This window comes from Pseudomonas sp. LFM046, from assembly GCF_000949385.2.
Classification (GTDB): Bacteria; Pseudomonadota; Gammaproteobacteria; order Pseudomonadales; family Pseudomonadaceae; genus Metapseudomonas.
Map to the genome: position 1 here is coordinate 2139813 of NZ_JYKO02000001.1, position 224846 is coordinate 2364658.

Here is a 224846-nt window from a genome sequence, read left to right on the forward strand (position 1 = left end):
TCGGCGGCCTGGGCAGCATTCTCGGCAACTTCCTCGGCGCCGCCTTCATCGTGCTGTTCCCGCTGCTGCTGTCGAACCTCGCCGCGCTGCTGCCGGCCGGGCTGATCGACGCCGGCCAGCTGGAGAACCTGCAGAAGATCGTCTTCGGCACGCTGATCATCCTCTTCCTGATCAAGGAGCCGGAGGGCCTCGCGCGCCTCTGGCAGAGATTCCGCGAGCGCGCACGGCTCTGGCCGCTGCGCTACTGAGCGAACCCCATGGGCCAAGGCCCGCACACATGCCAAGCGATTTCGACAAGGACTAGCACGATGAACAAACGCACTTTCGCCGGCGGCCTGGCCCTGGCGCTCAGCCTCTCTGCCGCCGCCTTCACCGTCCAGGCGGCCAGCGAGCAGTACTTCCCGTTGCAGAGTTACCGGGTCGGCCCCTATGCCGCCGGTGGCACCGGCTTCTTCGGTGGATTCATCGACTACCTCAAGTACGTCAACGCCAACGGCGGGGTGAACGGGGTCAAGCTGACCTGGAGCGAGTGCGAGACCGAGTACGTGGTGGAGAAGGGCGTGGAGTGCTACGAGCGCCTGAAGACGGGCCAGAACGGCGCCCCGGCGGCCGCCACCAACCCGCTTTCGGTGGGCATTGCCTATGCCACCCTGGAGCGCTCCACCGCCGACAAGCTGCCGCTGATCACCATCAACCACGGGCGCACCGATTCCACCGACGGCAGTGTGTTCCCCTACGCCTTCCCGCTGCAGCTCAACCCCTATTCCGAGGTCTCGGCCATCGTCAACTGGATTGGCGAGAAGAGCGGCGGGCTTGACCAGCTCCAGGGCAAGAAGATCGTCACCCTGTACCACGGCTCGCCCTACGGCAAGGAAACCAACGAGGTGCTGCAGACCCTGGCCGACAAGTACGGCTTCGAGCTGACCCTGCTGGAGGTGCCGCACCCGGGCAACGAGCAGCAGTCGCAGTGGCTGAACATCCGCCGGATCAAGCCGGACTGGGTGATCCTGCGTGGCTGGGGCGTGATGAACCCGGTGGCGCTGAAGACCGCGCAGAAGGTCGGCTACCCGGCCGACCACATCATCGGCAACATCTGGAGCAACTCGGAGGAGGATGCCGCCCCGGCGGGTGCCGCCGCCAAGGGCTTCATCGCCATCACCACCCACCCGTCCGGCACTTCCTTCCCGGTACTGCAGGGCATCCAGCAGCAGGTGGTGGACAAGGGCGAGGGCGACCTGGCCGATCCCAAGCGCTTCGGCACCGTCTACTACAACCTTGGGGTGGTCAACGGCATCCTCAACGTCGAGGCCGTACGCATCGCCCAGGAGAAGTTTGGCAAGCAGCCGCTGACCGGCGAGCAGGTGCGCTGGGGCTTCGAAAACCTGCGCCTGGACGACGCGCGCCTGCAGGCGCTGGGCGCCAAGGGGCTGGTGCAGCCGCTGCAGCTGTCCTGTGCCGACCACGAGGGCGGCGGCGCGGTGCGCTTCCAGCAATGGGACGGGCAGAAGTGGAACCTGATCAGTGACTGGGTGCAGGCCGACCGCGCGCTGCTGCGGCCGATCATCGAGGCGTCCTCGCACAAGTACGCCCAGGAGAAGGGCATCACCCCGCGCGACTGCAGCCAACAGGGCTGACGCTCGCCGTTCCGGCCGGGGTGTCCGCCCCGGTCTTCCGCCAAGGGAGTCCGACATGATCCTGCAGGTCGATGACATCGAAGTGCTTTACGAGCAGGTGATACTCGCCGTGCGTGGCGTTTCCCTGACGGTCGGGGAGGGGCAGGTGGTGGCCCTGCTCGGCGCCAATGGCGCCGGCAAGAGCACCACGCTCAAGGCCATAGCCGGCCTGGTACGGGCCGAGCGCGGTGAAGTGGTGCGCGGCGCCATCCGCTACCGGGGCCGCGACGTCACCCGTTCGGCGCCTCAGGCGCTGGCGTCCGCCGGCCTGGTGCAGGTGCTGGAGGGCCGCCACTGCTTCGCCCATCTGACGGTGGAGGAGAACCTGCTCACCGGTGCCTTTGCCCGGCCGCGCATCGGACGCGGCGAGTTGCGCGAGGAGCTTGCGCGCATCTACGACTGGTTCCCACGCCTGAAGACCCGGCGCAGGAGCCTGGCCGGCTATACCTCAGGCGGCGAACAGCAGATGGTGGCGATAGGTCGAGCGCTGATCGCGCGGCCACGCCTGGTGTTGCTCGACGAGCCCTCCATGGGCCTGGCGCCCCAGATAGTCGAGGAGATCTTCGACATAGTCGGCGAGCTGAACCGGCGAGACGGCGTGAGCTTCCTGGTGGCCGAGCAGAACATCGATGTCGCCCTGCGCCATGCCCACCACGCCTATGTGCTGGAAAGTGGTCGGGTGGTCGACCAGGGCCCGGCCGGGGAGTTGGCTGCCCGTGGCGACCTGCACGATTTTTACCTGGGTGCCGGGCGCCGGGCCTGAGTCATGTGCCCACCAGACAACTGTTGCCGGGCCGACACCTGTCCAACATTCTGCTGTCCGACGGCAGACAGTTCGATCTCTCTAAAATATGTTAACTATTTGAATTTAAAGGAATAAATGTTGTGGCATGGGTTGTGCGAGGGTCCTGGTGCTTTGCACTGACCATTTCGAGGAACCCATGTCCACTCCCGCTGTATCCGCCCACTACGACATCCGCCAGCCGGATGCTCAGATCATTCGCGACGATGCCGAGGCCATCGCCGTCGCCCATCGCGTTGCTGCGCTGCTGCGTGAAGGCGCCGCTGAGCGCGACCGCCACCGCGAGGTGCCGGCGGACGTGGTCGACGCCTTCTCCAATAGCGGACTGTGGGGTATCACGGTGCCGCGCGAGTACGGTGGCGCTGAGGTGTCCTTCGCCACCCTGGCCCAGGTGATCGCCATTGTCTCGGCGGCCGATCCGTCCCTCGGGCAGATTCCGCAGAACCACTACTGCCTGCTGGAGGACATCCGCCTGCAGGGCACCGAGGCGCAGAAGCGCTTCTTCTTCGATCAGGTGCTCAAGGGCAACCGCTTCGCCAACGCCCTCTCGGAGACCGGCGGCAAGCACGTGGCGGACATCCGCACCCGCCTGGTGGCGGAGGGCGACCACTACCGCATCGACGGCCGCAAGGGCTACTGCACCGGCTCGCTCTACGCCCACTGGCTCGGTGTGCTGGCCCTGGATGACCAGGATCGCGCCCAGCTGGCCTTCGTCCCGCGTGGTACCCAGGGGCTGGTGGTGGTCGACGACTGGGACAGCATCGGCCAGCGCACCACCTCCAGCGGCACCGTGCTGCTCGATGGCCTGCGTGTGCCGGCCTTCAACCTGTTTCCCAGCTACCGCTCCTACGAGAGCCCGACCCTGGCCGGTCCCTTCGCCCAGCTGACCACCGCCGCCATCGACGCCGGCATCGGCCGCGCGGCGCTGGACGACACCATCGCATTCGTCCGCGAACACGCCCGCCCGTGGATCGACGCCGGGGTGGAGAAGGCCAACGAGGACCCGCTGACCATCATCCAGATAGGTTCCCTGGAGATCCGCCAGGAGGCTGCCGAGGCGCTGCTGGAGCGCGCCGGCCGGGTGCTCGACGCGGCCAAGCCGGCGCCGGACGAGGACAACGTGGCCGCCGCCTCGGTGGCCGTGGCCAAGGCCAAGGTCCTGACCACCGAGGTGGCCATCGAGGCCAGCAACCGTCTGTTCGAGCTGGGTGGCACTCGCTCCTCGCTGGCCAAGCACAACTTCGACCGCCACTGGCGCAATGCCCGGGTGCATACCCTGCACGACCCGGTGCGCTGGAAGTATCACCTGGTCGGTAACTGGGCCCTGAACGGCGTCAAGCCGGCGCGCCACGACTGGAACTGAGGCCGCGCCATGTCCAAGCAGATTCGCCTCAATGCCTTCGCCATGAACACCGTCGGCCACCTGTCTCCCGGCTTGTGGCGGCACCCGCGCGATCAGGCCACGCGCTACACCGACATCCATTACTGGATCGACCTGGCCAAGACCCTGGAACGCGGCCGCATCGACGGTCTGTTCATCGCCGACGTGCTGGGTGTCTATGACGTCTACGGTGGCAACGCCGACGCCGCGCTGAGCACGGCGGCGCAAGTGCCGGTCAACGATCCGCTGCAGCTGGTACCGGCCATGGCCGCCGCCACCGAGCACCTGGGCTTCGGAGTCACCGCGTCGGTGTCCTTCGAGCATCCGTTCCCCTTCGCTCGGCGCATGAGCACCCTGGATCACCTGACCCGCGGCCGTGCCGGCTGGAACATCGTCACCTCGTACCTGGCCAGTGGTGCGCGCAACCTCGGCCAGCGCGACCAACTGTCCCACGACCAGCGCTACTCGCTGGCCGAGGAGTATCTGCAGGTCTGCTACAAGCTGTGGGAGACCAGTTGGGAGGAGGGCGCGGTAGTCGCTGACCGCGACAGCGGCGTCTATGCCGAGCCGGCCCGGGTGCACGGCATCGGCCACGAGGGCACCTTCTTCCGGGTGCCCGGCTTCCACCTCTGCGAGCCGTCGCCGCAGCGCACCCCGGTGCTCTACCAGGCCGGCGCTTCCAGCCGTGGCCGGGCCTTCGCCGCGGCCAATGCCGAATGCGTGTTCGTCGCCGCGCCGAGCAAGGCGGTGCTGAAAAAGCAGGTGGCCGACTTCCGCGCCGCCGCTCTGGCCGCCGGGCGTGCGGCTGAGGACATCCTGATCTTCGAGCAGCTCACCGTGATAGTCGCCGAGACCGACGAGGCCGCCCTGGCGCGCCTGCGCGAGTACCGCGAGTACGCCAGCGCCACCGGTGCGCTGACCCTGATGGCCGGCTGGACCGGCATCGACTTCTCCCAGTACGAGCCGGACCAGGTGTTGCGCGAGGTGCCCGGTGAGGCCATCCAGTCCGCGGTAGAGGCCTTCACCCGCGCCGACCCGACGCGCACCTGGACCACCGCCGAGATCGCCGACTACTGCGCCATCGGCGGCGACGGCCCGGTGCTGGTCGGCTCGGCCAAGACGGTGGCCGACCGGCTGCAGGAGTGGGTCGAGGAAACCGACGTCGACGGCTTCAACCTGGCCAGCGTGGTCGCCCCGGAGACGTTCGAGGCGGTGGTCGACCTGTTGGTACCGGAGCTGCAGGCGCGCGGTCTGTTCAAGCGCGAATATGCCGAGGGCACGTTGCGCAACAAGCTGTTCGGCCAGGGTGACCGCCTTCGCGGACCTCACCCGGTAGCCAGACTGCGGCGGGAGGCCGGGCGATGAACGAACTGCTCGCCAACCTGGACTGGAGCGAGATCGGCCAGGCCTGCCTCGACACCCTGAGCATGCTCGGCGGTGCGCTGGGCTTCACCGTGCTGCTCGGCCTGCCGCTGGGCGTGCTGTTGTACCTCACTGGTCAGCGCCAGCTGCTGGCCAGCCCGACGCTGTACCGCGGCCTGTCGGTGGTGGTGAACGTGCTGCGCTCGCTGCCCTTCATCATCCTGCTGATCGTTCTGATCCCGCTGACCACGTTGCTCACCGGCACCTCGCTCGGCGTGCGCGGCGCCGTCCCGCCGCTGGTGGTGGGCTGCACGCCATTCTTCGCGCGCCTGGTGGAGACCGCGCTGCGCGAGGTCGATCGTGGCCTGGTCGAGGCCAGCCAGTCCATGGGTGGCAGCACCTGGCAGATCATCTGGTACACCCTGCTGCCGGAGGCCCGCACCGGGCTGATCGCCGCCGTCACCGTGACCGCCATCGTGCTGGTGGACTACACCGCCATGGCCGGCGTGATCGGTGGCGGCGGCCTAGGCGACCTGGCGATCCGCTTCGGCTACCAGCGCTTCCAGACCGACGTGATGGTGGTCACCGTGCTGCTGCTGGTTCTGCTGGTGCAGGCCCTGCAGATGAGCGGCGACCGCCTGGTGCGGCATTTCACTCGCCGCTGAATTCGCTTAACCCGTCAGCGGCAGCCGGGTTTCGCTGCCGCCTCGGCCCCACGTTCGCCCGACGACGGCCACCCGATCCCATAGGAGTCACATCATGTTGAAGCAGTCCCTGGCGGTTCTCGCCGCCGCCATTCTGAGCTTGTCCGCCCATGCCGGCGAGAAGCTGGTGGTAGGCGCCACCCCGGTGCCCCACGCGGAGATCCTCGAGTTCGTCAAACCCGCCCTGGCCAAGGAAGGGGTCGATCTGGACATCAAGGTGTTCACCGACTTCATCCAGCCGAACCTGCAACTGGCCGAGAAGAACCTCGACGCCAACTACTACCAGTACCGCCCATTCCTCGATGACTTCAACAAAACCCGCCACACTGACCTGGTGCCGGTGGTCGGCGTGCACATCGAGCCGTTCGGCGCCTACTCGACCAAGATCAAGGACCTCAAGGATCTGCCCGACGGCGCCAGCGTGGCCATCCCCAACGACCCGGTGAACACCGGCCGCTCCCTGGTGCTGCTGCACGAGGCGGGGCTGATCAAGCTCAAGGACCCGAGCAACACCTTGGCCACTACCCGCGACATCGCCGAGAACCCGAAGAAGCTGAAGTTCCGCGAACTGGAAGGCGCACTGCTGGCCCGTGCGGTCAGCCAGGTCGACCTGGCCTTCGTCTTTGCCAACTACGCCCTGGAGGCCGGCATCGACACCAACAAGGCGCTGATCGTGGAGAAGGGCAAGGATCTCTATGTCGAGTTCCTGGTGGCGCGTCCGGACAACATCCAGGACCCGGGCATCCAGAAGCTGGCCAAGGCCCTCAACACCCCCGAAGTGCGCAACTTCATCCTGACCCGCTACAAGGGCCAGATCGCACCGGGTTTCTAATCCCGACACGACGGGTGCCGCCACTGGCGGTGCCTGTCGCCGATCACTGACTGGAACCTTCCACCGTGACAAGTTTTTCCCAAGACATTCTCGCCAGCACGGCGCAGTTGCAATTGCGCAGTATCGGCAAGCGCTACGGCGCGCTGAGTGCCTTGCAGGGCATCGACCTGCAGGTCCAGCGCGGCGAGATCTTCGGCATCATTGGCCGCAGTGGCGCTGGCAAGTCCTCGTTGCTGCGTCTAATCAATCGCCTGGAGAGTCCCAGCGAGGGCCAGGTGCTGATCGACGGTGAGGACATCGCCCGCTTCGACAGTGCGCGCCTGCACGCGCTGCGGCGCAAGGTGGCGATGATCTTCCAGCACTTCAACCTGATGGCCACTCGCACTGTGGCCGAGAACATCGAGCTGCCCCTGCGCATGGCCGGCCTACCGCGCGCCGAGCGTGCTCACCGGGTAGATGAACTGCTGCACCTGGTGGGACTTGCCGAGCGCCGTGATGCCTATCCGGCGCAGCTCTCCGGCGGACAGAAACAGCGTGTCGGCATTGCCCGTGCACTGGTGCTGCAGCCGGACATCCTGCTGTGCGACGAGGCCACCTCGGCCCTCGATCCGGAGAGTACCCAGGCGATCCTCGAACTGCTGCGCGACATCAATCGCCGCCTCGGCCTGACCATCGTGCTGATCACCCACGAGATGGAGGTGATCCGCGACCTCTGCCACCGCGTGGCGGTGCTCGAGCGCGGCCAGGTGGTGGAACAGGGTGAGGTCTGGCAGGTGTTTGGCGATCCACGCCACGAGGTCAGCCAGATTCTGCTCGGGGGACCGGCCAGGGCAGGGCAGGGCACTGCGGCCGCCACAGAGCTGTGGCTGGAGCTGCACTACACCGGCGAGCGAGCATTGGAGCCCGACCTGGCCGGACTGACGGCAGCGCTGGGGTCGGGACTGCGTCTTCTGCACGGGGGTATCGAGCGCATCCAGGGGCGTGCCCTGGGTTGCCTGCGGGTGGCGCTGCCGCATTGCCATGAGCCCGACGCCGTCCTGGCGCGAGCCGGGCAATTGGCCGACCGGGTACAGCGGGTGTATTGAGGCTGCGCCCCGTGCCAGGGGCGCAGCATGGCTCACGCCAACGTGAACAGCCGTGCGGCATTGCCGTGGAAGAACTTCTCCAGCACTTCGTCCCTGAAGCCCAGGCGCTGGGCATCCTCGATGCTCTGGCGGATCGGACGGAAGGTGTAGGAGGAGCCGAACAGCAGCTGCTCGGCGAGGAAGCCATTGGCCGCCTGCACATAGGCCTCGCTGCCTGGCATGAACAGGTACATGTCCGGCACCAGGTGAATGTTTTCGTAGCGGAAGGCTACGCCTATGGCCTGTTGCACGTTGGGCCAGTAGCCGTGGTAGACCACTATCTGCAATTGCGGGAAGGCTCGGGCCACGGCCGCCAGGCGGCCCGGGTCGTTGTGGGCCGGGTCGGGCGTGGTCGGGCCGCTCATCAGGAATAGCGGGATGCCGCGCTGCTGCAGGTGCTCGTAGAGCGGCCAGTACAGCGCATCGTCCGGATGCCGGGCCGGCTCGGCGAAGCCCGGCTCGAGGTCGATGCCGGCCAGGCCGAGCACGTCGATGGCGTGGTCGATCTCCGCCAGGGCGCCTTCCACGCCCTGCAGCGTCGGGTCCACCGCGCCGACGCCGATCAGTTCGGCATGGCCATGGACGATCTCGTGGATGCGTTTGTTGGGCAGGTGTTGGCCCGGGGTATGGCGGCCGACCACCACCGCCTTGTGCAGGCCGGCCTCGCGCACTTCGCCGAGGAAACCTTCCTGGGTCAGCGAGCGCTCGAAGTGGTCGTCCGGGCCGCGGGTGCCGACGCGCCGGTTGAGCCAGCGCGCGGTGGCATGCTCGGGTGACCCCGGTACGCCACCGAAGAAGGGATGCAGAAAGGCCGGGCGGCAGCGCAGGTCGATGATCCTCATGCGACCTTCTCCTGGCCGGCGCGAACATCGAAGGCGCCGCCGGTAAATGCGCCGTCCACCGTGACCTTGCCCTTGCCGGGCAGCAGCGGGAACACCAGTTCGGCGAAGCGGTAGGCCTCCTCCAGATGGGGGTAGCCGGACAGCACGAAGCTGTCGACACCCAGCTCGGCGTATTCCAGCAGGCGCGCGGCCACCGTTTCCGGGTCGCCGACCAGCGCGGTGCCGGCGCCACCGCGCACCAGGCCGACACCCGCCCAGAGGTTGGGCGCCACTTCCAGCTTTTTGCGATTGCCGCCGTGCAGGGCGGCCATGCGCCGTTGGCCCTCGGAATCCATCTTGGCGTAGTTGGCCTGGGCGGCGGCGATGGTGGCGTCGTCGAGGTGGCTGATCAGCTCGTCGGCGGCAGCCCAGGCCGCCTCATTGGTCTCGCGCACTATCACGTGCAGGCGCACGCCGAAACGCACCGTGCGGCCCTGCTTGGCGGCGCGGCCACGCACGTCGGCGATCTTCTCGGCCACGGCGGCCGGCGGCTCGCCCCAGGTCAGGTAGGCGTCCACGTGCTTGGCCGCCAGTTCGTGGGCGGCCGGCGAGGAACCGCCGAAGTACAGCGGCGGATGGGGCTGCTGCACCGGAGGGAAGAAGTTCTGCGCGCCCTCGACCTTGAGGTGCTTGCCCTCGAAGTCGACCGTTTCGCCCTGCAGCAGGCGGCGCCAGATAGTGAGGAACTCGTCGGACGCCTCGTAGCGCTCGTCATGAGCGAGGAACACGCCATCGGCGGCCAGCTCCGTGGCATCGCCGCCGGGCACAACGTTGAGCAGCAGACGGCCGTTGCTGGCCTGGTCCAGGCTGGCGGCCTGGCGTGCCGACGCGGTGGGGTTGCCGAGCGAAGTGCGCAATGCCACCAGCAGCTTGATGCGCTGGGTCACCGGTACCAGGCTGGCTGCGGTCACCCAGGGGTCCAGGCAGCTGGCGCCGGTGGGAATCAGCAGGCCGTCGTAGCCGAGCTGGTCGGCGGCCACGGCGATCTGGCGCATGTAGGCATTGGTCGCCGGGCGGCCGCTGGCCGAGTGGCCCAGGTAGCGGGTGTCGCCGGAAGTGGGCAGGAACCAGAAGATATCCAGACTCATGATGTCTTCCTCGTTGCCATCGTCGGTTGAGGGCCGCTGGAGCCCGTTGGGTGCACGCGTGGCATTGGTCTTTTTTGGGTATTCAGATCGACAGATTGATCACCCGGCTGCCCTGGGAGACCTCGATCGGGCGGCGCTTGTTCACCACCAGCTCGCCGATGCGGATCAGGTGAGTGCGGGTGATGTTGCGTGACAGCCCGAGCAGGTTGGCCGTGTGCACCTGGTTGTAGTGGCAGAAGCGGTAGGCCGCACGCAGCAGGGCATCCTCGACCTTTTCGTGCAGAGCGCCGCCCTGTTCCTCGAACAGGCGCTGGAAGGCGCGCTGCAGCAGCTCGTCGACACTCTCCGCGCGCGGCTGGCTGTCTTTCTCGCGCTCGATGCGCAGGTTGGACAGGTGCAGATCCTCGGCGCGGATCAGGTGGTCGCGGCAGATCAGCAGGGTGTGGTGGATGACGTTTTCAAGCTCGCGGATGTTCCCCGGCCAGCTGTAGCCGGCCAGGCGCTGGCGCGCCTCCTCGCTGAGGGTCACCTCGGCGTAGCCGAGGCGGCGGCTGTACTCGGCGATGAAGTGGCGAGCCAGCGGCAGGATGTCGCCGGGCCGCTCGCGCAGCGGGTGGAGCTGCAGGCTAACCACGTTGAGGCGGTAGTACAGGTCCTCGCGGAAGTGCCCGGCGTTGATCGCCTTCTCGAGATGCACGTTGGTTGCCGCCAGCACCCGCACGTTGATCGGGATGCTCTTGCGCGAACCCAGACGCACCACCTCGCGCTCCTGCAGTACGCGCAGCAGCTTGACCTGAATCGGCATTGGCAGGTCGCCGATCTCGTCGAGGAACAGCGTGCCGCCATTGGCCTCCTCGAACCAGCCGGCCTTGGCCGCCAGGGCGCCGGTGAAGGCGCCTTTCTCGTGGCCGAACAGCTCGGCTTCCACCAGCGACTCGGAGAAGGCGCCGCAGTTGACCGCCACGAAGGGGCCGTTGCGGCGAGCGCTGAGGTTATGGACGTGGCGCGCGACCAGCTCCTTGCCCGTACCGGTTTCACCGATGATCAGGACGCTGGCCTCGCTGGGGGCGACCTGTTGCAAGTGGGCGAGCAGCGCCTGCGATCTGGGGTCTTCGAAGACCTGAGCGGTCGCCCTGATCGAGGTGGCCAGTGTCGGTGAGGGGGGAAGGGTCAGCAGTTGCATGGGCGTGCCTTACGAGTAGAAGGACGGAGTAGGGCGCGTACCGTTCAGCGCCCACTCGCCCAGTTCGTGGATGCGGTAGTCCACCGGGTCGTGCAGGGTCTGGGTGCGCAGGTTGCGCCAGAAGCGGTCGAAGCGTAGCGAGGCGTGGGTAGCCCGCGCGCCGGTGACTTCGAACAGGCGGTTGCAGATATCCAGGCCGTGGCGGGTGGCGGCCACCTTGGCGGTGCCGATGGACAGGGCCAGCTGCGCGCGCTCCTCGCCGCCGAGGGCGTGTTCCTTGCTCCAGGCTTCGTCGAGCTGCGTGGCGGCGCGTTCGATCAGCAGGCGCACGCTCTCCAGACCGACCCAGAACTCGCCGTAGTGGCGCAGGACATAGGGGTCCTCGCCGCTGTGGCGGGCGTTGGAGCGGAACCAGGGGCGGCTCTCCTTGAGGCTGTACTGGCGCGCCTCCTCGAAGGCGCCTTCGGCGATGCCGAGAAACAGGTTGGCGAAGTGCAGCTGGGCGATCAGCGGGCGCAAGCAGGCGAAGGGTGTGCTCAGCGGGCCCGGATCAAGCAGCAGTTCGGCGTGTTCGACGCGCACTCGCTCGAAGGTGGCGCTGCCACTGTCGGTCTGGCGCTGGCCGATATTGTCCCAGTCGTCGTGCAGGCTGATGCCGGTACGCCCGCTGGGGATGGCAGCGATCAGCAGCTTGCCGCCGGCACTCTCATCCACGGCAGAGGCGATCAGCATCTCCGAGTCACTGGCGCCGGAGCAGAAGCTCTTCTTGCCGGAGAACTCGTACCAGCCATCGAACTTTTTCACCACGGTGCGGGTGTCCAGCGGGTTGAGGGCGTTGCCCCAGAACCAGTTCTTGCGCGCGGTCTGCTCGAACCAGGGTTGCCACTGCTCGGGGCGGGCGAACAGGCGCACGGTGGCCAGCATCAGGTGCTGGAAACCGAACACGTGGGCGATGGAGCTGTCGACGCGGGCGAACTCGCGCACCACCTCGAAGGTTTCGCTCCAGCTGGCGCCGATGCCGCCGTACTGGCTGGGAATCGCCAGGGCCAGCAGGCCGCTGGCGCGCAGCGCGTCGCGCTCGACCTTGGGCGTGCCGCCGCGAGCATCGCGCTCGACAGCGCTCTCGGCGAACTGTTCGGCGAGCCGCTGTGCGGTCTGCAGCGGTTTGAGGAAGGTGGGTTGTTGATGCAGGCTCATGGCTGGCGACCCGTCAGGCGATCTTGCGCAGCACGGCGCCGTCGTGATTACCACGCAGCACGGCGGCGGCGCGCTCGGCGGCCAGGCGGATGCGCGCTTGCAGCGGCTCGCTGGTGACCCGGTAGTCCCGGAAATCCGCCTCCGAGGCGTATACGCCGATGGGCAGGGTGAGCGCCTGGAAGAAGCTGAACAGCGGGCGCAGTTGGTGATCGATGACCAGCGCATGGCGCTCACTGCCGCCGGTGGCGGCCAGCAGCACCGGAGTATCGATCAGCGCGTGCTGGTCGATCAGGTCGAACAAATGCTTGAACTGACCCGGGTAGGAACCCCGATAGACCGGCGCCGCGACTATCAGCAGATCAGCCTGCTCGATGGCCGCCAGTTTCTCTTCCACATCGGCCGGCAACTCTTTGCGCGAAAGGGCGCCACCGACCGGTCGGGCGATGTCGCCCAGCTCGATCAGGTGGGTGTTGAACTGAAGATGTTGGCTGAGGGCATCGACAATCGCCTCGGTCAGGGCCAGGGTGCGCGACGGGCGATAGGCCCCACCCGAGACGGCGACGACGTTGAAGGAGGTGCTCATGGTTGGTGTTCCTTTGGCAGATAGGGTCGACGTGCCAAAGCAATTCCCATTCCATTAAATTAAATACATACAAATCAATGGTTTATGGTTTTTTAGTGCAGATTGACTGTTGCTGGTGAAGTGAACTGTTGAATGAGTGTTTGCAGAGCAACAGTTCGTTCACTGTTGATGCGGCAACAGCGGGTTCGCCGTCAGTGCGGGTATGAATCGCTCCAGGGGAGAGGCTGACTGTGGGCTGTTATCGGCCGATTCTGTTGAAAAACCCCCTTCGAGATTTCTGCCCACAAAAGTGCATTGCGTACGCTGAAATCGGAGCCATTTCCGGGGCAGAACCTGCCTTGGATTTCACGTAGCAACGCGCAAATCAGCCGCTTTTGGGGCTATGGACAGGAGAATCTGGCCAACACCGACTTTTTCAACAGAATCGGACGGTAGCTGCCTCTCGCCAGGGGCAGCCTCCGACACGTCTGGAACGGTCGTGACGTTACCTGCGGCTTGTTAACCACCCCCGCCAGCCACCGAAGCGGCTGATGTCCTCGGCGCCATTCAGTCCCCAGGCATCGCAGATGAAGCCGGTTTCCCAACTGCCGTCCTCCAGCTGGACCTTGCCCAGCCCCAGCGGCGCCGGGATGCCGGTGAGGAAGGAGCCCAGTTCGGCGCTGGGCAGCTCCCAGACCTCCACCTCGATGGTCACGCCGCCTTCGGCCACGCGCAGCATGCCGGGGCGCAGCGGCGGGCCGCCGGCCAGGGCGTAGAGCTTGTAGGCCGGTGCGCTGCGCGTGGCACGCAAGAGGCGCGCGCCGCGCTGGCGCAGTTGCCAGTTAAGCGCCAGGCCATCGAGGTGCGCGCCGCAGACGACCAGGCGCGCGCGGTCGCTGCGAGCGGCGTTGGCGGAATAAGCCGGGGCGATGGCGTTGCCGCCGGTGAGCGGCAGGTTGTGTTGGCGCTGCAGGGCGTCGGCCACGCCGAGCAGGTATTGGTCGGTGAAGGCGCGGCCGAACAGCGTCACGCCCCAGGGCAGGCCGTTGTCCATGAGGGCGCTGGGCACCGCGACGGCGGCGTAGTCCAGCAGGTTCATGAAGTTGGTGTAGTTGCCCAGCTCGGAATTGCGCTTCACCGGTTCGGCGTGCAGCTCGTCCAGCGTCACCGGACGGCCGATGGTGGGCGTCAGCACGCAGTCGAGGTCGGCGAGGATCGCGTCGCACTGTGCCTTGAGCGCCTGCAACCGGTATTGCGCGCGGAACGCCTGCACGGCGGATGCACCGGGAGCCTTCGCCAGCACGTCGCGGATCACCGGCAGCACCGCCTGCGGGTCACGCTCGATCAGGTCGCCCGCCACGCTGTAGCGCTCGGCGACCCAGGGGCCTTCGTAGAGCAGGCGCGCGGCTTCGAGGAAGGGCGCGAAGTCGATTTCCCGTGCCTCGCCGCCCAGGGCCTTGAGCTGATCGAGGGCGTCGGTGAACAGCACCGGGCCTTCGTGGCAGCCGAAGAACTCCAGCTGATCGGCGCGGGGCACGCCGAAGCGGAACGGCCCGGGTGCACCGAAGGCGCTGGCGTCGTTCCAGGCCGGGTTGGCGCGGCTATAGCCATCCTGCGGATCGAGCCGGACGGTGAGGGCGAGCAGTTCGCTGGCCTCGGCGGCGCTGGCGGTGAAATAGGTGATGCAGTCCAGCGTGCGGCAGGCCGGCACCAGGCCGTGGTTGGACAGCAGTCCCTTGCTCGGCTTGAGTCCCAGCAGACCGTTGAGCGCCGCCGGCACGCGGCCGGAGCCGGCGGTGTCGGTGCCCAGGGCGAAGCTCGCCACGCCCAGCGCCACGGCCAGCGAGGAGCCGGCGCTGGAGCCGCCGGACGGATAGTCCGGCAGCACGCTATTGCGGCATTCGCCGTAGGGCGAACGGGTGCCGTTGAGGCCGGTGGCGAACTGGTCGAGATTGGTCTTGCCCAGCGGGATGGCGCCCAGGTCGATCAGTTGCTGCACCAGCGTCGCGGAGGTGGCCGGCGTGTAGGCGAAGGCCGGGCAGGCGGCGGTAGTGGGGATGCCGGCGAGGTCAATGTTGTCCTTGATGGCGAAGGGGATGCCGAACAGCGGCAGGCTTTCGGGGGATTTGTCGTCCAGCGCGGCGAGGTAGGGTTCCAGCTCGTCCAGCGTCAGCAGGTGGATGAACAGGTGGTAGTCAGGGTTCAGCGCGGCGGCCTTGTCGCGTAGTTGGGCGATCAGCTGGCGCGGCGTGGCGCGGCCTTCGCGGTACGCAGTGCGCAGGGTGGCGAGGCGCAGGTCGAAGGGATGGGGCATGGTCGGGATTCCTTGGGGCCGGTCATTTCAGTGCGTGGGCAGCCCTCTCCCTGAGAGGGCGCGTTTCAGCTGTCGCTCAGGCTTCTTCCATCACCACCACCCTCTGCCCGGCACGCACCGGCGAGCCGGGCTGCACGCGCACTTCGCACACCACGCCGTCGCGCGGGGCGGTGAGGGGGATTTCCATCTTCATGGATTCGAGGATCACCAGGATGTCGCCGGCCTTCACGCTGGCGCCGGCCTCCACCTGCACCTGCCAGAGGTTGCCGGCGATGTGGCTTTCGATGGCGTGCTGGCCGGCGCCGAGCGGGGCGTCCTCGCTGTTGTCGACGGCGGCTTCCTCGCTCTCGAAATGCGCCTGGCCGGAGGCGATCCAGCGCTCGCGCTCGGCATCGAAGGCGGCGCGCTGGTGGCGGCGGAAGGCGGCGATGCTGTCGGCTTCCTCGGCGAGGAAGGCCTGGTAGTCCGCCAGGCGCAACTCGCTTTCCTCGATGCGCAGCGGGTAGCGGCCCAGCGGGAAGTCGCGGCGGATGTTCAGCAGTTCGTCCGCCGACACCGGGTAGAAGCGAATCTGGTCGAAGAAGCGCAGCAGCCACGGCTTGCCGTCGAACGCGGCGACTTCGCGGTAGCGGTTCCACATCTGCAGGGTACGGCCGACGAACTGGTAGCCGCCGGGGCCTTCCATGCCGTAGACGCACAGGTACGCGCCGCCGATGCCCACGGAGTTCTCCGCTGTCCAGGTGCGCGCCGGGTTGTATTTGGTGGTCACCAGGCGGTGGCGCGGGTCCAGCGGCGTGGCCACCGGCGCGCCGAGGTAGACGTCGCCCAGGCCCATCACCAGGTAGCTGGCCTCGAACACGGTGCGGTACACCGCTTCCAGGTCTGGCAGTTCGTTGATGCGGCGGATGAACTCCAGGTTGCTCGGGCACCAGGGCGCGTCCTTGCGCACGGTGGTCATGTATTTCTCGATGGCCAACTGGCAGGCGGGGTCGTCCCAGGACAGCGGCAGGTGGACGATGCGCGACGGCACCTTGAGGTCCTGCGCGGCGCACACGGCATCCCACAGGCCGGCGACGGTTTCCAGCAGCATTGCCAGCGGCAGGGTTTCCGGTTGGTAGTGCACCTGCAGCGAGCGGATGCCGGGGGTGAGGTCGATCACGCCGGTGAGGTGCTTCGCCTCCAGCGCCTGCATCAGGGCGTGGGCGCGGAAGCGCAGCACGAGGTCGAGCTCGGGTTGGCCGATTTCCAGCAGCAGGTGGGTATCGCCGGAGAGGCGCGCGACCAGGCGGGTGTCGTCCTGGCCGAGGTCGAGGATGATGGGACTTGTAGGAGCGAGTTTGCTCGCGAACGGAATTGTCGTGGTGTCACGGGTAGCGTCAGGTTCGCGAGCAAGCTCGCTCCTACGAAGAGCAGCCAGGCTGCGAGCCGTGGCGATATCCACCGGTAGGAAGCGTACCTTGTCCCCCGCCTTGAGCTGGCCGAGCTGCCAGAGGTCGGCCTCGATCACCGTCACCGGGCAGACGAAGCCGCCCAGGCTCGGGCCGTCCGGGCCGAGGATGACCGGCATGTCGCCGGTGAAGTCCACCGCGCCGATGGCGTACGGGTTGTCGTGGATGTTCGAGGGGTGCAGGCCGGCCTCGCCGCCGCTCTCGCGCACCCACTCCGGCTTCGGGCCGATCAGGCGCACGCCGGTGCGGCTGGAGTTGAAGTGCACCTCCCAGTCGGTGGCGAAGAAGGTGTCGATGTAGGCCTGGGTGAAGTATTCCGGCGCGCCGTGGGGGCCGTAGATCACACGGATCTGCCGCACGTCTGGCAGCTCGTTGCGTAGCGGCGGCGGCAGGCTGGCGCCGTGGCTGGTGTCTTCCAGTGCGGCGAGGTGCAGCACATCGCCCGCGCGCAGGGCGCGGCCGCCGTGGCCGCCGAATTGGCCGAGGGTGAAGGTGCTCTTGCTGCCCAGGTAGTCCGGCACTTGCAGGCCGCCGCGCAGGCACAGGTAGCTGCGTGCGCCGGCGCCGCTGACGGTGCCCAGGCTGAGCGTGGCGCCGGCGGCGATGAACAGCGTGGTATTCATCGGCTGCTCGATGTCATCGAGCAGGACCGGCAACGCTGCGCCGGTGATCGCGACTATGGCGTCGGTGTTGAAGCGCAGGCTCGGGCCGCTCATGGTGATCTCCAGCGCGGCGGCGCCTTCGGGGTTGCCCAGCAGGACATTGCCCAGGCGCAGCGCGCGGTCGTCCATCGGCCCGGACGGCGGCACGCCCACGGCCCAGTAGCCGAGGCGGCCGGGGTAGTCCTGCACGCTGGTCTGGGTGCCGGCGCTGAGTACTTCGATGGTGTGGGCGCGGTAGCACAGGCCCTCCAGGCAGCGCGTCCAGGGTGAGCCGCTGGCGAAAGGTGCGTCTGCGAGGATCTGCCGCAGGTAGTCGCGATTGCATTCCACGCCGTAGAGCAGGCTGTCGGCGAGCGCGCGGTCGAGAGCGGTACTGGCTTGCTCGCGGGTTGGCGCCCAGGCGATGAGCTTGGCGATCATCGGGTCGAAGTAGGGCGGAATCTCGCAGCCGGCCTCGACCCAGGTATCGATGCGTAGCGCCTTGCCATCTGCCGGCGGGAACTGCACGGCGGTGAGCAGGCCGGGGCAGGGCTGGAAGTCGCGGCCCGGGTCCTCCGCGTACAGCCGTGCCTGAATGGCGTGACCGGTGGGTTGCAGCGTAGCGGCCAGTTCGGCCAGCGGCGGCAAGTCGCCGGCGGCCAGCTCGATCATCCAGCGCACCAGGTCGACGCTCCAGACCTGCTCGGTGACGCCGTGCTCCACCTGCAGGCGGGTGTTCACTTCGAGGAAGTAGAAGCGCTGCGCCTCGCTGTCGTAGACGAATTCCACGGTGCCGGCACTGCGGTAGCCGACGGCTTTCGCCAGCTGGATCGCCGCCGCGCAGAGCTGCTCCGCCATGCCGGCGGGCAGGTTGGGCGCCGGGGTTTCTTCCAGCACCTTCTGGTTGCGCCGCTGCACCGAGCAGTCGCGCACGCCGAGAGCGATCACTTCCCCCTGACCGTCGCCGAACACCTGCACTTCCAGGTGGCGGGCGCGCTGGATGTACTTCTCGATGAATACGCCCGAGTCGCTGAAGTTGTTCTGCCCCAGGCGCTTCACCGCGTCGAAGGCGTCGCGCAGTTCGTCCGCCGTGCGGCACACACGCATGCCAATGCCGCCACCGCCGGCGGTGCTTTTGAGCATCACCGGGTAGCCGACCTGTTCACCGGCGAGCAGGGCGGCTTCTAGGTCGGGCAGCAGGTCGGTGCCTTCGAGCATCGGCACGCCTTGTTCGCGGGCCAGGGCGCGGGCGGTGTGTTTGAGGCCGAACAGGCGCAGTTGCTCCGGCGTTGGGCCGACGAAGGCGATGCCGGCGGCTTCGCAGGCTTCGGCGAAGGCGGCGTTCTCGGAGAGGAAGCCGTAGCCGGGGTGGATGGCCTGGGCGCCGCTGTCGCGGGCGGCGGCGAGGATTTTCTCGACCACCAGGTAGGTGCTGGAGGCCGGGCCTTCGCCGAGGCTGATGGCCTGGTCGGCCTGCTGGATGTGCAGGCTGGCGGCGTCGGCTTCGGAGTAGACGGCCACGCCTTTCACGTCGAGTGCGTGGAGGGTGCGCAGGATGCGGCAGGCGATGGCGCCGCGGTTGGCGATCAGGAGCTTGTCGAACATGAGGAAGTCCCCATGGGGTGGCGGGTCGTCCCGCCGTCATTCGGTGTGCGCCAGGGTCGTCCGTGGCGCTGAAGCTTCTCGTAGGATGGGTATCGCTTCGCTCCTCCCATCCTACGGGGCAGGTTCGTTGCCGCTTGGGCGCTCACGCAGCGTTGGGCTGCACTGGGCGCTGCGGCTCTGGCAGAGCAGCCACAGCCAGCTGCGCAGGCACGCAGTCAGTCCCATACCAGCAGCTCCGCCGAGGTCGGGTTCCAGCCGTTGCAGGGGTTGTTCAGCTGCGGGCAGTTGGAGATCAGCACGATTACGTCCATGTGCGCGAGCAACTCGACGTACTTGCCAGCGCCGGAGATGCCGTCCTCGAAGGTCAGGCCGCCCTCGGCGGTGACCGGCACGTTCATGAAGAAGTTGATGTTGTGGCTGATGTCGGCCTTGGAGAGGCGCCCGTCGTGCAGGCTGGCGCGCAGGAAGTTGTCGCGGCAGCTGTGCATGTAGCGCTTGTCCAGGGCGTAGCGCACGGTGTTGCTTTCCTGGGCGCAGGCGCCGCCCAGGGTATCGTGGCGGCCGCAGGTGTCGGCGACGATGCTCAGCATCGGGTTGCCGAGGTTGGACCAGAGCACGCTGCCGGCGCTGAGATAGACCTGACCCTGTTTGCGCAGGGTGCGCTGCACGTCGTAGCGCTCGCGCGGGTTGGCGGCGCTGAAGAATAGGGTGTCCACCGCCTGGTTGCCTTCCAGGTCGAGGATGCGCAGGGTCTGCCCGGCTTTCAGTTCGGTGAGGCTGGGCTCGCCGGCGGGAATCAGGGCGCGCGAGATGCAGGCTTCGGGGTGTTTGTCGCTGGGGACGATGGGCATGTTCGCGCTCCTCAGATGAACAGGCGTTCGGTGTTGTGGAAACCGCGGCCGTTCTCCGCGCGCGAGGTGCGGCAGAGCACGCTGATGCCGTCGGACGCGACCTGCTGCCAGGTCAGGCCGATGGGCTTGGGCGCGTATTGCGGGTTCGGGTCCATGGGGTGTTGCAGGGCGGTGAGCACCACGAGGGTGTCCATCGGCGCGTAGAGTTCGACGAAGTCGCCAGCCCTGGAATTGCCCGGCGCGAAGCGGAAGCAGCCGTCGGCGTCGACATCCACGCGACTGAACAGGTTCAGGCACATCAGCAGGTCCTGCAGGCGCATGTCCCACTTGCCCATTTCCACCAGCAGGTTGTCCGCGCCGTTGCGGAAGAAGCCGTTGCGCAGTTCCTGGTAGCGGCCCTGGCCGTACTTCTCCTGCACTTCGGTGGCGTTCAGCACGCCGCCGAAGCTGTCGTGCCAGCCGCAGCTGTCGGCGGTGATGGCGGCGAGCACGCGTCCCATGTCCGAGTACAGGCAGTGGCCGGCGGTGAGCCTGGCGGTGTGCTGGCACTTGAGGCTGTCGGGCAGGTTCAACCGCTCGCTTTTCTCGGCGGCGTTGAATAGCAGCACGCTGGCGTTGCCGCCGCCTTCCAGGTCGGTCAGGCGCAGCAGCTGGCCGCGCTTGAGCACGAAGGAAGTGTGGCCGCCGCCGGGGACGGTTTCTTCGTAGAGGGTGGTGCGCAGGTCGTTCATATCGGGTTCCTCAGTAGGCCGGCGTGATCAGCGGCGCGGCCGTTTCCAGGCGCGCGGCGAGCGGTTCGGGCAGGGCGGCGCGGGCAGCCTTGCGGTCGGCGTTGAGCGGGATGTCGTAGGTGATGCGGGCGCCGTAGGCGGTGGGCGCCTGCGGGTCGTGGCGGACCTTGTCGAATACCAGCAGGCGGGTGCCCAGGCTGAAGCCTTCAGCCAGGTCGTGAGTGACCATGAACACGGTGAGCCGGGTTTCCTGCCAAAGCTCCAGCAGCAGGGCGTGCATGTCCTTGCGGATGCCCGGGTCGAGCGCGCCGAAGGGTTCGTCGAGCAGCAGCACGCGCGGCTTCATGACCAGCGCTTGGGCGATGGCCAGGCGTTGCTGCATGCCGCCGGAGAGGGCGCTCGGGTATTGCTTGAGCGCATGGCCGAGGCCGACGCGCTCGAGCAGGGCGGCGGCCTGTTCGCGGGCCTCGCGCTTGGCGGCGCCGAACAGCCGGCCGAGCAGCGGCGAGCGCGGTAGTTCCAGGCCGAGGGCGACGTTGTCCAGCACGCTAAGGTGCGGGAACACCGAGTAGCGCTGGAACACCACGCCACGGCTCGGGTCGGGTTCGCCCGGCAGCGGCTGGCCGTTGAGCAGCAGTTCGCCACGGCTGGGGCGCTCCTGGCCGAGCAGCAGGCGCAGGAAGGTGGACTTGCCGCAGCCGGAGGCGCCGACCAGGGTGCAGAACTCGCCTTCGTTCACCTCGAGGTTGAGGCGTTCGAGCACCACGTTGCCGGCGTACTCCTGCCAGACGTTGCGGACTTGAATGAAGCTCATGCTTTGCCTCCTTCGTACCAGGGGAAGGCGCGCTGGGTGAGCGCGCGCAGCGCCCAGTCCATCAGCCAGGCCAGCGCGGTGATCCACACCACGTAGGGCAGGATGACGTCCATGGCCAGGTAGCGGCGCACGAGGAAGATGCGGTAGCCCAGGCCGTCGGTGGAGGCGATGGCTTCGGCGGCGATGAGGAACAGCCAGGCCGAGCCGAGCATCAGGCGCAGGGAAATGAGCAGGCGCGGCATCAGTTGCGGCAGCACCACGCGCAGGATCAGCGTCCAGGTACTGGCGCCCAGGGTCTGTGCCTTGATCAGCAGTTCGCGGGGGATTTCCCGCGCGCGCTGTTCGATGTCGCGGGCGATGCAGGGCGCGACGCCGATGACGATCAGCACCACCTTGGACAACTCGCCCAGGCCGAAGACGATGAACAGCACCGGCAGGATCGCCAGCGGCGGGATCATCGACAGCACCGCGAGCAGCGGCGACAGCGGCGCGCCGAACAGCGGCACGCTGCCGGCGGCAATGCCCAGCACCAGGCCTAGCAGGGCGGCGATGGAGAGGCCCACGCCCAGGCGTTGCAGGCTGGCGCCGGTGTCCTGCCAGAACAGCACTTCGCCGGTGCGCTTGTCTTCGCTGAAGGCGAGGCGGTTCACTGCGTCGGCCATCTGCGCGGCGCTGGGCAACAGCTTGTCGTTGGGGTTCTCCGCCAGCCGCGATGCCGAGCCGGTGAAATAGGCGAACAGCAGCAGGGCGAAGGGCAGCAGCACCAGGAACAGGCGGCCGCTGCGGTCGGGGGTTCGGTTGATCAGGCGCATGCTTCGTACCAGTCAGTTCGCAGGGCGGATAACGCGGAGCGCGTTATCCGCCCTACGAGGGGAAACGGTGCACAGGTCAGAGCTTCCCTTCCGCCGCCATCTGCACGTAGCTCGGGTCAAAACGCAGCTTCAGGTTCTGCGCATCGCCGGTGGAGAGGCCGCCCGCGAAACTCATGCCGACGGCTTCGGCGCTCTTGGCACCTTCACCCAGCAAGCCGTGGGCGAAGGAAAAGGTTGCGACCTTGTCCATGGTCGCCGGCAGTTTCGGGCTGGTGGCAAAGGCCAGCGCTTCCTTCGGTGTGGCGAACAGCTTCGTGGTGGCAAGCTGGCTCTGGTAGCCGGCGAGGTCGGTGCCCGAGGCCTTGGCCATGTGTTCCAGCACGGCGCGGGTCTCGGCGCTGTCGCCCTGCATCAGCGCGACGGTTTCGAACCAGGCGCCGGTCAGGGCCTTGCCCAGCGCCGGGTTGTCCTTCAGGACGGCGCTGTTGACCACCATCATGTCCATGATCTCGCCGGGGATCTGGCTGGAGTTGAACACCTCGGTGGTGCCCGGCTTGGCGCGGGCTTCGGAGAGCATTGGGTTCCAGGTGATCACCGCCTGCACGTCGTCGGTGTTGAAGGCGGCGGCGATGTCGGCGTCGGAGGTGTTCACCGTGGTCACGTCCTTCTCGGTCAGGCGGGCGTTTACCAGCGCGCGGGCGAGCAGGTAGTGGGAGACCGAGAGTTCCACCAGGTTGACGTTCATGCCCTTGAGGTCGGCCAGGGATTTACCTTCGCCCTTGAGGACGATGCCGTCGTTGCCGTTGGAGAAGTCGCTGACGATCAGCGCGGTGGAGTCCACGCCGCCGGCCGCGGGGATGGTCAGGGCGTCCATGTTGGTCATGGTGCAGCCGTCGAACTGGCCTGCGGTGTATTGGTTGATCGACTCGATGTAGTCGTTGAGCTGGGTGACCTTGATCTCGATGCCGTACTTCTTCGCCCACTTGTCGACGATGCCGTGGCTGGCCGCATACTCCCACGGCATCCAGCCGGCGTAGATGGTCCAGCAGAGGTTGAAGCTGTTCTTCGCGGCGGCGCTGGCGCCGAGGCTGAAAGTGGCGAGGCCGGCGGCGAACAAGGCGGTAAGAAGGGGCTTGCGCATGGACAATCTCCAGGTCGGTTGTCGGGCGGGCAGGAGTCGGGCGGCACTGTGGCGCTCTCGTCTCCCGGGCTTTTGTCCCGCCGTGTAACCTCGCTGGAGGTCGATGACTCTCGGACCAGTCACTCGCTGCGCGAGCCGGAACCCTAGTCATCCATTGTCAGATTGTGGTGCCGCTTTCCGGTGGTCCGGATTACTCCTGCACGCATTGGACGAAGCGAATGCCGTGCCAACTCTGCAAGACCTCCATTTCAGTGAGGCTGCAATGCACCCAGGTGGATTACGACTCGCTTTTTCGTGTGGTCTGCGCTCCTGAAAGAGGCGTTGCGCTTCTTTCTGGTGCATGACGCTCGTTGCGGTCGGGGTGAATGGCTTGACCGAAGTGAGGCAGCGCTACCTGAAGAGCGCAGGGGTGCTCTCGAAGAGATGCACTGTTGCACTGGGCTGAACTTCGGGAGACGCTCAAGCCAGTTGGTTGAACCTCCCACGTTTCGCAGCCCCCCTGAGAGGCCGCTTTTGGCGGATTCTGTTGAAAAAGTCGGTGTTGGCCAGATCGCCTGTCCATAGCCCCAAAAGCGGCTGATTTGCGCGTTGCTACGTGAAATCCAAGGCAGTTCTGCCCCGGAAATGGCTCAGATTTCAGCGTACACAATGCACTTTTGTGGGCAGAAATCTCGAAGGGGGTTTTTCAACAGAATCGGCGGAAAGCGGACAGCTCAACGAATTGCACTGCTGAAGAATCGATATCTAAGCCTTGCTCGCCTTCCAAATCAGCATTGCCCTGGCGTGGATTTTCACGTCGTCCATAGCCACGGTTCGCGATGTGTGCGCCGGACTATCTGACATCAGCTCCAGTTGAGCTGTACCGGCAAGCTGAAGGCGCTTGAGGAACAAATGCCCTGCCCAGGCGATGAGATAAATGCCATCGCCGACGTACTCATTGATGCCGCGATCTATCAGGACCAGGTCCTTGTCGCTGATGGTTCCTTCCATCGACTGACCCCATGCAGTGATGACGGAAAGGTTGGCCGGGGCGGTGTAGCCGAGTCCCAATCTTTCTAGCTGCGGCTCGAAGAGGGCGATGCTGCTTACGAGTTCGGCCTCGCCGGAGGCCAGGGACGAGCGCTTCGGGACTCAGCTTGAATGCACGTAGGTGCCGGGCGCGGCCTCCATCGGTGGATAGTCCTGATTGCCCAGGGCCTTCAAGGTTTTGCGTTGCTCACCGGAGTGAGCCTGAATCCAGTCCAGCCACGTCGGCCACCAACTGCCAATGCGCTGCTCCGCGTCGAAGTACCAGGCGCGCGAGTCGGACGACAGTTTGCCGTTCTCCAGGTAGTGGGCCTTGGGATTGCCAGGCGGGTTGAGGATGCTCTGGATATGCCCGCTGTTGGACAGCAGGAAGCGTCGGTTGCCACCGAGCAGCAGGGTCGAGCGGTAGACCGTTTCCCAGGGAGTGATGTGGTCGTTGACGCCGGCGACGCTGAAGCTGTCCACCGTGACCCTCCGCAAGTCGATCGGAGTGCCGCAGACCTCCAGGCCGCCGCTGCGGATCAGCGGGTTGTGCTTGAAGAGGTCGAGAAAGTCGCCATGCAGTGCTGCCGGCAAACGGGTGTTGTCGTTGTTCCAGTAGAGGATGTCGAAGGCCGGCGGTTGCCTGCCGAGCAGGTAGTTGTTGACCCAGTAGGTCCAGACCAGGTCGTTGCTGCGCATCCAGGCGAACACCTTGGCCAGGTCGCGGCCGTCCAGCACGCCCTGGCGATAGGAGCGGAGTTTGGCCGCCTCCAGGGTCTCCTCGGTGACGAACAGGGCGGCCGGGCACTCCACCCGGCTGTCCAGCAGGCTCACCAGATAGCTGGCACTGGCCACCTTGTGCAGTTGCCGCTTGGCCTGCAGATGGCCTTGCAGGGCGGCGATGGTCAGGCCGCCGGCACAGGCGCCCGCCAGGTTGACCGCCTTGCTGCCGGTGATCGCGCGGCAGGCATCGAGCGCTTCCTTCAGTGCCTGGACGTACGTGGACAGACCCCATTCGCGATGGCGTGCGTCCGGGTTGCGCCAGCTCACCATGAACACCTGCAGGCCGTTCTTCAGCACGTATTGCACGAAGCTCTTCTCCGGGCAGAGGTCGAAGATGTAGTACTTGTTGATCTGCGGCGGGACGATCATGAGTGGCTGCTGGTATTGCTTCTCGCTCATGGGCTTGTACTGGATCAGCTCCAGCAACTCGTTGCGGAACACCACGGCTCCGGGCGTTGTGGCGATGTTTCGGCCGACTTCGAAGGCCGTCTTGCTGACCTGGCTGGGCATGCCGCCGTTGTGCAGCAGGTCGTCCGCCAGGTGCCGCAGTCCGTGGACCAGGCTGAGCCCCCCGGTGTTGAACATCTCCTTGAGCGCCAGTGGGTTGAGCAGGCCGTTGGTGGGGGATAGCGCATCGCCGAGCAGTGTCAGGATGAATCGGGCTCGGGCCTGGTCGTCAGCCGACAGTTTGCTCTCGTCGATCCAGGCATTGAGCTGTTTCTGCCAGGCCAGATAGCTCTGCAAGCCTCTTCGGTAGAGGGGGTTGAGCTGCCACGTCGGGTCCTGGAAGCGCGCATCCTGGACCGCGTGGGGGGGCGGCGTTTTGCCAAGCAACACGCGACCCAGTTGGCTACCAAGGGCCAGGACATGCCGGGTGCTGTGTACTGGTTGCTTGAGGCCCAGCAGCGCCAGGGTACCCAGGGTGGAGAACATATCCCGGCCGCGCAGGACGGGGGTGGGGCTTTCTTCTGTTGTCACAATGTTCGCGGGTTCAGGCAAGGTGCCTGCCGCTGGTTTATCTCGCATGGACCACACTCCGTCGTGCTCCCATCGGGAGCCGAACAGAAAAGGGTTGAACCAAGGCGCTGCGCAGGTGCATCAATCCGCGCCGGGGAACCATCGCCCCAGCGACACACCTCCGCCAACGGCGGTCAGTGAACTGCGCGCCGCGCGGTGAGTAAGTGGTCGCTGGTGACGTAGCGGTGTGGCCTCTCCAGCGGCCGCACAACGGGCGCCTTGATCACCCCGGAATCCTGTTGCAGAAAGCCGAGCAAGGCTTGCCGGGTGGCCCGCCACGCCTCCTTGTGTTCCATATCGAGAAAGTGCCCGGTGTTGCGGATAGTGCGGAACTGGCACTGACGGGCATGGCCGGCGAACAAGCGGGCGTCTCCCGTCGAGGTGTACTCGTCCCACTCGCCATTGACGAACAGCAGCGGAATGTCGATAGCGGCGGCGCAGGCGATATAGCGCTGGGCGCCTTGCTTGAGCACCTCATTGAAATGAGCGTGCATCTGCCGGTACTCATGCTCGGCCAGGCTGCTGATGTAGCGGAAATTGAAGCGTTTGAAGAGAGGCGGCAGGTGCTTGCCGATGGTGCTGTTGATCAGGCGGCCGACCTTGATGCGGTCGCAGGTCTGCAGCACGTTCAGGCCGCTTTCCAGGTAGTCGCGCATGGGTTGGCTGATCCGCCCGGCGAATGACGCGATCACCGCCTTCTCGATCCGTCTTGGCCGCTGGGCCAGTGCCAGCAGGGTCGCCGCGCCACCCCAGGAGAAGGACAGCACATGGTCGGCGGCGACCCTTTCGATCAATTCCAGCAGAATCTCCGCCTCGTCCTCCTCGCTGAGCAGCCGACCCGGGTAGTTGTACGGTTTCGACTGGCCGGCGTAGGGCTGGTCGTAGAGCACCACGTTGAACCGCGGCTGCAGGTAACGCACCGTCTGGGCGAACGATGCAGTGGTCGCGAATGCGCCGTTGACCAGAATGATGGTCTTCCTGGCGGCGGGGTTGCAGTAACGCTCCGTATAAACCTTGTACTTCCTGTGAATGTCGACGATGGCGGTTTCCGGCTTCATGGTCTTTCTCTCGCACGGATTGGGCTGAGCGGACAGTCGGAGCAGCTGTTCGCAGGGCTATTCCACAGGCAGCAGACCGCCTCGGCCTGACAGACGAATGCCAAGCGAATGAGTGACTGCCGGGTTACTTTCGATGAGCCGCGAAAGTCGGATGGCATGACTCTTTACTGGGCAACGGGGCAGAGAAAACGCCTGTGTGTCCAGCCTGCACGGTTCGACTGTCGTTGGCCCCACAAGGGACGAAAGCTGTGGGGGAGTTCAACTATGCCGGCTCGATGGAAACGTCACCATCGTCGTTTGCCGAAGATGGGTGTGGCGATTTCCGTCGAGCACTTGTCGTGGATCGCCTACAGGCCGTCGTGAGGAAAGCGCAGTCGCTTGCGGCGGGGTGGGGTCTCAAGACGACAGAGCATGGTCGTCTGTTGAGGCGGCGAAAGCTGCTCCAGCCGGGCGGCAGGAGCAGGAGAACCGGCCATCCCGAGGATGGCCGGCACCTTTCAGGCCGACAGGCTCAGCTGGCTGCCGACACGGCTGCTGCCGTAGCCGGCGGCACCTGCTTCGTATTGCTTGAGCAGGGCGGCCACCAGGCGACCATAGCCCTGGTCGTCGCTGCTGCCCGTCGATTCTTCCGACTGACCGAACTGCATGCCATCCGGTCCCTGGCCTGGGGGCGGAGGTGGTGGGGCGAGGGCGGCGGCTTCGTCCTGGTTGAGGCTGCCATCGCCGTCGCTGTCCAGTTCGCCGAACAATGCGTCCACGTCCAGCCCGCTGTCGGTGCCGATGGCGCTGGTCAGTTCTTCCAGGCCGAGCACACCGTCGCCATCGCTGTCGATGCTGGCGAACATTTCCTCGGGGTTGGGCCCGCCCTGGGGTGGCGGTGGCGGCGCCAGGGCGGCGGTTTCGTCGAAGTCGATGGAACCGTCCGAGTTCGCGTCCAGCTGGCTGAACAGCTCGTCCAGGTCGATTTCCAGGCTGCTATCGCTCTCCTTGGCGGTGTCGAGGGCGGTGGACAGCTCGTCCTTGGCCACGCTGCCGTCGCCATTGGCGTCCAGCAGGCTGAAGAGTTTTTCCTGGGCCTTGTTCTGTCCCGAGGCGCCGCAGCCTTGCGGGCGCGCCTGGGTCGAGCTCGAGGCGTAGCTGTAGCTCGAGTAACTGCCGACTCCACTGATCATGGGTCACTCCTGTGCAGGTTGGCGGAACCGGAATGGGTCTTCCGGTGCTGGCAGTCTCGGCGGGTCAATTGTCCAGGCTGTGTGGGGTTTGTATCGGCGCGCTGACAAAGGCTCGCAAGCTCATCCCGTAGGGTGGGCTTCAGCCCACCGCCTTCGGTCAGCGGCGGGGAAGCGTCAGACGTGCCAACAGGCCGCCGCCCTCGGGCGTCAGCAGTTCCAGATCGCCGCCCTGCCTGCGTGCAGCGTCGCGGGCGATGGTCAGGCCCAGGCCGATGCCGCCGGAATTGCGGTTGCGTGAGCCTTCCAGGCGGTAGAACGGCTCGAACACCGTTTCCCGCAGTTCGGCGGGAATGCCGGGGCCGTGGTCGCGAACCTCAATGCGCACCTGCTGCTTGCCATCTTCCAGCCGTATATGGGCGTGGCCGGCGTAGCGCAGGGCATTGTCCACCAGGTTGGCGATACAGCTGCGCATGGCCAGGGGCTGTGCCCGAAGGGGCGCGCAGTGGCCGTCCACCGTGACTTCCTCACCCTGTTCCTGGGCATCCTCGGCCAGGGATTCCACCAGGGCCTGAAGGTCGAACCATTGCAACGACTCGTGGGCCCGCTGCTCGTTGAAGTAGTTCAGGGTGGCATCCAGCATGCCCACCATGTCACCCAGGTCCTGGGACAGGCGACCGCGCAGGGCCTCGTCATCCACTTGCTCGACCCGCAGGCGCATGCGCGACAGCGGCGTGCGCAGGTCGTGGGAAACCGCTGCCAGCATCCGATTGCGCTGGGCCACCTGCGCGCGGATGCGCTCCTGCATGCGATTGAAGGCATGGGCGGCCTGGCGGACCTCCTGGGGGCCGCGCTCCTCGAGGGGCGGGCTTTCCAGGTTTTCGCTCAGGCGCTCGGCGGCATCCGACAGGCGCTGGATCGGCCGTGCCAGCCAGCGTGCGCCCAGCCATGCGGCGGCCACCAGGGTGACGCACTGGAAGGCCAGATGCACCCAAGGCCCACCGAAGCGCGGTGGTGGCGGTGGCGGGCCCTGGAAAGCGGGGCCCATTGCGGTCGGTGGCGGCGGCGGAGGGGGCGGTTGGCCGCCGTACTGCCTGAACCAGAGAAAAGCCAACAGGTGGGCGATGACGATCGCCAGCAGGAAGATGCCGAACAGTCGGCCGAAGAGGGTGTCGGCCTTGCGCATCAGCCGATGTCCTTGGCGTCGAACAGGTAACCCTCGCCACGCACCGTCTTGATCAGACGCGGCGAACGCGGATCGTCCCCCAGCTTTTGCCGCAGGCGCGAGACCAGCAGGTCGATACTGCGGTCGAACGCCTCGATGGAACGGCCCCGCGCCGCGTCCAGCAACTGCTCGCGGCTGAGCACCCGGCGCGGGCGTTCGAGGAAGACCCAGAGCAGGCGGAACTCCGCGTTGGACAGCGGCACCACCAGGCCTTCCGGGGATTGCAGCTGACGCAACACACCGTCCAGCCGCCAGGCATCGAAGCGGATGCTGCTGCGGGGATCGGGGCGTGGCGCTTCCCGGTCGTCCCGCACCCGGCGCAGGATGGTCTGGATGCGCGCCACCAGTTCGCGGGGTTCGAAGGGCTTGGCCATGTAATCGTCGGCCCCGAGTTCCAGGCCGATGATGCGGTCCGCTGGTTCGCAGCGGGCGGTGAGCATCAGGATCGGGATATCCGACTCCGCCCGCAGCCAGCGGCACAGGCTGAGGCCGTCTTCCCCGGGCAGCATCAAGTCCAGCACCACCACGTCGAAACGCGCTTCGGCCAGGGCCTGGCGCATGCCTTGTCCATCGTCCACGCCCACCGCCTCGATATTGAAACGCGCCAGGTAGCCGCAGAGCAGCTCACGGATAGGGGCGTCGTCATCCACGATCAGGGCGCGGACGCTCCAGCGGTTCCGGATGAAGGGCATGTCCGAAGTGGGGGTCGATTGCATGGTGAAGCTCTTGCCGAGGGGAGGGCGGGCGCCTGCCGGCCCCGGGAATCACAAGGGAGGATGCTACCGCGCCCGAAGCGCGTCAGCCATTGGCGGGCAAGGCTGGCGCAGTCGGTTGTCGGGGGCGTGTCGGGTTTGTATCGAGGAGGATACAAAGCCGTGATGTGACGTCGGGCGCCGTCGATCGCGAATGAATTCGCCCCTACAGGAAAGGCACCTCAGCCCGTTCCCGCCTCAACCCCCACTTCTTTACGCATTCTTGATGCCCCGCAGCGCCCTCGGGGCTCGTTCCTTTACGCACCCCGTTCCGACAATGGCTCCACGGCGGCAAGGACCGCATCAAGGAGCACAAGCAATGAGCATTCTCGACGGGGTGTCCCTGGTTCTGGCCATGGGACTGTTCATCTATCTGCTGGTGGCGCTGCTGCGCGCCGAACGCGGCTAGGAGGCCCCATGCAACCTCAAGACGTCGGCCTCATCCTGGCCTTCTTCGTGCTGGTGCTGGCACCGGCACCGTTCCTCGGGCGCTTTTACTACCGGGCGATGGAAGGGCAACGCACCTTTCTGACTCCGGCGTTCGCGCCCGTAGAGCGTTTCTGCTATCGCATCGCCGGCGTCGATGCCGAGCACGAACAGGACTGGAAGGGCTACTGCGCCGCCCTGCTGGCGTTCAACCTGGCCGGCCTGGCGCTGCTCTTCGCCATCCTCATGCTGCAGGGCGTGCTGCCGCTGAACCCGCAGAAGCTGCCGGGCCTGGAGTGGAGCCTGGCGTTCAACACCGCCGTCAGCTTCGTCACCAACACCAACTGGCAGGCCTACAGCGGCGAAGCGACGCTGAGCTACTTCAGCCAGATGGTCGGCCTCGGCGTGCAGAACTTCGTCAGCGCCGCTGTCGGCCTCTGCGTATTGGTGGCCTTCGCCCGTGGTATCAGCCGTCGCAGCACCGACCGCCTGGGCAACTTCTGGGTGGACCTGACGCGCGGCACCCTCTACGGCCTGTTGCCGCTGTGCCTGCTGCTGGCGCTGTTCCTGGTCTGGCAGGGCGTTCCGCAAACCTTCACCGACTACGTCCATGCCGCGACCCTGCAGGGTGCCGACCAGAGCATCCCCCTGGGCCCGGCGGCCAGCCAGATCGCCATCAAGCAACTGGGCACCAACGGTGGGGGCTTCTTCGGCGTCAACTCGGCGCACCCGTTCGAGAACCCCACCATCTGGAGCAACCTGGCCGAAGTCGTCTCCATCATCCTGATCCCGGCGGCCCTGGTGTTCACCTTCGGCCACTACGTCAAGGACCTGCGCCAGAGCCGCGCGCTGCTGGCCTGCATGCTGGTGCTGTTCATCATCGGTCTCGGCGTGACCCTTTACCGCGAGTACCAGCCGAACCCGGCCCTGGCCGCGCTGCCCATCGAGCAGACCGGTTCGCTGGAAGGCAAGGAAAGCCGCTTCGGCATTGCCGCTTCGGCGCTCTGGGCGGTGACCACCACCGCCGCGTCCAACGGCTCGGTGAACGCCATGCACGACAGCTTCAGCGCCATCGGCGGGATGATCCCGATGTTCAACATGATGCTTGGCGAGATCATCTTCGGCGGCGTCGGTGCGGGCCTCTACGGCATGCTGCTGTTCGTGCTGATCGCCGTGTTCCTCGCCGGCTTGATGATCGGCCGTACCCCGGAATACCTCGGCAAGAAACTGGAAGCCCGCGAAGTGCGCCTGCTGGTCGCCACGCTGCTGGTGATGCCGGTGGGTGTGCTGGTGTTCTGCGGCCTGGCCATCAGCCTCGCCGGGCCGGCGGCGTCCATCACCAACCCGGGTGCCCACGGCTTCAGCCAGGCCCTGTACGCCTATACCTCGGGTACCGCCAACAACGGCTCGGCCTTTGCCGGCCTCCAAGCCAACACGCCGTTCCACAACATGTTGATCGGGCTGGCCATGCTCCTTGGCCGCTTCGGCTACATCCTCCCGGTACTGGCCATCGCCGGCAGCCTGGCGATGAAGAAGCGCGCACCGCTGGGCGCCAACAGCTTCCCCACCCACGGTCCGCTGTTCGTCACCCTGCTGACCCTGACCATCCTGCTGGTGGGCGGCCTGACCTTCCTTCCGGCGCTGGCCCTCGGGCCGATTGCCGAACATATCGCGCTGATCCAGGGCTTCTAACGGAGAACCAACATGAATGCCCCCATGCAGGCGCTGAAAAGCAGCGCCAAGCAGCCACCCAAGACCTCCTTCGCCGCGCTGTGGAAGCCGGCGCTGCGCCAGGCCTTCGTCAAGCTCGACCCGCGCCAGCTGGTGCGCTCGCCGGTGATCCTGGTGGTCGAGCTGACCGCCGTGCTGACCACCGTCCTCTGCTTCATCCCCAACCCGGCGGTGAGCACTGGCCTCGCCGTGCAGATCGCCCTGTGGCTGTGGTTCACCGTGCTCTTCGCCAACTTCGCCGAGGCGTTGGCCGAGGGGCGTGGCAAGGCCCGCGCCGACAGCCTGCGGGCCGGCAGCCAGGGGCTCACTGCCCGGCGTCGGAAAGACAACGGCCAGTTCGAAACCATTCCGGCTGCCAGCCTGCGTCGGGGCGATATCGTCCGGGTCCAGGCCGGTGAACTGATTCCCGGCGACGGCGAGGTGATCGAGGGGATCGCCGCCGTCAACGAAGCCGCCATCACCGGCGAATCGGCGCCGGTGATCCGCGAGTCCGGCGGCGACCGTTCCGCCGTCACCGGCAACACCCGCATCGTTTCCGACTGGCTGCTGGTGAAGATCACCGCCAACCCCGGCGAATCGACCCTGGACCGGATGATCGCCCTGGTGGAAGGCGCCAAACGCCAGAAGACCCCCAACGAGGTGGCGCTGGACATCCTGCTGATCGGCCTGACCCTGATCTTCCTGCTGGTGGTGGGCACCTTGCAGCCCTTCGCCCGCTTCGCTGGCGGCGACCTGCCGCTGGTCTACCTGGTGGCGCTGCTGGTGACCCTGATCCCCACCACCATCGGCGGCCTGCTGTCGGCCATCGGCATCGCCGGCATGGACCGCCTGGTACGGCTGAATGTGATCGCCAAGTCCGGCCGTGCGGTGGAAGCCGCCGGTGACGTGCACGTGCTGATGCTGGACAAGACCGGCACCATCACCTTCGGCAATCGCCGCTGCAGCGCGATGATCAAGGCCCCTGGCGTGGCCGGCAAGGAACTCTCCGACGCCGCGCTGCTGGCCTCTCTGGCCGACGAGACACCGGAAGGCAAATCCATCGTCGAATACCTGCGCGCCCTGCATGCGATTCAGGAACCGGCCCGCGAGGAGATCACCGCCATTCCGTTCACCGCCGAGACCCGCCTCTCCGGCGCCGACTGGGCCGGCCACCACTACCGCAAGGGGGCGGTGGACGCGGTGCTGGGCTGGGTAGGCATGGACCGGGCGGACATGCCCGCACCGCTGGCCCGGGAGATCGAGAAGATTGCCCAGAGCGGCGGCACTCCGCTGCTGGTGGCGGCGGACGGCACGTTGCTGGGCGCCATTCACCTCAAGGACGTGGTCAAGCCCGGTATCCGCGAGCGTTTCGCCGAGCTGCGAAAGATGGGCATCCGCACCGTGATGGTCACCGGCGACAACCCGCTGACGGCCGCCGCCATCGCCGCCGAGGCCGGGGTGGACGACGTGATCGCCGAAGCCACGCCGGAGAAGAAGCTGGCGCGCATTCGCCAGGACCAGGGCGAGGGCCGGATGGTCGCCATGTGCGGCGACGGTGCCAACGACGCCCCGGCCCTGGCCCAGGCTGACGTGGGCCTGGCCATGAACGACGGCACCCAGGCCGCCCGCGAAGCCGCCAACCTGGTGGACCTGGACTCCGACCCGACCAAGCTGCTGGACGTGGTGCAGGTGGGCAAGGAACTGCTGGTCACCCGTGGCGCCCTGACCACCTTCTCGGTGGCCAATGACGTGGCCAAGTACTTCGCCATTCTCCCGGCACTGTTCGCCGGCATCTACCCGCAGCTCGGCGTGCTCAACGTCATGCAGCTGGCCAGCCCGCAGAGCGCCATCCTCTCGGCCATCGTATTCAACGCGCTGATCATCATCGCGCTGATTCCCCTGGCCCTGCGCGGGGTGCGGGTCCAGGCCACCGACGCGGCCCACCTGCTGCGCCGCAACCTGCTGGTCTACGGCCTGGGCGGCATCGTCGCGCCCTTCTTCGGCATCAAGGTGATCGACCTCCTGCTCAATGCCGTAGGGCTGGTGTGAATTCACCCCTCTCCCTTCTGGGGCGAGCAGGCACCGCTTTTGGAGGCATTGCCTCCAGTGCCTGCGAGCGACTGAACGCGAAGCGGTCAGGCCGGGGCGCGGAGCGGGGGCTGGGGGTGAGGGAAAAGCACCCCCGCTCGGACTTAGATTTCCAACGAGGAACTGAATATGCTTAGCCAAATCCGCCCAGCCTTTAGCCTCCTGGCCCTGATGACCCTGATCACCGGCGTCGCCTATCCCCTTACCGTCACCGGCATCGCCCAGCTGGCCTTCCCTGAACAGGCCAACGGCAGCCTGGTGCATGACGCCAAGGGCGAAGTGCGAGGCAGCAGCCTGCTGGCACAGAACTTCGAAGGCCCGGAGTGGTTCCAGCCGCGTCCTTCCGCCGCCGGCTTCGCCACGGTGGCCAGCGGCGCCAGCAACCTGGCGCCGAGTAACCCGGCCCTGGCCGAACGGATCAACAAGGATGCCTCCCGCCTGGCTACCGAAGGCCACGGCAAGGTGCCCATGGCCCTGGTCACCACCTCCGGCAGCGGCCTCGATCCGCACCTGCCGCCGGACGCCGCCCGCTTCCAGGTTGCCCGCATCGCCGCCGAGCGCGGCGTGCCCGCCGAGAGCCTGGAGCGCCTGGTGGAGCAGAACACCGAGCGCCCGCTGGTGGGCCCGGCGGTGGTTAACGTGCTGGCCCTGAACACTGCGTTGAATGAGATGACTCGATGAGTGATGCGTTGCGCGCCGACGCGCTGCTGGCCGACATGTCCCGAGAGGGGCGCGGCCGCCTGAAAGTGTTCCTCGGCGCGGCACCGGGCGTGGGCAAGACCTACGCCATGCTCCAGGCCGCCCAGACGCAATGGCGCCAGGGCGTGGACCTGCGCGCCGGCGTGGTGGAAACCCACGGCCGCGCGGAAACCGAAGCCATGCTCGCCGGGCTGCCGCAGCAACCGCTGCGGCGCTTCGAGTACCGCGGCATGGACCTTGCCGAGATGGACCTCGACGGCATCCTCGCCCAGCCACCCAAACTGGTGCTGGTGGACGAGCTGGCGCACACCAATGCGCCCGGCAGCCGCCACGCCAAGCGCTGGCAGGATGTGCAGGAACTGCTCGATGCCGGCATCGACGTCTACACCACGGTCAACGTCCAGCACCTGGAAGCCCTCAACGACCAGGTCCGCGACATCACGGGCGTGCAGGTGCGCGAGACCCTGCCGGACTGGGTGCTGCAGGAGGCGGACGAGATCCTCCTGGTGGACCTGCCACCCCGGGAATTGCTGGAGCGGCTGCGGGAGGGCAAGGTCTATGTGCCCGAGCAGGCCCGCGCCGCCATCGATGCTTTTTTCTCCCAGACCAACCTCACCGCCCTGCGCGAGCTGGCCATGCAGACCGCCGCCGCGCGGGTGGATGCCGACCTCAATCGCCGCTACCGCCAGCGTGGCCTCGAAGCGCCCGCGGTGCGTGGCCGTCTGCTGGTGGGCATCGACGGCGACCACCAGGCCGAGCGCCTGGTGCGTCATGCCAGTCGGGTCGCCGAGCGGCGCCACCTGCCGTGGACGGTGGTGTATGTGGACACCGGCGGCTCCCGCTCGGAAGAGACCCGCTCGCGCCTGCAGGGCGCCCAGCAGTTGGCCGAGCGTCTGGGCGGGGAGGTCGTGACCCTGCGTGGCGAGTCCGTGGCCAAGTCGCTGGTGCAGCATGCCGACGAGCGCCGCGCCAGCCTGCTGCTGGTGGGGCGTAGCCGCCGGCGCCTGCGTCGCCGTCTGTTCGGCCGTGGCCTGGCCGAGCGGCTGCTGTACCTGGCCGAGGGGCTGGAAGTCAGCGTGCTGGACGTCGAGGCCGACCAGCGTCCGCCAGGCCCCCGTGCCAGCCACCCCACACGCCTGATGGATTACGGCCTGGCGGTATCGGCCGCCATCACCGCCAGCGCCTTGGCCTGGGGTGTGGCCCACATGCTGGAGCTGCCCAACATCTCGCTGGTGTTCCTCGCCGCCGTGCTGCTGGTGGCGGTGCGCAGCAGCCTGGGACCGGCGCTGCTCTGTGCCGGTCTGTCGTTCCTCGCCTACGACTTCCTGTTCATTCCGCCCACCTTCTCGCTGACCATCGCCCGCCAGGAAGACGTGCTGACTCTGCTGTTCTTCCTGCTGATGGCCGGCCTCACCGGGAACCTCGCTTCGCGCCAGCGCCGCCAACTGGAGGCCCTGCGCGATACCCAGTCGGAAACCACCGCCTTGCTCGACCTCTCGCGCAAGCTCACCGCCGCCACCGACCGCCAGGCCGTGCTCAACGTTGCGGTGCAGCAATTCGGCGCCTGGACGGATGTCGAAGTCTGCCTGCTGGCTCGCAGCCGCGACGGCATCTGGAAAGTGGAGGCGGGCGTCCAGCGCCTGCTCGCCGACCAGGAGCGGGCGGCGGCGGAGTGGTCCTGGCAGCACGACCAGCCGGCCGGCTTCGGCACCGACACCTTGCCGGGTGGCCGCTGGTGGTGGCTGCCGCTGACGGGGGAGGAGGGGCCGCTGGTGCTGCTGGGCGTGAGCCCCCGCGACGAGGTGCCGTTGCCCATTGGTCGCCGCCGCCTGATCGCCGCCCTCGGTCAGCCCCTGGCCCAGGCCCTGGCCCGCGCCCAACTGGCCGAGGACCTGGAGGCGGCCCGTCTGCACGGTGAAACGGAGCAATTGCGCAGTGCGCTGCTGGCGTCGGTCTCCCACGACCTGCGCACGCCGCTCACCGCCATGCGTGGCTCCATCGACAGCCTGCTGGCCCTGGGGGAGACCATTCCCCTGGAAGACCGACGCGAACTGCTGGAAGGGACCCGCGACGAGGCCGAACGCCTGGACCGCTATATCCAGAACCTGCTGGACATGACCCGCCTCGGCCACGGCACCCTCAAGCTGGCCCGCGACTGGGTGGCGCCGGTGGACATCGTCGCCAGTGCCGTGCAGCGCCTGCGCCCGGTGTTGGCGTCGTTGCACGTGGAAACCCAGGTGCCGGAGCTGCTGCCGCTGCTTTATGTGCATGCCGCGCTGATCGAACAGGCCCTGGTGAACGTGCTGGAGAACGCCGCGCGCTTCTCGCCCACCGACGGGCGTCTGCGGGTCGCGGTGGAGGCTGACGAGTCCGAGCTGCGCTTCTCCGTCAGCGACCAGGGCCCGGGCATTCCGCTGGAAGAGCGCGACAGGATCTTCGATATGTTCTATACCGCAGCCCGAGGCGACCGGGGCGGGCAGGGCACCGGCCTGGGCCTGGCCATCTGCCAGGGCATGGTGGGTGCCCACGGTGGCCGCGTAACCGTGGGCGATGGCCTCGACGGCCGCGGCGCGACCTTGACCCTGCATCTGCCGCTGCATCCGCAGCCGCAGTTGGAGGAGGAGTGAGAACTGTTGGTCGGCTCAGAATGGTGCAGGGGCGAATTCATTCGCCAAGGGCGGCGCAGCTGCCCCAATGGGACCACCAGGGCAGACCTGCGGCCTGCTTGGCGAATGAATTCGCCCCCACAGAAAAGCGCTCCGCACGTGTAATGGATTCGACGAAGGACCCCATGACAACCAACCAACCGACCATCCTGGTCATCGACGACGAAGCGCAGATCCGCAAATTCCTGCGCATCAGCCTCACCGCTCAGGGCTACCGGGTGCTGGAGGGCGCCAATGGCCGCGAGGGCCTGGAACAGGCTGCCCTGGCCCGGCCCGATATGGTGGTGCTCGACCTCGGCCTGCCGGACATGGACGGCAAGGACGTCCTGCGTGATTTGCGGGAGTGGTCGCAGATGCCCGTGCTGGTGCTTTCCGTGCGGGCCAGCGAGGGCGAAAAGGTGCTGGCCCTGGACGGCGGCGCCAATGATTACGTGACCAAGCCCTTCGGCATTCAGGAGTTCCTCGCCCGTGTGCGCGTGCTGTTGCGCCAGGGCGGTCCCGGCGAGCAGCAGCAAGCCAGCGTTGCCAGCGGCCCGCTGATGCTGGATTTCGCCTATCGCCGGGTAACCCTGGACGGCGAGGAGGTGGCGCTGACGCGCAAGGAGTACGCCGTGCTCGCCCTCCTGGCCCGTCATCTTGGCCGCGTGGTGACCCAGCAGCAGCTGCTCAAGGACATCTGGGGGCCCACCCACGTGGAGGACACCCATTATCTGCGGGTGGTGGTGGGCCATTTGCGGCAGAAGCTCGGCGACGATCCGGCCGACCCACGCTTCATCGTCACTGAGGCGGGGGTGGGGTATCGACTGAGGGAAGCCTGATGAGCCCTGTGTCGCCAGGGTCGCGGCGCGCGTCCAGTGCTCCATGAGCGCGATCACGCTCCCCACCGGAAGAACCAGAATGCAGCAGCTGTTGAACGAAATCCTCGACGAAGTCCGGCCCCTCATAGGCCAGGGCAAGGTCGCCAGTTATATCCCCGCGCTTTCCTGCGTCAGTCCGGACCAGTTGGGCATCGCCGTCTACAGCAACGATGGCGAGCTGTATTACGCGGGCGACGGCCTGATGCCGTTCTCCATCCAGAGTATTTCCAAGGTCTTCAGCCTGGTGCAGGCCATCCAGCATTCGGGCGAGGACATCTGGCAACGCCTGGGCCACGAGCCCTCGGGCCAGCCCTTCAACTCCCTGGTGCAGCTGGAGTTCGAACGCGGGGTGCCACGCAACCCCTTCATCAACGCCGGCGCCCTGGTGATCTGCGACATCAACGAATCCCGCTTCGCGGCGCCGTCGTTGTCCATGCGCGATTTCGTGCGGCGGCTGTCGGGCAACGCCAACGTGGTGTCGGACGAAGTGGTGGCTCGCTCCGAATACCAGCACCGCGCCCGCAACGCCGCCATGGCCTACCTGATGCAGTCGTTCGGCAACTTCCAGAACGATGTGGAAGCGGTGTTGCACAGTTACTTCCACCACTGTGCGATCCGCATGAGCTGCGCCGATCTGGCGCTGGCCTTCAGCTTCCTCGCCAACGAGGGCATCAGCCCCCACAGCGGCGAACAGGTGATCACCCCGCGCCAGGCCAAGCAGATCAACGCCATCATGGCCACCAGCGGCCTCTACGACGAAGCGGGCAACTTCGCCTACCGCGTCGGCCTGCCCGGCAAGAGCGGGGTGGGGGGCGGCATCGTCGCGGTGGTGCCGGGGCGTTTCACCGTTTGCGTCTGGTCACCGGAACTCAACGCGGCGGGCAATTCCCTGGCGGGCATGGCGGCGCTGGAGAAGCTTTCCGAGCGGATTGGCTGGTCGATTTTCTAGCGCGCCGATCAGGTGGGGCGAACAGCTATCTGTAGGGGCAAATTCATTCGCCAAGGGCGGCGAAGCTGCCCCCGTCGACCGTCAGGGCAGACCTGCGGTCTGCTTGGCGAATGAATTCGCCCCTACAAGAATCCCGCGCCCGAAAGGTTCATTTGCCCTGCTCATACCGCTCCATGGTTTCCCGGGCGATCTGCCGGCCAAGCTGGATCAGCTCCGGGGCCTTGTAGAACTCGAAGAAGCGGCACACGCGCTTGGGCACGTTGATCAGGATGTCCGGCGGGTAGCCGGCGATCTTGTATTGGGCGAGGGAGGTCTGCATCACCTCGAAGCTCTGGTTCACCAGATCCAGCAAGGACGCGGGGCCGACGCTGGCCACCACCTCCGAGCCGCTGGCGGACCTGGGCGCGCCCTCGGTCTGTGGTGCGGCGCCCGGTTGCTGCATCTGCGGCGCGGCGTTCTCCAGCCAGGGGTTGCCGCCCGGCAGGCTCTCGGGGTCGAGAATGTCGTGGGGTTCGGAGCCGCTGCGCTTGAGGAAGCCCAGTCGCGAGCCGAGGGAGTCCATCAGCAGGTCGATACGTGACTTGATTGCCGGTGGCCGTTCAATCACCGGCAGCTGGTATTCGCGCTGGGTGGTGGCGTTGAGGTTGACGGCGATGATCAGGTCGCAGTGGCTGGACACCACCGGAATGATCGGCAGCGGATTGAGCAGGCCGCCGTCCACCAGCATGCGGCTGCCCTGGACCACCGGGGTGAAGAGACTGGGAATCGCCGCCGAGGCGCGCATGGCCTGGTGCAGGCAGCCTTCCTGGAACCAGATTTCCTGCTGGTTGGTGAGGTCGGTGGCGACCGCCGTGTAGGGAATGGAAAGGTCCTCGATATTCACCTCGCCGACGATGTCGCGGATGCGCCCGAAGACTTTCTCGCCACGCAGGGCGCCAAGTCGGAAGCTCACGTCCAGCAGGCGCAGCACATCGAGGTAGTCCAGGCTTTCGGTCCATTCGCGGTAGTAACGCAGCTTGCCGGCGGCGTAGATGCCACCCACCACAGCCCCCATCGAGCAGCCTGCGATGCAGGCAATCTCATAGCCGCGTGCCTCGATTTCTTCAATCACGCCGATGTGCGCGTAGCCCCGCGCGCCCCCCGAACCCAGCACCAGTGCGACGCGTTTTCTCATTCGAAGATCTCCCCAGGAATGATTCGACGATACGCCCGTGGCAGGGTGGCCGCCAAGGCGCGCCGATCCTTCTCGAAAGCCAGTCGTCGCCCCTTTGAGACCCATGTTCGAAGTTGAATCTTCCCGATATCAAACCGTCTACCGAGAAACTAGAATCTATCGATCTTCAACAAAGGAGTTATATCGATGAAAGCCTGGATCAGCCTGCCCCTGATGGCCTTGCTGTTGGTTGGATGTGCCGGTAAGACGGCCTATCGCGACAGTTGTGCGGACCAACTCGACACCGCCTGGAAGGAACTGGACCTGGCCAAGGCTGAAGGCTTCTCCGGCACTGTGAGCTATTCCAAGGCCCTCAGTCTGCTCACGGCCGCCAAGACCCAGCAGCAGTTCGAGGCTTTCGAGGGCTGCACCAACAAGGCCGAGAAGGCCCGTTTCTACATCCGCGAGTCCCGCGCGGGGCGCTGATCCCCGCCTGCCCGCGAAGCCGTCAGGCTTCGCGGTGCGCTAGCCGATACTGGTGTGGCGTGACCCCCTTCCAGCGCTTGAACGCGTGAATGAAGTTGGACACGTCGCCATAGCCCAGGCGCTCGGCAATTTCCTCCAGACTCAGCCCGGTGGAGACCAGCAGTTCCTCCGCCAGCGCTCCCAGCACTTCCTCCTGCAATTGCCGAAAGCTCGTGTCCTCGGCCGCCAGCTTGCGCCGCAGCGTGCGCGAGGTCATGTGCAGCTCCTGCGCCAGGCGCTCCATGTCCGGCAACTGACCCGGACGGGCCAGCAACAGGTCGCGGATGCGGCCGGCAAAACCAGCGCGCTTCCGGCGCCGGGCAAGGATGGCTTTGCACTGTTCCTCGCAATGCTGTGCCACCAGCGAGTTGGCGCCGGGCAGGGGCAGGTCCAGCAGGGCACGGGCGAAGACGACGCAGTTGTCGCTGGCGCCGAAACGGGGTGCCACGCCCAGCAGTTCCCGCCAGGGTTCGATGTCGGCCGGCTCAGCGATGCGGAAGCGGGCTTCGCGCACGGGCAGTTCGGCATTCACCAGGTCCCGGTGCACGCTGAGAGCGCCCGAAACATCCCGTTCCAGGAGGAACGCTTGCAGGTCTTCGGGCAGGTCCTGGTCGACGAGGAGTAGCCGGGCCTCATCGTCCTGTTCCTCCAGACGCATGCTGTGGAAGGCGTAGGTCAGGTCCAGGTAGCGCAGACCCAATTGCGCGGCGCTTCTGAAGGTGGAACTGCTGAGCAGGGCGAAACCCCAGATGCCGTAAGTGTTGAGGCGGTAGCGTTTCCCGGCCTGCAGGCCCATGCCGGGGCGTTGGCCGAGTTCTCGGGCGAGGTTGCGCATCAGCTCCAGTTCCTGGCTGGCGTCCACCTCGGCGCCGGGGTCGCCGAGCAGGCGCCAGTCCAGCCCGGTGCCGGCCAGGCACTGCTCCAGGGTCAGGCCCTGGTCGAGGCCGAACTGGGTCATCAACTGCACGCTGATGGCGCTGCGCCGGGGCGGTTTGGGCGTGGGGGCGGGCATGGGAAATGGGCCTGTGCGGATTGTCCGAAACTCACAATTTGCTGTCCGACTATGCCATAACGCGGCAACGGCTGCCGATCTAGGATTCTCCCAACCGCACAGGCCCTGGGGCCGAGGCGGGATCATCAATGGGAGATAACAATGCACAACAGTTCCCAGCCGGCACCCTTGCACGTGCTCATCATCGGCGCCGGCTTTGGCGGCCTGGGCCTGGCCATCCAGCTGCAGAAGGCGGGCATCCAGGACTTCCTGATCCTGGAGAAGGGCAGCGACGTGGGCGGCACCTGGCGCGATAACAGCTACCCCGGCGCGGCCTGCGATGTCCCTTCGCACCTGTATTCCTTTTCCTTCGAACCCAAGGCCGACTGGTCGCGCAAGTTCGCGCCCCAGCAGGAGATCTTTGGCTACCAGCGTCACTGCGCGGACAAGTACGGCCTGCGCCGGCATATCCGTTTCGGCTGCGAGGTTGCCGAGGCCGAGTTCGAGGCTTCCATTGGCACCTGGACGGTGAGCACCCGCGCCGGTGAACGCTTCCGCGCGCGGGCGCTGGTCAGTGCCTGCGGTCAGCTGAACCGTCCGGCCTGGCCGCGCATCGCGGGGCTGGATGGCTTCAAGGGCGCGCTGTTCCATTCGGCCTGCTGGGACCACGACTACTCGCTGGAGGGGAAGCGGGTGGCGGTGGTCGGCACCGGCGCCAGCGCCATCCAGTTCGTGCCGCAGATCGCGCCGAAGGTGGCGAAGCTCTCGCTGTTCCAGCGCTCGGGCGCCTATGTGATTCCCAAGCCGGACCGTGCCTACCGCCCCTGGGAGCAGGCGCTGATGCGGCGTCTGCCCTGGTTGCAGAAGGTCGATCGCCTGCTCAAGTACATCCAGCACGAGTCCCGGGTGCTGGCGTTTTCCGTGTTCCCGCCGCTGATGAAGGTGCTGCACCTCGCCTTCCGGCAGCACCTGGCGCGGAGCATCGCCGACCCGGCCCTGCGCGATCGGCTGGTGCCGGATTACCCGCTCGGCTGCAAGCGAATCCTGATCTCCAATGACTTCTATCCGGCCCTGGCGCGCCCCAATGTAGAGGTCATCGACAGCGGCATACGCGAGGTGACCGAGCATGCGGTGGTCACCCTCGACGGCCAGCGGCATGAAGTGGACGCCATCATCCTCGGCACCGGCTTTACCGCCACCGACTTCCTGGCGCCCATGAGCATTCGCGGGCTCGAAGGGCGCGACCTGAACCAGGCGTGGCAGGAGGGCGCCGAGGCGTACCTGGGCATCAGCGTCAGTGGCTTCCCCAACCTGTTCATCCTGTACGGACCCAATACCAACCTGGGGCACAACTCCATCATCTACATGCTGGAGAGCCAGTTCCCTTATGTGCTGGACGGCATCCGCGCGCTCACTGGCCTACGCTACCTGGACCTCAAGCCCGAGGTGCAGCGTCGCTTCAACCAGCGCTTGCAGCAGGACGTGCGCCACACCGTGTGGGAGCGTGGCTGCAGCAGCTGGTACAAGACCGCTGACGGCCGGAACACCAACAACTGGCCCGGCTTCACTTTCTCCTATCGCCGACAGGCCCGCCGTCTGGAGCTGGACCACTATGAATGCGCCCGCTGAATTCACCGCTTCCGAACCCGGTCAGCCGTTGCTGCGCGGATTCCTGCGCGGTGCCCTGCGCCTGCTGTTTCGCGGCCTCATGCGGCCGCCGACCCCGGTGCCCCTGCAGCGCCTGGTGCTGCGCGGGCTGACCGCCAGCACCCTGGCGCCCCGTGGCCTGGTCCGCGATGTCGGGCACGTGGCGGGCCGCCCCTGCGAGTGGCACCGGCCAGCCGGTGGTAGTCATGTGGTGGTGCTCTATCTGCACGGCGGCGCCTTCATCACCGGTTCGCCTGCTACGCACCGTGCCATTACCGCCAGCCTGGCCAAGCGCGCCGGGGTGGCGGTGTGCGCGCTGGATTACCGGCTGGCGCCGGAGCATCCCTTTCCTGCCGCGCGGGACGACGCGCTGGCCGCCTACCGCGAGCTGCTGGATGCGGGCTATCCCGCCTCGCGCATCGTCATTGGCGGTGACTCCGCGGGCGGCAACCTGACCCTGCTCACCGCCCTGGAGATCCGCCGCCAAGGACTGCCGCAGCCAGCGGGGCTGATCTGCTTCTCACCGGTGACCGACCTCAGTGGAACCCGGCAGCACCGCCCGCAGGCAGGTGATCCGCTGATTCACCCGGCCTGGGTGGAGCAGGCCATGGACCTCTATTGCCCGCCCGGGATGGACCGCAGCGACCCCGCCCTGTCGCCACTCTTCGCGGACCTCTCCGGTCTGCCACCCATGCTGGTGCAGGTGGCCGAAGACGAGGTGCTGCGTGACGACAGCCTGCACCTCGCCGAACGGGTGCGCGCTGCGAACGGCTGGGTCCGGCTGGAGCGCTATCCCGGGCTCTGGCATGTCTTCCAGGCCCACGCGGGGCTGCTGCGTACGGCGGACCAGGCGCTGGCCAGCGCGGCGGATTTCATCTGCCGGCACGTGGAAGAGGAGGCCTGAGATGGACAACATCCTGATTACCGGCGCCGCATCCGGCATTGGCGCCGCCACGGCGCGGCTGTTCCACGAGCGCGGCTGGCAGGTGGGGCTGATCGACCGCGATGCCGAGGCCCTGGAGGACCAGGCTGCGGCGTTGGGTGGCGTCTGGCATCGCGCGCTGGACGTGACCGACCTGGCCGCCGTCGAAGCCGCCCTGGCGGACTTCTGCCGCCAGCACGACGGTCAGCTGCGGTTGCTGTTCAACTGTGCGGGCGTATTGCGCTTCGGCCATTTCGAAGAGGTCGCCATGGCCGAGCACGCGCGCATCTTGAACATCAACGTGCTGGGACTGGTGCAGATGACCCATGCAGCTTTCCCCTACCTCAAGGCCACGCGCGGCGCCCAGGTGATCAACATGGGGTCGGCCTCGGGCGTGTATGGCACGCCGCATATGGCCAGCTACTCGGCGTCCAAGTTCGCGGTACGGGGATTCACCGAGGCCCTGGAACTGGAATGGCGTCGCCACGGCATCCGCGTTGGCGACCTGATGCCACCCTTCGTGCGTACGCCCATGGTCAGCAGCCAACAGTTCGAACCGCCGGTACTGCGCCGCCTGGGGGTGAAGCTGAGCGCCGAGGACATCGCCCGCGCCGCGTGGCAGCAGGCTCAAGGTGCGGCGGTACACCGCCCGGTGAGCTGGCTGTTCCGCTTGATGTACGGGGCGGGGCAGGTGTCTCCGGCGTGGGTGAATCGGGGGATCATGAAGGTGTTGAGCGGGGCTTGAGCCTCGCCCTCTGCCGCTCTTCCTGGAAGGGCGAGGTAGTGAGTTTTGTAGGGTGGACTTCAGCCCACCCTGGCTGCTCCGGCGCCGGATGCAGCCATCGCTTTGGGCGGTCTGGCGGAGCGAAAGGCCAATTTCCTGACGGATCAGGCGTGAGCGCCACTGGTCGCCAGTTTTGTGACAATTTGTCCAGCTTTCCGGCAGACCCGTCGCTCTGGCGCTACCCTGCAAAATGAAAGCTGAAAGATCACTCGACGAGTGAATCAGTGACCGGGTCCGCGCGGGGTCCGGTCAAGGCTTGGCGCTGTGTCTGCAGCGCCGGCCCGGGGGCGGCACTGCACGGTGTCGCGAAGCCGACTCCACCGGCTTCTCGGAAAAGCGGAACAAGCGGAACACTCATCCATCGCTAAGAGGAGGTCGTTTCATGAGCACAGCCTTCCACGATGATGTCAGCAGCAGTCTGTTGCGCCGCATGAAAGAGGGCGGTTTTGATTTCGCCCGTGTTCATCCGATCGAGTTTTACGCCATTTTCCCCGATGAGGACCGGGCGCGAATGGCCGCGAAGAATTTCCGTGGTGAGTCCTTGAATGCCCAGGTGTCGGTCCGCGCCGACGGGGCCTGGCACTTGCAAGTGAGTAAAGTGATGTACGCCACCCATGCCGGGATCGGTGATTTCGAGCACGATCTGGAGGCACTGGTGGTTCCACTCGGTGGCGTGCTCGACGGTTGGGGTGTGACCCAGGAAGTTTCCGTCAAGCAGCCTTGAAGCAACCCCGGTTCGTGGCCGCTGATGCGCCACGAACCGGGTATTCCGGACAAAGCGCCGGCTGGTTTTTTCTCCCCCCTCTGCCGCGCGTATTCCCGGAAAATCCATAGATTTCCTTTACTCGACCTCGGCATGGCCTTTGCCTCAGACTCCGACAACGGAGGCAATCCCATGACCGATATCCTGATTCTTACCCACGCCGATTTCTGCCCGCCCGGCCATCTGGCGACCGTCCTGGATCGCGAGCAGCGCGAGTTCACCGTGCTGCGCGCGGACCTGGGGGAGTTGGAGGGCTATGACCTGGACCGCCCGAAGGCTGTGGCCATCATGGGCGGGCCGATGAGCGTCAACGACCCGATGCCCTGGATTGGCGCGGAGATCGACGCGCTCCGGCATTTCATTGACCGCGACGTGCCTATGATCGGTCACTGCCTGGGCGGCCAGTTGCTGGCCCGCGCCCTCGGTGCCGCGGTGCACCGCATGCCCTACACCGAGATCGGCTGGCAGCCGCTGGAGAAGCGCGCCCCGATCACCGACAACCCCTGGCTGGCGCACCTGCCGCAGGAGTTCTCCATCTATCAGTGGCACAGCGATACCTTCGACCTCCCCGAAGGCGCCCAGTGGCTGATGGACAGCCCCTGGTGCCCGAACCAGGGCTTCTCCTGGGGCGACAAGGTGCTGGCCTTGCAAGGCCACCCCGAGATGACCGAGGACCTGGTGCGGCTCTGGCTCACCGACTGGGCCCACTTGCTGGACGAAACCCAGGCGAGCCAACAGCCCAAGGCGCGAATGCTGGAAGATCTGCCGGCCAAGGTGAGCGAGCTGAACCAGGTGGCGGAGGGGTTCTATCGGCGCTGGCTGGATCTGGCGTTCGGCTAGTCCGGCTATCGCGCTCTTGTAGGGGCGAATTTATTCGCCAAGGCCAGCGCAGCTGACCCATGGGACTCCCAAGGGCAGACCTGCGGCCTGCTTGGCGAATGAATTCGCCCCTACAGGTTTCGGCGTTTCATTCGGCTGCTAGTGCCGAATCATCACATGCCGCACCACGGTGTAATCCTCCAGCCCATACATGGACAGGTCCTTGCCATAGCCGGACTGCTTGAAGCCGCCATGGGGCATCTCGTTGGTGAGCATGAAGTGGGTATTGATCCAGGTGCAGCCGTACTGCAGGCGGGACGCCACGGCGGCGGCGCGGCCCACGTCGCGGGTCCAGACCGATGAGGCCAGGCCGTATTCGGAGTCGTTGGCCCAGCGCACCGCTTCGTCCGCATCGCTGAACGGTGTGACTGTCACCACCGGGCCGAAGACTTCCCGCCGCACGATTTCATCGTCCTGCTTGGCATGGGCCACCACCGTGGGTTCGTAGAAGAAGCCACTGCCGGCCACCGGCTTGCCGCCGGTGGCGATCTGGATGTGGGGCAGGGCGCTGGCACGCTCGACGAAGCCCGCCACCCGCTCGCGCTGGCTCTGGGTGATCAGTGGGCCCAGTTCAGTGGTGGGGTCGTTCTGCAGGCCGGTTTTCAGGCTGGATACCGCACTGGCCAGGTCGGCCACGAAGTTGTCGTAGATCTTCTTGCCCGCGTAGATGCGGCAGGCGGCGGTGCAGTCCTGGCCGGCATTGTAGAAGCCGAAGGTACGGATGCCGGCCACCACGTCGGCGAGGTCGGCGTCATCGAAGACGATCACCGGCGCCTTGCCGCCCAGTTCCATGTGGGTGCGCTTCACGCTCTCGGCGGCGCTGCGGATGATGGCTTTGCCGGTGCCCACCGAGCCGGTCAGCGACACCATGCGTACCAGCGGGTGCGACACCAGTGGACTGCCCACGGTCGGGCCGCGGCCGGTGACGATGTTGACCACCCCGGGCGGCAGCAGCTCGGTGATGAAATGGGCCACGCGCAGGGCGGTCAGCGGCGTCTGCTCGGAGGGTTTCAGCACCACGGTATTGCCGGCCGCCAGCGCCGGGCCCAACTTCCAGGCCGCCATCATCAGCGGGTAGTTCCAGGGCGCGATGGAGGCGATCACGCCCACCGGGTCACGGCGGATCATCGAGGTGAAGCCCGGCAGGTACTCCCCGGCGGCGGAGCCGGTGAGGCAGCGGCTGGCGCCGGCGAAGAAGCGGAACACGTCGGCGATGGCCGGGATCTCGTCGTTCAGGGCGGCGGCGTAGGGTTTGCCGCAGTTGTCCGATTCCAGTTTCGCCAGCTCTTCGGCGTGGCCTTCGATCTTGTCGGCCAGTTTGAGGAGCAGGGTGGCGCGGTCCCTGGGCGACGTCCTGGCCCAGCCTTCGAAGGCGGCATCGGCGGCGCGCACGGCGGCGTTCACCTGGGCTTCGCTGGCTTCGTGGACTTTCACCAGGACCGCACCGGTGGCGGGATTCAGGACATCCAGCGCTTCCCCTTCGCCTTGAAGGAACTGGCCATTGATCAGGAGTTTGGTTTGCATGATGGGGTCCTCGCTTGGGTTCCCTCTCCCTGTGGGGAGAGGGGGAAAAGCTACTTCCCACCCCCCGCCACCGACTCGGTTCCCCGCGTCAGGTAATAGGCGCCGAGGATGGGCAGCATGGTGGCGAGCATCACCAGCAGGGCCACCACGTTGGTCACCGGGACGTCGCGGGGGCGGCTGAGCTGGCTGAGCAGCCAGAGGGGCAGGGTCTGTTCGTGGCCGGCGGTGAAGGTGGTGACGATGATCTCGTCGAAGGACAGCGCGAAGGCCAGCATGCCCCCGGCCAGCAGGGCGGTGGCGATGTTCGGCAGGATGATGTAGCGGAAGGTCTGCCAACCATCCGCGCCCAGGTCCATCGACGCTTCGATCAGGCTGTGGGAGGTGCGGCGGAATCGGGCGATCACGTTGTTGTAGACGATCACCACGCAGAAGGTGGCGTGCCCGACCACGATGGTGAAGATGCCGGGCTCGATCCCGAGCGTCTTGAAGGCCGACAGCAGGGCGATGCCGGTGATGATGCCGGGCAGGGCGATGGGCAGGATCAGCATCAGGGTGATGCTCTCCTTGCCGAAGAAATCGCGGCGATAGAGCGCGGCGGCGGCCAGGGTGCCGAGCACCATGGCCAGGGTGGTGGCCAGGCAGGCGACCTTGAGGGAGAGAACGATGGCCTGCAGCACATCCTCGCGCCCGCCCACCACGGAGAACCATTCAAGGGTGAACCCCTGCAGCGGGAAGCTGTAGGCCGATTCCTCGGTGTTGAAGGCATAGAGCAGGATCACCAGGATCGGGAAATGCAGGAACACCAGCCCACCCCAGGCCGCCAGGCGCAGGCCCCAGGACGCTTGCTCAGAGTGCATCGAAGGCCCCCAGCCGCTTGGCAATGGACAGGTAGACGGCGATCAGCACGATGGGCACCAGGGTGAAGGCTGCCGCCAGCGGGATATTGCCGATCGAGCCCTGCTGCACGTAGACCATGGTGCCGATGAACAGCCCGCTGGGGCCCACCAGCTGCGGGATGATGAAGTCGCCCAGGGTCAGGCTGAAGGTGAAGATGGAGCCTGCCACCACGCCGGGGAAGGACAGCGGCAGGACGACGTGGGTGAAGGTCTGCCGGGGTTTGGCGCCGAGGTCTGCCGAGGCCTGCAACAACGAGGGCGGCAGGCGCTCCAGGGAGGCCTGGATCGGCAGGATCATGAACGGCAGCCAGATATAGGTGAATACCAGGAAGCGCCCGAGGTGGGAGGTGGACAGGGTATTGCCGCCGACGCCGGGAAGGGTCAGCAGGCTGGCCAGCAGGCCGTCCAGATGCAGCACCTGGATGAGCCAGTAGAAGATGCCGCCCTTGGCCAGGATGACCGTCCAGGCATAGGCCTTGACGATGTAGCTCGCCCACATGGGCAGCATCACCGCGATATAGAAGAAGGCTTTCTCGCGGGGCGACGCAAAGCGCGCCATGTAGTACGCGATGGGAAAGGCCAGCACGGCGCTGGCCAGGCTCACGGCAATGGCCATGACCAGGGTGCGCAGGATGATGTCGTAGTTGGCCGGATTGAACAGGGCGGCGTAGTTGGCCAGGGTCAGGTCCGTCGACACCGCCATGGTGAAGTCGTCGAAGGTGTAGAAGCTCTGCCAGAGCAGGGCGAACAGCGAGCCGATGTACACCACGCCGAACCAGAGCAGCGGCGGGGTCAGGAGCAGCAGCAGGTAGAGCGTGGAGCGTCGGTAGAGCAGGTTGGATATTCCCCGCAGGGGTCCGCTCTGCTGGCTGGCGATGACGGCGTTCATGGCCTACTCGCTGAGCGCGACCATCGCGCTGCGTGCCCAGCAGGCGTGGACCTGCTGGCCGGGTTGAGGGCGTTCGATATCCAGTTGCTCGCCGTTGGGAAGACTCACGGCCAGGCGTCCGCCGCCGTCCAGGTTGAGTTCGTAGCGGCTGTTGGCACCGAGGTATTGCACGTCGTGCACGGTACCGCTGACCTGCAGTTCGCCGTTGGCCGCACGGCCGAAGCGCACGTGCTCGGGTCGCAGGGAGAAGGCTCCCGCGTGGCCGGTGAGGCGCTGGGCCAGGTCGCCGTGGAGCACGTTGGCGGTGCCGACGAACTCGGCGACGAAGCGCGTGCGGGGTTGGCGGTAGAGGTTCTGCGGACTGTCCACCTGCTCGATGCGGCCCTTGTTGAACACGGCCACGCGGTCGGACATGGACAGCGCCTCGCCCTGGTCATGGGTGACAAAGATGAAGGTGATGCCGAGCTGGCGCTGCAGTTTCTTCAGCTCCACCTGCATCTGCTCGCGCAGCTTGAGGTCGAGGGCGCCCAGGGGTTCGTCCAGCAACAGCACGCGCGGGCGGTTGATCAGCGCACGGGCCAGGGCTACGCGTTGGCGTTGGCCGCCGGACAGTTGCGCCGGCTTGCGGTCGCCATAGCCGGGGAGGGCGACCAGGGCCAAGGCTTCTTCGGCACGGGCCAGGCGTTCGGCTTTCGCCACGCCCTTCACCTTGAGGCCGTAGGCGACGTTGTCGCGCACGTTCATGTGGGGGAACAGGGCGTAATCCTGGAACACGGTGTTCACATCGCGCTCGTAGGGCGGCAAGCCGGCGGCCTCCTCGCCATGGATGCGAATGGAGCCCGAGGTGGGCTGCTCGAAGCCGGCGATCAGGCGCAGGCAGGTGGTCTTGCCGGAGCCCGAGGGGCCGAGCATGGAGAAGAACTCGCCGTCGCGGATTTCGATGGAGACCCGATCGACCGCCTTCACGTCGCCGTAGTGGCGGCAGACATCGGTGAACTGGACGGCTGTGGTCATGTTCAGGCTCCGGGGTTTCGGCTCCCTCTCTCTCCGGGAGAGGGTTGGGGAGAGGGCAACATCGTGCGGTGCTTGACTACCCTCACCCCCGGCCCCTCTCCCGGAGGGAGAGGGGTGACTTCTCAGGAGAGATCGGCGCGGATCAGCGACCGCCCATGATCGCGATGTAGTCCTGCGTCCACCGGCTATACGGCACGTACTTCCCGCCCTGGGCTTCGGGGGTCTTCCAGAAGGCGATCTTGTCGAACTGGTCATAGCCATTGGTGGCACAACCGCTGGGGCCGAGCAGTTCGCTGCTGGTGCAGCCCTTGGCAACCACTGGCAGGGAGCCGAACCAGGCGGCCAGGTCGCCCTGGACCTTGGGTTGCAGGGACCAGTCCATCCACTTGTAGGCGCAGTTCGGGTGCTTGGCGTCCACGTGCATCATGGTGGTGTCGGCCCAGCCCGTGACCCCTTCTTTCGGGAACACGGTTTCCACCGGTTGCTTCTCGGCCTTCAGGGTGTTGGCCATGTAGCCCCAGGTACTGGAGGCGGCCACGCCTTCGTTCTTGAAGTCACTCATCTGCACGGTCGCGTCGTGCCAGTAGCGGTGCACCAGCGCGTGCTGCTTGCGCAGCAGGTCGAGGGCAGCGTTGTACTGCGCCTCGGTCAGCAGGTAGGGGTCCTGGATGCCCAGTTCCGGCTTGGCAGTCTTCAGGTAGAGCGCGGCGTCGGCGATGTAGATCGGACCGTCGTAGGCCTGCACGCGACCCTTGTTGGTCTTGCCGTCAGCCAGGTTCTGGGGCTCGAAGACCACGGCCCAGCTGTCTGGCGCCTGCTTGAACAGCTTGGTGTTGTACATCAGCAGGTTCGGGCCCCACTGATAAGGCGTGCCGTAGTGCACGTCCTTGACCGTGTGCCAGGGCGCCTCCTGAAGGCGCTCGTCGAGGGTCTTCCAGTTGGGGATCAGGGCGATGTTGATGGGCTGCACGCGCTTGCCGAATATCAGGCGCAGCGATGCGTCGCCGGAGGCGGTGACCAGGTCGTAGCCGCCCTTGGCCATGAGGCTGACCATCTCGTCGGAGGTGGCGGCGGTCTTCACGTTCACCTTGCAGCCAGTCTCTTTCTCGAACGGGGTGACCCAGTCGTAGTTCTTGTCCGACTCGCCGCGCTCGATGTAGCCGGGCCAGGCGATGATGTCGAGCTGTCCTTCACCCTTGCCGACCTGTTTCAGCGGTTCGGCGGCCTGGGCGGAGGCGATGAGGCAGGCGCAACTGACGGCGAACGAAAGGAAAGCGGGTTTGAGCGAAGGCATTATCGACTCCTGTTGTACATGACGTGCGGAGCCTGTTCGGCGGAACTGCATGCCGCTGGCGGTGCGCTGAACGCGAGCCGAAAAATACGCCCGCAGGTCGCATTGAGCAGCGTAGTTCGGGGCTTTGGGGCTGACAAGGAAGGGGGTTGGTGGCGGTTTGCTAGTGGGTTTTTCAGGGGGTCGTCCGGCCTGATTCCGGTGCTCGCGCGCTCAGAAATGAATGGTCGCCTCGCCCTTGTGCCAGTTGCAGGGACAGAGCTCATCGGTCAGCAGCGCGTCCAGCAGGCGCAGGGTTTCCTGCGGGTTGCGGCCCACGGACAGGTCGTTCACGGAGACGTGTCGAATGACGTTGTCCGGGTCGATGATGAAGGTCGCGCGCAGGGCCACACCTTCGCGCCGGTCGAGGATTCCCAGGGCGTTGGCCAGTTCGCGTTTGATGTCCGCCAGCCAGGGGAAGCTCTGGCCCTTGAGGTCCTTATGGTCACGGCGCCAGGCCAGGTGGGCGAACTCGCTGTCGGTGGAGGCGCCGATCAGTTGGGTGTCGCGGTCGTTGAGCTGCTCCAGCAGATCGCCGAAGGCCTTGATCTCGGTGGGGCAGACGAAGGTGAAGTCCTTGGGCCAGAAGAACAGCACTTTCCATTTGCCGGGGAAGCTGTCCTGGTTGAGCCGCTTGAACGCGTGATCCGGATTGGCGGAGTGTTCCGAGTCGTGGTCCACCGCCAGCAGATCGAATGCAGGCAGCTTGTCTCCGATGGTGAGCATGGTGGAATTCCTCCGGGGGCAGGGTGGAGGCGGTGGATCAGGGCAAGTATGGAAGGCCCCCGGGCCGTTTGAAATACGCCCCGGCTATGCGGTTCATAGTAGCTGCTTATGACCATAGGTCGGCAAGCTATAGCCCAGTTCCAAATCGCAACATATGCATAGAACAATCGGACCCTAGAGGCCCCTCGGCGCCGGACTAGACTGTCTGTTCCAGGGATGGCGGTGCCCTTGGGGTCAGCCCGGGGAACACCTCGCCGTCGTACTTCGTTCAAACCTGCATCGCCGCCAAATAGGGCGGGGCTGGCTGTTGCCCGCCATGGGGCGCACCAGTCTGGGGCGCGGCGACTGCGCGTCTGCTGCAAGTTGTTGAAATGCAAACGGTTGTAGCGATGGCACGGGGCTTGCGACTGCGCAATTGCCCGTGGCGACAAGGAGTTAGGCATGTCCCGCACTTTCTATGACGAGATGTATGACGCGAGTGGCGAATGCCGTCCGCATTACCGGGAATTCGCACGCTGGCTGGCGGACACGCCCCAGGAGCTGCTGGCGCAGCGGCGCCGTGAGGCGGACCTGCTGTTCCACCGTGCCGGAATCACCTTCACCCTCTATGGCGATGAGCAGGGCACCGAGCGCCTGATCCCCTTCGACACCATTCCCCGCGCCATTCCCATGAGCGAATGGCGGGTGGTGGAGAAGGGCTGCATCCAGCGCGTCAAGGCGCTGAACCTGTTCCTCGCCGACCTCTACCACGATCAGCGAATCATCAAGGCCGGAATCATTCCCGCCGAGCAGGTGCTGGCCAACGAGGGCTACCAGATCGCCATGCAGGGTCTCGACCTGCACCGCGATATCTATGCCCACATCGCCGGGGTGGACCTGGTGCGCGATGGCGACGGCACCTACTACGTGCTGGAGGACAACCTGCGTACGCCCAGCGGCGTCAGCTACATGCTGGAAGACCGCAAGATGATGATGCGGCTGTTCCCCGAGCTGTTCGCCGCCCAGCGCGTCGCCCCCATCGACCACTACCCGAACCTGCTGCTGGACACCCTGAAAAGCTCCAGCCCGCTGGACAACCCCAGTGTGGTGGTGCTGACGCCGGGCCGCTTCAACAGCGCCTATTTCGAGCACGCCTTCCTGGCCCGGGAGATGGGCGTGGAGTTGGTGGAAGGGGCGGACCTGTTCGTACGCGACGACCGGGTGTTCATGCGCACCACCGCCGGCCCGCAACCGGTGGATGTGATCTACCGCCGGCTGGATGACGCCTTCCTCGACCCATTGGCCTTCAATCCCGAATCCATGCTCGGCGTGCCGGGCCTGCTGGCGGCCTACCGCTCCGGCAACCTGGTGCTGGCCAATGCCATCGGCACCGGGGTGGCGGACGACAAGTCCATCTATCCCTACGTGGGCGAAATGATCCGCTTCTACCTGGACGAGGAACCCATCCTGAAGAACGTGCCCACCTGGCAGTGCCGCAAACCCGAAGACCTGTCCCATGTGCTGGCGCACCTGCCCGAGCTGGTGGTCAAGGAAACCCAGGGCTCCGGCGGCTACGGCATGCTGGTGGGCCCGGCGGCCAGCCGCAAGGAAATCGAGACCTTCCGCGAACGCCTCAAGGCCCGTCCCGAGGCCTATATCGCCCAGCCCACGCTGTGCCTGTCCACCTGCCCGACCTTTGTCGAGCAGGGCATCGCGCCGCGCCATATCGACCTGCGCCCCTTCGTGCTGTCGGGCCGGGAAACCCGGCTGGTGCCTGGCGGGCTGACCCGCGTGGCGCTTCGTGAAGGCTCCCTGGTGGTGAACTCGTCCCAGGGCGGCGGTACCAAGGACACCTGGATCGTGGAGGACTGACCATGCTTTCGAGAACAGCCTCCGAGCTTTACTGGATGTCGCGCTACCTGGAGCGTGCCGAGAACCTGGCACGCATGCTGGAAGTCAGCTACTCGCTGTCGCTGATGCCCCAGGACGGCCGTGGCGATGGCCTGGACGAACTGGCCATGTCGCTGCTCAGCACCGGCACCCTGGAGCTGTACCAGGAGCGTCACGGTGAGCTGAACGCGGTGCGCATGCTGCACTTCTTCGCCCTCGATGCTGACAACCAGGCGAGCATCTTCAGCTGCCTGCGCGCCGCGCGGATCAACGCCCATGCCGTGCGCGGACGGATCACCGCCGACATCTGGGAAAACATCAACGCCACCTGGCTGGAGATGCTGAACATCTCCAGCGAGGGACTCGGGCGCTACGGCATCAGCCGCTTCTGCGAATGGGTGAAAGAGCGCTCGCACCTGTTCCGTGGCGCCACCTACGGCACCATCATGCGTGGCGAGGCCTACAGCTTCATCCGCCTGGGTACCTTCATCGAACGGGCGGACAACACCTTGCGCCTGCTGGACTCGCGCTACGAGATGTTCGGCGAAGAGTCGGAGGAGGTCAGCGACCTCTCCGCACGCGGCTACTACCAGTGGAGCGCCTTGCTCCGCGCCCTGTCGTCCTTCGAGGCCTACACCGAGGTGTATCGGGGCTCGCCGGATGCCCGCCAGGTTTCCGAACTCCTGCTGCTGCGCCCCGACGTGCCGCGCTCGCTGCGTGCCTGCATGGAAGAGTTGAACCACATCCTTTCCCTCCTGCCGGGCGAAAACGGTCGCCCGGCCCAACGCCTGGCTGCCGAACTGGACGCGCGACTGCGCTACACCGCCATCGACGAAATCCTCAAGGAAGGCCTGCACACCTGGCTGACCGACTTCATCCTGCTGGTCCGACAACTGGCCCGGGCCATCCACAGTTCGTATCTGGAGGCTGTATGAAACTCTCCATTCGCCACGACACCACCTACCGCTACGATGACCAGGTCCGCGCCAGCATCCAGTACCTGCGCCTGACGCCCCAGGAAAGCGAACGCCAGCATGTGCTCAATTGGGAACTCACCCTGCCGCGCCCGGTGCGTGCGCAGGTCGACCCCTTCGGCAATATCTTCCACGTGCTGACCCTGGACGAGCCCCACGACGCCATCGTCATCAGTGCCCGTGGCCTGGTCGAGATCGACGAGCAGCGCGAGGTGGAGCACGACACGCATTCGGCCTTGCCCTTCCTGCGCTTCACCCGCCTGACCACGGCCGACGAGGCCCTGCGCGAGCTCGCCGAACACCAGTGCGGCCCTCGCCGCGACCGCAATGGCTTGATCGACCTGATGGAAGCCCTGCACGAGCAGATGCCCTTCAGAAAAGGCGTGACCGGCGTCGACAGCACCGCCGCCGAAGCCTTCGCCGTTGGCGCCGGCGTCTGCCAGGACCACACCCATGCGTTCCTCGCCTGCGCCCGCAGCCTGGGGATTCCGGCGCGCTTCGTCTCCGGCTACCTGTACCAGGGCAATGACCAGAACCTGGCCAGCCATGCCTGGGCCGAGGCCTGGCTGGGGGATGCCTGGTACAGCTTCGACGTGACCAACAAGCTGGCCCGCCCCGAACGCCACCTGAAGCTGGCGGTTGGCCTGGACTACCTGGACGCCTGCCCGGTGCGCGGCATGCGCCGGGGCGGCGGTGGCGAGCAGATGCACGCCAAGGTCGCTGCGCCGCCGCTTCTATTGATCCAGGGGCAGTAAAGCGCAGGCGCGCATCCAGGCGCTCCGCGCCGCCGGCCGCTGTTTACTGCCAGGCCCCTGACGGGCCCAGCGGCCGGACACCCGGTGCGGGGAGTCCCCACAAGGAGAACCGGCATGACTTATTGCGTCGCCATGCACCTGGCCGAGGGCCTGGTGTTCGTTTCCGACTCGCGGACCAATGCGGGCATCGACCATATCGCCACCTTCCGCAAGCTCTACACCTTCGGCGTCAGCGGTGAACGACTGATCGCGTTGCAGAGCGCTGGCAACCTGGCGACCTCGCAATCCGTGGTGAACCTGCTGAAGCAGCGCCTTGATGGGCCAGGGCCCAACCTGCACAGCGTGCCCACCCTCTACGACGCCACGGCCCTGGTGGCCGAGACCATCCGCGAAGTCATTGCCCGCGACGGCGCGCCGCTGGCCGGCAACACCGACCTGACCTGCTCCTTCCTGGTGGGCGGGCAGATCGCCGGCAACCCGCCGGAGCTCTACAGCATCTACCCCCAGGGCAACTTCATTCAGGCCACCGAAGACACACCGTTCCTGCAATTGGGAGAGAGCAAGTACGGCAAGCCCATCCTCGACCGCAACCTGGAGTTCGACACCAGCCTGGAAGAAGGGCTGCGCTGCGCGCTGGTGTCCTTCGACTCTACCATCCGCAGCAACCTGTCGGTGGGCATGCCCCTGGACCTGCTGGTCTACCACCGTGACAGCCTGATCATCCCGGCCGGCTACAGGGTGACCGAGGACGACAAGTACTTCGCCGACATCCGCAAGCAATGGGCGGCCGGGCTGCAGGCGCTGATCGGAGAGCTGCCGCCGCCGCCGGTGGAATACAACGTGTAGCTCGCCCAGGAGCTGGAAACATCGTGGACAGAGAAGCGCCGCTCACCCGGAAGAGTCTGCAGAGTGGCTCTTCACGAATGGAATTGCGTGTTTGTTCAAGAGGGAGCTTGTTGAGACGCGAGGACAGAGTTCGTTTCTGCAATCCCGAATGAGAGAGACGTCTCCTGAGTTTCGCTGGTTTGAATGGCAGCCTGCGACCAAGCACATCTCCCACACATGAAAGGGGAGTCGGCTTAGGTCCTCGATTTTAGTTTGATCGGGACGTGGGTATAGCCGTGGTCCACTCTTCGATCCGGTGCCGAGACGCTGGGCCTGGCATTCCTGAAATTACTTGGCGTAGTGGGTGACATAGCTTAGTTCGTCAGCATTTAGGACTGGCTAACGACGAGGCAGACGTGTTGTTGACGACCACTCGATGTGTAGGAAAGGGCGCTAACTCTGGGTCTCTATTGCTGGCCCTGTTATGCGATTTTTCTGATTTTGGTTATGTGGCCGAGTTTGGCGTTGACGGAGCATTCAAGGGGACTAGCATCGTCAACCGGCAGGATGAAGCTACTTTTCTGCCGTCAATTTTGAACGATGACAAGGAGTCGAGCATGACCCAGAAAGCCCAAAGCACTGCGATTAAATCCGTGGGAGAGAAGGCACTCTTCAGTAAGGAGGAACTGTTGGCACTGACCGAGGCTGTCAAGAAGTCCAAAGTTAAGGTTACTGAAACCAAGGCGATGAGCTGCGCCTACCACCGCTGATTTGCTTCACGAAAAGCAAGAAAGTGATTTCTTGCTTTTCTGCTCCTCTCGGGCAACAGGACGTATTTTCTTCAGGAAGAAGGCATGAAAGTGGTCTTTATTGGGCATCAAACTTGGCTCGTTGAACACAAGAACACCAAAATTCTGATAGATCCTCTGCTCTGTGAGGATTTCGGCCTAGTCGATGAGCTTCGGATCGAAATTTATCCCCCCCGGCGTGTCGACCCCTCGGCTTTGGCCGATGTGGAACTAATATTTCTCAGTCACGAGCATTCCGATCATTTCGATATCCAGTCGCTAGATCTGTTGCCACGCTCGGCGCGTTTCGTCGTCGGCGCTACCATCGTCGAACCGGTCAAGAGTTGCATTCGTGAGCTGGGGTTCGATCTGACGGAGGTCGATTCGACCGAGCCGATGAGGGTCGGCGACCTGCTTCTGCGTTTCTATCCTGCAGACCCCAAGACCGCGTACTGGGAGAGCCGGGTGACGCAGATTCACATCGAAGAAGTGTCGCAGCCTCGTACGGGCGTGTTCATTGCGGTGGATGCGCTGGTGTCCGAAGTGTTCAAGAAGGATCTGCTCGAACAGCGGGTCTCGTCGCCGAAACTGGTTGTCGTTTCGAATAATTCGAGGGTTTCGCCCCCCGGCGCCTTCCAGTCCCTCGAGAACTGGGCGAGTAATGCCAGCAACGGCAATCGCAAGGTCGGCCCGCTGGGCATCGGCGTGCTGAGTGCGGTTCTGACCAGCTACCTAGACGATTTTCCGACGCAACTTGAGAACGTCGCATTATGCGGAGGCGGATTCATCAAGCGCCTGGGAGGGTTCGCGGCATTTCCTTTCTCCGACCAGCCCTCGCTCAGTCGTCTGGCAAACCAGCTCAGCCTCGACACCCATGTCGTCGGGCTGCTGCCAGGGGAGGCATTTGCCCTGGATGCTGAAGAGAACCGGCAATCCAGCATCGACTGGGTCCAGGTTGACCATGTGCAGCACACGCTGTTGCTTGGGGAACTCGACGATTTCATCGCCTCGGGGCGCCACGTCGAGGTGGTGTCGTCGGTACGACCCGATCTTGACAACGAGGAACGCTATCGGCGGCTGCTGGCTCGGGCGGAGCTGGAGCTGGATCGTATCGCGCGCAGCCTTATGCTGTTTATCACTGGACGCAAGGCGCTTGAAATGACCCACTACAAAGGAAAGAAACTCGGCGGCAGGCGTATCGTCTTCAATTTCGTTTCCAGATCCTTGGGACGCCAGGACAGTTTCGCCCTCGACTTCGTCAGCGGGCGCTTCGAGCGCGAGCCCGAAGGCTCGGACGAAGTGCTGATGGAGCGCTATCCCTTCGGCGTCTGCATGCCGCTGGTGGACTTTATCGGTGTGGCTGAAGGCGATCTGCAGATCTGGGACATAGTCGGAGTGTCCATCAAGTCCTGGTTCCAGGGCGGAATCTTCGACGGCTTGATTCCCTTCTTCTACAGCTATTACGGTGAAAACGGCAGCCCGGAGTTGCTGGCGAAGATCATTGATCGGGCCATGCAGGAACGGAGGGCGAACTCGTGAAGCTTACCCTGATAGGCCACGAAAGCTGGTCGATACAGGCCGGTGGCACCCATGCGCTGGTCGATCCGATCCTGGGCCCGAGCTTCGGCAGCGACCCTCAGCGCCAGTTCACAATCTTCCCGGCCCGGGAGGTACTGCTCGAACGGCTTCCCGCGGTTGACGGTATCGTGCTGACCAGTGAGCACCTGCAGCATTTTCATCCTGCTTCGTTACGTTACCTGAAGAACAGCCTAGGGCGGCGGCTTCTCCAGCCAACTGTACTTGTCCCAGAGCTGTTCCCCGGCGCCGCCGAAGAAATCGTTCGGCGTTGCGGCCTCGACGTCCGACGCGTCGATAGCCAGGCAGAGTTCCATATCGGCGAGCTCACCTGCCGTTTCTACATGCCACATACCGGCGTGTTGTACTGGGACAATCGGGTAGCTTCCCTGCATGTCGAACATCGAGGGGGGGAGGCGCTGTTCATTCAGTCCGATACTCGCATCGCCGACAGCTACTATTCCGACGTTAACGAGGGGCGGGTCGCTGAACCTCAGGTGATGGTGGTGACCAACAACTTCCAGGCTAGTTCGAGCGAAGAGACCATTGGCCTGGATAACCTGCTGCCCGTGGCCGATGCCCGCTATTCCCGGATATCTGGACTGCGCCTGCTAGAGGAGATCATCCACCAGCCGGTCCGGCGCCTGCAGAGGGTGCCGGCGCTGATCTTGGCCGGGAACGGCTACCGAGATCCGCTGGGAAACATGCGCCAGCCCTGGTCCAACGAAGAGCTGGCGGATATCTCCAGCGAGCTATCCCTGTTGCGAGCGGTCCACTGCCTGAAGCCGGGGCAATGCTTCGACGTGGAGTGCGCGTCGCTGGGCAAGCCGGTCGACTGGGTCACCCTGCGGTCACAGGGTGAGCAGCGCCTGCGGCCTGAGCGCTGCGAGCACGCGGAAGGCCCGCGAACAAGCGTCGCGCGGATCAAGCGTCACCTCGACGAAATGGCCAAGACCTGGCTGATCGGACGCTATGGGCAGGTTCTCATGGCGCAGTCCGAGTACCTGGGGCAGTCCGTCGGACCTTGCCGCTTGGTGCTGCAATTGCTCCGTGGCGACGCCTCCCTGCAACTGGTGCTGGACATTACCAGGGTTGAGTTCGTCGAAGCACCGTACGAGGGGTTGGCGGTGATCAAGCGCTATCCCTACGGCATTCGCGTGGACTACGACGATTTCCTGAGCTTGCTGGCGGGCGATCTGCAGATCTGGGAAGTGATGAACTTGTCGGCGTCGCAATGGTATGTCTGCGATCGTTATGACAGTCCGCTGGCCTTCTGGCTGGAGTACTACAACGAACAGGTCGACGCGCGGCGCGCCCTGCGCAGTTACGAACAGTCTTTGGCGCAATCGCTATGAATGAAGTTCCGGAATTCGAACACGTCGCCCTGGATTGCCTTGTCGACGAGCAGGTCGAAGCGCGGTTGGAGGCGCTGACGCAACTGCTGGCGGAGCGCTATTGCAATCTGCGCCTGATCAGCCAGACGACCAAGTCGATGGTCTGTGCCGGCGAGTGCCGGGCGTCCCGAGGCCAGGTGATGGTTAAGCGCTATTTCGATGCGCGGGCCTACGCTGCTGAAGTCACCGGATACCTATTGTTTCGCGGGGGGCCGATTGCCGAGGTACTTCACCAGGATCCCGCCTTCGGCGTGATCGTTCTGAGGCAGCTATCCGGACGCTTTTTTCTCCCCACCCGCTCGGACCTTATGCGCGCCGTAGCGGCCTATGCAGCGCTGCATACGCAAGCGCTGGCGAACATTCGCCTGGCCTTTGGCGATCGCTGGAAACCCATCTTCGTCGATCCCTGTCTGTCGGCTTCCGCCGATCTCGCAGCGATCGATAGCCAGGGCGTCAGCGTGGGCGACGGCAAGCCGGAGCATCTAATCATTGATGACCATGCAGTTTTCGTCATCGACCTGGAGACCCATTCGCTACGTCGCAGCGTATGGTTCGACATTCTTTTCCTCGGCCGTTTCATGGGTGGGCTCGACGCGTTCTCTCAGGGGCTGGCGGAACTGGTCAAGCAATACTGTCACTGTCGTGGCCTGCAACCTTCCCATTACGATCCCGAGAAGATCGCCGCTTACTTGCAGCGGCTGTGGAACGTCGGACCCAGTCAGTCCTACCGCGAGGGATGCGCACCGTGATCTGGATGTACGGGTTCATTCCGGCGTTGCGCTACCGGCACACCGACCAACTGGTCGCGCGGCCGTTCGAAGGCAGTTTCTTCCGTGTGCTGCTGCGTCTGGCTCCGTGGGCCAGCGTCGCTTTTGTCTTGGTCTCGACGTTGCAGTATGCGGTTTCCCTGGCGTCCATCTATCTGCTTGCCACCCTGGTGGAGAGGCCGGCCGAACAGCCGTTCCACGCGAGAATGATTGCCGGGCTGCTGGTCCTGGCCCTCGGCGCTTTCGCCTTGGTGGCGATTCAGCTCAACCTGGAGCGCATTCTCTCGTTGCGCGTCTGCCATGGCTTCGAAAACCTGCTGAACAGACGGCATCGCGAGCGAATCGACCTGCCGTTGCTAGAGCGGATCGCTTCGCGGGACCTCAGCCTCGTGCTGGACGGCATCGGCAGCGGAATCGGCCTGGTGTCGGTCCCGGTATTCCTCTGCGGCGCGACACTGGCCGCGCTGCTGCAGTTTGGTTCCGCGGGGTTCTGGGCGGTATCCGCCATCTGGCTGTTTTTGCCATTGTCCTACCTGATGTCCCGGCTCTCGGACGGCAACTACGAGCGGATCATGGAGATCACTGCGCGGCGCATCGAGTTGTGTTCGGCATGGCTGCGGGACGGTCCGTTGCTGAAGCAGTTTCGGAACGGGGGGCGGCTGGCCGAGATCGAAGAAACCCTTGCAACGGAGTTGTCGCGGCGCAACCTCGACACCGTCCTGCGCGGCGCGGATAGCTACATAGTCGGTTTCGGACGGCTGCTTCCCGTCGTGCTGCTGATGGTGCTGAGCGGACTGGTTTCCGGAAATGCCTGGGGCGGTTCAATCTTCTGGCTGAGCATTCCCCTACTGGCCGCCGTTCTTTCCCTTCCCAGGGCTTACCTGAGCTACCGTACCGTTTCGCGCTCGTTGCGCGAGCTGAATTTCCTTGCGACGCACTCCGAGGACCGGCTGTCGTCTGCGATGCCGCTCAACCGGCCAGGAATCGACTTCGACAGGCGCTGGCCGCTTTGGCCGGCGACCCTTGGCGAACTGCTGCCGGTCCGGGAGCTTTTTCCCGATGACGAGCTCGCTGAATGGCTGCGGCGCTTCCGCCTGATACCGGAGCTGGGGCCGGATTTTCGGTCCGTCCTGCAGCGCTTCGTCGATGTAGACGGAAGGAATCTCTCCGAAGGCCAGAGGCTGCGTCTGCAGCTGTTGCGCGGAATACTCCTGGCCCGAGCCCAGGGACTGACCCTGTACGTCGACGACGATTTCTCGTCGCTGGACGGTGCGGCTGCCCACGGGGTGAGACAGTTGCTGCTCAGCATGGACGATGCGCTGCTTAGCGAGCGAGCCGAACAGGCCATTGCCCGGCGTGAGATCGGTGTCGAGGACATGCCGCCGCCTTTGGCAGGCGACGTTCCTGCCCCCGGCGTTGCGGATTATTCCCTGGCGAAGCTGCTCGGCTCGTGCTTTGGCGGCATCCTCTGGCTTCTTCTGCCGGCCCTGATGATGAGCTACGCGGCGAACCTGACGCTGGCTGGGAGCCAGTTCTCCGCCTGGCAGATCGTCTTGTATGCCCTGCTCGGAATCGTGCTCGGGACCACGGCAGGTCTGTTCATCGAAAGCCGGTTGCGGAGCCGCTTCTGCAGTCTGTTTCTCACGGGGCTTGGTGATCTCCGGGAGGGCGACCTGAGCGACGCCCTGCAGGTGGTTTCTCGCGATGTCACTACGGCCTTCGAGCGGATTTCCTGGTACGCCCACGACATCGCTTGGGTTCTCGCCTTGCTGGTGTGCAACGTCGTTGCGCTATGGATTGGCTTTGGTTGGCCCGGCTTGGCGGTGGCGCTGGCCTTCGGTGTGGTTCTGCTGGCGCTTTATCACCTGTCCATCGACGAGTTGTCCCGTACGCGGCGCGAAAGCGTCGGTGGTTTCGATGCCCTGATGCGCTCGACGCAGGTGGCCTACACACTGGCCGACGATGGCGGGAGCGCTTTCGGCGGCGTGCGCGCCTGGCTGGATGGCAGCCGTCGGAGGGCAATCACTGCCGGGCTCGAGCGTTTCTATACCACGCGCATGTGCAGTGTCGTGAGTCGCACGATGATGGCAGCCAGTTGCAGCCTGGTCAGCGATGCCGTGATCGTGCTGATCGTACTCATGGGTGGGCTTTACCGGAGCAGCGACTTCGGATTCACCCTGGCGGTCACCGCCTTGCTGCTGGTGCGTTCCGATCTGGCAAACGTCTTTCTGGCGGTGACCGGGCTCCGCTCGCAATCGTTGTCGGTGTCGCGGCTTTCGCACTTCGCCCGGAACAAGGCGCGGGTACTGGCAACCTTGGAGCACGACACGGTGCGCATCGCGCCGTTCGGCGCGCGTCGGGACTACCGTTCCTGCCATCTCGGGAAGGGAAGGGTGCATATGCTTTCGGGCGCTTCCGGTTCCGGCAAGAGCCAGTACCTGAAGGGGATCGCTGGCGTGACCGAGGTGGCTAGCCGCGAATCCGGCGGCGGGGAAGAGGTTCTGCGCTGTTACTACCTGGACCGGCAGGTGTTGCCGCTGATGGGCATGGGTTCTCATGGAGACTACGGGCTGATGGGCTGGTTGAGGCGATTGCCGGCTGACGGACGGCAACTGATCCTGCTTGACGAGCTGTTTTCCCTGCTTTCCGTGGAGGACCTGCAAGCGCGCCTGCGCGAGCTGGAGCGCTACGCCCGGTGGACGGGCAACACGCTGGTAGTGGTCGATCACCGGCATCGGCTCGCACACAACATCGAGCTGAGCGAGTTGGCATGTTGAGCAATACGCGTTCCGTGCAGGCCCCGCACATCTATCTTGGCGACCGTGGATTTCTCAAGCGCTACGGCAGTCCCTATTCGGCGCGGGAGGTCGAGTCCATCGTCCGTCAGGTTTTGGACGGCTCCGGCCTGGGCGTGGCTAGCGGTGACTGGCCGTCCGCGCTGGCGGTGAGCCGCGCGCTGGGCGGACGTCCCGCCAACCGCCATATCTACCACTCGCGATTCCTGGTTCGGATCATCGAACGGGGCACGGCCAGGCGCATGAGCGTCGCAGAGGTGCAGCGGACGCCTGACAGGTTCTATCTGTCCGACGGCTATCGTTTCGAGCCCGACGACGAACAGATTTCCGAGGACATCCGGATCGTCTCGCAGTGTCTGCCCGGTGTGGTCACCGTGGGAGGCGACTGGCTGGATATTCTCATCACTCGCAACGAGACGGAGTTACTCGAGGAGATACTGGCGCGAATGGAGGCTGCTTTGCCGCCTGCGACCCATCAGGTCCTGATGAGCTTCAGACCCAGCGAGGCATTCCTGGCCCTGCTGGAGCGTCGCGGGGGCAGCGGCGCGGCGGTGCCGGTGAACATTCTCGGTATGCAATGCCGCACGAGCCTGGACTACCTAGAGGCCGTCCGCCGACGAGCGCCCATCTACGCCCTGCATTGCCTGGCCGGCGGACGTGTACCGCTGCTCTCGGCCCTGGATTATGCGTTCAATCATATGCAGGTGCGGGCCTGCATCGTAGGGGCTACCCAGCGTAGGCACATTGATGCCTTGCTGTCCTGCGAGGCGATTTTCTCCGTGGAGACGGCATGACGATTGTGCTGATGCGCTGTTCCAGCTGCGCTGACGAGTCGGCCCTTGAGCCCTGCCTGCGGACAGTGTTCCAGGCCCACCCCGACCTGCTGCTGCTTACCGGACGCGCCGACTGCTACAGCCCAGTGATCCGACTGGCCAGGGAGCTTGGGATGGGTACCCGGGTGTTGGAGCATGGATTTTATGACCCGCAGCGGCTGCGCGGCGCGCGCAAGATGGACTGGCTGCTCGAACCCCATGCGGGCCGCGACGGTTCTCTGAGCCTGCACGCTACGTACCATGCGCTCGCTCTCGAGTTCGAACGGGCGCTGGAGGACTGCACAGAAGGCGCGCTGCTCGTCTACCTGGACCAACTAATGCTGGAGCTCCTGTACGGCATTCTCGCCGGCAGTTCCCTGCAGGCCATGCAAGGATTTTCCTTTTATCTCGACGAGCTGTCGGTCGCAGTTTTCGCCAGAGCCCCGCTTCGCGGCGGTTTCCAGACCTTGCTGCTCAAGTCGAATGTCAGGCCATCGGAAGCTTTCGTCTTCCGACCGGATCTGCGGCTGGTGACGCGTTAGTGGTGAACAGACCTTCGGGCGCATACAAGAATTGGAGTGAATATGGACCCCAGACGCAAGGAGTACCTCTCGACGGAGGTACATTACACAGAAGAGTCTCTGCGCATCGGCGAGCACTACGTCATGCACGAGTGGGAGCGACCACTGATCCGCCGGATGGTCGAGAATCTGAAAATCACATCGACGGACCATGTGCTGGAGATTGGATTCGGCCTGGGGATTTCGGCAACGCTCCTGCAGCAGTTCCGCCCTGTCACTCACACCATCGTCGAGCCGCATCCACAAGTTCTGGAGCAGGCCAGGCAATGGCAGGGAGAGCGTAACGGCGTCCATCTCCGGCAGGGTTACTGGCAGCAACTGGGGAGTGATTCAACCCACTTCACGGCCATTTTCTTCGATCCCTTCTGCGACGACATGGCGGCGGTCGACGACGAGAACATCTCCTTTCTTGAGTTCGCTTCTCGTACCTTGCTGGCGGAAGACGGACGCCTAGCCATGTTCTGCATACACCCGTTCCTGCCCCTCGACTACCAGCGCGCCATGTTCGCCCACTATCGGCAGGTGGAGATCGGCGTGGTGCAAGTCGAGCCTCGGGACACTGCGGACCCTACCGACAAGTGGAGTGGTCGCATGATCTCGGTCGTCCTCTACAAGTAGTGACGTGCCGTCGCATTACCGAAGTAAACGCCCCGTCCCCTGAAGGTGGGATGGAGCGGCGCTACAACATTGAATGATTAAGGAGAGATACCTATGGATGGTTTGGTTGCTCGAATTGGCCTGGCAGGCTTCGTCTGTCTGCAGGCGATCCAGGGATGGGCGGCAGACTCTTTTACATCGACACTGGCGGGGCAGGGTACTGCTAAAGCGATGACTATCGTGTTCGAGCCGCCCAAGGGCAAGGAGGACGAGTTTCTCAACGACTTCGTCAGTTCCCAGACCGCTTATATGCAGAGCTATTCCGGCCGTTCGATGGACGGAGTGAAAGTGATCAACCTAATCCCCACTGAGAAGGGCGAACCTCTGATCCATCTGATGATTTACAGCGATTCGGCGAAATTCGAGCGCGCCAGGCAGATTTTCGACTCCCGCGAAGGGTTGAAAGGGTATATCGATGGACACGTAAAGAAATACGGCGGGTACAACGTTCCAAAAGAATACCTGCAAAACACCAAGGTATATCTGAGCAACGTACTGGCCGACGCGCCATGATGGGCTCGATCAATCCGGTACGCAGAGGTGTCCGTCGCACCTGGAGCCTGGGTCTCCTGGTGGCGCTCCTCCTCACGGCCCCTTTGTTACCAGCAGAGAGCCGGGACGAGCAGTGGATGCTGGCCAATGGTTGCACCAACTGCCACGGTCTCGACGGCATCCGCAGCGAGGGACCGATTCCCTCGCTTGCCGGCCTGCCGGAGGAATACCTGTTTACGATGTTGTCGGCCTATCGCAGCTCCGCATTGCGGGGAACCATCATGAACCGAGCCATGGAGGGCTACGGCGATGCCGACTTGAGGAAACTATCCGCCTATTACGCTGGTCTGCCCGGCGTGCCGGTGCGGAGCGACGCCGCAGCTCCCGAGAGTGAGGGGCAGCGATTGTACGAGAACCGTTGCGCCCGCTGCCACGACGAGCAGCCAGAAGTACCGAACGTGACAGGGCAGAGCGTCGAGTACCTTAGGGCCGTTATGGACGACATGCGCGGCGGCCGTCGGGAGATGTCGAGGGACATGGCGGAAGCCCTTTCAGGGCTGGACGACAGTGAGTTGCAGACGCTTTGGCGTTATCTCGGCGGCTGGTCATTGAGGAGCGAGCGCTGATGGATGAGCAAAGAAGGCGATTGTTAAAGTGGCTGAGCGGCGGAGTCGGCTTGTCCGTAATACCTGCCCTGGCTAGGGCCGGTATAACGGCCGCAGGTGCCGAAAAACGTTCCGTCTTGGTGATCGGCGGCGGTTTTGCCGGAGCGACTTTCGCACGGACGCTTAGGCGGTTGGACCCTGCCATCAGCATTACGCTAGTCGAGCCATCCCGCGAGTACCATAGCTGCCCGCTGGGGATCGAGTATCTGGTGGGCAAGCGCGCGGAGGAAACCCTGGTGTTCGGCTACGACAGGCTGCGGGCCGAGGGTATCGAGATTGTCCACCAGCGAGCGCTGTCGATCGATGCAGAGCGCCGTCAGGTTCGCCTGGCCGACGGCGACACGCGATCCTATGACCGTTGCGTGGTCGCTACCGGTATCGGCTACCGCTACAACAGCATCGAAGGCTATAGCGAGGAAATGGCCAGGCGGGTGCCGCATGCCTGGGGCGGCGGCGAGCAGTTGCGTATCCTCAGGCGGCAACTAGAGGCCCTACCCGATGGTGGCCGCGTGCTGATTGCCGCGCCACCGGACGACTACCGTTGTCCTCCGGGCCCTTATGAACGGGCCAGCCTGATTGCCGACTACCTTCGGCGGCACAAACCGGGGGCGCGGGTGATCATCTACGATGCTAAAGAACGGTTCGCCAAGCAGGCCCAGTTCGAGCAGGCATGGCGGCGTTTGTACGGATATGGCACCGAGCAGGCCAGCATCGGCTGGATTGGGGCGAAGGATGGTGGTACCGCACTGGGCATTGAGCCTGGCGGCAAACGGCTGCGCACAGCGAACGGCTGGGTCCACGGCGATGTGATCAACGTCATTCCGCCACAGTGGGCCGACGATTTCTCCCGGGGCAATGGCCTGGCCGCTGAGCATGGCTGGTGTCCGGTGAATACCCAAACACTGGAGTCGCTTCTTGTGTCGGGAGTACACGTAATTGGTGATGCGGCCTATGCCGAGCAGCTACCTAAATCTGCTTTCGCTGCAATCTGCCAGGCGAGGGTTTGCGCACTGGCCATTCATCGAATGAACCACGGTCTTCCGCTGCTCAGTCCGCAGTACATGAATGTCTGCTACAGCCTCTGTGCTGAAGACTATGGTGTTTCAGTGCTACTTCACTACAAGCACAGACCGGACCTCAATCTTATTGAGGTCCAGAGTCTGAGGGTCACACCTCTGGAGGCCACTGCTGAGGATCACCGGCGTGAGGCTCTATCTGCCTACAGTATGTTCTCCTGCCTGGTAAAGGAGGCCTTTGGTTAGGAGAGTCTTAATAAGGCTTGTTGGTTCCGGTGATACTCGCCGATTTCATTCTTGATAAAACAAGTACTCGATACCGCCGACACCTTGAACAACAGGCCTTTGTTGAAAGGGGAAAGCGGCTGCCAAGCTTAGTTGTTGATAGCCTCGATGCAATTGCAACTTTTCCCGGTTGCATTGGCACCGCTCGTCTTTTGTTCGTAAAGCTTCCTGCAATAGTTGGAGGAACCGTACGGTATCAGGCTTGGCAGTAGCTGAAGTCGCTGTTCTGGGCATAGTGGTGTTGTTGAGTAAGCCGAGTTCAGCTTTAACTCCGGCGAGTAAGGAGGGGAAGTCCATAAAGGAATGTCGGATCCGATGGAGATAGTTTGGGCGTCAATGCACTTTGCGGCCGCTCATATGCCGCAGATAGCCAATCAACTGCCCCAGCTCCTCATCACTGATCGCCTCCTTCGAAAAGCCCGGCATCTTGCCCTGGGGCCAGCGGCGCAGGCTCTGCGGGTCGCGGATGTAGCGGGGAAGGAAGTCACCAGCCAGGTATTCGGTGGGGTTGTGGGGGATGTTCAGGTCCGGGCCGAACTGGGCATCGCCCGCGCCGTTCAGGCGGTGGCAGGCCAGGCAGTTTTTCTGGAATTGGGCAAAACCGGCCTGTACCTCAGGCGCGGCATTGGTTGCCGGAAGCAGGGCCGGGAAGCGCTCGGCCACCGAGGGCAGATAGCGGATGCGCGTCACCTGGAAGGGCCACTGCTCAGGGCCGATGCCGGCGGCCTTGGGATCGGTCCACACCAGGTAGAAGGGGCCTGCGCTGGGCTTGCCCTCGGCGATGGGCGGCCAGGGGTGTGACGGGTCTTCGATGGCCAGCCAGGCGCGGGCGCCATCCTTGGCGAGCAGAGGCCCGGCAGTCAGTTCGGCGGCGAAGCCGTCCAGGGCCACGGCCTGCAAGTGCTGCGCCGGTGTCACACCATCCAGCAGCGCTGCCAGGGGGACGGCGCGATAGCGCATGGTTTTCTTGTAGGAAACATCGTCGGCAATGGTCACTTCCCGCACTTGGGGATGGTCGAGGAGGGTGGCCGTATCCCAGGTGCGGGAGCCGCCGGGTAGGTCCAGTGTCAGTTCGGCGGCGTGGAGCGGGGTAATACAGAAGAGCAGGGCGAGCAGCACGTTGCGCATCGATCAATCCTTGTGCAGGGCGGTCTTCAGGTCCAGGTAGCCGCCGCCATTGATCACTCGGTTGTAGCCCAATCCCTGCAGGGTGTCCTGGGCGATGCCGGAGCGGCGGCCGCTGCGGCAGTAAACCACTATGGGGGTGTTCTTGTCCGGCGCGACTTCGGTGATTCGCTGACCGATTTCTTCAAAGCCGATATTGCGTGCGCCGGGGATTGCGCCCTGGGCGATTTCTTCCGGGGTACGTACATCGATAAGAACGGCATTGGGCTGCTGCATGGCTTCGACGGCGGCAGCCTGGTCGGTATCGCCGGCGGCAGCCGGCAGGCTCAGGGAGAGGAGGAGAACTGCAAGGAGGTTTCGCATGACGATGGCTCCTTCTAAGGCATGTCCGGGCAAATTATCACAATTGCCCGAAGGGGGCGCAGGCCGTTAGGATCGCGGCTTTCCGTCATAACCAGAGCTTTTTTCGAAGCCCGTTTCGGGCGTCTTCAGCTCTTAAGGAGAGGCCATGCTGGCCGAGTTGTTTGCGGTCATGGCGCCGGTGCTGATAGTGGCCGGCATCGGCTACGGTTGGGCCCGTTCCGGACAGCCCTATCCCACTGAATTCATCGCACGCCTGGTGCTGAATGTCGGCACGCCAAGCCTGGTGCTCTCCACCCTCAGCCGTACCGAGATCGACCGCCACGCCTTCGGCCAACTGGCCATCGCCTGCCTGCTGGTGATGCTGGCGATGGGGCTGATCGGCACCTTGCTCAGCCGGGTGTTCCGCCAGGACTGGCGCATCCTGGTGCCGGCCTATCTGTTTCCCAACTCCGGCAACATGGGGCTGCCCATTACCCTCTATGCCTTCGGCGAGAAGGGGCTGGCGCTCGCGGTGGCTTTCTTCCTGGTGCTTTCGGTGGGGCATTTCAGCCTGGGCCTGCTGTTGTCCGGCAGTGAGCGATCGCCAAGACGGCTGCTGGCCAATCCCATCATCATCAGCCTGGCGTTGGCCCTGCCACTGGTGATCTGGGACATCGAGCTGCCGCGCTGGCTGACCAACACCATCGGCCTGTTGGGCGGCATGACCATTCCGCTGATGCTGCTGACCCTTGGAGTGTCGCTCGCCAGCATCCGGGTGCATCACCTGGGCAACGGCATGCTGCTGGGCGCCCTGCGGATTCTCTGTGGCGCTGCCGCAGGCTGGCTGGTGGGCTGGCTGCTCGGGCTGCCGCCGCTCGCCCAGGGCGTGCTGGTGATGCAGTCGGCAATGCCGGTGGCAGTGTTCAACTATCTGTTCGCGGTACGCGCAGGCCGTTCGCCGGAAGCGGTGGCGAGCCTGGTGATGTGCTCGACGCTGCTGTCCTTCGTGTTGATTCCAGTGCTGCTGGCATGGTGGCTACCCGCGCTGCGTTGACCGCCTCGGGGCGGTGCGCAGCACAGGATGACCAGTGGTTGCGGTGATGATCAGCTGACCAGACGGGTCAGGTTGGGAAGGATGAGAATCACTGTGGTGGCAAAGACGATCAGGCTCGCTTGCCGCATTTTCGGCTGCTTGAACATGGCCAACTGCCTTTATTGTTGTTGGAGACGCCTCGGACGGGGCTCCCTACGGCCGGCCCCATCCGTGCCTTCCTCCGTGGCTAGGGACAAAAGGCCGCCCCGGCATAACCCGGCAGCGGCCACTTGCATTTCCAACTCTAGGGGGCGCATCACATTCCCCTTATATCGGTTGGTGACTACCAACCGTTCCCTAGTAATTCCTGGCTATTGAGTTTCGCGGGTCTTCGGTGAAGGTCCCGAGGCCAGACACATTCCTTTCATGTTGGCCAGCAGCTGGCCACTACCTGACCGTTCGTCTGAGCGCAGCGGTCAATGGTGCTGAGCATTTCCGTCATTGAGCCCATGGCCTATAGCGATAAGGTAGCCACGGCCTGCCGGGAAGCCGGCGGAGAACGTACAAGAACAACAGGCACTCCAGGTGCCGCCCAGCTGCCTCAAGAGGACGCCATGACCGAAGCATTCATTTTCGACGCGGTGCGCACGCCCCGCGGCAAGGGCAAGAAGGATGGCGCTCTGTACAGCGTCAAGCCGGTCAACCTGATCGCCGGCCTGCTGCGCGCCCTGGCCGAGCGCAACGACCTGGACACCAGCCAGGTGGACGACATCGTCCTTGGTTGCGTGACTCCGGTAGGCGACCAGGGGGCCGACATCGCCAAGACGGCCGCGTTGGTGGCCGACTGGGACGAAACGGTCTCGGGCCAGCAGATCAACCGGTTCTGCGCCTCGGGCCTGGAGGCGGTGAACCTGGCGGCGATGAAGGTGCGCTCGGGCTTCGAGGATCTGGTGGTGGCCGGTGGCGTGGAATCCATGTCCCGCGTGCCCATGGGATCGGATGGCGGCGCCTGGGCCATGGACCCGGAAACCAACTTCCACACCAGCTTCGTGCCCCAGGGTATCGGCGCCGACCTGATCGCCACCCTGGAGGGCTTCAGCCGCGCGGATGTCGATGCCTTCGCCCTGCGTTCCCAGCAGAAGGCTGCTCTCGCCCGTGCCAGCGGTGCGTTCGAGAAATCCCTGGTTCCGGTCATCGACCAGAACGGCGTCGTGCTGCTGGACCACGATGAGTTCATTCGTGGCGACTCCACCCTGGAAGGCCTTGGCGCCCTGAAACCCAGTTTCGAGATGATGGGGCAGATGGGCTTCGACGCCACCGCCCTGCGCAAATACAGCCAGGTCGAGCGTATCGAGCACGTGCATACCCCGGGCAACAGCTCCGGCATCGTCGACGGCGCCGCCGCCATGCTCATCGGCTCCGCTGCCAAGGGCCGGGAGTTGGGGCTGAAGCCTCGGGCGCGCATTGTCGCGACCGCCGTCACCAGCACCGACCCGACCATCATGCTCACCGGCCCCGCACCGGCCACTCGCAAGGCCCTGGCCAAGGCCGGCCTGAAGGTGGAGGACATCGACCTGTTCGAGGTGAACGAAGCCTTCGCCTCGGTGGTGATGAAGTTCATGAAGGACATGGGCGTGCCGGAGGACAAGGTCAACGTCAACGGCGGCTCCATCGCCATGGGCCACCCGCTGGGCGCCACCGGCTGCGCCATCCTCGGCACCCTGCTGGATGAGCTGGAGGCGCGCAATCTGCGCTACGGCCTGGCCACCCTCTGCGTAGGCGGCGGCATGGGTATCGCAACGATCATCGAGAAGGTTTGAGGCGGAGAAGAAAAATGACAGACGCCATCCGATACGAAAAAGGCCAGGACAATATCGTCGTCCTGACCCTGGACATGCCCGGCCAGAGCGCCAACACCATGAATGCGGTGTACCGCGAGGCCATGGGCAAGACCGTCGAACGCCTCGAAGCCGAGAAAGACAGCATCGCCGGTGTGATCATCACCTCGGGCAAGAAGACCTTCTTCGCCGGCGGCGACCTCAATGAGCTGATCAAGGTCAGCAAGGCCGACGCCAGTGCCTTCTACCAGATGGTGCTGGGCATCAAGGGCCAGCTGCGCCGCCTGGAAACCCTCGGCAAGCCCGTGGTGGCTGCCATCAACGGCGCCGCGCTGGGTGGCGGCTGGGAAATCTGCCTGGCCTGCCATCACCGCATCGCCCTGAACGACAACAGCGTGCAACTGGGCCTTCCGGAAGTGACCCTCGGCCTTCTGCCCGGCGGTGGCGGCGTGGTGCGCATGGTTCGCCTGTTGGGCATCGAGAAGGCACTGCCGTATCTGGCCGAGGGCAGGAAAGTGCGTCCGGAGCAGGCCCTCAAGGCTGGTCTGATACACGATCTGGCCCAGGATCAGGCGGACCTGCTCGCCAAGGCCCGTGCCTGGATTGCCGCGAATCCCAAGGCCGTGCAGCCCTGGGATGCGCCGGGCTACAAGATTCCCGGCGGCACCCCATCCAGCCCCAATGTGGCGCAGATGCTGGCCATTGCCCCGTCCGTGCTGCGGGACAAGACCAAGGGCTGTTTCCCGGCGCCGGAGAAAATCATGTGCGCCGCCGTGGAGGGCGCCCAGGTGGACTTCGATACCGCCCAGCTGATCGAGGCGCGCTACTTCACCGAGCTGACCACCGGCCAAGTGGCGAAGAACATGATCGGCACCTTCTGGTTCCAACTGAACCAGATCAATGCCGGCAGCTCGCGGCCCAAGGGCCCAGCACCCTATGTGACCAGGAAGGTGGGTGTGCTCGGCGCCGGCATGATGGGCGCGGGCATCGCCTATGTCTCGGCCATCGCCGGCATCGACGTGGTGCTCAAGGACGTGTCGGTTGAAGCGGCGGAGAAGGGCAAGGCCTACTCGCAAGGCCTGCTGGACCCGCTGGTGAGCCGTGGCCACATGGCCGTCGAGACACGCGACAGTATCCTCGCGCGGATCAAACCCACCGCCAGCGATGCGGACTTCGAAGGCTGCGATTTGATCATCGAGGCCGTGTTCGAGAATCGCGAGTTGAAGGGCAAGGTCAGCGCCGCCGCTGAAGCTGCCGCGCTACCGGATGCAGTAATCGCCTCCAATACTTCCACCTTGCCCATCACCGGTCTGGCGAAGGCGGTGTCGAAACCCGAGAAGTTCATCGGCCTGCATTTCTTCAGCCCGGTGGACCGCATGCCGCTGGTGGAGATCATCCGTGGCGAGAAGACCTCGGACGAAACCCTGGCCCGTGCTTTTGACTACGTCCTGCAGATCAAGAAGACCCCCATCGTGGTCAACGACAGCCGCGGCTTCTTCACCTCGCGGGTGTTCGGCACCTTCACCAATGAAGGCATCGCGATGCTGGGCGAGGGCGTCTCCGCCGCGATGATCGAGAACGAGACCCGCAAGGCCGGTATGCCGGTGGGGCCCCTGGCCATTTCCGATGAAGTGTCCATGAGCCTGATGACCCATATCCGCAACCAGACGGCCGAGGACCTCAAGGCCGAAGGCAAGGTCATGCCGCTGCATCCGGCCTTCGCCGTGATCGATCTGATGGTCAACGAGTACAAGCGCCCCGGCAAAGCGGCGGGTGGCGGCTTCTACGACTACCCGGCGGGGGGCAGGAAACACCTGTGGCCGGAGCTGAAGGCACGCTTCGAAAAGGCCGACAAGCAGATCCCGCAGGAGGACGTTCGCGACCGCATTCTCTTCATCCAGGCCATCGAGACCGTGCGTTGCGTGGAGGAGGGTGTGTTGCACTCCACCGCCGATGCCAACGTTGGTTCCATCTTCGGCATCGGCTTCGCTGCCTGGACGGGCGGGGCGCTGCAGTTCATCAACCAGTACGGCCCGCGTGACTTCGTCGCCCGCGCCCGTTACCTGGCTGAGCAGTACGGCGAGCGCTTCGAGCCGCCGGCGCTGCTGTTGGACAAGGCGGCCAGGGGCGAGTGGTTCTGAGGCGGCCTTGAGAAACGAAAAACCGGCTCCTTGTGAGCCGGTTTTCCTTTGGGCCTGACGTGCCGCGCCAGATGGATCTGGCCAGGGGCTCAGCCCATCCAGACACAGGTGCCCTTCTCCAGGCAGTCCAACTTGAACGGTGCGGGAACCTGGGGCAGATCGCGCTGCGGCGGGTTGCCGGAATGGCCACGCAGCGCCAGCTCGGTGGTGATGCCACGGCTCATGTTGTGATTGGCTTCTATGTTCTTGGCCACCGCACCTACGGAGCCGTGGGCCCAGCCGATCAACGAGAATCCGTTGGTCATGACGGCCAGGGCGGTCAGGAAATAGAGTCGGTTTCTGTGCTGTTTCATTTCGCTGGCGCCTGTTCCTGATGTCAGCCCTGGTGTCTGCCGGTCGACTTTTTCTGGCTCGCCAGCAGCACCGGGATGCTCTGGCTGAGTTGCTGGTAGAAGCCCATGGAGGCGTCCGTGGGACTCACTCCGATGCGGCCGCGCTCGTAACCGAAGCTGACAGCGAGAACCACCATCACCACGACGAAATACAGGCCGAGGCTGGCGAGGGCGCCGTTGCGTGCGTATTTGAGGGTGAGGTTGCTCATCTGTGGACTCTCCGCGACCGGGGGACTTGGGATGGGCGTAGAGTCGCGAAAAACGTTTCGATGAAAAAACGACGTTCAAGCATGGTAACTATCGACGGGACCAATAGTTCCTTCGGACGCTGTCAATTTTCCTTGACGTGCTTCGAGAGGCCGCGTGCTAGAGCCACGTGGCAGGCAGACCGGGGGAGGAGTGGCAGGGCTATTGAGGCCTTCAATGGCCCCATTGAATTCTCATGCTGGGCGAATGGACCGAGCGGTATTTCAATCACTTCTGTGCTGTGTTAAATAAAACGCACATTTTCCCTACATAGAGTCTCTCTGCATTTCAGGAACCATGAGCTAATGCCACTTCGCATCTGCATTCTCGAAACTGACATTCTCCGCCCCGAACTGGTCGACCAATACAAAGGCTACGGCCTGATGTTCGAGCAGCTGTTTGCCAAACAGCCGATTGCCGCGGAGTTCAGTGCCTATAACGTGGTGCAGGGGCATTACCCGCCTGATGGGGAGCGGTTCGACGCGTATCTGGTGACTGGCAGCAAGGCCGATTCCTTCGGAAACGATCCCTGGATCGTGAAACTCAAGGAGTTCCTGCTGGAGCGCTACGAGGCCGGCGACAAGCTGCTGGGCGTGTGCTTCGGCCACCAGTTGCTGGCTCTGTTGCTTGGCGGTCGCACCGAGCGCGCCACCCAGGGTTGGGGTGTGGGTACCCACAGTTACCAGTTGAAGCAAAAGCCGGAATGGATGACGCCCGCACTGGAGGATCTGACCCTGCTGATCAGCCATCAGGACCAGGTCACCGAACTGCCGGCGAACGCCACCCTGCTGGCTTCCAGCGACTTCTGCCCGAACGCCGCCTATACCATCGGTGACCAGGTGCTGTGCTTCCAGGGCCACCCGGAATTCGTTCATGACTACTCCCGCGCGTTGCTGGACCTGCGCCAGGATTTCCTGGGTGACGAGGTCTACAAGCAGGGCGTGAGCAGCCTGGATCGCGCCCATCAGGGTACCGCTGTCGCTGAGTGGATGATGCGCTTCGTCGCCCGCGACCGCGCCGCCTGAACCTTCGGTCCGGACATGAAAAGCCCGCCAATTCGGCGGGCTTTTTCGTTGCGGCGTTTGGCGGCTAGAGCCAGCCGTAGTGTTTGAAGCTGGCGTAGAGCGCCGTGCAGCCGGTCGCCACCACCCCAAGGACGCCGAAGTAGCCGTAGTGCCAGGTGAGTTCAGGCATGTACTGGAAGTTCATGCCGTAGAGGCCGGCAATGGCGGTGGGGAAGGCGAGGATGGCTGCCCAGGCGGCGAACTTGCGCTGCACCACGCTTTGCCGGGATGACTCCAGGAGCAGGCCGATCTCGATGGCGTGGTCGGCCATCTCGCGCAGGGCGGTGAGGTCTTCCAGCAGGCGCTTGACGTGAATCGAGATGTCGCGGAAGTACGGGCGCATGTGCTTGTCGATGAAGGGGAAGTCCAGGCGCTGCAACTCCTCGCAGATTTCCCCCATGGGGCCGATGTAGCGGCGCATGCGCAGCAGGTCGCGGCGCAGGCAGGAGATACGCTCCACATCGGCTTGGTCCAGCGGGCGCTCAAGGACGTTCTGCTCGATCTTCTCCAGCTCTGAATGGAAGCTGTCCATCATGGGCCGGTAGTTCTCCATCACGAAGCTGAGCAGCGAATACAGGACGAAGTCCTCGCCGTGCTCCAGGAGCAGCGGTCGGGCTTCGCAGCGCTGACGAACGCGGGAGTAGGGCGCGGATTCGCCGTAGCGGGCGCTGATGATGTAGCCCTTGCCGGCGAACAGCTGGGTCTCGATGAACTGCAATTCACCGTCTACCTCGATGGGCGAGTAGACCACCAAGAACAGGGCGTCGCCGAAAGTCTCCAGCTTGGGGCGGGTGTGGCGCGTCAGGGCGTCTTCGAGGGCCAGTTCGTGCAGGTCGAACTGACGCTGCAGGTTGCTGAGTTCTTCAGCGCCAGGGTCGTGCAGGCCTATCCATACGAAATGGCCAGGCTTGCTGGCCCACTGGAGACCTTCGTCGAGGGTTATGTCGGTGACTCTCCGGCCCTTGGTGTATACAGCGGCGGCAACGACTCTACCCATGGCTCAGCGATTCCTTCATCCGTTGGCTGGAAGCATGACGCGGAGATTACCGCGCCTTGTCTTCAGAGTCTTGCCGATGGCCGGGGTTCTGCAATGGCAGGGGTTGAGCAACTGCTCTAGATTGTCCACGCCACTCGATCAGAACAAGGAGAACAGGGATGGCCGAGGCCTTCAGCTTTGCCGGAGGGCGATTTCACTGCCCCTACCGGGTCTACCAATCGGCCGCCCCAGGACCGGTGCTGATCCTGTTGCCGGCTCTTGGCGTGGCGGCGCGCAAATACGAGGCCTTCGCCCTGAGCCTGGTGGCGGCTGGAAATCAGGTGCTGGTGGTGGACTGGCCCGGTCAGGGCGAAAGTGGTCCAAAGCCGAATCGCCGGCTGGATTACGGGTATCGGGATCTGGTGGACGAGTTTGTTCCAAGCCTGCTGGCCGCTGCCCGGCAGCACTTTCCCGGCAAACGCCAGGTCCTGCTCGGACATAGCCTGGGCGGGCATATCGCAACCCTTTTCGCGGCGGCCAACCCGGACGCCGATGTCGCTGTGGTCGGGGTGGCCTGCGGCAATATCCATTATCGCCACTGGGAGGGCCGACGCAGGTTGCTGACGCCCAGCGTCGCGGTGCTCTTCAACCTGCTCACGGCGGTTTTGGGTTACCTGCCGGGCAAAGCAATCGGCTTCGGTGGGCATGAGGCACGCCGCCTGATGCGGGACTGGGGACAGGTTGCGTGGAGTGGCAATTTCGATCACCTCGGGCTGGATCTGGCCGCTGCAGATCGAAGCTCGATACCGTCCCTCTTCATTGGCATCGTCGGCGACCCCTTTGCGCCGGAAGCCTCCACCCGTGGCCTGGCGGCCTTGATCCAGGAGCGGCCTGCGGTCCGCATGCTGCAGTCACCGCGCCCTGCCTCGGAGAACGCCCATAGCGCCTGGCTGCGCTCACCGGCTGTGGTGGTCGAAGCGGTGGTTGGTTGGCTGGCGCTGTTACCGTGCGCGTCCTCCACCGGTCAGGCGGTCTGAAATATCTTGTTACAGCCGCTAGGGTTTAGAAGGAGACCCTCAAGAAGATGTGGAGGCCTGTCATGGTGCTGAAGAAATGCGTGCTGGCGGTGGCGATCTGCTCAGTCCTGGGCATGGCCCTCACCGTCGCGCCGGGCGACCTTTCCAGCTCATCGACTGCTTACGCCAAGGAAGGGGGCAGCGGTGGCGGAGGAGGAGGCGGCGGTAGCGGTGGCGGTGGAAGCGGTGGAGGAGGTGGTGGCAGCGGCGGTGGCGGCCACGGTGGTGATGGTGGTGGTCACGACGGCGGCCATGGCGGTGGCCACAGCGGCGAGGGCGGTCATGAGAGTGGTCATGACGGCCAGGGCGCAGACGATGGAGCGGACCATGACATCGGCGAACCCCACGGTGTAGGACACGGTGCGGACGATGGAGCGGATCACGACGTGGGTGAGGATCATGGTGTGGGGCAGGGCGCGGATGACGGGCCCGACCATGATGTCGGTGACGACAACGGCACCATGTAACCCGGAATCCCAATGAAAAAAGCCCCGCATCGCGGGGCTTTTCGTTGGGAGGCACTCAGGCCAGGTGTTGCGTATCGAGCTCGATGGCGGCGTCCAGGGTTTCCAGCAGGGCCTTGCGCACCTTGAGCTTGGTATTGCGGTGGGCCGTCATGTTGATCTTCTTCAACTGCAGGGCAGCCGCACGCGCGGTTTCCTGCAACTGCTCGACGGGGACGACTTTGTCGAGGAAGCCGGCATCCAGCGCGCCTTGCGGATCGAACATCTCTCCATTGATCACTGAGCGGTGGAAGGCGGACTTGCGCAGGCGATCTCGAGCCAGCTCGATGCCGACATGGTGCATGGTCATGCCGATCTGCACTTCGTTAAGGCCGATGTTGAAGGGGCCCTCGACGCCGATGCGGTAGTCCGCCGACAGCAGAATGAACGCGCCCTTGGCCACGGCATGGCCCGGGCAGGCGACGATGACGGGGTAGGGGTGGGCCAGCATGCGGCGGGCCAGGGTGGAGCCGGCGGCGACCAGGGCGACCGCGTTCTGCGGGCCGGAGGTCATCACCTTGAGGTCGTAACCACCGGAGAGGATGCCCGGCTGGCCGGTGATGATCACGACGGCGCGATCCTGTTCAGCGCGATCCAGCGCGGCATTGAAGGCGGCGATCACATCCGGGGAGATGGCGTTCACCTTACCGTTGCTGAGGGTCAGGGTGGCGATGCCGTCTTCGAGTTGGTAAGAGATCAGCTCACTCATGGCGGGTTCCTTGTTAAGAAGTGGACCGACGTTACTCAGCGCTACCGTGGAGGTAAAGGACTGAGACTGACTGGTGAGTCAGCCTCCAGCGGGGTCGCAATCCCCATCAGAAACCCCGCGCAAACGCCCATTCACCCACTTGACAGACAAAGTGGAACAGGGCAGGTGCAAAGAATTTTCATAAACGCATGAAATTTATGAAAAAAGTGTTTGCATTCCAGAAAGCACTCCACTAAATTAGCGCACCTCGACGGGGCCAACGCCTCGAAGAGATTCCGGTGAGGTGTCCGAGCGGTTGAAGGAGCACGCCTGGAAAGTGTGTATACGGGAAACCGTATCGAGGGTTCGAATCCCTCCCTCACCGCCACTTTCCGATTCAAGCAAACCCCTGATATTCCTAGCGAAGTCAGGGGTTTTTGCTTTCTGGAGTTCGGGGTTTAGGGCAAATTTAGGGCAAAAACAGCGCTTTCCATGCCGCTAGGCGCCGCTCTGATCCGTCCGAAAGCCCATCATCTGCGAAACCATCCCCGCCATGCTGCGGGTGTCCGAAGGAATCCACCGGCCATAGTGCTTCTTCACCATGGTGGTGTCGGTGTGCCCGAGCTGGCGCGCCACCCATTCGACCGGCACGTAGCTCGATAGCGCCTGGCTGGCGAAGGTGTGGCGGCATTGGTTCGGGCCGCGGTGGCGGACCCCAGCCCGTTTCAGATGACCAGTGAACCAGCGGCCGACGCTGGAAGCGTGCCAGGGCTCGCCACTCACCCCATTGCGGAACACGAACTTCACGTTCTCCCGCTTCTTGGTCACGTTGTCGCGCTGCACGACCTCCACCGTGAAGTAGTCGACGTCGACTCTGACCCGCAGCAGGATCTCCTTGCGACGTACCCCATCCGACAGCGCACGCCATCACGCTCTTCGCCCGTAACCGCATGGACTTCCCGTCCTGCTGGGCAGCCCTCAAGACGTTGCCGATCTTCCACCTGGTGGAGGAGTACTACCGCGAGAAGGGCAGGTCCCGGACCTGGCTCAAGAAGCACCTCGCCAAGAAGCTAGAGGAGCGATACGTGAGGTATGGGATGGCGGCTTAGGGACTGATTCCGGCACTGAGTGGAATACGTTGGGCTTCGCGGGTATAGTTGAGCGCGTAGACGCAAGGGCCATGAGGCTTTATGCAGTGGCACTCGGGCGCATAAGCGACGAGCGCATCGCTCACCCCTGAGGGGGAGGATGTTATGACTAGCACAGCGAAGACCATTACTTCGGGTTCGTCTCAGAATGACGGGACCAAGGTTTCCGTGCGGGTCAAGAAAACGTTCAAGCCTGGTCAAATGGCGTCGAAGCACCGCGTGCCTCATTTCTCCGATGAGGTTTCCAAAGAGATCTCCGACCATTTCGTCCAGGCCTACACATCCAGTTGATGTTACGGCGCAGGGATGGCGAAAAGCGTTCGGATTGATCAATCACCTCAGTTTCACGACTACCTACAGCAGGCTCCAGCTGAAATAGCAGGTGTACTCGCTGGCTTGGTATCGGCCTTTACCGAGTACGCTGCAGGCGGCTATCGCTCTCATCATGACTTCGGTCGTGACGCACCGCTGCACCGGCCTCCCAGCGTGTACCAGGCAGGTTTACGGCATATCCACTGCATTACCCTGGATGTGCAAGAGCGGCCTGCTCTGATGAAACGCTGGCTTCGCAGCACATCGTTTCATCGCAAGACAGATCGCATGCTTGTTTACGCCAGGGACGACCAAGGCAACAGCTACCTGCTCGCCTACTTCCACGGCAACGCTCACGCGCTCATCGAGAACCGTCAGTTGATGCTGGGGTTGGCGGAGGAGGCTGAACGCTGGCTCAAGAGGACAGGGGCTTTCCCGGACTGCTGATGCATTACTCCAGTCTGGTGCCGTTAACCTGAAAGGGGACCCATGGACATGATCCGAGACTGCAAACAGACCGTAGTAGAACGTGCCCAGCGCGATCCAGAGTTCGCCAAGGCCCTGCTCGACGAATCTTCCGCGCTGTTCCTCAATGGCGAACCAGGTGCAGCACGTCTGAGTCTGCGCGACCTGGTCAACGCAACAGTCGGCTTCGAAGGTCTCGCGGCATTGACCGCAAAGCCAAGCAAAAGCCTCCATCGCATGCTGTCCCCCAGCGGGAACCCCAGTATGGACAACCTTGCGGCCATCTTCGATGCGATCCGACGCAACCTGGGTGTGGCCATCGAGGTACAAGCTGTTGCTGCAGCTTGACGTTACCTGCACCTTCATGACGTGCCGAGTCGCCTGTACTGTTACTTTCTGAGTTCGAATCCCAGGATCAGGAAGCCTGCGCGCCACTCCTTCGTTTGCAGGGTGTATTTTCCTCGCTCGGGAAGCTGCTCGAACTGGTTACTCGAAACACACAGGTGGTGGGGAAAGGAGTTATAAAAAACCTCCCCGACCAGTTGATGGTCGCAGCCCCGACGACGATGCACTTTCTTTTTCGTCAACTCCACAATGCGCTCGTTATTTTTGCCCAACAACGATGTAGCGATGGCAGGCAGGGCATTGAGAGCAATCAGCCACGAAAAGAAGGCAACGAGGACCGGCGTTATCATTGCCGCAACCAATCTCTTCTTGAGACTTACCTCGTTGCCAGAGCGGGGATAGCCCATGGCAAGCAGCAACCAGATCGCACCAGTTACCGCGCAGGCGAAATAGATGGAGACGCGCTGACTTGTGGAAGCCCACCCCGCGGTTGGGACAAAGTCCACGAAGGCGGCAACTCCGAAAAGCACTAAGGCGCTATACAGCCCAAGGGTCATGACAACCCTCAGTGCTGAGGGATTCTCCTGGCCGATGAGAGCCGTCTTCCATGTCATTGCCATCTTCCTGATCCGATTGCATGAGTCCAATTTCTGGCGAGATACAGTAAGTGGTTTCCGCGAAAAAGTATGCGTAGCCTGGTCACAGACGCCTTGCGACTCCGTGATGAGTTTGAACCTGGTTGGGCGTTACAAGCACCCTCACCGCCAGGCAGCATCTGATTCATTCAGGGCGTTACTCTATCTGCCCCCAAGGATGGATGGTTCGTCGTCAAATGTGGAAAAAGACATGTGCCGAATGTGGAGCTGAAAACCAGTTCATCTCCAACCTGAAGTCCAGGAGATGCACTTCCTGCAGGAGCCCGATGGACTGGCGACTGGAGGTGATCTGCGTCGATTGCGGCTTGAGGAATTTCGTTACCCGGGAAGAGTTCAGAACGGGCTACTGCGCGGGTTGCGGGACTCCGCTCTGTGCCAGCTCGACCGAAGAGGACTACGTTGCCAACCAGGTAACTTTGCTCGATAGGGCGGCCAGCTTGCTTGGTGCGCTGCTGCTGTTCGGATTCTCTTTCTACGCCATCTATGAACAGCACATCCGGGTTGCATATGGCGGTAGACGAGGGGGGCGGCATGGGTTTCAGCTTGAATTCAGTGGCGCTGAGATAACTCTTCCAGTCATCAGCTTGCTCTTCGCTGCGATTGGCACGTTCTCGGTCTTCCTGGACCATTTCGACAAGCGCCAGAACGAACACGTCTACCGCAAGATTGGCCGGTACTCGCTTGTCCTTGGGTACTGCTGCTACGTGTCCTCGATCTTGTTCGGCCACGTGGTCCGATGAGTCTCGAAAACCGGGTATAGCCGAGCAACACCAAATGCCAAGGAGCCAGGTGTGGGTAGGAGATTTTTGAGAAATATCACCGTGTTGTTCGGCTTGGCAATCATCTGCCTCTCGGTGTCGAGTGGTGAGAGGCAGGCCATGATTTATGGTTCCCTGTTTGGGTTCACCTTCGTGGTGTATGGGGCCAGAGATACTGCTTTGGCGAAGCGTTTTTTCCCCCGTTGGCTGAGTGATATAGGAAGCAACAGGCGAAAGTGATTTCACGCCCAACCTGCCCCGAAAAGCTGTCGAAAAAGTGTCGAAAACGAAGTGCGATAAAGGGCAGGAGAGTGCAGGGGATTGAAATAAACCCCTTAAAGATCAATGCCTTGTGTGGTGATGGGCTTTGCTGCGCTGAAGCCGGGAGGATTCGAATCCCTCCCTCACCGCCACTTTCCGATTCAAGCAAACCCCTGATATTCCTAGCGAAGTCAGGGGTTTTTGCTTTCTGGGATTTGGGTTTAGGACCGAATTAGGACCAAATCGACCTCGCCCAGTCCGCCGCAGTACAGCCTGGACGTCGAGGCCATCGGCCTCGGCGACTATGGTCGGGCGGGGAATTGTTTCGAGCGGCAGATCGCGCGCTGGACGCGCCAGTACCAGGCCAGCGAAACCGAAACCAAGCCACGGTCGATGACGGCACTGGCATCGGCCTTTCATCCGCACTCGTATCGACAGCGTTTCGTCACTGGGTACGGAACTGCGCGACCAGGCCCTGCAACTCGCCGCCCAGGCGCGCCAGTTCGGCGCTGGAGGCAGCGGTCTGCTGGCTGGCGCTGGCGCTCTGTTCGCCGATGTCACGCACCCGTGTCACGCTTTCGCTGATGTTTTCCGCCACCGCGCTCTGTTGTTCGGCTGCGGTCGCGATCTGCTGGTTCATCTGCTCGATGGTGCTCACCGCCCGGGTGATGCGCGCCAGGGCGTCACCCGCCTGAGCAGCCAGACCGACCGTGCGCTGGGTCAGGCTGCGGCTGGCGTCCATCTGCTCCACCGCGCCCTTGGCCATGCGCTGCAGGCCGGCGATCAGGCCCTCGATTTCCTCGGTCGAGTCGTGGGTGCGCCGCGCCAGCGCCCGCACCTCGTCGGCCACCACGGCAAATCCGCGCCCCTGGTCGCCGGCCCGGGCGGCCTCGATGGCGGCATTGAGTGCCAGCAGGTTGGTCTGTTCGGCGACGCTGCGAATCACCTCCAGCACGCCGGTGATGCGCTCGCTCTCATGGTTGAGTGCGGCGATCGCCTCGGCCGACTGCTCGACCTCCACGGCTAGCTCGCCGATCTGGCTCACTGCCTGCTGCACCACCTGGTTGCCCTGCTGCGCCTCATGATCGGCCTCGCGCGCCGCGAGCGAGGCCTCCTCGGCGTTCTGCGCCACCTCCTGCACGGTGGCGGCCATCTGGTGCATGGCCGTGGCGGTCTGATCGGTTTCCAGTTTCTGGCTCTGCACGCCGGCGCTGGTCTGCGCGGTAACCGCCGACAGCTGCTCGGCCGCCGCGGCGATCTGCCCCACGCCGCCGCCGATACGTCCCACCAGGGTTCGCAGGTTGCCGGTCATGTCCTGCATCGACGCCATCAGTTGGCCCAGTTCGTCACGCCGCTGCAGCGGAATATCCTGGCTCAGGTCTCCCCCGGCGATTCGCTGGGCAACAACCACGCTCTGGCGCAAGGGCCCGACGATCGAGCGGGAGATCAGCAAGGTGGCGAGCAGGCCGAACACAACGGCGGCGAAGCCCATGCCGCCGAGCTGTATCAGTGCCCAGTCGCTGGCATCCGTCATGTGCTGCTGCTCCCTGAGTTGCGCCGCCTCGGCAAGGTCCAGCACCGAGCGCGCCTGCTCGATCATTGCCTTCTCGCTGCCACGGCTCTGCTCGCGGATCTGCTGGTAATGGCCGAAGGATTGCTCGTATCGAGTCAAGGCTTGCAATGCCGAGTCGATCACAGCCTTCTGCTCATCGGTCAATCCGGTCACCATGCTTTCGGCGACGCCGCGCAGGTCTTCGCGGACCAAGGCCCACTGCTTCAAGGCCTCGGCCGAGCCGTCGATGATGAACAGGGTCTCCTGACTGCGCAGGTCGAACATGGACTTGCTCAGGCTCGAGGCGGTCTCCGCCAGACCAAGGGGGTCGCTACCGGAAAGACGGTCGCTCTGCTGGAGCTGCTGGCGCACGCTGTCGTACATTTCCAGCTCGACCGCATCGAACTGGTCGCGCGCCTCGGCGGCGGCTTTGCCCATGTCCTGCCGCGCTGCACGCGCTTTGCCCTGCAACTCGACATAGCTGCCGAATTGATTCAGGTACCCGCTCAACGCCTCCCGCATCTCCTGCACACGCTGCTGCTCGGAGGGCGCAGCGTCCTGCGCCAGACCGGCCAGTAGCTCCTGCACCCGGAGCAAACTCTCGCGCACCCGCCTGGCGCTCTCGGCGTTCTGCTCGACGGCGAAATTGCGCTCCAGCTGCCGCGCCTGCAGGATCTCCACATTCACCGCCGCCAACTGATCGACCTGGCGATGGCCCTGCAGCACCGCCCTGACCGCCAGGAAGCCGCTGACGGTGACCGCGACGGTGAGCAATAACACCAGGCCGAAACCACAAAACAGCTTCTTGCCCACGGCAAGGTCTACCAACAGGCGGGTGGCGGCCTGTGACATGCGGGCAACTCCATTCTTGTTATTGGGATACTCCGGACCCAGCCGGCGCGCGGGCGGCAGCTGATCGACCGCGCTGCCCACCGCCCGGATGCTAGGATCAATCGGATCGAAAACGCTTGGCTTTTCGCGCCAACAATTTGATTTTCAACGACACTCACGGCGCCTGGCGATATCAGCTCATCCGGCGCGCCTGAACTTCGGTAGCGTCGCTGGCCAGTAGCAGGAATGGCCCCTCCAGCTCCTGGAGCTCGCCCAATCGACGCATGGGCACCTGCTCGCGGATATAGGCGATGCCCTTCTCACCTTCGAAAAAGGCCTTGTTCATCTCCGTCTTGAAGTAGCCGGGGGCGATGGCGTTCACACGGATCTTGTAACGCGCGAGTTCCAGCGCCAGCGAATTGGTCAACTGCACCACGCCGGCCTTGACCAGCCGCTGCGAGGCGACCTGGGCCACGCGCCAGCCACCGTCGAGCTTGGTCGACAGCATGGCGCGCCAGAAAGCCAGGCGCTGTCGTCATATCATGCCTGCCGCCAGTCCATGGTGGACGTCCAGAGCACTGAGCTCAACGCCATCGGCATACGTCCAGATCGGTTAAGTGAGCAAAGTGGCTTTGGCGAACGGCGGGGGCTCCCAGCGAACGGGTACAAAGACTCCAGAAACAAAAAAGCCCCGTAGGACACGGGGCTTTTTCGGATTGCTCAGTTACAGGGCGCGAACTTGTTCGGCCTGCGGGCCTTTGGCGCCAGCGGTGACGAGGAAGCTGACGCGCTGACCTTCGTCCAGGGATTTGTAGCCAGTGCTTTCGATCTGACGGAAGTGAACGAACACATCCGGACCTTGCTCAGGGGTGATGAAGCCGAAGCCTTTCTCAGCGTTGAACCACTTAACGGTACCGTTCTGGCGAGCAGACATGATGTTATCTCCAAGGTGTAGGAATACGGGCCAGGCAAAGGCCTGGCCATGACTGAATGCGAAGCGAGGGGTGCCGAGGAGATGGAAAATCGGGAAGACAGAACATCAAAACGGTGCCGCAAGACTGAGCAGGCAGTGGCGGCAGGATACAGGGTTTGCCTGGATTAGATAGTTGTTTCTGCCGCTCGGTCCATTTTTGGAAGCAGGCCGTGGTGGTTTGCCCGGAAACGAAAAGCCCCGCACGGGGAGGGCGGGGCTTCGCGTACATCGTCGGATGGTGCTGATCCTTCAGCTGAGCTTCACACTGTGCCTGTGCAAGTGAAAATCCTGTGAAGCTCCTGCTCGTCCTTGCGGGTTTCCGAGGCCAAGGGCAGGTCAGGGGTTCAGGGTGGCGCAGTCAGACGATTCTGGCGAAACCGAAGCAGCCCGCCACCAGGACGAGAAGAAAGGACGCAGTTCTGGAAATTGTTTTCACACGCTCACTCTCAATTTGGGCGCCTCAGGCTTTCACTGCTTCGGCGCGTACCCGCCGCCATCTCCAGTGGCTCTGCTGCCTCCAACAATGGCGTGATGCCGCCGCTGGTACTCCTCGTAGCTCAGGCCGGTTTCGGCCTTGAGCTGCTCCAGCTGTTGCTCACGAGTCAGCCCAGGTACTGCAGAGGGAGATGGGGTGACCGCCTGGCTGGTGGCCGGCAGCGCCTTCGCGGTTCGGATCTCGTCCAGCATGTCCTTGGTGATCGCCTGGACCTGCGCGTCAGTCATGGCCGAGTCGACACTTTCCCAGGCTGAGGATGAGGTGTCGTACTCGCGTTCCCCGTATTCCTTGGCCGTCTGCGCATCCAGGTAGATAACCCTTGCGTCAATCCAGGCGTCGTCGGTGCCTTCGGACTCGGTGACATAGCGGAAGTCGTTCACCTTGATGATCAGCAGCAAGCCCGGGTCGGACGCAGTGGTAATCGGGCCGACCTGCTCGGTTACGGAATACCCGTAGATCGAAGCTTCACGTTGGATGGCCGCGCGCCAAGCAGACTTGAACTGATCCCAGTAGGCGTTCCTGAAGACTTCGTTGCCTGCTTTGAAGTTGACGATCAGATGCGTCCGCGCGTCGGAGGGGAGCGCCAGGGGCGACGCCGGATATTCCTCGGTCGAGTTGGCTGAACAACCAATCAGAAGCACGGCGGCGAGTAGCAATAGAGCGGTGCGCATGCAGCCTCCTTGTCAGGGGGAGGTACCATCATATCCAGCCCGGCCTTCACGCCGATAGGGGTTGGGAGGCTCCTGCAGTCCTCCAGCACTGCCTCGGTTGCCTCAGCTCGAACGACGGACTTGGCGATAACTTCCACCGCGCCACACCTCGCGGCGTAGCTTCCTCGGTGGACTGGGCACGCTACTGGTCTGCGCCGGAGCGGCGACGCTGCTGCCGGTGTGCCGCAGCAACGCCTTCGCCCAGTCCGGCGCGAACCTGGTGGAGGAGGGCGATCCGAACAGCTGTGACTACTGGCGCTACTGCGCGATCGACGGATTCCTCTGCGGCGGCTATGACACCCGCGATGCCTATGGCACGCGGATGCGCGCCGTGGCGGCGAGCCTGGACAATGCCGCGCAGCAATCACTCGCCGGCCACTATGCCCGCCAGCAGTTGGAGCTGCCCAAGGCGTCGATGGTCGAGCCGTCGACACATGGCGAAAAGCTCTATCAAGGCACCTGCGCGGCCTGCCACGGACCGCACGGCGAAGGGTACGCCTTGCTCAAGACCCCGAACCTGCGCATCCTCGATGCCGCCTACCTGGAACGCCAACTGACCCACTACGCCGAGGGCCTGCGTGGCAGCGAGGCCCATGCCGACCAGCATGGCAGCTGGATGCGTGGCGTCGCCTTGCAGATCGGCGGTGCCGCCGAGCGCAAGGCCCTCATCGACTACATAGGAACGCTGTCTGCGGCGAGCCAGGTCAGCCACCACTGACCCGTGACGCGCTTGCTCGGTGGATCGATGAAGCGCGATCCACCCTACAAAAGCCCGGCGTTCGCAATCCCCACGTAGGGTGGATGTCGCTCTTCACATCCACCTTCCGATGCCCTAGCTCTGGCGGTCCAAGCGGCGGCTGCGCAGCAAGCGTGGTTGCCGGTTTGCGCCGTGCTGCTTTTGCCATTTCAGTGGGCTGACGTTGAACCAGCGCTTGAATGCCCGGTTGAATCCGCTGGCGTCCGAGTAGCCGAGCAGTCCTGCCAGCTGCGCCATGCTGAAGGACGGGTCGTCGAGGTAGTGGCGAGCCAGTTCCTGACGGGTTTCATCCAGCAAGCACTGGAAGGATGTGCCTTCCTGTTCCAGCCGGCGTTGCAGCGTACGCGGATTGACGGCCATGCAGCCGGCGACCTTTTCGAGGGTGGCGCGGCCGCTGGGCAGCAGGTTGCGCAGCAGCTGCCGGACGTAGCTGGGCAGCTCGTCGGCCGACAGCCGCTCCATTCTCGCGATGTGTTCGGTGATCAACTGGCGCAGCCGTGCATCGGCCGCGCCCAGGGGCAGTGAAAGCACCGAGGCGTCGAATTCCAGTTCGGTGCGAGGGGCGGCGAAGACCGGTTGCACGCCGAGTGCCCGGCGATAGGTCGCCTCATCGCCCAGCGGCGGGTGCCGGAGCCGGACCGTGGCCGGCTTCCAGCCAGCACCGGCCAGGGCACGGAGCAACTGCACGCCGACGCTGCAGGCCAGTTCTTCCGCCTGGCGTAAATCGGGCATATCGCCCGCGTTGATGCGGTAGCCGAGGCGGGCGACGTCTCCTTCAAGGTCGAAGTCGACCTCGGCGGCGCCGTTGTACAGGGAATAGTTCGCGCGCAATTCGGCCAGCGCATCACCGACGGTGCCGGCATTGCGAATCAGATAGAACAGCTCGCCGAAGACATCGATGCCCTGGAACAGTCCGTACTGCAGGCCGAACGAGGCATTACCCGATTGCGCCGCGCAGCGTTCCAGCAGCTCGCAGTAGCGGCGATAGGAGAGGATGCCGTCCTGTCGACGCAGACTGTCCTGTGGTAGCGACGCGCGCCGAAGCATGTCCGCCGGATTGAGGCCCTGGCCGCTGGCGAATGCTTCGAAGCCGACAAGGCTGAGGGCGCGAACGAACGGATTAAACGGATTGAGTGCCATGTTCCGCTACTGCCCGGTCGCGCGCGGCTGCCGAGGGGACGCCGGGGGGGCGACGGACTCGGCCAGCCGCTGGTTCTGCAGATGGTGCTGTTTCCATTTCTGCGGACTGATGCCATTCCAGCGGGTGAAGGCCCGGGAGAATGTACTGAGATCGGCATAGCCCAGCAGCTCGGCAAGCTGCGTCAGCCTGATGGACGAGTCGCGGATGTAGCGCGTGGCCATCGCCTGGCGCGTCTGGTCCAGCAGCTCCTGATAGTGGGTGCCCTCGGCCCGGAGGTAGCGCTGCAGGGTGCGCGGGCTGAGCTGCAGGTAGCCGGCGACCTGCTCGATGGTGACCTGACCCTTGGGCAGCCGCTGGCGCAACAGCGACTGCACGTAGGCCGGCAGCTCCTGCGTGGTCAGCCGGGCCAGCTCGTCCAGATGACGCCGTGCCAACTGCTGGAACCTTTCATCGGTAGCGCTGAGGGGCGTTACCAGCAGTGCCGCATCGAAGATCCAGGCGTTGACCGGGCTTTCAAAACGCGGCGTGACGCCCAGCAGGCGCCGGTATGCGCCGGGCTCGCGTGCCGTCGGGTGCCGCAGCCACAGGGCGCTCGGCTTCCAGAGCTGGCCCAGCAGGCTTTGCATGAGCTGGGCGCCGATGCCCATGGCCAGTTCCACGGTCTGCCGCGCCGAGGTGGCATCGTCGTCGATCACCTCGTAGAGGAGCCGTGCCTGGCCACCCTGTCGCTCCAGTTGGAGTTCGGCGCCACTGCTGTGGACATGGAAGTACTGCGTCAGCGCCTTCAGCGCGTCGCCCGCCGTGCTGGCACTCTGGATCAGGTAGAGCAGCCCGCCCAGCGCCTGGGAGCCTTGCTGCAGGCCGAACTGCAGCCCGAACAGCGGATTCCCCGTACGTTTTGCGCACAGCTCGAGCAGGGCGCTGAACTTCACCCCGGAGATCAGCTCGTCCTGGGCATCGGCGGGGAGCCCGACTTCGGCCAGGACGGCGTGCGAATCGAGGCCCTGGCTGATGGCGAACTCGTCGAAACCCAACAGGGCGATGCCGCGGACAAAAGACGTCATTGCGAATGCCCGAATGATTCATGGCGAAGGTTGGAACCGGCGGAAAGCCAATGGCTGCCGTTTGCGCAGCGATCCTACACCAAGGTCCCGAGCCGCTGTTCCGTGCCGCCAGAATGTCATGAATTACCGATTTTGTGGCGCGAACTGCAAAGCTTTCGTGCCGGTCGGCGCTCAGACTCAAGGCACCCATAACAACAAGGCATTGCATTCGGCCCCAGCCGGATGACGGAGGTTCCCATGCGCCGATTCCTGCTCGCTTGCCTGGTCGTGCTCCTGGCCGCCGCTGCCGTTCATTCGATCAAAGCCCCGATCCTGGTCACACTCGCAGGCCCTCGCATGGCGTTGCCGATTGCCAGCATCGGCGATGTGTTCAGGCATTTCTGAGCAGTCAGGGCTGATGCGTCCTTCCGGCGCACCCTGGCTGCCTGGCAACCCGAGGATTTCCAATGAGCGACCTGATCCACTACCGCCTTGAAGACGGTGTGGCCCTAATTGGCCTTGATCGTGAGCCGGTCAACGCGCTTGGCCAGTCTCTTCGCTGCGCGCTCGCCGAGGCATGCGAGCGCGCTGCCATGGACCCCGGGGTGCAGGCCATCATCCTCTACGGCGAGCATGGCCTGTTCAGTGCGGGCGCGGATATCAGAGAGTTCGGCACCGATGCTTCCTTCGCCGAGCCGGACTTGCCCAGCACGCTGGTGCGACTGACAGAAATCCACAAACCCATGATCGCCGCCATTGGCAAACTGGCGCTTGGCGGAGGGCTGGAGCTGGCGCTGGCGTGCGGCTACCGGATCGCTGAGCCGGGGGCCCGGCTCGGCCTGTCGGACATCAACCTGGGCCTGCTGCCGGGCGCCGGTGGCACCCAGCGCCTGCCGAGGCTCATTGGCGCCGAATCGGCGTTGAATCTGATCCTTTCGGGTGAACACATCGACGCCGAACGGGCTCGTTTGCTGGGCATCCTCGACCGCATAGCCCCTAGCGCCGAGGCGCTGCTGGATGAGGCGCGCGCCTACGCTCAGGAGTTGATCGACTGCTCCGCGCCGGCGCGTCCGGCGGAGGCCTGGCCGGAGCCGACCGAAGGATTGCCGGACGATTTCCTTGCCCGCTATCGCGCCGAGCATGAGCCGCGCTGGAAGAGCCGCCTGGCACCGCGCCTGGTGCTTTCCGCGCTGGAAGCCGCCTGCCTGCTGCCGCAGGAGGAAGGCCTCGCGCGCGAACTGGCGTTGTTCAAGGAGGCCGAGGCCTCGCGCCAGTCGAAGGCGCTGCGCCATGTGTTCTTCGCTGAGCGGGAGTCGGCGCGGATTCCTGGTGTCAGTGCAGACATTCCACTGCGCCCGATCAGCAAGGTGGCCGTTGTTGGCGCTGGCACCATGGGCGGCGGCATTGCCATGAACTTCGCCAATGCGGGCATTCCCGTGGCGCTGCTCGAACTCAGCGGCAGTGCGCTGGACCGTGGCTTGACGCAGATCCGCAGCAACTACGAAATCAGCGTCAAGCGTGGAAAGCTGTCCATCGAGCAGGTGCAGCAGCGTATGGATCTGCTGTTCGGCACCCTCGACTATGCCGACCTGTACGACGCCGATCTGGTGATCGAGGCGGTGTTCGAGAAGCTGGAGGTCAAGCAGCAGGTGTTCCGCACCCTGGATCAGGTGTGCAAGCCGGGCGCCATCCTGGCCACCAACACCTCGTCGCTCGATGTCGATGCCATCGCGGCGACAGTTTCTCGTCCGCAAGATGTGATCGGCCTGCACTTCTTCAGTCCGGCCAATGTGATGCGCCTGCTGGAAGTCGTGCGCGGCAAGGCCACCGCGCCTGACGTGCTGGCGTCCACGATGATTATCGCCAGGCGTGTCGGCAAGCTGCCGGTGATCTCCGGCGTCTGTTTCGGCTTCATCGGCAACCGCATGCTCGAACCCTACGCCCGCGAAGCCCATCGCCTGGTGCTGGAAGGCGCGACGCCGGCGCAGGTGGACGGTGTGCTCACCGGTCTGGACCTGAACATGGGGGTGTTCAGCATGCTGGATCTGGCCGGCGTCGATGTGAACTTCCTGGTGCGTGATGCCAACCGCGCGGCCATCGCCCACGACCAGAGCTACTGCCGCCTCGGTGATGAGCTGTACGGCCTGGGGCGATATGGGCAGAAGACGGCGCGTGGCTTCTACCTCTACGAGGGGCGCAATCGCAAGGATGACCAGGAGGTGGTCGCCCTGGCGGAACGCCTGGCCGGCGAGCTGCAGATTCCCCGGCGTCCCATCGGCAACCAGGAAATCCATGACCGCTGCCTGTTCATGCTGATCAACGAAGGTATCCAGCTGCTGGACGAAGGCATCGCCCTGCGTGCCAGTGACATCGACCTGGTCTGGATCAACGGCTACGGCTTTCCCGCTCACCTCGGCGGCCCCATGCACTACGCCGAGCAGCTTGGTCTGGACAAGGTGCTGGCCGGCATCCGCCATTTCCGCCAGGCCCTAGGCGAGTACGGCGAGATGTGGTTTACCCCGGCTCCGCTACTGGAGCGCCTGGTGGCAGCCGGTCACCCTCGCATCGAGCGGGTCTGAGAGGCCCCCTTGATGGGGTCAAATTGTTCCCCAAGTTCGTAGGATGGCCAGTTCGTAGGATGGGTGGAGCGGAGCGATACCCATGCGGACGAGGCTGGAAGCCCACATGGGGCTGCTGCGCAGCCCTTGGCGAATGAATTCGCCCCTACAACAAAAATCCCACCACACTCCGAAGCCTGCTCCCACGGCCAGCTCGCAAATGCGACCTGGCCAGTGCTCAAACGGCGGCGCCGTGCAGGAACATCTGCTCCAGCACGTTGGCTGAGTTGGAGCTGGCCACTCGCCCGCGGCGCTCGGCGTCGACCATGCCGTAAATCATCATGGTGAAGAGTTCGGTGAAGACCGCGGCGGCGATGTCGATGCGAAACACGCCTTGTTGCTGGCCGCGCAGGAAGAAGGCGTCCAGGGCATGCATGTAGGACTGCCAGCGCGCGCCGCTTCCCTCCGGGGTCAGGAAGTCGGGGCTGTACTGGAACATCAGGAACACCAGCACCTCGCGGTGTTTCAGGTGTTCACCGATCAGGCGGCGCAATGCGTCTAGCGGCTCGGCTCGCTCCAGGTCGGCGGCGGCGATGATCTGGTTGAGCACCGTCTCGCCATGTCCCTCCAGCATCTCCACCAGGTTGTCGCGGGTACCGCAGAAGCGGTGCAGCGTCGCCTTGCTCACTCCCGCCGATTCCGCCAGCTCCTTCAGGGTCGCCCGTGGGCGATCGACGATGGCAACGGCCAGGGCCTTGAGGAGTCGTTCGTCATGGGTGGTCAGCGACATCAGCGGGTCTCGGATCGATTTCTGGAATGCGCGCATTGTGCAGAAAACCCTCTCGCTTCAAAAGGTGATGACAAATTCAATCACACAAGAATCAAATGAGACAATATTGACTCATTAGGTTTTTGAAGGGATCATTTGCGCCGTTTCTAGCAATCCGTGGGTGAGTCATGGGCGATTTACGAGTGATGGGAAGGGTGGGTGCCCTGGTGGCGTCGATGGCATTGGCCGCGTGTGGCCAGACGGATGCCCCGGAGGCTGCCGCCGAGATGCCGCGCCCGGTTTCCGTGGTGGCGGCGGTTGTCGAACCGTTGATGCTGACATCAGAGCTGCCGGGCCGGGTCGAGCCGGTGCGGGTTGCCGAGGTTCGCGCCCGGGTGGCGGGCATCGTGCTGGAGAAACGCTTCGAAGAGGGCGCCGACGTGAAAGCTGGCGACCTGCTGTTCCAGATCGATCCGGCTCCGCTCAAGGCCGCGGTCTCCCGCGCCGAAGGCGAGTTGGCGCGCGCCCAGGCCGTGCTGACCGAGGCCCAGGCGCGAGTGAAACGGTACGAACGACTGGTGAAGGTCGAGGCGGTAAGCCAGCAGGTTTACGACAGTGCCGTTGCTGACCTGCGCACGGCCCAGGCGGTCACCCGCACGGCCCAGGCTGACCTGGAAACCGCGCGCCTGAACCTGGGCTATGCCTCGGTGCGGGCACCGATTTCCGGTCGCATCGGCCGCGCGCTGGTGACCGAGGGCGCGCTGGTGGGGCAGGGCGATGCCACCCTCCTGGCGCGCATTCAGCAACTGGACCCGGTCTATGTCGACTTCACCCAGTCGGCCGCGGATGTATTGCGCCTGCGTGAAGCGCTGAAGGACGGCAATCTCTCCGCTGGCGACGGCAGTCCGCTATCGATTCGCGTCGACGGCACTCAATACGAGACCAAGGGTTCTCTGATGTTCACCGATGTGGCGGTAGATCGTGGCACCGGCCAGGTTTCCCTGCGCGGCAAGTTTGCGAACCCCGACGGCATCCTGCTGCCGGGCATGTACGTGCGTGTAGTGGCGCCCCAGGGGGTCGACAACCAGGCGATCCTGGTGCCCCAGCGTGCGGTGCAGCGTGGCTCTGATGGCGCCGCCCATGTGCTGGTGATCGGCGCGGATGGCCGTGCCGAGGCGCGTGGGGTGAAGACCGGCGTGATGCAGGATTCCCGCTGGCAGATCCGTGAAGGGCTGAAGGCGGGCGACCAGGTCATCGTCAGCGGTATGGCCGGTCTGCAGCCAGGTACCCAGGTGGTCGCGCAGCAGGCGCAAGAGCAACAGGCCGCACGCCAGTAACAGCGGGTACGCCGCGAGGATCGTTCAATGTCCAAGTTCTTCATCACGCGCCCGAACTTCGCTTGGGTGGTGGCGCTGTTCATCTCCCTGGCCGGTCTGCTGGTCATCCCGCTGTTGCCGGTGGCCCAGTACCCCAATGTGGCGCCGCCGCAGATCACCATATCGGCCACCTATCCGGGCGCTTCGGCCAAGGTGCTGGTGGATTCCGTGACCAGCGTGATCGAGGAGTCCCTCAATGGCGCCAAGGACCTGCTCTATTTCGAGTCCACCAACAACTCCAACGGCATCGCCGAAATCGTCGTCACCTTCCAGCCGGGTACCGACCCGCAGCTGGCCCAGGTGGACGTGCAGAACCGCCTGAAGAAGGCCGAGGCGCGCATGCCGCAGCCTGTGCTGAGCCAAGGCATTCAGGTGGAGCAGACCAGCGCCGGTTTCCTGCTGATTTATGCCCTCAGCTACAAGGAGGGGAGCGAGCATGCCGACACCACCGCGCTGGGCGACTTTGCCGCGCGCAACATCAACAACGAACTGCGCCGTGTGCCTGGCGTCGGCAAGCTGCAGTTCTTCTCGTCCGAAGCCGCCATGCGCGTGTGGATCGACCCGCAGAAGCTGGTGGGTTACGGGCTGTCCATCGATGACGTGAGCAATGCCATCGCCGGGCAGAACGTGCAGGTGCCCGCAGGCAGCTTTGGCAGCTCTCCCGGCAGCACCCAGCAGGAGCTGACCGCGACCCTGGCGGTGAAAGGTACCCTGGACAGCCCGGAAGAGTTCGGCCGCATCGTGCTGCGTGCCAACGCCGATGGCTCCACGGTGAAGCTCGCCGACGTCGCGCGGCTGGAAATCGGCAGCGAGAGCTACAACTTCTCCTCCCGCCTGAACGGCAAGCCGGCGGTGGCAGGTGCCATCCAGCTTTCCCCTGGTGCCAACGCGATCCAGACCGCCGAAGCGGTCAAGCAGCGCCTGGCCGAGCTGTCGGTGAGCTTCCCCAGCGACGTGGAATATTCCGTTCCCTACGACACGTCGCGTTTCGTCGACGTGGCCATCGAGAAGGTGATCCACACGCTGCTCGAAGCCATGGTGCTGGTGTTCCTGGTGATGTTCCTGTTCCTGCAGAACGTCCGCTACACGCTGGTTCCGTCCATCGTGGTGCCGGTGTGCCTGCTGGGGACCCTGGCGGTCATGCACGTGCTGGGTTTCTCGGTGAACATGATGACCATGTTCGGCATGGTCCTGGCCATCGGCATCCTGGTGGACGACGCCATCGTGGTCGTGGAGAACGTCGAGCGGATCATGGCCGAGGAGGGGCTGTCCCCGGCGGCTGCCACGGTCAAGGCCATGGGCCAGGTCTCCGGCGCCATCATCGGCATCACCCTGGTGCTGGCGGCGGTGTTCCTGCCGCTGGCCTTCATGGCCGGCTCCGTGGGCGTCATCTACCAGCAGTTCTCGTTGTCGCTGGCGGTGTCCATCCTGTTCTCAGGTTTCCTCGCGCTGACCTTCACCCCGGCGCTGTGCGCCACGCTGCTCAAGCCGATTTCCCATGGGCACCACGAGAAGCGCGGGTTCTTCGGCGCCTTCAACCGTGGCTTCGACCGCCTGACCGAGCGCTACACGGTGCTGAACAACGGCCTGGTGCAGCGCGCCGGACGCTTCATGCTGGTGTACGTCGGCATCATCGCGTTGCTGGGCTTCTTCTACCTGCGCCTGCCGGAGTCCTTCGTACCGGTGGAAGACCAGGGCTACAACATCGTCGACATGCAGTTGCCGCCGGGCGCCACCCGTGCCCGTACCGATGCTACCGCCCAGGAGCTGGAGCGCTTCCTGCGGTCCCGCGAGGCGGTCGAGAATTCCTTCCTGGTGATGGGATTCAGCTTCTCCGGTATGGGCGAGAACGCCGCTCTGGCTTTCCCCACCTTCAAGGACTGGTCTCTGCGCGGTGCTGATCAATCCGCCGAGGCGGAAGCCCTGGCGGTGAACGAGCACTTCGCCGTGCCCGGCGACGGCACCGTCATGGCGGTGACGCCGCCGCCCATCGACGGCCTGGGCAACTCCGGCGGTTTCTCCCTGCGCCTGCAGGACCGTGGCGGCCTGGGACGCGAGGCGCTGCTGGCCGCCCGTGACCAGCTGCTTGGCCAGGCCAACGGCAACCCGAAGATCCTCTACGCGATGATGGAGGGCCTGGCGGAAGCCCCCCAGCTGCGGCTGGAGATCGATCGCGACAAGGCGCGCACCCTCGGGGTGAGCTTCGAGTCGATCAACAGTGCGCTGTCCACCGCCTTCGGTTCAGCGGTGATCAACGACTTCACCAATGGCGGCCGCCAGCAGCGCGTGGTGGTACAGGCGGAGCAAGGCGCGCGGATGACGCCGGAAAGCGTGCTCAAGCTCTACGTACCCAACGTCGGCGGCGAGATGGTGCCGCTGAGTGCCTTCGTCAGCACCCACTGGGAAGAGGGGCCGGTGCAGATCGTGCGCTACAACGGCTACCCCTCGATCCGTATCTCCGGCGATGCCATGTATGGCGTGAGTACAGGCGAGGCCATGGCCGAGATGGAGCGTCTGGCCGCCCAGTTGCCCGCTGGCATCAGCTACGAGTGGACCGGCCTGTCCTACCAGGAAAAGGTCGCCAGCGGCCAGGCATCGCAGCTCTTCGCGCTCGCCATTCTGGTGGTGTTCCTGGTGCTGGTGGCGCTCTACGAGAGCTGGTCGATTCCGTTCACGGTGATGCTGATCGTGCCCATCGGTGCGCTGGGCGCGGTGCTGGCGGTGATAATGGCCGGCCTGCCGAATGACGTGTACTTCAAGGTCGGCCTGATCACCATCATCGGCCTGGCGGCGAAGAACGCGATCCTCATCGTCGAGTTCGCCAAGGAGCTCTGGGAGCAGGGACGCAGCCTGCGCGAGGCCGCCATCGAGGCCGCGCGCCTGCGTTTCCGCCCCATCGTGATGACCTCGCTGGCCTTCATCCTCGGCGTGGTGCCGCTGGTCCTGGCCACGGGTGCCGGCGCGGCGAGCCAGCGCGCCATCGGTACCGGCGTGATCGGCGGCATGCTCGGCGCCACCCTGCTGGGGGTGATCTTCGTGCCCATCTGTTTTGTCTGGGTGCTGTCGCTGCTACGGCGCAAGCCCGCGCCCGTCGAGCAACCGGCCCAGGCCCTGGAGTGATCGCCATGCGCAAATCCGTCTTTACCGTTTCAGCGCTGGTGTTCGCCCTGTCCCTCGGCGGCTGTTCCCTGGCTCCGACCTACGAGCGCCCCGAGGCGCCGGTGGCTCAGGACTGGAGCACCGCCAGCGATCAGTCCGGCGCCGAGGTCGGCGGCCTCGACTGGCAGGCCTTCATCGTCGACGCCGAGCTGCGCCGTCTGGTGGGGATCGCCCTGGACAACAACCGCTCCCTGCGCCAGACACTGTTGGACATCGAGCAGGCTCGCGCGCAGTACCGCATCCAGCGCGCCGACCGGGTGCCAGGCCTTGCCGCCGGCGCCTCGGGGAATCGCCAGCGCGTTCCGGCGGATCTGTCCACGACTGGCGCGAGGGATGTCGCCAGCAGCTTCCAGGTCGGTCTGGCGCTGCCCGAATACGAGCTGGACCTGTTCGGCCGGGTGAAGAACCTCACCGACGCCGCGCTGGAACAGTACCTGGCGACCGAGGAGGCCGGACGCAGCGCGCGGATCGCGCTGGTGGCCGAAGTCAGCCAGGCCTACCTGATCTATAGCGGTGCGCAGCAGCGCCTGGAGCTGACCCATCGCACCCTGGCCAGCCGCGAGGACTCCTTCGTGCTGGTCGAGCAGCGCCGCAGCGCCGGGGCCGCCACCGCACTGGACTACCAGGAAGCGCTGGGACTGGTGGAACAGTCCCGCGCCGAACTGGAGCGCAATCAACGGCAGAAGCAGCAGGCGTTCAACGCCCTGGTGCTGCTGCTGGGCACACCGGATGCCGCTGCAACGATCCCGGCGGTGTCGCCGGATCGGCTACAGGTGCTGCAGGACATCGCCCCCGGCACCTCCTCGGAGCTGTTGGAACGACGCCCCGACATCCTGGCCGCCGAGCACCGCCTGAAGGCGCGCAACGCCGATATTGGCGCGGCGCGCGCCGCGTTCTTCCCGCGCATCACCCTGACCGGCAGCTTCGGTACGTCCAGCGCGGAAATGTCCGGGCTGTTCGAAGGCGGCTCGCGCGCCTGGACCTTCGTGCCCAACCTGTCGCTGTCGCTGTTCGATGCCGGCCGCAACCGCGCCGGGCTGGATCTGGCCGAAGTGCGCAAGGACGCTGCCGTGGCTGCCTATGAGGGCAGCATCCAGACCGCCTTTCGCGAGGTGGCGGATGCCCTGGCGGCCACCGACACACTCCGTCGCGAGGAAGCTGCCCGGCGCTCGCTGGCGGGCACCAGCACGGAGACGCTGAAGCTGGCCAGGGCCCGTTATGAGGGCGGGGTGGATAGCCACCTGCGTTACCTGGATGCCCAGCGCAGCAGCTTCATCAACGAGCTGGCGCTGATCGAGACCAGCACGGAACGGCAGATCGCCCTGGTCGACCTGTTCCGTGCCCTTGGCGGTGGCTGGGAACTCAATCGCGCTGATCAGATGGCGCAAGGGCTCGCGGGTGGTGCAGACGTGGCATCGGGTGGGTAGGGGCGGTGCGCGCAGCGCACCCTACCGTTGGGGCAGGAGGGGCGCCTGGCCCGGAGATGAAGGGGCGCCTCGCGCGCACTGCCTCGGGTTCAGTGACTGGCTATGAGGAGTGACAGCGCCTGGCAGGCCGTCTCGGTTTCCACTTTCAGCCGTTCAGGGTCCCGATGGGTGGACCAGGCGATGAGCAGGCCATCGAATAGATGGATGAGCAGGCGGCTGGCAGCCTTCAGCGCGGCCTTGTCGAGTCGGGCGCCGACGGAGCGTCCGATGGCCTGCTCCGTTGTCTCGATTGCTACCGAGTAGATCTTGCTCGCCATTTCGGGATTGTTGCGCAGGGTCCACAAAAAGAGCTCGGATTGTGCCCTGGCCAGGTCTGGGTTCGCAGCTAGCCAGGCGACCAACTGACGAAGCATTTCCGCCACCGTTTCCGCTGCGGTGGTACCTGCGGGCACGTGGGCCAGGGCCTGTTGCGGCAATTCGAAAAGCGACTCATAGACCGCGTAGAAGAGGTCGTCCTTGGTATGGAAGACGTAGTGGAGCGACGCCAGGGGGCAGTCCGCGGCGGCGGCGATGCGTCGTGTGGTGGCATTGGCCACACCATGTTCGGCGATCACCTTGACCGTCGCCTTCACGAAATCCTGTCTGCGCAGTTCAGCGCCCACTCTGGCCATGAAAGATTCTCCGTTCCTGTCGCTATGCCGCTAATGCCCAGGCTGGGGCAGCGCCGGCGGATGCTACCCGATGCCCCATCTGGGCGTCATGGTGCGATATGTATCCGCAAATGGTGCCTTTCCACGGCGGGACCATCCGCCCACGACCTCGTTACCACCGGGGTTCCCACACGTGGAATAAATAAAGTAACAATCGTTTCGTAAATTCACATATTGGTGCGGATGGTGAGAGCAGAATGGTGCGCCGGTGGGTGTTCAGGTATCACGTATCAATTGTTATAAAAATGATAAGTAGCTGAAATTAAAGGATAAAAAGTAATTTTTTAGGGTTGGCATATGGTTTGCCTATGATCGATTGACTTGGTCAACTGACCAAGTCGAATGATCAGAAGTCTGGCACAGCCCGATGCTCCCTTCCAGGAAGCCCGGGTGGCCGGTCAAAGCCCCATGAGGACCTTCCAATGAAAGACGTGATTGAGCGCCCAGGCGTCGACCTTCCCAGCCGCAGTGGAATGAAGCATCTGATCGCGGCGTTGGCGGCATCGGTTGCAATGAGTACGGTTCAGGCTGCCGACAAAGATGCTGCGCTGCTGGGAACCAAGCTGACGCCGCTGGGAGGGGAGGTCGCTGCTAGCGCCGATGGGACGATCCCGGCCTGGACACCGCCCGGTCCGCAGGACAACGGCTGGAGCTACGGCCAGGTGCGCGGTCAGCACTGGAAGTTCAAGGACGACAAGCCGCTGTACAGCATCGATGCGAACAACGTCGCGCAGTACGCGAGCAAGCTGTCCCCCGGCCAGCTGGAACTGTTCAAGAAGATCCCGAGCTATCGCATGGATGTCTATCCGACCCGTCGTAGCTGTGCGGCGCCGGACTTCGTGGCCGAGAACACCAAAAAGAACGTCGGCTTCGCCAGCCTCGATGCCGATGGTCTGGCCCTGCAGGAGGCCCATGTCCCCGGCGTTCCGTTCCCGATGCCGACTACCGGCGCCGAAGTGATGTGGAACATGAAGATGCGCTATCGCGGTGTGGGCTTCGACATGTCCAAGACGGTATCCGGGCTGTCGCCGCGCAAGGGCGGCGGGGACTGGCTGCGGACTTCCACCGACTGGTTCATTTACACGCCCTGGGGCGAGAAGGGCAGTGCGCTGTTCTCCTCCTTCGATCGCCTGGAAAGCTCGACTTACTTCTCCTACCAGGAGCCCGCCGCCCTGGCCGGTCAGTCCGGCGTCATCTCCACCAAGGCCGGCGAACAGGCGACCACCTTCTACTACTTCCCCGGCCAGCGCCGTGTGCGCCGGATGCCGTCGTATTCCTACGATGCCCCGCAGATCGGTCTCGACAACCAGTACACCATCGACGAATCGAACGTGTTCTTCGGTCCGATGGACCGCTTCGACTGGAAGCTGGTGGGCAAGCAGGAGCTGCTGGTGCCCTATAACGCCTTCGGCGCCTACGACGCCTCCGCGAAGATCGAGGACGTGGCCAAGCCGGACTCCATGGCACCGGAATATCGCCGCTACGAGCTGCACCGCGTCTGGGTCGTCGAGGCCAACGTTCGCCAGGGCATGCGCCACCAGGCACCGAAGCGCCTGTTCTACATCGACGAAGACAGCTGGAACGGCCTGATGGCGGTGGACTACGACAAGCAGGGGCAGATCTGGAAGGTCCGCGAGGGCTACACCATCCCCGTGTACGAGACCGGCACCTGCGATATGGAGGCCCAGGCCCAGTACAACCTGGTGGACGGCCGCTACCTCTACGACATGACCTCCATCGGCGTGGGCAAGAACGATCACCGCTGGCTCACCGAGAACGCCGGCAACCCCCGTCTGAAGCGTGACTTCTACACCTCCGACAACCTGCGCGCCATCAGCGAACGCTGAACCTCCGCTATTCGAGAGCCAACATGAAAAGAACAATCACAAAAGCTTCAGGCCTTGCTATCGCGTGCGTGACTCCCCTGGCGATGGGATTCACCTTCGAAACCGAAAACATCCGCGGTTCGTTCGACTCCACCATTTCCTACGGCATGGGGCTGCGCACTCAGTCGCAGAGCTGTGACCTGATCAACGTCGGCGCCACCGGGCACCATCCGCCCGCCGGGTGTCTGGCACAAACCTCCAGCATCGGTGACCAGGGCAACCTGAACTATGACAAGGGCGACCTGTTCACCCACTACCTCAAGGGCACCCACGAGCTGCTGCTGAAGCTGCCGGAGGATTTCACCTTCATGGCCCGTGGCAGCTGGATCCGCGACTTCGCTGCCAGCGATACCACTGGCGCGCTGTCGTTCAACACGCCACCGGGTGTCGGCAGCGACGGGCTGACCGACGCGGCTCGCGACGACCTGGAATTCAAGGCGCGCCTGCTCGACCTGTGGGTGAGCAAGAGCTTCGATGTTGGCGACCAGCGAGTCCGGGCGCGCCTGGGCAACCAGGTGATCAACTGGGGCGAGAGCCTGTTCGTGGTGGGTGGGATCAACGCCACCAACGCCTACGACTACCAGGCACTCGCGAGGCCCGGCGTCCAGCTCAAGGAAGCCGTGCTGCCGGCCCCGATGCTCAGCGTTGCTTCGGGCCTGGGCTCAGGCCTGAATGTCGAGGCCTACTACCAGTGGGGCTGGAACAAGAGTGAAGTGCCGCCCGTTGGCAGCTACTGGTCCACGACCCAAGCCCTGGGCAAGGGCATGGAAACCTACGGCTTCGTCGACAAGGACGCGCGCGACAGCGGGCAGTGGGGCCTCTCGCTGCGCTGGCAGCCGGAGGACAGCGACGTCAACTACGGCCTCTACGTGATGCGCTACCACGACAAGCTGCCGTCGCTGACCATGCAGCTGCTCGATCCCAATACCTTCTCGGTGGCGCAGGAGTGGGTGTATCCGGAAGACCGCATGCTCTACGGCATCAGCGCCAACATGCCGATTGGCGACTGGGCTGTCGGCACGGAGCTCTCCTACCGGCCCAAGGACGCGGTGCCGCTCAATGCCGCCATCGACCTCTGCGCGAACAACGGGGGCAAGTGCTGGAAGGACGAGAAGAAGTTCCAGTGGCACCTGACTGGCCTGTACAGCATGACGCCATCCAATTCGCCTGATCTGCTCGACTTCACCGGTGCCAGCACCGGCACCCTGCTGACCGAGCTGGTGGTGATCCACTATCCGGGCCTGCATGACGAGTTCGACGGGGAGCCCGTTGCGCCGGGTGCCTACACCTGGCAGCTGGACCCGGCCACCCCGCCCACGGCCAAGGGTGACAAGACGTCCAAGGGCATCAACCTCGATCTGAGCCTCACCTATGACGGCACCTTGATTCCGGGCTGGCAGGTTACGCCGGGGATCTTCTACTCGCGGTCCCTGGGCGGGCGGACGCCGAACCTGGCGATGACCTTCACCGAGGACGCCAGCAGCATGAACCTGTACCTGAACTTCGTGCGTAACCCCGCGAGCTGGCAGGTCAACTTCAACTACGCAAAGTTCATGGGGGGCGACACGCCCTACGACCAGCTGCTGCGTGACCGTGACTACGTTGGCGTCGTGATTTCGCGCACTCTGTGAGGCCTGTCGTGAACAGTTCTGTAAAGCTGTCGGAAACCCCGGTGCGTGGCGTCCTGCCACGCATCGAGGACCTGTTGTTCGGGCATCGCCGGCTGGTGCTGGCGGTCCTGGTGCTCTTCACCCTGGGCATGGCCTGGTTCGCCGTGCAGCTGCGCATGGATGCCGGTTTCGAGAAGCAACTGCCCATTGGCCACGAGTACGTGGAAACCTTCGAGCAGTACCGCGAAGACCTCCTGGGGGCGAACCGCCTGACCATTGTGGTCAAGGCGCGCCAGGGCAACATCTGGACCGAGGCGGGGCTCAAGCGTCTGTACGACGTCACCCAGGCGGTCATCTTCCTGCCCAGCATCTCGCGCAGCAGCGTGCGCTCCCTGTGGACGCCGAATGCCTTCGTCAACGAGATCACCGAGGAAGGCTTCCGCGCCGATCCGCTGGTGCCGGGCACGGTGACCCCCGAACGCCTGGATGACAGCATCATCGCCCGCATCGCCGACTCCACCGCCCAGGGCGGTTTCATCGGCACCCTGGTGTCCCGCGACCAGAGCAGCGCGATGATCACCGCCGAGCTCAACGAGTACGACGCCAAGGGCGAGCGCCTGGACTACGTGGCGTACAACGGGGTGCTGGAGAAGCAGATTCGCCAGCAGTTCGAGGACGCCGGGTTCGAAATCCAGATCATCGGTTTCGCCAAGCAGATCGGCGATATCGCCGATGGCGCCTCGGCGGTGCTGGAGTTCTGCCTGCTGGCCTTGCTGCTGACTGCGGCGGCGGTTTACTGGTACTGCCATTCCCTGCGCTTCACCCTGCTGGCCCTGGGTTGTTCACTGAGTTCGCTGGTCTGGCAGTTCGGGAGTCTCCGGCTGCTTGGCTATGGTCTCGACCCGTTGGCGGTGCTGGTGCCTTTCCTGGTGTTCGCCATCGGCGTCTCCCACGGCGTGCAGCAGATCAACTTCATCGTCCGCGAAATCGCCATCGGCAAGAGCGTCGAGGCGGCGGCACGTTCCAGTTTCATCGGCCTGCTGATTCCCGGCACCCTGGCGCTGGTGACGGCCTTCGTTTCCTTCGTGACCCTGGTGCTGATCCCGATTCCCATGGTGCGCGAGTTGGCCATCACCGCGTCCCTCGGCGTGGCCTACAAGATCATCACCAACCTGGTGATGCTGCCGCTGGTGGCCTCGATGCTGAAGGTCGACGGCCGCTACGCCGCCGCCGAAGAGAAGTCCCGCGAGCGCCGCACCCGCTGGCTGCATGGCCTGGCGAAGCTGGCGGAATGGCGCAATGCGCGTCTGGTGCTGGTGGTCGCCCTGCTGGTGTTCGCCACGGCGGTCTGGCAGAGCCACGACCGCGTGGTCGGCTCCCTCCAGGCGGGCGCACCGGAGCTGCGCGAGGACTCGCGCTTCAACCGCGATGCCGTGGCCATCGCCAGTAACTACGACATCGGTCTCGACTGGCTCAGCGTGGTCTTCGAGGCCCGGCCGGTAGAGGGCGGGGAGGGCGCTACGGCGGCCTGTGAGGACATCGCCCTGGGCCAGTACCAGGATCGCTTCGTCTGGGCGATGGAGAGCGTGCCCGGCGTGCTGTCGGTCGCTTCCTTCTCCACCGCGATGCGCCAGTTCAACGAGGGTTACAACGAAGGCAACCCGAAGATGAGTGCGGTGCCCATCGATCCGATGAACTATTCGTCGTTGGCGGCCGAAGTGGCGCGCATCCCGGGGCTGATGCGCGGCGATTGCAGCATGACCGCCGTGCACCTGTACCTGGCGGACCACAAGGCCACCACCATCAACCGGGTGATCGAGGCCGCCAAGGCGTTCCGCAGCGAGTACCCCATGCCGGGCATCGCCGTGCGGCTGGCCTCGGGCAACGCCGGGGTGATCGCGGCCATCAACGAAGAGGTGGAGAAGAGCGAGACGCCGATGCTGCTCTACGTCTATGCCGCCATCGCGCTGCTGGTGCTGGTCGTCTATCGCGACCTGCGGGCAGTGCTGGTCTGCTGCCTGCCCCTGACCATCGGCACCTTCATTGGTTACTGGTTCATGAAGGAGCTGCAGATCGGCCTGACCATCGCGACCTTGCCGGTGATGGTGCTGGCAGTGGGGATCGGCGTCGATTACGCCTTCTACATCTACAACCGCATCCAGCTGCACCAGGCCCATGGTCAGCCCATCGTCAAGGCGGTGGAGCATTCGCTGCTGGAAGTGGGCGTGGCGACCATCTTCACCGCCATCACCCTGGCGGTCGGAGTGGCCACCTGGGCCTTCTCCGACCTCAAGTTCCAGGCCGACATGGGCAAGCTGCTGGCCTTCATGTTCATGGTCAACATGGTCATGGCCATGACGGTGCTGCCGGCCTTCGCCGTCTGGCTGGAGCGGGCGTTCCCGCGCAAGCGCCCGGTGCGCATGATCGGCGCGCTGGCGCACTGAGGAGAGAAGCATGGGATACCTGAACACAGTCCTGGGCGCCGTGCTGGCTGCCCTGATGCCCCTGGCTTCCGTACAGGCCGCCACGTTGCAGCCGGTGGCGGCGCCCCCTGCGAGCAACGCCGCCCAGGCCACGCTGCTGGATGCCAGCCGGGCGATGGACCGGGTGGTGGCGGTGGGCGACCACGGCATGGTGCTGCTGTCGGACGACCAGGGGCGGAGCTTCCGCCAGGCGCGCGCCGTGCCGCTGTCCACGTCACTCACCGGAGTGAGCTTCGCCGACGCCAGCCACGGTTGGGCGGTCGGCCAGTGGGGCGCGATCCTGGCCACCGCAGACGGCGGCGAAACCTGGGAAATGCAGCGTCTGTCCAGCGAGGAGGACCGGCCGCTGTTCGCCGTGCATTTCTTCGACGCGCGGCAGGGCGTCGCTGTCGGGCTCTGGTCCCTGGTACTGACCACCGAAGACGGTGGCAAGACCTGGAATGAGCAGACCTTGCAGGCCCCGCCAGGCTACAGCCGGGCCGACCTCAATCTGATGGGCTTGTTTGCCGATGGTCACGGCAGCGTTTACGCCACCGCCGAGCGGGGCCAGTTGCTGCGCTCCGATGATCGCGGCAAGACCTGGCGTTACCTGGACACCAGCTACGAGGGCACGCTGTGGAGTGGGGCGGTGCTGGCCGACGGCAGCCTGCTGGTGGGCGGCCAACGCGGCACCCTGCTGCACGGTTCGGCGGATGGTGCGTCCTGGCAGCGTGTCGCCCTTGAGAGCAAGAGCTCGATCACGTCGATCGCGGTGTCGGGCCAGCAGGTGGTCGCGGTCGGACTGGATGGCCTGATGGTGAGCAGCCAGGACGGCGGTCGCACGTTCGAGGAGCAGCGCACCGCCGACGGTGTTTCGCTTACGGCTGCGCTCTTCACCGGGCGGGATGCTCCTCTGCTGTTTTCCCGGCGGGGCGTGGTCCCGCTGCTGGCGCCGTGACGCCTCGGCGGGAGGACTGACGCATCGGCGTCACTCCGCCCGCTGGTACAGCGTTGTTGCTGCGACCTTTCAGGGGGTCGATTGACCCCTTCTTTTTCTCCGTCAGACAGCGCGGCCAGGCCGTATTCAGACCGTTTGGATTAATTACATAACAACTGTTGCGTAAAATTGAGCACGGCAGTAGAGTTCGACAAAACAACAAAAGAATCCCAGGAGGTTGTCCATGAATGGCTCCAAGAGACGCGACCGCTCCAGTAGCGGCTGCGCGGGGACTGCCCAGTGCGGTGAGTTGATGGCCCGGTTGAGTGGCACAACCGCCACCGGCCGGATTCCGGGTTGAGAGGAGAGGCGTCCATGTCTGCGACCAATCTCAGCGAAACTATCAAGGGCACCCCTGGAGCGGCTCGGTTTCGCCTCCTCGGTGGGTGGGTGGAGCGTCCGGACAATCTGCAGCCGGAACTGGAGGGTGATGTCAGCGCCGATGTGATCGTGATTGGTGCCGGTTTCGCCGGTCTGTCCACCGCACTGGAACTCAGATCCCTGGGGGCGGAAGTCATCGTCCTCGAGCAGGAGTTCGCCGGCTTTGGCGCCAGCGGCCGAAACGCGGGGTATCTCGCCGGCAGCATGGGTGTCGAGTTCGAGTTCTTCCTCAAGCGCATCGGCGTCGAGCAGGCGAAGAAGATCGTCTCCTTCTACGACCAGGGTGTTGCCTATGTCGAAAGAAGGCTCGGCGAACTCGCCATCGACTGTGACTACAACCCGAGCGGGGTCATCCGTGCGGCGGTGCATCCCTCCCAGGAGAAGAAGCTGCGGCACGACATGGCGCTGGGCGCGAAGCTGGGGTCCGTCACGCGCTTCCTGGATTCCGCAGAGATGCGGGCGCGGGGCATTCCGCCGGCCTTCCTGTTCGGCTGCCTGCAGCATGGCGGCACGCTGGACCCCGGCAAGTACGTGATGGGGTTGCGGCGCGCGGCACTCCAGGCCGGTATCAGGTTGTACGAGCAGACCGCCCTGCAGTCCTACAGCGAAGGCCCGACCATCACCTGCAAGACCGCGCGGGGCACGGCCAGCGCGCCGTTCATGGTGCTCGCCACCAATGCCTATACGCCGCAGCTCGGCCTGCTGCGGGACAAGGTGGCGCCGTTGCGGGTCTCCGCGATCGAAACCGAACCGCTGTCCAGGGCGCAACTGGCCTCCCTCGGCTGGTCGCGCCGAGAGGGCATCGTGACGCCGCACTGGACCATGGAAAGCCACCGGCTGACAGCGCGCGACACGCTCCTGGTCACGACCAAGCAGCTGGGCTATGCCTATGGCTCGCGCACGCCGAACCAGCCGGACACGGCGGCCTATGGCGCATTGGTACAGGCCCTGGACGACCGCTTCCCAAGCTTGCGGGGCATTGCCATCCGTGCGTGCTGGAGCGGCTACATCAGCCTGGCCTACGACGCCTTGCCAGTCGTGGGGGCAACCGGGGCCCAGCAGAACATCCTCTACACCGCCGGCTGCTCGGGGCACGGCGTCGGCACTCAGTCCCTCGTCGGCCACCTGCTGGCCGAGCGGATTGGCGGCATCGAACACCCGCTGCTGGCGGCGTTGCGCCACAAGACGCCTTCCACGCTCCCCGAACCGCTGCAGTGGTGCGCCATCAAGGCTGCGCTGATGGGGGCGAACGGTCTGGACCGTTATGTGAACCGCAAGGTGCGTAGCGCCGCCATTGACTGACCGCTAACGCCGACGGTCACCGCCGTGGCCATGGCCTCGGCTTCGACCCTCTGCTTCCAATCCCTGGAGAACCTATGAATACCTGCTCGAACGAAGCCGTACGCGTAACGGCCTGGGCCGCGATCCTCGGCGGCATCTTCGCCTACCTGAACGTGGGCTTCATGCTCATGGTGACCCACGGCGACATGGCGGTGACGCTGCAAGGGGCGTCGATGCTGACCTTGCCCGCCGAATCGAGGGAGTATTTCCGGCTGTCGATGTTTGCCGATGTCCTGGGTTTCTACCTGCCAGTGCTGGCGATCGGTGGCTACCTCTGGAGCCGCTTTCGCAATGAAGCGGGCGCCCTGGGTGATATGGCCGCGCTGGCCATCACCACCTATGTCGTGCTGGGGGTGGTCGGTGCGGGGCTGCAACTGTCCGTGCTGAATCCGCTCGCGGCACTCCACGCGGCAGGCGGGGAGGCCGCGAAGGCCGCCGCCGAGACCGCCTGGACGACCATTGCGGTCGGTAGCCAGCGCGGCCTGTGGTGGTGCGAAGGCCCCGTCGTCCTGTTCTGGGGCCTGGTGGTCGGTGGCCACCTGAAGAACGCGGGCTGGGGCGCATCGATCCTGGTGCCGCTGAAGCTCGTCGGCTGGTGCTTCGGGCTCTACTTCATCGCTGGGTTCTTCCAGGAGCTGGAGGCGTTCACTGCCGCCCTGCTGGTTGTCGTCGTGCTGATCTTCCCCCTGTGGATGGTCATGTTCGGCGTGCAATTGCGGCGCAGGTTGGCCCTCAGCCCGCTCGGCGCCTGAGCCAGCCCTGCTGCTGTTTTCCCGATACCGCACCGCCGTCCACCGGTGAGTGACGAATACAAACAACAATTGCGTGAGGCTCCCTGTATGGCTGACAAGCCCACCTCAACTTCAACGTTCGAACTGAATCGGCGGCTTCTGCTGAAGCTTGCCGGCGCCTCGGCGGCCGTGGGCGGCCTCGGCCTGCGCGTGGGACTGGCGAGTGCCAGCGAAAGCCCGGAAACCGTCCGTGGTCAGGAGGATGGCATCCTCGACATCGCCATCATCGGTGCCGGGATCGCCGGGCTGACGGCGGCCCGCGATCTGCAACAGGCGGGCTGCGACTCCTTCGTGGTGCTGGAGGCGCGGGACCGGGTGGGGGGCAGGACGCTCAACCATGACCTGGGCTCGGGCTACATCTCCGAAGTGGGCGGCCAGTGGATCGGTCCGGGCCAGACAGCCGTGGCGGATCTCGCCCGCGAGTTGGAGGTGGGGACCTTCCCGACCTACTGCGAGGGCAAGACCGTGATCCTGGGCGGTGAGAAAGGGCGCCTGGCAATCGACCTGAAAGGCACCTTCGGCACTGACGAAAGCGTCGCCGCCAAGCTCAGCGAGCTGTCCCGCGATGTGCCCTCCGGCGCGCCCTGGAAATCCCCGAGGGCCGCCGAGCTGGACAAGCTCTCGGCAGGCGACTGGCTGGCGCAGCAGAACATCAAGCCCGAGGACCGTTCGGGCTGGGATACCAGTTTCACGCTCACTTGCGGCGTGCCGCCGGCCAAGATGGGGCTTCTGCATTTCCTGTCGATGGTCAATTCGGCGAGCTGCGACTACATGAAGCTCGACTCGATCAAGGACAGTGCCCAGGGCACCCGCCTGGTAGGCGGTTCGCAGATCCTCTGCACCAGGATGGCCGCGCAGCTCGGCGACAAGGTGCGCCTGTCTTGCCCGGTCCGCGAGATTTCCGGCTGGGACCGCGACGTGGTCACGCTGCACACGGACCAGGGGGAAATCCGCGCCCGCCGCGTGATCGTGGCCATCCACCCGGCCCTGTGCAACCAGGTCCGTTTCGACCCGCCGCTGCCCGAGGGCCGCGCGGCCCTGCAGCAAGCCTGGCCGGCCCACAGTCCGGCCCGCAAGACGGCGATGGTCTACAAGCGGCCGTTCTGGCGCGAACAGGGTTTGAACGGACACACCATCCAGGTCAAGGGGCCTGTGCTCTGGGCCTGGGACAACTCGCCTCCGGGTGGGGAAATCGGCGTCATCAACGCCTTCATCGTCAACGCCCAGGTGCCCTCCGACCACCAGGCCGCGCAGCGCGTCCTGACGGAAATCTACGCGCGATCCCTGGGCGAGGAGGCATTGAGCCCCGTTGCCTATTACGACCACGACTGGGGGCTGGCCGATCCCTGGAGCATTACCTGCGTCTCCGCGATCCCGCCGGGTTTCTGGACCACCCATGGCGAGTCCCTGCGACCGCCCTGCGGCAACCTCTTCTGGTCGGGAACTGAGACCGCCGAGATCTGGGCGGGCTATATGGACGGCGCCGTGCGCTCGGGTCACCAGAGCGCGCTGCATGCGCTCAGTTCCTTGCGTCGGGCATAGGGGGCGGCAATGAAGAAGAAACTACTGCTGGGCACTGGCGTTCTGCTCGCCATTCTGGCGGCGCTGTTCGGGCGCGACCTCGTCGGCCTCTACTACCTGCAGGACCATATCGAAACCTTCACCAAGGCCTATGAGGCCGAAGGCCCCTGGCCGCAGGTGGCCGATGCCTGCACGGTCTGCCACGGCGCCAAGGGCAGCTCGCAGCACCAGCGTTATCCGAGCCTGGCGGGGCAGCCTGAAGCCTACCTGACGGCGCAGCTCCACAGCTTCGCCCATGGGCAGCGGACCTACCCGAACATGGGACCGTTGGCAAAGAGCCTGAGCGAAGACGAGATCAAGCGTCTGGCGGACTACTTTGCCCGGCAGCCGGCCAGCGAGAACCACGGGTTCCAGCCCGATCCCGCCTTGCGGGCGAAAGGCGAGAAGCTGGTGGCAGCCGGGGGATGCACGGCCTGTCATGGCGCGGCCCTGATGGGGCAAGCGCAGTTCCCGCGCCTGGCCGGGCAGGGGGCTGACTACCTCCAGGCGCAGCTGGACGCCTTTGCCGAGGGCCGGCGAGTCGACCCCACCGGTGCGATGAAAGCGGTTACCGGGACCCTGTCCCCGGACGATCGCAAGGCGCTCTCCCACTACCTCGCGGCACTCGCCCCGGCGGCGAAGTGAAACCTCGGAATTCATTACCTGAAAGAGACTTTTGCTATGGAACTCAGAGATGTTCTTGCGTTGCTGACGTGCGCCCTGCTGGTGATCTCGGGAGCGACTTACGGGATCAAGTTTCTTCGCAGGCGCAACTTCCTGCTGGGCCTCGAGTGCCTGATCGTGGCGTTCTCCGCAACCAATTTCCTGATCTATCTCCTGACGGAGTCCGAGATTTCCTACAGCATCTCGTTCTTTTGCGATGCGTTTTCCCGGGGCTTCGGTATTCCCATCGTCGCGGTCCTCGGCCTGATGGCCGTCACCCATGACTTCAAGCCATCGGCGTTCAAGGACGCTGCCATCTTCGCGGTCACCTTTGCGGGAACCTTCGTCCTGATCAAGGCCGACTTCATGGTCAAGCCGCTGCCTTACTTCTACGTGATCATGTGGACGGCCTACTCGGTATACCTCGCCTATTTCATCTGCAAACTGGCGAGCATGGGCGAGAAGCTGCACGCGCTGGGGCTGACCGTGGCAGCGGTGTTCGGGCTGGCGGTTGCCTGCATCTACGACTTTTTCCCGATTCCCGGTGACGATACGAAGATGGTGTTCCTGACGCTCGCGCTGTCCACCTGGGCCTTCATGATGATGCAGATGTACTACTCCTACCTCGCGTTCGAACGCGCGAAGGCGCAAGCCGTTCGCGCGCGCTGACGCCCTGGTCCGAAGCCCCGGAGATTTTCCCATGTCGATCGAACAAGTCGGGCCGGCCGTCGAACAGATGCGCCAGGTCTTCACCCGTCAACGTGCGGCCTTCGCCCGTGAACGTTATCCGTCGTATCAGGATCGCCGCGCCAACCTGCAGGCCCTCAAGGCGCTGGTGCTGGACAACGCCGATGAGATCGCCGCGGCCATTGCCGCCGACTTCGGCCACCGCTCCGTGCATGAGAGCAAGCTGCTGGACATCTTTGGCCTGGTCAGCGAAATCAACCATGCGCTCAAGTGCCTGAAGCGCTGGATGAAGCCGCAACGGCGCGGCGTCGGGATCTGGTTCCAGCCCGGACGTGCCGCGCTGCTCGCGCAGCCGCTCGGGGTGATCGGTATTGCCGCGCCCTGGAACTATCCGCTGTACCTGACCCTGGGGCCTCTTTGCGGAGCCCTGGCCGCCGGCAACCGCGCCATGATCAAGATCGCCAGCGACTCCAGCCGCTATGGGGCGCTGCTCGCACGCCTGCTCGGCCAGCGCTTCAGCGAAGACTTGGTCGCGGTGATCCAGCCGGGTCCCGGCATCAATGGCCAGTTCTCCCGCCTGCCGTTCGATCACCTGATCTTCACCGGGTCTCCGGAAGTTGGCCGGCAGATCATGCGCAATTGCAGCGAGAACCTTACGCCGGTGACCCTGGAGCTGGGTGGCAAGTCGCCGACTCTTGTGGCGCCGGGCTACTCGTTGCAGCGCGCCGCCGAGACCATTCTCTGGGGCAAGTGCCTGAACTCCGGGCAGACCTGCGTGGCACCGGACTACCTGTTCTTGCCGGAAGGCAGCGAGGCCGGCTTCATCGAGCACGCCAAGGCGGCCGTCGCCCGCTACTACCCGAAGCCGCTGGGGGCCAATCCGGACTACAGCTGCATGATCAACGCCCGTCAGCTGACGCGGGTCGAGGCCCTGCTGGCCGATGCCCGCGAGAAGGGCGCGCGGGTCGTGGCGCTGGCCGATGCCGAGGAGGCGCGCCGTGCCGGCAAGCTGGCCCCGCACCTGGTGTTCAACGTGCGCGACGACATGAAGATCATGCAGGAGGAGATCTTCGGCCCCTTGCTGCCGGTGCTCAGCTACCGTCAGCTCGACGAGGCTGTGGACTACATCAATGCCCATGAGCGGCCGTTGGCGCTGTACCTCTTCGATGAGGATTCGGGGCGCGTCCAGCAGGTGCTGAGGCAGACGCTTTCCGGCGGTGTGTCGGTCAACAGCGTGATGCTGCATGTGCTGCAAGAGAACTTGCCGTTCGGTGGGGTAGGCAATTCGGGCCTGGGGCATTACCACGCCGAAGAGGGCTTCCAGACCTTCAGCAAGATGCGGCCGATCTTCTACCAGGCCCGCTTCAATGGCAGCTTCCTGCTCAAGCCGCCCTACGGCCGGTTGACCCAGGGCCTGCTGAGTCTGCTGCTGCGCTGATTCTCCGCCTGTATCCGCTGACGACGTGTTTGGCGCCCTTCGGGGCGTCTTTTTTTTGAGGCTGAGCAACGTGTGCTCAGGGAGGGGGGACGTTGCTCGTAGGGTGCGCCGCGCGCACCAGCGGTTTTTGGGCCGCGACGGCCCCGCATCTGACACCGAATCGGTGTGCGTGGCGCATCTGGGATGGTGTCTGCCAGACCGTAGGATGGGTTGAGGTACGTAGGATGGGTAGAGCTTGCGAAACCCATCGAATCCCGGGCACGCCAGCATGGGTTTCGCTCCGCTCTACCCATCCTACGTAACTTCACCGTTCCACCAGCGGAGCTGGGATCGGCCTCGATGGTGGACATGAAGAGCGATGTCCACCCTACGGTGGGATGTGTCGCGATCCAATGTGGAACATCCACGTTCCGAGAGCGTGGATGTTCACTCGCCTCAGGCCGAGGCGACCCACTCGGCGCCGCGTTCGGCGATCATGATCGAGGCCGCGTTGGTATTGCCGCCGACCAGGGTCGGCATGATCGAGGCATCGATCACCCGCAGGCCTTCGATACCCTTCACGCGCAACTGGCTGTCGACCACGGCCATCTCGTCCTGCCCCATCTTGCACGTGCCGACCGGGTGGTAGATGGAGTCGGTACGCTTGCGCAGCAGTTCGATCAGTTGCTCGTCGCTGTGCAGGTCCTTGCTGTAGAAGTCCTTCAGGCCGAAGCGCGCCATGGGCGCCTGGGTGACGATCTCGCGGGCCATGCGATAGCCCTTGAGCAGGGTTTGTACATCATCGTCGTGGCCCAGGAAGTTGGGGTCGATACGCGGTGCCGCGCTCGGGTCGGCGGAGGCCAGGCCGACGTGGCCGATGCTCTTGGGCCGCAGCACGCAGACGTGGCAGCTGAAGCCGTGCCCCCAGTGGAGCTTGCGGTTGTGGTCGTCGACCGTGCCGATCACCGAGTGCAGCTGGATATCCGGGCGCGCCAGGTTTGCATCGGTCTTGAGGAAGCCGCCACCCTCGGCGCAGTTGCTCGCCAGCGGGCCACGCCGACGGCGCAGGTACTCGACCAGGGCCTTGCTCATTTTCGGACTGCCGGTGACCGAAAAGCCCAGCAGCGAGGTGTCGCTGCTCTTGTAGCAAAGCACGACGTCCGGGTGATCCTGCAGGTTCTGGCCGACGCCCGGCAGTTCATGCTGCACGGCAATGCCCTGGGGCTTGAGTTCCGACTCCGGGCCGATGCCGGAGAGCATCAGCAGGTGCGGGCTGCCGAAGGCACCGGCGGCCAGCAGGACTTCCTTGCGCGCCTTCAGTTGCAGGTGCACACCGTTGAGCCGGGCCTGCACGCCGACGGCCTGCTTGCCGTTGAGCAGGACGCGCTCGGCGTGGGCGCCGGTGAGCACGGTGAGGTTGCTGCGCTCACGGATCGGTTTGAGGAAGGCCGTGGCGGTGCTCCAGCGGCGGCCGTCGCGGATGGTCACGTCGTAGTAACCGACCCCCTCCTGTTGCACGCCATTGAAGTCGGGATTGAAACGATGGCCAGCGTTGATCGCGGCTTCCACAAAAGCCTCGGTAGCGGCGTGGCGATGGGCTCGGCTGACGTACAGCTCGCCATCACCGCCGTGGTATTCGCTGCTGCCGCTGTGATGCATCTCGCTCTTGCGGAAGTAGGGCAGCACATCGGCGAAGGACCAACCTTCGTTGCCCAGCGCCTGCCAGTCGTCGAAGTCACTCTGGTGACCGCGGATATAGATCATGCCGTTGATCGAGCTGCTGCCGCCCAGCACCTTGCCGCGCGGCTGGTAGCCGATGCGCCCGCCCAGTCCCGGTTGCGCGACAGTGTGGAAAGCCCAGTTGACGTGGCGCGTCGGCAGGATCGCCGCCATGCCGACCGGGATATGGATCAGTGGCGAGCTGTCTTCCGGGCCGGCCTCCAGCAGGCAGACGCGGGTATCCGGATTGGCGCTCAGCCGGTTGGCCAGGACGCAGCCGGCAGAGCCGGCGCCAACGATGATGTAGTCGAATTCCATCTTTGCGGGTCTCGAATAGGGGGCCAGGAAGGCGGTGGGCGGGAGGTATGTCGGGAGACGATTCCCGGCCCCACTAGCCATCCCAGTCCGTGTGGTCGTTGACGAAGCTTTGAATGCGCTGTGCGGCTGCACCGGCCTGGGGCAGGGCAGCGATCATCTGGAAGACATGGGGAAGCCGCTTCCAGATCTCCAGCTGCACCGGCACGCCGGCGGCATCGGCCCTCGCGGCGGCCCGAACGGAGTCATCCAGCAGCATTTCCGTGCTGCCCACCTGGAACAGCAACGGTGGAAGACCGGAAAAGTCTCCGAACAGGGGCGATACCGACGGTTGCGAATAGGTGTCGGCTGGCGCGTAGAAGCCGCGGATGCCCACCGCGAAGGCCAGGTTGAAGATCGGGTCGTGTGGCGCGTTGTCCAGTGCGCTCTTGCCGCTGAGGGTGAAATCCAGGAAGGGTGAGAGCAGCACTGCGCAGCTCGGCAGCGGCTGGTTGGCGGCCTTGAGGTGCTGCAGGGTGGCCATGACCAGGTTGCCGCCGGCGGAGTCGCCGGCGATCACGATGTTCTTGGCCTTGAAACCCTGATCCAGCAACCACTGGTAGGCAGCGAGGCACTCGTGCAGCGCAGTGGGATAGGGGTGTTCGGGGGCCAGGCGGTAATCCAGCAGGAGCGCTCGGGTCTTCAGGGGCGGACACCAGGAGGCCACCATGGCGGCATACACCTCGGGCGTGTGAGCCACGAATGCCCCTCCATGGATATAGAGCAGGACCCGGTCCTGGCGGTAACCCCTGGGCGACAGCCACTGGGCAGCCACCCCATTGCACTCCACGCTTTCCCGTTGCACGTCTGCCAGGAGGGCGTTGGAGGCCTGGCGATTCAGCTGGCGGAATTTTTCACGCAGTTTCGGAATGTCGATGTGCAATCCATGCCGCGACTTCACCGAGATGCGCAGCAGCAGGTTGAGCAGCTCGCTTGCCCAGCGGCCCCGAGTGGGATGGATGACGCGAGTGAAGGCTTGCGCGTGAGTCGTCATGGCGCCACCTCAGGCCTGGACCGGGTTGGCGGTCGGCCAGCGGTACTCGCGCAGCTGTTCACGCAACTGCACCTTGCTGACTTTGCCGGTAGCGGTGTGTGGAATTTCGTCGACGAACACCACGTCATCGGGAATGCAGAACCTGGCGACCTTGCCCGGATACTGGGCCAGGATTTCCTCGCGGCTGACGCCCTGGTCCGCTTTCTTCACGACCACCAGCAATGGACGCTCATCCCATTTCGGATGGGCCATGCCCAGTGCAGCGGCTTCGGCGACTGCCGGATGGGCCATGGCGATGTTTTCCAGTTCGATGGAGCTGATCCACTCGCCGCCGGACTTGATCACGTCCTTGGAACGGTCGGTGATCTGCATGAAGCCGTCCTGGTCCAGGGTGGCCACATCGCCCGTGGGGAACCAGCCGTCCACCAGCGGGCTTTCACCCTTGCGGAAGTACTGGTCGATCACCCAGTGGCCACGGACCATCAGCGCACCTGAAGTCTTGCCGTCGCGGGGCAGGGGGTCGCCGTCGTCATTGACGATCTTCAGGTCGATGCCGAAGGGTGGCCGTCCCTGCTTGACCTCGATGGCGAAGCGCTCTTCGTCATTCAGCTTGAGGTGCGATGCCTTGAGCGTACTGACGGTGCCCATCGGCGACATTTCCGTCATGCCCCAGGCATGTTGAATCTTGATGCCGAAGGCTTTCTTGTAGTTCTGCATCAGCGCCGGGGGGCACGCCGCGCCACCGACAACCATGCGCTTGACGCTCGAAAGCTTCTTGCCGCTTTTCTGCATGTACTGCAACAGGCTGAGCCACACGGTTGGCACGCCGGCGGAAAAGGTTACGCCCTCGCTTTCGAACAGCTCGAAGATGCTTTCGCCATCCAGGCCAGCCCCCGGAAACACCAGCTTGGCGCCAGCCAGGGGTGCCGAGTACGGCAGGCCCCAGGCGTTGACGTGGAACATGGGCACCACGGGTGCGATCACGTCACGACCGGAAAGGGCCAGGGCGTCCGGCAGTGAGCTGGACAGGGCGTGCAGCAGGGTAGAGCGATGGGAATAGAGCACGCCTTTGGGATTGCCCGTGGTCCCCGAGGTGTAGCAAAGGGCGGCCGCCGAGTGTTCATCGAGCTGCGGCCAGGCAAATTCGTCCGACTCTTCGGCCAGCAGGTCTTCGTAGCAGAGCAGGTTCGGGATACCCAGGGCCGGCATGTGCGCACGGTCGGTCATCGCGACCCAGTACTTCACGCTGGGGCATGCAGTTGCAATGGACTCGACCAGCGATGCAAAGCTCAGGTCGAAGAACACGACGCAGTCTTCGGCATCGTTCACGATCCAGCTGATCTGTTCCGGGAACAGGCGCGGATTGATGGTATGGGTGATCGCCCCCATGCCGGAGATTGCGTAGTACAGCTCGAAATGGCGATAGCCGTTCCACGCCAGGGTGCCGACGCGATCGCCCTGTTGAACGCCGAGCTTCTTCAGGGCATTGGCCGCTTTCTTGGCACGCAGATGCGCTTGGGCATAGGTATAACGGTGAAGCGTACCTTCGACCGTGCGGGAGACGATCTCGGTGTCGCCGTGATAGCGCTCTGCATGTTCCAGCAGCGAAGAGACGATTAGCGGCAGCGTCATCATTTGGCCGTGCATGGTGTTCTCGCCTTTTATTTTCATGGGTACTGATTGCCAGACTTGCCCTGTCTCGGGCCGGCAGTTAATGGCGTGGTGGCGTGCGCTTTCGCGAAAGCCGGTTATTCAACCGGCAACTCGCGAAGGTTGTGCTTTGTATGCATCCTGCCTGGCAGGCAGAAACTCCAGGCGGCTGTCTTCGACTGCGTCTTTCAACAACATCTTCTTGTCTCGGCCGTAATGCATGAACACATGCCAGGGGTAGGACTTACCCTGGCGCGGGAGGAAGTGTTGATCGCGTTGAATGTATCCGGACTTCATGGAGTTCATGATTCCGTCATTCAGTGCATTGTGTTCATGATCGTATGGGGTGACGACGTCGAAGTTGTTTTTCTCCATATGCCGGAACAACCGGCAAAGATACTTGGCTGCGAGGCTGACTTTCAGTGTCCAGGAAATGTTGGTGTAGCCGAAGATCCACGCCAGGTTAGGCAGGTTTTCCAGCAATACACCCTTGTAGGTCATTTGTTCGCCAACCGGATACGGGGTGCCATCGATCGACAGCGTCATTCCACCGAGTATCTGCAGCTTGAGTCCGGTCGCCGCGATAATGATGTCGGCCTCCAGTTCCTTGCCGGACTTCAAGAGAATTCCCTTCTCCGTGAAACGCTCAATGTGGTCGGTCTCAACGGAGGCTTTCCCGCTGCGCAGAGACTTGAACAGGTCGCCATCGGGTACGGCACAAAGACGCTCGTCCCAGGGCATGTACTTGGGGGTGAAATGACGCATGTCGACATTCGGGCCGACTTGCTTGCGGACATGGGAGAGGATGATTGAGCGCATCAGCCTCGGCCATTGCCGGCACGCAATGTAGGCGGCGCGGTACATCAGGATATTGCGCTTGCGTGCCAGCCCTTTCGCCCAGCTTGCCGGCATGATGCGGGCCAGTGCGGTGGTCAGCTTGTCGACCGACGGCAGTGAGTAAACATAGGAAGGGGAGCGTTGCAGCATGGTGATATGCCCGGCGGTGTCCGCCATGGCCGGAATCAGCGTGGCTGCGGTGGCACCGCTACCGATCACTACAACTTTCTTGCCCTTGTAGTTCAGGTCTTCAGGCCAGTGTTGCGGGTGAATCCTGATGCCTTTGAAGTTCTCTTCGCCCGGGAACTCGGGGAGGAAACCCTCATCGTGGTTGTAATAACCGGTGCAGCACACAAGGTAGTTGCAACTGTAGTGTTTGATTTCGCCGCTGGGTTCATGCAGGGCAGTCACTTGCCATAGGCGCTGTTGGCTGGACCAGTTTGCGCCGGTGATCTTGAGGCCGTAATGGACTTTATCGGCGATTCCATATTCCGCCGCTGTGTCCTGGATATAACGGCGGAGTGATGCGCCATCGGCGAGAATCTTGGAGCTGTCCCAGAGGCGAAACTTGTAGCCGTAGCTGAGCATGTCCGAGTCAGAGCGGATTCCCGGGTAACGGAAAAGATCCCACGTCCCACCGATGCATTTGCGGCGCTCCAGGATGGCAAGGCTCCTTCCCGGAAACTCTTCGGTCATATGGCAGGCAGTGCCAATTCCGGACAGGCCTGCGCCAATAATCAAAGTGTCGTAATGATGATTGCTCATGAATATCTCCGTGCCTGTCAGAACAAGCAGGGCAATTGATTGATGGAATCGGCTTCAGAAGCGATGAGCCCCATCAATGACGACTCCTGAAGAGCCGAATGGGGAATGCCTGGCACGGGCAAGTCGCGAGCGGACACAACCAGGTTCAGGTTGGTTCTGCTCCCTGCGGAGTTCAGGCGCTGACTGTGCTGCTCATCGGTGTGTCGAAACCGGATGGTCTGGCGGCAAGCAAGGGGGGAGGGTGAGCCACCGGGAACGTCCATGAGGGCGGCGAAAACGTCGCTGGGACCGGGGCGGCTTGTGGAGTCTTTCATGAGCGGAGCTCCTGAAGCTTTTGTTGTTTTGCAGGACTGTAATCCGCTGCAAATATTTACGCAACAGTTGTTATGGAAAAAGATCGTTACGCAAAATTTTGCCGACCTGCGGTCGCAGGGGCGTGTGTGTTTTCCAGAGGGTGTTAGCCGGGTGGGCGATGGCGAGCATCCCTGCCCGCCAGCGGGTCAGTGGGCGCTGTGAGACTGCGCTGGCGCCAGGCCGGAGAGGTAGTGAACCGTGGCCTGGAGTTCCTCATCCGAAAGCGAGCCGGCCATGGCGTTCATGACCTGGCTGGGGTCCTGACGCTGGCCTTGTTTGAAGGCCTGCAACTGGTCGGACAGGTAGTCCGCGCCTTGTCCGGCGATGCGGGGGCCGAGGGGGCCGCCGGAGAGGTTCTCGCCATGGCACGCAATACATCCCTTGGCCGCAACAACCGCCTGCCCACGCTTCGCCAGGGCGTCGTCCGGCTCGGGTGCCTCAGTCGTATCCGGTGTCTGGCGGGAGAAGTAGTCCGCCAGTGCCTTGATCTGCGTATCGCTCAGGTTCGCCGCCAGCGGCCCCATCTGCGCGCTGTGGCGACGGCCTTCGGCAAAGGCGTGCAACTGCGCCTCGATATAGGGCGCCGGCTGACCGGCAAGGGCGGCGTACTGCGCATCCCGTGGCTGGCCGTTGACGCCATGGCAGAGCGCGCAGGAGTCCTGGATCTGCGGCCAGGCGCCGCCATTGGCCTCGTAGGCGATGTAGTACCGGTCCACGGCGTCCATGAACCGATAACCCGCCAGCATTTCCGGACCGACAACGGCTGCCGCTGTCGTCAGGCCCGCCACCATGACGGCGGCGCCGATAAGAAGGACTCGTTTCATCATGCGCTCCTCCCGGCTTTTACCAGCGCCTGGAGGGCCTCGAGTGCTGCCCGGTGGCCGGAGCGCACGGCACCGTCCATGCCGCTGGCCCAGAGATCGGCCGTTTCAGTGCCGGACCAGATCAGGCGACCGACCGGGGGCTTCAGGTACTGGCCCCAGCGGGTCAGGAAGCCGGGTGGTATGGAGCCGACGCAAGTCAGGGTCCAGGGATCGACCTTGCCCCAGTCATGGTCGTGGTACTGGGTGGGGTGCAGCGCTTCGTCGCCCAGTACCTGCGCGTAGATAGCCGACAGGGTGCTCTCGGCGCGCTTGGGATCGTGGGGCAGCTGTGCGGTCCTGACGAAAGCGGCGAGGACACCGACGCTGCCATCCGGGGGCGAGTTGTCGTAGGAGAGGATCAGCGGTCCGTCGGCTTGCGTGATCTGGCCGTTCAGGCCCTGTTCCCGCCAGAACGGGCGCTTATAGACATGCACGGTCTTGCGCATGGGGGCGTGGGAAGGCCAGAGGCGTTGCAACTGCGCACGTCCGTCGGGAAGCGGCGGGTCGAAAACGATCTGGTTGCACAGCGCCGGGTGCAGCGCGGCGATGACCTGGCGGGCGCGAATGACGCCCTGGTCGGTATGGAGTTCGACGACGTCGCGATCCCAGCCGACGATCCTGCGCACCGGGCACGACAATTTGACCTTGTCGCCCAGGGCCTCCGCCATCTTGATGCTGAGAATCTGGGAGCCGCCGACGAAGCGGGTCTCCTGGGCGCCGCCCTTGAACCCCTCGAGCTTCTCCATGCTGCAGTCAGCGGAGTTGATGAGGGAGAGGTAGTGCAACAACGCCAGGTTCGAAGGGGGCGTGCCGGTGGTCAGTCCGATGGACGCATCGAAGCTGAGCCTGGCCTGATTGTCGACCCCCTGCTGCGCCAGCCACTGGCCCACCGAGAGTTGGTCGATGGCCGCCGCATCCGCCGCCGTCCAGGGCTCCTTGCTGGGAACGCCCCGCGCCAATTCATTGAGCTTTTCTGTGATCGGGTTGCTGGCGCCCTGGCCGCTGGTGAGGTCTTCCTCATACTTGGCGCCACCCACCAGATACACGTTCTTGCCCTGGTAGTAGGTGGGGAAGGTGTCGACCTCGAGCTCGCGGGCCAGGTCGAAGATGGAGGTCTGGCCAGGGCCGATCCATTGGCCGCCGGCTTCCGAGACGACCCCGTTGCCCAGGTCGTGGTTGTAGGTGCGGCCACCCACCCGGTCTCGGGCTTCCAGCACGGCGAGGGATTCGCAGCCGGCTCGCTGCAGGTCCCGTGCGGCCGTCAGGCCGGCCAGCCCAGCGCCGATGATGACCACGTCCAGGACGTCTGCCTGTCCTGCCCGCAGTACCTGGGCCGTGGCTCGTCCGCTGAGCGCTATTCCGCCCACCAGGGTCGCGCTTCCAATTGCCTGAAGAAGCAGGCGCCGCCGGCGTGCGGTCAGCGATAAATCATGGTTTTCAGATGCCATCTTCGCCTCGGTCAACTCTATTGTTTTAATTAAGATAACTGACGTTATGTAAAGTACTCCACAACGGGGACGATGCAAAGCGAAGAATGGCGGGAAGGGGACAGCGGCCTGCGTCAGGGTCATGGCAGGGCGAGTAGCAGGTTCATCCTGCTGATCGGGGCATTTGAAATTGGAAACCACGCCCTTAGGACGTGGTCACGAGTAACCGGCTCTGCCTGTTACGACTCAATGTGTCTCAACAGAGCACCGGAGTTGACCAGGTAGGGTGGGGTACGTGCAGGAGTTTCGCTCCAGGTGTATCGGGAGGCCCCGCCCCTTATAGGGACCAAAAGCAAGTCCCCGTTCGACGAACGTGGATGTTTACTCCGGCTTGTCCGCAGCCAGATGAGACCAGGCGGCGTCTATCGCGCGTTTCTGGGAATCGGACTGCCGCTCCAGGAAGAACAGACGCCTGCGTTCTTCCTGGCTCGGGATGGCCAGGTCGGGAAGCAGTTGTCGATTGCGTTCGAGATCCAGGTCGAAGCTGGGGATGAAGTGGGTCGCCGTGGCGTTTCGCGCCGCAATGCCAGGTTGCAGCATGTAGTCGATGAAGCGGTAGGCCGCTTCGCGGTTCGGGGCATTGCGGGGAATGGCCAGGCTGTCGATGAACATCAGCCCGCCTTCAAGGGGAATGCTGAAGCGGAGCGCGCCCTTGTCGTTGGCCATGGCGGCAATGCCGTTCCAGGTGATGGCCGCGCATATCCGGCCTTCGGAAAGCTGGGAAACGAGGTCCGTGAAGGCTTTCGGGCCAAGGGGGACCCCCAGATCGCCGATTTCGCGAGTCGCCTTGTCGATGCCACGGGCGCTCTGGGTGCGGAGGTTCTTGCCGCGGTAGTTCAGGTACAGGGAAAGGGTCTGTTCCGGCTCGTTGTGCAAGACCGCGCCACAAGCTTTCAGCTTGCCTGCACTGGCCGGGTCGAAGAGGACGCTCCAGCTGTTCGCGACGGGCGCCTGCAGTGCCTGAGACGCTGCGCGCTCATTGACGACGAGGCCCACGGTGCCCCACATGTAGGGCGCAACGTACTGGTCGGCCCGGCCCTTGGAGGTCAGTTTGGCCAGCAGCTCGTCGCTCACTTCGGCCCGGTTCGGCAGATCAGCCACGTCCAGCTCGAGAAGCTGGTTTTCCTTGATCAGGCGCTCAAGCTGGAAATCAGTGGGGACGATGACGTCGAAGCGCTTGCCGGAGGCCAGGTCCGCCTCCAGTTCCGCCGCTGTCGCGAACTGGCTGTACTCGACCCTGATGCCGGTATCCCGCTCGAAATCACGGAGCACGTCCGGGGCGATGTAATCCGCCCAGTTGTGCACCTTCACGACGTTCTCCGCGCTTGCCTGAAGCGCCAGGAGCGAGAGTCCGATACCTAGCAGTCGCCTGATGCGGGCCGGTATTCCACGACGGTCGTAACGGGGGGCTCGTCCCCCCTTGGACAGCGATAACACCTTGGTTCCCAGGTCCATCTTCGCCCTCAACACATGGTTGTTTTTTAATTATTGTTTCATGCGTTACGCAAAATACATGAGTTTCCATTTCGTGCAAGGGAAAAAGCTGCAGGCATGCGCAGGCAGCGCAAGACGCTCGGTCGCGAGGCGTATGAAGGGGGAAGGGACGGCAGGAGAAGAGGGGGGAAGTCGGGCCCCGCACGGGGCCCGTCGGTGCGCAGATTACTGTGCGGTGGCCTTGGCTTTGGACGAGCGCTTGGAGGCCTTCGGTGGGGAAATCAGGGTGATCAGCGCTTCGAGCAGCGCCTGCCCACGTTCCGCGCTGAAACGCTCGGGTTCGATCGGCAGCATCATCAGCCAGCCATCGCTGATGGCGCTCACCTGGTCGGCCAGCAGGTCGGCGGCGATATCGTCGCGGATCTTGCCCTGGCGCTGCCCATCCTCCAGGACCGAGGTGAAGACCTCGCGAAACCGGGCGTAGCGTTGCTTGATGACGCCGGCGAACGCCGGCTCGTGACGAGCGTGCGTGAGCAGTTGCAGCCAGGCCAGCCAGTTGCTCGGTTCGTCGGAACTGATCCAATCCAGCCACTGCTGGACGAGCGCCATGATGTCGATCTGCTCGCGATTGATTTCCAGGAGCGTGTCGACCCTGTCGAACAGATTCTGGGCGACCTCGCTGACCATTTCTTCCTTGTTGGCGAAGTAGTAGGTCACCGCGCCCGTGGTGCACCCGGCGTGCTGCGCCACCTTGCGCATCGAGGCACCGGCATAACCTTCCTGGGCGATCACTGTGATCGCCGCCGCCAGCAACTCGGCTCGCTTGGCATTGTGGTCACCGACAGGCCGGCCCCTGCGTACGGCGGGTTCGGACTCGTTATCGCTCGCGCGCTGGGTTCCGGATTGGGGGCGGGTCTTGGCGTCAGGCATGGGGACTCGGGAACATCGTCAGGTCGGTTGGAAAGGTCGTGGCCGCTGGCTGCGACTCACCAGGGCGGCCCAGCATAGGGAAATTGCTGGAATAAAGCACCCACGGAGGGCCAGCGCCGGGGTGGGGCACTTCCGCCGGCCCCACCAGGTGCCCCTCAGTCGTCCGCGCGGAAGATCACCGGTGCGATGTTGGTGAAGTTTGGCACGTCGCTGATCACCTCGCGCGTCATCGGGGAGGCCAGGGCGGCATCGATTCCGGTCTGGTCGGCGAAACGCAGGATCACCATGCCGGCCAGGGGCTGGGGGGCGGCAGCGGGAAACAGGACCTCCGCCGATTGCAGGCCGAACTCGCCCCACGCGGCCTGGGCCAGTGGTAGGTGGGTGGACAGGTAGTAATCCCGGTCGAAGGTCGAGCCGGCGGCCAGGGGGTAGCTTACGGTCAGGGTAGCCATGGACAGTCCTTGTGCTTGTTGTGGATGAGGAAGGACACGGGTTCAGGCGTCGCCGCATCCGGCGACGGCTATGGCGCGGATCTCCACGCGCAGTTCGGGAAGGGCGAGTTGCGAGATGCCGACGGCGGTCCAGGAGGGATAGCGGTCGGGGAAGTAGTGGTCCTTGACCTGGGTGAAGGCCGGCATGTCGCCCCGGAGGTCGGTGTGGAAGGTCATCAGCTCGACCACATCGGCCAGGCTGGCGCCGGCTGCTTCGAGGACGGACTTCAGGGCCTGGAAGGCCAACTGCGCTTGCTCCTCCATGTCCTTGCCCGGCGTCATCGCGGCGTCGATCCCCACCTGGCCGGAGACCCAGATCATGTCGCCCACGCGGGTGGCCTGGGAGAAGTGGAAGTTGTCGTAGAACACCTGGGTCGGCGGCGGATTGATGGACTGTCGCTTGAGATTCTGGGCATTCATCGTCGGCGCTCCTCTCAGACGAGTTGGCGGAAGGTTGGGTGGCGGAAAGGTTCGCCGGCGTTCAGGGTCGAGAGTTGCTCGCTGAACAGGACGCCTTGCCTCGGATAGCCCGAATCGCTGTGCTCCGGCAGCGGATGGAAGGTGGCGTCGTCGCCGAAGAAGCGGAAGACGAAGGTGTGGCGATCCGGGAAATCTGCGTCGACCGGTGCTCCGCCGTGGAGCGAGCCGGGGTGCAGCAGCACCACGTCCCCGGGCTCGGTGGCCCAGGACAGGATCTCGTAGGCGCCGGGGTTCATCCGGCGCTCGGCTTCGACATCGGGCAGGCGGGGCAGGGCGTCACCGCCATGCAGGGGCTGAGTCGGGTCATTGGGGTCGCGGAACGTGGTGCCGTCGTAGCGCGGGCCGCGATGGGAGCCACGCACGATCTCCAGCGCGTTCTTCCGGGGAACGGACTCGAAGCTGATCCAGGCATTGCCCCAGTGATGACCGGCCCAGGGCAGGTAGGAGGTGTCCTGGTGCCAGAGCGTGCGGGCGCCGTGCCCGCCGGCCTTGAGGAACACTTCCTCGGCGAAGTACCAGACGTTCTCCGAACCCCAGAGATCAGCGAACAGCTGGCCGAAGGGCAGGGAGGACACCAGCTCTTCCAGTCGTTCCTTGGCCAGCGGATTGGCGTTGTCGACGTGGGACTGCTGCTCGGTTCCATTGAACATCCGGGTAGCGTGGGGGCCGTGGTTTTCCACGGCCCAGTCGTACGCATCGCGGCACCGTGTCAGCTGCTCCTCGTTCAGCAGGCCTTTGATCAGGACCGTCCCGTCTTCCAGAAACGCCTTGCGTAGTGCGTCGTTCATGGTGCTGTCTCCCAGGAAGTTTCACTAAGGTAAGCCGGAGCGTAGCAGTCACATTTAATTAGCGCAACGACTGTTATGTTAATAAGTGGAGCGCCGTTATTGCCGGAATCCAGAAGGCCGATATCGGGCTGTAGGGCACGTCTTCACTTCAATTACGTCCCGGCAACGCCTTCTCCATCTGTCCCCTGCGCTGGTCGCTGATATGTCCACCACGCTATAGTCCGCGCCCCTCCAATCCCTCTCGGTAGCTTGCTATGGACGAAGACCTCGACCTCCCGGAACCCGAGCACGATTACCTGCTGGACAACGGCGACGATCTGGACGACGAGTTCGATGATGAGGAGGCGGACCCGCTGGATGCCCCGGAAGGGGCGTGCGATTACTGCGGCGAGCTTACCGATCGGACGGACCGGCGCGGTCAGTTCGTCTGTGCTGACTGCGCCGATCCGGATTAGCTGTAACCCTCATCCCCATCCAGCACGGCAAGTGCCCATTCCTCCTGGCCGGGCTCCAGCAGTTCGGCCACGCGCCAGGTTCGGACGCGCCCTACATCGACGTGGATGAAGCCCTTCGAGGGATAGAAGCCCACACCGCCGGCGCCGATGCCCCGGACCAGCTTGCCCAGCCGTTCGACGCTCACGCCAGGAATGCGGATGTCGGCGGCCATGCCGCGGATATGCAGGGAATGCCTGGCGGCACCCTCCAGCGTGGCGTTGTGTTGCGGGGTGCGGTAGCCGCTGTTGACGAGGATGCGCGTGGGCAGCTTGTTGATGCGCAACCACGCCTGGATCAGGAAGAGCAGGTCGAACAGCTTGACGTTGATCTTGACCGTGGACTTGTACTTCACGTCTCGCAGGATGCGGCAGCCCTGGCGGTAGCCGGCCATGTCCCAGCCCTTGCCCTTGCGGAAATAGCAAAAGCTGGCGACTTCGCCGGATGCAGGGCGCTCCAGGCGCAGGTAGCGGTCGCGATTGAGGATGCGGGCATGGATGTTCTGGGGCCGCCGGAGGGTCACGTCGATCCTGGCGGCGGCCGCATCACCGGTCACCAGCAGCGCAGTGAAGGCGGCGAAGGCCTTGAGCAACTGGCGTCGTGATATGCCTGGGGTGGAAGCAGCCATGGCTGACCGCTCTTCATGGGCCGGGTTCCCGACTATACACCCGGTCGAACAGGCTCCGGGACCTCATTGGAAAGCCCCGCATTTGCGGGGCTTGCAGGGTTCAGCGGTGGCCTCTCCTGTACCCGCCCCTGTACCAATCATCATGGTCGCGGTGACTGTCCCAGCCGCCACGGTAGTGGTCGTGGTCATGGTCGTAGCGGTAAATGATGCACCCCCCGCTGCTGGCAAGAACGGCGGCCAGCAGGGTAACTCTGATGACGTGGCCAAGCATGGGCGGTACCTCTCAAGGCAAGGGAAATGACTCCCCATACCTTTGAGACAGTCCAGAGGTGGAAAGGGTCGGCTCGGGTTCAGTCTTCCGGGCGTTCCAGGCGCTGGGCGATGAGTTCCAGCAGGAGAAGGTCCTGCTCCACCAGGCGACCCTGGCTGGCGGCCTGCATGAGTCGGTCCAGCACCTGGCGCGAGCGAAGGCTGAGCTTCTCTTCAGGCTCGTAACGGCCTTCTTCGGATTCGGCAATCAGCATGGCGGGATTCAGCAGGTCGTTGAGCGTCACCCTCAACGCCTTGGCGATTCGCCTCAGGTCATCGAACGAGGGTTCCCGGGTGTCCCTTTCGTAGTTACCGATGCGGGATTGGGACTCCCAACCACACTCATTGGCCAGGGCCTGCTGCGAGAGTCCTTTCACCTTTCGGTAGTGCGCGATGCGCGATCCAAGCGTGTTCATGCCGCGAATCTTAATGACGGAATGAATCGTCCCTGGTTCACTTATCGTGTTTGCGTAATAAGCGAAACGTGATTATCGTAGGCCGCAGCCATGGCTCTGCCAAGCCCCTTCAAGGATGACGAGGAAAACCCGCATGGCCAGGGCGGTTCCGCCATTACCAGGAGGATCGAGGTTCGGGATCGCAGTGTCTCGATACTGCGATGACCCTGGCACCGCATGTCGCAATGCGGTGTGGCGGCGGCGCCATCCAGGCCGCAACTGCAGCGGCCCCTGGGATACAGGGCTACCCCGCTGATGTGATCCCCTGCTTCTAACAAGCCCCCTGTCCGCGCAAGCGGGCAGGGGGCTTGTGCGTTCAGGCGAGGCGGAAGCGGTTGACCTCGGTCTGCAGTTCGCTGCCCAGGCGGGCAAGGTCGATGCTGGCGGCGGATGTTTCCTCGGTGGCGGCGGCGGATTGCTCCGCCACATCACGAATGTTGGTGACGCTGCGGTTGATCTCCTCGGCCACCGCGCTTTGTTGCTCGGCGGCTGTGGCGATCTGCTGGTTGAGTTGCTGGATGTTGGAGACGGAACTGTTGATGGCCTCCAGGGCGTCGCCGGCCTGCTTGGCCGCGTCCACGGTATCGCCGGCCTGGGTGCGGCTGCGTCCCATCATGTCCACGGCGCTCTGGGCACCATCCTGCAGGGTGCTGACCAACTGTTCTATCTGGGTGGTGGACTCCTGGGTGCGGCGGGCAAGGGCCCGTACCTCGTCCGCCACGACGGCGAACCCGCGTCCCGCTTCGCCGGCCCGGGCTGCTTCGATGGCCGCATTGAGGGCGAGCAGGTTGGTCTGTTCAGCGATGCTCTTGATCACATCGAGCACGGCACCAATGTTGGTGCTGTCATGCTTGAGCCGCTCGATGGCGCCGGCCGACTGTTCAATGGCCCGGGCCAGGCTTTCGATGCGCTGGATGGCTTGCTGTACCACGGCGGTCCCGTGCTGCGCCTGGCGGTCGGCGTGGCCGGCGGAGTCGGCGGCAGATTCGGCGTTGCGGGCGACGTCCTGCACCGTGGTGACCATCTGGTGCATGGCCGTGGCCACTTGCTCGGTTTCCATCTTCTGCTGGGTGACGCCGGCGCTGGTCTGCTCGGTGACAGCGGACATCTCCTCGGCGGCGGTGGCCAGCTGTTCGATGCCATTGCTGAGACGCGTGAGCAGGCCCCGCAGGCTTTCGGTCATGTCCTGCATGGCCTGCATCAGTTGACCTAGTTCGTCCTTGCGGTCGCTGTGGATGTCCGAGGTCAGGTCGCCGGCTGCCACCTTGCGGGCCTGGTGCACGGCCTGGCGCAAGGGCGTGACGATCAGTTGGGCGATCAGCAAGGCCGCCAGCAGCCCGACCACGAAACCGATGGCGGCCGAGCTGGCGAGGATGGTCTTGGCCTGACGGGCGTCGGCTTCCAGCAATTGCAGCTGCATGTTGAGTGCGTCGGTGGAAGAGTCCGAGATGCCCGAGGCGCGAGTAGCGAGTTCGGACTCGGATTTGTCGTGGGACTGAACGCTTTGTTGCAGGTTGGCGAACTCGCTGCGGTAGCGCTCGATCTGCTTGCGTGCCGAAACGAGGTCTTCCTGGGCGCTGGGATCGCCGATCCGGGCGGCCAGCTCATCGGCCCGGTCATCGAGGGAGTCGAAGAGAGCGTTGAGCTTGTCGGCGTCCTGGTTGTCGCCGCGCATGATGAAGTTCTTCTCGTGGCGCCGTGCGGCGAGCATGTCCTTGGCCATGCCCGAGGCGTGGTTCGCGCTTTCCAGGGCGCGAATGCCATTCTCGTCGCCGCTCTGGCGGATTTGCTGCAAGGCCTCCTGGGTCAGGTGCTGTTCCAGTTCGTCGAACTGCTTGAGCGCCTCGCGGGCCGCTTCCTCCATGCTCGCCTGGGTGTCGCGCTTGCCGTGCTCGGCTTCTACCAGCGCGGCCAGTTTCAGTTGGTATTGGCCGAGATCCGTCTGGATCTGTTTCATCAGGTCGATGGTTCTGGGGATGGTCATCACCTTCAGGGCGTTGTCGGCGATGCCCTGGATCTCCCCGATGATCTGCAATGCGCTGCGGATGGACTGCTCGTCGCTGCGGATGATGAAGTCTTTTTCGTGCTGGCGAACCTGGTAGAGCTTGGTGTCGATTTCACTGACCCGCAGCAGGATGTCGAAACGGTGCAGGGCGCCCTCCAGTGCACGCCAGCTGGTCCAGGCCACGAGCAGGGTGATGGCGAGAACCAGGCCGAATCCGGTGAGCAGCTTCTGGCGGACGCTGAGGTCGTTGAAAAAGCACTGGATCGGGCCGTTCATGACGCACGGCTCGCATCGAGGTGGCGATTGGGGAGAGAAAGGACGCGCGAAAGGCTGGGGCAGGCGGGGAAGGGCATCGTTTGACTTCCTGTCAGCGGGCGCCATCCGAAACTGATGGCTTAGAGCCACCTATATAGACGCCCCATTTTCGTGCTGCCCAGTTTGCGGACGGACGGCTCATCGTTGTCATGGATAGGCACTATCGAGACAACTGATTTCTATTGATCGACTCCGGCCCATAGTCTTTGCCCCATGCAAGGCGATGGAGGTGGTTATGTCCCGCGTTGATGTCATGTCCCTGGTGGGTACCGCAGTTCCGGAGTCGCTTCGGGCCGCCGGCCATATGGCCTGCTGGTTCGTGGTGGTGGATGGCGAGATGCGTTCCGGCCCCTTCACCTCTCGGGAAGCGGCGGGTGCCAGCAAGTCGATCTGGCTGCTGGAACTGGCACGACGCCAGCGAGGCGCCTACGGCCTGGCAGCCTGAGTCACACCGCCATCGCTCAACCTTTTTGTTCCTCGCTCCTCCTTTGGCCCGCCTTTATGGCGGGCATTTTGTTTGTGCGACCGGCGACTTGGTTAAACTGCGCTTTTTTCCGGACGCGCATCGTGAAGTGGGACATTTTCTGCAACGTCGTCGATAACTTCGGTGACATTGGCGTGACCTGGCGCCTGGCTCGCCAACTGGCGGCCGAGCATGGCCAGATCGTGCGCCTCTGGGTGGACGAGCCGGCGGTATTCGCACCGCTGTGCCCCCAGGCCGACCCCGAAGCCGAATCCCAACTGCAGCAAGGCGTCGAGATTCGCCACTGGCGCTGGGATTGGCAGCCCGTGGAGGCGGCGGACGTGGTCATCGAGGCCTTCGCCTGTCAGTTGCCGGAGCAATACCTGGAGGCGATGGCCGCTCGCGCTGAGCCGCCCCGTTGGCTGAATCTGGAATACCTCAGTGCCGAGGATTGGGTGGGTGGCTGCCATGGCTTGCCGTCGTTCCAACCCAATGGCCTGCAGAAGACCTTCTACTTTCCCGGTTTCACCGACGATTCCGGCGGCCTGCTGCGCGAGGCGGCGCTGCTTGAGCGTCGCCAGGCATTCCAGTCCGGCCCTGGCGCCCGCAAGGCGTTCCTTGAGGAACTGGGTGTAGCGTTGGAGCCCGACGCGCTGCTGATCTCGCTCTTCGCCTACGAAAACAGCGCCCTGGCCGGCTGGCTCGACGCTTTGGCGGCAGGGGCGCAGCAGGTGCAGTTGCTGGTGCCGGTCGGCCGCGTGCTGGCAGATCTGGCGCGCTGGCTGGGCGAGGAAAAGCTGCACGCAGGGGCCTGCTTCCGCCGGGGCAGCCTGGCGATCCAGGTTCTGCCATTCGTCAGCCAGGAGGATTACGATCGACTTCTCTGGTGCTGCGATTTCAACGCAGTCCGCGGCGAGGACTCCTTCGTCCGCGCGCAGTGGGCCGGCCAGCCGTTCCTCTGGCATATCTATCAGCAGGAAGAGGGCGCCCACTGGGACAAGCTGGAGGCCTTCCTCACCGTCTATTGCCGTGAGTTGTCGCCTGCTGCGGCTGTCGCGCTGACCGCAAGCTGGCGGGCCTGGAACAGGGGCGAGGGCATGGGGCAAGCCTGGTCGGGGCTGCTGGAACAGTGGCCGGAGTTGCGGCACCACGCCGAGCGCTGGTGTCAGGCGCAGGCTGCGCGAGTCGACCTCGCGACGGGTCTGGTGCAGTTTTGTACAAAACCGCTATGATACGCGGCCTGTTTTTTGTCACCCATCCACATCGGATATTCGTATGAAAACCGCTCAAGAGTTCCGCGCCGGCCAAGTCGCCAACATCAATGGCGCTCCCTGGGTCATCCAAAAGGCCGAGTTCAACAAATCCGGCCGCAACAGCGCTGTCGTCAAGATGAAGCTGAAGAACCTGCTGACCGGCGCCGGCACCGAGACCGTGTTCAAGGCCGACGACAAGCTGGAGCCGATCATCCTCGAACGTAAGGAAGTAACCTATTCCTACTTCGCTGATCCGCTGTACGTCTTCATGGACACCGAGTTCAACCAGTACGAGATCGAGAAGGCGGACCTGGAAGGCGTCCTGACCTTCATCGAAGACGGCATGACCGACGTTTGCGAAGCCGTGTTCTACAACGATCGCGTGATCTCCGTCGAACTGCCGACCACCATCGTTCGCCAGATCGCCTACACCGAACCGGCTGTCCGTGGCGACACCTCCGGCAAGGTGATGAAAGTGGCTCGCCTGAACAACGGTGCCGAGCTGCAAGTATCCGCCTTCTGCGAAATCGGTGATTCCATCGAGATCGACACCCGTACCGGCGAGTACAAGTCCCGCGTCAAGGCCTAAGCCTGTTAGAACCCGTTTACGACCTTGCGAGCTAGAGCCATGCAAGGCAAGAACAGGCGAGGAAGCGGAGTTTACGAGCTGTAAATGAGCATCCGAGCCTGTTTTTAACGCCGCAGGGCCGACGCGCAGCTGATCGTTAATGGGTTCTTCGCGAGACAAGAAAAAAGCCCGGCGTATGCCGGGCTTTTTCGTTCCCGCCTGGTTACTTCAGGTGTTCTTTCAGCGCCTCGCCGGCCTGCTGCATGGCGGCGCGGGTGCCGGGGACCTTGGCCAGCACGTTGAGCAGGCCGAAGTCGTGGATCATCCCGTTGTAGCGCACCGAAGTCACCTCCACGCCAGCGGCGTCCAGCTTGCGGGCGTAGGCTTCGCCTTCGTCGCGCAGCACGTCGAACTCTGCGGTCTGCACCAGGGCCGGCGGCAGTCCTTTCAACTGCTCGGTGGACGCCTGCAGCGGCGAGGCGTAGATCTCGGCGCGCTGGCGTGGGTCGGTGGTGTAGCTGTTCCAGAACCACTTCATCATGTCGCGGGTCAGGAAATGCCCGTTCTCGAACTGGTTGTAGGACGCGTTGTTGAAATTCGCGTCCGTCACCGGCCACAGCAGGGCCTGGAAGCGGATCTTCGGCGTGCCCTTGTCTTTGGCCATCAGGCTGACCACTGCGGCCATGTTGCCGCCGACGCTGTTGCCCGCCACTGCCAGGCGCTTGCCATCCACGCCGATTTCCTTGCCGTGCTCGGCCACCCACTGGGTCGCCGCGTAGGCCTGGTTGATGGCGGTCGGGTACTTGGCTTCGGGGGAGGGCGTGTAGTTCACGTAGACCGCCACGGCGCCGGAATTTGCCACCAGGTCGCGGATCAGGCGTTCGTGGGTCGGGTAGTCGCCCAGCACCCAGCCGCCGCCGTGGAAGAACATGAACACCGGCAGGGTGCCTTTCACGCCAGCGGGGCGGACGATGGTCAGATCGATCTTCTGGCCATCGGCGTCAATGGTCTTCTGGCTGACGTCCGCCTTCGGCAGGTCCAGTTTCACGCTGGCCTGGGCACCCACCAGCACAGCGCGGGCATCCTTGGGCGCGAGCGTTTCCAGGGGCTTGCCGCCGCCTGCCGCCAGGGCTTCCAGGAAGGCCTGGGTAGTGTGTTCGACGCCCGGGCTACCAGCGGCGAAGGCATGGCCGACGGAGAAGGCGAGCAGGCTGCTGGCGGCAAGGGTGCTGATCGGTTTCATTCCAGGTCTCTCCAATTGATTTGATGGCTAAAGTCTTGCGCGCTAAGTAAGTGCGTGAAACGGAAATTACTGGCGATTTATTTAGCGCGCAAGATATTTATTGGAAAACTTTGGAATAAACCGAAAAGCGATGGGAATAAGGCCGTCAGACGGCCTTGCCCAGGCTGTTGCGAAGTGACACCAGTTCGTCCCTGAGGTTGCCCAGGTGGTCAGTGGTCAGTTCGGTGGCTGCAAGGATGCAGGCGGGTACGGACCTGGCCCTGTCCTTCAGGGCACGGCCTTGTTCGGTGAGGCGGAGTTCCACCACGCGTTCGTCCTTGCTGCTGCGGGTCCGGGTGATCAGACCCTCGACTTCCAGGCGCTTGAGCAGGGGAGTGAGGGAACCGGGGTCGGTGAGCATGCGGTTGCTGATCTCGCCGACGGTGATGCCGTCGGCCTCCCAGAGCACCATCATGGCGAGGTACTGCGGATAGGTCAGGCCCAGCTCCTGGAGCAGGGGCTTGTAGACCTTGGTCATCAGCAGGGACGTGGAGTAGAGGGCGAAGCAGAGCTGGTTGTCGAGCAACAGCTCTTCGCAGGGGGTGTCGGACATGATTGGCCTCCGAAGGCAGTGATGGAGGCTAATTTAGCGCGCAAGCGTTTCGTGGGCAAAATGCAATCCGTTGATCGTCTTACGGGCTGCCTTGCGCTGGTCATGGCACGAGCCACACTTGTTCGGTCACCCCTCCCCGCAAGGACAGCACCATGGACAATCTGCAGAACCCCTATCAGGCGCCCCAGGCCGAACTCACCGTCAACAGTGCCGCCGAACCCCTGCTGGCTTCGCGCTGGACGCGCCTCGGCGCGGCGCTGATCGATGGCCTGATCATGAGCCTGGCGACCGTGCCGGTGGCTTACCTCTCCGGCAGCTTCGCCGCCGCGCAGCAGGGTATCGAGCCAAGCCTGGGCCAGCAGTTGCTGAGCCTGGTGGTGGGGCTGGCGGCCTTCCTGCTGGTCAACGGACACTTCCTCAAGAATTACGGCCAGACCCTTGGCAAGCGGTTGCTGAAGATCGCCATCGTCGACCTCGATGGCAAGGTCCCGGAGCTGGTCGGCTTGCTGCTCAAGCGCTACCTGGTCTGGTGGCTGGTGGTCTACGTGCCGATTGTCGGCATGCTGGTGGTGCTGGCGGATTACCTGTTCATCTTCCGGAGCGACCGCCGCTGCCTGCATGACCTGCTGGCGGGAACCCGCGTGGTGCAGCAGCCCGTCTGATCAGCCGCGGTTCAGGCCGCCCAGGGCCAGGTCCCAGGGCGGTACTGGGCCGAAGCGGTTCTTCAGGAACTCCAGCAGCAGGCGGCTCCGCGAACTGGCTTCTCCCTCCAGGCGCAAGGCGTAGATGCCACTGGGCTCCGGTGGTGGAAGGCCGTCGTCGCAGAACAGCGGCACCAGCTCGCCGCGCACCAGGTATTCACTGATCAGCCAGGTGGGCAGATGGGCGATGCCCAATCCCGCCAGGGCACTGAAGAGCAGGGCCTCGGCGTTGTTGGCGGTCATCCGCATGCGTCCTGGACGTACCAATTGCAGCTTGCCGTTGACCTCGAAGCGCCAGGCATAGGGCGGTGCCAGGGCATCCCAGTCCAGGCCGTCGTGGTTGGGTAGTTCGCGCGCGTCGCGGGGAATGCCACGCCGACGCAGGTACTCGGGGCTGGCACAGAGCACCCGTACCATGGGGGCCAACGGCGTGGCCACGAGGCGGGTGTCTGCCAGTGGGCCGATGCGCAGCACGAGGTCCACCTGGCCCAGGTTTTCCCCCTCCATGTCGATGAAACTGTCGATCAGCCGCAGTTGCACATCCAGGCCGGGATAGGTCGCGAGGAACTCCGCGATGGCGGGCGCCAGGTGGCGGCGACCGAAGGGAGCGGGGGCATCGATGCGGATCAGGCCTTCCGGGGCGCTGCTCAGGGACACCGCTTCCGCCCGAGCCAGGCGCAGTTCCGCCAACACCCGCTTTGCCCGTTCGGCAAAGGCCAGGCCGGCGGCGGTGGGTTTCACCGCATGGGTGCTGCGCACGAACAGGCTACTGCCCAAGGCCCGCTCGAGGGCGTCGATCCGCCGTGCCACGGCCGATGGGGTGAGCGGATGACGGCGGGCTGCAGCGGAAAAGCTTCCGGCTTCCAGCACGTCGAGGAAGAGGGCCAGTTGCTCGGTGAGGGCGTCAGGATTCATGGAAAGCTGCCTGTGCGAAATGCGCAAAGCCATTGTGCGCTGCTGTGCGTTTCCGTGCCAACCGGGCGCGGGTAGCATCCGCCTTATCAGATTGGGAGGCGTCATGGACCTGCTGGCTTTCGTTATGAACCTGGTGCTCGGCGCGCTGCTGGGCACCCTGGGTGGACTCTTCGGCATTGGCGGCGGGCTGATCGCCATTCCCGCCCTGGGGGTGCTATTCGGCCTCGACCAGCAGCTGGCCCAGGGCACTGCCCTGGTGATGGTGGTGCCCAACGTGCTCCTGGCGCTCTGGCGCTATCACCAGCGCAACCGCATCGATCCGCGCTACGCGACGCTGCTGGCGACCTCCAGTTTCGGCTTTGCCTGGCTGGCGTCGTTGTTCGCGGTGCGGGTGGATTCGGAAAGCATGCGCCTGGCCTTTGTCGGCTTCCTCCTGGCGCTGGCCGCGTACAACTTCGCGCGGATGTTCATGGCCAAGGCGGCCCACGCCAGTGCCGAATTGCGGCAGCCCTGGCCCTGGCTGGGTGCCCTGGGCGGTGTGGCGGGGACGGCCGGTGGACTCTTCGGGGTCGGTGGCGCGGTGATCGCCACTCCGGTACTCACCAGCGTTTTCGGCACCAGCCAGGTGATGGCCCAGGGGTTGTCCCTGGCGTTGGCGGCACCCAGCACGGCGGTCACCCTGGCCACCTACGGTCTGCACCACCACGTGAACTGGGCGATGGGCCTGCCCCTGGCGCTGGGTGGGTTGCTCAGCATCAGCTGGGGTGTACGCCTGGCCCATGCCCTGCCGGAGCGGGTACTGCGCTCGCTGTTCTGTGTCTTCCTGCTGCTTTGCGCGGTGATGCTCTCGCTCAAGTGAGGCTCAAATGCGGAATCCTTCGATGATGTGTTCCGCGAGGGTTTCAGTGACCGGAGACTGACTGCTCTCGTTGCGCAGCAGCATGATGTTGCACAGCGGCAGCACTGGCAGGCCCTCGGCTTCTCCGAGAATGCGCATGTCGGGCGTGATCAGGCTCTGCAGCTGCGCGGTCACCGCCAGGCCGGCGCTGACCACCGCCATGATCGCCGCCAGGCTCGGACTGGTATAGGCGATGCGGTACTCGCGGCTCAGGGCGTCCAGGGCATTACAGGCCCAGCCGCGGCAGAAGCAGTCGCTGTTGAACACGGCCAATGGCATGGGCGTCTGCTCGTGGGGGCTGTACCCTGCGGCTTCGGCCCAGACCAGGCGCTCCTGGCGCAGGAGTTCGCCGATGTCGTCCCCCGGCTTGCGGGTGACGATGGTCAGATCGAGGTCCTGGCGTTGCAGCAACTGCGACGTGGAATCGCAATGCACCTCGACCTGCACCAGCGGAAAGGCCTTGGCGAAGCGCGAGAGGATGCCGGGCAGGAAGCGCATCACGTAGTCGTCCGGCGTGCCGATGCGCACCGAGCCCACCATGTGCGGCTGGCGCAGCGTGGTCATCACCTCGCCATGCAACTTCAGGATGCGCCGGGCATAGCCCAGCAGGATCTGCCCTTCGGCGGTGAGCCTGACCTGACGGCCATCGCGCTCGAACACAGGGCGTTGCAGCACGTCTTCTTCCAGCCGCTTCATTTGCATGCTCACGGCCGATTGGGTCCGGTTGACCATTTCCGCCGCGCGGGTGAAGCCGCCGTAATCCGCAATGGCGACGAAGGTGCGCAGCAGTTCGGTGTCGATGGCGGGGTAGTTCATTCATCAATTCCTGAGATGCAGTGCATCAGAAACATTCGTTGGATTGATCGTAGTCCTAGTCAGACACTGTCGCCATCCCCACTGGGAGGGCAACACGATGAAAGGTCAACACGGCTTTATCGGTACTTCGCATCACGCGCGTTTCGACGCACCGGCTCATCACGAAGGCTGGCTCTTGGCCGCATGGCACAAGGTCAGGCGCTGGGAGCAACTGGTGTATGAACGTGACCAGCTGGCACGCATGAGCGATGACATGCTCAAGGACATTGGCCTGTCCCGCGCCGATGTGATGGAGGAATCCGAGCGTCACTTCTGGGAAGACCCGCTGAAAAAAAGCTGAGGGAGCGTGCGGCCCGCCGACGGTGAAGCGCAGGGCGGGCCGCAACCCTTGATGGATGGACCCACAGGAAAGGAACCATGTCGAACACCCACGAACTTGCCCAGCTGAACATCGCCTCGATGAAGGCGTCCCTGGATTCCCCGGTCATGGCCGATTTCGTCGCCAACCTGGCGCCGATCAATGCCTTGGCCGACAACGCCCCCGGCTTCGTCTGGCGCTTGCAGGACGAGGAGGGCGACGCCACTACCATTCGCCCCTTCGGTCCGGACGTGCTGGTCAACCTCTCGGTCTGGCGCGATGTGTCGAGCCTCATCGAGTTCGTCTACCGCTCGGCCCATGTGGAGATGCTGCAGCGCCGCAAGGAGTGGTTCGAGCGCCTCTCCGGCGTGCATCAGGTGCTGTGGTGGGTGCCCAAGGGGCATCGGCCGGATGTGCGTGAGGCAGCGGAGCGACTGGCGCGTCTGCGTGAAGCGGGCCCGACGCCTGAAGCCTTCACCTTCCGCCAGACCTTCCTGGCGCCGGACCAGTCCGTGCCCCTGGTCCCCTTCGAGCTGGAGCGCGAAAGCCAGGCAAGCTGATGCTACTGTGAAGCGTCATTTCCCCTGTCGGCACGGAGCCCCATGACACTGACGCTTTCCCTGCCCGAAGCACGCCGCCTGGCTCTGGCGGCCCAGGGCTTCGCCCGTGCACCCCGTGGCGCGATCCGGCATCGCCAGTTGTTGGCCCAACTGGAGTCCCTGGGTGTGGTGCAGATCGACTCGGTGAACGCCCTGGTGCGCTCCCATTACCTGCCGGCCTTCTCCCGGCTTGGCCACTACGATCGCGAGCTGCTGGACGACCTGGCCTGGGGCAAGCCCCGGCGCCGTGCATTGTTCGAGTATTGGGGGCACGAAGCGTCGCTGCTGCCGTTGGAACTCTATCCCCTGATGCGCTGGCGCATGCGCCGGGCGGCCAATGGCCAGGGCATCTACCAGCAACTGGCACGCTTTGGTTTCGAGCAGCAGGAAGTGATCCAGCGAGTCCTCCAGGCGGTACGTGAGCAAGGCGCCCTGGGTGCCGGTGCGCTGAGCACTCGGGAGGAGCGCGCCGGCCCCTGGTGGGACTGGAGCGCGGAGAAGCACGCCATGGAGTGGCTGTTCGCTGCCGGTGAAGTGACAGTGGCCGGGCGCCGGGGCTTCGAGCGTCTCTACGATCTGCCGGAGCGGGTGATTCCCGCCGACATCCTCAACCAGCCTGAAATGCACGAGGCCGACGCCCAGCGCCAGTTGCTCTTGCGCGCCGCGGCGGCCCTTGGCGTCGGCACTGAACGCGACCTGCGGGACTACTACCGCCTGGACGCCGGCGACAGCCAGGCACGGCTGGCCGAACTGGTGGAAGAGGGGGCCTTGCTACCGGTGCATGTCCACGGCTGGAAGCAGACCGCTTATTGCATCGGCGAGTCCAAGGTGCCGCGCAAGATCAGGGCCAGTGCCCTGCTGTCGCCCTTTGATTCGCTGATCTGGGAGCGGGCGCGCACCGAGCGTCTGTTCGATTTCCGCTACCGCCTGGAGATCTACACGCCCCAGCACAAGCGCCAGTACGGCTACTACGTGCTGCCCTTCCTCCATGACGAGCGACTGGCCGCCCGAGTGGACCTGCGCGCCGAGCGGGCTCAGGACCGCCTGGCGGTGCATGCCTTGCACGAGGAAGAACACGGCCTCAGCGAAGCGGGCGTTCAGGCGTTGGCGGAAAACCTGAGAAGCATGGCGGGCTGGCTGGGGCTGGGCGAAGTGGCCGTGACCTGCAGGCGGCCGGGGACGGCGCGACTGCAGGCTTGTCTGGCATAGCCGCGAACCGTTGGAGGGCACCCTGTGGGGGCAGCTGTGCTGCCCTTGGCGAATGAATTCGCCCCCACAACATGGCCCCTGCTCCTATCGGCGAACCTGCTTCAGCGTTTCCGCAATCAGGAAGGCCAGTTCCAGGGACTGGTCGGCGTTCAGGCGCGGGTCGCAGTGGGTGTGGTAGCGGTCGGAGAGGGCGTCTTCGGTGATGGGGCGGGCGCCGCCGATGCATTCGGTGACGTTCTGCCCGGTCATCTCGATATGGATACCGCCGGCGTGGCTGCCTTCGGCCTGGTGCACGTCGAAGAACTGCTTCACTTCGCCGAGGATGCTGGCGAAGTCGCGGGTCTTGTAGCCGCTGGAGGCCTTGATGGTGTTGCCGTGCATGGGATCGGAGCTCCACAGTACTTTGCAGCCTTCGCGCTGCACGGCGCGGATCAGGCGCGGCAGGTGCTCGCCGACCTTGTCGGCGCCCATGCGCACGATCAGGTTGAGCCGGCCCGGATCGTTGTCCGGGTTGAGGACGTCGATCAGGCGGATCAGCTCTTCGGTGTCCATGCTCGGCCCCACCTTGACGCCGATGGGGTTGCCGACTCCGCGCAGGAATTCCACGTGGGCGCCATCCAGCTGGCGGGTGCGGTCGCCGATCCAGAGCATGTGGGCGGAGCAGTCGTACCAGCCACCGGTCAGGCTGTCACGGCGCACGAAGGCCTGCTCGTAGTTCAGCAGCAGGGCTTCATGGGCGGTGAAGAAACTGGCTTCGCGCAATTGCGGCGCGGTGTCCAGCCCGCAGGCGCGCATGAAGGCCAGGGCCTCGTCGATCCGATCGGCCAACTGGCTGTATTTCTCGGTCAGCGCGGAATTGGCGATGAAGTCGAGGTTCCACTGATGCACCTGGTGCAGGTCAGCGAATCCGCCCTGGGCGAAGGCGCGCAGCAGGTTGAGGGTTGCGGTGGCCTGGTGATAGGCCTGCAGCAGGCGTTCCGGGTCCGGTACGCGGCTGGCGGGGTCGAAGCCGATGCCGTTGACGATGTCGCCACGGTAGGCGGGCAGGGTGACGTCGCCTTGGGTCTCGTTGCCGGATGAGCGCGGCTTGGCGAACTGGCCGGCCATGCGGCCGACCTTCACCACCGGGCAGCCGGCGGCAAAGGTCATGACAATGGCCATCTGCAGCAGCACCTTGAAGGTGTCGCGGATTTTCGCGGCGGAAAACTCGGCAAAGCTTTCCGCGCAGTCACCGCCCTGGAGCAGGAAGGCGCGGCCCTCGGTGACTTCGGCGAACTGGCGGCGCAACTCGCGGGCTTCGCCGGCGAAGACCAGGGGCGGGAAGCTCGCCAGGGTCTGTTCGACATGCGCCAGTTTGGTGGCGTCCGGGTACTCGGGCTGTTGCTGGATGGGTTTGTCCCTCCAGCTTTCAGGGCTCCATTCTTGGCTGCTCATCAGGGGCTCGATATGGCTGCTTGCGGTAGATGAACCATGGTAACCGAAAGGCCCGGAAGCGGCGCTAGGCGCGGTAGCAGAGGAGCACGCCGCAGACGCGGAACAAAGGGTGGAGGGCGGTGCCGACGTTCAAGGGCAGCAGCACCGGTAGCAACTCATTGATGCGCAGCAGGGCCCCCAGTGAGCTGCCAAAGCCGGTGATGGCTTCCAGGGTGTAGGCGAGGAGGATGAACAGGCTTTCGCGAAGCTGGCCGCCCTGTTCGCTGGTCAGCTTCCAGTGCTTGCCCTGGCGCTCCAGGCGCACGACGCGGGTGCCGGTACAGGTCGAAGTGCTTCGCGTAGGCGCGGAAGTAGCGGCGCATCTCGCTGTGGTGCGGGAAGGGCGCCACCTCGGCATCCATGGGGAGTTCGGTGAATTCGGTGGTGCGTTTGGAGGAGATCAGGTGCGCCGAGTCGTACATGGTGCTGTGGGGGTTGTCGATGTCCCAGAGCCCGCCCACATCGCCATGCAGCTCGAAGCCGACGAAGGGGATGCCGTGTTTCTGCAACTGGCGGGTACTGCACAGGCCCATGGGCCCGGCGCCAATGATGGCGTACATGCTGGAATCGACCTCTGCGCTGTTATTCTTGTGCGGTTTCGCCCGCTGGGGCGCGTGGTTCGGATTATGCCGGGAGCACAGGCTCCGGCTTCAATGGCAATAGGCGCCGATGTGGCGCCGGGCTGGTGCGATTTGTCAGCACCGGTCTTGAAGGAGTAGTGACGAGATGTCCGAGGAGCGCCTGCTCGCGGAAGTGCATGACGATTTCGGCGTGATCCGGGTCTACGAGGTCGGTCCGTATCGCATCCTCGAATTTGGCGAAGCGGTGGAGCAGAGCTGCGTATTCACCGCCGATCCGGCCTGGCTGGAGTACGACTACACCCGCGCCATGCTGATTGGTGCGCTGTGCCACGAGGCGCCGGAGAACGCCCTGTTCCTCGGCCTTGGTGCCGGCACCCTGACCCAGGCCTGCCTGAAGTTCCTGCCGCTGGAAGATGTGGAAGTGATCGAGCTGCGGCCGGATGTACCGCGCCTGGCGATGGAATACCTGGGCCTGACCGACGATCCGCGCCTTTACGTGCGCATCGGCGATGCCCTGGAACTGCTGGACAGCGCCGAACCGGCGGACCTGATCTTCGTCGACCTCTACACCGACCAGGGGCCTGGGGTTGGCCATCTGGCCTGGAATTTTCTCGGCGCCTGCCAGAAACGCCTCAGCCCCGGCGGCTGGCTGGTGATCAACCAGTGGGCCTCTGATGACGGCAAGCCCTTGGGGGCCGCCTTGCTGCGGGGGCTCTTCCACCGGCACTACTGGGAGTGCCCGGTGAAGGAGGGCAATGTGGTGCTGTTCGTGCCGGCTGACCTGGACCAGCAGCTTGATCTCAAGGCGCTCAAGGCCAAGGCCGACGCCCTGGCGCCGAGCCTGGGGTATTCCCTGCAATCGCTGCTGGATGTGGTGCGGCCGGCGAGCTGACTGGAGCCGCCTTTCAGCGTTCCTTTGGGGGCAATTCATTTGAATTTGAGAGGCCACGTCCTTGGGGCGTGGTCATGAGCAGCCGGCTTTACCTGTCATCCGGCTACGTAGAACTACGTAGCCGTCTTTCGTAGTTGTGCGAATGTCTCCGCGGGCGCTGGGCGCCGATAGTGTCGGCTGCCCTAATCCGGGCATAGACAACAACAATAGTTGCCGCAGGTAATCCCCAGCGGCAGGAGACCATTCAATGACCCAACTGGCTACCCGAATTGCCTGGTTCGCCGTTGCCCTGCTGGGCGCATTCGCGCTGGGTACAGTGGCGCTGCGTCGAGGCGAGGCCATCAACGCCCTCTGGATCGTTACTGCTGCAACTGCGATCTACCTCATTGCCTACCGCTACTACAGCCTGTTCATCGCCAACAAGGTGATGCAGCTCGATCCCACCCGTGCAACGCCTGCGGTGTTGAACAACGACGGGCTGGACTACGTTCCGACCAACAAGCACATCCTCTTCGGTCACCACTTCGCCGCCATCGCCGGCGCCGGCCCGCTGGTGGGCCCGGTGCTCGCCGCGCAGATGGGCTACCTGCCCGGCACCCTCTGGCTGATCGCCGGTGTGGTCCTGGCCGGCGCGGTGCAGGACTTCATGGTGCTGTTCCTCTCCACCCGTCGTAATGGCCGCTCCCTGGGCGACATGGTCCGCGAGGAAATGGGCCGGGTTCCGGGCACCATCGCCCTGTTCGGCTGCTTCCTGATCATGATCATCATCCTCGCCGTGCTGGCGCTGATCGTGGTCAAGGCCCTGGCCGAAAGCCCGTGGGGCATGTTCACCGTGATGGCGACCATCCCGATCGCGGTGTTCATGGGCGTGTACATGCGCTACATCCGTCCGGGCCGCATCGGTGAGATTTCCATCATCGGCGTGGTGCTGCTGCTGGCCTCCATCTGGCTCGGCGGCGTAGTGGCCGCCGACCCGGTCTGGGGCCCGGCCTTCACCTTCACCGGTGTGCAGATCACCTGGATGCTGATCGGCTACGGCTTCGTGGCTGCCGTGCTGCCGGTGTGGCTGATCCTCGCTCCGCGCGACTACCTGTCCACCTTCCTCAAGATCGGCACCATCGTTGGTCTCGCCATCGGCATCCTGGTCATCGCCCCCGAGCTGAAAATGCCGGCCCTGACCCAGTTCGTCGACGGCACCGGCCCGGTGTGGAAGGGCACCCTGTTCCCCTTCCTGTTCATCACCATCGCCTGCGGCGCGGTGTCCGGCTTCCACGCGCTGATCAGCTCCGGCACCACGCCCAAGCTGCTGGCCAACGAAACCCATGCCCGCTACATCGGCTACGGCGGCATGCTGATGGAGTCCTTCGTCGCCATCATGGCCATGGTCGCCGCCTCGGTGATCGAGCCGGGTGTCTACTTCGCCATGAACAGCCCGGCCGCGCTGGTGGGCACCGACGTCAACGCCGTCGCCACCACCGTCAGCAGCTGGGGCTTCGCCATCACCCCGGAAGTGCTGCAGCAGACCGCCACCGATATCGGCGAGCACAGCATCCTGGCCCGTGCCGGCGGTGCGCCGACCCTGGCCGTGGGCATCGCGCAGATCCTCCACCAGGTGCTGCCGGGTGAGAACACCATGGCCTTCTGGTACCACTTCGCGATCCTCTTCGAAGCGCTGTTCATCCTCACCGCGGTGGACGCCGGCACCCGTGCCGGGCGCTTCATGCTGCAGGACCTGCTGGGCAACTTCGTCCCGGCCCTGAAGAAGACCGACTCCTGGACCGCCAACGTGATCGGCACCGCCGGCTGCGTGGCGCTCTGGGGCTGGCTGCTGTACCAGGGCGTGATCGATCCGCTGGGTGGCATCAACACCCTGTGGCCGCTGTTCGGTATCTCCAACCAGATGCTGGCGGGCATCGCCCTGATGCTGGGCTGTGTGGTGCTGATCAAGATGAAGCGTCAGCGCTACATCTGGGTCACCCTGGTGCCGGCCGTGTGGCTGCTGATCTGCACCACCACCGCGGGCCTGATCAAGCTGCTCGACCCGAACCCGGCCGTCGGCTTCCTGGCTCTGGCGAAGAAGTACAGCGATGCTGCAGCCGCCGGCCAGATCCTGGCCCCGGCCAAGGACATGGGCCAGATGCAGCACGTAATCTTCAACGCCTACACCAACGCGACCCTGACCGTGCTCTTCCTCTTCGTGGTGCTGAGCGTGCTGTTCTACGCCATCAAGGTAGGGCGCAGCGCCTGGATGAAGTCCGAGCGCACCGACAAGGAATCGCCGTTCCAGCCGATTCCGGACGCTTGAGGAGACCGCGAGCATGTTCAATGACCTGAGCCGCATGGGGAAATACCTCGGGCAGGCCGCCCGCATGCTCGTGGGCATGCCCGACTACGACAACTACGTCGAGCACATGCGCAATAAGCATCCGGACAAACCGGTGATGTCCTACGAGGAGTTCTTCCGCGAGCGGCAGGACGCCCGCTACGGCGGCGGCAACGGACGTCCCGTACGCTGCTGCTGAACCCTCATTGCGGTAACCTGAGCGCCACGCCTGTCGTGGCGCTCTTGTTTCCGCGCCTGCAACAGTTGCCATGTACCCCTAGGGTGGACATCGCTTGTCATGTTCACCCTTGGTGGCCTGGCCGAACTCCGCGGGTGGACCGACGAAGCGTGGTCCACCCTACGCGACTGATTTCGAGGATTGCCCCGATGCCCGCCCATCTCCCCATTCCCGTCACCGTGCTCAGCGGCTTCCTTGGTGCCGGCAAGACCACCTTGCTGAAGCACATCCTCAAGGCCGAGCACGGCCTGAAGATCGCCGTGATCGAGAACGAATTCAGCGAAACGCCTATCGACAGCCAACTGCTGGGCGATGAGCCGGTGCAGGTGATGACCCTGGCCAACGGCTGCGTCTGCTGCTCCATCCACGTGGAGCTGGAGAAGGCGCTGTTCCTCCTGCTGGAGCGTCTGGACGCCGGCGAGCTGGCCTTCGACCGCCTGGTGATCGAATGCACCGGCCTCGCCGACCCGGCTCCCGTGGCACAGACCTTCTTCGCCGACGAGGAGCTCTGCGAGCGCTATGTGCTGGACGGCATCATCACCCTGGTGGACGCGGTGAACGCCGAGCGCCACCTGCAGGAAACCATGGCCCAGGCCCAGGTGGGCTTCGCTGACCGCATCCTGGTCAGCAAACGCGACCTGGTCGGCGAGGTGCACTTCGACGCCCTCTGCCAGCGTCTCTCGCGCATCAACCGCCGTGCTCCAATCCGTGTGGTGGACCACGGCCGCATTGACCTCGCCGAACTGCTGGACGTGCGCGGCTTCAACCTCAATGCCGACGTCGGCCCGGCGCTGAGCCTGCGCGCGCTGAAGCCTGCCGGCACCCCGGACCGCATCGGCACCCTGGTGCTGAAAAGCGAGCGTCCCCTGGACATGGACAAGCTCAGCGCCTTCATGGAAGGGCTGCTGGAAGAGCACGGCAATTCCATGCTGCGCTACAAGGGCGTGCTCTGCATCGACGGCGAGCCGCGCCGCCTGGTGTTCCAGGGCGTGCTGCGACTCTATGGTTTCGACTGGGACACCGAGTGGCAGGAAGGCGAGGCGCAGGAAAGCGTGATGGTCTTCATCGGCGACGAACTGCCGGAAGAGAAGATCCGTGCGGGCTTCGAGGCGGCCCAGGTGTGATTTTCCCCCTCGTTATCGGCGAGGAAGAGGGTGATTTCAGGCTGGCGGAGGGTTCCTACGGACAAACCGTCGGCCTGCGTGGCGAATTTCGTCCCTCATGATTGCGGCGCCGTGGGGCGCACTCAGGCAAGTGACCATGCAACTCAAGTACAAGATCGTGATACTCGGCGTCCTGCCGCTCATCGTTTCGGTGCTCTTCATCTGCGTCCTGGTCTTCGCCCAGAGCCGGAAGCTGGAGGAGCAGCAGGCGAAGCTGGTGGAGAGCAGCATCATGGCGGCCAAGAAGGCCGAGCTGAAGAACTATGTCGGCCTCGCCCTGAGCCAGATCGCTCCGCTGTACGACAGCGGCCGGGATGACCCGGAGACACGGCAGCAGGCGCTGCGCATCCTGTCGCGCTCGAGCTTCGGCCTCGATGGCTACTTCTTCGTCTACGATCGCCACGGCAAGAACCTGATGCACCCCCGCCAGGCGAACCTGGTGGGCAAGGAACTCATCGGCATGAAGGACAAGAACGGCCTGCCGGTGATCCAGGCGCTGCTGGAAAGCGCCCAGAATGGCGACGGCTACCAACTCTACGCCTGGGAAAAACCTTCCACCGGGCTGGTGACGGAGAAGCTGTCCTACGTGGTGATGCTGGACCGCTGGGGCTGGATGCTGGGCACCGGCATCTACATTGACGACGTCGAAGTGGCCACCCTCAAGTCTCGCCAGGAGGTGGCCTCGGGCGTGCTGACCACGGTGCTGGCGATTGCTTCCTTCGCCCTGGTCGCGGTGCTGGTGGTGTTCACCGGCGGTCTGATGCTGAATTTCACCGAGCATCGGCTGGCCGACCGCAAGCTGTCGGCCCTCAACCAGCGCATCGTCCACCTCCAGGAAGAAGAGCGTTCGCGGGTCTCCCGCGAGCTGCACGACGGCATCAGTCAGCAACTAGTGTCCATCAAGTTCCAATTCGAGCTGGCCAGCCTGGAGTTGGAGAACGGGCAGGGCAGGGGGCTGGAGAACCTGCGCGCGGGCACGGCGCGCCTGGGCGAGGCCATCGGCGAGGTCCGGCGCATCTCCCACGACCTGCGGCCGTCGCTGCTGGACACCCTCGGCCTGTCGCCGGCCATCGACCAGCTGGTGCGCGAGTTCGAGCAGCGCACCGCCATTCGCACCCAGTACGAGCGCGAGCTGGATGACGCACAGGTGGACAAGGAAGTGTCCGTCACGCTGTTCCGCATCATCCAGGAGGCCCTGGGCAATATCGAGCGCCATTCGAAAGCCAGCGCCGCTATAATTTCGCTTTCCACGTCGAAGGGGTCCATTTCCCTTTGCGTCGAAGACAACGGGGTAGGATTCGATCCCGGACTGATGGACAGAAGCCACGGAATCGGCTTGCGCAACATCAGGGAGCGGGTCGACCACCACCGGGGTGCCTTCGGCATCTTCTCTTCTCCCGGCCGTACGGAACTGCAGGTCGAGATTCCCGTGCAAAGAGCTTGAATGGCTCGCTATCCATACGAACCAAGGGGCCGTAATGAGCGTTGCCAAACCCATCCGAATCGCGCTGATCGACGATCACGTGCTGGTGCGCGATGGGGTGAAATCCCTGCTGTCGGCCCTGCCGCATTTCGAAGTGGTGGCCCAGGCCGAATCGGGTGCCGAAGCGCTGGAACTGGTGGCGTCCACCGAGCTGGACCTGCTGCTGGTGGATATCGGCCTCAAGGACATGAACGGCCTGGAGCTGACCCGCGAGCTGTGCAGCCTCTATCCGGGCATCAAGATTCTGATCCTGAGCATGTACGACAACCAGGAGTACGTGCGCACCTCCATCAATGCCGGCGCCTTCGGCTACGTCCTGAAGAACGCGCCCTCCACCGAACTGATCGCCGCCATCGAGGCCATAGTCGCCGGCGGCAGTTTCTACAGCCCGGAAATCGCCCGCAAACTGGCCACTAATGTCCGCGACGAGAACGAACTGACTCCGCGGGAGCTGCAGGTGCTGTCCATGCTCGCCAAGGGCCTGAACAACAAGGAAGTGGCCCGCGAACTGGATATCAGCGTGCGCACGGTGGAAACCTACCGCCTCAGCATCCGCCGCAAGCTGAGCATCGACACCCCCGCCGCGCTGGTGAAGTACGCCCTGGAGCATGGGCTGATTTCCATCTAAGTCGATCCAGCAGGGCAGCCGTTCCGGCTGCATGGCGAATGAATTCTCCCCACAGAAAAGCGACCAGGCCGGTCCCCTGTGGGGGTGATTTCAATCGCTAACCGGTCCGCAGGAGCGGCCCAGGGCTCTCCATCACGGACGACCTATCCGCTTTTCTGGGGAAGTCAGATTCCTGATCTGCTCCCAAAGCCGCCCCTGGGAGTACCCCTTGATGCGTGCTTCCAGCCAATCACCGCCTTCGCATACAGCGTCTGATCGCTGAGACCACCCGAACGAAATCCGACTGGCTTTCCACATCGGAGGTGACCGGGCACGCACGTCAATGGCGATCCTCCGAGTTGGGATCATGCCTAACGCACGACAAATAAGTTTGCGTGTTTGCGGGTTATTTCCTGTGCATCCAGTTCTTGTGGTTTTTGTGGCGTGGATGGGCAGGCTTGTCTGATTTTTATGTTTGTTTATGTGGGATTAATCCGACCGTTTGGTGGTGATTTCTTTTTTGCTCGAGAAGTCTTCAATTGGTTTTGCTTTTTGTTTTAGGTTTTCACGGGTTCGAGATTCAGTCCTTTTTTGAGGGTTAAAAACTTCTTGCATGGGGTTTTGAGCGGTCTGTCGCGCTGCTTTCGCGGCTTGCCGTTTTGATGTGAAAAAACAAAGACACAATATAGGGAAGTATTTCGATGTCCTTAGATAGCTTTCAGAATGAAGTTCCAAAGGCTCGGGTCAATATAAAGCTTGATCTGCACACTGGTGGTGCCCAGAAGAAAGTCGAATTGCCGCTGAAACTTTTGATGATGGGTGACTATAGCAATGGGCAAGAACATCGCCCGCTCTCCGAGCGCGGCAGGATTGATATCAATAAGAACAACTTCAACGGCGTGCTGGCTGATTTTCATCCGAGTTTGAAACTCACCGTGGATAACACGCTGGCCGATGACGGCTCGCAGGCCAACATCGAACTGTCCTTCCGCCATATCAAGGACTTCGAGCCCGAGCAGGTTGCACGTCAGCTACCCGATCTGCGAGCCCTGCTGGCCATGCGCAATCTGCTGCGCGACCTCAAGTCGAACCTGCTGGACAACGTCACTTTCCGCCGCGAGCTGGAACGCATCCTCAAGGATGACGCGCTCAGTAGCGAACTGCGCGACGAACTGGCCGCACTCGCCCCGCAAGACCGCTGAACGTCCTGGTTCGATGAATTGGAGAGAAGAAGATGTCCGTAGAAGGAACTGCTGCACAAACCCTGGGCGCCGACGTGCTGAGCCGTGATGGGCAAAGCGTTTACGCCGCGCTGTTCGACAAGATCAACCTCAGTCCGGTAGCGGCTCTGACCGATATCGAAGTTTTCCAGAGCACCGATGCTTTGTCGGAAGTGTCCGCTGATGAACGTGTCACCGCAGCGGTCAGTGTTTTTCTCGATCTGCTCAAACATTCTTCGCAGAAGGTCGAGCGTCTCGACAAGAGCCTGCTGGATGAACACATCGCGAAGCTGGACGAGCAGATCAGCCGGCAGCTGGATGCCGTCATGCATCACCCTGACTTCCAGCGGGTCGAGTCCACCTGGCGTGGAGTCAAGTCGTTGGTCGATCAGACCGATTTCCGCCAGAACGTACGGATCGAGTTGCTCGACATCAGCAAGGATCATCTGGTGCAGGATTTCGAGGACGCACCGGAGATTGCCCAGAGCGGCCTGTACGCCCACACCTACATCCAGGAATACGACACACCCGGCGGCGAGCCGATCGCGGCAGCTATCTCCAACTACGAGTTCGATCGCAACCCGCAGGATATCGCCCTGCTGCGCAACATCTCGAAAGTGGCGGCGGCCGCTCACATGCCTTTCATCGGTTCGGTGGGGCCGGCCTTCTTCGGCAAGGAGTCGATGGAGGAAGTGGCGGCGATCAAGGACATCGGCAACTACTTCGAGCGTGCCGAGTACCTGAAGTGGAAGTCTTTCCGCGACTCCGACGACGCGCGCTACATCGGCCTGACCATGCCACGTGTGCTGGGGCGGCTGCCCTACGGTCCCGACACGATTCCGGTTCGCGGTTTCAACTATGTCGAAAGCGTGAAGGGCCCGGATCATGACAAGTACCTCTGGACCAATGCCTCCTTCGCCTTTGCCGCAAACATGGTGAAGAGCTTCATCAACAACGGCTGGTGCGTACAGATCCGTGGTCCGCAGGCAGGTGGAGCGGTTACCGACCTGCCCATTCACCTCTACGACCTGGGGACCGGCAACCAGGTGAAGATTCCCTCGGAAGTCATGATCCCGGAAACCCGCGAATTCGAATTCGCCAACCTGGGCTTCATTCCGCTCTCGTACTACAAGAACCGCGATTACGCCTGTTTCTTCTCTGCCAACTCGGCGCAGAAGCCAGCGCTGTACGAGACGGTGGATGCCACCGCCAACAGTCGGATCAACGCGCGCCTGCCGTACATTTTCCTGCTGTCGCGAATTGCCCATTACCTCAAGCTGATCCAGCGCGAGAACATTGGCACCACCAAGGATCGCCGCTTGCTCGAACTGGAGCTGAACAACTGGATTCGCGGACTGGTTACCGAGATGACCGATCCGAGCGACGACCTGCAGGCCTCGCACCCGCTACGCGACGCCAAGGTGACGGTGGAAGACATCGACGACAACCCCGGCTTCTTCCGCGTGAAGCTCTATGCCGTTCCGCATTTCCAGGTGGAAGGCATGGACGTCAACCTGTCGCTGGTTTCGCAGATGCCCAAGGCCAAAGCCTGAGCCATCCCATAGGAAACGACGTCATGAACATCGACCGCCCCCTATGGGCTGCGGGGACATTGCTGTCCCCGCAGCAATTCCAGCAGCAGGCGCGCTGGGAGGCATGGACCAACGAATGCCTTGCTCACCTCTCCCTGGTCCATCCCTGGGGAGTGCTGGCGGTAGCGTTCGATACGGACGCGCTGCGACTGGGAAAACTGAAGGCATCACGGCTGCACGTGCGTATGCCCGACGGCACCCTGATCGACACGGACCGGGTCGACCGCCTGCCGCCGGCCCAGGAGCTGTCCCGCGTGCTGGCCGATGACGTCCGGAGCGCGAGCCTGCTGCTGGCTTTACCGCTGGAGCAGGGGAATGGCAACAACTGCATCCTCGACGGCGGCCAGGAGGACCGGCCCACCCGCTATCGCCAGGAATGGCGTGAGGTGCAGGACCTGTACGGCGATGAAAGCCAGTCGATCAGCGTGATGGAACACCAACTCACCCTGCGTCTGGCCAGTGACGACAATGGTGATTACCTGACCTGTCCGATCGCGCGTCTGACGCGCGGTGCGGAGGGCGGTTGGACGGTAGACCCTAGCTATGTGCCGCCGCTGCTGAGTTTCGCCGCCCATTCGGGCCTGCTGACACAGCTGGACAACCTGCTGACGCAGTTGTCTGCCAAGCGCCAGCGCCTTATGGGCATGCGTCGGGAAAGCAATCAGCGAATGGCCGACTTCGCCGTGGCTGACGTTTCGCTGTTCTGGCTGCTCAATGCGCTCAATACCTATCAGCCGATTCTGGCCGACCTTAAGGCTCATCCTGCACGCCATCCCGAACAGGTCTACGTGGAACTGGCAAAACTCGCCGGCAGCCTGTTGACCTTCTCGCTGGAGCACGACGTCGAGAAGATTCCGGCCTATCGGCACACGCATCTGGAGGCGGTATTCCCGCCACTGATGAGCACGATATCGACCTTGCTCGAAGCCAGCCTGCCGTCACGCGTCATCGCGCTGGTACTGGAAGAGAATGGCGCCAACCGCTGGAAGGTCGAGCTCAACGACCCTCGCTTGCGCGAACCGGACGGCGCCGATTTCTACCTGTCCGTACGTTCGCGCTTGTCGGCGGCACAGCTGCAGAACCAACTCCCGCGTCTGTGTAAGGTCGGCACCCCGGATGATGTCGATCATCTGGTCAATGCGGCGCTCGATGGCATTCCGTTGCAGCCGCTCAGCCATGTTCCAGCCGCCATCCCGTTGCGCCTGGAGAACCAGTACTTCGCGCTGGATCTCGGCCATCCCAAAGGGCAGGCCATGCTGGCCGAAGGCGTCTGCGCTTTCTACGTCCCCTCCACGCTGATCGATGCGAAGCTGGAGCTGTTCGCGGTGCTGCGCACATGAGCCTGAAAACCGAAGCGCAGACGCTGTCTGCTGTCGATGTCGACGCGCTGTTGCAGGACAGCTACCTGCTGGTCGTGGAGCTGCGTGGGGGCGCTACGGCAGGGAGTGGCAGAGACCTGTGGAAGCGTTGTTCGAACCAGGTCGAGGAAGTCCGGCAACGGCTCAAGGATGCCGGAATGAGCCAACGCAGCGTCGATCACATCAGCTACGCCCAATGTGCATTGCTGGATGAAACGGTGCTCGGCTTTGCCAAGGAAGAAGCCCATGCCGACTGGGCGGCTGAACCCTTGCAGGCGAAGTTCTTCAACCGCCACCAGGCGGGGGAATTCCTTTATGAGGACATGCATGAAGTCCTTCGCGAACCGGCACCGGACCTGCACGTCATGACAGCGTTCCAACGTGTTCTGATGTTGGGATTCAAGGGACGCTACAGCGATCTTCAACACCCTGAGCGCGAGCAACTCCTGCGTGTCTTGAGTACGCGGGTTGCGCCCCTGGTCACTCGCCATGCGCTGATCTCACGCGTCGGTCGCGTTGGCGGTTTCCGCGTGCGGCGCTGGCTGAGCTCCCCGTTCATGCAATGCCTCGTGGTCGCAGTGCTGCTCGTTGGCGCCTGGTGGGGACTGAACTATCTGCTGGGCGACGCGATTTCCTCGCTCCTGCCCGGTAGGGTGTGAGGAGGCCGAATGACGTTGAAGCTGACGCGAGGCCTCTGGATATGGGCAGCCGTGCTTGCCTTGGCGCTGCTGCTCATCGTTCCGCTGACAGGTTGGCAACGCGCATGTGGTGCCCTGGCTATCGCGCTCGCTTTGTACCTGGCGTGGCGCCGGGCGGGGCGGCGAGCCGCCTGGCGACGCCAGGCTTTTTCGCTGGCCAATGATATGTCCCTCCCTCCAGCGACATACCGCCAGCCGGTAGTCCTGGTCTGTGGTGATGGCTTGCAGGGGCTGTTCGAGACGACAGGCGCCGACAAGGTCGCCCTGCGCATCACGTCGCAGGGCTGCTATCTGCGGGTGGCGAGCACCGAACATTTGCCGCGCATGGTCGAAAGCATCCTGGCGTATCGATCGCATTGGGGTGGTCAGCTCTGCGTTCTCTACATCATCAATCCGGGAGAACACGCCGACGTCGCAGTGTTGGCCGGGCAGCTACGGGCATTCCGTCACCAATTGGTTGTTGCACGCCGGCATGGACCTGAGCCGCCTGCCCCTGTACCTGAATGCTGAAGCACCGTTGGCGAGCGCGCTGCACCTGGCGCTGACCCGGCATGCGCAGGCCCTTTATGTGCGTCTGCCCGGCACGCCGGAGCGCATGGCGCTGGATGGCTATTTCGCCGCCAAGGGGTTCGCCGAGGACGATCGCTTGTGGCCCAAGGGCGACAGCGCCTTCAGTGGTTATCAGTTGTTGCTGGAGTACTTCAGCTTCCGCGAGAAGTTCATGTTCGTCACTTTGCACGGGCTGGAGCGGTTGAACGTCCCGGAAGGCACGTCCTGGTTCGAGCTGGAGGTGGTGCTGGCCGAAGCCTGGCCGCACGACTTCGAGCCGCGCACCGAGCACCTCCGCCTGCACGCCGTACCGGTGATCAATCTGTTTCCGCTGGAGGCCGATCCGCTGCGGCTGGCCCCCCTGCAAAGCGACTACCTGCTGCGTCCCATGCGCTTGCAGGACGGCCATACGGAGATCTATTCGGTGGACCGGGTCACCGCCTCGAAGAATGCCGAGCGCGAGGATTACGTCCCCTTCACCAGCTTCCGGCACAAGGGCGGCATGCTGCGGGACGACGCACCGGAGCGTTATTTCCATACCCGCGTCAAACGCGGCGCGAACGGCTTGCACGATACCTGGCTGATCCTCGGCGGCGAGGGGTTCGACACCGACCGCCTGCTGGCGGAGGAAAGCCTGTCCCTACGCCTGACCGGCACCAACGGCCAGTTGCCGCGCAAGGCGTTGCAGAGCACCTTGCTCGATACCCTGGTGCAATCGTCCCGGGCGGGCCTGCGGGTGCGCAACCTGTGCGCACCGACGCTGCCGTGCTACCCGCCCAATCGCGACCGCTTCCACTGGCGGGTGCTCAGCCACCTGGGGTCGAACTTCCTCCCCATGCTGGATAACGCCGAGGTGCTGCGTGGCACCCTGGCGCTCTACGACTGGACCGGCAGCGAGCTGAACCGCCGGCGCCTGGAGGCCATAGTCGAGGTTCGCCATCACCTCATCCAGCGCTTCGAGAAGGGTTTTCTGCTGCGCGGGGTAGCCATCGAAGTCACGCTGGACGCCAACGGCTTTTCCGGTGAGGGCGACATCAGCCTGTTCGGTGAAATGCTCAGCCGCTTCTTCGCGCTCTACGCCGATCTCCACCTGTTCAACCAGCTCACGCTGGTCCTTCAACCCACCGGTAAGTGCCTGCGATGGAACGAGAACCACAGTCAGCGTATTCCCGGCTGAAAGCCAGCGGACTGCTGCAAGCCCTGGAGGGGCGGGTGGCTGAAGCCAACCTGTACCGCTTCTGCCAACTGCTGGAGCAGGCGCTGCCGGGTCATCCGCCCCTGGGCAGTACCGCGCGCCTGGCGGACGACCCGGTGCGCTTCCGTCCGGACCCTGGAATGGCGTTCCCCGCAGGAGAGCTGAGGACGATTGAGACCGACGCCGAGCAACCGCTACGCCCGGCCACGGTGCGTACGCGCCTGCTGGGCCTGTATGGCGTGGATTCGCCCCTGCCGACCACCTACGTGGACGACATCGCGCAGCGCCGCGAGGGGCATGAGGCCCTGGAGGCCTTCCTCGATATCTTCAATCACCGTGTATTCACCCAGCTGTATCGGATCTGGCGCAAGTATTCGTACCCGGCGACCTTTGAGGCGGGTGGGGCCGATGCGGCCTCCCAGTGCCTGCTGGGACTGATCGGGTTGGGCATTCCGGGTACGGCCAAGCATGTCGCGACGCCCATCTCGCGCTTCCTCGCGCTGCTGGGTGTGATGCGTCTGCCCACCCGCAATGCCGAAGGCGTGTCGGCGCTGGTGAAGCTGCTGGCGCCGCATACGCAGGCGCGCGTTACACCGCACTGGCCACAGCGCATACCGCTGACGCAGCCGGCCAGTCTGTCGGCCAGCCGTCCGGTGAGTCTGTCCCAGGGAACACCCCTGGGAAGCGTTGGCCGCGATGCCAACAGTCAGTTGCTCCTGGTGTTGTTCACCGAAGATCCCGAGGAGGCGCTGGGCTGGTTGCCGGGCGCCCGGCTGCACGGCGATCTGCTGGCGCTGTTGCGCGTTTACCTCGGCTGGCGTTGCACGGCTCGGATGCAGCTGTCGCTGCCGAAGCACTGTCTGCCGCAACCGGTACTCGGGCGGGCGCCGGTACTGCTTGGCATGACCGGGGTGCTGGGGTTGGGCAGCAGTCGGCGAGCCGACGAGCAGGGCGCCGTCACGATCGAACTGGGCCGTTACCAGGGCCTGCGGAATAATCCCAAGGAAAGAGAGACACAGCATGTCGCGTACCGTTTTTAAGTTATTGCTGCTGGCCATGCTGGGGACGCTGGTTGGCGGCTGTGGCCTGTACCAGAGTGTGGAGGACACGTCGGCGTCCATCGCCAGGTCGATTTTCTACAAGCAGGTGATGACCCTGCATCTGGATTTCAGTGGCCGTGCGGCGATCAACACCGACAGCCAGGACATGTCCGCACTTGCCGTGCCGACCCTGGTGCGCGTCTATCAATTGCGCGATGGCAAGGCCTTCGGGAAGGCCTCCTACGACCGCCTGCTGAGTGACAGCAACACCCTGTTGGGCGCCGACCTGCTGGACGAACGGGCCGTGGTGGTGAGGCCCGGCGAAGGCGCGCAGCTGAGTGTGCCGATGGACCAGGCTGCGCAGGTCGTCGTGGTGATGGCGTTGTTTCGCCAGCCGGATAGGGCGAAGGACAGCTGGCGGCTGGTGCTGGCGCGGGATGACCTGGACCCGGATCGCCCGCGGGTGGTGGAGCTCGCCGACAACCGCCTGACCCTGCGCCCGATGCCCAGGGAGTGACCGATGGCCGAGCACAATCCATCGCTCTACGAAATGCTCCTGCAGAACTTCAGCGGGGAGCTGGAGTTGCACCAGGTGCGGGAAGAGGACCAGGCCATCCTGTCGGTGCTCGATAACGTCCAGCGCATTCTCAACAGCCGGGCCGGCGCGCTCAGCCATCTGCCGGACTACGGCCTGCCTGACATGAGCCAGATTCTCCAGGGGCTGCCCGCCGCCGCGCACGGGTTGATGAGCACGATGAGCAACACCCTGCTGAGGTACGAGCCGCGTCTGGCGGCGTTGCGTATTCAGCTACAGCCGCAGTCCCAGCCGGGGCACCTGGAATACAGCCTCGACATGCGCCTGAAGAGCGGAGAGCAAACGACGTTCGGCGCCACCCTCGCGCCGGAGGGCAAGGTACTGGTGCGTCACCTCAAACGGCAGCATTACCTGTCGCGGTAGACCCTTGTGAATGCCAAAGGAAATGAGCGTCATGAGTGAACTCGGAATACATACAGCCGGTGATCCGCGCGGACGCAGCGAGTTCGCCGCGCTGTGCGAGGAGCTGTCGAAACTGAATCATCCCGCCCGCCCGGACGTCGACTGGTACAAGGTCGAGCAGTGGTGCCGGGAACTGTTGCGGGAGAGCGGTGGTGACCTGCAGACGGCTGCTTTCTTCGCGCTGGCGCTCAGCCATCGGCGTGGTCTCTCGGGCATGGCCGATGGCATGGCGCTGCTGGCGCAATTGCTGGCCAGCGGATGGGATCGCTTATGGCCTCTGAGACTCCAGGAGCGCACGGACATTCTTGCCTGGCTGTTCACGCAGTTGCAGCCGCTGCTGCGAGGACTGGAGGTCGGCGAGAGAGAGTTGCCGGCGGCCCGTCGTCTGGATGCGGAGCTGGCGGGGGTGGAGGAGAGTCTTGGCCAGCATCTGCAACCGCCGCCCGTGCCGCTGCGGGCGTTGCGCCAGCAGGTAGAAAAACTTGCCATACGCCTGGAACGTGGCGTCGCGACGATTTCCCAGGCAGGCCGCGTGATTGTGCGCGTGCCGTTCGGCGACGCCGCCCCGGCCGTCAATCAGGTGCTTGCGACCAGCGCCGATCCAACGGCGCCCACTGTCGTCGAGCTGGAAATCGCCATGGTCTCGGCCCCTGCGCCCGCAACGGGACGCCGTGGGCGGCGTGTCCTCCTCTGGCTGTTGGCGGGTTCCGTCGCTGTGATGCTGTTGAGTGCGCTGTGGTGGTGGGGCTGGCTGCCAGAATGGGTGGGGACACCCGAATCCGCTCAGGTTGGCGTTCCCGGGCCGGTACGCCTGGACAACCAATTGCTGTTCGCTTCCGGCAGCGCCGAGTTGAAGTCGGAGTCGACCAAGATGCTGATCAAGGCCCTGGCTACGGTCAAGGCGCAGCCCGGATGGGTGATTGTCATTGCCGGGCACAGCGATGCCACGGGCGACACCCAGCAGAACCTGGAGTTGTCGCGCAGCCGTGCCGAGGCGGTTCGCGATTGGATGCAAAGCATGGGTGACGTCCCCGACGACTGCTTCGCCGTGCGGGGCTACGGATCGAGCCAGCCGATTGCCGATAACGAAACCGAAGCAGGCCGCGCCGCCAACCGGCGTGTCGACATCAGCCTGAGACCAGAGAAGGGCGCTTGCCAGGCAAGTATGCCCTGAGGAGAACGGCGCCTCTGCGAAACCTATCGAGCCCGACTGCATGGGTTTCGCTTCGCTCGCGGAACGCCGCCCGACCCATCCTACGAGCTGCTTTTTTGTGGGGGCGAATTCATTCGCCAAGCAGACGGAACGGCTGCCTTTCGGTCATATCGCGAATGAATCAGCTCCCATAATTAGTGCGGGAATCGCTTGCGATCCGTTTTAGAACAACACCATCTGCCGATCGATCAGCGAAACGAAATCATCCCCCACGAAAGGCAGGATGGCGTCCGCCACTGGCTGTAGCTGGCGGGTCAGGTAGTGGTCGTAGTCGATGGCGGAGCAGCGGGTTTCCAACGGTTCGGGGCCGTTGACGGTGATCAGGTAGCTGATCCAGCCGCCGTTCTGGTATTGGCGTGGGCGGCCCTGTCGGTCGTTGAACTCGTCGGCGATGCGTGCGGCGCGGACGTGGGGCGGGACGTTGCGGGTGTAGTCGTCCAACTGGCGGCGCAGGCGCTTGCGGTAGACCAGCAAGTCGTCCAGTTCGCCGGAGAGGGTGCGGGCCACGTAGTCGCGGACATAGTCTTGGTAGGGCTGGCGCATGAAGATGCGCTGGTAGAGTTCCTGCTGGAACTGCTGGGCCAACGGCGACCAGTCGGTGCGTACCGTTTCCAGGCCCTTGAAGACCATCTCCTGGCTACCGTCCGCGCGGGCCACCAGGCCGGCATAGCGCTTCTTGCTGCCTTCCTCGGCGCCGCGGATGGTGGGCATCAGGAAGCGCTGGTAGTGGGTTTCGAACTGCAGTTCCAGGGCGCTTTCCAGGCCGTATTCCTGCATCAGGTGTTCGCGCCACCACTGGTTGACCACCAGCACCAGACTGCGGCCGATGCGCGCGGCTTCTTCTTCCCCGTGGGGACGCTTGAGCCAGACGAAGGTGGAGTCGGTGTCGCCGTAGATCACGCTGTAGCCCTGGGCTTCGATCAGCTCGCGGGTACGGCGCATGATCTCGTGGCCGCGCATGGTGATGGAGGAGGCCAGGCGCGGGTCGAAGAAGCGGCAGCCGCTGGAACCGAGCACCCCGTAGAAGGCATTCATGATGATCTTCAGCGCCTGGGACAGGGCCTTGTTGCCCTCGCGCTTGGCCGCCTCGCGGCCCTGCCAGACACGCTCCACGATCGACGGCAGGCTATGCCGGGTGCGCGAGAAGCGCGCGCCACGAAAGCCCGGTACCGAGTGTTCGTCGTCCGGCTGGCGCAGGCCTTCGATCAGCCCCACCGGATCGATCAGGAAGCTGCGGATGATCGACGGGTAGAGGCTCTTGTAGTCCAGCACCAGCACCGACTCGTAGAGGCCGGGGCGCGAGTCCATGACGAAGCCGCCGGGGCTGGCCTCGGGAACCTTCTCGCCGAGGTTGGGGGCAACGAAGCCCTGGCGGTGCATCAGCGGCATGTAGAGGTGGGTGAAGGCCGCCACCGAGCCGCCGCTGCGGTCGGTGGGCAGGCCGGTGACGGTGGCGCGTTCGAGGAGGAAGTCGAGCAGACCGGTCTTGTCGAAGATGCGCGTGACCAGCTCGCAGTCCTTGAGGTTGTAGCGCGCCAGGGCGGGCTTGTCCTCGGCGAACATGCGGTTGATCTCGTCCATGCGCTGGTAGGGCGTGTCGATCGCTTTGCCTTCGCCGAGCAGCGTCTGGGCGACGTTCTCCAGGCTCAAGGACGGAAAGCTCCAGGTGGCCGAGCGCAGGGCTTCGATGCCATCGATGATCAGCCGCCCGGCGGCCTCGGCGAAGTAGTGGTTGTTGCCGCTGCCATGTTCGCGCCAGCCCATGGGGTCGCCGCCCCGGCCCAGGCGCAGCGGCACCTTCAGCTTCTCGGCATGGGCCTGGAGCATGCGCAGGTCGAACTGCACCAGGTTCCAGCCGATGATGGCGTCCGGGTCGTGCTCGGCCAGCCACTCATTGAGCGCTTCCAGCAGTTCGGCGCGGCTGTCGCGGTAATCGAGCTGGAAGTCCAGCTCGCCGGCATCACCATTGGCCGGGCCGAGCATGTACACCTGGCGCTGGCCACAACCTTCCAGGGCGATGGAGTAGAGCTCGCCGCGCTCGGTGGTTTCGATGTCCAGGGACACCAGTTTCAGGCGTGGGCGGTAGTCGGTGTCGGGCTTGAGCTGGGCGTCCAGCAGCAGGCCGCGGGCGTCCGGGGTGCCGCCGAAGAGGACCGGCGCGGTGATGAAGCGCTCCATCAGGTAGCGCTCCGGCGGACGGATGTCGGCCTCGTAGACGTCCACGCCAGCCTTGCGCAGGGCCTTGTCCAGGCGCATCAGCTGCCGATGGTGCTTGCAGTACAGGCCCAGCACTGGACGGTGCTGGAAGTCACAGAGGGTGAGGGGGCGGAGCTCGACGTCCTTCTCGCCGCGCAGCAGCGTCTCGGCGCGCTCGCGGTGTTCAGCGGGAACAAAGGCCACCGAGGTCTGCACGGGCAGCCGAACCTGGCGTGGGCCTGCGTCGGTGGCCAGCCAGAATTCGACCTCCGTCCCTTCGGGTGTGTCCTGCCAATGCCGGGTCAGGACGAACCCCTGCTGTAACTCCACCGCTGTAACCTCGGAACCTTTTTTCACTGCGGGATTCTACTCGTCATCGACCCGCCGCGCGCGTCGGGAAGAGTGCCGCTCATACTGTCTGTTGACATTAATAACATTGGCTAAGCCATTGAATTGACAGCATACATCCTGTCTGAGCAACCCTATTTTTCCTGGCCAGAAAGGGGGCTTTTCTTTATCCTCCGCGGCCATTTTCACCCGTCCGGGAGACGACCATGCTGGACAACACCCTCGTACAACTCGAAGAGCTCGTCAGCGAACTGCTGCAACAGAACCAGGCGATCGCCGATGACAACGCCCGGATCCGTGCCGAGCTGCGCAAGGCCCGCGAAGACAACGACAGCCTGCAACTGGCGATGATGGAACAGGAAGAGAAGAACAACGCCACCGCCGAGCGCCTGCAGGCCCTGGTCCGCCGCGTCAGCGACAGCCGCGCTAGCGCATGAACAGGGATGGCATCCGCGTACTGCGCATCCTGGGGCGCGAGTACAGCATCAAGGCGCCACCCGGCGAGGAGCATGTACTGCGGGATGCGGCGGCGATGCTGCAGGCGGAGATATCCGCCAACAACAAGAAATTCCCCTACGTCACCGGCAGCGAGCTGGTGGTGCTGGCTGCGCTCAACCTGTGCGCACGCCAGCTGAGCGCCCCCAGCCGGCCCCACGAGCCGGAAGACGTCACCCAGCGTCTCGCGGCGCTCAATCGGCGGATTCGCGAGCAGTTGGACAATTCCGAGCGCTGAGGGTTGGAAACCCGACGCCCGAGACAGGAACGCAGGATGGGGCGGGCGGCGTTCCGCTAGAGGGAAGCGAAACCCATTGAAGCATCGCTGATGGGTTTCGCTTCCCTCTACGCCATCCTACAAGTCTTCCTGGCTGCGCAGCTTCCAGTCTCCGGGGTCAGCCAATGACCCGCAGGATGTCGCCGCGGTTGAGTTCGGTGCGGCCGTCTTCGTACCACTGCGGAATGGCTTCCTTGAGCAGTTCCTTGTCGCCATCCAGCTTGAACGGCTGGGTGTAGCGCTTCTTGCGGTAGGCGTAGATGTAGTAGGTGCCGTCGCGGTAGAGGATGCGGTCGAAGGTGTAGAAGCCGATGTGCGAGCCGTTGCAGCGCGCAGTCAGCACCACGTCGCCTTCCTCGTACGGCAGGGCGCCTTCGGCACATTCATAGGTGAAGAACTCCCGGACATCGTCCCAGGCCACGCCGTCGCTGCTGGACTTGAGGTGCTTGCGAGCTTCGTCCTCGGACTGCTCCGAGTGGTCGCTGTACCAGATGAACAGCGGAATGCTCTGGTTGCTGTCGTCCCCGAGCCAGCCTTCGGTGTCCAGGTACTGGGCGGTACGCGCCAGGCCAGCCTGCATGCGGCGGTGGTTCTGCTTGTAAGTGTCCAGCGCTTCCTCGAAGGCCAGCGAATGGTCGCAGGTCAGCACCCCTTCGGTTGCCTTGAGCGCCGCTACCTTGGCCAGGTAGGCGTCGTACAGGGCGGCATCGGTGGTCACCACGCAGGTGTCGCGCACCAGGCTCACACCCACCTGGGTGAAGTTGGCGCTGCCGAGGATCACGATGTCCGGCTCGATGAGGATCAGCTTCCAGTTGATGCTCGCGTGGGAGCGGAAGTCCACCGCCAGCGCCAGGGCCGGGTTGTTCTCATTGAGGCAGTGTTCGATGAAGTCGGGCGAGGTCAGCGAGTTGATGGTGCCGACCACGATGTCCAGTTGGTTGTCGTTTTCGATCAGTTGGTCGATCAGGGGCTCGGTGCCGCTGGCGAGGGCGGAAACTATCGTGACCTTCTTTCCGCTCAGTTCGCCAAGATAGGTTTCAAGGCTGTCTTCGTAATCCAGAATTTCCATACAGTCTCCAGCGACATCATTTATTGCAATTTCGCCATTTTCGCACAGGTGCTGTCTTTCGCCAGCGTTCAGGCTGACTTGCGGACCCGCGTGAGCTCTTCTGACGCTCGACATGCAGCCCGAAGCACGGGGCTTCGGGGCGGGACTGGATGGAAATGTGCAACTCAGCCGTTGCTTTCGGCGAACTCCCTCAGGGCGTCCCCGTCCAGGCGGTAGCGCACCCATTCGTTCTGGGGCAGGGCGCCGATGGAGTGGTAGAAGTCGATGGCCGGCTGGTTCCAGTCCAGCACGCTCCATTCCAGGCGGCCGCAGTCGTTGGTGCGGGCTTCCCGGGCGATCTCCCGCAACAGCCGGCGACCGGCGCCGATGCCGCGCTGCTCCGGGGTGATGTAGAGGTCTTCCAGGTAGATGCCATTGCGACCCAGCCAGGTGGAGTAACTGTAGAAGTACACCGCGTAGCCGACGGGCTGGCCGTCCTTCAGGCACATCAGGGCGCGGGACGGGGCGTTGTCGGCGAACAGGGTGCGGCGGATGTCCTCGACACTGGCGATGACCTCGTGGCCGGCACGCTCGTAGACAGCCAGCTCGATGATGAAGTCGAGGATCTGTTGGGCGTCGTCAGGGCGGGCAGGGCGGATCTCGATATTCACGGTGGGGCTCCGGCTAGGGTTGAAGCGTTCATGCTAGAGCCTTTGCTAGAGTGCATGAAGTGCATTTATCTCAGTGAAAAATGAAAGTCATGCATTCCATCCTCCGCCGGCTCGACCTCAATCTACTCGTCGCCTTCGACGCCCTGTACCGACACCGCAGCGTTACCTCCGCCGCCGCTGAACTGGCCATCAGCGCCTCGGCTTTCAGTCACGCACTGGGCCGATTGCGGGAGGCGCTGAATGACGAGCTGTTCATCCGCCAGGGCAACCGCATGCACCCGACCCATCGCGCCGAGTTGCTGGTGGAGCCTGTGGCCGTCGCGCTGAAGGTTCTCGGTGAGGGGCTGGGGCAGTGGGAGCCCTTCCTGCCAGCGAGCAGCCAGCGCACCTTTACCTTCGCCGCAACCGACTACACGGCCTTCGCCTTGCTGCCGATGCTCATGCGGCGCCTGGAGCGGGAGGCGCCGGGCATTCGGGTGCGACTGGTGCAGTCGGAGCGCAAGGTGTCCATCGAGGACCTGGCCAGTGGCCGCATCGACTTCGCGTTGGGCTACAGCGAGGGGCGCGACCAGTTGCCTGGCGGCGTGGAAACCCTGGACTGGCTGATCGACCAGTACCAGGTCATCGCCAGTCGCAATCATCCGCGCATACGTGGGGCCCTGGACCTGGCGTCTTATCTGGCCGAGCGTCATGTCGTGGTGACGCCCTGGAACGAGGCCACCGGCGTCATCGATCACGTGCTGGAAGGGATGGGCCTGCGTCGGGAGGTGGCGGTTCAGCTGCCGAACGTGCTGGCCGCGCCCTTCATTGTCGGCACCACGGAGCTGCTGATGACCGTACCCGGGCACGCCGCCCGTACCCTGCAACAGGTGGCCGGCGTGGAGCTTTATCCGGCGCCGTTCGACATCCCACCCTACGCCTTGCGCATCTACAGCCACGCCAAGTACGCACGCAGCGACGCCCACGCCTGGATGCTCGGCCAACTGCGCGCCCTGCGTGACGACCAGCCGCTAAGCTTGGCGTAAGACCCGGTCTGCGGAGGGCGAGGGCGTGATCCTGGTGGCGAGTGTCCTTCTGGCCCTGCTGATGGGCTTTGCCGTGCAGCGTGGCGGTACCTGCCTGGTGGCCGCGCTGGAGGAGGTGGTGCAGAAGCATCGCTGGACGCGGCTGCGGGCCCTATTGGAAACCTCCCTCTGGGTACTGGGCGGGTTCGTCCTGTTGCGGGCCTTCGATCGCCTGCCCCAGGTGCCCATGGGCTTTCCGCTGCACTGGCACGCCGCGCTGGGGGGCGCCTTGCTGGGCGTGGGGGCGTTCATCAATGGCGGCTGCGCCTTTGGCGTGGTGGCGCGGATCGGCTCCGGACAGTGGGCCTGGCTGGCGACTCCCTTTGGTTTTCTCACCGGCTTCGCTCTGGCGGGCAGCAACCTGGGCATGACCTCCGCGATGCCGGTGGCGATTCCGGACTGGTTGCAGCAGGTACCCATCGGCTTGGCGCCCATGATCATCGCGGCGCTGGTGGCGCGGCTGGGTTGGCTGGCCTGGAACCGCTACAACGGAACGTCTGATGCCTCCATCTGGTCGCCCCATCACGCCACCATCGTTCTCGGCGTCACCTTCTTGCTGCTGTTCGTCTGCGTTGGCGCCTGGGCCTACACGGACGTCCTCGCGGAGCTGGCCACGGGACGTTTCATGGAGTTGGGCGTACGCGGCCTGCTGTTGCCGGCACTGTTCGCGGGGGCCTTGCTGGGTGGCTGGACGGCGGGGATCTGGCAACTTCGTTGGCCCAGCCCACGCGCCCTGGTGGACTGCTTCTGCGGCGGCGTGCTGATGGGGCTGGGCTCCAGCCTGGTGCCTGGCGGAAACGACAGCCTGATCCTGTTCGGCATGCCGCTGCTCTGGCCGAACGCCTGGCTCGCCTTCGGCTGCATGTGCCTGGTGGTGCTGGTCAGCCTCTGGCTTGCGGGCCTTTTGAAGCGGGCATGAAAAAGCCCGGCAATTGCCGGGCTGTTTCATGGGATCTCCCCGTAGGGTGGGCTTCCGTCCACCGGCGTATCAGGCCGCTGGTTCAAGCCCCCTGACTGGGTATCCTCAGCTCAGGCCGCGTGGTCGAAGCTCTTACCCTTGGCCTTGCGCTCCACCTGCTGTCGGCACGCTTCACCGAAGGCTTCGAAGATCTTCACCGAATCGGGGTTCTTCGCCGCCTGCCATTCCGGGTGCCACTGCACCGCGAAGAGGAAGGGCGAAAGACTCGGCGCGTGGATGGCTTCGACCAGGCCATCTTCGGCTTGGGCGATGGCCTCGATGCCTTTGCCGAGGGTCTTCAGGCCCTGGCCGTGCAGCGAGTTGACCTGGATGGTGTCGGTACCCAGCACCTTCTGCAGCCAGCTGCCTTCCTTCACGCGAACGCTGTGGGCGGGGGCGTACTGCACGTCAACCGGGTCTTCCGGGTTTTCGCGGTGGTCGTTGAAGCCGGCCTCGGCGTAGACCTTCTGGTACATGTCGCCGCCCAGGGCGACGTTGATTTCCTGCATGCCACGGCAGATGCCGAAGATCGGCAGGCCACGCTCGATGGCAGCGCGAATCAGCGGCAGGTCGAAGAGGTCGCGATCCTTGTCCTGGCCCTTTTCGGGGGTCAGATTTTCCTGGCCGTAGAGGGTCGGGTCGATGTTGCTGCCGGCACCGGTGAGGTACACGCCGTCAGCCATATCGAGGTACTGCTGGAGGTCTTCGGTGCCGCAGCAGGTGGGCACGAGGACCGGTACGCATTCGGAGATTTCTACCAGCGGGACGATGTACTTGTGGGTCATCACCTGGTAGTCGTGGCCCTTGCGTTCCTGGGCGCCCATGGACATCAGGACGACCGGTTTACGAGTGGTCTGTTTCTTATTGCCAATGTTGCTGTTGGACATATTTCACCTTGGGACAGGCTCAGCCTATCGTTGCTGTGCAGGCGCGCCAGTGAGGTTTGGCGCTACCTGAGATCTCGAGCACTGCCGGCAATCGTCGGGGCGATTTCCGGTCGAGACCTGCTATATAGCCTGCCAGAGCCGTTAAATATGTCAAACGATGTCAGCCGAAAACGTAAAAAATAATGGCCGATTTTTATCGGTTTTTCATGGATAAGCTATTGATTTAAAACAATAAATAGCTTGATGAGAAAATATTTTTCGGTTCAGCATCTAAAACGAGTGTTCAGAATGCTGGACTTCTGGTCCCGAGTCCCAAAGCCTCGTCCTAGAGCGTGGCCTTTCCCGTAGCGCAGCGTCCAGTCGCTGAAGCCGTCCGGATGACTGCCCATAGGCCTTCCGTGGCTTCTGGCCCGGATCGTGCTTTTCATGCCATGTTCTGCCGGCATGAATCGCAAGGCAGCCCCTTCATGGACAACTCCCCGATCCCGTTCTTTACCCGCTTCATTACCCTCGCCGCGCTACTGGCCCTGGCCGCTTGCGGCACCCAGCGCCCGCTGGAGCCCACCCTGACGCCAGCCGAGGTGCGCGCCAAGGTGGTCAAGCTGATGCCGGCCAAGGTGCCCGACCGCCAGGGTTGGGCAGCCGACATCCAGGCCGCTTTCGCCGCCCAGGACATCCGTCCCAGCGCCAGCAACCTCTGCGCGGTACTGGCAGTGGCCGAGCAGGAATCCACCTATCAGGTCGACCCGCAGGTGCCGGGGCTGGCGAAAATCGCCCGGCAGGAAATCCTGCGCCGCGCCGGGCGCGTGCATGTGCCGGCGTTTCTGGTGAATTCCGCGTTGAAGATCGACTCGCCCAATGGCAAGACCTACGACCAGCGCCTCAACGGGGTCCGTACGGAGAAGGAACTCAGCGCCATCTTCGACGACTTCATCGGCGTGGTGCCCCTTGGCCAGAAGCTGTTCGGCAGCTTCAACCCCGTGCACACCGGTGGCCCCATGCAGGTCAGCATTGCCTTCGCCGAAGCCAACGCCCGGGACTACCCGTATCCGGTGAAGGGCTCCATCCGCCAGGAGGTCTTCACCCGGCGTGGCGGCCTGTATTTCGGCATCGCCCATCTGCTGGGTTACCCGGCCAGCTACCCGAAGCCGTTGTACCGCTTCGCCGACTTCAATGCCGGCTGGTACGCCAGCCGCAATGCCGCCTTCCAGAACGCCGTGAGCCGGGCTTCGGGGATTTCCCTGGATCTGGACGGCGACCTGATCATCCACGGCTCCAGCAAGGCCGGCTCCACCGAGCTGGCGGTGCGCGCCCTGCAGAAGCCGCTGGACCTCAGCGACTCGGCGATTCGCCGCGACTTGCTGAAGGGCGACAGTCTGGAGTTCGAGGAAACCGACCTGTATGAGCGTGCGTTCGCCCTGGCCGAGAAGAGCGAGCGGCGCAAACTGCCGCGCCAGGTGATGCCGGGTATTGCCCTGAAAAGCCCGAAAATTACCCGCAAGCTCACCACCGAGTGGTTCGCCAAGCGGGTGGACGAGCGTTATCAGCGCTGCATGAAACGCGCTTCCGGGACCTGATGCCCGTCCAGGCCGGCGTCTTCGATCTCGTCCGCCACCAGACTCTGGATGCGCCACAGGTTGCGGTCGCGGATGCCGTGCTCCTCCAGCATGGTCACGGTGCGGAACAGGTACTGGGCCGCCGAGCCCCAGTGGCCGGCGGCCCTCGCCAGCACATGGGCGACCCGCTCCGGCGGCAGCTGGCCCGCATAGGCGTTGCCATCGCGGGCGGCGACGAAGGCGAGGGCGCGCAACAGCCCTTGCCCGGTCCGCACAGTGATCCAGCGCGGCACATTGGTGGGCGGGTTGGCGTCTATTTCACGGGCCAGCAGTTGCGCCAGCTGCCCTGAGTGATCCTGCGCCGGCAGTCGAAACGCCATGCCCTGGCAGCTGCCGCCCCGGTCCAGGGCCAGCATCAGCGCCGGGAACTCGCGGGTTCCGCGCCAGCGGGTGAGGGTGAGGCAGAAGGAACGGTGCCAGCCGAAGGCGGTGGCGCGGCAACTCTCGAGAAAATCGAACTCCGGGTTCCAGATCAGCGAACCGTAGGCGAACACCCAGAGTTCGGTCGGGCGGTATTCATCCAGGAGTGCCTCGGCCATGGCCGCGAACTCGGCTTCCGTGTGCTCCCGGGTGCCGGGCTCGGGGCCCGGGTCCGGCTCCATCCGCTCGACGCGGGCGACCAGCTCGGCGGTCAGCTTCCTCGTGCTGCTTGCCATGTGACGGCACCGTTGCAGTGACTTGGAGATGGAGCCTAGTCCAAGCAGGCAAGCGCTTTCCGTGAGCGCTCAGAACACTTCCGCATAGCGACTATTTCCACTGTGCGAGGGCGGCGTCAGTCCGAAATGGGCTGGTCTTCGGCCTCCAGTTCGGTCCATAGCAGGCGCGCCGGTGGGGAAAGCGGGGCGCCGCGGCGCACCACCACGGAGAAGGGTTCACTGCGGGAATGCAATTGCAGGGGAAGGGTCGTCAGGGTGCCGAGGCCGACCGCTGCGTCGGCGACTTCCGAAGGCATCAGGGCGATCAGGTCCGGGTCCTGGCGCAGCAGCATCAGCGTGGTGAAGGTGGACGCGGTTTCCACCGGGTAGCGCGGAAACTCCAGGCCCGCCTGGCTGAATTCGCGCTCCAGCACCAGCCGCATCGGCATGTTCGCCGGGAAGACCACCCAGCGGTAGCCGGCCAACTGCTCCAGGTCCAGATGCGTGGCGCTGGCCAGGGGGTGGGCTGGATTGGCGACCACGCGCAGCTGCTCCTGATACAGCTCATGGCTGTCGTAGGCATCCGGCCGAGGGCTGACGCTGGTTCGGCAGATGGCCAGGTCCAGCCGGCCCTGGTCCAGCAGTCCCAGCAAGCGCGCGCTGGTGTCTTCCACCACCTCCACAGACAGCTCCGGCTGGGCCTCCCGCAGTCGCTCCAGGCTGCGCACCAGCAGCGGCACCGCGCCCATCACCACCCCCACCGACAAGCGCCCGCCCTGGCCCTGGAGAATGCCGATCATCTCGTCCCGCAGGTGCGCCAGATCGGTATGGATCAGCCGCGCATAACGAATGGCGCAGCGCCCCAGGTCATTGGGTTCCAGGCCCTGGCTGGTGCGGCTGAACAGACGCGCGCCGAAGGCCGCTTCGATCTCGTTCAACGCCTTGGTGGCGCCGGGCTGGGTGATGGCGATCTCTTCGGCCGCCTTGTGCAGCGAGCCCTGTTCATCCAGGGCGATGAGCAGGCGCAGTTGCTTCAGGCGCAGGCGGGAAACCAGGGCGGGGAGGGAGGCGATCATGGGGATGACGAATAGTTATCACGGGATCAGGAGCTCTCATTAGGCAGGCCACAGGGGGATTCGTAAAGTCCCCCGTCAACCCACGAGATCAGGGAGACGAGCATGACCGTCATCAGCGGCTTCAACTTCATCGCCGGTGGCCGCAGCGCCGCCGGCACCCTCACCGTGCAAAGCTTCGACGCCACCACCGGCGAAGCGCTGCCCTACCTGTTCCACCAGGCCACCCAGGCCGAAGTGGACGCCGCCGCCCGCGCAGCCGAGGCTGCCTATCCGGCGTTCCGCAACCTGCCCGCCAGCCGCCGCGCCGAATTCCTCGACGCCATCGCTGACGAGCTGGACGCCCTGGGCGACGACTTCATCGCCACCGTCTGCCGCGAAACCGCACTGCCTACGGCGCGCATCCAGGGTGAGCGTGGCCGCACCAGTGGCCAGATGCGCCTGTTCGCCACGGTGTTGCGCCGCGGGGACTTCTACGGCGCCCGCATCGACCGCGCCTTGCCCGAGCGCAAGCCCCTGCCGCGCCCGGACCTGCGTCAGTACCGCATCGGCGTCGGCCCGGTGGCGGTGTTCGGCGCCAGCAACTTCCCCCTGGCTTTCTCCACGGCCGGTGGCGACACCGCCGCCGCCCTGGCTGCCGGCTGCCCGGTGGTGTTCAAGGCCCACAGCGGCCACATGGCCACCGCTGAGTGGGTGGCCGACGCCATCGTTCGCGCGGCAGAGAAAACCGCCATGCCGGCAGGCGTGTTCAACATGATCTACGGCGGCGGGGTCGGGGAATGGCTGGTCAAGCATCCGGCCATCCAGGCCGTGGGCTTCACCGGTTCCCTGCGTGGCGGCCGCGCCCTCTGCGACATGGCCGCCGCGCGTCCGCAACCCATCCCGGTATTCGCCGAGATGAGCAGCATCAACCCCGTCCTGCTGCTGCCCGAAGCCCTCAAGAGCCGTGGCGAGCAGGTGGCTCAGGAATTGGCCGCCTCGGTGGTGCTGGGGGCAGGGCAGTTCTGTACCAACCCGGGGCTGGTGATCGGCATCCGTTCGCCGGAGTTCTCCGCATTCCTCGAACGTTTCGCTGCCCTGATGGGCGACCAGCCGGCCCAGACCATGCTCAATGCCGGCGGCCTCACGAGCTATCGCCAGGGGCTGGAGCACCTGGAGCAACACCCCGGCGTCAGCCACCTGGCCGGGGCGAAACAGGAAGGCAATCAGGCCCGTGCCCAACTGTTCAAGGCCGATGTGAGCCTGCTGCTGGAAGGGGATGAACTGCTGCAGGAGGAAGTCTTCGGCCCCACCACCGTGGTCGTCGAAGTGGCCGACAAGGCGGAACTGACCCGCGCCCTGCACAGCCTGCGCGGCCAGCTCACCGCCACCCTGATCGCTGAACCGGCGGACCTCGCCACCTTTGGCGACCTGGCCAGCCTGCTGGAACACAAGGCCGGCCGCCTGCTGCTCAACGGCTACCCCACAGGCGTGGAAGTCTGCGACGCCATGGTCCACGGCGGCCCGTATCCCGCCACCTCGGATGCCCGTGGTACCTCGGTCGGAACGCTGGCCATCGACCGATTCCTGCGGCCGGTGTGCTACCAGAACTACCCCGATGCGCTGCTGCCGGATGCCCTGAAGAATGCCAATCCGCTGAGCATTCAGCGGCTGGTGGACGGGGTGAGTACGAGGGACGCGGTTTAAGGGCTGAAGTTGAAACCTCCATCTCGCTCAGCGCGGGATGCTTGCGCCGGATGGAGGTTTTTCTTGTTCGTGTTCGGGGGGATCGGCGCGATCGGCAACGTTAAAGACGGCGGCTGATCTGCATTGAAAACGGCCTGCCTGATCAATTGGGATTGTGTTGCAGTTCCGTCAGATACCGCTTGCCAGCTTCTACATCGTATATGTGGAAGTTGTTCATCATTCGCCCGTACAGATGCAGGCTCACGGCACGCCCTCGTTCAGCGGGAACGCCCGTAATGTGAATGTGATCGGGGTTCGGCACGAAGCTTGTGACGGCACCTGGCGGCAAAAGAATCATCCCGCCGCGAACCAGATCGATGCCTTCATCGCGCGTCCGATCCGGCGACAGGCAGACGTAACTGCGTTCCTCCAGCACGCCCTCGACGATACCCACCACGCCCCAGCTGCCATGGTCATGAACAGGCGTCCATTGGCCGGGCATCCACACCAGGGCATAGAGCGACAGGCCGTCATCCTCGGCGCGGTAGATGAGATTGCGCGAGTAATGATTGGGGTCGCTGCGATAGTGCTGCTCTTCCAGGAAGCCGGGCGCCTTGTCGATGAGGTCCATCATGAGCGGTGCCAGCGCCGCCACGCAGTCGCAAGGTTTCGATTGCATACGGCTCAGCTCAGTGGCCCGCTCAATAAAGCTGCTCAATACAGAGTTCGGCACGCGCCATACCCTCCAGTGGTCATGAGTCGTTGAATAAGAGACCAGACGTCTACACGCAAGCGCAGCCTGTTTCGAACGCAATGTGAAGCAATGACGGACTTTTGATAGCTCGGCTCGGCCCGGCTATGAATGGGAGGGCCGCCGTCTGTTATTCGACGAAAATCAATGTAGTAGATTTTCTGGCCCCACTCAGAACAAGGGGCAGCTTCATGTTCTGCCCCGCTTACCAGTCCCTCTCCCGCGCCCACCGTAGGGTGGAAATCGCTTTTCATTTCCACCGTTCCTGCCATGCGATACACCGATGGTGGACCGATGAAGCGTGGTCCACCTTACGAGCTGAACGCGCTTTCGGTGTGGCTGTCAGCGTTCCAGCACATAGGTGCCGGGGGCGGGGCACAGGGGCGGGAACTTGCGTGAGCCCAGCTTCTTCGGCGCCGGCAGGCTGTCCCCGGAGCGTTGCTGAATCCACTCGCGCCAATGGGGCCACCAGCTGCCTTGCTGGCGCTCGCCGGCGTTCTGCAGCCAGGTTTCCGGGTCTTCGGCGGCAGCAGGCGCTGCGTAGAAGAAGGACTTCGGATTGCCGGGCGGGTTGACCAGGCTCTGCAGGTGGCCGGCGTTGGACAGCACATAGGTGGTGTCCTCGCCGAACAGGCGGGCGGTGCCGTAGCAGCCCTGCCAGGGCGTGATGTGGTCGGTGGTGCCGCCGATGACGTAGGCGCCGACTTTTACCTGGGTCATGTCGATCGTCTCGCCGGCGATCTCCATGGTGCCCGGGTTGCTGTAGGGGTTCAGCTGGACCAGGTCGAGGTAGTCGGCATGCAGCTGGGCCGGCAGACGGGTGGTGTCGTTGTTCCAGGCCAGGATGTCGAATGCCGGCGGCTTGTTGCCCAGCAGGTAGTTGTTGACCCAGTAATTCCAGATCAGGTCGTTGGGGCGCATCCAGGCGAACATGCGCGCCATGTCCTGGCCGCTCAGCACGCCCTTGCGCCGCGAGCTGGCCTTGGCGGCGCGCAGGGCGGACGGGGTGGTGAAGAGGCCGAGGGTGGTGTCGTCCAGTGCCGAGGGCATGTCGAGTACGCACACGGCCCAGCTGGTGTTGGCGACCTTGTGGCCTTCGCCACGTGCCGCCAGCCAGCCGAGGTACGCCGCCAGGGTGATGCCGCCCGAGCAGGAGCCCCACATGTTCACGTCCGGGCTGCCGGTGATCTTGCATGCCACATCCACGGCCTGGTCGAGGCACAGGGCGTAGTCGGAGAGGCCCCAGTCGCGATGTTCGGCGGTGGGGTTGCGCCAACTGATGACGAACAGGTTCACGCCGCTGTCCTGAATCCACTTGATCAGGCTTTTTTCCGGCGACAGGTCGATGGCGTAGTACTTGTTGATCTGCGGCGGCGACATCACCAGCGGACGTGCATGGACGTTCTCGGTGGTCGGTGCGAACTGCAGCAGCTCGAACATCTCATTGCGGAAGACCACCTCGCCCTTGGCGGCGGCGATGTTCTCTCCCACCTTGAACGGCGTGCTGTCGACCTGCGCCGGGAGGCCACGGTTGTTGACCAGGTCGTGGGTGAACTGGCGAATGCCCCGGGCCAGGCTCATGCCGCCCGTGTCCACCAGTTTGCGCAGCGCCACCGGGTTGGTCAGCGGCAAGTTGCTGGGTGCCACCGCATCGGCCAGGAGCGACGCGACGAACTGGGCCCGGCTCTTTTCGAGGGGCGCGAGATCGGTGGACTCGATGAAACGGGTGAATTCGCTCTGGCCCGCCAAGTAGCTCTGCAGCAGGGCGCGCAACAGGAAATTGGATTGCCAGGCCGGATCGGCGAAGCGCTTGTCCTTCGGGTCCGGCGCGATTTCGGAGTTGCCCCGGACGATGGAGCCCAGCGATTTCAGGTAGCCGCCGAGGTGATAGCCGGCCTTGAGCGGTGACTTGCCCACGGCCTTCAGCAGGTAGCCGGCGGAGCTGGCCAGGTCGGCGGGGCGCACGCTGACCAGCGGGTTGCCGGCGAGGGTCTGGTTGGACGCAGTGCCAATCAGTTCGTGCTGGGGGGAATCACTCGCCGGATCGTCGTTTTTGCTGCGGCGGCGGGGCTTGGCGGCTGACGGGCGTCGCTTGGCGGTTGATGCGGTCTGGGGCGTACTGGGGGAAATGCTCATTGCGACACTCTTTGTTTTTCTTGGAAGCGTTTCATGAAGGGGCGCAGGCCGTTCACTCCCCACCCACCCTCTGCGGGAATGTGGCGTTGAGCACCTGCAGGCGTTTCATTCGAGCAAGGCCAATCAGAGACGGAGAGGTCGTGGCTCCCCGTCCCTGATTCGGACCCCGTGCCAGGGGACACAGCATCCGAGCCCCGACCTGATCAACGAGGCTGACACTTGCCCATCGGGACCATGGTTCTAGTCCGTGATGAATCGTCAGCGACTGTAGGCCTCATGTCGGCCGGACACCTTTCATCTAGTGACAGCGGATTTTCATTTCATGACATCGACCGCGTTTGCCGACGTGGGACCGCTGACCGGTCATGTGAAGAACGGCCGAACGCCGTGGGGCCCCGGTTTCTCGCCTGGGGCGAAACGGGGCTGCGCGACGCTTTGAGTTGGAGGTGGGGCGTGCGGGGGAGGGGCCGATGGTGTCGGCGCGATCTCAATCGTGAGGCAGACCTCAGGTCCGCCCCAGGCAGGAGAGGGCAACCGGGTTGCCCTTGGTCATGCACGTCATCCCGGCAGGCTGGCGATCCGCCTCAACCGCGGCTGGCCAGCACCTGGACCGCTCCCTGCACCTTGTTCGTGTACCAGATGACCCGGCTCACGCCCCGGGTGATGGCCACGTAGGCCAGGCGCAGGGTTTCGTCCTGCATGGCCTGGTCGTAGCTGTTGCGGAAGAAGCCCGAGTGGGCGTAGAGGGCGTTGCGCAGGGGGTGTTTTTCCGGCGGGACACAGTCGTCGACGATGATCGCCACTTCCCCTTGCAGGCCCTTGGCGCGGTGGATGCTGTACGTCTTCACCGGCAGTGTCGGGTCGAGCTGCGCCTGGATCTGCTTGAGCGGTTCGTTGCGCCGGCTGAGCACCAGCACCGGATTGCGGTCGGCGTTGGGGCGGTTGGCGACGTGGGCGCACTGCTCCTGGATGTCCTTCACCAGCTCTGGCATTCGTGCCTTGAGGTCGAAGCGGGTCACCAGCCTGGCGCCGTGGTCACCGGGTTGCGTGGCCTTGAACGCCTTGCTCGTCTTGGCCTGCTTGAAGGCCACGCCCTCCAGCACTTTCTCGCCATCCCTCAGGATCGGCTCGATGGAGCGGTAGTTGGTTTCCAGCATCAGCACGGTGCTTTTCTTCGTTTTGCCCTTGCTGGGGAAGTGCTTGTCGAAGTCCATGAACAGCTCCGGCGAACTGCCGCGCCAGCCGTAGATGGATTGCCAGTCGTCTCCGATGGCCATCAGGCTCACCGCCTCGCCCTTGCGCGCCAGGGCTCGGTGCAGGGCCTGCAGCCACTGGACGATCTGCGGGCAGATGTCCTGGAACTCGTCGATCAGCAGGTGGCAGTAGGGCAACAGGGCGTCGGTGGAGACGCCGTCGCCCTTGGCCAGCCGCTCGCCCAGACGCTGGAAGGCGGCGTTGAAGGTCATCAGCCCCTGCTGTTGCAGCAGCGCCTCGACGTGTTTCCAGAACTGCACCAGGGCTTCGACGAAGCTGCGCTCCCGCGCCGAGCAGGCAAGGTCGCGGGGCTTCAGGCGGTCGAGGCGGATGCCGATGCTTTCCATGAACCCGGCTTGCACATAGAAGGCTTCGTACAGCGGTAGCGGGGTGAACTCGCCGGCCAGCTTGAAGCCATCCAGGGGCGCCTTGGGAATGCGCGGGGGCTGCCCGTCGGCGGGAGCGGGCAGGGGCGGCAGGTCCAGCAGGCTGTGGACGCCCTCGCGGAAGTCCGCGTCCGCTTCGTAGCACGCCTGGTAGGCCTGTTGCAGCAGTCGCTGCTGGGCTGGGCGCAGGCGCCCGGCCAGCAGTGGGTTGTCCAGTTCCCCGGCGCTGGCGTCGTCCAGTTGCTCAAACCAGCGGGGATTGCCCAGCAGGTCCTTGGCCAGGGTGCCCATGGCCGAATGGAAGGTGCGCACGCACTGGCGCGCCTGGGCGGCGTCGAAGGGGAACTGCCAGAAAGCGAGCACCTTCAGCAGCTGTTCCCGCAACTGGGCGCAGGAGGCATTGGTGAAGGAAATGACGGTGAGACGCTCTGGCGCCACGTTCATGTGGCAGAGCATGAACACCACCCGCAGCACCAGGGTGGTGGACTTGCCAGAGCCGGCGCCGGCGAAGATGCGGGTCAGCGGAGCGCGGCCGAGGATCATCGCCCACTGCTCATCGGACGGCGCACCCACCACGCCGGCGCTCACCGCCTGGGCCACGCGCTCGCGCATGGCCTGCTCCTGGGCTTCGGTCACCTTCAGCCGCGCGCCGGGGTAGATGCCTTCGGGTTCTGCTTTGGCGGGCTTGGCGGGGCCATCGCCCGGAGTTTTCTTGGTCTTGGGCCTGGTGGACGTCGTCGCGGCCTTCTTCGCCCTTGGCTTGGGCTTGCGCAGCTGCGCGGCGGCTTCGCTCTCGGCGCGCAGATACTCGGTGGTGCGAGGGAAGTAACGCGCCAGGGCACCTGACAGCAGCGCCTTGTAGCGTCGAACGGCAGACAGCATGGAAATATCCCTGTGACCACGGCAAAGCGCGGAATCATAAGCGCTTTTGCGCGAAGACAGGATGGTGGCGGATTGGTGCCAGGCGGGCGTCCGGCTCAGGCCGGCGCGTGCTGCTGCCACCACCGGTGGATGGCGTTGGCCAGGGCCTCGACTGACTGGGTGCCGTCGAGGATCAGGGTCAGGGGCTCGTCCACAGGCGGTTCCAGGTCGGCGAACTGGCTGTCCAGCAGGCTGGACGGCATGAAGTGCCCGCGGCGCCGGGCCATCCGCTCGGCGGCGGCTTCCGGGGAGAGTTGCAGGTAGGCGAAACCCAGCGCGGGAATGGCTTCCCGCAGGCCGTCCCGGTAGCAGCGCTTGAGGGCCGAGCAGGTGAGGATCGGGTGTTCGCCGGCGGCATAGGCTTGTTGCAGCTGTTTCTCCAGGGCGCGCAGCCAGGTGGCGCGGTCCTTGTCGGTAAGGGGCTGGCCGGTGCTCATCTTCTGGATATTGCGGTCGGGGTGGAACGCATCGCCTTCGATCAGCCGCGTCCCGCTGCGCAACTCCAAGGCCCGCGCCACAGCGGATTTGCCGCTGCCGGCGACTCCCATGATCACCACTGCATTGATCGGCTGGTACATCGGGCTTTCTCCACTGCTGATACCGGAAAGGCTAGGCCATCGAGCGGGAGTGCGCAGGGTGGTGCTGGTTGCAGGGGACGATGTACGAGCCAGAAGCGCCGTGTGGTGATTTGGGTGCGCAGCGCACCTAAAGGCCGACGCGAAATCCAGCCCTGGAATCAAGGCAAGTGCAATGCCCCGCGCACGGTGCCCAGGATCATCCGGGTCATCAGTTCCCGTCCCTGGTCGGCCGCCAGTCCGCTGGCATCCAGCCAGGTCGGCAGCTGATTGAGCAGCGAGACGATGCTGGCCACCGCCCCGCGACCAGCGGCATCCATGGGCTGATCAGCCAGTCTTTGCAGCGGCTCCAGCAGGGTTTCCTCGTAGGCCAGGCGCAGGGCGCGGGCTTGTTCGAGGCGTTCACCGGACAGGCAACGGGCTTCCAGTTCCGCCAGGCGGAAATGCAGGCCCATGGGTTCATGCAGGGCCAAGTGGGCATCGATCAGCGCGGCCAGGCACGCGGCGGGCTCTTTGTGGCGGCGGGCGATCAGGACCGCGTTGTCCAGCAGGCGTTCGTAGAGCTCTTCGATGAACTCGAAGAGCATCGCTTCCTTGCTCTCCACATGGTGATAGATGGAGCCGGCCTTGATGCCCATCTGCGCGGCGAGATCACGCATGCTCACCTGGCCATACCCCTGCTCGGCAAACAGGGCCAGCGCCAAGTGGCGATTTTCCAGGTAGCGGGAACGGTGGGCGGAAGCGGTTTCGAGCATGACAATGCCCCTCACGAATGACACGCATGGAACTCTATCCAGTGCCGGGACAAGGGCCTAGGTCGAAATCGCTCGGTCTGGTTGGCGTTTTTTGCCAGTGTCCGTCTCCAATCGCACCGGAGCGGGGATGATCGATTGATACTGATGCGAACTTAAATATTGAAAAAATTCGGATCAGGAGTAGACTCCAAGCCATAGCACGTTACCCAGGAGGCGCCATGAACATTCCCGCCAGCCATGCCAGCCCGGACGTACAGAGCGGCGAAGCCGGCCGCGTCGCCCTGAAGTTCTTCTTCAACCTGATGGACAAGTGGGGCTGCACCAAGGAGCAGCAGCGCACGTTGCTCGGCTCCATCGGCAACACCACCTATTTCAGCTACAAGAAGCTGCCCAGCGTGCGTTTGCCCCATGACACCCTGGAACGCATTTCCTACCTGATGGGCATCCACAAGTCCTTGCGCATCCTCTTCAGCAACCACGAGGAACGCGCCTATGAGTGGGTGCACAAACCCAACAGTGCCGCGCCGTTCAACGGGCGCAGCGCGCTGGAGTACATGCTCGGTGGCCAGGTGGTGGATGTGGCCGATGTGCGTCGTTACCTCGACGGAGTGCGTGGCTGATGACCGACGAGCGCCTGCTGGAACGGATTCCCGAATGGAACAAGGCCTATCGCCTGGTCAACAGCGCCTTCCCGCCGATCTCCGTATTCGAAGACACCCTCGACCCCGACGACCTGGAAATCGCCTACGCCATCGAGGCCATGACCAATGACCGCCTGCGCGACCAGGTGGGCGAGATCAGCCGTGTCGCCCCGGAGGACCGCGTCAGCGGCTCCGGGGCCACGGTGGTGATGGCGGTGTTCACCCACATCGGACGCGCCAGTCGTTTTTCCGATGGTTCCTTCGGCGTCTACTACTGCGCCAACTCCATCGACGCCGCCATCGCCGAAACCCGCTACCACCAGGAGCGCTTCTGGCGCGCCACTCAGGAGGCGAGCATCGAGATCACCATGCGTTCCTATGTGAACAAGGTGGTCCACCCGATGGTGGATGTGCGCGACCGAGCCGACCTGCATGACCCGGACTCGACCAACTACGGCCCTAGCCAGGCGTTCGCCGGCCAGCACCGTAATGCCGGCAAATGGGGGTTGCTGTACAACAGCGTGCGCCTGCCGGGCCATGAGTGCGTGGCGGCGTTTCGCCCGCCGGCGGTCAGCCTGCCGGTGCAGGGGCAGCACTTCCGCTACATCTGGGATGGCCGGACCCAGAGCATTTCCTGCGTGCTGAAGCTGAGCCCCGTAGGTTAGGTCGGGGTTCGACGTTCGCCGATCTGGCAGCGCTCAGCCGCCACAGGTTTCCGCGATCAGCTCATCCACGACCGCCACCAGGGCCTGCTGCCGGGGCAGGCCGGCCTGCAGGCTTTCCCGATAACGCTGTAATTGCCGGTCGGCACTGCTGCCGTAGCGCAATATGTGGCGACCACGGGTGAAGGCCAGGCCGTCACCTTCGGCCTCGGCCAACTCACCAAAGCAGGCATGGGCCCGTGCCAGCCAGGCGCCGGCCGACAGGCTGGCCTCGCCCGAGGCGTCGAGGTACAGGCCGTGGATTCCGAAGCGCATGGCGCGCCAGTGGTTCTCCTTCAGTATCAAGCGTTGCAGCAGAGGGTCCTGCGGCTCATCCGCCGTCTGGTCCATGGACCAGGCGACGAGGGCGCGGAACAGGGAGGCCACACACAGGGCGTCTTCCACCGATGGGCAGGCGTCGATGCCGAGCAACTCCAGGGCTGGAAAGCGCGGGGAAGGGCGGATGCGCCAGCTGAGATCGCTCTCGCGACGGATCGACCCTGACGCCATCAGCCACTGCACGTAGGCGGTGAACGACGGTTCGTCCGGGAAGTGTTCGGGAATGCCCTTGTGCGGCCATTCCGCACAGAGCGCCTGGCGATAGCTCATCAGCCCGGTGGGGCGCCCAGCCCACAAGGGCGATGAGGTACTCAGGGCCAGCAGCAGGGGCAGCCAGTCCAGCACCCGGTTCATCACCAGGATGCGGTCGACGTTCTCAGGCACGACCACCTGGACGCGCATGCCGCAGGCCAGGCTGCGGTGGGCGATCATCCGATGGTCTTCGAAGAATGATTGGTAGTGCGGGTCAACCGACGGCATCTGCACGTGCCAGTCGGCGAAGGGGTGGGAACCGACACAGACCGGCGCCAGATGATGATCGTCCGCGATGGCCGCCAGGCGGGTACGCCGTTCGAGCAGGCTGGCTCGCGCTTCCGCCATTTCCACCAGGTTGGGTTGTGCCATGTCCAGGTGCACCAGGCTCTGGAACATTTCCTGACTGAACCCACCGTCGAACGCTGCCCGTCCCGCTTGAAGGAGACCTTCGGGCAGCTGCGGTGGCAGATTGCGGCTGCGCCTGTCTACCAGGAAAAAGGTTTCCTCGACTCCGAAACTGGGCGCGAGTGGAGGGTTGGGCATGGAGACGTCTCGATCGGTCCTTAAAGCAAGTGACGTACCCGATTGGCAAGGTTTCAAGGACCGCTTGTCTGCAAATGCTCTGCAACGGGGGTGTCATCATCGGGAGGGAAGCTTTCCGATGAACAGTCGCCGGATGACATTTACGTGGCGATTTTCCCTGCTAGGTTTTCCAGTCCGGCTTACTCGATTGGTAAGAGGACTGCGAATGAACAATTTGATGCTTCGCCAGGTTGAGGACACCCTGAACAAGATGAGCGTCACCTTCCAGTTCGAATGCTTGTGGGAGGCGGATGGCAGTTGCTCCATCACCCTCAGCAATCACCTGCTCGCGATCCCGCGAACAACGGTAGCCGGCATCAGTCAGCGTGAGCTGGAGAACGAAGCCAGCACCCAGCGCCTGGGCCTGGAATTGATGGACAAGGTACTGGTGGACTGATGAAGCACGCATCCCGCCAGCCGAGGCTGCAGGTCCTGCCGCCTTCCGGCAAGAACCCCAGATCAGTGGAGCGTTTCGGCATCTATATGGCGATCGGCATGTTCCTGCTCGGGGTCTACGGTCAGTACGCGGGGCGGGGAGCCGGAATCGACCTTGTCCCCAGCCGACCGGGCAAGACGCCGGTCTTCGAGTTCCAGCACCTCAGCGCCAACCCGGCTGAACGCACCGCATCGGCCGGGGAGAAGCCCCGCCAGGACAAGCACGCAAATGAGCGCGATGAGCCGGTGGGAATCCGGCTGTAGCACTCTGTGACCCTCTCCCTGAACGGGAGAGGAGCTTCAAGACGTCAGAACCGCTCCGATTGCCCCAGGTAGCGCCACTGCCCGACGGGCACCTTGCCCATGGGCACGCCGCCGATGCGGATGCGCTTCATGCCCACCACCTTCAGGCCGACGGCCTCGCAGAGCTTGGCGATCAAGCCGGCGCGGGGGTTCTTGAGGGCGAAGCGCAGGTGGGTTTCGTTCTGCCAACTGGCCTTGACCGGGGGCAGCTCGCCGTTTTTGACGCGGATGCCGCGCTTGAGCTTGTCCAGCCCGTTATCGACCATGGTTCCGGCCACCTCCACCACGTACTCCTGTTCGAGCTTGCTGGCGTCCTCGTTCAGCTTGCGCAGGGCGCGCCAGTCCTGAGTCAGTACCAGCAGGCCGCTGGCGCCGGCTTGCAGGGGCAGGGCGGTGGTGAGCCGGGCGAAGTGCCCCCGGAGCAGGCGGACCTCGGCGCGGTCGTCCGCCCAGCGGCTCTCCGGGGTCAGCACGCGCTGGGCCTCGTCGAAGGTCAGGCCGGCGGGCTGGTTGAGCAGAAGCGTCATCGGCTCCAGCAAATCGGGGGTGGCGCCGGGCAGCAGGGCCACGGTCTGTTCCGCCACCTTGAACTGCGGCTGCTCCACCACCTCGCCATCCACCGTGACCCAGCCGCCCTCGATATAGAGTTCCGCTTCCCGGCGGGAGCAGCCGGTGAGTTCGATAACGCGTTTGGACAAGCGGATGGGGTCGGTCATGGGGGCAGCCAATGGAAGGGAAAGGGCGCAATGGTAAACCCATTGGAAGCCTTTCTGTGGGCTTCCTGCCTGTAGGGGCGATTGAAATCGCCAAGGGCTGCGCAGCAGCCCATTCCTGGTCGAGAGGGCAGACCTGTGGCCTGCTGGGCGAATGAATTCACCCCTACGACAGCTCTCTGCCCATGTCAGGCAGCCCACCACCCGGCCAAGGCCTTCCGGTGTTCCCGATGGGCTGCCTCCTGCACGGTTGGCACCAGGCACAGCGACGTGCCGGGCAGACATTGCGCCAGGCGGGCCACGGCCAGTGGGGTGAGGGCGCCGAGGCGGGGGTAGCCGCCGATGGTCTGGCGGTCGTTGAGCAGCGCGATGGGCTGACCGTCCGGCGGGACTTGCACGGCGCCCAGGGCAATCCCTTCGGAGATCATCGACTGACGTTTGCACTCGAGTTTCGGCCCGAGCAGGCGCACGCCCATGCGGTCGGCGCGGGTGTCCACTGTCCACTGGCTGTTGAAGGCATCGAACAGGCTCTGGCCGGAGAAGTCACCGATCTGCGCGCCGAGGATCAGCTCCAGCCGGGCGTCGCCATTGAAGTCGGGCGTCTGCGCGCGCGGCATGTTTCGTATCTGCCCGGTTTCGCCATGCCAGTGCAACTGGTCGCCCACGGCCAGGGCCTTGCCGTCGGCATGCAGGCCACCCAGCTCTTCGCGGGCCACGCAAGCAAGGCTGCCCAACTGGCGCTCACCCGGGAAACCACCCGGCGCTGCCAGGTAGGCACGGGCGCCTTGGCGGGGATGGGCGAAAGCCAGGCGTTGCCCGCTGCGCACCTTGAAGGCGCCCCAGGCCGACAGGGGCTGGCCGTCGAGGGTGGCGCCGAGGTCGGCGCCAGCGATGGCGAGGGTACCGTCGCGCTGGCAGGTGAGGCTGAAGGCGCCGAGTCCGATTTCCACCACGGCGGCGTCCAGGTCGTTGCCCAGCAGCCAGTTGGCCCAGCCCATGGACACCCAATCCAGCGCACCGCCCTGGGTCACGCCCAGATGGCGGCAGCCGAAGCGACCCTTGTCCTGAAGGAGGATGAAGGGCGTGCTGCTGTCGATGACGAGGCTCATTGCAGGGTCTCCAGCGGTGTGTCGTCGCCGCCCAGGCGGATGAATTCGGCGTGGTCGATGGGCTCGAAGCGCACCCGGTCGCCGGCCTGCAGCAGGCTGTAGCCGGGAAGGTCCAGGTCGAACAGGCGCACCGGCGTGCGGCCCAGCAGGTTCCAGCCGCCGGGGCTTTCCACCGGATAGACCGCTGTCTGCCGCTCGGCGATGCCGACGCTTCCGGGCGCGATGCGTTTGCGCGGGGTGGTCAGGCGCGGGGCGGTCAGGGCGTCTTCGACCAGTCCCATGAAGGCGAAGCCGGGTGTGAAGCCCAGGGCGAACACCTGGTACTCGCGCTGGCTATGGCGCCCCACCAGTTCCGCCATGCTCATGTGCTTGCGCTGGGCCAGGGGCTCCAGGTCCGGACCCACGCTCGGGTCATACCAGGTGGGAATGACATGGGTGCGGCCGGTGGCGCGGGATTCGGGGCTGAGCCCGGAAAGCGCTGCGGTGACCCGCTCGCGGGCTTGGCGCGGGTCCAGTTGCTCCAGGTCGTAGTGCAACAGCAGGGTGGTGTAGGAGGGCACCAGATCCACCAGGGCGGTGCCGAAGGTCTCCCGCAGGCGAGTGCCGGCAGCCAGCATCCAGGGCATGTTGGCTTCGTCGATGCGATCGAACAGGCGCAGGATGAAGGCGTCGATGGATGCCACTTCGATGTGCAGCTGCGGGGTGTTCATTGGGCCTCCAGCGCTTCGCGTATGCGTTTGACTGCCGCGACCGAGCCGGGGTTGTCGCCATGTACGCAGAGGGTGTGGGCCTTTAGCGGCAGGTCGCTGCCATCGCTGGCCCGCAGGGATTCGCCACGGGCGAGGGTGAGGGCCTGGGCCACCACGAGTTCCGGGTCGTGATGCACCGCACCGGGCAAGCTGCGCGACACCAGGAAGCCGTCGCCGTCGTAGGCGCGATCGGCGAAGGCTTCGAACCAGAGGGTCACACCGTACTCATCACCGATGGCCTGGGCGGCGCTGTTGTCGCGGGTGCTCATCAGCATCAGCGGCAGTTGCGGGTCGTAGGCGGCCACTGCACGCATCACGGCGGCGAGAATGGCCGGGTCGCGCATCATGTCCTGGTACAGCGCGCCATGGGGCTTTACGTAGCTGACGCGGGCACCCTGGGCCCGGCAGAGACCGTCGAGGGCGCCGACCTGGTAGAGCATCAGGTCTTCCACCTCAGCCGGCGAGCAGGCCAGGGAGCGGCGGCCGAAACCCACCAGGTCCGGGTAGCCGGGGTGGGCGCCGATGCTCACCCGGTGCTTCACCGCCAGGGCAATGGTGCGGCGCATGGTGCCAGGGTCGCCGGCGTGGAAGCCGCAGGCGATGTTGGCGCAGTCGATCAGGGGCATGACTTCGGCATCCAGGCCCATGGTCCAGGCGCCGAAGCTTTCGCCGATATCGCAATTCAGCAGCAGTCTGCTCATGGTCTGTCCTTCAGGGTTGGTTGCGACTGGGCGAGCAGGGGCCGGCCCAGTCCGCTGCCGGCTATCAGCGCGGCAGCCAGACGGGTGTTCGGGTGCAGGGGGAATTCTGGGTGGGAGGCGGTCCGGTCAGATTTCCAGTTGCTTGCCGCGGGTTTCCGGCAGGCTGAGGGCGGCGAGGATGACCACCCCGTAGGACACCGCGGCGAATCCGCCGATGCCCACGCCTAGCGAGACGTGCTGGCTGAGGATGCCGATCAGCATCGGGAAGAACGCGGCGACGGCGCGGCCGATGTTGTAGCAGAAGCCCTGGCCCGAACCGCGGATGCGGGTGGGGAACAGCTCGGTGAGGAAGGAGCCCATGCCGCTGAAGATGCCCGAGGCGAAGAAACCCAGGGGGAAGCCCAGCCAGAGCATGGCGCCGTTGCTGACCGGCAGTTGGGTGTAGAGCAGGACCACGATGAAGGAACCGACGGCGAAGAGGATGAAGTTCTTCTTGCGGCCGATCAGGTCAGTGAGGAACGCGCTGATCACATAGCCCACGTAGGACCCCAGGATCACCATCGCCAGGTAGCCGCCGGTGCCGAGTACGGTCAGGCCGCGTTCCGCCTTGAGGAAGGTCGGCAGCCAGGAGGTGATGGCGTAGTAGCCGCCCAGGGCGCCGGTGGTCAACAGCGAGGCGCGCAGGGTGATGCTGAGCATGCCGGGGGCGAAGATTTCGTAGAAGTTGACCTTCTCGGCGCCCTGGTTGTGCTTCTGCGCCTCCTTGTAGATTTCCGGTTCCTTCACCAGGCGGCGAACGATGATCACGAAGATCGCCGGCAGCAGGCCGAGCATGAACAGCGCGCGCCACGCGTCTTCCGGTGCGAGGATGCTGAACATCACGGCGTAGAGGAGGGCGGTCAGGCCCCAGCCGATTGCCCAGCCGGACTGCACCAGCCCCACCGCCTTGCCGCGATCCTTGGCCTTGATGACTTCGCCGATCAGCACCGCGCCGGCGGTCCATTCGCCACCGAAGCCGAAGCCCATCAGGGTGCGGGCGATCAGTAGCTGTTCGTAGCTCTGCGCGAGGCCGCAGAGGAAGGTGAAGAAGGCGAACCAGAGCACCGTGAGCTGCAAGGTCAGCACGCGGCCGATGCGGTCGGAGAGAATGCCGGCGATCCAGCCGCCAGCGGCGGAAGCGAGCAGGGTCAGGGTGTGGATCAGACCGGCTTCACCCGTGGTGATGCCCCAGATGGCGATCAGCGTGGGAATGACGAAACTGAGCATCTGGGTGTCCATGCCGTCCAGGCCGTAGCCTATCTTGCAGCTCCAGAAGGTCCGGCGTTCCTGCTTGCTGAGGGCCCGGTACCAGCCGAAATGGCCGCCTTGGTCGACGTCCAGCCCACCCATTTGGGTCGCTTGTTTTTGCATGGGGTTCTCCGATCGCTGTTCTTGGCGTTGTATGAGCATTCGGGGGATGCGGGGTCAGTGCCCGCAGCCTGTGGGCGGATTCTTGTGCCGAGTTTGCAGGAGCGTCCAACTAATTAAAGCGTCCGCCGGGGATAAGAAATTCCGATAGCCGATCAACGGTGCCAGGAACGAAGATGCACGGCCGCCAGCGTGCGGCGCTTGTCGATCAGGCGTTCGTCTGGCGCAGGAAGTGCTTGAATCTACTGTATCTTTTCGTCCTTTCTGCGTTTGATCCCTTGCTTGCCGGTAACCGCCATGAACCTGAAGTTCCTCGAAACCTTCGTCTGGGTCGCCCGTCTGAAAAGCTTTCGCCTGACCGCCGAAAAGCTCTTCAGCACCCAGGCGTCCATTTCCAGCCGCATCGCCGTGCTGGAAGACGAACTGGGCGTGAAGCTGTTCGTGCGGGATTCCCGGGGCGTGACCCTGACCCCCGAGGGGCACAAGGTGCTGGAGTACGCCGAGCAGATGATGGACACCATGCATGCCCTGAAGCAGGCCATCGATACCAGCTCGGCCACCCAGGGGCGAATCCGCATCGGTGCCATGGACACGGTGATCCACACCTGGCTGAGCTCCCTGGTGTCCAAGGTGAACGAGCTGTACCCGGCGGTGGAGATCGAGCTGATGGCCGACACCGCGCGCAACCTTTCCGAGCAATTGCAGAAAGGTTACCTGGACCTGATCTTCGGGACCGACCCGCTGCGCCACGAGTCGGTGCTCAACCTCGAGCTGGGCAGCTATCCGCTGTGCTGGATCGTCTCCACCGGCTCCATCTATCACCGCGACTACGCCTCCCTGGCGGAGCTGGCGCGCGAGCGGGTGGTGACCTTTTCAAAGCATTCGCGGCCGCACCAGGATGTGCTCGGCCTGCTGCACGCCAATGGTGTGGCGGCACCACGCCTGAGCTGCGTGAATTCGGTGGCGGCCATGACCCGCCTGCTGCGCGACGGTTTCGGCATAGGCGCCTTGCCGCCGGCCCTGGTGAGCCAGGAACTGGAGCGGGGCGAGCTGACCATCCTGCGCATCAGCCCGATGCCGCCGAGCCTGCCGCTGGTGATGTCCTGGCGCGGCGGCACCGGCCTGGAGCTGGTGGATCAGGTGGTGGACGTGAGCAAGTCGGTGGTGGCGCACTACGCCGAAAACGTGGGCAAGGCGCATTTCGTGCCGGCCGAGCTGAAAAAGGGCGAAGGGCGTCTGCGTCCGCTGTAATTCAATTTTCCCGATGCCCGGTCCCGGAAATTTCTTGTTGGACGGCCGGGCCCGCGCGCCCCTGAATAGCGGCCAGAACAACAACCGGAGCCGGCCGATGAGCACGCCTGACCTGCAGCAACTCGCCCAACTTTCCCCCCGTGAACTGCGCCGACTGATCCGTCGCGGCGACTACAGCGGTCACACCAGCGGCCTGGGCCAACGCCACTTGCAGGCCAATATCGTGATCCTGCAGAAGTCCTGGGCGGACGAATTCCTGCACTTCTGCGTGCTCAACCCAAGGTCTTGCCCGCTGCTGGACGTGACTGAACCGGGGTCGCCGTATTTCGAGAAGCTCGGCGTGGATGTGGACGTGCGCAGCGACGTGCCGCGCTACCGCATCCATCGCCGTGGGCGGGACTTCGCGGAAGTGACCGACATAGGCGAGTTCTGGGAAGCGGATTTCGTCGCCTTCGCCATCGGCTGCTCCTTCTCCTTCGAACAGGCACTGCTGGATGCCGGCATCCGCCTGCGCCATATCGAACTGAGGCGCAATGTCGCCATGTATCGCACGGCCATCGAAACCCACCCGGCCGGGCGCCTCGCGGGCCAGACGGTGGTGTCCATGCGCCCGATGAAAGCCGCCGACGCCGTTCGCGCCATCGAAATCACCGCACGATTCCCCATGACCCACGGTGCGCCGGTACATATTGGCGACCCGTCACTGATCGGCATCCGCGACCTCGCCACCCCGGACTATGGCGACGCCGTCCCCGTGGCGGCGGATGAGATCCCGTTGTTCTGGGCCTGCGGTGTCACCCCTCAGGCCGTGCTGGCCGAAGCCGAGCCCGAGCTCTACATCACCCATGCCCCCGGCCACATGCTGGTGAGCGACAAGCTCTACGGCGAGGTCTGAGCGGGTGCTCCAGCCGGGGCGACGAGAGGCTGGCTCAAGGGGCGCGGCCGCGTCTGATGCCTTCGGATTCAATGTCTGAAGGCGAGGACGCAGCGTTCCACGATCAGCGTCAGGAACCCGAACAGCGCAAAGGCGGCAATCAGCACGGCACCACTGGATTCGCTGGCGATCTGGGTGAATACCGCCAGGCCCACGGCCACCAGAAGCATCGTCAGCCCGAACCATTGCATCGATTGCGCCCAGGCAGGGAGTGGCGAGGGTCGGGCTTCGCGCCCACGCCGGCTGGAGTCATGTTCTTCGGTCATGACAGTGCCCTCCAGACAGTGACATCTTCGCCGGGGCTGCAGTTTTTCCCGGCTGGTCCAGAATGCATGGATGCAGCGGAGGGCAGGAAAATGAGTGACAAACGGATGATGGCGTGTGCAGGGGCCGGGTGCGCTGATGCGCGTACTCCGGGCGACAGCGGCGGCAGCCGGCTGCGAAACCTGAACGGAAAGGCGCAGCCCTGAATCGACCCCGGAGGAATCGACCATGCCCTTCATCGACGATATCGCCTTCCTGTTGGCCTTCCTCTGCGCCATTGCCTGCGGCCTGATGGGCGGCCTGTTCTTCGCCTTCTCCAACTTCGTGATGCAGGCGCTGGCGCGCCTGTCTCCGGAAGCCGGCATCGCCGCCATGCAGGCCATCAACCAGACGGTGCTCAATCGGCTCTTTCTCGCCACGTTCCTGGGCACCAGCGCCGCCTGCGGACTGCTGACGCTGTACGCCTATGTGCACTGGGAGGTACCCGGTACCTTCTTCCTGCTCATCGGCAGCCTGTTGTATCTGCTCGGCACCTTCGGCGTGACGCTGGTGTGCAACGTCCCGCGCAACAACGCCTTGGCGCGGCTGGATGTCAGCAACCCCGGTTCCGAGGCCGCATGGCGGACCTATGTGGAGGAGTGGACACGCTGGAACCACGTGCGTACGGGAACGGCCCTGGCCGCGTCGGCGATGCTGACGATCGCGCTCTGCCTGATGCTGACGCTGAACTAAGGGGCCCTGGCCGTCCGCCGGGCGATGGCAAATCACGTCGATTGCCTGGAGCGACGGAACCGTCGGTAGGGTGCGCCGTGCGCACCAGCGATTGAGCGCTGCGCTGATCGGTGCGCGCAGCACACCCTACGGTCAGCCACGCGGCGGGGCATGCAGAGGCGGGCTATTTTGCCGGCCGCTTGGGCGCGCCCTTGTTCCAGCGCCGCTCGATGACGCCTGATGACGCCGCCTTCAGCAACCGCTTGAAGGTCGGGCATTCCGAGTGACTTGGGGCGGGGCAGGCCGCCGCATGCCGCAGCCCATGGCTCATGGCTTTCAGCCGTTTGATCAGGGCGTCGATCTCATCGGCCTTCGTCAGCAGCAATTGCCGGTCGATATTCGGCTCGCCGTTGGGCGAGAACATCGAGCCAATCTCGTCCAGCGAAAGCCCCGCCGCCTGGCCCAGGGAAATCAGCGCCAGCTGATCGAGGATGCCGGGGGCGAACCAGCGCCGCGTGCCCTGCTGACTGAGGGAGGTGATCAGCCCCTTCTTCTCGTAGTAGCGCAGCGTCGACGCGGGCACACCCGTGCGTTTGGCGACTTCGGCAATGTCCATCCGTGATCCCTTGACTTGAAGTTGACTTCAACTTCTAGAGTGAGCTTCGACACCTCCAACCGTCAACGATCACGGGGCTCACATGAATCTCCTGCACGACATCATCAAGGTTGTTTTCATCGGCGTAGGCGCCACCGCCGTCATGGATATCTGGCTCACCTTCCTCAAGCGGATGGGCGTCCAGACTCTCAACTTCGCGTTCATCGGCCGCTGGGTCGGGCACCTGTTCCGAGGCCGCATCGCCCACCAGGCCATTGCCAGGTCGGAACCCGTTTCCGGCGAGCTGGCGCTGGGTTGGCTAACCCACTACGCCGTCGGCATCGGCTTTGCGGTCTTGCTGGTGGTGCTCCGTGGCATGGACTGGGCGGCGAATCCGACCCTGCTGCCAGCCGTGTTGGTGGGGATGGGCACCGTGGTCGCACCGCTGTTCGTGATGCAGCCGGCCATGGGCGCCGGCTTCGCGGCGTCCAGGACGCCGACTCCCCTCAGGAACTGCCTGCGCAGCCTCGTGAACCACAGCGTCTTCGGCCTGGGCCTCTTCTTCTCCGCCGTCCTGATCGACTGGGCTCTGCGTTAAGCCCGGCGCCTCTTCGCCTCCCCAATCACAGGAACCATCCAGCATGAAAAAACTCGCCGTCATCTACCACAGCGCCCACGGCCACACCGAGCACATCGCCCGGCAGATCTGCGAAGGCGCCCAGGCTACCGCCAACACCGAGGTGCACTTGCTCAAGGCCGAAGACCTCACCCAGGCGCCTGAGCACCTGCTGCAGTTCGACGGCTATATCTTCGGCTCGCCGACCTACTTCGGCGGCGTCTCCGGTCCCTTCAAGTGCTTCATGGATGCCACCGGGCCGTTGTGGCGTGCCCAGCGGCTCAAGGGCCGGCTCGCGGCGGCCTTCACCGTGTCGTCGTTGCCGGCGGGGGACAAGCAATCGACGCTCCTGTCCCTGTTCGTCTTCTGCATGCAGCACGGCATGCTCTGGGTAGGAAACCCGATCCTGCCCGAGCAGCACGCAGGTGTGCCCTATGACGAGGCAGCAAACCGCCTGGGCTCCTGGTCGGGGCTGATGGCCCAGTCCAGCCACTCCGCTCCGGCCGACGCCTTCGCGCCGGGCGATATCCGGACGGCGAGGCTATTCGGCCGGAATGTTTCCGAAGCCCTGCACCGGCTCGCCTGTGCAGCCTGACCCGAGAGGTGCCGGCATGATTCCCAAGCGCTTTGCACCGCTGTTGTTCAGCCTGATCCTTTCCGGGCTCATGTCCCTGCTGGTTTCCGGCATCTCCACCTACCGCGCCGCGGGTTGGGTGCCGGATTTCCTCGGCCTCTGGTCCGGTGCCTGGCTCACCGCCTGGCTGTTTGCGTTTCCCGCAGTGGTGCTGGTCACCCCAGTGGCGCGCAAGGTGGTAGGCGGGCTGGTGGAAAGGGAGTGAGGCGATTTGCGTTGAATGCTTTTCGTCGGATGGGGCGGGCGGCGTTCCGCGAGCGGAGCGAAACCCATCCTACGGGGCGCTTGGTGTGGGGGCGAATTCAGCCGCCAAGCAGACCGCAGGTCTGCCCTGATGGGCCGAAGGGGCAACTGCGTTGCCCTTGGCGAATGAATTCGCCCCCACAGGTCGGTCCTGTCATCGGATGGTTGCGGATGATGCGGGGAAGTGGCGGACGTAAAAAAGCCGTCACGGTACGAACACTTACGGGGGAGGCGGCCACCGTGACGGCTTCAAATGTCCTTCGCAAGGGGACGTATTCACAGTAGTCGACGGTTTCCAGCTGTGCCCTGGCACTCGAACAGGGGGTGTTGGGGAAGATGTAACGCCGTTTGTCAGGACGTTGCCTGGGTGGTGCTTCATTACCCGTGAGCCGGCATTCAATCCGGACCGTATCGGCCCGTCCCCGGGCAGACCGATTGAGGGAGGCGCCGGGACCACGCGCCTCCGATACGGCTGCTATAAGTCAGGGAACGCCGAATCGGGGGAGCACCGGATGGACATCGCGGCATTCCTGGGGAGGGGCCGTTCGGGGCCGGACGAGGGCGAGGCTGCGCCCGTGGCGCAGTTCAATCTGCTGCGCTGGTTCTCCCTGATCAGCCTGGTCATCATCGGCACCGTGGCCTTCGGCATTGGCACCGTGTCCACGCGGTTTCTGGTGAGCGAAAGCCTGGAGCGCGACGCGATGCTCTCGGCGCAGTTCATCCAGACCCTGGCCCTGGGGGAAATGCGCCACCATGGCCTGGAAAGCATGGAGATGGGCGATGTGCTGGTGCCCCATCACATCGGCATGCTCACCCACAGCATGGCGGATGCCCGGGAGCAGGCCCGCTCTGAGTTCCTCGATCATCTCGGCCACCTGCCGGACTCGCTGCTGGCCACCATCTTTTCCCCGGACCGCACCGTGGTCTGGTCCACCAACCCTGATCTGGTGGGCCAGCGATTCGCCGACGACGAGGCGCTGGACGAGGCCTTCCAGTCCGGTGGTCGTGTTTCCGCCGAGTACAGCGAGGTGGAGGAGGGGAAGGAGGAGCAGCAATTCATCCATCCGCCGAAGATGTTCTTCATCGAGAACTACATCCCGCTCATCGACGCCCAGGGCAAGGTGACGGCCATGGTGGAGATCTACAAGGAGCCGGTGGACCTGATCGACCGGGTCAACCGTGGCTACCGGATGATCTGGCTGGCCACGGTCATTGGCGGGGTGCTGATCTACTTCGGGCTGTACTGGATCGTCCGCCGCGCGTCGCTGCTGCTGGCGGCCCAGCAGAACCAACTGGTGGCCAACCGCACCTATGTGGGCCTGGGGGAAATGTCCTCGGCCGTCGCCCACAGCCTGCGCAACCCGCTGGCTTCGATCCGCTCCAGCGCGGAACTGGCGCAGGAACTGGAGGGGCCGCCGGCGCGCAAATGCATCGACGATATCGTCACCCAGGTGGACCGCATGTCCGCCTGGGTGCGCGACCTGCTGTTGTGTCTACGGCCGTTGCAGGGAGACTCGGAGCAGGTGGAGCCCATGGAAGCGGTGCGCGCCACCCTGGGCAATTTCGACCAGCAACTGGCCAAGTCGAAGATCGAGGTGGAGTGCAGCGATGAGGCCGCGCCCCTGGTGGTGAGTCACCAACTGCTGCTGGCCCAGGTGCTCAACAGTGTCATCGCCAACGCCATCGAGGCCATGCCGGATGGCGGCCAATTGATCATCAGGACTCGGCTCGACGCCGGCGGACGCTGGCTGCACCTGTCCATCGACGACACTGGCAAGGGCATGTCGCGGCAGCAAGAGATGATGGCCTTCAAGTCCTTCTACACCACCAAGCAGGGTGGGCTGGGCATCGGCCTGATCATGGTCAAGCAGATCATGGAGCGCTTCGGCGGCAAGGCCAGCCTGACCAGCCGGGAAAACGAGGGCACCTGCGTCTGCCTGAGCTTCAAGGTGGCGGACTAGATCGGTATCGGCGCAGGAGGCTTATGGTGCGCCCGTAGAATGTGGTGGAGCTTGCGATACCCATCAGCGAGGCTCGATGGATTTCGCAAGCTCGCGGAATGCCGCCCAACCCTTCCTACGAGCTACAACGCCCCGGCTGCCGCCGTTGGTGGATCGATGACGCGAGATCCACCCTACGGCAGGCCCCGCTGTTGCTGGAAGTACTGCCGAAAGAACTCCACCGTTACCCGGATCTTCGCCGAGGTATCCAATGGCGCCGCATACACGGCCCAGATATTCGCCGGCTGGCGGTACTCGGGGAGTACATGCACCAGGCGGCCATTTTCCAGGCTTTCGCTGACGTCCCACCAGGAGCGCAGGGCGATGCCGCGTCCATCCACCGCCCACTGGTGGACGATTTCGCCGTTGTTGGCCGACAGCGGGCCGGTGACCTTCACGCTTTCCTCGCCCGCCGGGCCGTGCAACCGCCAGAGGCCGAAGGGATGGTCGCGCTCCTTGATCACCAGGCAGTCGTGGCCCGCCAGTTCCGCCAGGCTGCCGGGTGTGCCCTGGCGCGCCAGGTAGCCTGGGGAGGCGCAGAGGATGCGGCTGTTCTCCGCCAGGGGCTTGGCGATCAGGTTGGGGGCGATGTTGTCGCCGATGCGGATGTCCAGGTCGAAGCCTTCATCGATCAGATCCACCAGCCGGTCGAACAGGTCCAGGCGGATGTCCAGCGCCGGGTAGCGCGCCGATAGCTCCGACAGCGCCGGGGCCACCAGGCGCCGGCCGAGGCCGAAGCTGCTGACGATGCGCAGTTGCCCCCGTGGTTCCTGGTGCAGTTCGGAGACTTCGTCGGTCATCCGCTCCACGGCGTCGAAGATGTGCTGCGCCCAGCGGTACACCCGCTCGCCGTCCTCGCTCACCGCCACGCGTCGGGTGGTGCGGTGCAGCAGACGTACGCCGAGGCTTTCTTCCAGCAGGCGGATGCGCTTGCTGACGAAGGCGGGGGAGGTGCCCATCTCGCTGGCGACGGCGGCGAAACTGGAGCGGCGGGCGACGAGGACGAAGACGCGGAGGTCTTCCAGGTTCGGCAGACTATTCACGATTCGTGTCTTATCTATCAATGAAGCGCAGGATTATCTTTGCGGAGAGTCCTTATAGCATGGTCGTCACACCGCCTGAACAGGGCGTCTTCACCAAGGGCACGACGAGCATGAACAAGACATACAAGATCGCCGCCATTCCCGGCGACGGCATCGGCAACGAAGTTCTCCCCGAAGGCCTGCGGGTCGTCGAGGCGGCGGCCCGCAAGTGGGGCCTGGACCTGTCCTTCGAGACCATCGAGTGGGCCAGCTGCGATTACTACCTGCAGCACGGCAAGATGATGCCGGACGACTGGTTCGAGCAACTCAAGGGCTTCGACGCCCTGTACTTCGGCGCCGTGGGCTGGCCGGACAAGGTGCCCGACCACATCTCCCTGTGGGGCTCGCTGCTGAAGTTCCGCCGCGACTTCGACCAATACGTGAACATCCGTCCGGTGCGCCTGTTCCCCGGTGTGCCGTGCCCCCTGGCCGGCCGTGAGCCCGGCGACATCGATTTCGTGGTGATCCGTGAAAACACCGAGGGCGAGTACTCCTCCCTGGGCGGCCGCATGTTCGAAGGCACCGAGCACGAATTCGTGCTGCAGGAGTCCGTCTTCACCCGCCGTGGCGTCGACCGCATCCTCAAGTACGCCTTCGACCTGGCCCAGACCCGCGAGCGCAAGAAACTGACTGCCGCCACCAAGTCCAACGGCATGGCTGTGAGCATGCCCTACTGGGACGAGCGGGTCGCCGCGATGGCGGAGAAGTACCCCGAGATCAAGTGGGACAAGCAGCACATCGACATCCTCTGCGCGCGCTTCGTGCTGCAGCCGGACCGTTTCGACGTGGTGGTGGCCTCCAACCTGTTCGGCGACATCCTTTCCGACCTGGGCCCGGCCTGCGCCGGCACCATCGGCATCGCGCCCTCGGCCAACCTCAACCCGGAGCGCAACTTCCCGTCCCTGTTCGAGCCGGTGCACGGCTCGGCGCCGGACATCTACGGTAAGAACATCGCCAACCCCATCGCCATGATCTGGTCCGGCGCGCTGATGCTGGACTTCCTCGGCAACGGCGACGAGCGCTACAAGGCGGCCCACGACGGCATCCTGCGTGCCATCGAACAGGTAATCGCCGAAGGCCCGGTGACCCCGGACCTGGGTGGCAAGGCTTCGACCCAGGACGTAGGCAAGGCGATCGCCGACGCGCTGTAAGCCTTACCCCGGCCGTCTTTGAGAAAAGGCGGCCGGGGCGTTTCTGCAGGCGATAGACGGCCTGCAAATTGTCCGACAACGGTTGCTTTAAGGGCCTGTTTCGGACAAGCTGTTAACCAATGGATTAACGTAAACCAATGATTAACAAATAACGTGATCCGGAGGCCCCCTGCCTGATGGGGCACCGGGTTATCCAGTTTCAGGAGACACCAATGTCCAACAACAATAAGAAAGACATGTTCTTGATCACGGCGAGCCTGATCGCCGTGGCCTTGACCGTGTTCGGCCTTGCTGCGTTCCCCGCCGAGGCGGAGGCGCTCGCCAACCGGCTCTTCGAAGTATCCACCCGCACCTTCGGTACCACGGTGCAGCTGTTCGTCTTCGGCAGTGCCCTGGCGGTGCTGTACCTGGCCTTCAGCAAGTACGGCAATATCCGTCTCGGCAACGGCAAGCCGGAATACTCGAACATGACCTGGGTGTTCATGTTCATCTGCGCCGGCATGGGTTCGTCGACCCTCTATTGGGGCGTGATGGAGTGGGCGTACTACTACCAGACCCCCGGCCTGAACATCGCCGCCGGTACCCGTGAGGCGCTGGACTTCAGCGTCAGCTATTCCTTCTTCCACTGGGGCATCAGCGCCTGGTCGCTCTATGCGCTGTCGTCCCTGGCGCTGGCCTACCACTTCCACGTGCGCAAGAAGAGCGGCCTGGGCCTGGCGTCAATCATCGAAGCCGTCACTGGCTTCCGCGCCAACGGGCCGGTGGGCCGTCTGGTCGACCTGATCTTCCTGCTCACCATGTTCGGCGCGCTGACCGTTTCCCTGGCGCTGACCGCATCCACCCTGACCCGTGGCCTGGCCGGCCTCACCGGTGTTCCGGACACCTTCGTGACGCAGTTGGTGGTGATCGGTGTCGTCGCGGTGATCTTCTCCCTGAGCTCCTACATCGGCATCGATGACGGCATGCAGCGCCTCTCCAAGATGGTCTGCGTAGGTGCCCTGGGCTTCGCTGGCGTGGTGTTCCTGGTCGGCCCGACCCAGTTCACCCTGAACAACACCGCCAACGCCATCGGCCTGATGATCCAGAACTACGTGCACATGAGCCTGTTCACCGACCCGGCGGGCGACGGTGCCTTCACCCGCAACTGGACGGTGTTCTACTGGCTGTGGTGGGTGTCCTACGCACCGGGCGTGGCGATGTTCGTCACCCGCGTGTCGAAAGGCCGCAAGATCAAGGAAGTGGTGACTGCGCTGCTGCTCGGCGGTAGCGTCGGCTGCTGGTTCTTCTTCGGCGCGCTGGAAAGCTACAGCATGCACCAGTTCATCAGCGGCGCTATCGACGTGCCGCGCATCCTCAGCGAGCAAGGCGGCGAGACCGCCGTGGAAATGCTCCTGACCGCGCTGCCCTTCGGCAAGGTGTTCCTGGCGGTGTACCTGTTCATCATGGCGGTGTTCTGCGCCTCCCACATGGACGCGGCGGCCTACGCCGTGGCCGCCACCAGCACCCGCAACCTGCAGGAAGGCCAGGACCCGACGCCGACCCACCGCCTGTTCTGGTGCGTGATGCTGACCCTGATCCCGCTGGCCATGCTGTTCGCCAAGGCCTCGCTGTCCACCATGAAGACCGCCGTGGTGCTGACCGCGATCCCGTTCCTGGTGATCCTGCTGACCAAGATCTACGGCTTCTTCAAATGGATGGTGCAGGACTACGGCAGCATGCCGGCCCACCTGATCGAGGAAGAAGCGGTACGCCGTGGCCTGGACGAAAGCGTCGAGCCGCCGCAAGCGGAAGAGGGCGTGCGCCTGAAAACCGCCACCGCGCAATGAGTTGAGTTGTGCCCCGCGCAGGGATGCGCGGGCTTTTCGTAGGATGGGTGGAGCGGAGCGATACCCATCATTCCCACTCGACGATGGGTATCGCGTTCCACCGACGGCTTCGGCCAAAAAATTTTGCCCGATCTGTTAACTGACAGATTTACGTTAACCAAAAGTAAATAGCTGTAATGCCCCGGCCCCGGCCGGTGCCTTGAAAATGCCTGGAGTACAGAAGATGAACGATATCCAACGCCTGCCCGCCGACTTCTGCGCCAACGCCGATGAGGCCTACACCATTCCCGCCGGCTACTACACCCGTCCGGAGATCTTCGACTACGAGAAGGAAAAGATCTTCGCCAACAGCTGGGTCTGCATTGGGCACCGCAGCGAGGTCGCCGAGAACAACGCCTACATCACCCGCGAGTACATCGGCGAAAGCATCATCGTCGTGCGCGGCCGTGACGGCGAGTTGCGCGCCTTCTACAACGTCTGCCCGCACCGTGGCCACCAACTGCTGCAGGGCGACGGCAAGGCGAAGAACGTCATCACCTGCCCGTACCACGCCTGGACCTTCAAGCTCGACGGCGAGCTGGCCCACGCGCGCAACTGCGACCACGTGGCGAACTTCGACAAGGCCAACTCCAGCCTGGTGCAGCTGCGCGTGGAGGAATACGCCGGCTTCATCTTCGTCAACATGAACAAGGACGCCGGCAGCGTCGAAGAGCAGTTGCCCGGCCTCCAGGCCCGCCTGCGCCAGGCCTGCCCGGTGGTGGATGACCTGCACCTGGCCGCCCGTTTCGTCACCGAGACCCCGGCCAACTGGAAGTCCATCGTCGACAACTACATGGAGTGCTACCACTGCGCCCCGGCCCACCCGGGCTTCTCCGATTCCGTGGACGTCGGCCAGTACACCCACACCATGTTCGGCAACTGGTCCCTGCAGTACGGCGTGGCCAAGCCCTCCGAGAAGTCCTTCAAGTTCGACGAGTCGGTGAAAGATCCGTCCTTCAGCGGCTTCTGGGTCTGGCCGTGCACCATGTTCAACGCCCCGCCAGGTGGCAACTTCATGACCGTGATCTACGAGTTCCCGGTCAGCGCCGAAGTGACCCTGCAGCACTACGACGTCTACTTCCTGAACAAGGACATCACCCCCGAGCAGCAGGCGCTGATCGAGTGGTACCGCGACGTCTTCCGTCCGGAGGACCTGCGCCTGGTGGAGAGCGTGCAGAAGGGCCTGAAGTCCCGTGGCTATCGCGGCCAGGGCCGGATCATGGCTGACCGCCAGCGCAGCGGCCAGAGCGAGCACGGCATCGCCCACTTCCACAACCTGATCGCCGTCGCCCACCTGGACCGTTGATGGCCGTGGCCGCCGCCCGAGCGCGGCGGCCCGCCTCGCGTGCAAGAGGACTCTAAGAGTGAACCTGAAAGACAACGACCTGTTCCGCCAGCAGGCCTTCATCGCCGGTGCCTGGTGCGACGCCGATGACGGCCGCACGGTGGACGTGACCGATCCCGCCAGCGGCGAACGGCTGGGCCGCGTGCCGGACATGGGCGGCGCCGAGACCCTGCGTGCCATCGAGGCCGCCGATGCCGCGCTGCCGGCCTGGCGTTCCCGTACCGCCAAGGAACGCGCCCAGATCCTGCGCCGCTGGTTCGAGCTGATGCTCCAGCACGAAGATGACCTGGCCCGCCTGATGACCCTGGAACAGGGCAAGCCCCTGGCCGAAGCCGTGGGCGAAGTCCGCTACGCCGCCTCCTTCATCGAGTGGTTCGCCGAAGAGGGCAAGCGCATCTATGGGGACGTGATCCCCTCGCCGGCCGGCGACAAGCGCCTGGTGGTGATCAAGCAGGGCATCGGCGTCTGCGCCGCCATCACGCCCTGGAACTTCCCCTCGGCTATGATCACCCGCAAGGTGGCGCCGGCCCTGGCGGCGGGCTGCACCATCGTGGTCAAACCCGCCAACGAGACCCCGTTCTCCGCCCTGGCCCTGGCCGAGCTGGCCAAGCGCGCCGGCGTACCGGACGGCGTGATCAGCATCGTCACCGGCGACGCCGTAGCCATCGGCGCCCAGCTCACCGGCAACCCGCTGGTGCGCAAGCTCAGCTTCACCGGCTCCACCCCGGTCGGCCGCCTGCTGATGGGCCAGTGCGCGCCCACCATCAAGAAGGTCTCCCTGGAGTTGGGTGGCAACGCCCCCTTCATCGTCTTCGACGACGCCGATATCGACGCGGCGGTGGAAGGCGCACTGGTCGCCAAGTACCGCAACGCCGGCCAGACCTGCGTCTGCGTGAACCGCTTCTACATCCATGACGCCGTCTACGACGCCTTCGCCGAACGCTTCGCCGCGCGAGTACGCGAGCTGCGCGTCGGCCACGGCCTGGAAGGTGGTAGCCAGATCGGTCCGCTGATCACCGGAAAGGCCCTGGACAAGGTCCGCAGCCTGATGGCCGACGCGGTGGAGAAGGGCGCCGAAGTGCTGGTAGGCGGTGAGGGCCACGAACTGGGCGGCAACTTCCTCCAGCCCACGGTGCTGACCGGCGTGGCGCCGGGCATGCAGCTGCTGGACGAGGAAATCTTCGGCCCGGTGGCGCCCCTGGTGCGCTTCTCCACCGACGAGGAAGTCGTGCGCCTGGCCAACGACACCCTCTACGGCCTGGCGGCCTACTTCTACAGCCGCGACATCGGCCGCGTGTGGAAGATCGCCGAGCAGCTGGAGTACGGCATGGTCGGCATCAACACCGGCCTGATCTCCAACGAGGTGGCTCCCTTCGGTGGCGTCAAGCAGTCCGGCCTCGGCCGCGAAGGCTCGAAGTACGGCATCGAGGACTACCTGGAAATGAAGTACCTGTGCCTCGCCGTTTGACGGCGGGCACCACGCACCACAGGGCGGCGCCTGGCGCCGCCCGCAGCCGCAGCAGAGGTTAGCGATGGCCAACTCCTATGAAATGATGCTTGCCCGTGTCACCGCGGTGGAGCAGGCAACCCCCCAGATCAAGCGCTTCACCCTGGAGCGCACCGATGGCCAGCCGCTGCCGGCCTTCACCGGCGGCAGCCACATCATCGTGCAGATGAAAGGCGCCGACGGCCGCCAGTTCAGCAATGCCTACTCGCTGATGAGCGACCCGGCCGATACCACCCGCTACCAGATCGGCGTGCGCCTGGAGGAGCAGTCCAAGGGCGGCTCGGCCTTCATGCACCAGCAGGTGGAGGTGGGGACCGAACTGGTGATCTCCAGCCCCAACAACCTGTTCGCCATCGATTCCAGCGCCGGCAAGCACGTGCTGATCGCCGGCGGCATCGGCATCACCCCGTTCCTCGCCCAGCTCCCCGAGCTGCGCGCCCAGGGCGCCAACTATGAGCTGCATTACGCCTTCCGCAGCCCGGAGCACGGCGCGTTCCAAGGGGAACTGGCCAACGGTCCTCATGCCGGGCAGGTGCGCTTCTACGTCGACAGCCTGGGCACCTCGCTGAACCTCGCCGAACTCATCGGCGGCATGGACGCGAACGCCCATGTCTACGTCTGCGGCCCCAAGCCGCTGATCGACGCGGTGATCGCCACCGCCAAGGCCCAGGGCGTGGCTGACGCCCGCGTGCATTGGGAACAGTTCGCCGCCGCGCCGGTCACCGGTGGCGCGTTCACCGTGGTGCTGGCCCAGTCCGGCCGCGAGCTGCAGGTGGAGGAGGGCATGACCATCCTCCAGGCCATCGAGAAGTCCAACGCCGCCCAGGTGGAGTGCCTGTGCCGCGAGGGCGTCTGCGGTACCTGCGAAACCCGCATCCTCGAAGGCGAGGCCGAGCACTTCGACCAGTACCTCAGCGACGAGGAAAAGGCCGCTCAGCAGACCATGATGCTGTGCGTGTCGCGGGCCAGGGGACAGCGCCTTGTTCTAGACCTCTAAGCCGGTGGGATTGGGCGGAGCTGGCGACGTATACTGCGTCGCCTGGCTCAGGGACATGCTCGCCATGACAGAAAACAGCTTCGCCTTCCGCCTCAAAGAACTGCTCGAACACCAGAAACTGACGCTGCAAGCGGTCGCCACCGTGCTCGGTATCTCCCGCACCGCTGTGCACAAGTGGACCCGTGGCGGCGAGATCGACTACGACAACCTGCGCAAGCTGGCCACCTTCCTCAAGGTCAACTGGATCTGGCTGCGCTATGGCGATGAGGCCCTGCAGGACGCCCAGCATGTGGAAGTGGTGGACCTGCCCATGACGGATGTGCGGCGCAAATACACCGCCGAGATCATGGAGAGCGAAGCACGCATGAAGCTGGCCCAGGAAAGCGCCGGCATCGTGAACTGGGAATGGAACCTGATCACCGACGAAGTCTCCTACTCGGCCAACGTCGAGGCCGTATATGGCTGGCCGGTGCGCCGTAACGAAGACTTCTGGCGCCACCTGCATCCCGACGACGTCACCGCGCTGCAGGCCATCTACCGGGAGTGCGTGGCCGAGGGCAAAGGCTACGAATTCAATTTCCGCATCTATCGCCCCGATGGCGAGCTGCGCTGGATTACCTCCCGCGCCACGTCGCTGAAGGATGCGGCCGGGCGCTCGGTGAAGATGGTCGGCGTAAGCCTGGACAGCACGGCACGCAAGCGCGTGGAGGATGAGCTTCGCCAGAGCGAGGAACGCTTCCGCGCCATCTTCGAGCTGGCCGGCGGCGCCCTGGCCTACATCGGCCTGGATGGGCGATGGCAGCGGGTAAACCAGCCGCTTTGCGATCTGCTCGGTTACAGCGCCGAGGAACTGGCGGAACTGACCTTCCAGCAACTGACCCATCCCGACGACCTCGCCGAGAATCTCGCCAGCGTCAAGCGCCTGCTGGACGGTGAGGTAGCGGTCAGCACCATGGAGAAACGCTTCCGTCGCAAGGACGGCCAGTACATCTGGGTGAGGGTGCGTTCCTCGGTTCAGCGCAATGCTACCGACCGCAAACCGGAGCACATCATCAGCGTCTACGACGACATCACCGCCAGCCGTGCCGCGCGCCTCGAACTGGAGGCGCGGGTGGCCGAACTGGAGCAGCAGCTGCGGGAACTGCAGGGGCGTTGAGCCTCCGACGGAGCCGGGCCGGAGCCCGGCAGGTGGATCGGTGACGCGTGATCCACCTTGATGGGTTTCGTACCTCTACCCATCCTACGGTCGGGCTTCGGTAGGATGGGTGGAGCTTGCGATACCCATCGGATCGAGGGCTTCAAAGCTTGATCAGTACGGACTTCAGCTCGGTGTAGTGCTCGATGGCGGCGGCGCCCATTTCGCGGCCAACGCCGGAGAGCTTGTAGCCGCCGAAGGGCAGGGACGGGTCGAGGGCGCTGTGGCAATTGACCCAGACCGAGCCGGACTTGATGCGCGGAATCATCCGGTGCACCGCCGACAGATCATTCGACCAGACACTGGCGCCCAGGCCGTAGGGGTTGTCGTTGGCCAGGCGTACCACCTCGTCGATGTCGTCGAAGGGCATGGCCACCAGCACCGGGCCGAAGATTTCCTCCTGCACCAGGCGGTGCTGCTGGTCGACGTCGACGATCACCGTCGGCTTGACGAAGTAGCCGGGGCCGAAGCCTTCACCCCCGCAGGCGATGGTGGCGCCCAGTTCGCGGCCCAGGTTGATGTAGCCGGTGACGCGGTCCTGCTGCTTGGCGGAGATCAGCGGGCCCATCTGCACGCTCGGGTCGAGGCCATTGCCCAGCTTCATGCCATTGGCGATGCCGGCGATATCCGCGATCACGTTGTCGAAGTGCTTGCGGTGTACGTAGAGGCGCGAACCGGCGCAGCAGACCTGGCCCTGGTTGAAGAAGATCGCGGTGGCGGCACCGGCGGCGGCTTCCTGCAGGTTGGCGTCGGCCATGACGATGGTCGGCGACTTGCCGCCCAGTTCCAGGGTCACGCGGGTCATGTTGTCCATGGCCGCCTTGCCGATCTGCTTGCCCACTTCGGTGGAGCCGGTGAAGGTCAGCTTGTCCACGCCCGGATGGCGGGTGAGGGCGACGCCTGCGTTCAGGCCGGTGCCGGTCACCACGTTGAACACGCCCGCCGGATAGCCGGCTTCCAGCACCAGCTCGGCCAGCTTGAGGGCGGTCAGCGGGGTTTCGTCGGCAGGCTTGAGCACTACGGTGCAGCCGGTGGCCAGGGCCGGGCCGAGCTTCCAGCAGGCCAGCAGCAGGGGGAAGTTCCAGGCGACGATGGCGCCCACCACGCCCACCGCTTCGCGGCGGATGAAACCGTGGAACCGGTCGTTCGGCATCAGCGGCAGGGACGGATCGACGGTACTGCCTTCGATCTTGGTGGCCCAGCCGGCCATATAGCGGAGGAAGTCGATGGCCAGCTGCACGTCCATGACCTGGGCCACGGCGGCGCTCTTGCCGTTGTTCAGGCACTCCAGCTCGGCCAGTTCCTGGGCGTCGCGCTCCATCAGGTCGGCCAGGCGCCACAGCAGGTTCTGCCGCTCGCGCGGGCGCATGCGGCTCCAGGGGGAATCGTCGAAGGCCTGGCGGGCGGCCTGCACGGCGCGGTCCACATCCTCGGTGCTGGCGGAGGGCACCTCGCCGAGAATCTCGCCGGTGGCCGGGTTGCGGAAGCTCATGGTGTTGCCGCTGGCGGCATCCGACCATTGCTCGCCGATCAGCATCTTCAGTTGGCGGCCGAGGAAGGCCTGGGTTTTCGGGAGTATGGGCAGGTCAGCAAGCATGGGATTCGCCTCGGTTCATTGAAGTTGTACCGGACTTGGGCAACCCCCATGCCAAAGCAGGGAAATGCTTGTAATGCCTTGATAGTAAAGATATTTATCGTGGCGTTCAGTCGGCCCGTCGCATGCGTGCTGTTGCAGTTTGAGACGGGCTGAGACGGCGCTGTAACAGTGGCGTCGTCTACGCTTGGCAGGTGCTGCGCGGTCACGTCTCAGGCTGGAACACTGTGTCGCGAAATTAGACGCCCAGGCCCTTCGCCAGCCTCCTCGCCAAGCCTGACTTTTAAGGCTAATTCGTTGTTATAAAAGGACTTTCACTGGCATGGCACACAATGTGTATTTGCCGTGACAGCTGCACCTGCCTTGCAACGGGGTGCAAATCATAAGAACAACACCGTGGAGGTCCGACCTTGAAGACGACTCGACTCCGGCAGCATGCAGGCACCCTGGCTCTGGCCATGGCGTCTCTGATGTTCGCCCAGGCCCATGCAGCGGAGGAGGGGCCGGCCCTCCTCAAGTCCAAGTGCATGGGGTGCCACATCCCCGAAGGCAACGACTCCTATAGCCGCATCAGCCACCAGCGCAAGACCCCCGAAGGCTGGCTGATGAGCATCGGTCGCATGCAGGTGATGCACGGCCTCCAGATCAGCGACGAAGACCGTCGCACCCTGGTCAAGTACCTCGCGGACAAGCAAGGCCTGGCGCCCAGCGAGACGGAGGGTGTGCGCTACGCCATGGAGCGCCGTCTGAACACCGTCGAGAAGTTCGACGACCATCTGAGCCAGATGTGTGGCCGCTGCCACTCGGGCGCCCGTGTCGCCCTGCAGCGTCGTCCCGCGAAAGAGTGGGAGCACCTGGTCAATTTCCACCTCGGCCAGTGGCCGTCCCTCGAATACCAGGCCCAGTCCCGCGATCGTGACTGGCTGGACATCGCCCTCAAGGAAACCGTGCCCGAGCTGGCCAAGCGCTTCCCGCTGGAAAACCAGGCCTGGGCCGACTGGCAGAAAGCCAAGCCCAAGGCGGATGTCCTGCCGGGGCAGTGGAGCTTCAGCGGCCACATGCTGACCAAGGGTGATGTGCGCGGCGTGATGACCGTGACCGCCGACAAAGGCGACACCTTCAAGGTGGATGTGAAGGGCCAGTACGCCGACGGCACGCCCTTTACCGGCAGCGGCTCGGCCATCCTCTACAACGGCTACGAATGGCGCGGCAACGTGAAGATCGGCGACACCACCCTGCGCCAGGTCTTCGCTGCCCTGAACGGCGAGATGAAGGGCCGCATGTTCGAAGCCGCCCATGACGAGCGTGGCCTGGACTTCAGCGCCGCGAAGGAAGGCAACGCCAAGCTGCTGGCCGTCCAGCCGGCGCACCTCAAGGCAGGCAGCGAAGCTGAACTGACCCTGGTGGGCAGCGGCCTTTCCGGCTCGCCGGAGTTCGGCCCGGGCATCGAAGTGGTGAAGGTGCTGGAAGTCACGCCGAAGCAGATCCGCGTCAAGGTCAAGGCTGCCGCCGATGCCGCACCGGGCGTACACAGCGTGGCGCTGGGTTCGCTCAAGGGTGTCGAGCTGGCCGTCTACAAGGACATCAGTGAGGTGAAGGTGGTGCCCGAGTTCTCCATCGCCCGCATCGGCGAGAACGGCGGCTCCACCCCCAAGGTCCAGGGCCGCTTCGAGGCCGAGGCCTGGGGCAAGGGCGCTGACGGTCAGCCGTATCGCATCGGCTACCTGCCGGCGAAATGGTCGGTCGAGCCCTTCGACGAGCGCGCCAAGGAAGACCAGGACGTGAAGTTCGCTGGTGTGATGCAGAAGGACGGCATCTTCGTGCCCGGCGGCGCCGGTCCGAACCCGGAACGCAAGATGATGACCAACAACGCGGGCAACCTGAAGGTGGTCGCCCAGCTGGAGGACGGCGGTCAGAAGGGCGAAGGCCACCTGATCGTCACCGTACAGCGCTGGAACAACCCGCCACTGCCGTAACCGGCAATGGCTCGGGCAGAGCGAGGCTCTGCCCGGATTCGCAACGACGATTGGGATGAATTCCGGGAGGTCGCCATGGGCGCAATCTTGAATCTGGTCGAACGCAATCTGCACGAAGTACGGGTCGATGCCGACCGCATGCTGTTCCATATCCCGAGCAGTTCGCTGTTCGCCGCCGACGAAGTCACCGGCGGCATCATCGACGCCCTGCGTCAGCAGGGCTGTACCTCGGAAGACCTGGTGCAACGCCTGGGTGGGCGTTTCGCCGGGCAGGAAATCAACGAGACCCTGCGCGAGCTGATCGCGCTGGAAGTGGTCAGTGACGGCTCGCCGCTGACGCCGGAAATCGGCATCAGCAAGGTCGAGCGCACCGCGCTGAACACTGTGGTGCTGAACGTCAACACCGGCTGCAACCTGAGCTGTACTTACTGCTACAAGGAAGACCTGGACAAGCCCTCGGCCGGCAAGAAGATGAATGCCGAAACCGCCGAGGCGTCCGTGGAGATGCTGCTGCGCGAATCGCCTGATGAAGAACGCTACAGCGTGGTCTTCTTCGGGGGTGAGCCGCTGTCCAACCGCCCGTTGATCGAGCACATGGTGGACTACTGTGAGCGTCGCTTCGCCGAGGCCGGCAAGCAGGTGGAGTTCATCATGACCACCAACGCCACGCTGCTCACCGAGGAGCTCATCGACTACCTCAACGCCCATCGCTTCGGGCTGTCGATCAGCATCGACGGACCGAAGACGGTGCACGACCGCAACCGCATCACCGTGGGCGGGCAGGGCACCTATGACGTGGTGCGGCGCAAGGTGGACCTGCTGCTGTCGCGCTACCGCAGTCGCCCGGTGGGCGCGCGGGTGACGCTGACCCGTGGCATCACCGACGTCGAAACCATCTGGAACCACCTGTTCAACGAACTGGGTTTCGCCGAGGTGGGTTTCGCGCCGGTCACATCCGGTGACATGGCCAACTTCAACCTCACGAACGAGGAGTTGGTGGAAGTCTTCGCCAACATGAAGGCCCTGGGGCGACGCTACCTGGAGGCGGCGCTGGAGCACCGCAACATCGGCTTCTCCAACCTGCACCAGCTGATCACCGACATCCATGAGGGTCACAAGAAGGCGCTGCCCTGCGGTGCCGGGCTGAAGATGCTGGCGGTGGACCACAAGGGCGAGCTGAACCTGTGCCACCGCTTCACCGGCTCCAGCCTGCCCACCTTCGGCAACGTGCACAGCGGCGTGAAGCAAGTCGAGCTGAACGACTTCCTCTCCCAGCGCCTGGACCGCACCGGCACCGGTTGCGACAGCTGCCGCATCCGCAACCTGTGCTCCGGCGGCTGCTACCACGAGAGCTACGCCCGCTACGGCGACCCCACTCACCCGACCTATCACTACTGCGAGCTGATGCGCGACTGGGTGGACTTCGGCATCGAAGTCTACAGCCGCATCATGGCCGTCAATCCGGCCTTCATCAGCAGCTACATCTCTCCGCGGAAGGCGCACTGACATGAAACATCTGAAGCCGCTCAACAACAAAGCACAAATGCTCGAAAAAGCCGCAGCCGAAGATCGCATCGAGGAAGTCATCGCCATGAGCGCGGTGGCCGGTTGCACCGCCACCACCGACCCGGGCTGGGAAGTGGATGCCTTTGGTGGCGTCGCCTCCCTCTGCCAGCCGATGGAAGCCGACCTCTACGGCTGCTCCGACCCTTGCTGGTGGCCCGCCCAGGTGCCGGACATGATGAGCACCTATCAGGACTGGAACGCCCAGGCGGTCAGCTCGCAAGAGGACTGGCGCAACCTCGGCACCGTATTCCCGAAAGACAAATGACCGGCGACAAGAACAAGAGGGAAACACTGATGAAATTCAAAGCCATCGCCAGCCTGGCCACCGCCGTCGCCGGCCTCGCACTGGGCGCCAATGCCTGGGCCGCGGACGCGTCCGGTCCGGCACTCAAGCCCGGTCATGAGTACATGATCGCCACCAACTACCCGAACAACCTGCACGTGGTGGATCTCGCCACCGACAGCCTCTACAAGACCTGCCGCCTGCCTGACGCCTTCGGCCCCGGCACCGCGATGATGGCGCCGGACCACAAGACCGCCTACCTGCTCAACAACCACTTCGGCGACCTCTACGGCGTCGACCTGGACACCTGCAAGACGGTGTTCCACGCCAAGCTGTCGCAGAAGCCCGGCGAGAAGGTTCGCTCCATGTTCGCCTTCGCCCTGAGCCCGGACGGCAAGGAGCTGTACAGCGTGGTCAACCCGACCGAGATGCTGAACGACCACTACGTGGTCAAGCAGCCGCGCCTGGAAGTCTTCAATACCGCGGATGGCCTGGATGCCAAGCCGGTGCGCAGCTTCCCGGTGCCGCGCCAGCTCTACATCATGCGCGCCGGTGATGACGGCACCCTGTATATCGCCGGCCCGGACATCTACAAGATGGACGTGAAGACCGGCAAGTACGAGGTGGCGGTGCCTGGCCGCAACTGGCAGCGTCCGCTCTACAGCGCACCGGACGTGCTGTACTTCTGGCCGCACCAGACGCCGTTCCACGAGTTCTCGATGCTCTACACCACGGCCAAGTTCAAGGACGATAAGCAGGACCTGGCCACCGCCGACTACATCTATGGCTACGTCAGCATCGACCTGAAGACCGGCAAGGCCACGGTGCAGGACTTCGCGCCGCTGACCGAGCTGTACTTCACCGGCCTGCGCTCGCCGAAGGACCCGAACCAGATGTTCGGCGTGCTCAACCGCCTGGCCAAGTACGACATCAAGGAGCAGAAGCTGATCAAGGCCGCCAACCTGGATCACTCCTACTACTGCGTGGCCTTCAACACCAAGGGCACCAAGCTGTACCTGGCCGGTACCTTCAACGACATCGCCGTGTACGACCCGGACAGCCTGGAGAAGGTGAAGAACATCAAGCTGCCGGGCGGCGATATGGCGATCACCACGACGCAGGTGTTCGTGCGCTGACGACAGGTGTTTGTGGGGGCGACTGCTCTGTTGTAGGGGCGAATGAATTCGCCCCTACACTTAATTCGCCCCATAGATCCAAGTAAGACCAATGGGTCACTAGACAGGAAATCAGGCTTTATTTACCTTGACGTTTACGTAAAGGTAAATAATGCCGAATACGTACCCCGGGCTCCCGAATCACGCGGGAGCCGGCGGTTCTTAGCGTCCCAGTACAAACACAAGAAGGGAAAGCCATGAATCACCAGAGCTACACCCGGGGGCGGCAGGACAAGGACCTGCTTGCCATGACCATCGGCGCGGCATTCGATGCCACGGTTGCCCAGTTCCCCGAGCGCGAAGCGCTGGTGGTGCGGCATCAGGGGCTGCGCTTCAGCTGGCAGGCGCTGGCTGAAGCGGTGGACCGCCACGCCCGCGCCTTGCTCGCCCTGGGCCTGAACAGCGGCGACCGCCTCGGGATCTGGGCACCCAACTGCGCCGAGTGGTGCATCACCCAGTTCGCCAGCGCCAAGATCGGCGCCATCCTGGTGAACATCAATCCGGCCTACCGCAGCAGCGAACTGGAATACGCCCTGAAGCAATCCGGTTGCCGTTGGGTGATCTGTGCCGATGCGTTCAAGACGTCCGATTACCACGCCATGTTCCAGGGGCTGGTGCCCGAGCTGGCCAGTGCCGAGCCGGGTTCGCTGGCCTGCGAGAAGCTGCCCGAGCTGCGCGGCGTGATCAGCCTCTCCGCCACGCCGCCCGCCGGTTTCCTGCCCTGGGCGACGCTGCAGCAGAAGGCCGGGGAAGTCAGCGCCGAAGCCCTGGCCGAGCGCCAGGCCAGCCTGCAGTTCGATGACCCCATCAATATCCAGTACACCTCCGGCACCACCGGCTTCCCGAAAGGCGCCACCCTCAGTCACTACAACATCCTCAACAACGGCTACATGGTGGGCGAGAGCCTCGGCCTGACCGAGCACGACCGCCTGGTGATCCCGGTGCCGCTGTACCACTGCTTCGGCATGGTGATGGGCAATCTGGGCTGCGTGACCCACGGCTCGACCATGATCTATCCGGGTGATGCCTTCGACCCGCTGACGACCCTGCGCGCCGTGTCCGAGGAAAAGGCCACCGCCCTCTATGGCGTGCCCACCATGTTCATCGCCGAACTGGATCACCCGCAGCGCGGCGAGTTCGACCTGTCCAGCCTGCGCACCGGGATCATGGCCGGCGCCACCTGCCCGATCGAGGTCATGCGCCGGGTCATCAACGAGATGCACATGAGCGAAGTGCAGATCGCCTACGGCATGACCGAGACCAGCCCGGTCTCCCTGCAGACCGGCCCGGACGACGAACTGGAGATCCGCGTGACCACGGTCGGCCGCACCCAGCCGCACCTGGAAAGCAAGATCGTCGACGCCGAGGGCCGGATCGTCCCGCGCGGCACCATCGGTGAACTCTGCACCCGTGGCTACAGCGTGATGCTGGGCTACTGGAACAACCCCCAGGCCACGGCGGACGCCATCGATCCGGGCCGTTGGATGCACACCGGCGACCTCGCCTCCATGGACGAGAACGGCTACGTCTGCATCGTCGGCCGCAGCAAGGACATGATCATCCGCGGCGGCGAGAACATTTACCCGCGCGAGCTGGAAGAGTTCTTCTTCACCCACCCGGCCGTGGCCGACGTGCAGGTGATCGGCATTCCTTGCAGCAAGTACGGCGAAGAGATCGTCGCCTGGATCAAGTTCCACCCCGGCCACAGCGCCACCGAAGAGGAGCTGCGCACCTGGGCCAAGGAACGCATCGCCCATTTCAAGGTGCCGCGCCATTTCCGCTTCGTGGAGGCCTTCCCGATGACCGTGACCGGCAAGATCCAGAAGTTCCGCATGCGTGAGATCAGCATCGAAGAACTGACCCCGCCGAAGGACGACAAGGTGACGGCGATTCGGTAGCGCTTGGTGGGGGTGGTCGATCTCCTGTAGGGGCGAATTCATTCGCCAAGGGCAGCGAAGCTGCCCCCCATCCGAGCTGGAAGGGCAGAACTGCGTTCTGCTTGGCGAATGAATTCGCCCCTACAATGGCCGTTCCAACGGCAATCGCTACCCAAGGGAGCCCATGACAGGCACGTCCGCCGAGAAAGGCACCATCTCCGTCCGCCTGGTCCATGAAGCCCTGCTGGAACTGCGCCAGCGGGGCTTCGACGATTCCGGACTTCTGAGCCAGGCCGGCATTCCCGCCGAACTGTTGGCCAAGCCCTATGGGCGGGTGTCGTCGCACTTGTACGGGCAACTCTGGCTGCTGATCGCGCGAGCCATGGACGACGAGTTCTTCGGCATGAATCCGCGACGGATGAAGTCCGGCAGCTTCGCCTACCTGACCCGCGCGGCGGTCAAGGAACCGACGGTGGAGGCGGCCCTGGCGCTGTCGCTGCAATGGCTCGACCTCATCTTCGACGGCCTCTCGCCGCGTCTTGAGCGGCACAGCGGCCTGGCGGAAATCATTCTGGACGAGCCTGCGGGCCAGCAGTGCCGCGCCTTCAGTTACTTCACCCTGTGGCTGATGATCCACGGCCTGCTGTGTTGGCTGGCGGGGCGGCGCATCCCCATCCTCGGCGTCGACCTGCGCTGCCCGGCACCGGACTACGTCGAGGACTACCGGGTGATGTTCAGCACCAACCTGCGCTTCTCCCGGCCCCAGACCCGCCTGCTGTTCAACGCCGACTGCCTGGAGCTGCCCGTGCGCCGCAGCCAGCGTGACCTGAAGCGCTTCCTCGCCGGTCTGCCGGCGAACATCCTGGTGCGCTACCGCGACCCGCAGAGCCTGGCCGCTCGCATCAAGGCGTACCTGCGCAGCCTGAAACCGGAGCGCTGGCCCGATGTGGAGGGGCTGTCCAGCCACTTCTACATGGCGCCCTCCACCCTGCGCCGCAAGCTGTCCCTGGAAGGCCAGTCCTACCAGGGGCTGAAAGACCAGGTGCGGCGCGACCTGGCCATCGCCCGGCTGGACAGCGGCGAGGGCAATTTCAGCGAACTGGCCTTCGAACTGGGCTTCGCCGACACCAGCGCCTTCTACAAGGCCTTCAAGAAATGGACCGGCTCGACGCCGGGGCAATACCGCGCGCTGATCCATCCCGATTCAAGTTGAGGCGAATTTCCGCCGCTATAGAGAAGGGCGTGCGTTTGCCAAGCCCGCCAGCCGAATCGAAGTACACAGGACCCATGCCCATGTCCCTCAATCGCCTTTCCATCCAGTGGAAGATCACCCTGCTGGCCGGCCTCTGCCTGCTGGCCATCGTTGCCGTGCTGATTGGCATCTCGCTCTACCGAATGGGGGCCGGCACCGAGCTGGTCAAGGCCAACAGCGCGCAGATGCTGGAAGCCTCCGCCCGTGAGCGCATGCAGGGGGAGGGCAAGGTGCAGGCGCTGACCATCCAGCGCTACTTCATGGCGGCCTACCAGGACGGCCTCAACTTCTCCCGTCAGGTGCTGTTGCAGCGGCGCCAGGCCCAACAGCTTCAGGTGGACAGCCAGACCCTGCGCGGGGCGCTGCACCAGCAGGTGAAGGAGGCGCTCCAGGCGAACCCGCAGTTGCTCAGCCTCTACGTGGTGTTCGAGCCGAACGCCCTGGACAATAGCGATGCCCTCTATGCCAATCGCGCCGAACTCGGCAGCAACGAAACCGGGCGCTTCTCCACTTACTGGGCCCAGCGTGGCGGCAACCTGAGTACCCTCGCGCCGACCGAGCAGATGATCATCGACGCGACCCCGATGCTCGATGGCAGCCCCTTCAATACCTGGTTCAATTGCCCGAAGAAGACCCTCAAGCCCTGCCTGCTGGACCCGTATTTCGATGATGCCTCGGGCCAGAAAACCCTGATCACCACCCTGACGTTCCCGGTGATCGAAGATGGCCGCATGCTCGGCGTGGTGGGCATGGACATCAGCCTCAGCAACCTCCAGCAACTGGCCGCCAGCGGTAGCCAGGGCCTCTACCAGGGCGAGGGCGCCATCAGCATCCTCAGCCCCGCCGGCCTGCTCGCCGGTTACAGCAAGGACGCCGGCCTGCTCGGCCAGGGCCTCGCCAAGGCCTACCCGACCGAAGCCACCCAGTTGCTGAGCCTGCAGCGCCAGGGCCAGCCCTACGAGCAGCAGTCCCGCGACCACTTGCAGGTGCTTGCACCGTTGCAGCCCATCCCGGATTCCAAGCCTTGGGCGGTGTTGCTGGACGTGCCGATGCAGACCCTGCTGGCACCGGCCCTGGAACTGCAGAAGGACCTGGACAGCCGCAATGCCCAGGGCACCTGGCTGGAGCTGCTGTTCGGCCTTGCCGCCGCCATCGCCGGCCTGCTGCTGGTGTGGCTTACCGCCCGCGGCGTGACCCGGCCGATCCTGGGCGTCGCCGCCATGCTCCGCGACATCGCCAGCGGCGAGGGCGACCTCACCCGCCGCCTCGACTACGCCCGTCAGGACGAACTGGGCGAGCTGGCCGGCTGGTTCAACCGCTTCCTCGACAAGCTCCAGCCGATCATCGCCGACGTCAAACGTTCGGTGCAGGACGCCCGCAGCACCGCCGACCAGTCCGCCGCCATCGCCAGCCAGACCAGCGCCGGCATGCAGCAGCAGTACCGCGAAGTCGACCAGGTGGCCACCGCCTCCCACGAGATGAGCGCCACCGCCCAGGACGTCGCGCGCAGCGCCGCGCAGGCCGCCGACGCCGCCCGGGGCGCCGACCAGGCCACCCGCGAGGGCCTCGGCGTGATCGGCCGCACCACCAGCGCCATCGAGCAACTGGCCAGCGAGATGAACGTCGCCATGGAGGAGGTGCAGGCCCTGGCCAGCAGCAGCGAGCAGATCGGCTCGGTGCTCGAGGTGATCCGCGCCATCGCCGAGCAGACCAACCTGCTGGCGCTCAACGCCGCCATCGAGGCGGCCCGCGCCGGCGAGGCCGGGCGCGGTTTCGCCGTGGTCGCCGACGAGGTGCGCAACCTGGCCAAGCGCACCCAGGACTCGGTGGAGGAGATCCGCCAGGTGATCGAGGGCCTGCAGCACGGCACCCGCGAGGTGGTCGGCTCGATGCACAGCAGCCACCGCCAGGCCCAGGGCAGCGTCGCGCAGGTCGAGCAGGCGGTGGCGGCCTTGCAGCGCATCGGCGACGCGGTGACCGTGATCACCGACATGAACCTGCAGATCGCCAGCGCCGCCGAGGAGCAGAGCGCGGTGGCCGAGGAGATCAACCGCAACGTCGCGGCGATCCGCGACGTCACCGAATCCCTCTCCGGCCAGGCCGAGGAATCGGCGCAGGTCAGCCAGGCGCTGAACCGCCTGGCCAACCACCAGCAGGGGCTGATGCAGCAGTTCCGCGCCTGAGCCGCGGAACGGCAGGGGAATCGCCTGGCTCCTCGCCCAGACGTAGGGTGGATGTCGCTTTTTACATCCACCTTCGTCGCCCGGCCCAGCGCCGATGGTGGGTCGGTGAAGCGTGACCCACCCTACGCCTGTAGGGACCTCCGACTGCCCTCTCCCCCAACCCCTCTCCCGCACGCGGGCGAGGGGTGACTCGCGCCGGCGCCTCCGTGCCCACCGGCTGACCCGTTTCCCCTGTGGGAGCGAATTCATTCGCGAAAGCAGGACGCAGTCCTGCCCTCCCAGCTTCCCTGTCAAATCCGCTCACCCAGGTTGATGCCTTTCGACATTGCCGCCATGCCGCCCCGGCGCGACCATCCCGGTCATCAAACAAAAACAAACCGGGAGGCCACCCGATGCGCGATTACTTCACCGTTGCCCGCGAGTTCGATTACGCCAACGCCGCTTCCGCCACCCTGGCCGGCGAGCTCGATGCCCTCAACGCCTGCGTCGAATGCTGCGACCGCCATACCGGGGCAGGGCGCGTTGCCCTGGTCTGGGAGGGGCGTAACGGTGAGCGCGCCACCTGGACGTTCGATCAGCTCCAGGAAGCCTCCGCCCGTTTCGCCAACTACCTCGCCAGCCGTGGCGTGGGCGCCGGGGATTGCGTTTCGGGCCTGTTGCCGCGCACGCCGGAACTGCTGATCACCATCCTCGGCACCTGGCGTGCCGGCGCTGTCTACCAGCCGCTGTTCACCGCCTTCGGCCCCAAGGCCATCGAACACCGGGTGCAGGGCGCGGGTTCGAAGCTGGTGGTCACCGATCTCGCCAACCGCCCCAAGCTGGATGACGTGCAAGGCGTGCCGCCGGTGCTGACCGTGGGCAACGATTTCTGGAGCGAACTGGAAGGCCAGCCGGCCAGCTTCGAGCCGGTGCTGCGCAAGGCTTCCGATCCCTTCCTGCTGATGTTCACGTCCGGCACCACCGGCCTGGCCAAGCCGCTGACCGTGCCGCTCAAGGCGATCGTCGCCTTCGTCAGCTACATGCGCGATGCGGTGGACCTGCGCCCGCAAGACAATTTCTGGAACCTCGCCGATCCGGGCTGGGCCTACGGTCTTTACTACGCCGTGACCGGCCCGCTGGCGATGGGGCATGCCACCACCTTCTACGAGGGCGGCTTCACGGTAGAAAGCACCTGCCGGATCATCCGCGAATACGGCATCACCAACCTGGCCGGTTCGCCAACGGCCTACCGCCTGCTGCTGGCCGCTCGCGACGAGGTAGAAGCGGCCATCAAGGGCAACCTGCGTACCGTCAGCAGTGCCGGTGAACCCCTTACCCCGGAGGTGATCCGCTGGTTCGCCGAGGGCCTGGGCTGCACCATCCACGACCACTACGGCCAGACCGAACTGGGCATGGTGCTGTGCAACCATCACGCCCTGGAGCATCCGGTGCGCCTGGGCGCAGCCGGTTTCGCCATGCCCGGCCACCGCGTCGTGGTGCTGGACGACCAGCATCGCGAACTGCCCGCCGGCCAGCCCGGCATCCTGGCCCTGGACATGCCGCGCTCGCCGCTGTTCTGGTTCCCCGGTTATCAGGGCATGGCCACCAAGGCATTCGTCGGTGACTACTATCTGAGTGGTGACACCGTGGAGCTGAACGACGACGGCAGCATCAGCTTCGTCGGCCGTGCCGATGATGTGATCACCACGTCCGGCTACCGGGTCGGCCCGTTTGATGTGGAAAGCGCGTTGATCGAGCATCCGGCCGTGATCGAGGCCGCGGTGATCGGCAAGCCTGACCCGGAACGCACCGAACTGGTGAAGGCCTTCGTCGTGTTGCATGCCGGCTTTGATGCCAATGCCGAGTTGGCCGAAGCGCTGCAGCAATACGTGCGCAAGCGCCTGTCCGCCCATTCCTATCCGCGCGAAATCGAGTTCGTCGCGGAATTGCCCAAGACCCCGAGCGGCAAGATCCAGCGCTTCCTCCTGCGCAACCAGGAGATCGCCAAGGCCCAGGCGGCCGCCGCTCATTGATCCGAGGAGTAGAGAACGTGCGTATCGAGAATTCCGTTTTCCTGGTGACCGGCGGCAGCTCCGGCCTGGGCCTGGCCACCGCCCGCGAACTGGTGGGGCAGGGTGGCAAGGTGGTGCTGGTGGACATCAATGCCGAAGCCGGCGCCGCCCGTGCCGAGGAGCTGGGCGCCAACGCTCGCTTCGTCAAGGCTGACATCACCCGTGAAGAGGACGCCTGCGCCGCCGTGGCCGCCGCTGTCGACGCCTTTGGTGGCCTGCACGGGCTGGTCAACTGCGCCGGAGTTGCACCGGCCGAAAAGGTGGTGGGCCGCAATGGGGCCCACGGCCTGGACAGCTTCCGCCGGGTGATCGAAGTGAACCTGATCGGCAGCTTCAACATGCTGCGCCTGGCCGCCGAGAAGATGGCCGGTGGCGAGCCCAACGCCGAGGGCGAGCGCGGCGTGATCATCAATACCGCCTCGGTAGCCGCCTTCGACGGGCAGATGGGGCAGGCCGCCTATTCGGCCTCCAAGGGCGGTGTGGCCGCCATGACCCTGCCGGTGGCCCGCGACTTGGCGCGCTCCGGTATCCGCGTGATGTGCATCGCCCCCGGCATTTTCGAGACGCCGATGATGGCTGGCATGCCCCAGGACGTGCAGGACTCCCTGGCCGCCAACGTGCCGTTCCCGCCGCGCCTCGGCCGTCCGGCGGAATACGCCGCGCTGGCCCGCCACATCATCGAGAACAGCATGCTCAACGGCGAGACCATCCGCCTGGATGGCGCGCTGCGCATGGCCGCCAAGTAAGGAGGACGCCATGAACAAAGATCCCATCGTTATCGTCAGCGCTGCCCGTACCCCCATGGGCGGCTTCCTTGGCGACTTCAAGGACATGACCGCCGCCCAGCTCGGCGCCGCCGCCAACCGTGCCGTGCTGGAGCGCGCCGGCCTGCCGGGTGACGCCGTGGACGAAGTCATCATGGGCTGCGTGCTGCAGGCCGGTCAGGGCCAGGCGCCGGCTCGCCAGTCCGCCCTCGGCGCGGGCCTGCCCCAGGGCGTGGTCTGCTCCACGGTGAACAAGATGTGCGGTTCCGGCATGAAAACCGTGATGCTGGCCCACGACCTGCTGGTCGCCGGCAGTGCCGATGTGGTGCTGGCCGGGGGCATGGAGAGCATGTCCAACGCGCCGTACCTGCTGGAGCGGGCTCGCTCCGGTTACCGCATGGGCCACGGCAAGGTCCTCGACCACATGTTCCTCGACGGCCTGGAGGACGCCTACGACAAGGGCCGCCTGATGGGCACCTTCGCCGAGGATTGCGCCCAGGCTTATGGCTTCACCCGCGAGCAGCAGGACGCCTTCGCCATCGCCTCGCTGACCCGCGCCCAGAAAGCCATGGCCGACGGCCGCTTCACCGCCGAGATCGCAGCGGTGGAAGCCAAGTCCGGCCGTGACGTGGTGACCGTCTCCCAGGATGAGCAGCCGCCCAAGGCCCGCCTGGAGAAAATCCCGACCCTGAAACCGGCGTTCCGCGAAGGCGGCACCGTCACCGCGGCCAACTCCAGCTCCATTTCCGACGGCGCCGCGTCGCTGCTGCTGATGCGCCTGTCCGAGGCGGAAAAGCGCGGCCTGACCCCGCTGGCGCGCGTTGCCGGTCATGCCTCCTTCGCCCAGGCGCCGAACCTCTTCACCACTGCGCCGGTGGGGTCCATCCAGCGTCTGCTGGCACGTACCGGCTGGACCCTGAGCGATGTGGAGCTCTTCGAAATCAACGAGGCCTTCGCCGTGGTGCCCATGGTGGCCATGCGTGACCTGGACATCTCCCACGACAAGCTGAACGTGCACGGCGGTGCCTGCGCCCTGGGCCACCCGATTGGGGCATCTGGTGCCCGCGTGCTGGTGACCCTGCTCAGTGCGCTCCAGCAGTACGGCCTCAAACGCGGCGTGGCGTCGGTGTGCATCGGTGGCGGTGAAGCGACTGCCGTGGCCATCGAGCGCATGAGCTGAGGAAACTGCGATGATCCCGAACGAAGACGAAATCCAGATCCGCGACATGGCCCGGCAGTTCGCCCAGGAGCGGCTGAAGCCCTTCGCGGCCGACTGGGACCGCGAGCACCGCTTTCCCGCCGAGGCGATCCGCGAGATGGCCCAGCTGGGCTTCCTCGGCATGCTGGTGCCGGAAGAGTGGGGTGGTGCAGCTACCGGCCATCTGGCCTACGCCATGGCCCTGGAGGAGATCGCCGCCGGCGATGGCGCCTGTTCCACCATCATGAGCGTGCACAACTCGGTGGGCTGCATGCCCATCCTCAAATACGGCAGTGAGGAGCAGAAGCGGCGCTTCCTGGTTCCGCTGGCCACGGGTGAGATGATCGGTGCCTTTGCCCTCACCGAACCCCAGGCCGGCTCCGACGCCAGCGACCTACGCACCCGCGCCCGCCGCGACGGCGATCATTACGTGCTGAACGGCGCCAAGCAGTTCATCACCTCTGGCAGCCATTCGGGAATGGTGATCGTCTTCGCGGTGACCGATCCACAGGCGGGCAAGAAGGGCATCAGCGCCTTCATCGTTCCCACCGACACCCCCGGTTATCAGGTGGTGCGGGTGGAGGACAAACTCGGCCAGCACGCCTCGGATACCTGCCAGATCCAGTTGGACGAGGTGCGCATCCCGGCGTCCCTGCGCCTGGGCGAGGAGGGCGAGGGCTACCGCATCGCCCTGTCCAACCTGGAAGGCGGGCGGATCGGCATTGCCGCCCAGTCGGTGGGCATGGCGCGGGCGGCCTTCGAAGCGGCGCGCGACTACGCCCACGAACGCAAGACCTTCGGCAAGGCCATCATCGAGCATCAGGCCGTGGCCTTCCGTCTTGCGGACATGGCCACCCAGATCGCCGTGGCGCGGCAGATGGTCCATCACGCTGCCAGCCTGCGCGAGGCCGGGATGCCCTGCCTGACCGAGGCGTCCATGGCCAAGCTGTTCGCCTCGGAGATGGCGGAGAAGGTGTGCTCAGCGGCCATCCAGACCCTCGGCGGCTACGGCTACCTGAAGGACTTCCCGGTGGAGCGCATCTACCGCGATGTGCGCGTGTGCCAGATCTATGAAGGCACCAGCGACGTGCAGCGGATGGTCATCGCCCGCAATCTCTGACCTGTTGGGGCTGCTGCGCAGCCCTTGGCGAATGAAATTGCCCCTACAACGGGCTGCTTTCCCTGTAGGGGCGAATTCATTCGCCAACCGGGCCGCAGGCCCGGCCTTCTCCCTCATTCAGGAACCCTCCCATGACCCACCAAACCCTGCTGGTGGAGCAGGCTGGCGCTGTCGGCCTGGTCACCCTCAATCGCCCCGAAGCGCTGAACGCCATCAACACCCAGCTCATCGACGAGCTGAACCAGGTGCTCGACGGATTCGAACGTGACCCCGCCATCGGCTGCGTGCTGATTACCGGCTCCGCCAAAGCCTTCGCCGCCGGCGCCGATGTCAAGGAAATGGCCCAGTTGTGTTTCCCCGGCACTTACCTCGACGACTTCCTCGGCCGCTGGGACCGGGTGGCGCAACGGCGCAAGCCGATCATTGCCGCCGTGGCCGGTCACGCCCTGGGTGGTGGCTTCGAGCTGGCGCTGATGTGCGACTTCATCATCGCCGCCGACAGCGCCCGCTTCGGCCTACCGGAGGTGAAGCTGGGGGTGATCCCCGGTGCCGGCGGTGTCCAGCGCCTGACGCGCCTGGTGGGCCGTGCCAAGGCCATGGAAATGCTCCTGACCGGCCGCACCATGGACGCCGCCGAAGCCGATCGCTGCGGCGTGGTGGCGCGGGTGGTGCCGGCGGCGGAGCTGCTGGACGAGGCCATGGACACCGCGACGCGCATTGCCGGGCAATCGCGCACGGCGGTGATGATGCTCAAGGAGTGCGTCAACCGGGTGGATGAGGGATCACTGGGAGAGGGGCTGCGCTTCGAGCGGCGGATGTTCCAGGCCGTCTTCGCCACGCCGGATCAGAAGGAAGGCATGGGCGCCTTCATCGAGAAGCGCAAGCCGAATTTCGGGCGGTAATTCAGGGCGGAATGTTGTTCTTGTAGGGGCGAATTCATTCGCCAAGGGCAGCGAAGCTGCCCCCCTTTTTAGGTCGATGGGCAGACCTTCGGCCTGCTTGGCGAATGAATTCGCCCCTACAGGGTGTTCAGCCCCGCAAAGGGTCAAGCCCTTTCCTTCAGCTCCTGCGCCGTCACCTGCTGGCAGATCTCGATGATCTGTTCGCGCATCCAGCGGTTGGCCGGGTCCTGGTCGGTGCTTTCGTGCCAGTAGAGGTGGGTTTCCAGGGCGGGCACGTCGTGCACCGGGAGGTCCACGAAGTGCAGGTCATGGCGACGGGCGAAGCGCTCGGGGACGGTGATGGCCATGTCGGTGCTGTGCAGCACGGTGGACGCCATCAGATAGTGCTGCGAGCGCAGGGTCACCTTGCGCTGGAAGCCCATCTTGCCCAGTGACAGGTCCACATAGCCCAGGCCACTGCGGCGGCTGGAGATCTGGATGTGGGACAGCGACAGGTATTCGTCCAGGGTGATCTTGCCCTTGGCCAGCGGGTGGCCGCGGCGCATGGCGCACACGTAGCGGTCTTCCATCAGCTTGACGTGGCGCACCTGGGGGTCGGTGTTCAGCGGAGCGTCCACGGCGAAGTCCAGACGGCCGGCGGCCAGTTCCTTGGTGGTTTCCCGGCGCTTTGCCAGGAAGCTCTCGATCTGCACCGTTGGCGCCAGGCGGCGCAGACGCTGGAACAGCAGCGGCAGGATCACCGTCTCGGTGAGGTCGGTCATGCTGATGCG

203 protein-coding genes, 1 tRNA gene, 5 pseudogenes and 1 riboswitch (2 of these 210 cut by a window edge) are annotated in these 224846 nt (G+C 64.5%); of the genes and pseudogenes, 122 read left to right on the forward strand and 87 right to left on the reverse strand.

Translation table 11 applies throughout. The features are described from left to right. From TQ98_RS09920 to TQ98_RS09955, 8 genes are all read left to right on the forward strand, one after another. On the forward strand, window positions 1-248 hold the 3' portion of the coding sequence (locus TQ98_RS09920) for a branched-chain amino acid ABC transporter permease (RefSeq protein WP_044875263.1). It extends 820 nt beyond the left edge of the window; 248 of the gene's 1068 nt are visible here — the last part of the coding sequence; its start codon lies beyond the left edge, outside the window; it ends in the stop codon at window positions 246-248. A gap of 60 nt (window positions 249-308) precedes the next feature. Beyond that, entirely contained in the window at window positions 309-1634 is a 1326-nt protein-coding gene (locus TQ98_RS09925; protein WP_044875264.1) for an ABC transporter substrate-binding protein, read from the forward strand. A 55-nt stretch (window positions 1635-1689) separates the two neighbouring features. Then, entirely contained in the window at window positions 1690-2436 is a 747-nt protein-coding gene (locus TQ98_RS09930) for an ABC transporter ATP-binding protein (RefSeq protein ID WP_044875265.1), read from the forward strand. A gap of 178 nt (window positions 2437-2614) precedes the next feature. Further along, the gene (locus TQ98_RS09935; protein WP_044875266.1) at window positions 2615-3838 is read left to right on the forward strand and encodes an SfnB family sulfur acquisition oxidoreductase; all 1224 of its coding nucleotides are present in this window, start codon (window positions 2615-2617) and stop codon (window positions 3836-3838) included. 9 nt (window positions 3839-3847) lie between these two features. Beyond that, the gene (locus tag TQ98_RS09940; protein WP_044875267.1) at window positions 3848-5221 is read left to right on the forward strand and encodes an LLM class flavin-dependent oxidoreductase; all 1374 of its coding nucleotides are present in this window, start codon (window positions 3848-3850) and stop codon (window positions 5219-5221) included. Then, window positions 5218-5883 (forward strand): ABC transporter permease subunit, encoded by a 666-nt coding sequence (locus TQ98_RS09945; RefSeq protein WP_044875268.1) that lies wholly within the window; start codon window positions 5218-5220, stop codon window positions 5881-5883. Before TQ98_RS09940 ends, TQ98_RS09945 begins: the two co-directional genes overlap by 4 nt. Window positions 5884-5980: 97 nt before the next feature. After that, on the forward strand, window positions 5981-6754 hold the full coding sequence (locus TQ98_RS09950) for a MetQ/NlpA family ABC transporter substrate-binding protein (RefSeq protein WP_044875504.1): 774 nt from the start codon (window positions 5981-5983) through the stop codon (window positions 6752-6754). A 65-nt stretch (window positions 6755-6819) separates the two neighbouring features. Continuing rightward, window positions 6820-7839: a methionine ABC transporter ATP-binding protein gene (locus tag TQ98_RS09955; RefSeq protein WP_044875269.1), complete on the forward strand. Its 1020-nt coding sequence runs from the start codon at window positions 6820-6822 to the stop codon at window positions 7837-7839. Window positions 7840-7871: 32 nt separating this feature from the next. On the opposite strand, the gene TQ98_RS09960 is transcribed toward TQ98_RS09955, so the two are convergent. From TQ98_RS09960 to TQ98_RS10045, 18 genes are all read right to left on the reverse strand, one after another. Further along, the gene (locus TQ98_RS09960; protein ID WP_103102932.1) at window positions 7872-8720 is read right to left on the reverse strand and encodes an amidohydrolase family protein; all 849 of its coding nucleotides are present in this window, start codon (window positions 8718-8720) and stop codon (window positions 7872-7874) included. After that, window positions 8717-9847 (reverse strand): FMNH2-dependent alkanesulfonate monooxygenase, encoded by a 1131-nt coding sequence (gene ssuD, locus TQ98_RS09965; RefSeq protein ID WP_044875272.1) that lies wholly within the window; start codon window positions 9845-9847, stop codon window positions 8717-8719. The genes TQ98_RS09960 and ssuD overlap by 4 nt, the downstream gene beginning before the upstream one ends. Before the next feature lie 82 nt (window positions 9848-9929). Further along, entirely contained in the window at window positions 9930-11030 is a 1101-nt protein-coding gene (locus tag TQ98_RS09970) for a sigma-54 dependent transcriptional regulator (protein WP_044875273.1), read from the reverse strand. A 9-nt stretch (window positions 11031-11039) separates the two neighbouring features. Next, window positions 11040-12227, reverse strand: coding sequence for an acyl-CoA dehydrogenase family protein (locus tag TQ98_RS09975; protein WP_044875274.1), 1188 nt, complete (start codon window positions 12225-12227; stop codon window positions 11040-11042). 13 nt (window positions 12228-12240) lie between these two features. Then, the gene (gene msuE, locus TQ98_RS09980; RefSeq protein ID WP_044875275.1) at window positions 12241-12810 is read right to left on the reverse strand and encodes an FMN reductase; all 570 of its coding nucleotides are present in this window, start codon (window positions 12808-12810) and stop codon (window positions 12241-12243) included. Between the two features lie 484 nt (window positions 12811-13294). Further along, window positions 13295-15103: an allophanate hydrolase gene (gene atzF, locus TQ98_RS09985; protein WP_044875276.1), complete on the reverse strand. Its 1809-nt coding sequence runs from the start codon at window positions 15101-15103 to the stop codon at window positions 13295-13297. A gap of 76 nt (window positions 15104-15179) precedes the next feature. Then, window positions 15180-18797 (reverse strand): urea carboxylase, encoded by a 3618-nt coding sequence (uca, locus tag TQ98_RS09990; protein ID WP_044875277.1) that lies wholly within the window; start codon window positions 18795-18797, stop codon window positions 15180-15182. Between the two features lie 215 nt (window positions 18798-19012). Continuing rightward, complete coding sequence (locus tag TQ98_RS09995) at window positions 19013-19648, reverse strand: urea amidolyase associated protein UAAP2 (protein ID WP_044875278.1); 636 nt, start codon at window positions 19646-19648, stop codon at window positions 19013-19015. 11 nt (window positions 19649-19659) lie between these two features. Then, window positions 19660-20379, reverse strand: a complete 720-nt coding sequence (locus tag TQ98_RS10000) for an urea amidolyase associated protein UAAP1 (RefSeq protein WP_044875279.1) — start codon at window positions 20377-20379, stop codon at window positions 19660-19662. A gap of 10 nt (window positions 20380-20389) precedes the next feature. Then, on the reverse strand, window positions 20390-21193 hold the full coding sequence (locus tag TQ98_RS10005; RefSeq protein WP_044875280.1) for an ABC transporter ATP-binding protein: 804 nt from the start codon (window positions 21191-21193) through the stop codon (window positions 20390-20392). After that, on the reverse strand, window positions 21190-22005 hold the full coding sequence (locus tag TQ98_RS10010; protein WP_044875281.1) for an ABC transporter permease: 816 nt from the start codon (window positions 22003-22005) through the stop codon (window positions 21190-21192). The genes TQ98_RS10005 and TQ98_RS10010 overlap by 4 nt, the downstream gene beginning before the upstream one ends. 76 nt (window positions 22006-22081) lie before the next feature. Further along, the gene (locus TQ98_RS10015; RefSeq protein ID WP_044875282.1) at window positions 22082-23146 is read right to left on the reverse strand and encodes a putative urea ABC transporter substrate-binding protein; all 1065 of its coding nucleotides are present in this window, start codon (window positions 23144-23146) and stop codon (window positions 22082-22084) included. Window positions 23147-23205: 59 nt separating this feature from the next. Next, window positions 23206-23304, reverse strand: a riboswitch (guanidine-I (ykkC/yxkD leader). Window positions 23305-23890: 586 nt separating this feature from the next. After that, window positions 23891-24196 carry a S24 family peptidase gene (locus TQ98_RS10020; protein ID WP_052659269.1) on the reverse strand — a complete coding sequence of 102 codons (306 nt, stop codon included), beginning with the start codon at window positions 24194-24196 and terminating at the stop codon, window positions 23891-23893. An 81-nt stretch (window positions 24197-24277) separates the two neighbouring features. Beyond that, window positions 24278-25963 (reverse strand): class II poly(R)-hydroxyalkanoic acid synthase, encoded by a 1686-nt coding sequence (gene phaC / locus TQ98_RS10025; protein WP_044875283.1) that lies wholly within the window; start codon window positions 25961-25963, stop codon window positions 24278-24280. 125 nt (window positions 25964-26088) lie between these two features. Further along, entirely contained in the window at window positions 26089-27012 is a 924-nt protein-coding gene (locus TQ98_RS10030; RefSeq protein ID WP_044875284.1) for an alpha/beta hydrolase, read from the reverse strand. Window positions 27013-27509: 497 nt separating this feature from the next. Further along, entirely contained in the window at window positions 27510-28184 is a 675-nt protein-coding gene (gene xopAW, locus TQ98_RS10035; RefSeq protein WP_052659270.1) for a XopAW family type III secretion system calcium-binding effector, read from the reverse strand. A 157-nt stretch (window positions 28185-28341) separates the two neighbouring features. Next, on the reverse strand, window positions 28342-29370 hold the full coding sequence (locus TQ98_RS10040; protein WP_103103138.1) for an ATP-binding protein: 1029 nt from the start codon (window positions 29368-29370) through the stop codon (window positions 28342-28344). Continuing rightward, entirely contained in the window at window positions 29367-30122 is a 756-nt protein-coding gene (locus TQ98_RS10045) for a response regulator (RefSeq protein ID WP_044875286.1), read from the reverse strand. The genes TQ98_RS10040 and TQ98_RS10045 overlap by 4 nt, the downstream gene beginning before the upstream one ends. Before the next feature lie 355 nt (window positions 30123-30477). On the opposite strand from TQ98_RS10045, the gene kdpF reads away from it, so the two are divergent. From kdpF to glsB, 7 genes are all read left to right on the forward strand, one after another. Continuing rightward, window positions 30478-30567: a K(+)-transporting ATPase subunit F gene (gene kdpF, locus TQ98_RS10050; protein WP_036996920.1), complete on the forward strand. Its 90-nt coding sequence runs from the start codon at window positions 30478-30480 to the stop codon at window positions 30565-30567. An 8-nt stretch (window positions 30568-30575) separates the two neighbouring features. Then, complete coding sequence (kdpA, locus tag TQ98_RS10055) at window positions 30576-32276, forward strand: potassium-transporting ATPase subunit KdpA (RefSeq protein WP_044875287.1); 1701 nt, start codon at window positions 30576-30578, stop codon at window positions 32274-32276. Window positions 32277-32288: 12 nt separating this feature from the next. After that, window positions 32289-34343, forward strand: a complete 2055-nt coding sequence (kdpB, locus tag TQ98_RS10060; RefSeq protein ID WP_044875288.1) for a potassium-transporting ATPase subunit KdpB — start codon at window positions 32289-32291, stop codon at window positions 34341-34343. 168 nt (window positions 34344-34511) lie between these two features. Further along, window positions 34512-35063 (forward strand): potassium-transporting ATPase subunit KdpC, encoded by a 552-nt coding sequence (gene kdpC, locus TQ98_RS10065; RefSeq protein ID WP_044875289.1) that lies wholly within the window; start codon window positions 34512-34514, stop codon window positions 35061-35063. Continuing rightward, on the forward strand, window positions 35060-37708 hold the full coding sequence (locus TQ98_RS10070) for a sensor histidine kinase KdpD (RefSeq protein ID WP_044875290.1): 2649 nt from the start codon (window positions 35060-35062) through the stop codon (window positions 37706-37708). Before kdpC ends, TQ98_RS10070 begins: the two co-directional genes overlap by 4 nt. A 164-nt stretch (window positions 37709-37872) precedes the next feature. After that, the gene (locus tag TQ98_RS10075) at window positions 37873-38565 is read left to right on the forward strand and encodes a response regulator (RefSeq protein WP_044875507.1); all 693 of its coding nucleotides are present in this window, start codon (window positions 37873-37875) and stop codon (window positions 38563-38565) included. 79 nt (window positions 38566-38644) lie between these two features. Then, entirely contained in the window at window positions 38645-39553 is a 909-nt protein-coding gene (glsB, locus tag TQ98_RS10080) for a glutaminase B (RefSeq protein ID WP_044875291.1), read from the forward strand. 148 nt (window positions 39554-39701) lie between these two features. Here the strand turns inward: glsB and TQ98_RS10085 are convergent, their stop codons facing one another. Continuing rightward, on the reverse strand, window positions 39702-40727 hold the full coding sequence (locus tag TQ98_RS10085) for a patatin-like phospholipase family protein (RefSeq protein ID WP_044875292.1): 1026 nt from the start codon (window positions 40725-40727) through the stop codon (window positions 39702-39704). A 186-nt stretch (window positions 40728-40913) separates the two neighbouring features. Between TQ98_RS10085 and TQ98_RS10090 the strand changes: the two genes are divergently transcribed. Then, complete coding sequence (locus TQ98_RS10090; RefSeq protein ID WP_044875293.1) at window positions 40914-41192, forward strand: hypothetical protein; 279 nt, start codon at window positions 40914-40916, stop codon at window positions 41190-41192. A 22-nt stretch (window positions 41193-41214) separates the two neighbouring features. Here TQ98_RS10090 and TQ98_RS10095 read toward each other — a convergent pair whose 3' ends face one another. Continuing rightward, on the reverse strand, window positions 41215-42243 hold the full coding sequence (locus TQ98_RS10095; protein WP_044875294.1) for an AraC family transcriptional regulator: 1029 nt from the start codon (window positions 42241-42243) through the stop codon (window positions 41215-41217). A gap of 141 nt (window positions 42244-42384) precedes the next feature. On the opposite strand from TQ98_RS10095, the gene TQ98_RS10100 reads away from it, so the two are divergent. The 5 genes from TQ98_RS10100 (at window position 42385) to TQ98_RS10120 (ending at window position 47178) form a co-directional block, all read left to right on the forward strand. Next, window positions 42385-43851, forward strand: a complete 1467-nt coding sequence (locus TQ98_RS10100) for an NAD(P)/FAD-dependent oxidoreductase (RefSeq protein WP_044875295.1) — start codon at window positions 42385-42387, stop codon at window positions 43849-43851. Continuing rightward, window positions 43835-44773 (forward strand): alpha/beta hydrolase, encoded by a 939-nt coding sequence (locus tag TQ98_RS10105; protein WP_044875296.1) that lies wholly within the window; start codon window positions 43835-43837, stop codon window positions 44771-44773. Before TQ98_RS10100 ends, TQ98_RS10105 begins: the two co-directional genes overlap by 17 nt. A gap of 1 nt (window position 44774) precedes the next feature. Further along, on the forward strand, window positions 44775-45536 hold the full coding sequence (locus TQ98_RS10110) for an SDR family oxidoreductase (protein ID WP_044875297.1): 762 nt from the start codon (window positions 44775-44777) through the stop codon (window positions 45534-45536). A 421-nt stretch (window positions 45537-45957) separates the two neighbouring features. Next, complete coding sequence (locus TQ98_RS10115) at window positions 45958-46299, forward strand: ribonuclease E inhibitor RraB (protein WP_044875298.1); 342 nt, start codon at window positions 45958-45960, stop codon at window positions 46297-46299. Window positions 46300-46470: 171 nt separating this feature from the next. Further along, entirely contained in the window at window positions 46471-47178 is a 708-nt protein-coding gene (locus TQ98_RS10120) for a type 1 glutamine amidotransferase (protein ID WP_044875299.1), read from the forward strand. 138 nt (window positions 47179-47316) lie between these two features. Here TQ98_RS10120 and TQ98_RS10125 read toward each other — a convergent pair whose 3' ends face one another. From TQ98_RS10125 to TQ98_RS10150, 6 genes are all read right to left on the reverse strand, one after another. Then, window positions 47317-48741 (reverse strand): gamma-aminobutyraldehyde dehydrogenase, encoded by a 1425-nt coding sequence (locus TQ98_RS10125; RefSeq protein ID WP_044875300.1) that lies wholly within the window; start codon window positions 48739-48741, stop codon window positions 47317-47319. 50 nt (window positions 48742-48791) lie between these two features. After that, window positions 48792-49598 carry an ABC transporter permease gene (locus TQ98_RS10130; protein ID WP_044875301.1) on the reverse strand — a complete coding sequence of 269 codons (807 nt, stop codon included), beginning with the start codon at window positions 49596-49598 and terminating at the stop codon, window positions 48792-48794. Further along, window positions 49588-50526, reverse strand: coding sequence for an ABC transporter permease (locus TQ98_RS10135; protein ID WP_044875302.1), 939 nt, complete (start codon window positions 50524-50526; stop codon window positions 49588-49590). Before TQ98_RS10135 ends, TQ98_RS10130 begins: the two co-directional genes overlap by 11 nt. A gap of 3 nt (window positions 50527-50529) precedes the next feature. Continuing rightward, window positions 50530-51540, reverse strand: coding sequence for an ABC transporter ATP-binding protein (locus TQ98_RS10140; protein ID WP_044875303.1), 1011 nt, complete (start codon window positions 51538-51540; stop codon window positions 50530-50532). Window positions 51541-51682: 142 nt separating this feature from the next. Further along, on the reverse strand, window positions 51683-52834 hold the full coding sequence (gene ydcS / locus TQ98_RS10145; RefSeq protein ID WP_044875304.1) for a putative ABC transporter substrate-binding protein YdcS: 1152 nt from the start codon (window positions 52832-52834) through the stop codon (window positions 51683-51685). Window positions 52835-53044: 210 nt separating this feature from the next. Further along, entirely contained in the window at window positions 53045-53596 is a 552-nt protein-coding gene (locus TQ98_RS10150) for a peroxiredoxin (RefSeq protein ID WP_044875305.1), read from the reverse strand. 441 nt (window positions 53597-54037) lie between these two features. Here TQ98_RS10150 and TQ98_RS10155 point away from each other — a divergent pair, with 441 nt between their 5' ends. From TQ98_RS10155 to TQ98_RS10225, 15 genes are all read left to right on the forward strand, one after another. Then, window positions 54038-55447, forward strand: a complete 1410-nt coding sequence (locus TQ98_RS10155; RefSeq protein ID WP_044875306.1) for a circularly permuted type 2 ATP-grasp protein — start codon at window positions 54038-54040, stop codon at window positions 55445-55447. Between the two features lie 2 nt (window positions 55448-55449). Further along, window positions 55450-56400, forward strand: a complete 951-nt coding sequence (locus tag TQ98_RS10160) for an alpha-E domain-containing protein (protein WP_044875307.1) — start codon at window positions 55450-55452, stop codon at window positions 56398-56400. After that, window positions 56397-57194, forward strand: coding sequence for a transglutaminase family protein (locus tag TQ98_RS10165; protein WP_044875308.1), 798 nt, complete (start codon window positions 56397-56399; stop codon window positions 57192-57194). Before TQ98_RS10160 ends, TQ98_RS10165 begins: the two co-directional genes overlap by 4 nt. Before the next feature lie 114 nt (window positions 57195-57308). Then, the gene (locus tag TQ98_RS10170; protein ID WP_044875309.1) at window positions 57309-58040 is read left to right on the forward strand and encodes a proteasome-type protease; all 732 of its coding nucleotides are present in this window, start codon (window positions 57309-57311) and stop codon (window positions 58038-58040) included. A 395-nt stretch (window positions 58041-58435) separates the two neighbouring features. Beyond that, window positions 58436-58789: a hypothetical protein gene (locus TQ98_RS10175; protein ID WP_146035999.1), complete on the forward strand. Its 354-nt coding sequence runs from the start codon at window positions 58436-58438 to the stop codon at window positions 58787-58789. A gap of 84 nt (window positions 58790-58873) precedes the next feature. Next, on the forward strand, window positions 58874-60346 hold the full coding sequence (locus tag TQ98_RS10180; RefSeq protein WP_044875311.1) for an MBL fold metallo-hydrolase: 1473 nt from the start codon (window positions 58874-58876) through the stop codon (window positions 60344-60346). Continuing rightward, complete coding sequence (locus TQ98_RS10185; RefSeq protein WP_044875312.1) at window positions 60343-61737, forward strand: MBL fold metallo-hydrolase; 1395 nt, start codon at window positions 60343-60345, stop codon at window positions 61735-61737. Before TQ98_RS10180 ends, TQ98_RS10185 begins: the two co-directional genes overlap by 4 nt. Continuing rightward, window positions 61734-62525: a hypothetical protein gene (locus TQ98_RS10190; protein WP_044875313.1), complete on the forward strand. Its 792-nt coding sequence runs from the start codon at window positions 61734-61736 to the stop codon at window positions 62523-62525. Before TQ98_RS10185 ends, TQ98_RS10190 begins: the two co-directional genes overlap by 4 nt. After that, complete coding sequence (locus tag TQ98_RS10195) at window positions 62522-65320, forward strand: ABC transporter ATP-binding protein (RefSeq protein ID WP_146036000.1); 2799 nt, start codon at window positions 62522-62524, stop codon at window positions 65318-65320. The genes TQ98_RS10190 and TQ98_RS10195 overlap by 4 nt, the downstream gene beginning before the upstream one ends. After that, on the forward strand, window positions 65314-66132 hold the full coding sequence (locus TQ98_RS10200) for a hypothetical protein (RefSeq protein WP_044875315.1): 819 nt from the start codon (window positions 65314-65316) through the stop codon (window positions 66130-66132). Before TQ98_RS10195 ends, TQ98_RS10200 begins: the two co-directional genes overlap by 7 nt. After that, window positions 66129-66692: a hypothetical protein gene (locus TQ98_RS10205; protein WP_044875316.1), complete on the forward strand. Its 564-nt coding sequence runs from the start codon at window positions 66129-66131 to the stop codon at window positions 66690-66692. The genes TQ98_RS10200 and TQ98_RS10205 overlap by 4 nt, the downstream gene beginning before the upstream one ends. Before the next feature lie 42 nt (window positions 66693-66734). Beyond that, a complete protein-coding gene (locus TQ98_RS10210; RefSeq protein WP_052659271.1) occupies window positions 66735-67349 on the forward strand; it encodes a class I SAM-dependent methyltransferase in 615 nt (204 codons plus the stop codon). Between the two features lie 93 nt (window positions 67350-67442). Next, a complete protein-coding gene (locus TQ98_RS10215; protein WP_044875317.1) occupies window positions 67443-67901 on the forward strand; it encodes a hypothetical protein in 459 nt (152 codons plus the stop codon). Then, entirely contained in the window at window positions 67898-68506 is a 609-nt protein-coding gene (locus TQ98_RS10220; RefSeq protein WP_044875318.1) for a c-type cytochrome, read from the forward strand. Before TQ98_RS10215 ends, TQ98_RS10220 begins: the two co-directional genes overlap by 4 nt. Next, window positions 68506-69807, forward strand: a complete 1302-nt coding sequence (locus TQ98_RS10225) for an FAD-dependent oxidoreductase (protein ID WP_052659272.1) — start codon at window positions 68506-68508, stop codon at window positions 69805-69807. Before TQ98_RS10220 ends, TQ98_RS10225 begins: the two co-directional genes overlap by 1 nt. Before the next feature lie 372 nt (window positions 69808-70179). Here TQ98_RS10225 and TQ98_RS10230 read toward each other — a convergent pair whose 3' ends face one another. Further along, window positions 70180-70974 carry a cytochrome c gene (locus tag TQ98_RS10230; RefSeq protein WP_044875319.1) on the reverse strand — a complete coding sequence of 265 codons (795 nt, stop codon included), beginning with the start codon at window positions 70972-70974 and terminating at the stop codon, window positions 70180-70182. A 3-nt stretch (window positions 70975-70977) separates the two neighbouring features. Beyond that, window positions 70978-71334: a rhodanese-like domain-containing protein gene (locus TQ98_RS10235; protein ID WP_044875320.1), complete on the reverse strand. Its 357-nt coding sequence runs from the start codon at window positions 71332-71334 to the stop codon at window positions 70978-70980. A 145-nt stretch (window positions 71335-71479) separates the two neighbouring features. Here TQ98_RS10235 and TQ98_RS10240 point away from each other — a divergent pair, with 145 nt between their 5' ends. The 3 genes from TQ98_RS10240 (at window position 71480) to TQ98_RS10250 (ending at window position 76325) form a co-directional block, all read left to right on the forward strand. Continuing rightward, window positions 71480-72367, forward strand: a complete 888-nt coding sequence (locus tag TQ98_RS10240) for an AEC family transporter (protein ID WP_044875321.1) — start codon at window positions 71480-71482, stop codon at window positions 72365-72367. Between the two features lie 593 nt (window positions 72368-72960). Further along, complete coding sequence (locus TQ98_RS10245) at window positions 72961-74166, forward strand: acetyl-CoA C-acetyltransferase (protein WP_044875322.1); 1206 nt, start codon at window positions 72961-72963, stop codon at window positions 74164-74166. A 14-nt stretch (window positions 74167-74180) separates the two neighbouring features. Continuing rightward, window positions 74181-76325, forward strand: a complete 2145-nt coding sequence (locus tag TQ98_RS10250) for a 3-hydroxyacyl-CoA dehydrogenase NAD-binding domain-containing protein (protein WP_044875323.1) — start codon at window positions 74181-74183, stop codon at window positions 76323-76325. An 89-nt stretch (window positions 76326-76414) separates the two neighbouring features. On the opposite strand, the gene TQ98_RS10255 is transcribed toward TQ98_RS10250, so the two are convergent. Then, window positions 76415-76678, reverse strand: a complete 264-nt coding sequence (locus tag TQ98_RS10255; protein WP_044875324.1) for a hypothetical protein — start codon at window positions 76676-76678, stop codon at window positions 76415-76417. Between the two features lie 23 nt (window positions 76679-76701). Beyond that, window positions 76702-76926, reverse strand: coding sequence for a hypothetical protein (locus tag TQ98_RS10260; protein WP_044875325.1), 225 nt, complete (start codon window positions 76924-76926; stop codon window positions 76702-76704). A gap of 342 nt (window positions 76927-77268) precedes the next feature. On the opposite strand from TQ98_RS10260, the gene TQ98_RS10265 reads away from it, so the two are divergent. Further along, complete coding sequence (locus tag TQ98_RS10265) at window positions 77269-77988, forward strand: amidotransferase (RefSeq protein WP_044875326.1); 720 nt, start codon at window positions 77269-77271, stop codon at window positions 77986-77988. A gap of 64 nt (window positions 77989-78052) precedes the next feature. Here the strand turns inward: TQ98_RS10265 and TQ98_RS10270 are convergent, their stop codons facing one another. Next, window positions 78053-79024 (reverse strand): magnesium and cobalt transport protein CorA, encoded by a 972-nt coding sequence (locus tag TQ98_RS10270; protein WP_044875327.1) that lies wholly within the window; start codon window positions 79022-79024, stop codon window positions 78053-78055. A gap of 158 nt (window positions 79025-79182) precedes the next feature. On the opposite strand from TQ98_RS10270, the gene TQ98_RS10275 reads away from it, so the two are divergent. Beyond that, window positions 79183-80040 carry an alpha/beta fold hydrolase gene (locus TQ98_RS10275; RefSeq protein WP_044875328.1) on the forward strand — a complete coding sequence of 286 codons (858 nt, stop codon included), beginning with the start codon at window positions 79183-79185 and terminating at the stop codon, window positions 80038-80040. A gap of 149 nt (window positions 80041-80189) precedes the next feature. Here the strand turns inward: TQ98_RS10275 and TQ98_RS27885 are convergent, their stop codons facing one another. Next, window positions 80190-80516, reverse strand: coding sequence for a hypothetical protein (locus TQ98_RS27885; RefSeq protein WP_044875329.1), 327 nt, complete (start codon window positions 80514-80516; stop codon window positions 80190-80192). An 85-nt stretch (window positions 80517-80601) separates the two neighbouring features. Then, window positions 80602-81291 carry a crotonase/enoyl-CoA hydratase family protein gene (locus tag TQ98_RS10285; protein WP_044875330.1) on the reverse strand — a complete coding sequence of 230 codons (690 nt, stop codon included), beginning with the start codon at window positions 81289-81291 and terminating at the stop codon, window positions 80602-80604. A 277-nt stretch (window positions 81292-81568) separates the two neighbouring features. On the opposite strand from TQ98_RS10285, the gene TQ98_RS10290 reads away from it, so the two are divergent. Continuing rightward, a tRNA-Ser gene (locus TQ98_RS10290) sits at window positions 81569-81658 on the forward strand. A gap of 110 nt (window positions 81659-81768) precedes the next feature. Here the strand turns inward: TQ98_RS10290 and TQ98_RS10295 are convergent. Further along, window positions 81769-82122, reverse strand: a pseudogene (locus TQ98_RS10295) (tyrosine-type recombinase/integrase); the annotation flags it as partial. A 602-nt stretch (window positions 82123-82724) separates the two neighbouring features. Here TQ98_RS10295 and TQ98_RS10310 point away from each other — a divergent pair. Together TQ98_RS10310 and TQ98_RS10315 are read left to right on the forward strand one after the other, a co-directional pair. Then, complete coding sequence (locus TQ98_RS10310) at window positions 82725-83177, forward strand: type II toxin-antitoxin system YafO family toxin (protein ID WP_082073321.1); 453 nt, start codon at window positions 82725-82727, stop codon at window positions 83175-83177. A 42-nt stretch (window positions 83178-83219) separates the two neighbouring features. After that, the gene (locus tag TQ98_RS10315) at window positions 83220-83543 is read left to right on the forward strand and encodes a transcriptional regulator (RefSeq protein ID WP_044875333.1); all 324 of its coding nucleotides are present in this window, start codon (window positions 83220-83222) and stop codon (window positions 83541-83543) included. A 41-nt stretch (window positions 83544-83584) separates the two neighbouring features. Here the strand turns inward: TQ98_RS10315 and TQ98_RS10320 are convergent, their stop codons facing one another. Then, window positions 83585-84154, reverse strand: a complete 570-nt coding sequence (locus TQ98_RS10320; RefSeq protein ID WP_044875334.1) for a hypothetical protein — start codon at window positions 84152-84154, stop codon at window positions 83585-83587. Window positions 84155-84462: 308 nt separating this feature from the next. Here TQ98_RS10320 and TQ98_RS10325 point away from each other — a divergent pair, with 308 nt between their 5' ends. Beyond that, on the forward strand, window positions 84463-84936 hold the full coding sequence (locus tag TQ98_RS10325) for a hypothetical protein (RefSeq protein WP_044875335.1): 474 nt from the start codon (window positions 84463-84465) through the stop codon (window positions 84934-84936). A gap of 724 nt (window positions 84937-85660) precedes the next feature. Here TQ98_RS10325 and TQ98_RS10340 read toward each other — a convergent pair. The 4 genes and pseudogenes from TQ98_RS10340 to TQ98_RS10355 all read right to left on the reverse strand — a co-directional run bounded on the left by TQ98_RS10340 (window position 85661) and on the right by TQ98_RS10355 (window position 89738). Beyond that, window positions 85661-87619: a methyl-accepting chemotaxis protein gene (locus tag TQ98_RS10340; protein ID WP_044875337.1), complete on the reverse strand. Its 1959-nt coding sequence runs from the start codon at window positions 87617-87619 to the stop codon at window positions 85661-85663. 172 nt (window positions 87620-87791) lie between these two features. After that, window positions 87792-88115 (reverse strand): annotated as a pseudogene (locus tag TQ98_RS10345) (SDR family oxidoreductase); the annotation flags it as partial. A gap of 207 nt (window positions 88116-88322) precedes the next feature. Next, window positions 88323-88532, reverse strand: coding sequence for a cold-shock protein (locus TQ98_RS10350; RefSeq protein ID WP_044875338.1), 210 nt, complete (start codon window positions 88530-88532; stop codon window positions 88323-88325). 507 nt (window positions 88533-89039) lie between these two features. Beyond that, window positions 89040-89738, reverse strand: a complete 699-nt coding sequence (locus TQ98_RS10355; protein WP_052659274.1) for a hypothetical protein — start codon at window positions 89736-89738, stop codon at window positions 89040-89042. A gap of 172 nt (window positions 89739-89910) precedes the next feature. Here TQ98_RS10355 and TQ98_RS10360 point away from each other — a divergent pair, with 172 nt between their 5' ends. Further along, window positions 89911-90495, forward strand: coding sequence for a c-type cytochrome (locus tag TQ98_RS10360; protein WP_082073322.1), 585 nt, complete (start codon window positions 89911-89913; stop codon window positions 90493-90495). 114 nt (window positions 90496-90609) lie between these two features. On the opposite strand, the gene TQ98_RS10365 is transcribed toward TQ98_RS10360, so the two are convergent. Together TQ98_RS10365 and TQ98_RS10370 are read right to left on the reverse strand one after the other, a co-directional pair. Then, the gene (locus tag TQ98_RS10365; protein WP_044875339.1) at window positions 90610-91674 is read right to left on the reverse strand and encodes an AraC family transcriptional regulator; all 1065 of its coding nucleotides are present in this window, start codon (window positions 91672-91674) and stop codon (window positions 90610-90612) included. 6 nt (window positions 91675-91680) lie between these two features. Beyond that, window positions 91681-92739, reverse strand: a complete 1059-nt coding sequence (locus TQ98_RS10370; RefSeq protein WP_044875340.1) for an AraC family transcriptional regulator — start codon at window positions 92737-92739, stop codon at window positions 91681-91683. 237 nt (window positions 92740-92976) lie between these two features. Between TQ98_RS10370 and TQ98_RS27750 the strand changes: the two genes are divergently transcribed. Both TQ98_RS27750 and TQ98_RS10375 read left to right on the forward strand, forming a co-directional pair. Beyond that, window positions 92977-93123 (forward strand): hypothetical protein, encoded by a 147-nt coding sequence (locus TQ98_RS27750; RefSeq protein ID WP_158249351.1) that lies wholly within the window; start codon window positions 92977-92979, stop codon window positions 93121-93123. A 62-nt stretch (window positions 93124-93185) separates the two neighbouring features. Continuing rightward, on the forward strand, window positions 93186-95297 hold the full coding sequence (locus TQ98_RS10375; RefSeq protein WP_044875341.1) for a 3-hydroxyacyl-CoA dehydrogenase NAD-binding domain-containing protein: 2112 nt from the start codon (window positions 93186-93188) through the stop codon (window positions 95295-95297). A 217-nt stretch (window positions 95298-95514) separates the two neighbouring features. Here the strand turns inward: TQ98_RS10375 and TQ98_RS10380 are convergent, their stop codons facing one another. Beyond that, window positions 95515-96066 carry a TetR/AcrR family transcriptional regulator gene (locus TQ98_RS10380; protein WP_044875514.1) on the reverse strand — a complete coding sequence of 184 codons (552 nt, stop codon included), beginning with the start codon at window positions 96064-96066 and terminating at the stop codon, window positions 95515-95517. Window positions 96067-96233: 167 nt separating this feature from the next. On the opposite strand from TQ98_RS10380, the gene TQ98_RS10385 reads away from it, so the two are divergent. Genes TQ98_RS10385 through TQ98_RS10395 form a run of 3 tightly spaced genes read left to right on the forward strand, consistent with a single transcriptional unit; the run spans window position 96234 to window position 102007 of the window. After that, window positions 96234-97382: a MexC family multidrug efflux RND transporter periplasmic adaptor subunit gene (locus TQ98_RS10385; RefSeq protein WP_103102933.1), complete on the forward strand. Its 1149-nt coding sequence runs from the start codon at window positions 96234-96236 to the stop codon at window positions 97380-97382. Window positions 97383-97409: 27 nt separating this feature from the next. Then, complete coding sequence (locus tag TQ98_RS10390) at window positions 97410-100541, forward strand: efflux RND transporter permease subunit (protein ID WP_044875344.1); 3132 nt, start codon at window positions 97410-97412, stop codon at window positions 100539-100541. A gap of 5 nt (window positions 100542-100546) precedes the next feature. Next, window positions 100547-102007 (forward strand): efflux transporter outer membrane subunit, encoded by a 1461-nt coding sequence (locus tag TQ98_RS10395; protein WP_044875345.1) that lies wholly within the window; start codon window positions 100547-100549, stop codon window positions 102005-102007. Window positions 102008-102096: 89 nt separating this feature from the next. Here the strand turns inward: TQ98_RS10395 and TQ98_RS10400 are convergent, their stop codons facing one another. Continuing rightward, complete coding sequence (locus tag TQ98_RS10400; protein WP_044875346.1) at window positions 102097-102678, reverse strand: TetR/AcrR family transcriptional regulator; 582 nt, start codon at window positions 102676-102678, stop codon at window positions 102097-102099. Between the two features lie 461 nt (window positions 102679-103139). Between TQ98_RS10400 and TQ98_RS10405 the strand changes: the two genes are divergently transcribed. The 10 genes from TQ98_RS10405 (at window position 103140) to TQ98_RS10450 (ending at window position 116533) form a co-directional block, all read left to right on the forward strand. Further along, window positions 103140-104564 (forward strand): DUF1329 domain-containing protein, encoded by a 1425-nt coding sequence (locus TQ98_RS10405; protein ID WP_044875347.1) that lies wholly within the window; start codon window positions 103140-103142, stop codon window positions 104562-104564. Window positions 104565-104587: 23 nt separating this feature from the next. Then, window positions 104588-106234, forward strand: coding sequence for a DUF1302 domain-containing protein (locus TQ98_RS10410; RefSeq protein ID WP_347337820.1), 1647 nt, complete (start codon window positions 104588-104590; stop codon window positions 106232-106234). Window positions 106235-106242: 8 nt separating this feature from the next. Then, on the forward strand, window positions 106243-108657 hold the full coding sequence (locus TQ98_RS10415; RefSeq protein WP_044875348.1) for an efflux RND transporter permease subunit: 2415 nt from the start codon (window positions 106243-106245) through the stop codon (window positions 108655-108657). 10 nt (window positions 108658-108667) lie between these two features. Continuing rightward, window positions 108668-109633, forward strand: a complete 966-nt coding sequence (locus TQ98_RS10420) for a YCF48-related protein (RefSeq protein ID WP_044875349.1) — start codon at window positions 108668-108670, stop codon at window positions 109631-109633. Between the two features lie 354 nt (window positions 109634-109987). Beyond that, window positions 109988-111355 (forward strand): FAD-dependent oxidoreductase, encoded by a 1368-nt coding sequence (locus tag TQ98_RS10425; protein WP_044875350.1) that lies wholly within the window; start codon window positions 109988-109990, stop codon window positions 111353-111355. Between the two features lie 74 nt (window positions 111356-111429). Further along, entirely contained in the window at window positions 111430-112146 is a 717-nt protein-coding gene (locus tag TQ98_RS10430) for a hypothetical protein (RefSeq protein ID WP_044875351.1), read from the forward strand. Window positions 112147-112233: 87 nt separating this feature from the next. Then, the gene (locus tag TQ98_RS10435) at window positions 112234-113727 is read left to right on the forward strand and encodes an FAD-dependent oxidoreductase (protein ID WP_044875352.1); all 1494 of its coding nucleotides are present in this window, start codon (window positions 112234-112236) and stop codon (window positions 113725-113727) included. Window positions 113728-113736: 9 nt separating this feature from the next. Further along, on the forward strand, window positions 113737-114390 hold the full coding sequence (locus TQ98_RS10440) for a c-type cytochrome (RefSeq protein ID WP_044875353.1): 654 nt from the start codon (window positions 113737-113739) through the stop codon (window positions 114388-114390). Window positions 114391-114426: 36 nt separating this feature from the next. After that, entirely contained in the window at window positions 114427-115077 is a 651-nt protein-coding gene (locus TQ98_RS10445; protein WP_044875354.1) for a hypothetical protein, read from the forward strand. Between the two features lie 31 nt (window positions 115078-115108). After that, a complete protein-coding gene (locus TQ98_RS10450; RefSeq protein ID WP_044875355.1) occupies window positions 115109-116533 on the forward strand; it encodes a coniferyl aldehyde dehydrogenase in 1425 nt (474 codons plus the stop codon). 435 nt (window positions 116534-116968) lie between these two features. Here TQ98_RS10450 and TQ98_RS10455 read toward each other — a convergent pair whose 3' ends face one another. The 5 genes from TQ98_RS10455 to TQ98_RS10475 all read right to left on the reverse strand — a co-directional run bounded on the left by TQ98_RS10455 (window position 116969) and on the right by TQ98_RS10475 (window position 123145). Further along, on the reverse strand, window positions 116969-118549 hold the full coding sequence (locus TQ98_RS10455; protein ID WP_044875356.1) for a choline dehydrogenase: 1581 nt from the start codon (window positions 118547-118549) through the stop codon (window positions 116969-116971). Between the two features lie 73 nt (window positions 118550-118622). Next, window positions 118623-119579, reverse strand: coding sequence for an alpha/beta hydrolase (locus TQ98_RS10460; protein ID WP_044875357.1), 957 nt, complete (start codon window positions 119577-119579; stop codon window positions 118623-118625). Between the two features lie 9 nt (window positions 119580-119588). After that, window positions 119589-121226, reverse strand: a complete 1638-nt coding sequence (locus TQ98_RS10465) for a 3-(methylthio)propionyl-CoA ligase (RefSeq protein ID WP_044875358.1) — start codon at window positions 121224-121226, stop codon at window positions 119589-119591. Window positions 121227-121331: 105 nt separating this feature from the next. Next, the gene (locus tag TQ98_RS10470) at window positions 121332-122831 is read right to left on the reverse strand and encodes an NAD(P)/FAD-dependent oxidoreductase (protein ID WP_044875359.1); all 1500 of its coding nucleotides are present in this window, start codon (window positions 122829-122831) and stop codon (window positions 121332-121334) included. A gap of 17 nt (window positions 122832-122848) precedes the next feature. Continuing rightward, window positions 122849-123145, reverse strand: a complete 297-nt coding sequence (locus TQ98_RS10475; RefSeq protein ID WP_044875360.1) for a hypothetical protein — start codon at window positions 123143-123145, stop codon at window positions 122849-122851. On the opposite strand from TQ98_RS10475, the gene TQ98_RS27585 reads away from it, so the two are divergent. Next, on the forward strand, window positions 123144-123347 hold the full coding sequence (locus TQ98_RS27585) for a hypothetical protein (protein WP_146036001.1): 204 nt from the start codon (window positions 123144-123146) through the stop codon (window positions 123345-123347). The genes TQ98_RS10475 and TQ98_RS27585 overlap by 2 nt on opposite strands. Here the strand turns inward: TQ98_RS27585 and TQ98_RS10480 are convergent. The 7 genes from TQ98_RS10480 to TQ98_RS10510 form a co-directional block, all read right to left on the reverse strand. After that, window positions 123332-124012 (reverse strand): c-type cytochrome, encoded by a 681-nt coding sequence (locus tag TQ98_RS10480; protein WP_347337821.1) that lies wholly within the window; start codon window positions 124010-124012, stop codon window positions 123332-123334. The genes TQ98_RS27585 and TQ98_RS10480 overlap by 16 nt on opposite strands. After that, window positions 124009-125496, reverse strand: coding sequence for an FAD-dependent oxidoreductase (locus TQ98_RS10485; protein WP_044875362.1), 1488 nt, complete (start codon window positions 125494-125496; stop codon window positions 124009-124011). Before TQ98_RS10485 ends, TQ98_RS10480 begins: the two co-directional genes overlap by 4 nt. A 360-nt stretch (window positions 125497-125856) precedes the next feature. Then, window positions 125857-126846 carry an extracellular solute-binding protein gene (locus TQ98_RS10490; protein WP_052659276.1) on the reverse strand — a complete coding sequence of 330 codons (990 nt, stop codon included), beginning with the start codon at window positions 126844-126846 and terminating at the stop codon, window positions 125857-125859. Between the two features lie 348 nt (window positions 126847-127194). Next, a complete protein-coding gene (locus TQ98_RS10495) occupies window positions 127195-127899 on the reverse strand; it encodes a TetR/AcrR family transcriptional regulator (RefSeq protein WP_044875363.1) in 705 nt (234 codons plus the stop codon). Window positions 127900-128054: 155 nt separating this feature from the next. Further along, window positions 128055-128351, reverse strand: a complete 297-nt coding sequence (locus tag TQ98_RS10500) for an EthD family reductase (protein ID WP_044875364.1) — start codon at window positions 128349-128351, stop codon at window positions 128055-128057. A 42-nt stretch (window positions 128352-128393) separates the two neighbouring features. After that, window positions 128394-128810, reverse strand: coding sequence for a RidA family protein (locus TQ98_RS10505; protein ID WP_044875365.1), 417 nt, complete (start codon window positions 128808-128810; stop codon window positions 128394-128396). A 14-nt stretch (window positions 128811-128824) separates the two neighbouring features. Then, window positions 128825-129658, reverse strand: a complete 834-nt coding sequence (locus tag TQ98_RS10510; protein WP_044875366.1) for a phytanoyl-CoA dioxygenase family protein — start codon at window positions 129656-129658, stop codon at window positions 128825-128827. Between the two features lie 254 nt (window positions 129659-129912). Here TQ98_RS10510 and TQ98_RS10515 point away from each other — a divergent pair, with 254 nt between their 5' ends. After that, a complete protein-coding gene (locus TQ98_RS10515) occupies window positions 129913-130113 on the forward strand; it encodes a hypothetical protein (RefSeq protein WP_044875367.1) in 201 nt (66 codons plus the stop codon). Here the strand turns inward: TQ98_RS10515 and TQ98_RS10520 are convergent. The 3 genes from TQ98_RS10520 to TQ98_RS10530 all read right to left on the reverse strand — a co-directional run bounded on the left by TQ98_RS10520 (window position 130110) and on the right by TQ98_RS10530 (window position 133823). Then, window positions 130110-130778 (reverse strand): DUF882 domain-containing protein, encoded by a 669-nt coding sequence (locus TQ98_RS10520; protein ID WP_082073325.1) that lies wholly within the window; start codon window positions 130776-130778, stop codon window positions 130110-130112. The genes TQ98_RS10515 and TQ98_RS10520 overlap by 4 nt on opposite strands. A gap of 350 nt (window positions 130779-131128) precedes the next feature. Further along, window positions 131129-131503 (reverse strand): helix-turn-helix transcriptional regulator, encoded by a 375-nt coding sequence (locus tag TQ98_RS10525; RefSeq protein ID WP_044875368.1) that lies wholly within the window; start codon window positions 131501-131503, stop codon window positions 131129-131131. 355 nt (window positions 131504-131858) lie between these two features. After that, the gene (locus tag TQ98_RS10530; protein ID WP_103102934.1) at window positions 131859-133823 is read right to left on the reverse strand and encodes a methyl-accepting chemotaxis protein; all 1965 of its coding nucleotides are present in this window, start codon (window positions 133821-133823) and stop codon (window positions 131859-131861) included. Window positions 133824-134097: 274 nt separating this feature from the next. Here TQ98_RS10530 and TQ98_RS10535 point away from each other — a divergent pair, with 274 nt between their 5' ends. From TQ98_RS10535 to efp, 3 genes are all read left to right on the forward strand, one after another. Beyond that, entirely contained in the window at window positions 134098-134307 is a 210-nt protein-coding gene (locus tag TQ98_RS10535; RefSeq protein ID WP_044875371.1) for a hypothetical protein, read from the forward strand. A 119-nt stretch (window positions 134308-134426) separates the two neighbouring features. Next, on the forward strand, window positions 134427-135557 hold the full coding sequence (gene earP / locus TQ98_RS10540) for an elongation factor P maturation arginine rhamnosyltransferase EarP (protein ID WP_044875518.1): 1131 nt from the start codon (window positions 134427-134429) through the stop codon (window positions 135555-135557). 43 nt (window positions 135558-135600) lie between these two features. Next, entirely contained in the window at window positions 135601-136167 is a 567-nt protein-coding gene (gene efp, locus TQ98_RS10545) for an elongation factor P (RefSeq protein WP_044875372.1), read from the forward strand. Between the two features lie 202 nt (window positions 136168-136369). Here the strand turns inward: efp and TQ98_RS10550 are convergent, their stop codons facing one another. Together TQ98_RS10550 and TQ98_RS10555 are read right to left on the reverse strand one after the other, a co-directional pair. Next, window positions 136370-137389 (reverse strand): alpha/beta hydrolase, encoded by a 1020-nt coding sequence (locus TQ98_RS10550; RefSeq protein WP_044875373.1) that lies wholly within the window; start codon window positions 137387-137389, stop codon window positions 136370-136372. A gap of 145 nt (window positions 137390-137534) precedes the next feature. Next, window positions 137535-137981 (reverse strand): MarR family transcriptional regulator, encoded by a 447-nt coding sequence (locus TQ98_RS10555; RefSeq protein WP_044875374.1) that lies wholly within the window; start codon window positions 137979-137981, stop codon window positions 137535-137537. A gap of 152 nt (window positions 137982-138133) precedes the next feature. Between TQ98_RS10555 and TQ98_RS10560 the strand changes: the two genes are divergently transcribed. Next, complete coding sequence (locus TQ98_RS10560) at window positions 138134-138643, forward strand: RDD family protein (protein WP_044875375.1); 510 nt, start codon at window positions 138134-138136, stop codon at window positions 138641-138643. On the opposite strand, the gene TQ98_RS10565 is transcribed toward TQ98_RS10560, so the two are convergent. Next, window positions 138644-139597, reverse strand: a complete 954-nt coding sequence (locus TQ98_RS10565; protein ID WP_044875376.1) for a LysR family transcriptional regulator — start codon at window positions 139595-139597, stop codon at window positions 138644-138646. Between the two features lie 103 nt (window positions 139598-139700). Between TQ98_RS10565 and TQ98_RS10570 the strand changes: the two genes are divergently transcribed. After that, window positions 139701-140456, forward strand: a complete 756-nt coding sequence (locus tag TQ98_RS10570) for a sulfite exporter TauE/SafE family protein (protein ID WP_044875377.1) — start codon at window positions 139701-139703, stop codon at window positions 140454-140456. Between the two features lie 3 nt (window positions 140457-140459). Here TQ98_RS10570 and TQ98_RS10575 read toward each other — a convergent pair whose 3' ends face one another. Then, a complete protein-coding gene (locus TQ98_RS10575) occupies window positions 140460-141311 on the reverse strand; it encodes a LysR substrate-binding domain-containing protein (protein ID WP_044875378.1) in 852 nt (283 codons plus the stop codon). A 97-nt stretch (window positions 141312-141408) separates the two neighbouring features. Between TQ98_RS10575 and TQ98_RS10580 the strand changes: the two genes are divergently transcribed. The 3 genes from TQ98_RS10580 to TQ98_RS10590 all read left to right on the forward strand — a co-directional run bounded on the left by TQ98_RS10580 (window position 141409) and on the right by TQ98_RS10590 (window position 143477). Then, window positions 141409-141651, forward strand: a complete 243-nt coding sequence (locus TQ98_RS10580; RefSeq protein WP_044875379.1) for a DUF1127 domain-containing protein — start codon at window positions 141409-141411, stop codon at window positions 141649-141651. A gap of 77 nt (window positions 141652-141728) precedes the next feature. After that, window positions 141729-142229: a DUF3291 domain-containing protein gene (locus TQ98_RS10585; RefSeq protein ID WP_044875380.1), complete on the forward strand. Its 501-nt coding sequence runs from the start codon at window positions 141729-141731 to the stop codon at window positions 142227-142229. A gap of 42 nt (window positions 142230-142271) precedes the next feature. Next, complete coding sequence (locus tag TQ98_RS10590) at window positions 142272-143477, forward strand: winged helix-turn-helix domain-containing protein (RefSeq protein ID WP_044875381.1); 1206 nt, start codon at window positions 142272-142274, stop codon at window positions 143475-143477. Window positions 143478-143561: 84 nt separating this feature from the next. Here TQ98_RS10590 and TQ98_RS10595 read toward each other — a convergent pair whose 3' ends face one another. The 3 genes and pseudogenes from TQ98_RS10595 to TQ98_RS10600 form a co-directional block, all read right to left on the reverse strand. Then, the gene (locus tag TQ98_RS10595; protein WP_044875382.1) at window positions 143562-144911 is read right to left on the reverse strand and encodes a 3-deoxy-7-phosphoheptulonate synthase class II; all 1350 of its coding nucleotides are present in this window, start codon (window positions 144909-144911) and stop codon (window positions 143562-143564) included. A gap of 124 nt (window positions 144912-145035) precedes the next feature. Then, window positions 145036-145146: pseudogene (locus TQ98_RS28070) on the reverse strand (sulfite exporter TauE/SafE family protein); the annotation flags it as partial. Continuing rightward, a pseudogene (locus tag TQ98_RS10600) lies at window positions 145129-145510 on the reverse strand (NAD(P)-binding protein); the annotation flags it as partial. The pseudogenes TQ98_RS28070 and TQ98_RS10600, both read right to left, overlap by 18 nt. Window positions 145511-145676: 166 nt before the next feature. On the opposite strand from TQ98_RS10600, the gene TQ98_RS10605 reads away from it, so the two are divergent. The 16 genes and pseudogenes from TQ98_RS10605 (at window position 145677) to TQ98_RS10675 (ending at window position 162060) form a co-directional block, all read left to right on the forward strand. Next, on the forward strand, window positions 145677-146423 hold the full coding sequence (locus tag TQ98_RS10605; RefSeq protein WP_044875385.1) for a spermidine synthase: 747 nt from the start codon (window positions 145677-145679) through the stop codon (window positions 146421-146423). A gap of 247 nt (window positions 146424-146670) precedes the next feature. Next, on the forward strand, window positions 146671-148728 hold the full coding sequence (locus tag TQ98_RS10610) for a carbon starvation CstA family protein (protein WP_044875386.1): 2058 nt from the start codon (window positions 146671-146673) through the stop codon (window positions 148726-148728). A gap of 13 nt (window positions 148729-148741) precedes the next feature. Next, window positions 148742-148945 carry a YbdD/YjiX family protein gene (locus TQ98_RS10615; protein WP_044875387.1) on the forward strand — a complete coding sequence of 68 codons (204 nt, stop codon included), beginning with the start codon at window positions 148742-148744 and terminating at the stop codon, window positions 148943-148945. A 188-nt stretch (window positions 148946-149133) separates the two neighbouring features. Then, on the forward strand, window positions 149134-150108 hold the full coding sequence (gene yjiA / locus TQ98_RS10620; RefSeq protein ID WP_044875388.1) for a GTPase: 975 nt from the start codon (window positions 149134-149136) through the stop codon (window positions 150106-150108). Window positions 150109-150244: 136 nt separating this feature from the next. Continuing rightward, entirely contained in the window at window positions 150245-151591 is a 1347-nt protein-coding gene (locus TQ98_RS10625) for a cache domain-containing protein (protein WP_044875389.1), read from the forward strand. Window positions 151592-151625: 34 nt separating this feature from the next. Further along, window positions 151626-152258 (forward strand): response regulator transcription factor, encoded by a 633-nt coding sequence (locus TQ98_RS10630; protein ID WP_044875390.1) that lies wholly within the window; start codon window positions 151626-151628, stop codon window positions 152256-152258. A gap of 680 nt (window positions 152259-152938) precedes the next feature. After that, window positions 152939-153439 (forward strand): type VI secretion system contractile sheath small subunit, encoded by a 501-nt coding sequence (tssB, locus tag TQ98_RS10635; protein ID WP_044875391.1) that lies wholly within the window; start codon window positions 152939-152941, stop codon window positions 153437-153439. Window positions 153440-153471: 32 nt separating this feature from the next. Next, entirely contained in the window at window positions 153472-155010 is a 1539-nt protein-coding gene (gene tssC / locus TQ98_RS10640; protein ID WP_044875392.1) for a type VI secretion system contractile sheath large subunit, read from the forward strand. 23 nt (window positions 155011-155033) lie between these two features. Continuing rightward, on the forward strand, window positions 155034-156389 hold the full coding sequence (tssK, locus tag TQ98_RS10645) for a type VI secretion system baseplate subunit TssK (RefSeq protein ID WP_044875393.1): 1356 nt from the start codon (window positions 155034-155036) through the stop codon (window positions 156387-156389). Continuing rightward, the gene (gene tssL / locus TQ98_RS10650) at window positions 156386-157066 is read left to right on the forward strand and encodes a type VI secretion system protein TssL, short form (protein ID WP_044875394.1); all 681 of its coding nucleotides are present in this window, start codon (window positions 156386-156388) and stop codon (window positions 157064-157066) included. Before tssK ends, tssL begins: the two co-directional genes overlap by 4 nt. 9 nt (window positions 157067-157075) lie before the next feature. Next, the gene (locus TQ98_RS27590) at window positions 157076-157615 is read left to right on the forward strand and encodes a hypothetical protein (protein ID WP_146036002.1); all 540 of its coding nucleotides are present in this window, start codon (window positions 157076-157078) and stop codon (window positions 157613-157615) included. Beyond that, window positions 157572-158831 (forward strand): annotated as a pseudogene (gene tssF, locus TQ98_RS10655) (type VI secretion system baseplate subunit TssF); the annotation flags it as partial. The gene TQ98_RS27590 and the pseudogene tssF, both read left to right, overlap by 44 nt. Next, window positions 158795-159889, forward strand: a complete 1095-nt coding sequence (gene tssG, locus TQ98_RS10660; RefSeq protein WP_044875395.1) for a type VI secretion system baseplate subunit TssG — start codon at window positions 158795-158797, stop codon at window positions 159887-159889. The pseudogene tssF and the gene tssG, both read left to right, overlap by 37 nt. After that, a complete protein-coding gene (tssJ, locus tag TQ98_RS10665) occupies window positions 159870-160406 on the forward strand; it encodes a type VI secretion system lipoprotein TssJ (RefSeq protein WP_044875396.1) in 537 nt (178 codons plus the stop codon). Before tssG ends, tssJ begins: the two co-directional genes overlap by 20 nt. A 3-nt stretch (window positions 160407-160409) precedes the next feature. After that, on the forward strand, window positions 160410-160847 hold the full coding sequence (gene tssE, locus TQ98_RS10670; protein WP_044875397.1) for a type VI secretion system baseplate subunit TssE: 438 nt from the start codon (window positions 160410-160412) through the stop codon (window positions 160845-160847). A 31-nt stretch (window positions 160848-160878) separates the two neighbouring features. Next, the gene (locus TQ98_RS10675; protein ID WP_052659277.1) at window positions 160879-162060 is read left to right on the forward strand and encodes an OmpA family protein; all 1182 of its coding nucleotides are present in this window, start codon (window positions 160879-160881) and stop codon (window positions 162058-162060) included. Between the two features lie 201 nt (window positions 162061-162261). On the opposite strand, the gene TQ98_RS10680 is transcribed toward TQ98_RS10675, so the two are convergent. Then, window positions 162262-164625, reverse strand: coding sequence for a DNA polymerase II (locus TQ98_RS10680; RefSeq protein WP_044875399.1), 2364 nt, complete (start codon window positions 164623-164625; stop codon window positions 162262-162264). Window positions 164626-164849: 224 nt separating this feature from the next. On the opposite strand from TQ98_RS10680, the gene TQ98_RS10685 reads away from it, so the two are divergent. Together TQ98_RS10685 and TQ98_RS10690 are read left to right on the forward strand one after the other, a co-directional pair. Continuing rightward, entirely contained in the window at window positions 164850-165080 is a 231-nt protein-coding gene (locus tag TQ98_RS10685) for a hypothetical protein (RefSeq protein WP_044875400.1), read from the forward strand. Then, window positions 165077-165376 (forward strand): cell division protein ZapA, encoded by a 300-nt coding sequence (locus tag TQ98_RS10690; RefSeq protein WP_044875401.1) that lies wholly within the window; start codon window positions 165077-165079, stop codon window positions 165374-165376. The genes TQ98_RS10685 and TQ98_RS10690 overlap by 4 nt, the downstream gene beginning before the upstream one ends. Before the next feature lie 157 nt (window positions 165377-165533). Here the strand turns inward: TQ98_RS10690 and TQ98_RS10695 are convergent, their stop codons facing one another. Next, window positions 165534-166484, reverse strand: coding sequence for a hypothetical protein (locus TQ98_RS10695; RefSeq protein ID WP_044875402.1), 951 nt, complete (start codon window positions 166482-166484; stop codon window positions 165534-165536). 164 nt (window positions 166485-166648) lie between these two features. After that, entirely contained in the window at window positions 166649-167134 is a 486-nt protein-coding gene (locus TQ98_RS10700) for a GNAT family N-acetyltransferase (RefSeq protein WP_103102935.1), read from the reverse strand. An 89-nt stretch (window positions 167135-167223) separates the two neighbouring features. On the opposite strand from TQ98_RS10700, the gene TQ98_RS10705 reads away from it, so the two are divergent. Next, entirely contained in the window at window positions 167224-168159 is a 936-nt protein-coding gene (locus TQ98_RS10705) for a LysR family transcriptional regulator (protein WP_044875405.1), read from the forward strand. Between the two features lie 34 nt (window positions 168160-168193). Then, window positions 168194-169117: a YeeE/YedE thiosulfate transporter family protein gene (locus TQ98_RS10710; RefSeq protein ID WP_242443084.1), complete on the forward strand. Its 924-nt coding sequence runs from the start codon at window positions 168194-168196 to the stop codon at window positions 169115-169117. Window positions 169118-169227: 110 nt separating this feature from the next. Here TQ98_RS10710 and TQ98_RS10715 read toward each other — a convergent pair whose 3' ends face one another. Continuing rightward, window positions 169228-170043: a type 1 glutamine amidotransferase gene (locus TQ98_RS10715; protein WP_044875407.1), complete on the reverse strand. Its 816-nt coding sequence runs from the start codon at window positions 170041-170043 to the stop codon at window positions 169228-169230. A 467-nt stretch (window positions 170044-170510) separates the two neighbouring features. Between TQ98_RS10715 and TQ98_RS10720 the strand changes: the two genes are divergently transcribed. Further along, on the forward strand, window positions 170511-171620 hold the full coding sequence (locus tag TQ98_RS10720; RefSeq protein ID WP_044875519.1) for a DUF1615 domain-containing protein: 1110 nt from the start codon (window positions 170511-170513) through the stop codon (window positions 171618-171620). Here TQ98_RS10720 and TQ98_RS10725 read toward each other — a convergent pair. Both TQ98_RS10725 and TQ98_RS10730 read right to left on the reverse strand, forming a co-directional pair. Continuing rightward, on the reverse strand, window positions 171587-172315 hold the full coding sequence (locus tag TQ98_RS10725; protein ID WP_044875408.1) for a gamma-glutamylcyclotransferase: 729 nt from the start codon (window positions 172313-172315) through the stop codon (window positions 171587-171589). The two genes, TQ98_RS10720 and TQ98_RS10725, sit on opposite strands and share 34 nt — an antisense overlap. A 116-nt stretch (window positions 172316-172431) precedes the next feature. Further along, window positions 172432-173370 (reverse strand): LysR family transcriptional regulator, encoded by a 939-nt coding sequence (locus tag TQ98_RS10730; protein ID WP_044875409.1) that lies wholly within the window; start codon window positions 173368-173370, stop codon window positions 172432-172434. 102 nt (window positions 173371-173472) lie between these two features. Here TQ98_RS10730 and TQ98_RS10735 point away from each other — a divergent pair, with 102 nt between their 5' ends. Beyond that, window positions 173473-175053 (forward strand): aldehyde dehydrogenase (NADP(+)), encoded by a 1581-nt coding sequence (locus tag TQ98_RS10735; RefSeq protein ID WP_044875410.1) that lies wholly within the window; start codon window positions 173473-173475, stop codon window positions 175051-175053. A 142-nt stretch (window positions 175054-175195) separates the two neighbouring features. Here the strand turns inward: TQ98_RS10735 and TQ98_RS10740 are convergent, their stop codons facing one another. From TQ98_RS10740 to TQ98_RS10760, 5 genes are all read right to left on the reverse strand, one after another. Then, entirely contained in the window at window positions 175196-175765 is a 570-nt protein-coding gene (locus TQ98_RS10740; protein WP_044875411.1) for a cysteine dioxygenase family protein, read from the reverse strand. 360 nt (window positions 175766-176125) lie between these two features. Next, on the reverse strand, window positions 176126-177919 hold the full coding sequence (locus TQ98_RS10745; protein ID WP_044875412.1) for an alpha/beta fold hydrolase: 1794 nt from the start codon (window positions 177917-177919) through the stop codon (window positions 176126-176128). A gap of 584 nt (window positions 177920-178503) precedes the next feature. Next, the gene (locus TQ98_RS10750) at window positions 178504-180441 is read right to left on the reverse strand and encodes a DEAD/DEAH box helicase (RefSeq protein ID WP_044875413.1); all 1938 of its coding nucleotides are present in this window, start codon (window positions 180439-180441) and stop codon (window positions 178504-178506) included. A gap of 95 nt (window positions 180442-180536) precedes the next feature. Further along, window positions 180537-181058 (reverse strand): gluconokinase, encoded by a 522-nt coding sequence (locus tag TQ98_RS10755; RefSeq protein ID WP_044875414.1) that lies wholly within the window; start codon window positions 181056-181058, stop codon window positions 180537-180539. Window positions 181059-181216: 158 nt separating this feature from the next. Further along, the gene (locus tag TQ98_RS10760) at window positions 181217-181810 is read right to left on the reverse strand and encodes a TetR/AcrR family transcriptional regulator (protein WP_044875415.1); all 594 of its coding nucleotides are present in this window, start codon (window positions 181808-181810) and stop codon (window positions 181217-181219) included. Window positions 181811-182028: 218 nt separating this feature from the next. Here TQ98_RS10760 and TQ98_RS10765 point away from each other — a divergent pair, with 218 nt between their 5' ends. Then, complete coding sequence (locus TQ98_RS10765) at window positions 182029-182430, forward strand: MbcA/ParS/Xre antitoxin family protein (RefSeq protein WP_044875416.1); 402 nt, start codon at window positions 182029-182031, stop codon at window positions 182428-182430. Continuing rightward, window positions 182430-183116, forward strand: a complete 687-nt coding sequence (locus TQ98_RS10770) for an RES family NAD+ phosphorylase (RefSeq protein WP_044875417.1) — start codon at window positions 182430-182432, stop codon at window positions 183114-183116. Before TQ98_RS10765 ends, TQ98_RS10770 begins: the two co-directional genes overlap by 1 nt. A 33-nt stretch (window positions 183117-183149) precedes the next feature. Here the strand turns inward: TQ98_RS10770 and TQ98_RS10775 are convergent, their stop codons facing one another. Then, window positions 183150-184289, reverse strand: a complete 1140-nt coding sequence (locus TQ98_RS10775; RefSeq protein WP_044875418.1) for a YbdK family carboxylate-amine ligase — start codon at window positions 184287-184289, stop codon at window positions 183150-183152. Window positions 184290-184494: 205 nt separating this feature from the next. Here TQ98_RS10775 and TQ98_RS10780 point away from each other — a divergent pair, with 205 nt between their 5' ends. Continuing rightward, on the forward strand, window positions 184495-184725 hold the full coding sequence (locus tag TQ98_RS10780) for a hypothetical protein (RefSeq protein WP_044875419.1): 231 nt from the start codon (window positions 184495-184497) through the stop codon (window positions 184723-184725). Then, window positions 184725-185027 carry a hypothetical protein gene (locus tag TQ98_RS10785; protein WP_044875420.1) on the forward strand — a complete coding sequence of 101 codons (303 nt, stop codon included), beginning with the start codon at window positions 184725-184727 and terminating at the stop codon, window positions 185025-185027. Before TQ98_RS10780 ends, TQ98_RS10785 begins: the two co-directional genes overlap by 1 nt. Window positions 185028-185071: 44 nt before the next feature. Here TQ98_RS10785 and TQ98_RS10790 read toward each other — a convergent pair whose 3' ends face one another. The 5 genes from TQ98_RS10790 to TQ98_RS10810 form a co-directional block, all read right to left on the reverse strand. Further along, window positions 185072-185782 carry an rRNA pseudouridine synthase gene (locus tag TQ98_RS10790; RefSeq protein WP_044875421.1) on the reverse strand — a complete coding sequence of 237 codons (711 nt, stop codon included), beginning with the start codon at window positions 185780-185782 and terminating at the stop codon, window positions 185072-185074. Window positions 185783-185967: 185 nt separating this feature from the next. Next, a complete protein-coding gene (locus TQ98_RS10795; RefSeq protein WP_044875422.1) occupies window positions 185968-186888 on the reverse strand; it encodes a biotin-dependent carboxyltransferase family protein in 921 nt (306 codons plus the stop codon). Continuing rightward, window positions 186885-187598 carry an allophanate hydrolase subunit 1 gene (locus TQ98_RS10800; RefSeq protein WP_044875423.1) on the reverse strand — a complete coding sequence of 238 codons (714 nt, stop codon included), beginning with the start codon at window positions 187596-187598 and terminating at the stop codon, window positions 186885-186887. Before TQ98_RS10800 ends, TQ98_RS10795 begins: the two co-directional genes overlap by 4 nt. After that, window positions 187595-188338, reverse strand: coding sequence for a 5-oxoprolinase subunit PxpA (locus TQ98_RS10805; protein WP_044875424.1), 744 nt, complete (start codon window positions 188336-188338; stop codon window positions 187595-187597). The genes TQ98_RS10800 and TQ98_RS10805 overlap by 4 nt, the downstream gene beginning before the upstream one ends. A 126-nt stretch (window positions 188339-188464) precedes the next feature. Continuing rightward, window positions 188465-189727 carry an MFS transporter gene (locus tag TQ98_RS10810; protein WP_103102936.1) on the reverse strand — a complete coding sequence of 421 codons (1263 nt, stop codon included), beginning with the start codon at window positions 189725-189727 and terminating at the stop codon, window positions 188465-188467. Window positions 189728-190042: 315 nt separating this feature from the next. Here TQ98_RS10810 and TQ98_RS10815 point away from each other — a divergent pair, with 315 nt between their 5' ends. Further along, on the forward strand, window positions 190043-190996 hold the full coding sequence (locus TQ98_RS10815) for a LysR family transcriptional regulator (protein WP_044875426.1): 954 nt from the start codon (window positions 190043-190045) through the stop codon (window positions 190994-190996). A 97-nt stretch (window positions 190997-191093) separates the two neighbouring features. Beyond that, window positions 191094-191891, forward strand: coding sequence for a putative hydro-lyase (locus tag TQ98_RS10820; protein ID WP_044875427.1), 798 nt, complete (start codon window positions 191094-191096; stop codon window positions 191889-191891). A 68-nt stretch (window positions 191892-191959) separates the two neighbouring features. Here TQ98_RS10820 and TQ98_RS27595 read toward each other — a convergent pair whose 3' ends face one another. After that, window positions 191960-192433 carry a hypothetical protein gene (locus tag TQ98_RS27595; RefSeq protein WP_146036003.1) on the reverse strand — a complete coding sequence of 158 codons (474 nt, stop codon included), beginning with the start codon at window positions 192431-192433 and terminating at the stop codon, window positions 191960-191962. On the opposite strand from TQ98_RS27595, the gene TQ98_RS10830 reads away from it, so the two are divergent. After that, window positions 192423-192926, forward strand: a complete 504-nt coding sequence (locus tag TQ98_RS10830; protein WP_044875429.1) for an anthrone oxygenase family protein — start codon at window positions 192423-192425, stop codon at window positions 192924-192926. The two genes, TQ98_RS27595 and TQ98_RS10830, sit on opposite strands and share 11 nt — an antisense overlap. 163 nt (window positions 192927-193089) lie before the next feature. Here the strand turns inward: TQ98_RS10830 and TQ98_RS10835 are convergent, their stop codons facing one another. Beyond that, entirely contained in the window at window positions 193090-193521 is a 432-nt protein-coding gene (locus tag TQ98_RS10835; protein WP_044875430.1) for a helix-turn-helix domain-containing protein, read from the reverse strand. Window positions 193522-193603: 82 nt separating this feature from the next. On the opposite strand from TQ98_RS10835, the gene TQ98_RS10840 reads away from it, so the two are divergent. From TQ98_RS10840 to TQ98_RS10855, 4 genes are all read left to right on the forward strand, one after another. Continuing rightward, window positions 193604-194098, forward strand: coding sequence for a DUF2938 domain-containing protein (locus TQ98_RS10840; RefSeq protein ID WP_044875431.1), 495 nt, complete (start codon window positions 193604-193606; stop codon window positions 194096-194098). A 43-nt stretch (window positions 194099-194141) separates the two neighbouring features. Continuing rightward, entirely contained in the window at window positions 194142-194711 is a 570-nt protein-coding gene (locus tag TQ98_RS10845; protein ID WP_044875432.1) for a flavodoxin family protein, read from the forward strand. Window positions 194712-194727: 16 nt separating this feature from the next. Continuing rightward, complete coding sequence (locus TQ98_RS10850; RefSeq protein ID WP_044875433.1) at window positions 194728-194955, forward strand: DUF2798 domain-containing protein; 228 nt, start codon at window positions 194728-194730, stop codon at window positions 194953-194955. Between the two features lie 550 nt (window positions 194956-195505). Next, complete coding sequence (locus TQ98_RS10855) at window positions 195506-196954, forward strand: HAMP domain-containing sensor histidine kinase (RefSeq protein ID WP_052659278.1); 1449 nt, start codon at window positions 195506-195508, stop codon at window positions 196952-196954. A 173-nt stretch (window positions 196955-197127) separates the two neighbouring features. Here the strand turns inward: TQ98_RS10855 and TQ98_RS10860 are convergent, their stop codons facing one another. After that, the gene (locus tag TQ98_RS10860; protein ID WP_044875434.1) at window positions 197128-198036 is read right to left on the reverse strand and encodes a LysR substrate-binding domain-containing protein; all 909 of its coding nucleotides are present in this window, start codon (window positions 198034-198036) and stop codon (window positions 197128-197130) included. A 110-nt stretch (window positions 198037-198146) separates the two neighbouring features. Between TQ98_RS10860 and TQ98_RS10865 the strand changes: the two genes are divergently transcribed. The 6 genes from TQ98_RS10865 to TQ98_RS10890 all read left to right on the forward strand — a co-directional run bounded on the left by TQ98_RS10865 (window position 198147) and on the right by TQ98_RS10890 (window position 206096). Further along, window positions 198147-199226, forward strand: a complete 1080-nt coding sequence (locus tag TQ98_RS10865) for a tartrate dehydrogenase (protein ID WP_044875521.1) — start codon at window positions 198147-198149, stop codon at window positions 199224-199226. A 212-nt stretch (window positions 199227-199438) separates the two neighbouring features. Next, window positions 199439-201052, forward strand: a complete 1614-nt coding sequence (locus TQ98_RS10870) for a BCCT family transporter (protein ID WP_044875435.1) — start codon at window positions 199439-199441, stop codon at window positions 201050-201052. A gap of 223 nt (window positions 201053-201275) precedes the next feature. Beyond that, the gene (locus TQ98_RS10875) at window positions 201276-202397 is read left to right on the forward strand and encodes a ring-hydroxylating oxygenase subunit alpha (RefSeq protein ID WP_103102937.1); all 1122 of its coding nucleotides are present in this window, start codon (window positions 201276-201278) and stop codon (window positions 202395-202397) included. Window positions 202398-202455: 58 nt separating this feature from the next. Next, window positions 202456-203904: an NADP-dependent succinate-semialdehyde dehydrogenase gene (gene gabD / locus TQ98_RS10880; RefSeq protein ID WP_044875437.1), complete on the forward strand. Its 1449-nt coding sequence runs from the start codon at window positions 202456-202458 to the stop codon at window positions 203902-203904. A 64-nt stretch (window positions 203905-203968) separates the two neighbouring features. Beyond that, window positions 203969-204940: a PDR/VanB family oxidoreductase gene (locus TQ98_RS10885; protein WP_044875438.1), complete on the forward strand. Its 972-nt coding sequence runs from the start codon at window positions 203969-203971 to the stop codon at window positions 204938-204940. A 64-nt stretch (window positions 204941-205004) separates the two neighbouring features. After that, a complete protein-coding gene (locus TQ98_RS10890) occupies window positions 205005-206096 on the forward strand; it encodes a helix-turn-helix transcriptional regulator (RefSeq protein WP_044875522.1) in 1092 nt (363 codons plus the stop codon). 142 nt (window positions 206097-206238) lie between these two features. On the opposite strand, the gene TQ98_RS10895 is transcribed toward TQ98_RS10890, so the two are convergent. Next, a complete protein-coding gene (locus TQ98_RS10895) occupies window positions 206239-207732 on the reverse strand; it encodes an aldehyde dehydrogenase family protein (RefSeq protein WP_044875439.1) in 1494 nt (497 codons plus the stop codon). 455 nt (window positions 207733-208187) lie between these two features. Here TQ98_RS10895 and peaA point away from each other — a divergent pair, with 455 nt between their 5' ends. From peaA to TQ98_RS10955, 12 genes are all read left to right on the forward strand, one after another. Then, complete coding sequence (peaA, locus tag TQ98_RS10900) at window positions 208188-209705, forward strand: quinohemoprotein amine dehydrogenase subunit alpha (RefSeq protein ID WP_103102938.1); 1518 nt, start codon at window positions 208188-208190, stop codon at window positions 209703-209705. A gap of 75 nt (window positions 209706-209780) precedes the next feature. Then, window positions 209781-211211: a quinohemoprotein amine dehydrogenase maturation protein gene (peaB, locus tag TQ98_RS10905; protein WP_044875441.1), complete on the forward strand. Its 1431-nt coding sequence runs from the start codon at window positions 209781-209783 to the stop codon at window positions 211209-211211. 1 nt (window position 211212) lies between these two features. Beyond that, window positions 211213-211536, forward strand: coding sequence for a quinohemoprotein amine dehydrogenase subunit gamma (gene qhpC, locus TQ98_RS10910; RefSeq protein WP_044875442.1), 324 nt, complete (start codon window positions 211213-211215; stop codon window positions 211534-211536). Between the two features lie 29 nt (window positions 211537-211565). Beyond that, entirely contained in the window at window positions 211566-212690 is a 1125-nt protein-coding gene (gene peaD / locus TQ98_RS10915; protein WP_044875523.1) for a quinohemoprotein amine dehydrogenase subunit beta, read from the forward strand. A gap of 236 nt (window positions 212691-212926) precedes the next feature. Continuing rightward, window positions 212927-214627, forward strand: a complete 1701-nt coding sequence (locus tag TQ98_RS10920; protein WP_044875443.1) for an AMP-binding protein — start codon at window positions 212927-212929, stop codon at window positions 214625-214627. A 163-nt stretch (window positions 214628-214790) separates the two neighbouring features. After that, window positions 214791-215819 carry an AraC family transcriptional regulator gene (locus tag TQ98_RS10925; RefSeq protein ID WP_044875444.1) on the forward strand — a complete coding sequence of 343 codons (1029 nt, stop codon included), beginning with the start codon at window positions 214791-214793 and terminating at the stop codon, window positions 215817-215819. An 80-nt stretch (window positions 215820-215899) separates the two neighbouring features. Next, window positions 215900-218041, forward strand: a complete 2142-nt coding sequence (locus TQ98_RS10930) for a methyl-accepting chemotaxis protein (RefSeq protein WP_103102939.1) — start codon at window positions 215900-215902, stop codon at window positions 218039-218041. Window positions 218042-218433: 392 nt separating this feature from the next. Then, window positions 218434-220053, forward strand: a complete 1620-nt coding sequence (locus TQ98_RS10935) for an acyl-CoA synthetase (protein WP_044872867.1) — start codon at window positions 218434-218436, stop codon at window positions 220051-220053. Between the two features lie 17 nt (window positions 220054-220070). Then, complete coding sequence (locus tag TQ98_RS10940) at window positions 220071-220838, forward strand: 3-hydroxyacyl-CoA dehydrogenase (RefSeq protein WP_044872868.1); 768 nt, start codon at window positions 220071-220073, stop codon at window positions 220836-220838. 10 nt (window positions 220839-220848) lie between these two features. Continuing rightward, window positions 220849-222036, forward strand: a complete 1188-nt coding sequence (locus TQ98_RS10945; protein WP_044872869.1) for an acetyl-CoA C-acyltransferase — start codon at window positions 220849-220851, stop codon at window positions 222034-222036. 10 nt (window positions 222037-222046) lie between these two features. Next, a complete protein-coding gene (locus TQ98_RS10950) occupies window positions 222047-223174 on the forward strand; it encodes an acyl-CoA dehydrogenase family protein (protein WP_044872870.1) in 1128 nt (375 codons plus the stop codon). Between the two features lie 131 nt (window positions 223175-223305). Beyond that, window positions 223306-224076, forward strand: a complete 771-nt coding sequence (locus TQ98_RS10955; RefSeq protein ID WP_044872871.1) for an enoyl-CoA hydratase — start codon at window positions 223306-223308, stop codon at window positions 224074-224076. Between the two features lie 143 nt (window positions 224077-224219). Here the strand turns inward: TQ98_RS10955 and TQ98_RS10960 are convergent, their stop codons facing one another. After that, window positions 224220-224846 carry the 3' portion of a LysR family transcriptional regulator gene (locus TQ98_RS10960; RefSeq protein WP_044872872.1) on the reverse strand. The gene runs 297 nt beyond the window's last position, so only the last 627 of its 924 coding nucleotides appear in the window; its start codon lies beyond the right edge, outside the window; the stop codon is at window positions 224220-224222.

What these genes read in the sequence shown, in the direction of transcription:
- TQ98_RS09925 (WP_044875264.1), top strand. Translation starts at nt 309, where the DNA reads ATGAACAAACGCACTTTCGCCGGCGGCCTGGCCCTGGCGCTCAGCCTC.
- TQ98_RS09930 (WP_044875265.1), top strand. Translation starts at nt 1,690, where the DNA reads ATGATCCTGCAGGTCGATGACATCGAAGTGCTTTACGAGCAGGTGATA.
- TQ98_RS09935 (WP_044875266.1), top strand. Translation starts at nt 2,615, where the DNA reads ATGTCCACTCCCGCTGTATCCGCCCACTACGACATCCGCCAGCCGGAT.
- TQ98_RS09940 (WP_044875267.1), top strand. Translation starts at nt 3,848, where the DNA reads ATGTCCAAGCAGATTCGCCTCAATGCCTTCGCCATGAACACCGTCGGC.
- TQ98_RS09945 (WP_044875268.1), top strand. Translation starts at nt 5,218, where the DNA reads ATGAACGAACTGCTCGCCAACCTGGACTGGAGCGAGATCGGCCAGGCC.
- TQ98_RS09960 (WP_103102932.1), bottom strand. Translation starts at nt 8,720, where the DNA reads ATGAGGATCATCGACCTGCGCTGCCGCCCGGCCTTTCTGCATCCCTTC.
- ssuD (WP_044875272.1), bottom strand. Translation starts at nt 9,847, where the DNA reads ATGAGTCTGGATATCTTCTGGTTCCTGCCCACTTCCGGCGACACCCGC.
- TQ98_RS09970 (WP_044875273.1), bottom strand. Translation starts at nt 11,030, where the DNA reads ATGCAACTGCTGACCCTTCCCCCCTCACCGACACTGGCCACCTCGATC.
- TQ98_RS09975 (WP_044875274.1), bottom strand. Translation starts at nt 12,227, where the DNA reads ATGAGCCTGCATCAACAACCCACCTTCCTCAAACCGCTGCAGACCGCA.
- msuE (WP_044875275.1), bottom strand. Translation starts at nt 12,810, where the DNA reads ATGAGCACCTCCTTCAACGTCGTCGCCGTCTCGGGTGGGGCCTATCGC.
- atzF (WP_044875276.1), bottom strand. Translation starts at nt 15,103, where the DNA reads ATGCCCCATCCCTTCGACCTGCGCCTCGCCACCCTGCGCACTGCGTAC.
- uca (WP_044875277.1), bottom strand. Translation starts at nt 18,797, where the DNA reads ATGTTCGACAAGCTCCTGATCGCCAACCGCGGCGCCATCGCCTGCCGC.
- TQ98_RS09995 (WP_044875278.1), bottom strand. Translation starts at nt 19,648, where the DNA reads ATGCCCATCGTCCCCAGCGACAAACACCCCGAAGCCTGCATCTCGCGC.
- TQ98_RS10000 (WP_044875279.1), bottom strand. Translation starts at nt 20,379, where the DNA reads ATGAACGACCTGCGCACCACCCTCTACGAAGAAACCGTCCCCGGCGGC.
- TQ98_RS10005 (WP_044875280.1), bottom strand. Translation starts at nt 21,193, where the DNA reads ATGAGCTTCATTCAAGTCCGCAACGTCTGGCAGGAGTACGCCGGCAAC.
- TQ98_RS10010 (WP_044875281.1), bottom strand. Translation starts at nt 22,005, where the DNA reads ATGCGCCTGATCAACCGAACCCCCGACCGCAGCGGCCGCCTGTTCCTG.
- TQ98_RS10015 (WP_044875282.1), bottom strand. Translation starts at nt 23,146, where the DNA reads ATGCGCAAGCCCCTTCTTACCGCCTTGTTCGCCGCCGGCCTCGCCACT.
- phaC (WP_044875283.1), bottom strand. Translation starts at nt 25,963, where the DNA reads ATGCGAGATAAACCAGCGGCAGGCACCTTGCCTGAACCCGCGAACATT.
- TQ98_RS10030 (WP_044875284.1), bottom strand. Translation starts at nt 27,012, where the DNA reads ATGAAGCCGGAAACCGCCATCGTCGACATTCACAGGAAGTACAAGGTT.
- xopAW (WP_052659270.1), bottom strand. Translation starts at nt 28,184, where the DNA reads ATGATCAGTGGAGTCGGCAGTTACTCGAGCTACAGCTACGCCTCGAGC.
- TQ98_RS10045 (WP_044875286.1), bottom strand. Translation starts at nt 30,122, where the DNA reads ATGCAATCGACCCCCACTTCGGACATGCCCTTCATCCGGAACCGCTGG.
- kdpF (WP_036996920.1), top strand. Translation starts at nt 30,478, where the DNA reads ATGAGCATTCTCGACGGGGTGTCCCTGGTTCTGGCCATGGGACTGTTC.
- kdpA (WP_044875287.1), top strand. Translation starts at nt 30,576, where the DNA reads ATGCAACCTCAAGACGTCGGCCTCATCCTGGCCTTCTTCGTGCTGGTG.
- kdpB (WP_044875288.1), top strand. Translation starts at nt 32,289, where the DNA reads ATGAATGCCCCCATGCAGGCGCTGAAAAGCAGCGCCAAGCAGCCACCC.
- kdpC (WP_044875289.1), top strand. Translation starts at nt 34,512, where the DNA reads ATGCTTAGCCAAATCCGCCCAGCCTTTAGCCTCCTGGCCCTGATGACC.
- TQ98_RS10070 (WP_044875290.1), top strand. Translation starts at nt 35,060, where the DNA reads ATGAGTGATGCGTTGCGCGCCGACGCGCTGCTGGCCGACATGTCCCGA.
- TQ98_RS10075 (WP_044875507.1), top strand. Translation starts at nt 37,873, where the DNA reads ATGACAACCAACCAACCGACCATCCTGGTCATCGACGACGAAGCGCAG.
- glsB (WP_044875291.1), top strand. Translation starts at nt 38,645, where the DNA reads ATGCAGCAGCTGTTGAACGAAATCCTCGACGAAGTCCGGCCCCTCATA.
- TQ98_RS10085 (WP_044875292.1), bottom strand. Translation starts at nt 40,727, where the DNA reads ATGAGAAAACGCGTCGCACTGGTGCTGGGTTCGGGGGGCGCGCGGGGC.
- TQ98_RS10090 (WP_044875293.1), top strand. Translation starts at nt 40,914, where the DNA reads ATGAAAGCCTGGATCAGCCTGCCCCTGATGGCCTTGCTGTTGGTTGGA.
- TQ98_RS10095 (WP_044875294.1), bottom strand. Translation starts at nt 42,243, where the DNA reads ATGCCCGCCCCCACGCCCAAACCGCCCCGGCGCAGCGCCATCAGCGTG.
- TQ98_RS10100 (WP_044875295.1), top strand. Translation starts at nt 42,385, where the DNA reads ATGCACAACAGTTCCCAGCCGGCACCCTTGCACGTGCTCATCATCGGC.
- TQ98_RS10105 (WP_044875296.1), top strand. Translation starts at nt 43,835, where the DNA reads ATGAATGCGCCCGCTGAATTCACCGCTTCCGAACCCGGTCAGCCGTTG.
- TQ98_RS10110 (WP_044875297.1), top strand. Translation starts at nt 44,775, where the DNA reads ATGGACAACATCCTGATTACCGGCGCCGCATCCGGCATTGGCGCCGCC.
- TQ98_RS10115 (WP_044875298.1), top strand. Translation starts at nt 45,958, where the DNA reads ATGAGCACAGCCTTCCACGATGATGTCAGCAGCAGTCTGTTGCGCCGC.
- TQ98_RS10120 (WP_044875299.1), top strand. Translation starts at nt 46,471, where the DNA reads ATGACCGATATCCTGATTCTTACCCACGCCGATTTCTGCCCGCCCGGC.
- TQ98_RS10125 (WP_044875300.1), bottom strand. Translation starts at nt 48,741, where the DNA reads ATGCAAACCAAACTCCTGATCAATGGCCAGTTCCTTCAAGGCGAAGGG.
- TQ98_RS10130 (WP_044875301.1), bottom strand. Translation starts at nt 49,598, where the DNA reads ATGCACTCTGAGCAAGCGTCCTGGGGCCTGCGCCTGGCGGCCTGGGGT.
- TQ98_RS10135 (WP_044875302.1), bottom strand. Translation starts at nt 50,526, where the DNA reads ATGAACGCCGTCATCGCCAGCCAGCAGAGCGGACCCCTGCGGGGAATA.
- TQ98_RS10140 (WP_044875303.1), bottom strand. Translation starts at nt 51,540, where the DNA reads ATGACCACAGCCGTCCAGTTCACCGATGTCTGCCGCCACTACGGCGAC.
- ydcS (WP_044875304.1), bottom strand. Translation starts at nt 52,834, where the DNA reads ATGCCTTCGCTCAAACCCGCTTTCCTTTCGTTCGCCGTCAGTTGCGCC.
- TQ98_RS10150 (WP_044875305.1), bottom strand. Translation starts at nt 53,596, where the DNA reads ATGCTCACCATCGGAGACAAGCTGCCTGCATTCGATCTGCTGGCGGTG.
- TQ98_RS10155 (WP_044875306.1), top strand. Translation starts at nt 54,038, where the DNA reads ATGTCCCGCACTTTCTATGACGAGATGTATGACGCGAGTGGCGAATGC.
- TQ98_RS10160 (WP_044875307.1), top strand. Translation starts at nt 55,450, where the DNA reads ATGCTTTCGAGAACAGCCTCCGAGCTTTACTGGATGTCGCGCTACCTG.
- TQ98_RS10165 (WP_044875308.1), top strand. Translation starts at nt 56,397, where the DNA reads ATGAAACTCTCCATTCGCCACGACACCACCTACCGCTACGATGACCAG.
- TQ98_RS10170 (WP_044875309.1), top strand. Translation starts at nt 57,309, where the DNA reads ATGACTTATTGCGTCGCCATGCACCTGGCCGAGGGCCTGGTGTTCGTT.
- TQ98_RS10180 (WP_044875311.1), top strand. Translation starts at nt 58,874, where the DNA reads ATGAAAGTGGTCTTTATTGGGCATCAAACTTGGCTCGTTGAACACAAG.
- TQ98_RS10190 (WP_044875313.1), top strand. Translation starts at nt 61,734, where the DNA reads ATGAATGAAGTTCCGGAATTCGAACACGTCGCCCTGGATTGCCTTGTC.
- TQ98_RS10200 (WP_044875315.1), top strand. Translation starts at nt 65,314, where the DNA reads ATGTTGAGCAATACGCGTTCCGTGCAGGCCCCGCACATCTATCTTGGC.
- TQ98_RS10205 (WP_044875316.1), top strand. Translation starts at nt 66,129, where the DNA reads ATGACGATTGTGCTGATGCGCTGTTCCAGCTGCGCTGACGAGTCGGCC.
- TQ98_RS10210 (WP_052659271.1), top strand. Translation starts at nt 66,735, where the DNA reads ATGGACCCCAGACGCAAGGAGTACCTCTCGACGGAGGTACATTACACA.
- TQ98_RS10215 (WP_044875317.1), top strand. Translation starts at nt 67,443, where the DNA reads ATGGATGGTTTGGTTGCTCGAATTGGCCTGGCAGGCTTCGTCTGTCTG.
- TQ98_RS10220 (WP_044875318.1), top strand. Translation starts at nt 67,898, where the DNA reads ATGATGGGCTCGATCAATCCGGTACGCAGAGGTGTCCGTCGCACCTGG.
- TQ98_RS10225 (WP_052659272.1), top strand. Translation starts at nt 68,506, where the DNA reads ATGGATGAGCAAAGAAGGCGATTGTTAAAGTGGCTGAGCGGCGGAGTC.
- TQ98_RS10230 (WP_044875319.1), bottom strand. Translation starts at nt 70,974, where the DNA reads ATGCGCAACGTGCTGCTCGCCCTGCTCTTCTGTATTACCCCGCTCCAC.
- TQ98_RS10235 (WP_044875320.1), bottom strand. Translation starts at nt 71,334, where the DNA reads ATGCGAAACCTCCTTGCAGTTCTCCTCCTCTCCCTGAGCCTGCCGGCT.
- TQ98_RS10240 (WP_044875321.1), top strand. Translation starts at nt 71,480, where the DNA reads ATGCTGGCCGAGTTGTTTGCGGTCATGGCGCCGGTGCTGATAGTGGCC.
- TQ98_RS10245 (WP_044875322.1), top strand. Translation starts at nt 72,961, where the DNA reads ATGACCGAAGCATTCATTTTCGACGCGGTGCGCACGCCCCGCGGCAAG.
- TQ98_RS10250 (WP_044875323.1), top strand. Translation starts at nt 74,181, where the DNA reads ATGACAGACGCCATCCGATACGAAAAAGGCCAGGACAATATCGTCGTC.
- TQ98_RS10255 (WP_044875324.1), bottom strand. Translation starts at nt 76,678, where the DNA reads ATGAAACAGCACAGAAACCGACTCTATTTCCTGACCGCCCTGGCCGTC.
- TQ98_RS10260 (WP_044875325.1), bottom strand. Translation starts at nt 76,926, where the DNA reads ATGAGCAACCTCACCCTCAAATACGCACGCAACGGCGCCCTCGCCAGC.
- TQ98_RS10265 (WP_044875326.1), top strand. Translation starts at nt 77,269, where the DNA reads ATGCCACTTCGCATCTGCATTCTCGAAACTGACATTCTCCGCCCCGAA.
- TQ98_RS10270 (WP_044875327.1), bottom strand. Translation starts at nt 79,024, where the DNA reads ATGGGTAGAGTCGTTGCCGCCGCTGTATACACCAAGGGCCGGAGAGTC.
- TQ98_RS10275 (WP_044875328.1), top strand. Translation starts at nt 79,183, where the DNA reads ATGGCCGAGGCCTTCAGCTTTGCCGGAGGGCGATTTCACTGCCCCTAC.
- TQ98_RS27885 (WP_044875329.1), bottom strand. Translation starts at nt 80,516, where the DNA reads ATGGTCGGGCCCGTCATCCGCGCCCTGCCCCACACCATGATCCTCACC.
- TQ98_RS10285 (WP_044875330.1), bottom strand. Translation starts at nt 81,291, where the DNA reads ATGAGTGAGCTGATCTCTTACCAACTCGAAGACGGCATCGCCACCCTG.
- TQ98_RS10310 (WP_082073321.1), top strand. Translation starts at nt 82,725, where the DNA reads ATGGCGAAAAGCGTTCGGATTGATCAATCACCTCAGTTTCACGACTAC.
- TQ98_RS10315 (WP_044875333.1), top strand. Translation starts at nt 83,220, where the DNA reads ATGGACATGATCCGAGACTGCAAACAGACCGTAGTAGAACGTGCCCAG.
- TQ98_RS10320 (WP_044875334.1), bottom strand. Translation starts at nt 84,154, where the DNA reads ATGACATGGAAGACGGCTCTCATCGGCCAGGAGAATCCCTCAGCACTG.
- TQ98_RS10325 (WP_044875335.1), top strand. Translation starts at nt 84,463, where the DNA reads ATGGACTGGCGACTGGAGGTGATCTGCGTCGATTGCGGCTTGAGGAAT.
- TQ98_RS10340 (WP_044875337.1), bottom strand. Translation starts at nt 87,619, where the DNA reads ATGTCACAGGCCGCCACCCGCCTGTTGGTAGACCTTGCCGTGGGCAAG.
- TQ98_RS10350 (WP_044875338.1), bottom strand. Translation starts at nt 88,532, where the DNA reads ATGTCTGCTCGCCAGAACGGTACCGTTAAGTGGTTCAACGCTGAGAAA.
- TQ98_RS10355 (WP_052659274.1), bottom strand. Translation starts at nt 89,738, where the DNA reads ATGCGCACCGCTCTATTGCTACTCGCCGCCGTGCTTCTGATTGGTTGT.
- TQ98_RS10365 (WP_044875339.1), bottom strand. Translation starts at nt 91,674, where the DNA reads ATGGCACTCAATCCGTTTAATCCGTTCGTTCGCGCCCTCAGCCTTGTC.
- TQ98_RS10370 (WP_044875340.1), bottom strand. Translation starts at nt 92,739, where the DNA reads ATGACGTCTTTTGTCCGCGGCATCGCCCTGTTGGGTTTCGACGAGTTC.
- TQ98_RS27750 (WP_158249351.1), top strand. Translation starts at nt 92,977, where the DNA reads ATGCGCCGATTCCTGCTCGCTTGCCTGGTCGTGCTCCTGGCCGCCGCT.
- TQ98_RS10375 (WP_044875341.1), top strand. Translation starts at nt 93,186, where the DNA reads ATGAGCGACCTGATCCACTACCGCCTTGAAGACGGTGTGGCCCTAATT.
- TQ98_RS10380 (WP_044875514.1), bottom strand. Translation starts at nt 96,066, where the DNA reads ATGTCGCTGACCACCCATGACGAACGACTCCTCAAGGCCCTGGCCGTT.
- TQ98_RS10385 (WP_103102933.1), top strand. Translation starts at nt 96,234, where the DNA reads ATGGGCGATTTACGAGTGATGGGAAGGGTGGGTGCCCTGGTGGCGTCG.
- TQ98_RS10390 (WP_044875344.1), top strand. Translation starts at nt 97,410, where the DNA reads ATGTCCAAGTTCTTCATCACGCGCCCGAACTTCGCTTGGGTGGTGGCG.
- TQ98_RS10395 (WP_044875345.1), top strand. Translation starts at nt 100,547, where the DNA reads ATGCGCAAATCCGTCTTTACCGTTTCAGCGCTGGTGTTCGCCCTGTCC.
- TQ98_RS10400 (WP_044875346.1), bottom strand. Translation starts at nt 102,678, where the DNA reads ATGGCCAGAGTGGGCGCTGAACTGCGCAGACAGGATTTCGTGAAGGCG.
- TQ98_RS10405 (WP_044875347.1), top strand. Translation starts at nt 103,140, where the DNA reads ATGAAAGACGTGATTGAGCGCCCAGGCGTCGACCTTCCCAGCCGCAGT.
- TQ98_RS10410 (WP_347337820.1), top strand. Translation starts at nt 104,588, where the DNA reads ATGAAAAGAACAATCACAAAAGCTTCAGGCCTTGCTATCGCGTGCGTG.
- TQ98_RS10420 (WP_044875349.1), top strand. Translation starts at nt 108,668, where the DNA reads ATGGGATACCTGAACACAGTCCTGGGCGCCGTGCTGGCTGCCCTGATG.
- TQ98_RS10425 (WP_044875350.1), top strand. Translation starts at nt 109,988, where the DNA reads ATGTCTGCGACCAATCTCAGCGAAACTATCAAGGGCACCCCTGGAGCG.
- TQ98_RS10430 (WP_044875351.1), top strand. Translation starts at nt 111,430, where the DNA reads ATGAATACCTGCTCGAACGAAGCCGTACGCGTAACGGCCTGGGCCGCG.
- TQ98_RS10435 (WP_044875352.1), top strand. Translation starts at nt 112,234, where the DNA reads ATGGCTGACAAGCCCACCTCAACTTCAACGTTCGAACTGAATCGGCGG.
- TQ98_RS10440 (WP_044875353.1), top strand. Translation starts at nt 113,737, where the DNA reads ATGAAGAAGAAACTACTGCTGGGCACTGGCGTTCTGCTCGCCATTCTG.
- TQ98_RS10445 (WP_044875354.1), top strand. Translation starts at nt 114,427, where the DNA reads ATGGAACTCAGAGATGTTCTTGCGTTGCTGACGTGCGCCCTGCTGGTG.
- TQ98_RS10450 (WP_044875355.1), top strand. Translation starts at nt 115,109, where the DNA reads ATGTCGATCGAACAAGTCGGGCCGGCCGTCGAACAGATGCGCCAGGTC.
- TQ98_RS10455 (WP_044875356.1), bottom strand. Translation starts at nt 118,549, where the DNA reads ATGGAATTCGACTACATCATCGTTGGCGCCGGCTCTGCCGGCTGCGTC.
- TQ98_RS10460 (WP_044875357.1), bottom strand. Translation starts at nt 119,579, where the DNA reads ATGACGACTCACGCGCAAGCCTTCACTCGCGTCATCCATCCCACTCGG.
- TQ98_RS10465 (WP_044875358.1), bottom strand. Translation starts at nt 121,226, where the DNA reads ATGCACGGCCAAATGATGACGCTGCCGCTAATCGTCTCTTCGCTGCTG.
- TQ98_RS10470 (WP_044875359.1), bottom strand. Translation starts at nt 122,831, where the DNA reads ATGAGCAATCATCATTACGACACTTTGATTATTGGCGCAGGCCTGTCC.
- TQ98_RS27585 (WP_146036001.1), top strand. Translation starts at nt 123,144, where the DNA reads ATGAGCGGAGCTCCTGAAGCTTTTGTTGTTTTGCAGGACTGTAATCCG.
- TQ98_RS10475 (WP_044875360.1), bottom strand. Translation starts at nt 123,145, where the DNA reads ATGAAAGACTCCACAAGCCGCCCCGGTCCCAGCGACGTTTTCGCCGCC.
- TQ98_RS10480 (WP_347337821.1), bottom strand. Translation starts at nt 124,012, where the DNA reads ATGATGAAACGAGTCCTTCTTATCGGCGCCGCCGTCATGGTGGCGGGC.
- TQ98_RS10485 (WP_044875362.1), bottom strand. Translation starts at nt 125,496, where the DNA reads ATGGCATCTGAAAACCATGATTTATCGCTGACCGCACGCCGGCGGCGC.
- TQ98_RS10495 (WP_044875363.1), bottom strand. Translation starts at nt 127,899, where the DNA reads ATGCCTGACGCCAAGACCCGCCCCCAATCCGGAACCCAGCGCGCGAGC.
- TQ98_RS10500 (WP_044875364.1), bottom strand. Translation starts at nt 128,351, where the DNA reads ATGGCTACCCTGACCGTAAGCTACCCCCTGGCCGCCGGCTCGACCTTC.
- TQ98_RS10505 (WP_044875365.1), bottom strand. Translation starts at nt 128,810, where the DNA reads ATGAATGCCCAGAATCTCAAGCGACAGTCCATCAATCCGCCGCCGACC.
- TQ98_RS10510 (WP_044875366.1), bottom strand. Translation starts at nt 129,658, where the DNA reads ATGAACGACGCACTACGCAAGGCGTTTCTGGAAGACGGGACGGTCCTG.
- TQ98_RS10515 (WP_044875367.1), top strand. Translation starts at nt 129,913, where the DNA reads ATGGACGAAGACCTCGACCTCCCGGAACCCGAGCACGATTACCTGCTG.
- TQ98_RS10520 (WP_082073325.1), bottom strand. Translation starts at nt 130,778, where the DNA reads ATGGCTGCTTCCACCCCAGGCATATCACGACGCCAGTTGCTCAAGGCC.
- TQ98_RS10525 (WP_044875368.1), bottom strand. Translation starts at nt 131,503, where the DNA reads ATGAACACGCTTGGATCGCGCATCGCGCACTACCGAAAGGTGAAAGGA.
- TQ98_RS10530 (WP_103102934.1), bottom strand. Translation starts at nt 133,823, where the DNA reads ATGAACGGCCCGATCCAGTGCTTTTTCAACGACCTCAGCGTCCGCCAG.
- TQ98_RS10535 (WP_044875371.1), top strand. Translation starts at nt 134,098, where the DNA reads ATGTCCCGCGTTGATGTCATGTCCCTGGTGGGTACCGCAGTTCCGGAG.
- efp (WP_044875372.1), top strand. Translation starts at nt 135,601, where the DNA reads ATGAAAACCGCTCAAGAGTTCCGCGCCGGCCAAGTCGCCAACATCAAT.
- TQ98_RS10550 (WP_044875373.1), bottom strand. Translation starts at nt 137,389, where the DNA reads ATGAAACCGATCAGCACCCTTGCCGCCAGCAGCCTGCTCGCCTTCTCC.
- TQ98_RS10555 (WP_044875374.1), bottom strand. Translation starts at nt 137,981, where the DNA reads ATGTCCGACACCCCCTGCGAAGAGCTGTTGCTCGACAACCAGCTCTGC.
- TQ98_RS10560 (WP_044875375.1), top strand. Translation starts at nt 138,134, where the DNA reads ATGGACAATCTGCAGAACCCCTATCAGGCGCCCCAGGCCGAACTCACC.
- TQ98_RS10565 (WP_044875376.1), bottom strand. Translation starts at nt 139,597, where the DNA reads ATGAATCCTGACGCCCTCACCGAGCAACTGGCCCTCTTCCTCGACGTG.
- TQ98_RS10570 (WP_044875377.1), top strand. Translation starts at nt 139,701, where the DNA reads ATGGACCTGCTGGCTTTCGTTATGAACCTGGTGCTCGGCGCGCTGCTG.
- TQ98_RS10575 (WP_044875378.1), bottom strand. Translation starts at nt 141,311, where the DNA reads ATGAACTACCCCGCCATCGACACCGAACTGCTGCGCACCTTCGTCGCC.
- TQ98_RS10580 (WP_044875379.1), top strand. Translation starts at nt 141,409, where the DNA reads ATGAAAGGTCAACACGGCTTTATCGGTACTTCGCATCACGCGCGTTTC.
- TQ98_RS10585 (WP_044875380.1), top strand. Translation starts at nt 141,729, where the DNA reads ATGTCGAACACCCACGAACTTGCCCAGCTGAACATCGCCTCGATGAAG.
- TQ98_RS10590 (WP_044875381.1), top strand. Translation starts at nt 142,272, where the DNA reads ATGACACTGACGCTTTCCCTGCCCGAAGCACGCCGCCTGGCTCTGGCG.
- TQ98_RS10595 (WP_044875382.1), bottom strand. Translation starts at nt 144,911, where the DNA reads ATGAGCAGCCAAGAATGGAGCCCTGAAAGCTGGAGGGACAAACCCATC.
- TQ98_RS10605 (WP_044875385.1), top strand. Translation starts at nt 145,677, where the DNA reads ATGTCCGAGGAGCGCCTGCTCGCGGAAGTGCATGACGATTTCGGCGTG.
- TQ98_RS10610 (WP_044875386.1), top strand. Translation starts at nt 146,671, where the DNA reads ATGACCCAACTGGCTACCCGAATTGCCTGGTTCGCCGTTGCCCTGCTG.
- TQ98_RS10615 (WP_044875387.1), top strand. Translation starts at nt 148,742, where the DNA reads ATGTTCAATGACCTGAGCCGCATGGGGAAATACCTCGGGCAGGCCGCC.
- yjiA (WP_044875388.1), top strand. Translation starts at nt 149,134, where the DNA reads ATGCCCGCCCATCTCCCCATTCCCGTCACCGTGCTCAGCGGCTTCCTT.
- TQ98_RS10625 (WP_044875389.1), top strand. Translation starts at nt 150,245, where the DNA reads ATGCAACTCAAGTACAAGATCGTGATACTCGGCGTCCTGCCGCTCATC.
- TQ98_RS10630 (WP_044875390.1), top strand. Translation starts at nt 151,626, where the DNA reads ATGAGCGTTGCCAAACCCATCCGAATCGCGCTGATCGACGATCACGTG.
- tssB (WP_044875391.1), top strand. Translation starts at nt 152,939, where the DNA reads ATGTCCTTAGATAGCTTTCAGAATGAAGTTCCAAAGGCTCGGGTCAAT.
- tssC (WP_044875392.1), top strand. Translation starts at nt 153,472, where the DNA reads ATGTCCGTAGAAGGAACTGCTGCACAAACCCTGGGCGCCGACGTGCTG.
- tssK (WP_044875393.1), top strand. Translation starts at nt 155,034, where the DNA reads ATGAACATCGACCGCCCCCTATGGGCTGCGGGGACATTGCTGTCCCCG.
- tssL (WP_044875394.1), top strand. Translation starts at nt 156,386, where the DNA reads ATGAGCCTGAAAACCGAAGCGCAGACGCTGTCTGCTGTCGATGTCGAC.
- TQ98_RS27590 (WP_146036002.1), top strand. Translation starts at nt 157,076, where the DNA reads ATGACGTTGAAGCTGACGCGAGGCCTCTGGATATGGGCAGCCGTGCTT.
- tssG (WP_044875395.1), top strand. Translation starts at nt 158,795, where the DNA reads ATGGAACGAGAACCACAGTCAGCGTATTCCCGGCTGAAAGCCAGCGGA.
- tssJ (WP_044875396.1), top strand. Translation starts at nt 159,870, where the DNA reads ATGTCGCGTACCGTTTTTAAGTTATTGCTGCTGGCCATGCTGGGGACG.
- tssE (WP_044875397.1), top strand. Translation starts at nt 160,410, where the DNA reads ATGGCCGAGCACAATCCATCGCTCTACGAAATGCTCCTGCAGAACTTC.
- TQ98_RS10675 (WP_052659277.1), top strand. Translation starts at nt 160,879, where the DNA reads ATGAGTGAACTCGGAATACATACAGCCGGTGATCCGCGCGGACGCAGC.
- TQ98_RS10685 (WP_044875400.1), top strand. Translation starts at nt 164,850, where the DNA reads ATGCTGGACAACACCCTCGTACAACTCGAAGAGCTCGTCAGCGAACTG.
- TQ98_RS10690 (WP_044875401.1), top strand. Translation starts at nt 165,077, where the DNA reads ATGAACAGGGATGGCATCCGCGTACTGCGCATCCTGGGGCGCGAGTAC.
- TQ98_RS10695 (WP_044875402.1), bottom strand. Translation starts at nt 166,484, where the DNA reads ATGGAAATTCTGGATTACGAAGACAGCCTTGAAACCTATCTTGGCGAA.
- TQ98_RS10705 (WP_044875405.1), top strand. Translation starts at nt 167,224, where the DNA reads ATGCATTCCATCCTCCGCCGGCTCGACCTCAATCTACTCGTCGCCTTC.
- TQ98_RS10715 (WP_044875407.1), bottom strand. Translation starts at nt 170,043, where the DNA reads ATGTCCAACAGCAACATTGGCAATAAGAAACAGACCACTCGTAAACCG.
- TQ98_RS10720 (WP_044875519.1), top strand. Translation starts at nt 170,511, where the DNA reads ATGGACAACTCCCCGATCCCGTTCTTTACCCGCTTCATTACCCTCGCC.
- TQ98_RS10725 (WP_044875408.1), bottom strand. Translation starts at nt 172,315, where the DNA reads ATGGCAAGCAGCACGAGGAAGCTGACCGCCGAGCTGGTCGCCCGCGTC.
- TQ98_RS10730 (WP_044875409.1), bottom strand. Translation starts at nt 173,370, where the DNA reads ATGATCGCCTCCCTCCCCGCCCTGGTTTCCCGCCTGCGCCTGAAGCAA.
- TQ98_RS10735 (WP_044875410.1), top strand. Translation starts at nt 173,473, where the DNA reads ATGACCGTCATCAGCGGCTTCAACTTCATCGCCGGTGGCCGCAGCGCC.
- TQ98_RS10745 (WP_044875412.1), bottom strand. Translation starts at nt 177,919, where the DNA reads ATGAGCATTTCCCCCAGTACGCCCCAGACCGCATCAACCGCCAAGCGA.
- TQ98_RS10750 (WP_044875413.1), bottom strand. Translation starts at nt 180,441, where the DNA reads ATGCTGTCTGCCGTTCGACGCTACAAGGCGCTGCTGTCAGGTGCCCTG.
- TQ98_RS10755 (WP_044875414.1), bottom strand. Translation starts at nt 181,058, where the DNA reads ATGTACCAGCCGATCAATGCAGTGGTGATCATGGGAGTCGCCGGCAGC.
- TQ98_RS10760 (WP_044875415.1), bottom strand. Translation starts at nt 181,810, where the DNA reads ATGCTCGAAACCGCTTCCGCCCACCGTTCCCGCTACCTGGAAAATCGC.
- TQ98_RS10765 (WP_044875416.1), top strand. Translation starts at nt 182,029, where the DNA reads ATGAACATTCCCGCCAGCCATGCCAGCCCGGACGTACAGAGCGGCGAA.
- TQ98_RS10770 (WP_044875417.1), top strand. Translation starts at nt 182,430, where the DNA reads ATGACCGACGAGCGCCTGCTGGAACGGATTCCCGAATGGAACAAGGCC.
- TQ98_RS10775 (WP_044875418.1), bottom strand. Translation starts at nt 184,289, where the DNA reads ATGCCCAACCCTCCACTCGCGCCCAGTTTCGGAGTCGAGGAAACCTTT.
- TQ98_RS10780 (WP_044875419.1), top strand. Translation starts at nt 184,495, where the DNA reads ATGAACAATTTGATGCTTCGCCAGGTTGAGGACACCCTGAACAAGATG.
- TQ98_RS10785 (WP_044875420.1), top strand. Translation starts at nt 184,725, where the DNA reads ATGAAGCACGCATCCCGCCAGCCGAGGCTGCAGGTCCTGCCGCCTTCC.
- TQ98_RS10790 (WP_044875421.1), bottom strand. Translation starts at nt 185,782, where the DNA reads ATGACCGACCCCATCCGCTTGTCCAAACGCGTTATCGAACTCACCGGC.
- TQ98_RS10795 (WP_044875422.1), bottom strand. Translation starts at nt 186,888, where the DNA reads ATGAGCCTCGTCATCGACAGCAGCACGCCCTTCATCCTCCTTCAGGAC.
- TQ98_RS10800 (WP_044875423.1), bottom strand. Translation starts at nt 187,598, where the DNA reads ATGAACACCCCGCAGCTGCACATCGAAGTGGCATCCATCGACGCCTTC.
- TQ98_RS10805 (WP_044875424.1), bottom strand. Translation starts at nt 188,338, where the DNA reads ATGAGCAGACTGCTGCTGAATTGCGATATCGGCGAAAGCTTCGGCGCC.
- TQ98_RS10810 (WP_103102936.1), bottom strand. Translation starts at nt 189,727, where the DNA reads ATGGGTGGGCTGGACGTCGACCAAGGCGGCCATTTCGGCTGGTACCGG.
- TQ98_RS10815 (WP_044875426.1), top strand. Translation starts at nt 190,043, where the DNA reads ATGAACCTGAAGTTCCTCGAAACCTTCGTCTGGGTCGCCCGTCTGAAA.
- TQ98_RS10820 (WP_044875427.1), top strand. Translation starts at nt 191,094, where the DNA reads ATGAGCACGCCTGACCTGCAGCAACTCGCCCAACTTTCCCCCCGTGAA.
- TQ98_RS10830 (WP_044875429.1), top strand. Translation starts at nt 192,423, where the DNA reads ATGCCCTTCATCGACGATATCGCCTTCCTGTTGGCCTTCCTCTGCGCC.
- TQ98_RS27595 (WP_146036003.1), bottom strand. Translation starts at nt 192,433, where the DNA reads ATGAAGGGCATGGTCGATTCCTCCGGGGTCGATTCAGGGCTGCGCCTT.
- TQ98_RS10835 (WP_044875430.1), bottom strand. Translation starts at nt 193,521, where the DNA reads ATGGACATTGCCGAAGTCGCCAAACGCACGGGTGTGCCCGCGTCGACG.
- TQ98_RS10840 (WP_044875431.1), top strand. Translation starts at nt 193,604, where the DNA reads ATGAATCTCCTGCACGACATCATCAAGGTTGTTTTCATCGGCGTAGGC.
- TQ98_RS10845 (WP_044875432.1), top strand. Translation starts at nt 194,142, where the DNA reads ATGAAAAAACTCGCCGTCATCTACCACAGCGCCCACGGCCACACCGAG.
- TQ98_RS10850 (WP_044875433.1), top strand. Translation starts at nt 194,728, where the DNA reads ATGATTCCCAAGCGCTTTGCACCGCTGTTGTTCAGCCTGATCCTTTCC.
- TQ98_RS10855 (WP_052659278.1), top strand. Translation starts at nt 195,506, where the DNA reads ATGGACATCGCGGCATTCCTGGGGAGGGGCCGTTCGGGGCCGGACGAG.
- TQ98_RS10865 (WP_044875521.1), top strand. Translation starts at nt 198,147, where the DNA reads ATGAACAAGACATACAAGATCGCCGCCATTCCCGGCGACGGCATCGGC.
- TQ98_RS10870 (WP_044875435.1), top strand. Translation starts at nt 199,439, where the DNA reads ATGTCCAACAACAATAAGAAAGACATGTTCTTGATCACGGCGAGCCTG.
- TQ98_RS10875 (WP_103102937.1), top strand. Translation starts at nt 201,276, where the DNA reads ATGAACGATATCCAACGCCTGCCCGCCGACTTCTGCGCCAACGCCGAT.
- TQ98_RS10885 (WP_044875438.1), top strand. Translation starts at nt 203,969, where the DNA reads ATGGCCAACTCCTATGAAATGATGCTTGCCCGTGTCACCGCGGTGGAG.
- TQ98_RS10890 (WP_044875522.1), top strand. Translation starts at nt 205,005, where the DNA reads ATGACAGAAAACAGCTTCGCCTTCCGCCTCAAAGAACTGCTCGAACAC.
- TQ98_RS10895 (WP_044875439.1), bottom strand. Translation starts at nt 207,732, where the DNA reads ATGCTTGCTGACCTGCCCATACTCCCGAAAACCCAGGCCTTCCTCGGC.
- peaA (WP_103102938.1), top strand. Translation starts at nt 208,188, where the DNA reads ATGGCGTCTCTGATGTTCGCCCAGGCCCATGCAGCGGAGGAGGGGCCG.
- peaB (WP_044875441.1), top strand. Translation starts at nt 209,781, where the DNA reads ATGGGCGCAATCTTGAATCTGGTCGAACGCAATCTGCACGAAGTACGG.
- qhpC (WP_044875442.1), top strand. Translation starts at nt 211,213, where the DNA reads ATGAAACATCTGAAGCCGCTCAACAACAAAGCACAAATGCTCGAAAAA.
- peaD (WP_044875523.1), top strand. Translation starts at nt 211,566, where the DNA reads ATGAAATTCAAAGCCATCGCCAGCCTGGCCACCGCCGTCGCCGGCCTC.
- TQ98_RS10920 (WP_044875443.1), top strand. Translation starts at nt 212,927, where the DNA reads ATGAATCACCAGAGCTACACCCGGGGGCGGCAGGACAAGGACCTGCTT.
- TQ98_RS10925 (WP_044875444.1), top strand. Translation starts at nt 214,791, where the DNA reads ATGACAGGCACGTCCGCCGAGAAAGGCACCATCTCCGTCCGCCTGGTC.
- TQ98_RS10930 (WP_103102939.1), top strand. Translation starts at nt 215,900, where the DNA reads ATGTCCCTCAATCGCCTTTCCATCCAGTGGAAGATCACCCTGCTGGCC.
- TQ98_RS10935 (WP_044872867.1), top strand. Translation starts at nt 218,434, where the DNA reads ATGCGCGATTACTTCACCGTTGCCCGCGAGTTCGATTACGCCAACGCC.
- TQ98_RS10945 (WP_044872869.1), top strand. Translation starts at nt 220,849, where the DNA reads ATGAACAAAGATCCCATCGTTATCGTCAGCGCTGCCCGTACCCCCATG.
- TQ98_RS10950 (WP_044872870.1), top strand. Translation starts at nt 222,047, where the DNA reads ATGATCCCGAACGAAGACGAAATCCAGATCCGCGACATGGCCCGGCAG.
- TQ98_RS10955 (WP_044872871.1), top strand. Translation starts at nt 223,306, where the DNA reads ATGACCCACCAAACCCTGCTGGTGGAGCAGGCTGGCGCTGTCGGCCTG.